This window comes from Streptomyces sp. 2-1 (genome assembly GCF_048564895.1).
Lineage (GTDB): Bacteria > Actinomycetota > Actinomycetes > Streptomycetales > Streptomycetaceae > Streptomyces > Streptomyces phaeochromogenes.
In genome coordinates, this window is the sequence record NZ_CP183383.1 from 6,515,351 (window position 1) to 6,746,036 (window position 230,686).

Here is a 230,686-nt window from a genome sequence, read left to right on the forward strand (position 1 = left end):
GGCTCTCGGTGGTCGGCATTCCGATGCTCACCAAGATGGGTCTTGCCGCCGCGGGCGCGGTCGTCGTCGGGGTGCTCATCGCGCTGACCCTCGTCCCGGCCGTCCTCGGTTTCTGGCCCAACGCCGTTCTCTCGCGCAGGGCCCGCCGGAGCGGACGTATCAAGGAGGGCGGCGAGAACAACGGCGGCAGCCGCTGGGCCCGCTTCGTGCTGCGCCGACCCGTCCCCGTCCTGATCGCCTCCGTCGTCGGACTCGGCGCCCTCGCGATACCCGTCATGGACCTCCAGCTGGGCATGCCGGGAGCCGAGGCCAAGCCCACCTCCACCACCGAACGCCGTGCCTACGACGACCTCGCCCAGGGCTTCGGCCCCGGCTTCAACGGGCCCCTCACCGTCGTCGTGGACGCCAGGAACGCCGAGAACCCGAAGACCGCCGTCCGTACGATCGAGAAGAGGATCGGCGCCACCGACGGGATCGTGTCCGTCTCGCCGGCCCGGTTCAACTCCGCCGGTGACACCGCCGTGTTCTCCGCGATCCCGTCCACGGCACCCACCAGCGAGCGGACCGTGGACCTGGTCAAGAGCATCAGGGCCGACCGCCCCGCGACCGAGGCCTCCACCGGCGCGGAGTTCGAGGTCACCGGCACCACCGCACTGAACATCGACGTCGCCCAGAAGACCCAGGACGCGCTGATCCCGTACCTGATCCTGGTCGTGGGCCTGGCCATCCTGCTGCTGATGATCGTCTTCCGGTCCGTCCTCGTCCCGGTCAAGGCGGCCGTCGGCTTCCTCCTCTCCGTGCTCGCGGCCCTCGGTTCCGTCGTCGCGGTCTTCCAGTGGGGCTGGGGCGCCGGACTCCTCGGGGTCGAGACGACCGGCCCGATCATGAGCATGATGCCGATCTTCCTGGTGGGCATCGTCTTCGGACTGGCCATGGACTACGAGGTGTTCCTGGTCGCCCGGATGCGGGAGGCGTACGTCCACGGGGACAGCCCGACCCAGGCGATCCGGACCGGATTCCGGTACAGCGCCCGGGTCGTCGTGGCCGCCGCGCTGATCATGATGGCGGTGTTCTCGGGCTTCGTCGGGGCCGGTGAATCCATGATCAAGATGATCGGCTTCGGGCTCGCCATCGCCGTCCTCTTCGACGCCTTCTTCGTCCGCATGGCCCTCGTCCCGGCCGTCCTCGCCCTCCTCGGCAAGGCCGCCTGGTGGATGCCCCGTTGGCTGGACCGGATCCTGCCCCGTGTGGATGTGGAGGGCGCGGCCCTCAGCCACCGGGCCGCGATCCCGCAGGCCTCGCAGGCCCCGCAGGCCACGAAGGCCACGAAGGATGCGACGCACTCCCAGGCTCCCACCGAAGGATCCGCCGGGGAGGACACAAGGCCGGAGTTCACCTCCGTCTGACCGTCGTCACCCACCGAGGGCCGCCCGTTATGCAAGGGGCGGCCCTCGGCCCGTACGTACCCGCGCACCTCCTACGCACCTACGCACCCGGTGCCGAACCTCGGTCGCCCGGGAACGGTGTCGGCGATCAGTGCTGGCGATCGGTGCCGGCGATCGGTCAACGCCAGTCAGGCGCGCCCGACGCAGGTGACAGCGCACCCTCGATCTTCGTCCGGATCTCCCGCATGACCGCGACGACCCGGGCCTCGTGGTCCGCGTCGAGGCGGGCCACCGGTACCGAGCAGCTGATGGCGTCCGTGGCCGGTGAGTCGTACCGCAGGGCGAAGCCGAAGCCCGCGATGCCGGTCACCGTCTCCTCGCGGTCGATGGAGTGGCCGCGCTCGCGCACCTCGGCCAGGTCGGCGAACAGGGTGGCGCGGTCGGTGTGGGTGTTCTCCGTGAGGGCGGCCAACGGCCCCTCGGGGAGCGGGAGTTCGTCGTCGGGGCGCTCGGCGAGGAGCGCCTTGCCGAGGGCGCCCGCGTGCGCCGGGATCCGGCGGCCGACCCGGCTGATGGTGCGCAGGTACTCGTGGGACTCGCGGGTCGCGAGGTAGACGACGTTCGGGCCGTCCAGCCGGGCCAGGTGGATCGTCTCGCCGAGCGCGTCCGAGGCCTCGTCGAGATAGGGGCGGACCGTGCGGACGTGCGGGTCGCTGTCGAGGTAGCTCGTGCCGGTGTGCAGCGCGCTGATCCCGATGCCGTACAGGGAGCCGGTGGTGTCGGAGCGCACCCAGCCGCGGTCGACGAGGGTCTGCAGCAACTGGTACATGCTGCTGCGCGGTACGCCCAGCTCCTCGGCGAGTTCGTCCAGGCGGGCGGGCCGGTCGCCACGCGCGGCGAGCAGTTCGAGCAGCGCGACGGTACGGGCCGCGGACTTCACCTCGCGGACACCCGAGCCCCCTGCACGGACCCGGGCCCGCGCAGAAGCCCCTTCACTCCGGGCCTCGTCACTCCGAGCCTCTCCGCTCGGTACCCCTCCGCCCCGCACCTCTTCGCTCTCCGGCATGGGGCTCATCGTAAATCCGCGGTGTCGCACCCATTGACCCTGCGCGTTCACCAACTTAGCCTCCATCTTCATACGTAGACGGCATCTGCATATGGAGACAGCGTTCATGACAGGGATCAGCGCGAAGGTCGAAGACACTGTCCAGCGGCTGCGTGACGGCATGGCGGGCGGGGTGCTGTCCTTTCCCCTCACGAGCTTCCACGGCGACGGCGGCCTCGACCTCGACTCGTACCGGACGTATCTGACCGGCCAGTTGGCCGCCGAGGGGGACGCGATCGCCCCGGGCGCGGTCTTCCCTGCGTGCGGCACCGGTGAGTTCTTCTCGCTGGACGAGGACGAGTACCGCGAGGTCGTCCGGGCGACGGTCGAGGTCGCCGACGGCCGGCTGCCGGTGGTGGCGGGCATCGGCTACGGCTGGGCGCAGGCCCGCCGGTTCGCCCGGATCGCCGAGGAGGCGGGTGCCGACGCCCTGCTCGTGCTCCCGCACTATCTGGTCGCCGCCCCGCAGGACGGACTCGTCGAGCAGCTGCGCCGGATCGCCGCCGGCACCTCGCTCCCGCTCATCGCGTATCAGCGAGGCCAGGTCGCCTTCACCGCCGAGGGCCTGCGCCGGATCGCCGGGATCCCGACCGTCGTCGGCCTCAAGGACGGCCACAGCGACCTGGACCGGCTCCAGCGCCTCACCCTCGCCGCGCCCGACGGCTTCCTCTTCTTCAACGGTGCCTCGACCGCCGAGATCCAGGCCCGCGCGTACGCCACCGTCGGCGTCCCCGCCTACTCGTCGGCCGTGCACGCCTTCGCCCCCGAGATCGCGAACGCCTTCTTCAGGGCCCTGCACGCCGACGACCACGCCACAACGACCAAGCTCCTGCGCGACTTCTACGTCCCCCTCATCGACCTGCGCGACCGCGTCCCGGGCTACGCCGTCTCCCTCATCAAGGCAGCAGCCCGCCTACGAAACCTCCCGGTGGGCCCGGCCCGAGCCCCCCTGACGGACCCGACGCCGACCGACATCACGGCCCTGGAAGGGATCCTCACCACGGGCCTCACCTTGGTAGGAGCCCGCTGACCAGGCTCTTTTAGGGGCGCGAGGAACCGCGCACCCAGCCGAAACGAACCCGCACCCGCCAATCCACGCCGCCCCGACCCACCCAGGGGCGCGAGGAACCGCGCACCCAGCCCCCACCCACCCGCACCAGAAATCCACCCAGGCCCGCCCACTCACCCCGGCGGAGCCACCCGCACCAGAAATCCACCAAGCCCGCCCACTCGGCCCGGCGGAGCCACCCGCAACAAGAGCCAACAGTTCAAAGGGGAACTGCCATGCCTCTCCTCGTAGTAGGGATCAGCGTCCTCATCCTGCTGCTCCTCATGACCCGCCTGAAACTCAACGGCTTCGCCGCCCTCCTCCTCGTGGCGATAGGCGTGGCAGTGGTCCGCGGAATACCGGTCGCCGACATCCCGGACGTCCTCTCCACCGGCATCGGCGACCAGATCGGCGACACGATGCTCACCATCGGCCTCGGCGCGATGGTCGGCCGGGTCATGGGCGACTCGGGCGCCGCCCAACGCATCGCGAGCAAGCTGCTGGACGCCTTCGGCCCCCGCTGGGTCCAGGTCGCCATGGTGGTCACGTCCATGCTCATCGGCGTGACCATGTTCTACGAGGTCGCGTTCATCATCATCGTGCCGATCGCGTTCACCCTGGTCAGGGTCACCGGGGCGAACCTGCTCTGGGTCGGCCTGCCGATGTCGATCGCGCTGTCCACGATGCACAGCTTCCTGCCGCCGCACCCGGGCCCCACCGCCGTGGCCGCGACCTTCCACGCGTCCGTCGGCCACACCCTCTTCTACGGCCTCTTCATCGCCGTACCCGCCGGCGCGCTCATCGCGCTCGCCTGGCCGCGGCTGCCGTTCATCAGGCGGATGAACCCGTCCATCCCCAAGGGCCTGGTCAGCGAGCGGGAGTTCGCCGACGAGGAGATGCCCGGCATGGGCTGGTCGCTGTTCGTGGCCCTCTTCCCCGTGGTGCTGATCGCGGGCGCCGCCGTGACCGACATGGCCGCGTCCGGCGAGAGCCCGTTCCTGAACTTCGTCGCGTTCATCGGCTCGGCGCCGATCGCGCTCATGCTGACTCTGCTGCTGGCGATCTGGGCGTTCGGACCGCGGATCGGCCGCAGCATGGAGGAGGTCAGCGCCTCCTGCACCTCCGCCGCCAAGGCGATGGCGATGATCCTGCTGGTCATCGGGGCGGGCGGTGCCTTCAAGAACGTCCTCGTGGAGGGCGGCATCTCCGACTACATCAAGGACGCCACCGACGGCTGGTCCATCTCGCCGATCATCCTGGCGTGGCTCATCGCGGTCATCCTCCGCGTGGCCCTCGGCTCGGCGACGGTCGCCGTCGTCACGGCCTCCGGCGTGGTCCTGCCGCTCCTCGCGGGCAGCGGCGTCCACCCCGAGATCATGGTCCTCGCCGTGTCGTGCGGGTCGATCGCCTTCTCCCACGTCAACGACCCGGGATTCTGGCTGTTCAAGGAGTACTTCAACCTCTCGGTCATCGAGGCGATCAAGGTCCGTACGACTTATACGACGGTGCTCGCGATCATCGGCCTGGGCGGCGTCCTGGCGCTGGAGTGGGCCCTGGACGTCCTCAGCCTGTGAAGCCTTCGACCACCGGCGCCTCAACCGCCCTCACACACAAGGGACTTCGACCCGCATGAGTTTCCAGAGCCAGCCGACCGTCACCCACTTCGCCGTCTACCCCGTCGCCGGCCGTGACTGCATGGAGCTGAACCTCTCCGGTGCCCACGGCCCCTACTTCACCCGCAACGTCGTCGTCCTCAAGGACTCCGAGGGCCGTACGGGACTGGGCGAGGTCCCCGGCGGCGAGAAGATCACCCGGACCCTCCGTGACGCCGAAGCCCTCGTCCTCGGTGCGAAGGTGGGCGACTACAAGCGGGTCCTGCGCGAGATCGGCGCCCGCTTCGCCGACCGCGACTCGGGCGGACGCGGCGCCCAGACCTTCGACCTGCGCACCACCGTCCACGCGGTCACGGCCGTCGAGTCGGCGCTCCTCGACCTCCTCGGGCAGCACCTCGACGTACCGGTCGCGGCCCTCCTGGGCGACGGCCAACAGCGGGACTCCGTACGGGTGTTGGGCTACCTCTTCTACGTCGGCGACCCCGACCGCACCGACCTGGAGTACGTCCGTGAGCCCGACTCGGACGTCGACTGGTACCGCGTCCGGCACGAGGAGGCCCTGACACCGGAGGCGATCGTCCGCCAGGCCGAGGCCGCCTACGACCTCTACGGCTTCCGGGACTTCAAGCTCAAGGGCGGGGTCCTGGCGGGCAAGGAGGAGGTCGACGCCGTGCGCGCGCTCAAGTCCCGCTTCCCCGAAGCCCGTATCACCCTCGACCCGAACGGCGCGTGGTCGCTGCGCGAGGCGATCGAGCTGTGTACGCCGCTGCTGGGCACCCTCGCCTACGCCGAGGACCCCTGCGGGGCGGAGGGCGGCTACTCGGGGCGCGAGATCCTCGCCGAGTTCCGCCGGGCCACCGGCCTGCCGACCGCGACGAACATGATCGCCACGGACTGGCGTCAGATGACCCACGCCCTCGCCCTCCAGTCGGTCTCCATCCCGCTGGCCGACCCGCACTTCTGGACCATGCAGGGCTCGGTGCGGGTGGCCCAGCTGTGCAACGCCATGGGTCTGACCTGGGGCTGCCACTCCAACAACCACTTCGACATCTCGCTCGCCATGGTCACCCACTGCGGTGCCGCGGCCCCCGGCGAATACAACGCCCTCGACACCCACTGGATCTGGCAGGAGGGCCTGGAACGCCTCACGGTCACCCCGCCCCGCATCACCGACGGCGAGATCCGGGTCCCCGACGCCCCCGGCCTGGGCCTCGACCTCGACATGGACCGCCTCCTCGCGGCCCACGACCTCTACAAGGAGAAGACCCTCGGCGCGCGGGACGACGCCACCGGCATGCAATACCTCATCCCCGACTGGCAGTTCGACCCCAAGAGGCCTTGCCTGGTCCGCTAGGACGAGGGCGGGCCCGTCGTGGATGTGCGGGCCGGCCCCCACTCACCCGCAGCTTCACACCCGTACCGAAACCCCCGCCCCCACCCCCGCCTCCTCCCAGCCGTCCTCGCTCTCGTCCCAGCCCTCGTCCCCGCCCACCGACCCCCCACTGGCTATCGGAATCCCCGACAGCACCTCCGCGGGCAGATCGAAGGCGTCCACCAGAGTCATGAGATGGGGAGCGAGCTCCCCGACAAGCGTGTCGACGGCCTTCGGCAGGGCCCGTACGTGATCCGGTGTCAGCCGTCCCTCGGCGAGCAGATCCCCCGTGTGCTCGCCGAGTTGGCGCAGCAGGAACAGCCGGCACAGGCTCCGCATCAGGAAACCGGCCCGGGGGTCCTCCGCCCGGGCCGCCGCGGCGAGGAACGCGTCGGCGGCCTGGAGGCGGGCATGGGCGGAGACCATCTCCAGGGCGGCGTCCGAGGTCGCGTTCCAGCGGCCGACCGGATCGCCCGAGGGGCCCTCGCGCAGGGCGGTGCGCGCCCGGTCCTGCCAGATGCGCTCGGCCTCGGCCAACAGGTCGCGCAGGAAGGGGAGTTCGGTGAGCTCCCGGCCCTCGGGATCGCCGGACTCACCGGCCCGTACGCCCTGGTGGCCGAAGACCATCTCGGAGGCGGCCTTCACCCAGATCACCAGGTTGTCGCCCTCGGCGGTGATGCCGCCCTCGATGTTGAGGGGGAGGTCGGCCAGTCCGTTGGCGGGGAACAGGCCCTGGGCGCCGCAGCGTTCGCGGCACTCGGTGGTGATCGCGCGGGCCTGCCAGGTGATCCAGCCCTTGGCCACGGCCACCTCGCGCTCCACCTCGGCCCGGTCCTCCTCCGCGTGCACGGCGAAACGGCTCACCAGCGAGCGGTGCAGGAACGTCATCGCGTACGCCGTCGCCAGCGCGTGCAGCAGCCGCCCGTGGTGGCTGCGGTGGGCGGCCAGCGGAATGCGGTCGCCCGCCTTCGGCCCGGCCAGGAAGCGGCTGTGGGCGTACCGCACCGCGATGGTCAGCGCGGCCCGTGACATGCCCAGCGTGCCGGCGCTCATGCACAGCTTGCCCATGGTGACGCGGTTGATGGAACGCAGCAGCCGCTTGCGCCTGTTGCCGAGGCTGCTGGCCAGCGTCCCGTCGGCGCCGAGCCGCCCGTGCTCGGCCTCGAGGAGCGCCTCGCGCGGCAGCCACACCCGGTCGAACGAGGTGAGGCAGTGGTCGACCGGGGTGCCGGTGCGCTGGGGGAGCGGCCGGACCCGTACTCCGGGAAGGTGGCCGCTCTCGTCGCTGAGCGGGGTCAGGAAGAGGAAGGTGCCCTGGTCCTCGCCGTCGACGACGAGCCGGGCGGCGACCACCGCCGTCTTGGGGCCGCCGGTCAGGCTGGTGTTGGGCATGAACTTCCGCGCGCCCGGCGTGGGAGTGGTGAGGTGGAAGCCGCCCGTCGCACGGTCGAACACCGCGACCGTCTCCATCGACGCGACATCGTTCCCGTGCTCCAGCTCCGTGCACAGAAACGTTCCTGTACGCCGGAGCGAGGTGAACGCGGACAGGTCCCTGTCCCGGCCGCCGTCGTGGTCGAGGACGCTGCCGAGGAACAGGTTGTAGTGGATGCTCGCGAGCGTGGTCAGCCCGCCGTCCACCGGTCCCGTCCACTCGTGCAGCCCGGCGAGGCGGTACGGATCGGCCGCCAGCTCCACCGGATCACCGGCCGCGTCGTTGAGGAGCCGCAGCCGCTCGTACGAGAGGGCCGTCCGCTCCTCGGGCGGCAGCCCCGGGCGGTACGCGAACTCCTTGCCGGACACGAGCCGACGCCAGGCCCCGTGCACGCGTTCGCGATCGGCGCCCTCGAAGAGCAGCTGGGCCAGCTCGTCGGCGACGGGGTGGGTCTTGGTGAGTGCTGGCACGGCCATCGAACTCCCCTGGGTGTGGGAACCGGTCAGGTACGAACCACTGCGCACCGAAGATACGTACCAACCGGTTTTGTTTTCAAGGTGGCCAAGGGGCGAAGGTGCTTACTGGGGGAGCCTTCGGGGGGCGCTCACGGCGCGGCCGGGGCTTCATTGCAGCTCACACGGGGGCCACGAGTTCGATGTGGGCGAATCCTTGAGAAACCGTTCGGCTGGTTTTATTCTGGGCCGCGAGGTCGCAGCTGCCCGGTACAGACCTCATGGTCTCTTTTCCCGATGTGCGGGATGGTACGGAGGTTGTTCGTGGCGCGGCAAGAGCGGGCCATTCGGACGCGGCGGGCGATTCTCGTCGCGGCGGCCGAGGTGTTCGACGAGGTCGGATACGAAGCGGCGACCATCTCCGACGTCCTCAAGAAGTCGGGCATGACCAAGGGCGCCCTCTACTTCCACTTCACGTCCAAGGAAGAGCTCGCCCAGGCGGTCCTCGCGGCGCAGGTCGAGTCGCTGCCGCGGGTGCCCGAACAGGAGCTGAAGCTCCAGCAGTCGCTGGACGAGGCGCTGTTGCTCGCCTATCTGCTCAAGCGGGACACGGGTGATCCGATCGTCCAGGGCAGCGTGCGGCTGACCGTCGACCAGGGGTCGCCCAAGGACCACCTGAACCGGCGGGTGCCGATGCGGGCCTGGCAGGACCACACCCACGCCCTCTTCCAGGAGGCCAAGGCCAAGGGCGAGGTCCTGCCGCACGCCGATGTGGACTCGCTCGCGAAGCTGTTCGTCGGCGCCTTCACCGGCGTACAGGTGCTGTCGCGGATCATGACCGGCCGCGCGGACCTGGCGGAGCGGGTGGCCGACCTCTACCGGCATCTGATGCCGTCGATCGCGGTGCCCGGCGTGCTCGTCCGGCTGGACTTCACCCCGGAGCGGGCGGCGCGGATCCACCGTGAGGCCATGGAGTTGCGCGAGGCGGAGGCGGCCGAGGGCGAGGGTGAGGGCGACCTGGAGGAGGGGCCGGAGGCGGACATCGCGGCCGGCCCGCAGACCGGGGCAGGTGCCGGTGCCGAGGCCGGGGCGCCCGCGGGGGTCGCGACCGCCGCTCAGTGAAGCGCCCTCGCGTCGGGGGCGCGTCGACGACCGACCGAACGGAGTGCACGGATGGACATGTCTGCTTGCCCTTACGCGCTGGACGTGACGGGGCGCGATCTCGCCTCGGAGGCCGAGAAGCTGCGCTCACGAGGACCGGTGGCCGAGGTGGAACTGCCGGGCGGGGTGGTCGCCTGGGCGGCCGTACGGCAGAAGTACGTGAAGCAACTCCTGCTGGATCCAAGGGTGTCGAAGGACGCCCGGCAGCACTGGCCCGCCTTCGTGGAGGGGCGGATAGGCCCCGAGTGGCCGCTGTATCCATGGGTTGCCAACGAAAACATGCTGTTCGCCTACGGGGATCACCACTCCCGGCTGCGGCGGCTGGTCGCGGGCGCGTTCACCACGCGCCGCAGCGAGGCCCTGCGACCGCGGATCGAGGAGATCACGGCCGGGCTGCTGGACGACCTGGCCGCTGTGCCGGACGGTGAACGGATCGATCTGCGGGCGGAGTTCGCCAAGCTGCTGCCGATGCGTGTCATCTGCGAACTGTTCGGGGTGGCGGAGGAGGCCCGCGAACCCCTGTGCGCCGCGCTGGAGTTGGTGTTCGGCACGGCCGTGTCCGCCGAGCGGATGGCCGCCGCGCAGATCGAGGTCTTCGGGATGCTCGCCGGGCTGGTCGCCGAGAAGCGGGCCGAACCCGGCGGCGATCTGACGTCCGCGCTGATCGAGGCCCACGACCAGGACGCGGACGGCGGGCTCACCGAGGAGGAACTCCTCGGCACCCTCTACCTCATGATCGCCGCAGGCCAGGAGACGACCTGCACGCTCATCACCAACGCCGTCGGGGCCCTGCTCGCCCACCCGGAACAGCTCGCCCACGTCCGCGCCGGCCGGGCCACCTGGATGGACGTGGTGGACGAGACGCTGCGCGTGCACAGCCCGGCGGCGTACTCCCCGATGCGGTTCGCGGTGGACGACATCGCACTGGGGGACCCCGCACCGGCCGATGGCGGGTCCCATGACGCGTCCCATCACGGGTCCGGTGGCGAGTCCGACGGCGTACTGATCCGCAAGGGCGACCCGATCCTGATCTCCTTCGCCGCCGCGTCCGGGGATCCCGAGGCGTACGGGGACGACGTCGCCGTCTTCGACCTGCTGCGCCCGGGCCGCCGCGAGGACCTGGCCTTCGGTTTCGGGGTGCACCGGTGCCTGGGGGCGCCGCTCGCGCGGATCGAGGCGAGCGTGGCCCTGGCGGGGCTGTTCGACCGCTTCCCCGGGCTGACCCCGGCGGCACCGATGGACGGCATCGAGCCGGTGGAGTCCTTCATCGTCAACGGCTACGGGTCGCTGCCCGTGCTCCGAGCCCAGCAGTAGCAGTACCAGGAGCAGCGGCGGGGTCAGGAGTCGTAGCAGTAGCAAAAGGTAATGGCACGACAATAGAAACCGCACGTGCGGTTTGTTATCGTGAAGGCGCCTTTCCGGCACGCCCCTCGCAGCAACGGAGCGCTCTGATGGCCCAGCAGGAACGCGCGGTACGTACGCGCAACGCGTTGATCGAGTCGGCGGCCGAGCTCTTCTGCAAGGACGGCTTCGACGTCGTGTCCCTGTCCACGATCAGCGCCCGGGCCGGGGTCAGCAACGGCGCGCTGCACTTCCACTTCGCCAGCAAGGCGGCCCTGGCCGCGGCGGTGTGGGAGGCGGCGGCGCAGCGGCTCCGGCGGATCACGGTCGAGGGCCGGGCGAGGGGCGAGGCCGCCGCGACCGCCGGCGGTGCCGGGGCCGTCGGTTCCGGCGGGGCCTTGCAGGTGCTGGTCGACACCACGCACGCGCTGCTCCGGGGCCTGCGGCACGACGTGATCCTGCGGGCCGGTTTCGATCTGAGCGAGAGCCCGGTGCCCGTGGCGGCCGGGGCGGATCTGCGGCGGCGGTGGCAGATCTGGGTGGAGGGCGTACTGGCCGAGGCGGCCCGTGAGGGCGCGCTGGCCCGTGATGTGTCGCCGCAGGACGCGGCCCATGCCGTGGTCGCGGCCACCGTGGGCTTCGGGGCCCTGGGCAGCCGGAACGCGCAGTGGCTGTCGCAGTCCATGCTGACCCGCTTCTGGGCGCTGCTGCTGCCGCGGCTCGCCACGGAGGCGGCGCTCAAGGGGCTGGTGCCCTCTGGGCGGCGGGAGGGAACGGCGGGGGCCGAAACCGTGCCCCCGCCGTTCCGCGTCACGGCCCGCTCGGGGGCGTGACGGCGCCGACGCCGACGCCGATGCCGGCGCCGACGTTGAAGGCGCGGGCGCTCGGGCCCCCGCGAGCTTCCTGGCGGGAGCGGCCTCCCTTCAGGGGTGCGGGGCAGAACCGAATTGCGGCTCCTCTCCCACTCTCGGCTTCGCTCGACCGGGGGCATCCCCATCGTGGGCGCGACCAGCCTCCACAGACCCGCACCGTCGCCGTCCCCGCAACCCGTCGCGCGAAGCGCCCCGCCCCCGAGTCGTTGCCCCGCCGGCTAGGCGACCGGAACCCGAGCGAACCGCCCCGCCACGCGAAGATCCCCCTCGATCCGCCCGGCCGTCGCGGCCAGCTCCGGCAGCACCTCACCCAGGCACTGCTCGACGGTCCGCCGGGAGCTGTGCATCGCCACGTTCACGGCCGCCACGACCCGTCCCGTACGATCCCGCACCGGAACCGCGATCGACCGCAGCCCCTCCTCCAACTCCCCGTCCACCAGGGCGTATCCGGCTTCCCGGACGCGATCGAGGGTGGCCGTGAGAGCGTCCGGGTCGGTGACCGTGTGCGGGGTCAGTGCGTGCAGGCCGGTCAGGAACGGGCCCCGCTCCGCCTCGGTGAGGTCGGCGAGCATGACCCGGCCCAGCGAGGTCGCGTAGGCGGGGAAGCGCGTGCCGACGGTGATGTTGACGCTCATGATGCGGCTGGTGGCGACGCGGGCCGTGTACTGGATCTCGGCGCCCGCGAGGACCGCGAGGGACGCCGAGTCGTGCAGCCGGTCGGCGAGTTCGGCGAGGTGCGGGGCCGCGATCTGCGAAAGCGTCGTACGGGAGAGGGGCGGGAAGCCGAGGGCCAGGACGCGCGGTGTCAGCGTGAACGTCCTCCCGTGGGTGGCTACTTGGCCCAGGTGCTCCAAGGTGATCAGGGCTCGCCTGGCCGTCGCCCGTGCGAGCCCGGTGGCCTGTGCGACCTCGGTGAGCGTCAGCTCGGCCCGGCCCTCGCCGAACGCCGTGATCACGGTCAGCCCGCGGGCCAGCGACTCGATGAACTCCCGGCCCAGTTCATGCTTCGAGGCCCCGGTCCAGGTGGCGAGTCCGGCGGGCGGGGCAGGCGCGGCGGGCTGCTGGGCGGGGGCGTCCCGCAGTTCCCGTTCCATCGCGCGCACGGTCGCCCGCAGCCGGGGCAGCAGGGTGTCCCGCAGGGAGTCGGCGGTGTGCCTGCTGGTGTGGCTCACCACGCTCACCACACAGGCGATACGCCCACCGCGATCCCGTACGGGGACGGAGATGGCGACCAGGCCCGGCTCGATCAACTGGTCGTCGAGCGCCCAGCCGCGGGCCGTCGCCTCACGCGTCCGCTCCTCGAACTCCTCGTCCCCGGTGGGGTGTTCGCGGGGCGGCACGGCGGGAAAACCGTGGTCCTCGGGGTCGGCGGCCCGTCGTTCGCGCCAGCGTGTCCAGTCCTCGTCGGTCCACTCCGTGGCGAACAGCGGGCCGGGCGCGGTCCGTTCGGCCGGGAGCAGATCGCCGATGCGGAAGCTCAGCGACATCGCGCGGCGCCGGGTCGCCTGGTGGATGAAGCGGATGCCGTCCTGGTCGCCGACCGCCAGCGACACCGACTCGTCCAGCTCGTCGGCGAGCGCGTCGGCCCGCCCGTCCAGCAGCCGGGGGAGCCGCAGCGCGGCCAGATAGGCGTTGCCCAGCTCCATCAGCCGCGGCGTGAGCACGGCGTCCCGTCCGTCGAGACGTACGTATCCCATGCGGGCCAGCGTCGCCGCGATGCGGTCCACCGTGGATCTGGCGAGGCCGGTGGCCTTCTCCAGGGCGCTGAGACTCGACGTGCCGCCTGCCTCTGTGAGCCTCAGCAGTACGGTGATGCCTCGCATGAGCGGGGCTACTGCCTCGACGGGTGCGACTGCGTCGGGCTTGGCGGGTGTGAGGTGGGTCGGCGTGAGGTGGGTCGGTGGCATGGCTCCCCATTACGGTGTGCGGACCACGGTAATGACTGCGGGGCGCTCCGCGGGAAGGGCCGTGTTGAACGTGCGGGTCGGTCGGGGCTGGGTGCGCGGTTCCTCGCGCCCCTGAAAAACTGGGGCCGCCCCAGTTGCCGGGCGCCCCGCGCCTACGACGCCGCCTGGCGGTCGCGGGTCACGTACACCTGGTGGTTGCCCGTGGCGTCCGTGCCCGCGACTGTGATGCGGATGCCGGTTCTCAGGTCCTTGAAGTACTGGCCGGGGGAGAAGGTCGCGTCGGAGAGTTCGGCGTGGACGTTCGGGCTGCGGGTGCAGCCGCCGCTGTCCTTGGTGGAGTCGATCACCGTGATCGGGCCCCGGCCGGTGTCGACGGTCGCGTCGACCTTGTAGATGAGGACGCCCGATTTGCAGATGGCGTCGTCGTTGCCGGCCTGGGTGCGCAGCTCGACCGCGTACCCCGTCTTCGAGTCGACGGGGACGAAGACCAGTTTGCCGCCGGTGCCTTGCTCGGCCAGCGGGGTCAGCACGTGTTCGGTGGTGCCGGGCGCGGCGGCGCAGCCGACCTGGGAGTCGTCGAGCCAGCCGAGCTTCCACTTGTGCCAGCCCAGCAGGTCGTTGTCGGCCCCCCAGTCCTCGCTCATGATGTCCCAGTGCCCGACCGCGGCGCCCCCGTCCTGGGTGTAGAGGTCGGGCAGCCCGAAGACATGGCCGTTCTCGTGGGGGAGCACGCGGTAGCCGGTCTCGTCGTACGAGCCGGAGCCGTCGTCCTGGCGGCTGTAGACGAAGGACGCGTTCGCCACGGGCACCCCGTCCGCGACCGGTGCCTCCGTGTTGCCCGCGAAGGTCACCGACAGGACCGTGTCGAGGGCGGAGGGGCCGGCGTTCGGGGTCATCAGGACGTTCAGCAGGTCGTACTCCCTGAAGTCCACCTTCGGATCGGCCGCGGCCACGAGGTCCTGGACGAGGTCGCGGTAGCCGGGGTCGAAGGGGGCCCCGCGTTCTATCCCGTACTCCTCGAAGGACTTGGGCATCCGCAGCCAGCCGGGTATCGGGGTTTCGGGGCGGTAGTCGAGGCGGCCGTACGAACTGGTGCGGAACCAGTTGGTGGTCTGCGGGAAGAACTCGCCGAAGCGGTCGAGCGCGCTGCCCTCGCCGGGCGCGTCGGAGAAGTCGACCATGAGGTTCAGGGCGCGGACGGTGCCGGTGGAGCGCGAGTAGCCGGCCGGGGTGGGGATGCCCTCGGACATCTGCACGCCCATCGAGCCGCTGATCATGCAGGGGCCGAGGGGGGAGGAGCGCGCCAGCGCGATGGGTCCCGCGGCCGTGGTGGAGCCGGTCGTCAGATGGCCGGTCCCCGCCGAGGTGCTGACCGCCAGGGTGAGGACGGTGACCGTGGCGAAGGCTGCTGCGCGGCGGCGCGGGGATATCCGACGGCTGGTCGGCTGCATACGGGCGCCCTTCGCTCCAGGCAGCCGGCCGGTGTGGCTGCACCCTGTTCGATCACCCTGTGCCGCCGGATGCGCGGGCGCGCGCTGGAGGAGCCCGATCGTGGGTTTCTTGCTCTCGGGGCCCCCGAAGGGGGTGTGACGCGGGTCACATGAAATCTCTTCGAGGTTGGGAAATAACCGGGGATCGTTTCCCCGTTTAGCCATGTGTCCGAGCGAAACGGGGAGTGGATCCCCGGATCGCACCCACCGGCTCAAGGAGTACGCCGTGGAGACCGCAGTCCGCGTACAGCACAAGGTGACCCGGCCGCGCGCCGACGCCCTGCGCAACCGGGAGCGGATCGTCACCGCCGCCCGCGAGATGTTCGTGGAGTTCGGCCCCGACGTGCCGCTCGACGAGGTCGCTCGCCGGGCCGGCGTCGGCAATGCCACGGTGTACCGCAACTTCCCTGACCGGGACGCACTGGTGCGGGAGGTCGTCTGCTCGGTCATGGACCGTACGTCGGAGGCGGCCGAAGTCGCCCTCGCCGAGACGGGCGACGCGTTCGAGGCGCTCTCGCGCTTCGTGCACGCCTGTGCCGACGAGCGGCTCTCGGCCCTCTGCCCGATGATGTCCAGCACCTTCGACCAGCATCACCCGGACATGGAAGCGGCGCGTGAGCGGATCGAGGAACTGACCGAGCGGCTGATGGCGCGCGCCCGCGAGGCCGGTCAGCTCCGACCCGACGTGGGCGTCGGCGATCTCATGATCGCCGTGGCCCAGCTCAGCAGGCCCCCGGCCGGCACCGGAGCCCTGTGCTTCGATCGGTTCGTCCACCGCCACCTGCAGCTGTTCCTGGACGGTCTGCGGGCCCCGGCCCGATCCGAACTGCCGGGCATGACCGCGACCATGGAGGACCTGCGCAAAGGCTGACCGATGACTTCCGCCCCTTGCGGCGGTCCCTACCAGCGATGACCCGACCAGCACTCGCGTAACCCCACTTACGCACCGAACTCACCGAACCTCCCGGCCGTCACCGACGACGTGCCGCGCCCTCTCACTGCCTTTTTCGATCCGAAGTCCCGAAGTGGGTACCTCCATGTCTGAAACAGCCCAGGCCACCGCCGGTACGGCGCAGGCCCCCGATTCCAACCGCTGGAAAGCGCTGACCTTCATCGCGCTCGCCCAGCTCATGGTCGTGCTCGACGCGACGATCGTGAACATCGCGCTGCCCTCGGCCCAGAAGGACCTGGGTATCTCCGACGGCAACCGGCAGTGGGTCATCACGGCCTACGCCCTCGCCTTCGGCGGACTCCTCCTCTTCGGCGGCCGGATCGCCGACATCTGGGGCCGCAAGCGCACCTTCGTCACCGGCCTCATAGGCTTTGCCGGCGCCTCCGCCCTCGGCGGTGCCGCCACCAACGAGGCGATGCTGCTCGGCTCCCGCGCTCTGCAGGGTGCCTTCGGCGCACTGCTCGCGCCGGCCGCTCTCTCGCTGCTCGCGGTGATGTTCACCGACTCCAAGGAGCGCGCCAAGGCGTTCGGCATCTACGGTGCGATCGCCGGTGGCGGTGGCGCCGTCGGCCTGATCCTCGGCGGCTTCCTCACCGAGTACCTGGACTGGCGCTGGACGTTCTTCGTGAACATCCCGTTCGCGGTCGTCGCCGCCGCCGGTGCGTACTTCGTCATCCGTGAGCCGGCCGGCCGCAACCGCTCGCCGCTCGACATCCCGGGTGTCGTCCTGTCGACCCTCGGTCTGGTCTCGCTCGTCTACGGCTTTACCCGCGCCGAGTCCGAGGGCTGGGGCGACTCCATGACGATCGGCCTGTTCGTCGCGTCGGCGGTGCTCCTCGCGGCCTTCGTCCTCGTCGAGTCCAAGGTCAAGGCCCCGCTGCTGCCCCTGCGCGTCATCACCGAGCGCAACCGTGGGGGTGTCTACCTCTCGCTCGGCCTCGCGATCATCGCGATGTTCGGCCTGTTCCTCTTCCTGACCTACTACCTGCAGATCGTGAAGGGCTACTCGCCGGTCAAGACCGGTTTCGCCTTCCTGCCGATGATCGCGGGCATGATCACGGGCTCCACGCAGATCGGCGCCCGGCTGATGAACCGCCTCCCGGCGCGTCTGCTGATGGGCCCGGGCTTCCTGGTCGCCGCGGCCGGCATGCTGCTGCTGACCCAGATGGAGATCGGCTCCTCGTACGCGGCCCTGCTCCTGCCGGCCATGCTGCTGCTCGGCCTCGGTATGGGTACGGCGTTCATGCCGGCCATGTCCCTGGCCACGCTGGGCGTCGAGCCGCGTGACTCCGGTGTCGCCTCCGCGATGGTCAACACCTCGCAGCAGGTGGGCGGCGCGATCGGTACGGCTCTGCTGAACACGATCGCCGCGTCGGCCACCACGGCGTACGTCAAGGACCACATCGCCGGTGCCACCACCCAGCCCCAGCAGCAGCTCGTCCAGCTGCAGGCCCAGGTGCACGGCTACACCAACGCGATCTGGTTCGCCGTCGGCATCCTCGTCGTCGCCGCGGGAATCGCCTTCACCTTCATCAACGCCGGAAGCCCCGACTCCACGGCGGCCGCGGGCTCCGTCGAAGGTGCCGAGGACGACCTGAAGGTCCCGGTCATCGCCCACTAGGCGCTCCGCTGGGGCGCGGTCACGGACTGCGGGCCCGTCGTGGCCAGGTCGCGCAGTTCCCCGCGCCCCTGAAGGGGCTCGCCCGGACCTGAACGAGGTCACCCACTGACCTCGTACGTATGCAGGGGTGGGGACGCCTTCATACGTACGAACCGGGATCTGCCCCGGCTCCGAGAGCGGTGGAGCCGGGGCAGATCCACGCAGTCTTTCAGGGGCGCGGGGAACGGCGCAGTCTTTAATCTTTTAGGGGCGCGGGGAACTGCGCGACCTAGCCACGGCCAACCCGCACCCAAAAGCGACCCCGGCGGAGCCTTACCGCAGCCAGGGCAGATCCGCCCCCGTACCCTCCGGCTGAAGCCCCTCCGCGATGATCAGCAACGCCTCCCCGAGCGCCTTCTGCTGATCAACCGTGAGCCGGTCGAAGAACGCCTGCCGAACCGCCGCCACATGCCCAGGCGCACTCCGCATCAGAACCTCGTACCCCTCATCCGTCAGCACGGCGAACTGCCCCCGCTTGTCCGAAGGACAGTCCTCCCGCCGCACCCACCCGTTCTTCTCCAGCCGAGCGATCGCATGCGAGAGCCGAGACCTGGTGATCTTCGCCTTCATCGCCAGCTCGGTCATCCGCAGCCGCCGACGCGGCGCCTCGGCGAGACCGACGAGCAGGCCGTAGTAGATGTGAGGCATGCCCGCATCACGCTGCAACTGGCGGTCGAGATGATCGTCAAGAAGGGTGGTGGCATGAATGTACGCACGCCACGTGCGCTGTTCCTCGTCACTGAGCCAGCGCGGCTCGTCAGCGGATGCCGTGTTCATGCATCTACTGTACGAGACCCCTCCTTGAACGTTAAACAAATCGGGAGTATCCTCACTTTGTAGAGGTTGATACTTCAAGCAAGTGCCTCGGTCGGGGTCGAACAGTATCGGCCGAACCGGCCGAACGAGTCCCCAAGGGAGCCGCCGCCATGTCCGCCGCCACCGAGGAACGTGCCGTCGTGGAGCGCATGCCCGCCCTCTACCTCTCCCACGGCGCCCCGCCGCTGGCGGACGACCCGGTCTGGCCCGGCCAGCTCGCCGCCTGGTCCAAGGACCTGCCGCGCCCCAAGGCGATCCTCATGATCTCCGCGCACTGGGAGGAGGCCCCGCTCGCCCTCGGGGCCACCGAGACCGTCCCCCTGGTCTACGACTTCTGGGGCTTCCCCGAGCACTACTACAAGGTGCGGTACGAGGCACCCGGCGCACCCGAACTAGCCGAGTCCGTACGCAAGTTGCTGCGCGCCCCCGGCATGCCCGTCCAGGACATCCCGGACCGCGGCCTGGACCACGGCGCGTACGTCCCGCTGGTGGAGATGTTCCCGGCGGCCGACATCCCGGTCCTCCAGGTCTCGATGCCCACACTCGACCCCGTCCGCCTCATGGAGATCGGCCGCAAGCTGGCGCCCCTGCGCGACGAGGGCGTCCTCATCGTCGGCTCCGGCTTCTTCACCCACAACCTGGCGGCCCTGCGGCAGGGCGGGATCCCCGGCTGGTCGGCGGAGTTCGACGAGTGGGGCCACCGCGCCCTGGACTCGGGCGACGTCGACGGCCTCCTCGACTTCCTCCACAAGTCCCCGGCGGGACAGCTGGCCCACCCGCGCACCGAGCACTTCGCCCCGCTCTTCGTGACGATGGGCGCGGCGGACGCCGCCGGCGAGCTGGACGCCCAGCGCTCGGTGATCGACGGCTTCTGGCTGGGCCTGGCGAAGCGATCGGTGCAGTTCGGCTGAGCCCGGCGGGCCACGGCGTGCGGGCCCCGGGCGAGGCGTCCCGGGCCCCGGCATGGCGCGGAGCCCTCAGAGCTCCTTCTCGTACCAGGCCACATCCCAGTACCGCCCGAACTTCCGGCCCACCTCCCGGTACGTACCGACGTACCGGAACCCGAACCGCTCGTGCAGCCGCACGGACGCCTCGTTGGGCTGGGCGATACCCGCGTAGGCCCGGTGCAGGTCCTCGTCCGCCAGAGCCGCGAACAGGGCCTTGTAGAGCAGCGTGCCGACGCCCCGGCCGCCGGCGTCCGGGGCGAGGTAGATCGTCACCTCCACGGACGTCTCGTACGCGGGCTTCGGCCGGAAAGCGCTGGATGTGGCGTAGCCCAGAATCCGCTGTGAGTCCCCGGCCGTGGCAACCATCAGCCGATGCGGGCCGTCTTCAGGGTGGGAGAGCAGCCAAGGGCGGCGCTCCACCGGAGTGAAGGTCGCTGTGTCGAACGTGATCGGCGTCTCACGCACGTAGTGGTTGTAGATGTCCGTGAGGGCGTCGAGGTCGCTCTCGACTCCCGGCCTGACCTGCACCTCTGTACGTTCCGACGGCATCTGCCCTCCCTCGGTGGCCGCACAGGGTACTGCAAGATCAGAAAAATCGAGTAGCGCGTTGGGAATTCTGTCCGGATTCCAGTCGTTGTTTCCATCGGATGCAGGGCACCCGGGAGGGTGTCCGAGCCACCACCAGAACCACTAGGACCCGCAAGCCCACCATCGCAAGGGAGCACGCATGGCAACCCGTGCCGTCGCCCGTCGTAAGTCCGCCTCAGGCGGAAGCGACGCGGCACGCAGTGTTCGCGTCGTAGGCGGCGAGATCGCCGACCGCGACCTGGTCGGCATGTATCTCGACGAGATCGCGCGCACACCGCTGCTCGATGCCGCCAAGGAAGTGGACCTCTCCCAGACCATCGAGGCGGGCGTCTTCGCCCAGCAGATCCTCGACGGTGAGGTCACCGACACACAGGTGAAGGCCTCCCGCGAGGAGCTCGAAGCGCTGGTCGCCGACGCCGAGCGGGCCAAGGACATCTTCATCCGGTCGAACCTCCGCCTGGTCGTGGCGGTCGCCCGCCGCTACCCGCGCAGCGGCCTGCCGCTCCTGGACCTGATCCAGGAGGGGAACGCGGGCCTGGTCCGAGCCGTCGAGAAGTTCGACTACCGCAAGGGCTTCAAGTTCTCGACGTACGCGACCTGGTGGATCCGTCAGGCCATCACCCGTTCCATCGCCGACCAGTCCCGCACCATCCGCCTCCCCGTCCACCTGGTGGAGGAGCTGGGCCGGATCCGCCGTGTGCAGCGCGAGTTCAACCGCGAGCACGGCCGTGAGCCGGAGCCCGCGGAGATCGCCGCGGAGCTGGACACGAAGCCGGAGCGCGTGGTCGACGTGCTGGACTGGGCCCGTGACCCGGTCTCGCTGAACATGTCGGTGGACGACGACGGCGACACCCAGTTCGGTGACCTGCTGGAGGACACCTCGGCGGTCTCGCCCGAGCAGTCCGTGCTCACGCTGCTGCGCAGCGAGGAGCTGGACGACCTCATCGGCCGCCTCGACCAGCGCACGGCCTCCATCATCAAGATGCGGTACGGCATCGAGGACGGCCGGGAGCGCACGCTCACCGAGGTCGGCAAGGAGCACGGCCTCACGCGCGAGCGCATCCGCCAGATCGAGAAGCACGCGCTGCTGGAACTGAAGAAGCTGGCCCGCGACACGGGCTTCGACGCCGCCGCGTAGGCCGCCACCGGCGGCCGGGTGCTCCGGCCGTCGGCGGCCTGCCCCGCGCGGCGGGTGGCCTCCGGCCGGGGGCGCGTATCGCGCGCCGGGCGGTTGTGACCGGTTTCGCGGGGGCGGGTGTGTACTGTCTGCCGGAAGCGGGCGGGACGCCTCCCGCGCCGACAGCGGGGCCCCTTCCGGGCGGGGCGGTCCGGGCGGTGAAACTCACTGTCGTCGGGAGGATTGGCCTCGCTCCGCCGGGGCAGGCGGTCCTACCGGGCCATGTACCTCGGGCCGTGGTCGGCCGTGCCTTGCGGGGCGGGCGGGTCCGGGCTCGAACGCAGTCGTACAGAAGTCCGTTTACCGCCGCTTCAACACATCGGTCCCGGGGCACAAAACTCCAGGGCCCACAGAGCCGAGTCCCGACGCCCACCCCCCCCGGCGCCGGGACTCTCCCAGAGCCGAGCTCCGGCGCCTCCCCCCCCCTGGCGCCGGGGCTCGGCTCCATCTTTGGGGGGTGCGGGCGCAGGTGCGGGTGCTTGGGCGCGGGAGTGCGGTCAGTGCGGTCGCCTGGGCATGGCTGCCCGGGCCACCCCGGACCTGAACCCCGGGGTGACCCGGGTGGCACATTGTGCCACGCGGGCAAACCCTGCCCTCACGGGTGCCGCCCCAGGGGTTCTGACTCAGGGGCTCCGCCCCCGAACCCCCGCTCCTCAAACGCCGGAGGGGCTGAAAGATTGCGGGGACCTGCCCAGCCTTCAAGGGTGCGGGGGGACATTTAGGGGCGCGGGGAACTGCGCGCCCAGCCGCAGCGGACCCGCACCTTTCGGTCCTGCCCCGCCCACACCCCTCAGCCCGACGCAGTCGCCCTGCTCAGGCGACCCCCCAACTGCCGCACATACTCCACAAGTTCAACCGGCTCATGCACAGTGAACTCGCAGTCCACCATCGCGAGCCGAACCGCCAGCCACTGCACGGCATCCCCGGAGGAACTCCGCAGCAGGCAGCTCCGGTCGTCGACAGGCTCGGGCACCCCGAGCCACCCCGGCAGCCGCGCAGCGATGAACTCCGCGGGGGCGGCGAACGTCACCGCGAACTCGTACGTCTCCTGCCGCCGCTGCATCGACTGCCGCAGATATTCGGCCGCGCTCCCCGTCGGCATCTCGCGCGGCGTGAAACGGGCCCCGGTCGCGAACGGGTCGGTCACCCGGTCGACCCGGAACGTACGCCAGTCCTCGCGGTCGAGGTCGTACGCGACGAGGTACCAGCGGAGGCCGGTCGACACGAGCCGGTACGGCTCGATCCGGCGCCGGCTCTCCGCCCCGTCCTTCGCCCGGTAGGCGAACCGCAGCAACTCCCGCCCCGCGATCGTGGAGGCCATCACGGTCAGTGTCTCGGGCGCGATGCTCGCGCCGTCGCCGCTGGTCAGGGGAGTGGTCGCGGCCTGCAGGGTGGAGACGCGATGCCTCAGACGGCTCGGCAGGACCTGTTCGAGCTTGGCCAGCGCCCGTACGGACGCCTCGTCCACGCCCTCCACGGCGTGCCCCGCACCGGCCCGCAGCCCGACCGCGATCGCCACCGCCTCCTCGTCGTCGAGGACCAGCGGCGGCATGGCCTTCCCGGCGACCAGCCGGTACCCGCCGTCCGCGCCCATCGTCGCCTGCACCGGATAACCGAGCTCCCGCAGCCGGTCCACATCCCGCCGCACGGTCCGCCGCGAGACCCCCAGCCGCTCGGACAACTCCCCACCGGGCCACTCCCGCGGAGTCTGAAGAAGAGACAGCAACTGAAGGAGCCGTGCCGGGGTGTCGGTGCTCATGGGAGTCTCCCTCTCCTGGTTCCTGCTTCCGGGTTCCTGCTTGTTGCCTTCTCGCTTCCTCCGAGGATGCTCCACCACTAGGACATGACCTGACCTACATCCCCCCTACCTTCAAAACATGACCTCTTCCAGCAGCACTCTCGCGTCCCCCCGGCCGGAGGCAGACCGCCGGCGCTGGTTCGCGCTCGCCATCGTGATGACCGCGGCCTTCATGGACCTGGTCGACGTCACGATCGTCAACGTCGCGATCCCGTCGATCCAGCGGGACGAGGGCGCGTCCTTCAGCCACATCCAGTGGATAACGGCCGGCTACGCGCTGGCCTTCGCGGCCGGCCTGATCACCGGCGGCAGGCTCGGTGACATCTACGGCCGCAAGCGGCTGTTCCTCATCGGCATCGGCGGATTCACGCTCGCGTCCGCGCTCTGCGGCTTCGCCGTGAACCCGGACATGCTCGTCGCCTCGCGCATCCTCCAGGGAGCCATGGCCGCGCTGATGGTCCCGCAGGTGCTGTCGATCGTGCACGCCACGTTCCCGGCGCACGAGCGGGGCAAGGTCTTCGGGATGTTCGGCGCGATCGTGGGCCTCGGCGCGGTGTCGGGCCCGATCCTGGGCGCGCTGCTCACCGAGTGGAACCTGTTCGGCCTGGAGTGGCGGCCGATCTTCCTCATCAACCTGCCGGTCGGCATCGCGGGCCTCATCCTGGGCCGGAAGTTCATCACCGAGTCCAAGGCCCCGCACGCCCTCAAGCTCGACCTCGTCGGAGTCGTACTCGTCACCCTCGGTCTGCTGATGCTCCTCTACCCGCTGACCCGCGGCCGTGAGCTCGGCTGGCCGACGTGGGGGTACGTCGTGATGGCCGGCGCCCTCGTGGTCTTCGCGGCGCTGGTGGCGTACGAGAAGAGGAAGGCGGCACGCGACGGTTCCCCGCTCGTCGAGCTCTCCCTCTTCAAGGTGAAGAGCTTCGCCGCGGGCATCGCCGTGCAGACGGTCTTCGGCGTCGGCCTCGGCATCTTCTTCCTGGTCTGGACGCTCTACATGCAGGTGGGCCTCGGCTGGACCGCGCTGCGCGCCGGTCTGACCGGTGTTCCCTTCTCGATCGCGGTCTCGGTGGCGGCGGGCATGTCGGTGCAGAAGCTGGTGCCGAGGTTCGGGCGGAAGGTGCTCCAGGCGGGCGCGCTGATCATGGCGGCCGGTGTCCTGATCTACATCTGGGAGGCCGAGCGGTACGGCATGTCCATCGCCTCCTGGCAGATGGCCCTTCCGCTGGTCGTCATGGGGGCCGGCATGGGCCTGATCGTGGCCCCGCTGACGGACGCGATCCTCTCCGAGGTACCGCGTGAGCACTCCGGTTCGGCGTCCGGCCTGATCAACACGGTTCAGCAGATGGGCAACGCCCTCGGCCTCGGCCTGGTCTCCGTCGTCTTCTTCGGCTCGATGTCCGACCACCTGCCCGGACCCGAGGTGGGGCCCGCCTTCGTCGACGCCTTCCAGAACGCGCTGATCTGGGTCGCCGTCGTGATGACGGCCATCTTCCTGCTGATGTTCGCCCTCCCGAAGCGGCCCGCCCAGCACGTGGAGGGAGCGTCGGGGGAGGAGCAGGAGGGCGTGCGGGCGGCGGCCTCCGAGAACGAGCCGGTGCTCATGCGATGAGGCAGGCCCCCCCGAGCGAGACGTGGGTCGCGCCCGTCCTCCACTACCGGAGGGCGGGCGCACTGCCGTGCCGCTGTCCGGCACAACCGCCTCCGACCACTCCCTGAGACGGCCCGGCCACACCTTGTGCGATACGGTGACGCCATGTCATCGAGGGAACACGACAACCCCCGTGAAGTGGCGGCGCCGGAGGTGGCGCGCTCCTGGCTGCCCGCGCTGTCGGGCCTGTCCCTGGGCGAGCTCTCGGCCCTGGATGGCACCGCTCTGAGGCCGTCGGCCGAGCGCATGCGGTACCAGGTCCGCCATCCCGTGTCGACGATCGTGGGCAGTGAGGGCGGCTGACCGCTGTGCCGATGCGCTTTCACCGCCTCTCCGATTCCGTCCTGAGGTCGCTGAACTCCGTCACCGAGGACGAAGGCGCCGTCGTCTTCCTGCTGGACACGGAAGTGAGCCGTCGGCTGCTGCTGCTGCGGATGATTCTGGACGCCGGTGCCGAGACGCCCCATGGTGACGCCGCCGAGCTGCGCCAGGCGTGGCAACTGCTGGAAACCGCCGAGCGGGCCGACCCGGCGTCGTTCCGCAGGGCGCTTGTCGAACCGCAGGTCGGAGTGTGGGCGGCGACCATGTTGCGCAGGCTGTCCCGGCCGGATCCGCAGGCAGCCCCAGGCGAGGCTCCGTTGCACGTGGAGCTGGGTTTCCTGGGCCAGTTGGCGGCAGCCGTGTTCATGAACGCCGGAGCGGACTTCCGTACGCGCGTGCCGGTGCGGGACGGCCGGGTGTTCCTGCCGGGCCTCGGGCGCGCGAGCGTCGGCGGTGACTCCTGGGGCACGGCCGAGTTGTGGGCACACGACGGTGTGGTCCGGGTCGCCGCCGGCGGTACGACCGTGACCCTCCCGGAGGACACGGAGAGCGACGCCCCGGGCTGGGAGGGGCTGCGAAGGTTCCGTGCCGAGCATGCCGGAGTGGCCATCACCGTCACCCTCGACGATCTGGGACCCTATGTGCCGGTGCCGGCGCTCCGGGCGGCTGGGCGACTGTCCCCAGCGGGGTTCGCGTGCTGGCAGCGGTGGTTCGGGCGCATGTGGCCGGTACTGGTGGATGACCATCCGGCCAGTGCGCGTGCGCTGGCCGCCGGTCTGCGGTCCGTGGTGCCGCTGCCGCGCGGCGAGCGGCTGCGTGCGCGGGCGGCTTCGTCGAGTGACGCGTTCGGATGCGTGCTGTTGTCCGAGCCGGACGAGGACGAGGCGGTCCTCGCGGCGCAACTCGGCGTCGCGGTCGTGCACGAGTTGCGGCACAGCCTTCTCAACGGCCTCATCTTCCTCAGCCCTCTGTTCGAGGAGTGCGACGAACTCTTTCACACCCCCTGGCGCGACGATCCGCGCCCGCTCGGGGGGCTTGTGCACGGGGTGTACGCCTTTTCGGGTGTCGCGCACTACTGGCGCGCCAGAGGTACGGATGGGCTCGCGGGCTTTGAGTTCGCGCTGTGGCGCAGCGCCGTTCGCGTCGCGCTCGAAACGTTGCACGGCCACTCCGCCCTCACTCCGCTGGGCCGCGCGCTGGTCACCGCGCTCGACGAACAGACCGCAGGCTGGCACGAGGAGCCGGTGGGCACACGCGAACAGCGCCTCGCGCACCTCGCAGCCGCCCACCGCCGAGCCAGTTGGCGCGGCCACCACCTGCACTCACCCCAGACGCACACGGGGAAACTGACGACAGCGTGGCGCGAGGGACGACGAGCGGAGGGACTGGGCGGCGCAGGCCCCGAGCCCGAACTGCGCACCGACCCCGACGTCTGTCGGCTTGACACCCTTGCGTTGCTGGCGCGACTCAGTCTGGTCGCTCCCGGCGAGTTCGAGGCCCTGCGCGGGGCGGCGGATCCGGCGGGACGCGTGCCCGGGGCCGTTCGAGCGGATGTCGCTCTGGTGGATGGGGACCCGCGGACGGCGGTCAAGTTGTACGCCGAGGAGCTCACCGGTTCGGGCGCCAGGCCGGCGGCCTGGGCCGGGCTGGGCCTGGCGTTGACCGAGTGTGGCGAGGAGGCTGCCGGGGCCGTACTTGTCGAACACCCCGAACTTGCTGTGGCCGTCAGCCGCTCACTGTCCATCCCGCCCGATCCGGTGGCCCTGGCCCATTGGCTGGCGGGGTAGGCGCCCCGCGCGGTGCCGGTCACAGCGACATCGGGACGATGTCGCAGTCCGTCCGACGGTTCCAGTCGGCCGCCTGGGCTACGGCCGGATGGCCGCTGCCCAGCTTGCGGCTCAGGCGTTCGAGCGTGTCGCCGCGCAGCGTGTCCGCCTCCTCGGTACGGCCCACAGCGCGCAGGTCCATCGCGAGGTTCGCCGCGCAGGCCAGGGTCGATGGGTGGTCCTCGCCGAAGACCTCCCGGAAACGGCGGAGCGTCTCGGTGTCGAGGGTGAGCGCGCGGGCTTCGTCGCCTAGGGCGTGGTGGTCGCTGGCGAGATTGGTGCGGCACACCAGCGTGGAGGGATGTGTCTCGCCGAGCGTAGCCGTGAGCTGCCGCAGCGCCATGGTGTTGACGTACTGTGCGGCTGCCGCGTCCCCTCGCCACCGGTAGGTGATCGCGAGGTTCACGGCGGCCGAAAGGGCGTGCGGATGGTGCTTGCCGTACGTCTCCTCGTACCGACCGCAGATGTCCGTGCCCAGCGCCAACGCCTCGTCCAGGCTGCCCTGGTAGCGCAGATGGATGGTCAGTTCAAGGGTGGCGGCCATGGACTCGGGGTTGCGGTCGCCGTACCGGCGCACGAGCGCGGTGCGGATCTGCTCCGCCGCCGCGGCGGCCTCCTCGTACGCCCCGGCCTTGCGCAGTGCGATGGAGAGTTGACGGACGCACAACAGGGTGAACGGGTTGGTGCTGCCCAGCAGGGCGGCCGCCTGCTCGGTGATCTCGCGGTTATAAGCTAACGCCGACTCATAGTCTCCGAGTTCCCGCAGGTCGCCGATCACTGTCAACCAGTTGTGCAGCGAGCTTACGTGGTCCTGGCCGAAGGTCTGGATGCGGCTGTGCCAGGTTTCCTGGTCCAGTTCCAGGGCGCGGGCGAAGTCGCCCACCAGGCGCAGGCTCACGCCCAGGTTGTGCGCGGCGCGCAGGGTTTCCGGGTCCTCCGGGCCGATCAGCTCCAGATACTGCCGGTGCACGGCCTCCGACAGCTCCAGGGCATCCGCGAACGCGCCGCTTCCCCGGTGGTCGATGGCGACGTTGCCGAGGGCGGCCAGAGTGTCCTGGTGGTGGGGACCCACCGACCTGCGGTAAGCCTCGAGCACTGCCGTGTTGAGGTCAGCCGCCTCCTTGTAACGGCCCATGCTGAACAGCAGGAAACCCAGCTGGCGTGCGACCTGCAGGGTCTGCGAGTGTTCCTCGCCCAGCCGGGCGGACCAAGTGTCGTGGGCGGTGCGGGCAAGCTCCAGGCAGGACTCGTAGTCGCCCCAGCGCTGCAGGTACTTGACCTCGTTGACCACCAGGTTGCGCACCCACGTCTCGTCCGACTGCACGGCTTCGGAGACGATGACGTGGGGATACAACGCGCCGTAGCGGTCCCAACGGAGCGCGTCAGTGGGATCGTTGGGATCGCTTGTCGCCAGCAGCAGATGTGCGCCGCGGCGCATGGTTGCCCGGTCCTCCTGGGTCATCCGGAACTGCAGCGCGACCTGCACCAGTCGGTGCATCTGCAGCGAGTTGGTGCGGTGGTCGAAACGGGCCAGCGAATAGCGGCCGATGTCGCGGATGACCTGCCCGAGCCGAATCGGGTCCTCCAGAGCGGCGTCCAGCTCGGGGGTGATGGAGTCGCGCGGCATGCGCGCGAACAGGGCGCGTGCGATCGGTTCAGGAGCGAAGAAGGAGAACACTTGCAGCAACTGGTACGCCGCCGGGTTCTTGGCCTCCAGTTGGTCCAGGGAGATGTTCCAGGCCGCGATCACCGGAAGCTGGTTGCCCAGGGGCGCGGTACCGCGCAGCAGGTCGACACGCTTCTCTTCGAGCAGGCGCAGGTACTCGTCCACGGGCATGCCGGTCTCGGCGTGCCAGGCCGCGGCCTGCTCGATGGCGAGGGGCAGGTCGCCGAGCGCCTTCGCGAGCCGGTTGGCGTCCGCGTCGCTGATCTCCGGACCGCGTATCCGCAGGAGCTGTTTGCTCTCCTCCCGCGTGAAGACGTCTACCTCCAACGGGCGTGCGAGCGAGGCCCATTGGGGGTTGCGCGAGGTGACGAGGATGTTGCCCGGCCCGCCCGCCGGGAAGAACTGCCGTACGGATTCAGGGCTTTCGGCGTTGTCGAAGACCAGGATCCAGTTGGTGTACGGCACTCCGATGCGCAGCGCCTCCAGGACCGCGGCGACGGTCGAGGAGGCGTCCGAACTGGGCTGCAGGCCCAGTCGGGGGGCCAGTTCCACCATGGACAGCGAAATCTGCGCGGTGCGCTCGGCGGAGATCCACCAGATCACGTCGTATTCGCTCATGCGACGGTAGAGGTACTCGACCGCCAGCAGGCTCTTGCCGACTCCGCCCATGCCGTGCAGCGTGTGGGGCAGTACGGCGGTCGCCTTGTCCCGCAGCAGCCGCCGGTGCAGTGCGTCGAGGAGCGCCCCGCGGCCGGTGAAGTTCGGATTCCTGGGCGGAATGTTCCCCCAGACCGCGGGCGCGTTGCTCGTGCGTGCGCCGCCCACCCTGCTCGCCGGGGCCTGCTGCGGCATCACCGGCCTCCTGTTCCCCTGAGTCGTCGGACTGTAGGTGTCGTCCGGGGTCCGGGCGACGGCCTCGCTGAGTGCTGTGGGTGCGGTGATGCCCTGGTGCCTGGCGCGCTGCTCCTGCTCTCGGTGTGCCCGGAGGGCTGCGTCCACCTCTCCGGCCGACCTCAGGAACGGGCCGGACAGGGCGTGGAGCACGGCGCTCTCCGCCATGAGCCATGGCCTGGACTCGTCGTCGAGAGGCGGGAGTTCGGGCACATCGGCCCCGCGCAGCAACTGGGGCAGCCGCCATAAGTGTTCCCCGTCGGATTTGCCGCGATACCCCACCAGTTCGACGACTCGTATCAGATCGGAGCGGCGTCCGGCGGCCAGTAACTCCTCGCGCACGCCGTCCGCGAACTCGAATGCGACACCAGGGGAGTCCGACGGCCGGACAAGGCCGTGCACCAGCAACTGTGCGAAGTCGGCGAGTGAACTGTCGGGCACCAGCGCGCCCTGCACCTCCCGGATCAGCGGCTGGTCGAGGGGGACCACGGCGAGCAGAGTGGCCAGCGTGAAGACGTTCCAGGTGACCGCGGAGCGGAAGTGCGCCACCCGCGCCGCCGAGTCCTCGGGCGGCTCGCCCTTGCCGGACCCTGCGGGCACGTGCGCACGAGGGAACAACACCGTCAACGGCAGCCATGCCGGCGGTCTCCCGCCCAGCAGGCCGGACCAGGCGTCCAACCAGCGAGGCGCGAGCTCGAGCACGGGGATCGGGACGTCCGGACCGTTGCCGGGAGGGAGCCCGTTCGCGTCGGGGCCCAGCCCTCGCGCGCGCCAGCGCAGCCGGTGGTTCGGCGCCCCCGCGACGGGCGAGCGCAGCAGCACCTGCCAGTGGTGCAACCCCGTCGTGGGCCACGCCGGGTGCGGCAGCAGATGGATCAGCGCGACGGGTCCGGCCTGCCCCCAGCGGCGCAGCAGCGGTTCCACCGCGTGGGTGCGCCACCGTGGGCCCGCGCCGTCGGTGAGGAGGAAGGTCAGCCTACGGGCCGCGCCCTGTCGCGGCAGCGTCGCCGGGTCGGCGTCGTGGCCGTACGGCAGCCGGTGGGTCGTGATCCGTCCAAAGGCGCCCGAGCGGTGCAGCGCCGCGGCGAAGGCGTGCACCGTGTCCTGCCATACGCCCATGGTCGGCCCGGAGTCGGCCACCAGAGCCACATCCCAGGCATGTCCGGATCCGCGCCCTGGCGCCGAACCGGTCCGCGCGAGGGATTCAGCGAGCCCCGGAGGCACGGCAGGAGGGAAGGAACGGACGCGGGAGGGCAGCGGGTCGGCCGGCGCCGGAGCGGGCTGCGCACCCCGTCGTCCTGCGTCCCGGGTCGTTGCACCCGGCGGCTCCTGTCTGCGTCCGGTCACAGTTCCTCCGGAGCGGTCCACTGCCACAGGTCGTTCACGGCCTCCTGCCGGCTCCGTCCCTGGGCCGACACGATCCGCAGGACGCCGTCCGCGGCCAGCTGGAGGGCGTCCAGGAACCGCTCCACGACCGGGCCCTCGGCGCGGGCAGCGCACTCCAGGAACGCGTCCACCACATCCGGCGCGGGCAACCGGCGGGGGCCGTCCACCGGGAAGTGGGTGGCCGCGATGGCGCGCAGGAGGCCGAGGGAGGGCCGGGACGTCCGCAGGATGACGCAGCGGCGCACGAGGTCGAACGGCAGATCCCTGTCGCCCGAAGTCGTGATGACTACGACGGGGAAGGCGTGGCAGCGTACCGCTCCACCGCTTAGCGGCACTGTGACCGAGGGACCGTCGTCCGTCGCCATCCGCACTGCGGCGTCGGAGTCACCGCCGGTCGGGGCACCGGGCAAGGAGAATCCTCCGGCCGACAGCACCGTGCACAGATCCTCCGGCAGAGCGATCTCGGCCCGGTCCAGCCGGTCGACCAGCAGCACGCGCGGCCTGCGATGGGGCAGGAAGGCGGTGCCGAGCGGTCCGAGCCGGGCGTCATCGGCGTACAGGCCCTCCCGGAGCGTGCTCAGGCTGGTGATCTGCCAGCGCAGGACGCGGCCGAGACCGAGTTCGCGGCTGATGCGGAACGCGAGAGAGGACTTGCCGGTGCCGGGTTCGCCCGTGACGAGCAGCGGGCGGCACAGATGCAGGGCCGTGTTGACCTTGTCCACCTCCTGCGGCACCGGCTCCAGTGGCTGCGCGGCAGCGCCGAGCATGACCGAGGCGTACGGATCGTCGGAAGGCGGCGCCGGCAGGTCGGGCCCGCCCCCGAAATCGCGCCAGCCCGGCGGCCTCGGCCACTCCTGTGCGCCGGTGCCGGGACTGCCGGTGCCCCGGTAAAGCCCCCACGACTCGCTGTTCGACGGCATGAGCGGCGTCTCCTCCGGTCGGTGCTCGTGACGACGGGACCTGGCCGGGCCGGCGGCTCACGGTCACCGACCGTCCGGTAACACGGGCTTGCGATCGGGGTCGTCCCACAGGACCGTGAGGTGCCGGCCCATGTGCGCTGCGTTCTCACCGTCGGCGTCGATGGCCGCCTGGCGGCGGTACGCGGCGGCCTTGGCCGGAAACCGCTGCACCCCTTCGCTGAGCAGCGTGCCCAGGACATCCCGGAACTCCTGCGTGGACCGGCCTCCGCGGTGCCAGATCACCACGGGTAGGCCGCTGCGCAGCGCCGCCTGCAGCTCCCGCCGCCCGTTTTCCCGGTCGGGCAGCGGTGGTTCGCTCAGTACCAGGGCGACGAAGCGCTCGTTGTCGCCGAGGCGGGCCTCCAGTCCGCGCAGATGATCGCCGTTCCTGCGGCCCACGTTCATGTACACGGACTCCGCCGCGTCCTCGCCGACCGCGAGCTGCTCCCAGCGGTGGCGCCAGAACCGGTGCCAGGCGCTGTTCTGCAGCCGGTCCAGGCTGCGGATGACGACGGGATAGTCCACCGCGAGTGGCACATGCGGCACCTCGCCGGTGTCTCTGGGCCACCAGTGCACGGGCAGGTTGAGCAACTCGAAGGGGAGTACGAACTCCAGCCACAGATGCGCCGACCGGTCGCCGCCCACGCGCTCGACCTGCCGGATGATCGTGCTCACCGCAGGCTCCAGCCCCTCCGTCGGCACCCGCACCGGTGCGTCGCCCTGCTCCCAGTCCAGGCCGCGTGCATCGGACATGAACGCGTGCGTGAGCGTGTAGAACCCGTTGTCCAGCGGGTCGGGCGTGATGTGGATGGCCAGGTACTCCTGGTGACGCCGGGTGGGAACCGCCGCCAGTTGAGGCTCGGCCCGCTCCTGGTCGAGCCGCCGGGCCAACTCGCACCGCAGGGCCCACTGGCGGTTGCGGGCCAACACCTCGCCGGCGGTACGGGCGTCCATCTGCGCGGTGCTCCGGTCGAGGTAGCGCATCCACGGGGGCAGTCCGCCGGGCGCCGCGTTCTGTCCGGCCACATGGAGGAAGTCGTGCCATGGGGTCCTGGCGTGCGGCGGTGGCGCGGGCAGCCGGGCGTCCGTGGCCGTGCGCACCAGCGCGACCCGCATCGCGTACGACAACGTCAGTGCCCCGAGTGCTGTGCTCAGGAACTGCCAGGAGTTGGTGACCTCGGGGAGGCCGACCAGTGAGTCCACGGCCGACCACTCGTCGGCGAGCTGCTGGACCAGGAGTGCCTGGGGGCAGCTCTGCTCGAGCATCGGCAGTGTCCGCCCCAACCCCGCCAGCCCATCCTCCTCGGCTGTGCAGAACCTGAACAGTTCCTGGAACTGCAGCCTTATGGTGGCCTGCTCCCGCAGCTCCGCGGGGCGGCCCACCGCCTCGCTGACCAGCTCCACCAGTAGCGCCCGGGCCTGGCGGTCCTCCAGGGTGCGCACGTCAAGGAGTGCCGAGACGGTCTCTTCGCGGATCCGTTCACGTATCCGCCGGATAGCCGGGGCCCAGGGCCCGTTGCTCCGAGTCGTCAATGCTGCTGCTCCGATCAGCCGGGGAACCGTGGAGGCGCGAGTGGCTTGGCCCGGCCACTGCGTGCGCCGCCGACGCCGTCGAGCAGGCGCCTGCGGGCGTCCTCGGGTGCCAGGTCCACCAGGTCGATGTACACCACACCGCTCAGCAAGCCGCCCGGGGCGAAGGGCGTCACCCGGACCGGGATGAGTCTGCGGGCCACACCCAACGGGTCCAGGCCCTGTGCCACGTGTGCCTCCAGACGCCCGTACACCGACCCCACGTACGCCGGCGTCAGTACCGCGACGGTCCGCGCGCACTCGGTCACCCCCCTGTCCATGGCGAACTGCCAGTTGCTGCCGGCCACGAAGTCCCACTCCTGGACCAGCACGCTGAAGCCGGCCGCCTCCAGCTCCCAGGCGATCCAGTTGGCCCAGTCACCGTCGGCGGAGGTGTAGGAGACGAAGAAGTCCCGGTGCGGCCCGGAAGACGGACCGCCGACCGAGCCATCGGTCCGGGGCACGGTGGCTGCGCCAGGCGCCCTGAGGGTGGGCTGGTTCTCCTGACCCCGTGCGCTCTCCCATTCGGCCACGAGCCGCTCGACCGTCTCGGTCGTGCGACTGCTGCGGCCCGCCAGCAGTCGCACGGCGGACAGCAGCGCGGATAGTCCGCCCTCCGTGGCCATGCAGAAGCGGACGATCTCGACCACATCGAGGAGCGCGGTGGGCTGCTCCCGTAAGAAGACGCGGCGCCCGATCCCGTCTCCGATCAGCTCGACCAGCAGTGCCCGTGGCTGCCGGTCGACCACCATCGACGAGTCCAGCAGAGCCTCGACCATCTGCGTCTGCCAGCTGTGGTCCGGGCGGGCGGGGCGGCTCAAGTCGTCCCTGTCCACAACACCCCCGAGAAGCTGTGTCCCGCAGTCCAGGATACGGGCGCCGTAACACTGCGTCAGGGCTTCTGCGTGTCTGCATCCGACGGACCAGTGATGCCCGTTTGTGTCTGACTCGCTTCTGAGTCTGTTTACTTTGCGGAAATCTGGGCGTAGCCTCACGCTGAAACCACAGGTTCGGGCACTGAGCGGAGGCGAACGGACATGTACGCACCGGAGCGACAGCAGGAGATCCTCCGACTCGCACGTGACGGCGGCCGTGTGGATGTCGTGTCGCTGGCGGAGGAGTTCCAGGTCACGGCGGAGACGATCCGGCGGGACCTCAAGGCCCTCGACCGGGCGGGACTGCTGCGCCGGGTCCACGGCGGTGCCATCCCGGCCGGGCGGCTCGACTTCGAGCCCGACCTCGCCGAGCGCGAGACCACCGCGGCCGACGAGAAGGACCGCATCGCGAAGGCGGCCGTGGCCGAACTGCCGGACAAGGGCACGATGATCCTCGACGCGGGCACGACCATCGCCCGCCTCGCCGGGGCCCTCCCGCTGGAGGCGACGCTCACCGTCGTGACGCACAGCCTCCCCATCGCGGCCCGCCTCGCCGACCACCCCGGCATGCAGCTGCATCTCATCGGGGGCCGCGTCCGGCACCGTACGCGCGCGGCGGTCGACGCCTGGGCGCTGCGGGCGTACGGGGAGATCCGCGCGGACGTCGTCTTCCTCGCGGCGAACGGCTTCTCCGTCGAGCACGGCCTGACGACCCCCGACCTCGCCGAGGCGGCCGTGAAGCGCGCCGCGCTCTCCGCCGCGCGCCGCGTGGTGCTGCTCGCCGACTCGGCCAAGCACGGCCAGGAACACTTCGCGCGCTTCGGCGACCTCAGTGAAGTGGACCTGTTGATCACCGACAGCGGGCTGAGCCCCGAAGACGCGACCGCCATCGAGCGCGGCGGCACGGAAGTAGTGCGCGCATGATCCTCACCGTCACCCCGAACCCGTCCCTGGACCGTACGTACGAGGTCCCCTCGCTCGACCGCGGCGAGGTCATACGGGCCACCGGCGAGCGCATGGACCCGGGCGGCAAGGGCGTCAACGTCTCGCGGGCCGTCGCCGCGGCCGGCCGGCGCACCGTCGCCGTGCTGCCGCTCGGCGGGGCGCCCGGCGCGCTCGTCGCCGACCTCCTCGACGCCCAGGGCATCGAGGTCGCCCCGGTCCCGGTCGCCGGAGCGACCCGCTCGAACATCGCGCTGGCCGAGGCCGACGGCGTACTGACGAAGATCAACGCACCCGGGCCCGAACTCACCTCCGCCGAGGAGGAGTTGCTCCTGGAGACCGTGCGCGAGCAGTCCGGCGACGCCGACTGGATCGCCTGCTGCGGCAGCCTGCCGCGCGGCCTCGCCCCCTCCTGGTACGCCGAGATCGTCGCCCGTGCCCACCGGGCGGGCGCCCGCATCGCCCTCGACACCTCGGGACCGGCGCTCCTCGCGGCTCTCCGCGAGCGGCCCGACGTCGTCAAGCCCAACGCCGAGGAACTCGCCGAGGCCGTCGGCCGCCCTCTCGCCACGGTCGGCGACGCGGTCAAGGCCGCCGAGGAACTGCGCGAGCTGGGCGCCCGAGCCGTGCTCGCCTCCCTCGGCGCCGACGGGCAGCTGCTCGTCAGCGAGGAGGGCGCGTGGTTCGCGGGCGCGCGCGTCGACGTCGTACGCAGCAATGTGGGCGCGGGCGACTCCTCGCTCGCCGGTTTCCTCATCGCCGGCGGCAGTGGTCCCGGCGCGCTCGCCTCCGCGGTGGCCCATGGCGCTGCCGCCGTCCAGCTTCCGGGCAGCGTGATGCCGAGCCCGGAGGACCTCGACCCGTCCGCGGTGACCGTCACGTCCGAGATCCCCGTGGACCGCGTACTGACGGAGCCGGTGTCATGACCGGCCGCCGACTCCCGCGCACGGGCTCTTCCCGTCCGCGTACGGGCTGCCCACTCCCGCGCACGGACTTCCGCGCAACCCACGAACCGGCCCTGATGCGGCGGGGACTCCCCTTACCCGCCGCAGCCGCCGCCGCACGGAGGCGGGGCCTCCCCGGCCCCGTCCCCGGCCACGGCGCCCTCTCAGCACACCCCGCAATACCCGTAGTACCCGAAGTCCCTGTAACCGTCGCGGTTCTCGACCGCGGCACCCCCGTCCCCACCCTCGCCCACAACGTTCCCCGGGCGATACGCGTGCGAAGGAGCCCGCGATGAGCGAGATGATCACCGCGGACCTGGTCGACCTCGACCTGTCCGCCGATACGAAGGAAGCGGCGGCGCGCGCCCTCGCCGAGCGCATGGTTTCCCTGGGCCGGGTGACCGACCTGGACGGCTTCCTCGCCGACGTCGCCGCCCGTGAGGCCCAGATGCCGACCGGCCTCGACGGCGGCATCGGCATCCCGCACTGCCGCAGCGAGCACGTCACCGAGCCGACGCTGGCCTTCGGGCGCAGCGCGGCCGGGATCGACTTCGGAGCGCCGGACGGCCCGGCCGACCTGATCTTCCTGATCGCCGCCCCGGCCGGCGCGGACGACGCCCACCTCACGATCCTGTCGTCACTGGCCCGCCAGCTGATGAACGCCGAGTTCACCTCGGCACTGCGGTCGGTGGGCGACGCGGCGGGGGCTGCCGCCCTGATCAGCGGCGACGAGCCCGCGACCGCACCTGCACCTGCGGCGGCGACCACGGCCGCGGCTGCCGAGCCGGGTGCCGACGGCTCCTCCGAGGGCTCCGGTGACTCCTCCGCCGACACCGAGACGGCATCCGGGACCGGCCCGGCGCCTGCCTCTGAGCCTGCCCCGGCCACCGCCGGTACGGACGACGAGGGTGCCGCCGAAGGCAAGGGAGGCCGACCGTTCCGTATCGTCGCCGTCACCTCCTGCCCCACCGGTATCGCGCACACCTACATGGCGGCCGAGTCGCTGGAGAACGCGGGCCGTGCCGCCGGTGATGTCGAGGTCGTCGTCGAGACGCAGGGCTCGGCCGGTTTCAGCCGGCTCGACCCGGCCGTCATCGCCGCGGCGGACGGCGTGATCTTCGCGCACGACATGCCCGTACGGGAGAAGGACCGGTTCGCCGGGAAGCCGACCGTGGACGTCGGCGTGAAGGCGGGCATCAACAAGCCCGCCGAGCTGATCGCCCAGGTGCGCGGCAAGGCCGAGCGCGGCGAGGTCACGGCGGCGGCCGCGCCCGGCGGCGGTACGCCGGTGCAGCGGGCCGGCGAGCCCGGTGAGGGCTACGGCACCAAGCTCCGCAAGTGGCTGATGTCCGGCGTGAGTTACATGGTCCCGTTCGTGGCCGCGGGCGGTCTGCTGATCGCGCTCGGGTTCGCGATCGGCGGCTACCAGATCAACGAGGCCAAGCCGGTCACCGAGGTCTTCAACTGGGGCCAGGTCGACAGCTGGGCAGCGCTGCTCTTCCAGATCGGCGGCGTCGCCTTCGGCTTCCTGATCCCCGTCCTCGCCGGTTACATCGCGTACGGCATGGCGGACCGGCCAGGTCTCGTGCCCGGCTTCGTCGGCGGCATGATCTCCGCCAACATCGCCGCGGGCTTCCTCGGCGGTCTGGCCGCGGGTCTGCTGGCCGGTGGTGTCGTCCTCGCCATCCAGCGGATCAAGATCCCACCGGTGCTGCGCGGCATCATGCCGGTGGTCGTGATCCCACTGGTCTCCTCGATCATCGTCGGCTTCCTGATGTTCATCGTCATCGGCAAGCCGATCGCCGAGGCGCAGAAGGCCATGACGGACTGGCTCTCCGGCCTCTCCGGCACCAACGCCGTCCTGCTCGGTGTGCTGCTCGGCCTGATGATGTGCTTCGACCTCGGCGGCCCGGTCAACAAGGTCGCGTACGCCTTCGCCACGGGCGGTATCGCCGTCCAGGACCCGAGCGGGTCCGCGATGAAGATCATGGCGACGGTCATGGCGGCCGGCATGGTCCCGCCGCTGGGCATGGCCCTGGCCACCACGATCCGCAGGAAGCTGTTCACCACGGCGGAGCGGGAGAACGGCAAGGCGGCCTGGGTCCTCGGAGCCTCCTTCATCACCGAGGGCGCGATCCCGTTCGCGGCGGCCGACCCACTGCGGGTCATCCCCGCCTCGATGGCGGGCGGCGCGGTCACCGGCGCCCTGACCATGGCCTTCGGCTCGACCCTGCGCGCCCCGCACGGCGGCATCTGGGTCACCTTCCTGATCGGCAAGCCGTTCCTCTACCTGCTCGCCATCGCCATCGGCACAGCGGTCACGGCAGGCCTGGTCATCGTCCTGAAGGGCATGCGCAGGGCGCCCCTGGACGGCGACGAGGACAAGGCCCCGGAGGCCCCGACGGCCACGCAGAAGAAGGAACCGATAGCAGCCTGAGCGCTCCGCTGAGGAGCGAACACGACGGTGGGCCGGGACTGAGAAGTCCCGGCCCATTTGTCGTGCCCCGTCACCGGGGCGCCGGGTGCCTCTTCAAGCGGTCAAGGCCGACAGCCGCTTTTTAGGGGCGCGGGGAACTGCGCGGCCAGCCACAGCGAACCCGCAGGCTACGACCCAGCCGAACCGAACCCCTGCTAACCGCCGGAGGCAGACGCGCGCCGTTCCATCGCGTCCCGCGCGTCCTCCTCGGACGGGTACACCTCACACATGTGCCGCCCGTCGGGCGTGGCCGTGTGCTCGACCTCCCACAGGGACAGCTCCCGCCCGTCGTGGAGCAGGAACGCGTGCTCGTAGAGCGAGAAGCACATCCCCCGCTCACCGGCCCGGCACGGCCGCCCGAAGGCCTGGGTGATCTGGTGCGCGAACGCCATCCGCAGCAGATCGGCCATGTCCTCGCCCGGCCGGTCCGAGTTCTCCGCGCGCCGCAGCAGCCGCCGCCCGTGATCCGCGGAGTCGTCGGGAACGTACGCGTGCAGCGGCTCGGGGACGTGCGACACCAGCACCAGCGCCGGCAGTTCGAAGTCCGGCGCGTCCGCCGGGAGCGGCAGCCGCCCCGTCGCCGTACGCAGCTCCTCCTCGTCCTCGTACACCTCGTGCTGGGTGTCGCGGCCCGGCGCGGTGTTGTGGACGAGCTCCCAGAGCGTGAGCGCGCTCCCATCGGCCAGCAGCCAGGTGTGCCGGTACGTCTCGCGGTGCAGCCCCGCGCTGTGGTGCGCGGAGTGCAGCGAACTGTCGTGGGCCAGTGCCCGGTCCAGCCGCCGAATCGTCTCGTCCGGCAGCTCGAAGGAGTTCAGGGCACGGCCGAGGAGCCGCGCGAGATGCTCCTCCGGAGACTCGGGCGACTCGGCTGGCTCGTACGCTGCCGTCTCGTACGGAACGCTCAAGGCTTCTCCCGGCGTTGCTGCATGTCACCTTGTGGGTGCATACCGTAGCCCCTCGGGCGGACATCATGTCCGGGAACCGAGAAAACGTACGCACGGAAAACGCCGGGGCCGTGTGAGGAGTTCCCACACGGCCCGTCGAAGCCTCAAAAACCCTTGGTCAGAGGGCACTTCCCGCGTTCCAGGCACTCCATGCCATGTTCCAGCCGTTGAGGCCGTTGTCCGGTGCGACCGTCTTGTCGGGGGAGTTCTTGACGGTCACGACGTCCCCTACGAGCGAGTTGTCGAAGAACCACTTGGCGACCGTGTCGCCGCCCGCGCCCTGCACGTCCGCCATCCCCACGCAGCCGTGGCTGGTGCCCTGCTTCCCGAAGGGCGGATTGCCCTTGTTGTACCAGTAGTTGCCGTGGATGAAGGTCCCCGAGGTCGTCAGCCGCATCGCGTTCGGCACGTCCGCGATGTCGTACTCGCCGCCGTAGCCGACCGTCGACCCGTTCATCCGCGTCTGCCGGAACTTCTCCGAGATCACCATCTGCCCGTTGTACGTGCTGTTGTCCGGGCTGCCCGCCGAGATCGGGATCGTCTTGACGGTCCTGCCGTCACGAACGACCGTCATGGTCTGGGTGTTGACGTCGACCGTGGACACCTGGGAGCGCCCGACCGTGAAGCTCACCGTCTTGTCCTGCACCCCGTAGACACCGTTCGCGCCCTCGACGCCGTCCAGGTCGATCTTCATCGTGACCTTGGAACCGGCCTTCCAGTACGCCTGCGGCCGGAAGTCCAGCCGCTGTGCGCCGAACCAGTGCCCGACCACCTTCTGCCCGCTGCTGGACGTGACGGTGATGTGCGACTGGACGTCCTTCCTGAACTTCCCGTCGCCGATCGCCTTGTCGAAGGTGAACGACACCGGCATCCCGACGCCGACCTTCGCGCCGCCGTCGGGTGTGTACGTCCCGATGAAGCTGTTGTCCGTGGACACCGTCGTGAAGATGGAGTTGGCCGCCGACGGCTTCCCGTCGCCGTCCTTCGCGGTGGCCGATATCTGGTACTTGGTCCCGCGCTCCAGCTGCTCCTTCGGCTTCCAGCTCTTCCCGTTCGCCGCGAGCGTCCCCGGAACGGCCGTCCCCGTGGCCGACTCCTTCATCGCCACCTCGGTCAGCTTTCCGTCGCTGACCTTCACCCCGGTCGAGTTGATCGACGCCGCCGTCGAACCGTCCTTGGCGGAGATGAGGATCTTCGCCGCCGAGGTCCTGGTGTCGCCGTTCTTGTCCTCGGACTTGTTGTCGGCCTTGGCGTCGCCGCCGCACGCGGTGAGGGTCAGGGCGCCGACCATCAGGGCGGCACAGGCCACCAGCGCGCGCCTCGCTGTTGTGTCCGGCGTTGTCACGGGCTGCTCCAGTTCTCGCGGTTGGGGGTGATCCGCTCCGTTCCGTGGAGAAAGATCGGATCCATGGAGAAGGAGGGGAACATCGCCCGCCCGGGTTCCCACAGCCCGCCATCAACACCATCACGTGACAGATTCGGGACAATCGCCTTATGCGGCCGGGGCCTTGGCGGCGGCGGTGGGGGACCCGTCCGCGATGCGCAGCGCCTCGACCAGGTCGCGGTAGAGGGAGTCCGTGGCGAGCAGCTCGTCATGGGTGCCCCGGGCGCGGACACCGCCCGCGTCCATCACCACGATCGTGTCCGCGTCGATCACCGTCGACAGCCGGTGCGCGATCGTCACCACGGCGTGCTCCCGCGCCCGCCGCCGGACACAGTGGTGGACCGCCGACTCCGTGAGCGCGTCGAGCTGTGCCGTCGCCTCGTCGAGCAGCAGCACGTCCGGCTTCCGCAGCAGCGCCCGCGCGAGAGCGATGCGCTGCCGCTCCCCGCCGGAGACGGCCGCGGTCGACAACTCCGTGTCCAGTCCCTCGTCCAGCGACTCCACCTTCTCCGTCAGCCGCACGTCCGCGAGCACCTGGCGCAGTTCCTCCTCGCCCGCCTCCGGCCGGGAGATGAGCAGGTTGTCGCGGATGGTGCCGGGGACGACCGGGGTGTCCTGCTCCACATACGCCAGCCTGGAACGGATCGCCGCGTGGCTGTGCCGGTGGTACGGGACACCGTCCAGCAGCAGCGCCCCCTCCTGCGGCTCCAGGAAACGCAACAGCAGGGAGAAGACCGTGGTCTTGCCCGCCCCGGACGGCCCGACGATCGCGGTGTGCCCACGGGCCGGCACCGCCAGATCCACCCCACGCACGGCAGGCGCCCGCCCGGGACCGTACGACGCCGTGACGCCCTTCAGCTCCAACACCGGGCCGCGCGGATCCCGTACGGGACCGTTCGCGCCCGGCACAGGGGCGCGCGTGTCCGGCACGGGGCGGTTCGCGTCCGATACGGGGCTGAGCGTGTCCGGTACGGGACCGCTCGTCCGCCGCCGGCCCGACGGCTCGGCCCCCGTGTCCGTCACGGGCGGTCGTCCGTCCGTCTCCGCGTCCAGCTCGTCCACCGCGCGGATCCGCTCCGCCGCGGCGATGCCGGACTGCAGCGAGGTGAGGTTCTCCGACAGCTCCGTGATCGGCTCCATGAGCCCGAAGGCGTAGAGCAGGAAGGCGATCAGGCTGGACACCTCCAACTGCCCTTCCCCGACCCGCCAGGCGCCGACGCCGAGGATGAGGATCACCGCGAGCTGGATCCCGGTCCAGGCGATGGTCCACACGGTGGCCTCCAGCCGCACCGCCCGGATGCCGTACTCCGCCGAGGCCCGCGCGTCCGCCGCGATCCGCTCCGCCTGCCGGTCCTCGGCGCCGCTCGCCTTGACCGTACGGATCGCCCGCAGCGTGCCTTCCAGGGTGCCGCCGACCCGGCCCACGTGCTCCTGCGCCCGCTCCTGCGCCCTCGCGATGCCGGGCATCAACAGTGCGAACAGGACGATCACCACCAGCACGGCCGCCACCGTGGTGCCGAGCAGGACCAGGTCCAGAAAGCCCATCAGCACCAGCGTGCCGACCAGCATGACCACGCCGTTGATCAGCCCGATCACACTGGACGAGGCCGCCTCGCGCAGCAGCACCGTGTCCGAGACCGCCCGTGAGACCAGCTCGCCGGGCGGTCGCGCGGTCACCGCGGGGATCGTCGCCCGGAAGTACCGCCGCACCATCGACTCCCGGGCGTCCAGCACCACCCGCTCGCCGAGCGTGCCGAGCAGCACCCACTGCACGCGGTACAGCACCGCACCGACCACCAGCAGTACGAGCAGCGCGACCACCGGGCCACCCAGCGAACTCCCGTCGTTGAGCGCGTCCAGCACCCACTTGGTCACCATCGGCGTGGCCAGGCCCAGCGCCGACGCGGCCAGCGCGAGCAGCAGCCCGACCACCAGCGTCCGCCGGTGCGGCCGGGCGAACGAAGCAAGAACCCGCAGACTCTCCGGAGCAACCATGCTCACGAGTGGAACACCGATGTTCCAAAAGTGTCAACTCTGTTTTATTATGGAACGGCGCTACAGTGTGTGCCCATGGAGACCATGGACACCGCCGCAAGCGTCAGGAGCGGCGCGCGAGGTCGCACGAGGCGAGCCATCCTCGACGCCGCCGCCGCCGTACTGGCCAAGAACTCCGGGGCCTCCCTCGGTGACGTGGCCGCCGCGGCGGGCGTCGGCCGCACCACCGTCCACCGCTACTTCGCGGAGCGCTCCGACCTCCTGAAGGCCCTGGGCGCCGACGTCCTCGAAAAGGTCGCCGCCGCGACCGACCGCAGCCGCCTGGAGGACGGCCCCGCACTCCCCGCCCTGGAACGGCTCTGCCAGGAACTCTTCGAACTCGGCGACGCCCTCACCCTCGTCTTCGACGAGTCACTGGTGGCCACCTGGAACTGGGAGGGCTGGGACGAGGACACCGACGCCGACCGCGCCCTCGCCCGCCTCATCGAACGCGGCCACGCCGAAGGCGCCTTCGACCCCGCCCTGGACGTCGACTGGATCGTCCAGACCCTCTGGTCCCTCCTGTACGTGGCCTGGCAACGAGGCCGCACCGGCGGAACCAAGCACGAGGCCCTGACCCTGTGCCTGCACACCCTCCGAAAGGCGTCCTCCCCGGCGCCCTAGACGCCTTCGGCGTACAACTCCCCGTACGCCGGCCACATCCCTCCCGGTCCCTCCACCGACTCGGCGGCCCGTACCGCCCGGACGATCGCGCGTGTCACCAGGTCCGCGCCGGCGGCGAGGATGTCGTTGAGCGCGAGCGGGTTCTCCTCTGCGAGCGGACGCGCCCCCGTGGCGAGCGCGAACACCGTGTCGCCGTCGTGGAGGAGATGCACCGGCCGGACGGCACGCGCGATGCCGTCGTGCGCCGTGCCCGCCAGCTTCTGGGCCTGCGCCTTCGACAGGTCGGCGTCGGTGGCGACCACCGCGAGGGTGGTGTTCAGCGGAGGAAGGCTGTTCCTCGCCGCGGCCTCGGCCAGCCGCACCCGCGCAGCCTCGTGAACCTTCTCGGCCGGACGGCTCAGAAGCCCCTGGACCAACTCCCCGTACAGCGTCCCTGTCTCCGGCTCCACCACCGATCCCGCCGCGTTGGCCACGACCAGCGCCGCCACCGTGACACCCGATTCGAGCACGGCACTCGCGGTGCCGACCCCTCCCTTCATCATTCCGACGGCCGCCCCGGTCCCGGCGCCCACGGACCCCTCCGGAACGGGTGCGCCCAGTTCGCTCGCCGCCGCGGCCTCCACCGCCTCGCGGCCGGTCGCCGCGTCCGGCCTGGCCCGGAAGTCGCCGCCCCGGCCGAGGTCGAAGACACAGGCCGCCGGCACGACGGGCACCACATGCAGCGGATCGGGCCCGACCCGCACCCCGCGCCCCCGCTCCTCCAGCCAGGCCATCACACCCGTCGCCGAGTCCAGCCCGAACGCGCTGCCACCGGTCAGTACGAGCGCCTCGACCTTCCGCACCACATTGCGCGGATCGAGCGCGTCGGTCTCCTTGGTGCCCGGACCGCCACCGCGCACGTCCACCGCGGCGACCGCGCCGCCTTCCGGGGCGAGGACAACCGTCGTACCGGTGAGCCAACCGTCACCGATCCTCGTGGCGTGCCCCACGCGCAGCCCGGCCACATCCGTCAGAGCGTCAACTGTCATGAGCCCAGTGTCGACCCGACCTACGAGGCAGGCGCGCCGGCCACTCCCTCCTCCCTCTCCTCCTGCGAGGCCATCCGGGCGGTCAGCGTCACCCCCACGACCACCGCGAGCGCGGACACCACACCGGCCGCGAACACGGCCCAGTCACCCAGGAACGTGCACAGGACCACCGCCAACGCTGTGACCGGCAGCACCAGTTGCTGGGCCGTGCCCACCTTGTAGTGGCGGGCGTGCAGCACCCAGACGGTCAGGAGGAACAAGGCCGTCGGAAGGGTCACCGCGGCCGACGCCGCCGGAGTGGAGATGTGCGCCTTGCCGACCGCCTGCTCCACCGCGACCTCCAGCCCGGCACCGATCGCCGCCGCCGACGCGAAGATCACGTAGTGGCCGTACCCCCACAGGAACGCCTTCCTGCTGGAGCTGAGATGGCCGTGGATCGGTACGACGAAGTAGATCCACCACGCGGCGAAGATGATCAGCAGCCCGCCCGAGGCGATCGGGAGGAGCTCGCCCAACGCGTCGTTCTCGTCCACCCCCACCTTCACCGCGATCGTGGCCGCGGCGATGGTCTCGCCGAGGACGATGATCGTGAAGAGCCCGTACCGCTCGGAGATGTGGTGCGGATGCCAGACCGTGCTGAACTCCCTCTCCGCCAGCAGCGGGACGCACATCTCGGCGATCGCCATCACCAGGAACAGCCACGGCCGGCCGGCCTCCGGCAGGAGCACCAGCCCCACCCAGCCGATCTGGCACACCAGGACCCCGCCCGCGTACCGCAACGCCATCCGCCGCTCGGCGCCGTCCGTGTTCCGGGCCACGCGCAGCCACTGCGCGGTCAGCGCCATCCGCATGATCACATAGCCGAGCAGGACCAGCAGGAAGTCGTGGTCCTCGAACGCCTGGGACACCCCGGCGGCCAGCACCAGCACACCGGCGATCTGGATCAGTGTGACGACCCGGTACAGCACGTCGTCGTTGTCGTACGCCGACGCGAACCAGGTGAAGTTCATCCACGCCCACCAGATGGCGAAGAACACCATCGCGTAGTTCAGGACGCCCTCGGCCGCGTGCGCCTCCGCGACGGAGTGCACCAGCTGTACTCCCGCCTGGGCGATGGCCACGACGAAACACAGATCGAAGAACAGCTCCAGCGGCGACGCGACCCGGTGCGCCTCGTCGCGCCCGCGCGCGGTCATCCTGCGCAGCGGCCGAGGTGAGGGGACGTTTCGGGAGCGGCGCGGAGCGGATTCGGAAGAGGCATCGGACGTCATGCGACCAAGCACAGCAGAAACGCCTCAAAAATCCAGAAGCACGCCGAGACCGGCACTGGCACTCCCGACCGTGCCCGCCCCCAGAGCCCGCCCCGAACCCAGAACCGGCCCCGTACCCTGGACGCATGAGCACTACCCCCGCCCAGCCCCCTCGCCCCGACGCCGAACCACGTGACCCCAAGGCCGCGCTGGTCTTCGACGACCCGCTGAGCCAGCCGTCCGCCGACGACACGGACCGCGGCTGGGGCGAGCGGCCCGCCGGCGACAGCGCGGCGGACCTGGCCCGCTTCCTGGACGAGAAGCCGCCCCACCACATCTGACCCCCGCGCCCCCGCCGAGCGGCAGCCGCGACGCGCCCCCGACGCACGGCCGCAAGCAACACACGGACGACTCTCAACACAACCGTCGCCGCGAATACCGCGGCCAGGACCGCGATCGCGGTTACTGCTCGTTGTGTCCGGAGCCGCGCTGGGCCACCAGGGCGTCGCGGATCTCCTTCAGAACCTCCAGCTCGCTCACCTCGATCACTTCCTGCGTACCCTCCTTCGCCTTCTGGCGGGCCGCCTGCTTGGCGAGGTACTTGGACATCGGCAGCACCATCAGGAAGTACACGACGGCCGCGGTGATCAGGAAGGTCAGCGTCGCGCTGAGGACGCTGCCCCACATGATGGGGATACCGCTCGTCGCGGTCCCCGTCGCCTCGTCGAACCGGCAGGGGTCCTTCAGACACGAGCTGTACTGATTGAGGTCCTTGGTGCCGAAGGCGCCGACCAGCGGATTGATCACGCCCTTCACCACGGAGTTGACGATGTTGGTGAAGGCGGCGCCGATGACCACCGCGACAGCCAGATCGACGACGTTCCCGCGCATCAGGAAGGCCTTGAAGCCGTCCCAGACGCCAGGTTCCTTCTTCTTCTCGCTCACCAGGGAGCCCCTCTTCAGCCGCACAAACTGTGGAATCAACAGCTCCGCAACCTACGTCAGGGCCTGGCAGCGCTGTCCAATTCCGTAACTCCAACGAGGGACTTGACAGCCTGACGACAGCCATCCTGGACATGGTCAGCACAGGGTCACCGCCAACCGCGAGGTCGCGCCGGCCCCGGCCAGCAACGTAGCCGTCCGCCGAGGCACGGAAAGCACGACCAACGCCCCACCCTCCGAGACACTGTCCGGCGACTCAGGCACCTTGGCCACCCGCGCACCACGCGCAACCACATGAGCATCACCAGGCCCCACGGCACCCTGCTCAGCCGCGACAACGTCGACCCGGTCCCCGGCCCTGAGCAACCGCACGGTCGCACCATCGGCGATCCGCACAGGCGCCGCGACCATCTCCACGGGCCGCTCCCGCACGACATCCACCACCGGACGCCCCCGAGGCGCGCCCCGAGCCTCCGCATCTCTCTCCCTCGGCCCGGCCGCCACAAGGGCCACCGCGGTCACAGCGAGACCAACCGCCAAGGCCCGCCTCCGATGCCGAACGAGCCGCCGCACCTGATACCGCCCACTCCGCACCCGCACAGGAGCGAAATGCGGCACCTCACAAGTGCCGGGCACATCCGTGCCCAAAGGACGCGGAAACGAGGAGAGCTGCGACACGGGTACCACCACCAGGGCTCGAGAGATCGGCTTGCACCCCCAGCCTGGGCCCTCCCCCAGAATCCCACCGAGCCCAGTGGACAACCCTCAAACTGTGGACAACTCCCTCACCCGAAGGGAAGGTTCCACCCCGACACCCGCAGCCGACGACGCAAAGGAGCGGGCCGTGCCGGTACGTCGAAAGCCCGCCGCATAGAGCTCCTCCAAAACACGGAACCCTCAAAACCCACAGCCGTACACCCGGCACGCGGCGGGCTCGACGTACCGGCACGGCCCGCGCCCCACACGACCACAAGGCACCCGGCGGCCACCTACGGCAACGCAACCCCCGTATCCATCCCACCCAACGCACTCACGCACAGACAATCCCGAGAAGAGTTCACCGGCAGCCCCGCCACCGCATCGAACAAAACCCCCCGCAGCCGATCCACATTCGCCGCGAACACCTTGAACACCTCGTCGTGCGAGACGCCCTCCCCGCTCTCGGCACCCGCGTCGAGATCGGTGACCAGCGTCAACGACGTATAACAAAGCTCCAGTTCACGAGCGAGTGCCGCCTCCGGATGCCCGGTCATCCCCACCACGGACCACCCCTGCGCCCGGTACCAGAGCGACTCCGCACGGGTAGAGAACCGCGGCCCCTCAATAACGACGAGCGTCCCCCCGTCCACAGCCTCCCAGTCCCGCCCCCGAGCAGCCCGAAGAGCGACCTCCCGCCCGGTGGGGCAGTAGGGATCGGCAAGGGACACGTGCACGACGTTCGGCACGTCACCCCCGGGCAACGGCAACCCGTCGAAGTAGGACTGCGCCCGGGACTGCGTACGGTCCACGAACTGGTCGGGCACGAGCAGCGTCCCCGGCCCGTACTCGGGCCGCAGCCCGCCCACCGCACACGGCCCGAGCACCTGACGCGCCCCGACGGACCGCAGCGCCCACAGATTGGCGCGGTAGTTGATGCGATGCGGCGGCAGATGGTGGCCGCGCCCGTGGCGGGGCAGGAAGGCGACCCGGCGCCCGGCGATCTCACCCAGGAACAGGGAGTCGCTGGGCGCTCCGTACGGCGTGTCCACCTGTATCTCGGTCACGTCTTCGAGGAAGGAGTAGAAGCCCGACCCGCCGATGACGCCGATCTCGACGTTCTCCGTGTTCACCATGAACGGCACCCTAACCGGGCCCGGAAACACCGAAGACCCTGTCGTCGTACGACGACAGGGTCTTCGGCGAAGAACGGTGATTCGCGAGAGCGCTACGCGGCGTTGCTGCTGCCGGAGGACGAACTCGAGGACGACGACTTGGAGCCCGACTTCGAGTCCGAGGACGACTTGGAACCCGAGCCCGACGAGGACGAGGAGTCCGAAGAGGACGACGACTTCGAGTCGGACGATCCGGCAGACGACTTCGAGGCCGGCGCCGGGCTGCTGCTCGACGACGAACCGCGGCTGTCGTTGCGGTAGAAACCGGAGCCCTTGAAGACGATGCCGACCGCGGAGAACACCTTCTTCAGGCGTCCGTCGCAGTTGGGGCACACCGTGAGGGCGTCATCGGTGAACTTCTGCACCGCCTCGAGGCCCTCGCCGCATTCGGTGCACTGGTACTGGTAGGTCGGCACTTGTCTTCCTCCTGGCACTCTCACTCAGTGAGTGCTAACGACGGTCCATAGTGACGTATTCCTCGGGATCAGTCCACTGCCACCGGCACTCGGTGACCCACGCCACGTGCGACGGTCCGGCTCACGACCCGGGGCGAGAGGCGTGAACGCAGGGTCACGAGGGTCGCCAGGGCCAGCAGAGTGCCGCCCATCGGGACGAGGAATCCGGCGCCGTCCCACAGGCGGTCCTCCATCTGCCCGGCGACCGTGACGGCGGCAGCCTGCCCGAGCGCGACCGCTCCGGTGAGCCAGGTGAAGGCCTCGGTCCGGGCGCCCGCCGGCACGAGTCCGTCGACCAGCGTGTAGCCGGTGATCAGGGCGGGCGCGATGCACACACCGACGAGGAGACCGATCCCCGCGAGGACGACGACCGACTGGGCGGCCCACAGCCCGGAGGCGGCCACTCCGAGAGCGGCGTAAGCGACGACGAGGCGGCGGCGCGGGGCGACCTTCCAGGCGATCGCGCCGCAGACGACGCCGGAGAGCATGTTGCCCGCGGCGAAGGTCCCGTACAGGACACCGTTGAGCCCGGGCTCGCCGATGGATTCGCTGAACGCGGCGAGCGAGACCTGCATGCCGCCGAACACGGCGCCGATACCGAGGAAGGCCACGATCAGCACCCGCACACCGGGTACGGACAACGCGGAGGCGGGCTTCACGCGCGCGTGCCCGTCGACACCGGCGTCGGCACCCACGGCCGGCTGGGTGCCGCGCTGGGCGGCGAACAGCAGACCGCCGACCAGGGTCAGCGCGGCCTCGGTGAGCAGCCCCGCGGCCGGGTCGACGGCGGTGCACAGCGCGGTGGCGAGCAGCGGCCCGAACACGAAGGTGAGCTCGTCGGTGACGGACTCGAAGGCCGCCGCGGTGGTCATCAGGGGCGAGTCCTGGAGCTTGACGCCCCAGCGGGCCCGCACCATGGGCCCGATCTGCGGCACCGAGGCGCCTGTCGGCACGGCGGCGACGAAGAGCGCCCACAGGGGTGCGTCCGCGAGGGCCAGGGCGGTCAGGGAGAGCCCCGCCAGCGTGTGGACGAGGACGCCGGGCAGCAGCACGGCCCGCTGGCCGTGACGGTCGGCGAGACGGCCGGTGAAGGGCGCGAACAGTGCCAGGGAGACACCGGTCACGGCGGCGACGGCGCCGGCGGCCCCGTACGAGCCGGTGGTGTGCTGGACGAGCAGGACGATGGAGATGGTCAGCATCGCGAACGGCTGCCGCGCGGCGAAGCCGGGAAGCAGGAACGTCCACGCGCCGCGCGTACGCAGCAGCTGTCCGTATCCGGGGCGGGAGGAGACAGGAGTCCCGGGGGACTCCGAGGTGACCGTGGATGCCACGGCCCGTGCCTTTCTGCCGCCTGGTAGCGCGACCCCTTGTACGGGGCTGGAGGCGCCGAGAGCTGTCCTCTTGCGCGGAACTGCGGTAGATGCCGGGCCGCCCGCCAGAGAGGGCACCGCGGCCGCCATACGGTCGCGCCAGCTCTGCGTCAGGCAGAGTTGGTTAGATCAAGATGCGCCTTGATGATACAGGCTCAAGCGGCTCTGCCCCTGTGAAACCTGGCACTCTCCCGTCCGGGACCTGCGAATGCTTGCGAGCCACGAAGCCGAGGCGAGAGGCCGAGGCGCGAAGCCAAGCCACGAAGCCAAGCCGCGAGGTCGAGCCACGAAGCCGAGAGCCCAAGGCGCCGCGCAGCCGAGCCACGAATCCAAGCCACGAAGCCGAGCCGCCAACGCTCACCCCTCCGCCCCGTTCCCACCAGTCCCCAGCCACCCCGCCAGCTTGCCCCCCTGACCCACCGCCCGCAGCCGCTGCTCGGCCGCGTCCCGGACGGGATCGGTGGCCACCACGAGCAGTTCGTCACCGCGCCGCAGCACGGTCGTGGGAAGCGGAACGAACGATTCTCCACCGCGGACGACCAGCGTGACGGCGGCCCCCGCGGGCAGCCGCAGCTCGTTGATCTCGACGCCGTGCATCTTCGACCCCTCCGGGATCGCGACGGACAGCAGATGCCCGCGCAGCCGCTCCAGGGGCGCCGACTCGATCCCCAGGTCGGCGGTCTCCGAGGGGGCCTTGGAGACGCCCAGTTTCCGGGCCATCCAGGGGAGCGTGGGCCCCTGGACGAGGGTGTAGACGACCACAAGGACGAACACGATGTTGAAGATGCGACGGCTTTCCTCGACGCCGCTCACCATCGGGATCGTGGCCAGGATGATGGGCACCGCGCCACGCAGCCCGGCCCACGACATCAGGGCCTGCTCCTGCCAGCGCATGCGGAACGGCGCCAGCGCCACCACGACGCTCAGCGGCCGCGCCACCATGGTCAGCACCAGCCCGATGACGAGCGCGGGCCAGATGTCGTCGCCCATCTCGTGCGGGGTGACCAGCAGCCCGAGCAGCACGAACATGCCGATCTGGGCGATCCAGCCGAGCCCGTCGGCGAAGCCGCGCGTGGCGGGCCAGTGCGGCAGCTTCGCGTTGCCCAGCACCATCGACGCCAGATACACGGCGAGGAAGCCGCTGCCGTGGGCCAGCGCCCCGGCCGCGTACGCCGTGACCGCGATCGCCATCACCGCGATCGGGTAGAGGCCGGAGGCGGGCAACGCCACATGCCGCAGTCCGTACGCCCCCAGGAAGCCCACCGCGAGGCCGATGGCCGCTCCGATGGACAGCTCCAGCGCTATCTCGCCGAGCAGGTGGTACCAGTGCTCCACCGGGCCGGCCATGGAGAACGAGACGACGAGGATGACCACCGGGGCGTCGTTGAAGCCCGACTCGGCCTCCAGGATGCCCGTCACGCGCGCGGGGAGGGGCACTTTCCGCAGCACGGAGAAGACCGCCGCCGCGTCCGTCGAGGACACCACCGCGCCGATGATGAGCGCCTGCCGCCACTCCAGCCCGATCAGGTAGTGGGCCGCTGTCGCGGTGATGCCGACGCTCACCGAGACGCCGACCAGCGCCAGTGAGGAGGCAGCCGGCAGCCCGGGCCTGATCTCCTTCCACTTCGTGCCGAGGCCGCCCTCGGCCAGGATCACGACCAGGGCCGCGTACCCGATGACCTGGGTCAGTTCGGCGCTGTCGAAGTGGATGTCGCCGATGCCGTCCTGGCCCATGGCGACGCCGATGCCCAGGTACACGAGCAGGCTGGGGAGCCCGCTGCGCGACGAGATCCGAACCGCTGCCACCGCGACGAGCAGAACGAGCGAGCATACGAGCAGGAGCTGGTTGAGGTGGTGGACAGTCAGCGGCTGTTCCCTTCTCGCCGTTCCGGGTGGATCACTTTGACCAGTTGGACCGCTTCGGTCGGTTGGATCACCGTGCTGGGTGCAACCGTGGCCGTTCGGCCGGCCCGACGGTTCAACTACTTCGTTACCTTACCTAACTCTTGACGCTTTCTTGACACTCGGCAAGGCAAGATCGAACTCCCGTCCGCCCGGGTACCCGACTCCGCGTCAAGCCCGAGTTGGCCCTGCGCCTATGGTTGCTCCAGCGCTCAGTCAAATGGACAAGCCCGCCTGCCGCTCGCGTGAGGACAGCAAGGACAGCGATGCCCCCCAACACCACCGCATCTTCCGGTCAAAAGCCCGGCAAGTCCGGCAGGAAGAAGGGGCGCAGAGCCCGTCTGATCCTGATCGTCCTGGTTCTGGCCATCATCGGCGGCATCGCCTACGGGTCGTTCTGGAGCATCAGCACCGTCCGCGCCTCCTTCCCCCAGACCAAGGGTTCCATCTCCCTCGACGGTCTGTCGGGCCCGGTGAACGTGAAGCGCGACAGCTACGGGATCCCGCAGATCTACGCCTCGACCGACGAGGACCTGTTCATGGCGCAGGGCTACGTCCAGGCGCAGGACCGGTTCTACGAGATGGACGTACGCCGTCACATGACGGCCGGCAGGCTCTCCGAGATGTTCGGCGAGAGCCAGGTCGACGAGGACGAGTTCCTGCGCACGCTCGGCTGGGACCGGGTCGCGGAGAAGGAGTACAAGACCAAGCTCTCCGCGGAGACGAAGAAGTACCTGCAGGCCTACGCCAAGGGGGTCAACGCGTACCTGAAGGGCAAGGACGGCGCGGACATCTCCCTGGAGTACGCGGCCCTCGGTTTCCGCAACGACTACAAGCCCAAGGACTGGACCCCGGTCGACTCGGTGGCCTGGCTCAAGGCGATGGCCTGGGACCTGCGCGGCAACATGCAGGACGAGATCGACCGCTCCCTGATGACCAGCCGCCTGGGACCGAAGCAGATCGCCGACCTGTACCCGCAGTACCCGTACGACCGGAACAAGCCGATCGTGCAGGAGGGTCAGTACAACAGCGTCACCGGGGACTACCAGCAGGGCAGCGACACCAGTACCGGCACCGGTACCGGCGGTACGCAGTCCTCGGCGGGCACCGGGCTCGCGAACAACGCCGAGGCCCCCTCCGGGCTGCAGAGCCAGCTGTCGGGCCTCTACAAGGTGCTCGACGGCGTCCCTGAGGCCGTCGGCGTGAACGGCAACGGCATCGGCTCGAACTCCTGGGTGGTCAAGGGCACCCACACCATCACCGGCAAGCCGCTGCTCGCCAACGACCCGCACCTGTCGCCCTCGCTGCCGTCCGTCTGGTACCAGATGGGCCTGCACTGCACGGGCATCTCCGAGAAGTGCCAGTACGACGTCTCCGGGTACACCTTCGCGGGCATGCCGGGTGTGGTCATCGGCCACAACAAGAACATCGCCTGGGGCATGACCAACTCCGGGGCCGACGTCACCGACCTGTACCTGGAGAAGCTCACCGGGAACGGCTACGAGTACGACGACAAGGTGAAGGCCTTCACCACCCGCGAGGAGAAGATCAACGTCGCGGGCGGCGATTCCAAGACCATCGTCGTCCGGGAGACCAACAACGGACCGCTGCTGTCCGACCGCAACGACGAGTTGGTGAAGGTCGGCAAGAAGGCCACCGTCGACAGCGCGGCACCCGACCGCGGCGACGGCTACGGCATCTCCCTGCGGTGGACCGCCCTGGACCCGGGCAACTCGATGGACGCCGTGTTCGCGATGAACAAGGCCACCGACTGGACGGAGTTCCGCAAGGCGGCCACGCTCTTCGACGTGCCCTCGCAGAACCTGACCTACGCGGACACCGACGACAACATCGGCTACCAGCTGCCCGGCAGGATCCCGATCCGCGGTGAGGGCGACGGCTCGCTCCCCTCGCCCGGCTGGGACTCCAAGTACCGCTGGACCGGCTACATCAAGCAGGCCGAGCTGCCCTACGAGTACAACCCCAAGCGCGGCTACATCGTGACCGCCAACCAGGCCGTCATCGACAAGGACAAGTACCCCTACACGCTCACCACGGACTGGGGCTACGGAACGCGCAGCCAGCGGATCGCCGACCTCATCGAGTCGAAGATCAAGGGCGGCGGCAAGATCTCGACCGACGACATGCGGCAGATGCAGCTCGACAACAGCAGCGAGATCGCCAAGCTCCTGGTGCCCAAGCTGCTCAAGATCGACGTGGCCGACAAGAACGTCCGTGAGGCGCAGAAGCTCCTGGAGGGCTGGAACTACACCCAGGACGCCGACTCGGCCGCCGCGGCGTACTTCAACGCGACCTGGCGCAACATCCTCAAGCTCGCCTTCGGCAACAAGCTGCCCAAGGAGCTGCGGGTCGAGGGCCAGTGCCTGAACGTCGAGCCGGTGGACTCCACCGGTCCCGCCGACGAGGACCGGCGGGTGCGCGAGTGCGGTCAGCGCGAGGCCGACAGCGCGCAGCCGGACGGCGGCGACCGCTGGTTCGAGGTGGTCCGCAAGATCCTCGACGACGAGGACAACGACTGGTGGTCGGCGCCCGCGACGCGCACCGACCCGGCCGTCGACACCCGTGACGAGCTCTTCAAGCGGGCCCTCACGGACGCCCGCTGGGAGCTGACCGCCAAGCTGGGCAAGGGCATCGACACCTGGAGCTGGGGCCGCCTGCACCGGCTCTACCTGAAGAACCAGACCCTGGGCCTCGAAGGTCCCGGATTCCTGAAGTACATGCTCAACCGCGGCCCGTACAACATGAGCGGCGGCGAGGCGGCGGTGAACGCCACCGGCTGGAACGCCGCGGGCGGCTACACCGTGGTCTGGGTGCCCTCGATGCGCATGGTGGTGAACCTGGAGGACTTCGACAAGTCGAAGTGGATCAACCTCACCGGCGCCTCCGGGCACGCCTACAGCGCCCACTACGTCGACCAGACGGGCAAGTGGATCGACGGCGAGCTGCTGCCCTGGGTCTCCACGGAGCGGGAGGTCGACGCGAAGACGTCGGACACGCTGGTCCTGAAGCCCTGAGCACCACATGAGAACGGCCCTCCACGCGCGCGTGGAGGGCCGTTTCGCGCATCGGGGCCCTGGGGAGCGGTCGGCCGCTACGGAGAGGGCCGGCGGAAGCGGTGCACTCCCGAAGGGGTCACCACCGCGTGCACCGGCCGGTCGTGCGGCTCCTCGGGGACGCGGTCGACCACTTCGGAGTCGTACAGCAGCACCACCAGGGCCGGATCCGCGCCCGCCCGGTCGAGCCGCGCCAGCACCCGGTCGTACGATCCGCCGCCGCGGCCGAGCCGCATCCCGCGCGCGTCGACGGCCAGGCCCGGCAGCAGCACGGCGTCGGCCGTGAGCACGGCGTCCGGGCCCAGACGCTCGCCCGCGGGCTCCAGGAGGGCCATCTTTCCCCGGTGTTGTACGGAGACGAGCGAGCCCTCTCCGGCGTACGCGCCCCAGTCCAGGTCGTTGTCCGTGAGCAGCGCCGGGAGCAGGACGCGCACGCCGCGCGCGTGGAGTGCGTCGAGGAGCGCACGGGTGCCCGGTTCGCTCCCCACGGACACGTAAGCTGCCACCGTGCGCGCGTGCGCCAGTTCGGGCAGCTCCAGGGCGCGGGCGGCGAGTGCGGCCCCGGTCTCCCGCACGTCATCGGCCGTATACCGGCTTCTCACCGTGAGGAACTCTCGCCGCAACACTCGCTTGCCAGACTCGGGTTCGGGTCCCAGGTGACTCATAGGCTTGTTCCGTACCCTTCATAATGCGCTCATATGAGAGCGAATTAACCGGAGCCACAGATTCCATACAAAGGCACCGGATATGGTGTCGGGCATGACTCAGGCACACCCCAGGATCAGCAAGGCTGTCATCCCCGCAGCAGGCCTCGGAACCCGGTTCCTGCCGGCCACCAAAGCCACTCCCAAGGAGATGCTGCCGGTCGTCGACAAGCCGGCGATCCAGTACGTGGTCGAGGAGGCCGCGTCCGCGGGCCTCGATGACGTCCTCATGATCACGGGCCGCAACAAGCGGCCCCTCGAGGACCACTTCGACCGCAACTACGAGCTGGAATCGGCCCTTCAGAAGAAGGGCGACGCCGACCGGCTCGCCAAGGTGCAGGAGTCCAGCGACCTCGCCACCATGCACTACGTCCGCCAGGGCGACCCCAAGGGCCTCGGCCACGCCGTGCTCTGCGCCGCCCCGCACGTCGGCCACGAGCCCTTCGCCGTGCTCCTCGGCGACGACCTGATCGACCCGCGCGACCCGCTGCTCAAGCGCATGGTCGACGTGCAGGAGCAGTACGGCGGCAGTGTGATCGCGCTCATGGAGGTCGCCCCCGAGCAGATCCACCTCTACGGCTGCGCGGCCGTCGACCCCACCGACGACGGTGACGTCGTCAAGGTCCACGACCTGGTCGAGAAGCCGGCCGCCGCCGACGCCCCGAGCAACTACGCGATCATCGGCCGGTACGTCCTCGACCCGCACGTCTTCGACATACTGCGGGAGACCGAGCCCGGCCGCGGCGGCGAGATCCAGCTCACCGACGCCCTCCAGCAGCTCGCCGCCGACGAGAAGGTCGGCGGCCCGGTGCACGGCGTGATCTTCAAGGGCCGCCGTTATGACACCGGTGACCGCGGCGACTACCTGCGTGCCATTGTCAGACTCGCGTGCGAACGTGAAGACCTGGGCCCGGACTTCCGGACCTGGCTTCGCAGTTACGTCACCGAGGAGATGTAAGCAACTTGAGCAGCGCCGCGGCCCGCGTCACCGGCCAGGACCACCTCTGGTCGGTGTCCGAGCACCTGGAGGACATCCTCGCGACCGTCCGCCCCCTCGAAGCCATCGAGCTGCAGCTCCTCGACGCCCAGGGCTGCGTCCTGGTCGAGGACGTCACGGTGCCGGTCTCCCTGCCGCCGTTCGACAACAGCTCGATGGACGGGTACGCGGTCCGGGTCGCCGATGTCGCGGGCGCGAGCGAGGAGTACCCGGCCGTGCTCACGGTCGTCGGTGACGTCGCGGCGGGCGAGTCCGAGCTGCTCCACGTGGGACCCGGCCAGGCCGCCCGCATCATGACGGGCGCCCCGCTGCCGCCCGGCGCCGAAGCCGTCGTCCCCGTGGAGTGGACCGACGGCGGCCTCGGCGAGGGCCCCGTCTCCGGGATGCGCGCCCGCAGCGCGTCCCCCGAGGGCGCCTCCGGCCAGGTCCACGTCCACCGCTCGGCACCGGCACGCGCGCACGTGCGTGCCAAGGGCAGCGACGTGAAGGCCGGCGACCGCGCCCTCTCCGCGGGCACCGTCCTCGGCCCGCCGCAGATCGGCCTGCTCGCCGCGATCGGCCGGGGCACCGTCCGGGTGCGCCCGCGCCCGCGCGTGGTCGTCATGTCCACCGGCAGCGAACTGGTCCAGCCCGACGAGCAGTTGGGCACCGGCCAGATCTACGACTCCAACAGCTTCGCGCTGTGCGCCGCCGCCCGTGACGCCGGCGCGATCGCCTACCGCGTGGGCGCGGTCGCCGACGACGCCGAGACACTCCGTGCCACCATCGAGGACCAGCTCATCCGCGCCGACCTCGTGGTCACCACGGGCGGCGTCAGCGTCGGCGCGTACGACGTCGTCAAGGAGGCCCTGTCCTCGGTCGGCGACGAGGACGAGGCGGGCAGCGGCATCGAGTTCCGCAAGCTCGCCATGCAGCCCGGCAAGCCCCAGGGCTTCGGTTCCATCGGCCCCGACCACACCCCGCTGCTCGCGCTCCCGGGCAACCCCGTGTCGTCGTACGTGTCCTTCGAGCTGTTCGTGCGCCCCGCGATCCGCACCCTGATGGGCGTCGACGACATCCACCGGTCCATGACCAGAGCGACCCTCCGCACGGACAAGGCGCTCACCTCGCCCGCCGGACGCCGTCAGTTCCTGCGCGGACGGTACGCGGACGGGGAGGTCACCCCCGTCGGCGGCGCCGGATCCCACCTGATCGCGGCCCTCGCGCACGCGAACGCGCTGATCGTCGTCCCCGAGTCCGACGAGTCCGTGGAGCCCGGCACCGAGGTCGACGTGGTCCTCCTCGGCTGAAGGCCCCGACTTGGGGGTACCGTGTCGCGCACAACAGGCCCGACCGGGAGCGCCCCAGCCATCATGAGTACGCAGGACCGACTGACCCACATCGACGAGGCGGGTGCCGCCCGCATGGTGGATGTGTCCGAGAAGGACGTGACCGCCCGCACGGCCCGCGCCAGCGGTCGAGTCCTCGTCTCGCCCCGCGTGATCGAGCTGCTGCGCGGCGAGGGGGTCCCCAAGGGCGACGCCCTCGCCACCGCGCGTATCGCGGGCATCATGGGCGCCAAGCGCACACCGGATCTGATCCCGCTCTGTCATCCGTTGTCGGTGTCGGGTGTCAAGCTTGATCTGTCGGTCGCGGACGACGCCGTCGAGATCCTGGCCACCGTGAAGACCACCGACCGCACGGGCGTCGAGATGGAGGCCCTCACCGCGGTCAGCGTCGCGGCTCTCACCGTGATCGACATGGTCAAGGCGGTAGACAAGGGGGCGGTCATCACGGACGTGCGCGTGGAGGAGAAGACGGGCGGCAAGTCGGGCGACTGGAGCCGGGCATGACGGCGGGACCCGAAGGGCCCTCGGGACCCGCGGCACCGGCCGAGCCGCCGATCGGCGGCGCGCTGACCGCTCCGTACAGCGCCCTCGTGGTGACGGCCTCCAACCGCGCGGCGGCGGGTGTCTACGAGGACCGGGGCGGGCCCCTGATCGCGGAGGGGCTCCAGAAGTTCGGCTTCGCGGTCGACGGGCCGTGGGTGGTCCCCGACGGCGACCCCGTCGAGAACGCCCTGCGGGTGGGCGTCCGGGCCGGGTACGACGTCATCGTGACCACCGGCGGCACGGGCATCTCACCCACCGACGGCACCCCGGAGGCCACGCGGAAGGTGATCACGTACGAGGTGCCGGGCATTCCCGAGGCCATCAGGGCGTTCGGAAGGGAGAAGGTGCCCACGGCGGCCCTCTCCCGGGGGCTCGCCGGGGTCGCGGAGGGCACACTGATCGTGAACCTTCCTGGTTCCACCGGCGGGGTGCGGGACGGCCTGGCCGTCCTCGAACCCCTCCTGATCCACGCCGTCGACCAGATCCGCGGCGGCGACCACCCCAGACCCAGCGGCAGTGGGGGTGTGAGCTGAACAGCCCATCCTGGCCGGTCGAGCTGGTGGACGGCGATGTGGTCCTCCGGCCCATAAAGCTGCGCGACCAGCGGGCCTGGCGCGATGTGAACCGCCGTAACCGGGACTGGCTGCGTCCCTGGGAGGCGACCATCCCGCCGCCCACGCCCAGCGGGCCGATCGCCCACCGGCCGACCTATCGCCAGATGGTCCGGCATCTGCGCGCCGAGGCGAACTCGGGGCGGATGCTGCCGTTCGTCATCGAGTACCAGGGGCGGCTCGTCGGTCAGTTGACGGTCGCCGGAATCACCTGGGGCTCGATGTGCTCGGGCCATATCGGCTACTGGGTGGACGAGGCGGTCGCCGGTCGCGGAGTGATGCCGACGGCCGTGGCGCTTGTCTCCGACCACTGCTTCCGAACCGTTGGTCTGCACCGCATCGAGGTCTGTATTCGGCCCGAGAACGGGCCGAGCCGACGGGTCGTGGAGAAACTCGGATTCCGTGACGAAGGCCTTCGTCCACGTTATCTCCACATCGACGGCGCCTGGCGTGACCACCTCGTCTTCGCGCTCACGGCCGAAGAGGTGCCCGAAGGACTGCTCGCCCGCTGGCGCCGGACACGCTCGCGGAACACGTCCGAAAACTCACCGCGGGACACCCCTCGGAACACCGCGTAAATGAAATGGGTGTTCGAAAATGATCGGCGATCGACCATCCTCGGGCATTAATTTCACGCCCCTGGCGGCCTGCTGATCGCATCGGTCACAAAAAAAGCTCGAAATATCAGCCAGATCGTGCGACACACCGGCTCAATTGGCAGATGGCCTCACGCAAACCCCTCTACCGTGTGAGGCGTGAGCAGCAGCGGCCTCATCTACGCAGTCATTGTCGGGGCCTGGGCCGCCTACTTGGTGCCTATGTGGCTCCGTAGGCAGGACGAGCTGAATGAGGCCCGTCCGACGGAACGCTTCAGCACCGCCATCCGGCTTCTGTCCGGCCGGGCGGGCATGGAGCGCCGGTACGCCAAGGACCTGCGGGCGCGCTCCACCGAAGAGGGGGAGCACCACGCCGACCCGGACGGCGTCACCGACTCGGTGGACGTCCGGGCCTTCGCCATGCCTCCGACACGTCGCGAGGCACGGGCCGACGTCGACGACGTACGGGATGCACGAGACGTGCGTGACGGACGGGACGTGCGGGACGAAGCGCGGTCCGAGGGGCAGGCGCAGGCGCAGCCCGCTTCGAAGCAGACGCCGAAGCAGGCGCCGAAACGTGCATCGGAGCGCGCATCGGAACAGGCGGCGCGGCAGGCGTCGAGACAGGTGTCCGCGACGGTGCCGAAGCCCGGCTCCCCGGCCGGCCCCGCCCACCCCGCGGCGAAATCCGGCCGTACGGCGGACGGGCGGCCGGTGCCCCGGCAGGGCGCCAAGCCGTCGTCGAACGGAGCGTCCGCGTCGTCCGTGTCCGCCGCGTCGTCCCCCGCGAGGCGGGCCGCGGCCGCGGAGGCGGCAGCGCGCGCCCGGCGCTCGAAGGTACTCGCGCGCCGACGGCGTACGACGGTCATGCTCTTCATGGCCTTCACGCTCGGCGCGATCGTCGCGGCGGTCGGCGGGCTCGCCTTCCTGTGGGCGCCCGGCGTGCCCGCGGTGATGCTGAGCGTCTACATCGCCTATCTGCGCTCCCAGGAGCGGCGGCGCTTCACCTATGTGATGGACCGCAGGCGGGCCGAGGTCGCGGCGCAGCGGCTGCGGGAGCGGCAGCCCAGGCGCCGGCCGCCCACCGACCCGGGCGCCGCGGACGAGCCGGAGGACGGACCCGAGGCCGACACCGATCCCGGTCTGTCCGCGCTCGCCGCCGACCGCCGTGCCCTCGTCGAGCAGACCGACCACGCCGAGTGGGTCGACCAGCAGCGCGAGCGCCGGAGCGGCCCCTCCGGCGGCGACAGCTGGGACCCCGTCCCGGTGCCGCTGCCGACGTACGTGACCGCCCCGGTCGCCCCCCGCGCCACGTCCGACGTCGACCTGGGCGGACCCGACGCCTGGAGCTCGGCCCGGTCCAGCACGGTCGAACCGAACGCCGACTGTTCGGCGGCCGAGGCGGGGGAGGAGCTCGGCGAGTCCTACGTGGACGACTCGGACGACGGGGACGACGCGTCGGACAGCGCCGCGGACGCCCGGCGCGCGGCCTCGGCCCGGCGCGCCCGTGAACGGGGCCGCACGCCTCTCTTCGACCAGTACGAGGACGGCGACCGGCCGCGCGCGGCCAACGAGTGACGATGTCTCAGAAGTCCCGTCGCGGGCCCGCTCCTGACCAGCGGGTGAGGGCCCGGGAACGGATTTCCAAGCACCCTGACCGGGATGCTAGAGTTTCACTCGTTGCAAGGGCCTGTGGCGCAGTCTGGTAGCGCACCTCGTTCGCATCGAGGGGGTCTGGGGTTCAAATCCCCACAGGTCCACGCACAGATCAGAGCCCCTGCCGGGGAGATCCGGCAGGGGCTTTGGCATGCCCGGTGACAGCACAGTTCGACGGCTGCTTTGCGGGGGCCGGAGTCGGGTCGGTCAAGCGCCTACGAGCGCGGGGGCGAGCTCTCGCCACGGTTCGGTCGGTACCTCGAAGGGGGATTCCATCAGGACCTGGACGCAGACGTGGTCGGCCCCGGCGGCCAGATGTTCGTGCACGCGCCTGAGGATCGCCGCTTCGTCGCCCCACGCGATGAGTGCCTCGGCCAGCCTGTCGGAGCCGCCGCGGACGAGGTCGGTCTCGTCGAAGCCACCCCTCAGCCAGTTGTTGCGGTAGTTCGGCAGACCGGTGTAGATGTCCAGGTGGGCGTGGGCCCGGCGCAGCGCGGTCTCGCGGTCCGAGGTCAGGACGGCGCCCATCTCGACGGCCACGAGTTTGTCCGGCCCCAGAGCCGCCCGTACGTCGGCGGTCTGTTCCGGTGTCACCAGGTAGGGGTGGCTGCCGTCCGCGAGTTCACGGGCCACCTCCAGCATCCGGGGACCGAGGGCGGCGACCAGGACGGGCGGACGTGGTTCGTCGGCCTCCGCGGCGTAGAAGGTCGCTCCCGCCATCGCCGTGAGGTACTCGCGCATGGCGGCGACCGGTTTCGCGTAACTGCCCCCGCGCACCCGCTCCACCAGCGGCCGGTGGCTGACCCCGAGCCCGAGGACGAACCGCCCGCCGTGCGCCGCGGCCAGTGTGCGCGACGCCGCGTTGGCCGCGACCGCGTCGCGGGCCCAGATGTTGGCGATGCCGGTGGCCACCCGCATGCGCCCGGTGGCGGCGAGCAGCAGCCCCGCCTGGGTGAAGGCCTCCCGGCCGTAGGCCTCGCCGAACCACAGCGTGCCCCAGCCCTGGGCGTCGAGTTCGGCCGCGATCTGCCCGGTCGCCGCCGGAGTGAGCGCGTCCAGGCTCGACGTCCAGATCCCCACGCGCCCGAGTCCTGCTTCTTCGGCCACTGTCATGCCGTACCTCTCCTTCCTCTCCTTGTTGCTCAATACGTGACGTCGATACGTGATGTTGACGCCGTGCCGCGGTGACGCCGTGACGTCGATACGTGGCGTTGGTTGGACCCTGTCGGACGGATGTCCGAACCGGCCGCCGGCACCGACGTGCGGGCCAGTCTGACGGGACGGTACGGGCGGGGGCCGTGACCGTGCCGCTCAAGGTTGTTGACCCGGGCGTTCGCTCGGCGGCAGGTCGGTCAGCCGCCCGGTTGGTAGGAGCGGGGAGCGGAGCCGGTCCAGCGCTTGAAGGCGCGGTGGAAGGCGCTCGGTTCCGAGAACCCCAGCCGCTGCGAGATGTCCTCGATGGAGACGGTGCCCGTGGCCAGGGCCGCGATGGCCACGTCTCGCCGCAGCTGGTCACGGATCCGCTGGAACGAGGTGCCCTCCGCCGCCAGCCGGCGGCGCAGGGTCTGCGCGCTCATCGCCAGCCTTGCCGCGACGTCCTGCGGGTCGGGCATCCGGTCCGGCAGCGACTGCCCGAGCAGTCGGCGCACCTGGGCGGCGGCGGTGCTGCCGTAGTCCAGGCGGGCCAGCACATCGCCCGGAGCACGGCGCAGGAAGGCGCGCAGCTCCGCCTCGTCCTGGAGCACCGGTCGGTCGAGGACCGCACGGTCGAAGACGAGGGCGGTGCGGGGGGCCCGGAAGGAGCACGGGGCGCCGTAGAGCAGGTCGTACTCCAGCGCGTGCCGCGGTGCCGGGTGGCTGAACTCCACCCGGATGAGGTTGATCCTGCTGCGGATCAGCCAGCCCGCGAAGCGGTGCGTGACGACGGTGGCGGATTCGGCGAGGTAGTGATCGGGATCGTCGAAGGCCGTCAGATCGAAGACCACCCGCGCCTCGTGGGTCCCCTCCGCCAGCTTCTTCTCCGGAAGCTTCTCCTCCGCAGGCTTCTCCTCCAGGTGGAACCGGGGTCCGCCGGGGAACAGCCGGTAGAAGGCGCTGCCACGTTCCAGCGCGGACCGCAGATCGGGGCTGCAGTGCACCACGGCGTGGCACATCATCGCGAAGGTGCCCACCTTGAGGGGCTGCGGCCCGAGTCCCTGCAACTCGTCGTCGAGCGCCTGCCACACCGCCTTGGTGAGTCGGGCGAACTGCCGGGGCGATACCCGGGCGAGCGGGACCTCCAGCAGCCGCGGCGGGATGGCCGCCTGTTGGAGGAGCGCGGTGATGTCCGCGCCGTGTCGCTCGGCTCCGCGCAGCGAGGCCCGTACGTGGTGGATGGCTACCGAGCGGGTGGGCGCGCCGTGGGCGGGAGCCGCGTCGTACGTGGGAGGCGTCCCGTGCGCGGGAGGCGCGTCGTCCTCGGGAGGTGCGGCCATGACCGCCGATCGTACGGGACTCGGTCGGACACTCCGCCGGGCACCGGGCCGGGCAGTCAGCTGGACACCCGACCCGGCACCCGGCCCGGCGCGCTGGCCGGGCGGCCAGGTCAACGACTGTGAGCGCTGCGGTCATGACGGCCCGTCCGGCCGCCTGCCTACCGTCGGGCCGTGATCAGAGACGGTTATTTCGACGACGTCCACGAGGCGTACCGGAGCGCGTGGCGCGGCTTCGTCGAGCGCGAGGTCGTGCCGAGGCAGGCCGACTGGGAGCGCGCGGGGATCGTCGGCAAGGACGTCTGGCGGCTCGCGGGCAAGCAGAACCTGCTCTGCCCGTGGGCCGATCCCGCCTACGGCGGACTGGGCCTGGCCGACCTGCGGTTCGAGCAGATCATGATCGAGGAACTCGCGAACGCCGCCGAGTCCGGCTTCGCGGTCCCGCTGCGCTCCGGCGTCGTCGCCCCGTACCTGGCCGCGTTCGGTACCGACGAACAGAAGGCCCGCCACCTCACCCGCGCTCGTCGCCACCGAACTACAGGGCCAGGTCGTCGACGACTGCCTGCAGATGTACGGCGGATACGGCTACCTGCGGGAGTCGGTGATCTGCCGCAGGTACGCCGATGCCCGCGTCCAGCGGATCTACGGCGGCACCTCCGAAATCATGAAGGAGATCATCAGCCGCGCCATGGACCTGTGACCCCCGACCGCACTGCCCCTACTTGGAACCTGGCATGCCCGCTACTTCGCGTTGACCATCTGCAAGTGGTAGCCCGTGACCCGGATGTCCGTGCCGGACGCCGGGACCACTGCCATCGTGATCAGGGAGTTCGTACGGGTGAGGCCGCTCGTACTGGTCCGGCCGTCCAGGTAGATGTCCGTGACCGTCGGCAGGTCCTTGATGTCCAGCTGGGTGGCGCAGCGGGGGCCCTCGGCCTTCGGCCAGTTCTGGTAGTCGATGCCGAAGTCGTAGAGGGCCAGCGCGCCGCCGTCGGTGGTCTTCAGGCCGTACGCCGTCTCGGCCGCCGTGAAGCCGGGCTCGTACTCGCCGTCGACGCAGCCGTCGTCGAAGGCGGCGCGGTTCGCGTACGACTTCTTCCAGGCCTTCACGGACGCGGTGTTCACGAAGCTCGCGCCCGCCTTCTTGCCGCCCGTGACGTAGAAGTCCTTGGACAGGTCGCGCAGGTCGTCGAGCTTGACCTTGCCGACGGGGTCCGAGGCCTTGAGGACCGTGACGAAGCCGTCGTCGTCGCGCTTCACGGCCGGCAGCCTGCCGTCGGCCTCGCCGACGGACACCGCCTTCCACTCGGCGCCCTTGTTCTTGTTCTTCTCGTAGTCCTTCACGTGCTCGAAGACCAGGAGACGGCGGCGGTCCTTCTCGATGTCCTCGCCGGTGACCCGGGTGTCGACCATGAAGACCTGCGGCGAACCCTTGCGGGGGATGTAGAAGCGGGCCCCCTCGACCGGGTAGTGGAAGGGCGTCTTGAAGCTCGCCTGCTCCTTCTTCGGCAGGGCCTTGAACTGTGTGAACGTCGCCTGGCTCTGCTGGAGCAGCGCGCCGCCCTCCACCTCGGCCGTCCGGTCCGGGGCCTGCGCCGCGTTGGCCGCGTTGTTGACCTTCGCGTAGTTGAGCAGGACGGCCTGCGCCGACTTGAGGGAGATGACGCCCGCCTCGGCGGAGGAGCCGCCCTTGTCGTCCGTGCCGGACGCCTTGGTTCCGCCGTCGGAGCACGCGGTGAGGGCGAGTGCGAGGGCGGTGAAGGGCACGGCGGCTCGCAGAAGTACGGGCGTGCGGCGGCGCGAAGTCATGGGTCCCCTGTCGTGAAGTGTCATGAGGTGCCGGTGGTGCCGGTGGTGCGGATCCGGCAGTCCGGTGCCCGCCGTGAACCGGGCTGATGATCACGACAGGCTAGTGGCCCCGCCCGCGCCGGGCGGGCGTCCTCACAGAAGCTTCGCGAAGCAGCGGCTGTCCTCGTGGAAGCGGTAGTGGCCGAACTTGACGCACGGCTCGTAGCCGCTGGAGGCGTAGAGGGCGATGGCCTCGGGCTGCTTGTTGCCGGTCTCCAGGACCATGCGGATGCGGCCCGCCGCGCGGGCGTCGTCCTCCAGGGCGGCCAGGATGCGGCGCGCGAGCCCGTTGCCCCGGGCCTCCTCGACCACGTACATCCGCTTCAGCTCGGCGTCGCCGTCCGAGTAGCCCTCGTCGTTCTCGTCCTGGGTACGCCAGCCGCCCGTGGCCACCGGGCGCCCCTGGGCGTCGTACGCCATCAGGTACAGGCCGATCGGCGGCTGGAACATCGACGGATCGAGCGGGGTGACGTCACCCTCGTCCCCGTAGCGCACGGCGTACTCGGCCTGCACCTGGTCGTTGAGCTTGACGGCGTCGGGGTGGTCGAAGGTGACCCGGCGTATATTCATGCTGAGTATCGTACTTCTATGCGGTGGGTGGGATGGTGGCGTGCGGTGCGTCCGCCCCTTCCCATGAAGGGCTCGGCCGGTCGCTGTGCACGTACCAGTGTGCCGGTATCGTGCCCGGGTGCTCACTGTGACCTCTGTGAATGTGAACGGGCTCCGGGCAGCCGCCAAGAAGGGCTTCGTGGAGTGGCTGGCGGAGACGTCCGCCGATGTGCTGTGTCTTCAGGAGGTGCGGGCCGAGCCCGAGCAACTCCCGGAGGGCGTACGGCAGCCCGAGGGGTGGCATGTCGTGCACGCGCCCGCCGCCGCGAAGGGCCGGGCAGGTGTCTCCCTCTATACGCGCCGCGAGCCCGACCGCGTCCAGGTCGGCTTCGGGTCCGCCGAGTTCGACGGCAGCGGTCGGTACGTCGAGGCCGACCTGCCCGGCGTCACCGTCGCCAGCCTGTACCTGCCCTCCGGCGAGGTCGGCACCGAGCGGCAGGACGAGAAGATCCGGTTCATGGACGAGTTCCTCGCCCACCTGAAGAACCTGCGCGAGCGCGCCGCCGCCGACGGACGCGAGGTCGTCGTCTGCGGCGACTGGAACATCGCCCACCAGCAGGCCGACCTCAAGAACTGGCGCGGCAACCAGAAGAACTCCGGCTTCCTGCCGGAGGAGCGCGAGTGGCTCGGCCGCGTCCTCGACGAGACGGACGGCGGGTACGTGGACGTCGTCCGCGCCCTCCACCCGGACGTGGAGGGGCCGTACTCGTGGTGGTCGTACCGGGGGCGTGCCTTCGACAACGACACCGGATGGAGGATCGACTACCAGGTCGCCACGCCCGGTCTCGCGGCCCGGGCCGTCAAGGGGCTTGTGGAGCGGGCGGCCACGCACGACGAGCGGTGGTCCGACCATGCGCCGGTGACTGTTGTGTACGAGTAGTCCCCGCCCCTGTGCGACAGTCCCCGCCCCTGTGCGACTCCGCGCGGCGGCTTCTGAGGGCGGAGGCGCAGGCTCCGGATGCGGTGGTGCACCGGGCGCCGGTTTTCGAGCGTGTGTACGGACGCGTGGGCGGAAAGGCTCTTCCCCATAGGACGGTACTTACCGGTCGGTCGTAGGGGGACGCGTGCGGGGGCAGGAGTGGGGCGGCCACAACGAGCTGAGCGGTGTCGTTCACGGTCCCAGCGTCCAGGCCGCCGTCGTGCACGGCGATGTCCACATCCGTACCGGTGAGACGGCGGAGCAGCAGTTGCCGTGGCAGCTTCCGCCGGCCGTTCGCCTCACCGACCGCACCGCGGAGGTGGAGCGGCTCGAACGCCACCGGACGCTCGCCGCACAGCGGGCCCACCCCGCCCTCGCCACCGTGAGCGGCCTCGGCGGAGTCGGCAAGACCGCGCTGGCCCTGGCCTGGCTGCACGGGTTGCGCACGGACTTCCCGGGCGGCCAGCTGTACGCGGACCTCTGCGCGCAGGCACCGACCGGCCCCGTCGACCCGGCCCATGTGCTGGGCAGTTTCCTGCGCGGGCTCGGTGTTCCGCCGCAGCAGGTGCCGGAGGGTGTCGCCGACCGGTCCGCGCTGTACCGCTCGCTCACCGCCGACCGCCGGATCGTGGTGCTGCTCGACGACGCGGCGACGGCGGCGCAGGTACGGCCGCTGCTGCCGGGCGGGTCCAACGTCACGCTGGTGACCAGCCGTCGGCGGATGTCCGGGCTGGCCCTCGAAGGCGGCTACCAGGTGCATCTGGAACCGCTCGCCCCCGAAGCGGCGGTCGAACTGCTCGCGGCCACCCTCGCCGACGACCGCGTGGCCACCCAGCCGGACGACGCCCGCGCCCTCGTCGGGCTCTGCGCCGGGCTGCCGCTGGCCGTGCGGGTCGCCGGCGCACGGCTCGCGGCCCGGCCGCAGCGCCGGATCACCACGATGGTCCGGGCCCTGACCGCGGAGCACGGGCGACTGGACGCACTCGCCATCGACGGCGACCACGGTGTACGCGCCGCCCTCGACCTCTCCTACCAGGGGCTGCCCGCGGAAGCCGCCCGGCTCTACCGGCTGCTCGGCGTGCACCCGGGGACGGAGTTCGCGGGAGGGGTCGCGGTTGCGGTGCTGGGGTCGGCCGGAGGCGGCAGCGGTGGAGACCTCGGCCCCGGCGGCGCGAGAGCCGATCCCGATGGCGCGAGGGCGGATCCCGATGGCGCGTGGGTCGACCCCGGCGAGCTGCTCGACGTCCTCCACGACGCCAACCTGCTCATCGACATCGGCGAGGACCGCTACCGCTTCCACGATCTCGTACGGCTGCACGCCATGGGGAAGGCCGCGGAGGACGAGTCCGCGGCGGAGCGGGCGGCGGTGTTCCGTCGTATCGCCGACCACTATCTGGCCACCGCGACGCGGGCCGAGCGGGCCATCGATCCTCGGCACCCCTTACGGGAACGTTCCTACGGGCCCGGCCCGGTGGTCACCGAGGACTTCGGCGACGGCACCAGGGCGGCGCTGGACTGGCTGGAGCGGGAGCTGCCCAACCTGATGGCGGTGATACGGCGGGCCAGGAGGACGGGAGAGCGGGACATCAGCTGGCAGCTCGCCGACGCCCTGGGCCCCTTCTTCCTGCGCCGAAAGCACTACGACGCCTGGCACACCTCGCATGCCGAAGGGCTCGCCGCGGCAAGGGAGTTGGGGGACGGTCCGGCCGAGTGCCGGATGCTCACCTCCGGCGGACAGGGCGAACTGGGCAGGGGCGACAACGCCCGCGCCCTGGAGATGTTCGAGGAGGCGGCCCGGCTCTTCGCGGACGCCGGGGACGAGCTGGGATACGCGCGTACGTCGAACTACCGCGGGCTGGCCCATCAGCGGGCGGGCCAACTGGACGAGGCGGCCGAGCTGTTCGAGTGGGCCGCTGTGGAGCTTCCCCGCTGTGGGGACCTCCGGGCCGGCGGGCTCGCCCGGCTCAACGCGGCCGACGTCGAGTTCGCCCGAGGCAGGCTTCCCCGGGCGGCCGAGGGCGCCGCCGAGGCACGTACGACCTTGCTCGCGGTCGACGACTCCTACAACGCGGCGCGTGCCGCCACCCTGTTGGGCAGGATCTGCCTCGGTGACGGCCGGCCCGACGAGGCGGAGCGCTGGCTCTCCGGGGCGCTGGCCGTGCTGCGCGAGGTCGCGGCCCACTACGAGACGGCCCGTGCGCTGGACGCCCTGGGCGAGGTCGCCGAACTGCGCGGACAGCGCGAACTCGCCCAAGGGCACTACCGGGAGGCGCTCGATCTCTACGTCGGCGTGAACCGGCCGGGACCGGCCGAGGGCGTGCGGGAGCGACTGCGGAGGCTCGACGAGGGCGGGGCCACCTCCACCGACGAGGGCGGGGACGCCTCCGGCTCGGGAGACCACGGCTCAGGAGACCGCGGCTGAGGAGCTTCTGAGGGCCGGGGAGTTCTTGAGAGCCGGGGAGTTCCTGAGAGGGGTGTCCCCGGTTGGCGGGCGCCTGCCCCGGCAACCCCTGGCCACGGCGTTCCCGCGTAGGCGATCAGCCAGGCGTGCGCCAGCGAGGCCCAGACGGGCCACGGGTGCAGGGCGGCATGGCGTGCGGTGAGCGTCAGCGTGAGAGGCGGGCGGGCGGCGCCGGAGTCGTACGGCCCGAGCCGCAGCCGGCACACACGAGTCCCCTCGTGGACCGCGACCACCGCGGCGCCCGGGTGGTTGGCGGCTGTCGCGTCGGCCGCCGCGCTTCCAGTGCCTCCCACGACCGTCGCGCCCGGTGCGAGCAGGACGTCCGCCAGTGGCGGCCAGGGACTCGGGGCGGGGAGCGCGACCCGCAGATGCCGGTCCACGAACGGACGGTCGTGACCCGGCAGGGCCAGCGTGACCTCGACGTCGTGGACCGCGGGCGCCCGCAGCCGCTCGTCGAACCACACGACACAGGAAGCGACGAAGGAAGCCGCACAGGGAGCGATGGAGGAAGCGGCGAAGGGAGGGGCGAAGTCATTCATGGGCCTGTGCCCCCGGCTCGTCGCAGCGCACGAAGAACGGCAGCCGGGCCCGCTCCGCGGTGAGTGCCGCGGCCGGTGGGCGCAGCCGGAGTCGGCGGTACAGCAGTGCGCGCATCCGGCGGGCGAACCGGCCCGGCTCCGAGCTGAGCCGGCCCGCGATCCGCGTGTACAGCTCCGAGCGGTAAGCGGCGGAGCTCTGCCGCAGTTGCCTGCGCAGCGGACGGTCCGTACGGATCCGGGGTGCCAGGGAGCGCAGTTCGGCCATCGGCGAGGAGGGGTCCAGCTCCGTGTCAGGGGAGCCGGCCGTCAGGATCCGGGCACCGGTCATCGCGCCGTAGAGCGACACGGAACCGTGGTCGCTCACGATGTAGTCGGCGGCGACGACCGCCCCGCACCACTCCGCGTGCTGGCCGACCAGCCCGACGCCGGACCGGTTCAGCCGGGCGAAGGCGCTGCGGATGTGCCATTCGCTGTGCGCGTTCCAGACGTTGGAGTGCAGCATGACCACGATGCGGAACTCCTCCCGGGGAAGCTCGGCGGCCAGCCGCTCCAGCAGGTCCCACTGCTGCCCGAGGAGCGAGTCGGGTCCCCAGGTGGAGCAGACGAGGACCAGTTCCTGACGGGGCCCGGTGCGCAGGGCCTCCCGGTACAGGGCCCGCGAGGGCAGACTCGCCACCACGCGGTCGTAGCAGGGGTCCCCGACGACCTCCGCCACGGACAGTGCCTCGGGGCACTCGCGGCCGAGGCGTGCCCGGTCGTCCACGTGTGCCAGCACGATGGCCGACGGGACGACCACACCGTCCCTGACCAGCCACTGCCGGCCCAGTCCGTACACCTCGCGCTCAGCCACGGCCCGCCCGCGCCGGTCGCCGGGCGCGGAGACCCGTTTGTTGTACGAGGCGCCGTGCGGGAGCACGATCACCGGGACGTGCAGCTCGTGCAGACCGCCGTAGCTCGCGGCCAGCGCGAGGTCGAACCGGGTGTGCACGGCCTGGCTCCAGGGCACGACCAGCGCCCGGGTGTCCTCGAGGAACGCGTCCACGCCGTGGTTGAAGACATCCGCGGCCGTCGTGAACACGACCTGCACCCTCGGGTCGCCCTCCAACAGCCGGACGGCTTCCAGCAGTCGCCGCGCGGAGGTCACCGTGTGCACCACGGCGAGCACCCTCTTGCGTATCCGGAAGGTGGCCCAGCGCTCGACGTCCAGACGCAAGGGCACCGCCAGACGCCGGTCGGCATCCGGCATCGTCATACTCATACGTACTCCCCCGTCACGCCAACTCCCTTGTTGGCTCAGTGAGTTGAAGCGAGTTGGCTCAGTGAATTGAAGGGGGGCCACCCGCTCGCGGCAGTGCGGCCCCACCGTCCTTGTCTGCCCCGGGGGCTGGACGCCGGGCTTGCAGAAACCTTGCAGTCCCCGTACGGGAGAGCTTGCGGATCACCCGAGGGGGAGTGCGCGGCCTTGGCATGCGCCCCTCACGCGCCTGTGCGCCCCGCTCCGCTCCCTCCGGCCGTTCCGGCAGTGCCCTGACAGTGAGTGGGAGGAAGCGGCTGAACCATCTGGGGGAGATGGTGGACCTCCTTGCGCTGGGGCCTCTCGAACTGTGGCACCAGGGACGTCAGTACACGCTCGGCTCGCTGAAGGAACGGTGCGTCCTCGGGATCCTGCTGTACTCCCGGGGAGATCCGGTCTCCGTTGACACGCTCGTCGAGCGGGTCTGGGACGACGACGACCTGCCCGCGGCTCCCGTGGAGGCGCTGCGCACCTATCTCTCACGGCTGCGCACCAGGCTCCACCGTGCCGTCGGAGACGACGCGCTGGTCGAGCGGACGTCGCCGCGCCGCTACCGGCTGCGCGTCGTGCGCGAGGACGACGTGGACTTCGTACGCCTCGAACAACTGCGTGCGCAGGCCCGTGCGGCGGCCGGGCGGGGCGACACGGAGTACGCGGTCGGTCTGCTGCACGCCGCTCAGGCGCTCTGGCGCGGGGAGCCGTTCGCCGAGTTCACCGGCGCCTGGGCCGCCTCCGCGCGGGCCCGGCTGACCGAGGACCACCGGCGGGTACGCGAGGAACGCATCCGCCTGGAACTGGAGTTGGGCCGCCACGCCGACCTCGTCGGCGAACTCCACGAACTGGTCTCTCTCGACCCGCTGGCCCAACAGGCCGTCGCCGCCCTGATGCTGGCCCTCTATCGCTCCGGGCGCGACGGTGAGGCGCTGGCTCTGTACCGGGAGACCCGTGGCCGACTGGCCGACGAACTGGGCATCGACCCGGGGGCGGACCTGCGGGAACTGCACAACCGGGTCCTCAGACAGGACCCCGGTCTGCGGGAGCCGGCCCCGCGGGATCCGGCGCCCGTCGCCCTGTCGGTCCCTGACGGCTCCGGTGAGGCGTCCGAGCCGGTCCCTGCCGAATCCGGTGAGGACTCCTCCGTACGAGATCCGGGCGCGGGCGGTGAGGTGCGCGATGCGCGACGGCCGACCGCCGCCGCGGACAAAGGGCCCGTGGGAAGCAGCCTGCCCCGTGACACCCGGGACTTCACCGGCCGGGGGAGCGAGCTGGAGGCCATGCTCGCCGCGACCGTCTCGGCCCCCGACGGAAACGGGACAGCCCTGCCTCTCACGGTGGTGCACGGCATGCCCGGAGTAGGCAAGTCGGCGCTGATCATCCATGCCGCGTACCGGATGAGGTCCCGCTACCCCGCAGGACAGTTCTACGTCGACCTGCGCGGCTACAGCGACCAGCCGCCGTACGAACCGGCCGACGCCCTGGCCTTCCTGCTGCACACCGTCGGCGTGCCCGATCCGCTTCCCGAGACCCTCGACGAACGGACCGCGCGCTGGCGGGAGTGGACCGCCTACCACCGCGTCCTCGTGGTGCTGGACAACGCCCGCGACGCCGAGCAGGTAAGGCCGTTGCTGCCCGGCTCGCCGGAGTGCCACGCGATCGTGGCCAGTCGCAATCGGCTCGCCGGCCTCGACGGCGCCATGTCCGTCCCGCTGGACGTGCTGTCCGTGTCGGAGGCGGCCTCGCTCTTCGCCCGGATCGTGGGCGCGGCGAGGGTCTCCGACACCTCCGCACTGCGCCGCGTAGTGGAGTTGTGCAGCTGCCATCCGCTCACGGTCCAGTTGCTCGCGAGCCGGTTCCGGCACCGGGACACCTGGGACCTGGAGTACGTGGCCGACCGGCTGACGCGCGCCGGGGACAGGCTGGACGAATTCGACCAACGGGTCGCCGCCGCCTTCCAGCTCTCCTACTCGGATCTCGACGCCTCCGCGCGGCTGCTCTTCCGCCACCTGGCGCTGCACCCGGGCCCCGACATCACTCTGGAGGCGGCGACCGCGTTGTGCGGGGGCCCCGACACCGAGGAGATCCGCCGCGCGGCGGACGACCTCCTCGACCGGCACCTGCTCAACGAGCCGGTGCGCGACCGCTATCAACTGCACGACCTTGCCCGCGCGTTCGGCGGCCGATTATGCCGCGCCGAGGACTCGCCGACGGCACGGGACGGAGCGCTCCGCCGCCTGATGTCCTACTACCTCACGGCAGCCGACCGCGCCGACCGGCTCGCGTATCCGCGCCGCCGGAGACGGCCCATCGGCCAGGAGCGTTTCTCTCCCCGCGCACCGGACTTCACCAGTGCCGAAATCGGGGCCGGGCCCGAACCCGAGAGCGTTCCTGAGGCCGGCCCCGGGGCCGAGGCCGAAGCGGTCGACGCGTCATCGGCCTGGCTCACCTTGGAGCGTGCGAACCTGCTGGCCGTGGCCCGAACGGCCGCCGCCGACTTTCCGGACTTCGCCCCGCTCTTCCCCCATGTGCTGGCCTATGCGCTGAAGTTGTGGGGTGCCCGGGATCTCACGGCCGAGTTCCACGCCTCCGCCCTGGCCGCCCTCCGCGTCGGGGACGACCGGCAGGCGCTGGCCGAGACCCTGGTGGAGCGAGCGGACGTACTGGCCCAGGAGAACCACGGCGAGGCACTCCACTGTGCTGCTGAGGCACTGTCCCTCTTCGAGGAACTGGACGATGTGCACGGTCGCGCCGACGCTCTCTTCGAGATCGGCCGGGCCCATCTCGCGGCGGGGCGGGGCGAGATGTCCTTGCACGAACTGGACCGCGCTCTCGCGCTCTACCAACAGGTCGGTGACCGCTACGGCGTGGCCGAGAGCCTGAATGTGCAGGGAGCCGCCCTGATCTTCGGAGCCGAGTACGACAGGGCGATGCAGCGCTTCAGGGCCATGCTGGAGATCCACCGGGATCTGCGGAACGCGCACGGCCAGGTGAAGGCCCTGAACAACATGGGCGAGATCTACTTCGCCGAGGGACTGTACGAAGAGGCCCGCAGCCATTACGAGCAGTCCCTGGCGCTGGCCCGCCGCTTCGGTGGGCGCCAGGAGCTGGCCATTTTGGACACGAACCTCGGGACCGTCCATCGCGTCACCGGCAGGCCGGAACTGGCCATGGTCTGCTTCCGACGCGCCCTCGCCAGTCACCGGGCCAGTGAGGACGCCGTCGGTGAAGTGAATGCCCTGAACAGCCTCGGCGCGGCCTGCGCGGAGTCCGGGCGGATGGACGAGGCACTGCGTCACTTCAGCACGGCGGAGCGGGTCTCCCGGCGGATCGACAACCAGTACGAGCGCCAGCGCGCCCTTGTGGGTATCGCCGATACGCAGCGCACGATGGGCCAGTTGGGCGTCGCGCTGGAGACGTACGGGAGTGCTTTGCAGATCGCGGAGAAGTTCGGCTTCCCCCTCGGCTCGGCACATGCGCTGGCCGGCCTGGCCCGAACTCACCTTCACGCGCGGGGAATCGACTCGGCTCGGCCGTACGCCGAGCGTGCGTTGGCGCTCTACCAGAGACTCGGCGCGGCCGTGGAGGCGGAGGAACTGCGCTGTCTCCTCGCCAGTTGGGGAGCCACCGGTTCCTGAACCACGGAGGCTGCCGACGGAGCCTTGATCTCCCCGCGCGCACTCCGGCGAACTCCCGGCGGCCCCCGTACAGCGGTCGGCGACCGGGGTTCCCCACCCACGAGGAGGAGAACCCCGGTCGCCGCACGCTGACCCTCAGTCGTTCGTCACCTGCTTCACCACATGACCTGCTGAGGCTGTGCCAACTGGCCGGACCACATCACCTGCTGGGGCTGCAACTGCTTGCTGGACCACATCACTTGGGTGTCCGCGGCCTGCGTCGTGCTCTGGCGGCCGGTCGCCGTGGCGGGTTCGTCGGCGGCTGACGCCGGCGCCGTGGCCAGGGCAAGGAGCACGGCGGCGGTGCCAAGGATGGGCGATTTGCGACTCAAGGTCGTAGTTCTCCCTATTCGTTCCAGGTGGAGTTCCCGTCGGGGTGACCGGGGCCTCGAACCTACGACCAAACGGCTGTCTCTCGTACCTCAGTTCCCACGCGTCACTCGAAAGGGTGAACTTCGCGGTGTTTGTGGGAAGTTGCGCCGGTTCAAGGTGCTTCGTGCGTGGGTCGGCGTGCCTTCGCTGTGCGAGGCGGAGCCTGCTCCTCGGGCCCGGCTGCGCCTGTCAGCTTCCCCAGCTTCCGGTCCAGGGCCATCGACACCTCCGCGTCCACCACGCTCTTCGCCAGCGGGCGCAGTCGCTTGAGGTCGTCCGTCGTTCGGCCGCCCTGCGTCAGGACCAACTCGGTGAACAGCTCGGCGAGGGCGTCGGCGTGGTCGCGGACGCGGCGGGCCGCGGCCAGGACGTCCGCGAGCGGGATGCCCTCGCGGACGAGTGCCGCCGAGGTGTCCAGGAGGCGCCGGCTCACGTGGACGATCTCGCCGCCGTCCGTGCCGAGGTAGCCCAGGTCGAGCGCGGCCGACAGGTTCTCCGGCGTCGCCTCTTCGCCGAACACGTCCGCCAGTTCCTCCGGCGACAGGCGGACCGGGGTCTCCTCGGTGGGCGCGCCCAGGCCGAGGAGTTCGCCGACGTCGCGGCCGTGGTCGAAGGCTTCGGCGAGTTCGGCGATGCCGTTGAGGGTGTGGCCCCGCTCAAGGAGTGCGGCGATCGTGCGCAGGCGGGCCAGGTGGTCCTCGTCGTACCAGGCGATGCGGCCCTCGCGGCGCGGTGGCGGGATCAGCTTGCGTTCGCGGTAGAAGCGCAGCGTGCGCACGGTGATGCCGGCCTCCCGGGCCAGCTCCTCCATTCGGTACTCCCGCTTGTCCGCCACGCCGGAAGCCTATGTCGTACCGTCGGTAACTTTCCCTTCCCCCGACCCCTACCCATCGGTATGGAGCTGCTCTACGCTCCCATTGCGCCAGTATTCACTGGCGGAGTCGGTAGCGTCGTACGCGGCAATGGAGGCGTCGGGATGACCGAGCACGAGCATGTACGGGTGGCGGTGATCGGCTCCGGATTCGGGGGGCTCGGAGCCGCTGTGCGGTTGCGCCGCGAGGGCGTCACCGACTTCGTCGTCCTGGAGCGGGCCGACAGCGTGGGCGGGACCTGGCGGGACAACAGCTATCCGGGCTGCGCCTGTGACGTGCCGTCGCACCTCTACTCGTTCTCGTTCGCGCCCAATCCCGACTGGCCGCGCACCTTCTCCGGGCAGGAGCACATCCGCGCCTATCTGGAGCACGTCACCGACGTCTTCCGGCTCCGGTCGCATCTTCGGTTCAACTCCGAGGTGAAGCTGATGACTTGGGACGGGGGGCGGCTGCGCTGGGTCATCGAGACCAGCAGTGGGACGCTTACCGCCGACGTCGTCGTGTCCGCCACCGGGCCGCTCTCCGATCCCAAGGTCCCGGACGTCCCCGGCCTCGACACCTTCCCCGGCAAGGTCTTCCACTCGGCCCGCTGGGACCACGACTACGACCTGCGCGGCAAGCGGGTCGCGATGGTCGGTACGGGCGCCTCGGCCATCCAGATCGTGCCGAGCATCCAGCCGGACGTCGCGAAACTCACCGTCTTCCAGCGCACCCCGCCCTGGGTGATGCCCCGCGTCGACCGGGCCATCAGCGGGGCCGAGCGCTGGCTCCACCGGCAGCTGCCCTTCACCTCGCAGGCCCGCCGCGGACTGCTGTGGGGCCTGCGGGAGTTGCAGGTCCAGGCGTTCACCAAGCGCCCCAACGAGCTGGGAATTGTTGAACAGTTGGCCAAGCGGAACATGGGCCGGGCCATCAAGGACCCGGAGCTCAGGGCCAAGTTGACCCCGTCCTACCGCATCGGCTGCAAGCGCATCCTGCTCTCCAGCACGTACTACCCGGCCCTCGCCCAGCCCAATGTGGACGTGGTCGCGAGCGGGCTCAGCGAGGTCCGCGGGTCGACCGTCGTGGCCGCCGACGGGACCGAGGCCGAGGTCGACGCGATCGTCTTCGGCACGGGCTTCCACGTCACCGACATGCCGATCGCCGACCGGGTCGTGGGCGCGGAGGGAAAGACACTCGCCGAGGCTTGGCGGACCGGCATGAAGTCGCTGCGCGGTGCGACGGCGGCAGGCTTCCCCAACTGGATGACGATCATCGGGCCGAACACCGGCCTCGGGAACTCCAGCATGATCCTGATGATCGAGTCCCAGCTCAACTACATGGCCGACTACGTGAGGCAGTTGGAGGTGCTCGGCGGACCGGCCGCCCTCGACGCACGGCCCGGCGCGGTCGACGCCTGGAACCACCGCGTCCAGGAGCGTATGAAGCGCACGGTCTGGAACACCGGCGGCTGCACCAGCTGGTACCTCGACGACAACGGCGTCAACACCACCATCTGGCCCGGCACGACGACGGAGTTCCGCGGTGCGACGCGGCGCGTGGACCTGGGGGAGTACGACCTGTTGCGGCCGCCGCCCGAGCCCGGGACGGCACCGAAGCGCCGTACGAAGAAGACGGTGGAGGCGAGCGCGTGAGCCGGCTGATGCATGTGGCGTCCGGTCCGTACGCGCCGCCCGTTCCCGTGCGCGAGCTGACCGCCGTGTCCGCCGACGGGGCCCGGCTGCACGTCGAGGTGCACGGGGCCGACGGGGCGCCCGCGGTGGTGCTCTCGCACGGCTGGTCGTGCTCGACCGCCTTCTGGGCGGCGCAGATCCGCGACCTCGCCGCCGACCACCGCGTGATCGCGTACGACCAGCGGGGGCACGGACGCAGTCCGGCGAACCCCGTGTGCAGCGCGGACGCGCTCGCCGACGATCTGGAGGCCGTGCTCGCCGCCACGCTCGCGCCCGGGGAGAAGGCCGTTCTGGCCGGGCACTCCATGGGCGGGATGACGCTGATGGCGGCGGCCGGGCGGGACCGGTTCCGGGAGCACGCGGGCGCCGTCCTGCTGTGCAGTACGGGCAGTTCGCGGCTGGTCGCCGAGTCGCTGGTGGTCCCGATGCGGGCCGGGCGGTCGCGGACCTGGCTGACCAGGAAGGTGCTCGGGTCGAAGGCTCCGCTGGGGCCCGTCACGCCGGTCGCCCGGCGGATCCTCAAGTACGCGACGATGGGGCCCGGTTCGGCGCCCGGCATGGTCGAGGCGTGCGCGCGGATCGTGCACGCGTGCCCGCGCAAGGTGCGGTACGCCTGGTCGCATGTGCTCGACACGCTGGATCTCGACCATCGCGTAAGGGAGTTGAGCATGCCGGCCGCGGTCGTCGTCGGCACGGCCGACCGGATGACGCCCGTCGTGCACGCGCGCTCCCTCGTCGCCGCGCTGCCGCACTGCGTCGGTTCCACCGAACTGCCCGGGCTCGGGCACATGACCCCGGTCGAGGCGCCCGCGCTGATCGCCACCCGGATACGGGAACTCGTCTCCGCCTACATAGGCAGTCAACGGATCCAGCAGAAGGAGGGCGCATGAGCAGGGTCAGCCTGGAAGGGCAGGTCGCCGTGGTCACGGGGGCCGCGCGGGGCGTCGGGGAACTCCTCGCCCGCAAGCTCTCCGCCCGCGGTGCCACGGTCGCGCTCGTCGGTCTGGAGCCGGACGCGCTGAAACAGGTCGCCGAGCGGCTGCACGGCGAGAGCGGGCACTGGTACGCCGACGTCACCGACCACGAGGCGATGACGCGGGTCGCGGCGGAGGTGAAGGAGCGGTTCGGGAAGGTCGACATCGTCGTCGCCAACGCCGGGGTCGCCAACGGGGGGCCGTTCGTCGACTCCGACCCGCAGGCGTGGCGGCGGGTGATCGAGGTGAACCTCATCGGATCGGCGATGACCGCGCGCGCGTTCCTGCCCGTACTGATGGAGAGCCGCGGCTATCTGCTGCAGATCGCCTCGCTCGCCGCGATCACGCCCGCGCCGATGATGACCGCGTACTGCGCGTCCAAGTCGGGCGTCGAGGCGTACGCGCACAGCCTGCGGGCCGAAGTCGGGTACAAGGGCGTACGCGTGGGCGTCGGGTATCTGTCGTGGACCGACACCGACATGGTGCGCGGGGCCGATCAGGACGACGTCATGCGGGAGTTGAGGCAGCGGCTGCCGTGGCCCGCGAACAAGACGTATCCGCTCGGACCGGCCGTCGACCGGATCGTGGCCGGGATCGAGCGGCGGTCCAGCCATGTGTACGGGCAGTGGTGGCTGCGCGGGATGCAGGGTGTGCGCGGGTATCTGCCGGGGATCGTCGGGTCGGTGGGGCAGCGGGAGATGCGGCGGTTCGCTCCGCGGGTGGGGCAGGTGTCAAAGGGGCTCGTCGGGGCCGGGGGAGAGGCCGATGAGCAGGCACGGAGCACGCTGGGTCACTGACCGTTACTGATCGAAATGCGCGCTTTGTCGGTCCGTGTGAATCTGGTTGAGCCCCCAATCCCCCACCCACTACGGGAGTGAATCTCATGGGCATGAAGGACCAGTTCCAGGACAAGGCCGCGGAGCTCGAGGAGCAGGCGCGCCGCCGTGCCGACGCCGGCCGCGACGAGGCGAGCGAGCGTGGGCGGCAGCCGCAGGAGCCGCGTGACCCGCGTGAGCGGGCGACGCGTGAGCGGGCTCCGCGGGAGCGTCAGGAGCCGGGGCGGCAGACGCCTGACGAGGCGCAGCGGGCGTCGCGCGATGCGCAGGAGCGGTTCGATCAGGACTACGACATGTGATCGAGCTTGCTGAGCGTGGGGTGTCCTTCTTCGGGAGGGCGCCCCGCGCTTTTGTGTGTCCCGGGTTGGTCGTCGGGTGCGGGTCGGTCGTGGCCGGCTGCGCAGTTCCCCGCGCCCCTAAAGGACTTGGCTGGGCCCCGGTGAAGAAGGCCCCCGCGCCCGTGTGGAGAAGAACGCCCCGGCGGCGTGCTCCCTGAAAGCGAAAGCCCCCGGCGCCGCGCCCCCCGCGCCCGTGAAAGCGAAGGACCTCCATGGCGCCCCCGTCACGAAGGCCTCGGTGGCAGCTTCGGGCGCGTTCTCGTCGGCGTGTTCTCGTACGTCGGTGGGGTTGCCGCCGGGTGGAGGGACAGGAGGTCCAGGGCGAGTTGGACCGCGTCGTCGAGTTGGGCGTGGCGGCCTTCTGCCCAGTCGAGGGGGGTGCGGAGGATTTCGAGGTCGGGGGTGACGCCCTGGTTCTCGATGGACCAGCCGTACGCGTCGAACCAGGCGGCGTTCATGGGGACCGTGATGACGGTTCCGTCGCCGAGGAGGTGGCGGCCGGTCATGCCGACGACGCCGCCCCAGGTGCGCTGGCCCACCACCGGGCCCAGCTTCAGGAGTTTGAAGGCCGCCGTGATCATGTCGCCGTCCGAGGACGTCATTTCGTCGGCCAGGGCCACCACCGGGCCCCGCGGGGCGTTCGACGCGTACGACACCGGCTGGGCGTTGCGGGTCAGGTCCCAGCCCAGGATCGTGCGGGTGAGTTTCTCCACGACCAGTTCGCTGATGTGGCCGCCGGCGTTGCCGCGTACGTCGACGATGAGGGCCGGCCGTGACACCTCCATGCGCAGGTCGCGGTTGAACTGGGCCCAGCCCGAGCCGCCCATGTCCGGGATGTGCAGATAGCCGCAGCGCCCGCCGCTCAACTCCCGTACGACCTCACGGCGTTTGGCGACCCAGTCCTGGTAGCGCAGGGGGCGTTCGTCGACCAGGGGTACCACCGCGACCCGGCGCGAGCGGCCCTCGCCCTCCGCCGGGGTGAACGTCAGCTCGACCGTCGTGCCGCCCGCGCCCGCGAGGAGGGGGAAGGGGCCCGCGACGGGGTTCACCGGGCGGCCGTCCACGTGGGTGAGGACCGCGCCCTCGCGGATGCCCGTACCGGCCAGCGGGGAACGGGCCTTGGAGTCGGAGGAGTCACCCGGGAGGATGCGCTTGACGAGCCAACCCTCGTCGCGCCGCACGAAGTTGGCGCCTAGGAGGCCCTGCGCCCGCTGGTAGTGGGGCGGGCCCTCGTTGCGGCGGGCGGCGGTGACGTACGCGTGCGAGGTGCCCAGTTCGCCCAGGACCTCGCGGAGCAGGTCGGCGAACTCGTCGGGGGAGGCGACCCGTTCGACGAGCGGGCGGTACTGCTCCAGGATCCCGTCCCAGTCGATGCCGCACATGTCGGGGGCCCAGAAGTAGGCGCGGATCAGGCGGCCCGCCTCGGCGTACGCCTGGCGCCACTCCGCGGCCGGGTCCACCTCGTGGAGGATGCGGCGGAGGTCGATCCAGACGGTCGTGTCGCTGTCGCCGGACTCCGTGGAGGGGACCGCGCGCAGGTCGCCCTCGTCCACCACGACCAGCCTGCTGCCGTCGCCGCTGAGCGCGAACCAGTCGAGGTGATCGACCAGTTCGGACTTCTTCGCCTTGGTGATGTTGAAGTACTCCAGCGTCGGACGGCCGCTCGTGTCGTCCGGGTTCGCGAACGTCTCGCCGAGCGCGCCCGAGATCGGCCAGCGCAGCCAGACCAGGCCGCCGCCCGCGACCGGGTACAGCGCCGAGTACTTGGACGCCGTGACCGGGAAGGGCGTCACCCGGCTCTCCAGACCCTCGATCTCGACGGTCACCGTGCCGTCGCCGGGCTCGTCCTCGACCGGATCCAGGCCGCCCGCGGCGGGGCGGCCCTCGGGGTTCACCGCGAACGGGGACGGCGTCGCCGAGGACAGGGGTACGAGGTACGGGCGGCAGCCCAGTGGGAAGGAGAGGTCGCCGGTGTGGACGTCGTACACCGGGTCGAAGCCGCGCCAGGAGAGGAAGGCGAGGAAGCGGCCGTCCCGGGTGAAGACCGGGTTCTCGTCCTCGAAGCGGCCGTTGGTGACGTCGACGATCGTGCGTGCGCCCGGCCCCTCGATCCTGGCCATCTTGATCTGGCGCAGGGTGCGGCCGATGCCCGGGTGCGACCACGTCAGCCAGGCCCCGTCCGGGGAGAAGGCCAGGTCGCGCACGGGCCCGTTGATGGACCGGATGAGCTCGGTGACCTCGCCCGACCCCGACCCCGACCCCGACCCCGTCCGGGAGGTGCCCCCGGACTCCGACTCCTCCGTCGCGTCGAGCAGCAGCAGCCGCCCGTCGTTCGACGCGATCGCGAGGCGCTCGCCCTTCGGGTCCGAGACGAGTTCCAGGACGCGGCCGAGCTCGCCGGAGGCCAGCCGACGAGGCTCGCGTTCGCCGCTGGCGCGCGGCAGATAGGCGATCTCGACGGCGTCCTCGCCCTCCGCGTCCGTCACGTACGCGACCTGCCCGCCCGAGCCGAGCATCTCGGGCAGCCGGACGCGGACGCCCGGGGTGTCCGCGATCGTGCGCGCCGGACCGTCGCGGTGCGTGAGCCAGTACAGGCTGCCGCGGACGACGACCGCGCCGGCCCGGCCCGTCTCGTCCACGGAGATCCCGTCGACGTGCTGCGCGGCCGGCACCTGGTACGTACGGCGTCCGGTGCGCGGGCCGCCGAGGCGTACGTCGAGGCGGCGGGGGAGCGATTCGGGGGACAGGTCGTCGACGATCCACAGGTCGCCCGCGCACTGGTAGACGACCCGGGTGCCGTCGCTGGAGGCGTGCCGGGCGTAGAAGGTGTCGTGGTCGGTGTGGCGGCGCAGGTCGGAGCCGTCGTGCAGACAGGAGTAGAGGTTGCCGATGCCCTCGTGGTCGGAGAGGAAGGCGATACGGCCGCCGACGAACATCGGCGAGTCCAGGTGTCCGTCGAGATCGGCGAGGATGCGCCGCCCGTGCAGCCAGAGGCGGCCGGTGGCGCCGCCGCGGTAGCGCTTCCAGGCGGCGGGCTCGTGCGGGGGCGTGCCGGTGAGCAGCAGGGTCAGGCGCTCGCCCGCGAAGTCCTCGACCGCGATGTTGGAGACCGGGCCCCAGGGGAGCTTGCCGCCGGGGCAGCCGTCGACCGGCACGCTGTAGGCCCAGGTGAAGTACGAGAAGGGCTCGCCGTGCGAGGCGACGGCGAGGATGTCGCCGTCGGGGGACCAGCCGCAGACCTGGGTGTCGGCGTTCCCCCAGTAGGTGAGCCGCCGGGCCGGGCCGCCGTCCACCGGCGCCAGATGGATCTCCGGCACGAGGTTGCGCCAGGTCGTGTACGCGAGGTGCCGGCCGTCGGGCGAGAAGCGCGGGTGGCACACCTTCGTACGGTCGACGGTCAGCCGCCAGGCGCGGCCGGGGGTGTCGAGGGGGGCCACCCACAGGTCGTCCTCGGCCACGAAGCACAGGCGGTCGCCGCTGAGGTGCGGGAAGCGCAGATAGGCGGCGGAGCCGTGGCCCTCCCCGGTCCGCCCGCCCTCCCCGGTCGCCCCGTTCGCCCCGGTCTCCCCGTGGTCCGCGGCCCCTCCTGCCGGGGGCCCGTCTCCGGTCGCGTTCTCGTACTCGTCGCTCACCCACCCATGCTTTTCCGGTGGGCGGGGCCCGGCAACTCGTGGTCCGGCGGAACGGGCGTGCCGCGGCCCGGGCGGAGAGGCCGGTGAGGGATCGGTGAGAGGCCGCGGATGGGGCGCCGGTGAGGGATCGGTGAGAGGCCGGTGAGAAGTCGTGACGCAGCACACGTACGAAACGGTTTCGTTTCGCTTGGGGATGGGGTACCTTCATAGGCGTACGAGATAGTTTCGTTCGAGCGGGAATGGTGAGTGGCATGGCTGAGACAGCAACGACGCGTCGCAGCCGGATCACGCCCGAGCGCGAGGCCGAGCTGTACGAGGCCGTGCTCGAACTGCTCCGGGAGGTCGGTTACGACTCCCTGACCATGGACGCGGTCGCCACCCGCACCCGGTCCAGCAAGGCCACGCTCTACCGCCAGTGGGGCGGCAAGGCCGAACTGGTCGCGAGGGCGATCCGGCATCACAAGCCGGTCGATCTCGCGTCGATCGACACCGGAACCCTGCGAGGCGACTTCCAGGCGCTCACGCACCGCCAGGACGACTGCCAGATGGAACAGGACTCCGCGCTGATGCGGGTCCTCGGCACGGCGGCGCACACGAACCCCGAGCTGCTGGCCGCCCTCCGCGAATGGCTGATCGAGCCGGAGCTCGGGGAGATGCGTCGGGTGGTGCAGCGTGCCGTCGACCGCGGTGAGGTCCGTGCGGACAACCCCGCGATCGACTACGTGCTGCACATGATCATCGGCGCCTTCGTGGCGCGGACGCTGATCGACGAGGAGCCACCGACCCAGGCCTTCGTCGCCTCGTACATCGACGCTGTGGTGATCCCCGCCCTCAGCGCCTGATCCGATCCCTCCATTTCACGAGCCGCCCGCCCCGAGGCTCAACCCCCTTACGCACGACCCCAGTTGCACCTGACGCGACCGCTCACGTCGTCGGGCCGATGACTCACGCCCTGCCATCACCGACCTGACCGGGAGTACGCCCTCGTGGCCACGTTCCTCTACAACCTCGGCCGACTCGCCTTCCGGCGACGGCATTTCGTCGCACTCATATGGGTGGCGCTGCTGACGCTCGCGGGCGTCGGAGCGGCGAGCGCACCCGCCGCCGGAACCACCTCCTTCTCGATTCCCGGCACCGAGGCGCAGAAGGCCTTCGACCTGCTGGAACAGCGGTTCCCCGGCGCCAGCGCCGACGGAGCCACCGGACGCATCGTCTTCAAGGCGCCCGACGGCCAGAAGATGACGGACGCCGACAACAAGGCGACCGTCGCCAAGACCGTCAAGGAGCTGGGCGGCGGCACCGAGGTCGTCTCCGTCACCGACCCGTTCACGACGAACGCCGTGAGCAAGGACGGATCCGTCGCCTACACGTCGGTGAAGTACGAGGTCCCCGGCATGGAGCTCGCGGACTCGACCAGGGAGTCCCTGGAAGCCGCCGGTGACGACGCCCGGGCGGCCGGGCTGACCGTCGACGTCGGAGGTGACGCGCTGGAGGCCGGCGCCGAACCGGGAGCGGCCGGCGAGATCGTCGGCATCGCCATCGCCGCGGTCGTCCTCGTCATCACCCTGGGCTCGATCGTCGCGGCCGGACTGCCACTGCTGACGGCGATCATCGGCGTGGGCATCGGTGTCTCCACCATCACCGTCCTCGCCAAGGCGCTCGACCTCGGCGACACCACCTCCACGCTCGCCCTGATGATCGGCCTCGCGGTCGGCATCGACTACGCGCTGTTCATCGTCTCCCGCTACCGGAACGAACTGGCCGAGGGCCGGGACCGCGAGGAGGCCGCGGGCCGCGCCACCGGTACCGCCGGCTCGGCTGTCGTCTTCGCGGGGCTCACGGTCGTGATCGCCCTGGCGGGCCTCGCGGTCGTCAACGTCCCGATGCTGACCAAGATGGGCCTCGCGGCGGCGGGCACGGTGGTCATCGCCGTCCTCATCGCGCTGACCATGATCCCGGCGATGCTCGGATACGCGGGCAGGAAGATCCGGCCGGCGGGCGAGAAGCGCAAGTCGTCCAAGGAGCACACGTCCTCCGACGCCGCCACCTCACAGAAGCAGGCCAAGCCCAACATGGGCACCCGCTGGGCGAGCTTCGTGATCCGCCGCCCGGTCGCCGTGCTGGTGCTCGGCGTGGTCGGTCTGGGCGCGATCGCCCTCCCCGCCACCCAGCTGGAACTGGGCCTGCCCGACGACGGCTCGCAGCCGACGTCCACGACCCAGCGCCGGGCGTACGACACGCTGTCGGAGGGCTTCGGCCCCGGCTTCAACGGCCCGCTGATGATCGTGGTCGACGCCAAGGACAGCGACGACCCGACGGCCGCCTTCGGTGACGTGGCCGACGGCATCAAGGGCCTCAAGGACGTCGTGACGGTCACCCCGCCGGCGCCCAACAAGGCCGGCGACACCGCGACGATCACCGTGATCCCGAACTCCAAGCCGTCCTCGACACAGACCGAGGACCTGGTCCACGCCATCCGTGACAAGGGTTCCGACTTCAAGGCCGAGACGGACGCGGAGGTACTGGTCACCGGTACCACCGCGATGAACATCGACTTCTCGCAGAAGCTCAACGACGCGCTGGTCCCGTATCTGGCGCTGGTGGTCGGTCTCGCCTTCCTGCTCCTGATCGTGGTCTTCCGCTCCATCCTGGTCCCGCTGAAGGCGGCCCTCGGCTTCCTGCTCAGCGTGCTCGCCGCGCTCGGCGCAGTGGTCGCGGTCTTCCAGTGGGGCTGGTTCTCCGGCCTGATCGGTGTCGAGGAGACCGGTCCGATCATGTCGATGATGCCGATCTTCATGGTGGGCGTGGTCTTCGGTCTCGCGATGGACTACGAGGTGTTCCTCGTGACCCGCATGCGGGAGGCGTACGTCCACGGCGAGACGCCGAGCCAGGCCGTGGTGACCGGTTTCCGGCACAGCGCCCGGGTCGTGGTCGCCGCCGCGATCATCATGATGGCCGTCTTCGGAGGCTTCATCAGCTCCGGCGAGTCCATGATCAAGATGATCGGCTTCGGTCTCGCGATCGCCGTCTTCTTCGACGCCTTCGTCGTCCGTATGGCGATCGTCCCGGCGGTCCTCGCACTGCTCGGCAAGAAGGCCTGGTGGCTGCCGAAGTGGCTGGACCGCGCCCTGCCGAACGTCGACGTCGAGGGCGAGGGCCTGCGGGCCCACGACGACCCGGCGAAGGGCTCGGGCTCCGACGAGGACAGGGAGTTGGTACGCGTCTGACGCGTCGGCTCCTGTGAAGGACCAGCCGGTGAGGGCTCCGTGGGGACGGGCGGCTCTCACCGGCTCTCCGCGTTCGGGCTTCCCGCGTTGTCAGTGGCGCGGTCTAGCGTTGGGGGCATGACGACTCTCTCCGAACGACCCCGTACGGCTCTGATGGTGATCGACGTCCAGAAGGGCGTCGTGGCCGGCGCCCACCAGCGCGACACGGTGGTCGCGAACATCGCCGCCCTCGTCGACACGGCCCGCGCCCAGGGCGCCCCGGTCGTCTGGGTCCAGCACTCCGACGAGGGCCTGGAGAAGGGCAGCGAGGACTGGGAGTACGTCGCCGAGCTGCCCCGCCGGGAATCCGAACCGCTGGTGCACAAGACGTACGGCGACTCCTTCGAGGGCACCGACCTGGAGGAGGTGCTGGCGGCGGCCGGCGTCGGACACCTGGTGGTCACCGGCGCCCAGACGGACGCCTGCATCCGCTCAACGATCCACGGCGCGTTCGTGCGGGGCTACGACGTGACGCTCGTCGGCGACGCCCACACGACGGAGGACCTGAGCCAGTGGGGTGCCCCGCCGCCCGGGCAGGTCATCGCGCACACGAACCTGTACTGGCAGGAGCAGTCGGCGCCGGAGCGCAAGGCCGGGGTGGTGGAGACGAAGGACGTGACGTTCGGCGGCTGAGCCAGGGCCTTCCCGACAATCCCTGGTCCCTAGGGGCGGCGGCCCCGCGTGCTGACCAGCGGCAGGGAGTTGACCACGAACGCCGGGTCCGCCGTCAGGGCCTGGAAGCGCTCCAGTTCGGCGTCCGTGAGTCCCTCCGCCCGCAGCCGGTCGGCCATCTGCTGCGCGTTGACCCGGTGCAGGCCGATGCCCGTACCGCCACCCGCCCACGACTCCGCGTACGTCGTCGCCGTGACGTCCGCGAGACCGGCACCCAGCATCGCGCCGGGCACCCGGCGGCCCCACACGGGGTCGAGGCCCGCCTTCTCCAACTGGGCGCTCAGGGCGGTGTGGACGCGTTCGAAGAGGCCGGCCGCCTCCTCGTCGGGGGCGGCCAGCACCGGGACCCAGGCGGTGTCGAACTCCTCCAGCACCAGCCAGCCGCCCGGCCGCAGCGCTCCGGCGAGCCGCGCCAGGACGTCCAGCCGCTCCGGCAGGTGCTGCAGCACCAGCCGGGCGTGCACGAGGTCGTAACCGTCGGCGGGCAGCGGGTCCTGGACGATGTCGTGCCGCATGAGGCGTACGTGGGGCGGCCGGGGGCGGGACTCGGCCCACCGCAGGTCGAGGTCGGTGATGGTGACCTCGCCGTCCGGGCCGACCTGTTCGCCGAGCCAGTCGCCCAGCGAGCCGCCCCCTCCGCCGACCTCCAGGCACCGCCAGCCCCGGGCGATCCCGGTCAGCTCCACCTGGCGACGGGAGAACGGGTCGTAGCAGGATTCCAGCGCGAAGAAGCGGCCCTTGGCCTGGTCGGCGCTGTTGTCGAACACATAGCGGGACATGGGGAGGCCTCTCCTTCGCGCACGGTGCTTCCTCGCACACGGCGGTTCCATCGTCACCGTCGAGGCGCCCGACGGCACGGCGGCAGGGCGGGACGGGTGACGTGAGCGCGGGGGCTTGCGGGGGCGCGCCGAGGCGGGGGAGTACGCCGTCGTGGAACTCGTTCGCGTGTCCCGTACACCCACCGCTAGCGTGCCGTGCATGACGACGAGCGCAGCTGATGAGTCCGGAGCACACCCCCGTTTCGCCGAAGCCCTGAGCGAGCTGGGTCTCGACGATCTGCACCCGCGGATCCGCCGCTTCCCGGACGGCGCCCGTACCGCCGTCGAGGCCGCCGAGGCGATCGGGTGCGAGCTGAGCCAGATCTGCAAGTCGCTGATCTTCGCGGCGGACGGCGTGCCGATCCTGGTGCTGATGGACGGATCGTCCCGGGTGGACGTCGAGCTCGTCCGCCGGGAGCTGGGCGCCGAGAAGGTCACCCGGGCCAGGGCGGAGCTGGTCAGGGAGACCACGGGGTACGCGATCGGTGGCGTGCCGCCCTTCGGACACCGCACCCGGACCCGTGTCCTGGCGGACCGCTCGCTGCTGGACCACGACACGGTGTGGGCCGCCGCGGGCACCCCGCACACCGTGTTCCCCATGGACCCGAAGACCCTGATCGCCCACGCGGGCGCCACGCTGGTGGACGTCCGCGAGCAGACCGCGTGACCCCGCTCGTCACCGCCGCCGTCCTGCTCGCCGCGGTCACGCACGCGAGCTGGAACGCCATCGCCCACCAGATCACCGACAAGCTCGTCGGCTTCACGCTGATCGCGGGCGGAGGGATGCTGATCGGGCTGGCGATGGTGCCGTTCGTGCCGTTCCCGGCGGCGGGGGCGTGGCCGTATCTGATCGCCTCGGCGGTCATCCACGTCGTGTACTACGTGCTGCTGATGAAGTCCTTCCGGCTCGGCGACTTCGGGCAGGCGTACCCGATCGCGCGCGGCACCGCCCCGCTGGTCGTGACCGCCCTGGCCGCCGTCTTCGCCCACGAGGTCCCCGACGGGTGCGCGGCGTCCGGCATCGCGGTCTCCTGCGCCGGACTGACCGGCGTCGCGCTGTGGGGCCTGCGCGGACGCCGGCCCAACTGGGCGGCGATCGGCGCCGCGCTGGCGACGGGCCTGTCCATCGCCGCGTACACGGTCGTCGACGGCCTCGGCGTACGCGCCTCCGGCTCCTCCCTCTCCTACATCGCCTGGCTGATGGCCGTGGAGGGCGTGGCCGTCCCGGCATACGCCCTGTACCGCTGGCGCGGCGACCTGCTCACCGTCCTACGCCCCTTCGCCGCCGTCGGCCTCCTCGGCGCGGCCCTCTCCGTCGCGGCGTACGGCCTGGTCCTCTGGGCCCAGACGAAGGCGGAACTTGCCCCGATCGCGGCCCTGAGGGAGTCGTCCATCATCGTCGGCGCGGCCATAGGAGCGGTCTTCTTCAAGGAACGGTTCGGCGCGCCGCGAATCGCTGCCGCGGGGCTTTTGGTGGTGGGCATCGGCTTGATGCTCCATGCGGCGTGAGCGTGGGGTGCGGTGGGGTGCGGTGGGGGTGGTTGCGCAGTTCCCCGCGCCCCTGGGTGGGTGAGGCTGGGGTTTCCGTGTCGAGTGCAGGTCGGATCGGCCTGAGTGCGCGGTTCCTCGCGCCCCTGGGTGGGTGGGGGCTGGGGTTTGTGTGTTGAGTGCGGGTCGGATCGGCCTGAGTGCGCGGTTCCTCGCGCCCCTGGGTGGGTGGGGGCTGGGGTTTGTGTGTTGAGTGCGGGTCGGATCGGTCTGGGTGCGCGGTTCCTCGCGCCCCTAAAAGACCTGGGGCACAGCCCGTCTCCAGGACCGGCCTGCAGCGATTCCACTCACCTGGGGGCGCGAGGAACCGCGCACGAAGCGTCTACCGGCCCGCACCTGATTCCACGACGCGAGCCCGACTCACCTGGGGGCGCGAGGAACCGCGCACGAAGCGTCCATCGGCCCGCACCTAATCCACAACGCGAGCCCTGACTCACCCCAGGGGCGCGAGGAACCGCGCACGAAGCGTCTACCGGCCCGCACCCGATTCCACGACGCGAGCCCGACTCACCCAGGGGCGCGAGGAACCGCGCACCAAGCCCGATCCGACCCGAACCAACACAGAACCGCCAGCGGCACCCGGTCACAACGCCGCGCGAACCCCCCGTACAAGCGCCTGCGCCCGCGGATCAGCCGTCACCGTCTTGCTGAAGCCGTTCGTGACGTAGCCGAAGGCGATGCCCGACTCGGGGTCGGCGAAGCCGAGGGAGCCGCCGCGGCCCGGGTGGCCGAAGGAACCGGCGTCCAGGAAGGGCGAGGCCGAGCCGTGGAGCATGTAGCCGAGGCCGAAGCGGGTGTTGATCACCAGCACCCGGTCCGGCCCCGCCGACTCCTCGGCCCGCGCCGCCGCGAGCGTCCCGGGCGTGAACAGCCGCGGCCCGCCGCCCACTTCACCCACCAGGGACGCGTAGAAGCGGGCCAGCCCCTCCGCCGTGGCGATCCCGTTCGTCGCGGGAAGCGAGGCCGCCCGGTACGCCGGGTCGTTCTGGTCAGGGAACGGAGTGATCGCGGCGAAGGCCCGCCGGGTCAGGGAGGCCGGATCGTCGTACGCCTCGGCGACCGACCGCTTCGGACGCGACCGCAGCCCCCCGGCGTTCCCCGGCGCCTCCACGCGGCCGGACCGACCCACCCGGCCCGCCTCCGCGGCGGGCAGCCCGACCCACAGATCCGCGCCCACCGGCCCGGCGATCTCCTCGGCGATCCACTCACCGACGCCACGGCCGGTGACGCGCCGCACCAGCTCGCCGAGCAGCCACCCGTACGTCAGCGCGTGATAGCCGTGATCGGTGCCCGGCTCCCACACGAGGGCCTGGCGCGCGACCGCCTCGGCACCGCGGAGGGGGTCCAGCGCCTCCTCGGGGGTCAACGGCCGGTCCAGGACGGGCAGTCCGGCCCGGTGCGACAACACGTGCCGTACGAGCACCCGCTCCTTGCCCACCGCCTTGAACTCGGGCCAGTACTCGCCCACCGGAGCATCCAGGTCCAGCAGCCCGCGCTGGTGCAGCAGAAGGAGCGCCGCCGCGGCGACACCCTTGGTGGCCGAGCGCACGATCTGGGCGGTGCCGCGCTCCCAGGGCGCTGAGTCCGCCGTACCGTCGACGTCCTTCGTGCCGGCCCACAGGTCCACGACCAGGCGCCCGTCCCGGTAAACGGCGACGGCCGCACCCCGGTCCCCCAGCACCTCGAAGTTCCGTACGAACGCTTCCCTGACCGGCTCGAAGCCCTCGGCCACAGTGCCGTTCACGTCCACGCCCGTGCTCCGTTCTGTTCGCTCCACAGCCAGTGGATGCAACACCCACATACCGCCCGCGATTCCGGTGCCGCGTCAGCCCAACAGAATCGTGACCTCGATGTTGCCGCGTGTCGCGTTCGAGTACGGGCAGACCTGGTGGGCGGCGTCCACGAGCTTGGACGCGACCTCCTGGTCGAGGATGGGCAGCGAGACGCTCAGGGCGACCGCGAGCCCGTACCCGCGCTGCTTGTTGGGGCCGATTCCGACCTTCGCCGCGACCGTCGAACCGGACAGGTCGAAGCCCTCGCGGCGGCCGACCAGGACCAGCGCGTTGTGGAAGCAGGAGCTGAAGCCGGCCGCGAACAGCTGTTCCGGGTTGGTGCCGTCACCGTCGCCGCCGAGCGCCGGCGGCATCGCGACCTTCAGCTCCAGCTGGCCGTCCTGGCTGGTCACATACCCTTCGCGGCCCCCATGCGCGGTGGCCTCGGCCACGTACATGATCTTCGTGGGACGGCTGTCGAGGTCAACAGCGGCGTCGGTCATGGATCGCCTCACCCCCAGGCACGCGAGAACGCGGAATCAGAGTGCAGAAACAGAGTGCACAAACACATCGCACACAATGTATCCATCGATTCCGGCCACTTATTACTTGGGGGTAGAAACCGCCGGTAACATCGCGGTCAGCCGCCGGAGGTCCGCGCGCAGCCGTTCCACCTCGTCCGTCGTCAGCCGCGTCCCGGCCAGCAGCGCCGACGGCACGCACTCCGCGCGCTCCCGCAGCTCCTCGCCCCGCCCGGTGACCGCGACCAGCACCGACCGCTCGTCCAGCGCGGAACGCTCCCGGCGGACGAGTCCGGCCGACTCCAGGCGTTTGAGCAGCGGCGACATGGTCCCGTAGTCGAGCCGCAGGGTCCCGGCCAGCTCCTTGACGGTGAGCTCGCCCCGCTCCCAGAGCACGAGCATGACCAGGTACTGCGGATAGGTGAGCCCGAGCGCTTCGAGGAGCGGCCGGTACGCGCCGGTCACGGCACGCTGGGCCGCGTACAGCGCGAAGCACAACTGGTCGTCGAGCAGCAGCGAGCCGGTCGGCGCGTCTTCGTCAGGCGGACCGCCCGGCGCGCCCTCGCCGGGCGAACCCTCTTCGTTCGTCACGCGCTCATTGTCACGCGCCCATGGTCACCGAGCGCGGGTCGAAGCCGAACGGCAACTCAAGGCGGTGCTCCCGCATCAGTTCGTCGTCCGACAGAAGCTCGCCGGTCCTGCCGTCCGCCGCGATCACGCCGTCGCTGAGGATCAGGGCGCGCGGGCACAGTTCGAGGGCGTACGGCAGATCGTGCGTGACCATCAGCACGGTCACGTCCAACGACCGCAGGATGTCGGCGAGTTCGCGCCGCGAGGCGGGGTCGAGGTTGGACGACGGCTCGTCGAGGACCAGGATCTCCGGCTCCATCGCGAGGACGGTCGCGACCGCCACCCGGCGCCGCTGCCCGAAGGAGAGGTGGTGCGGCGGACGGTCGGCGAAGGCCTCCATCCCGACCCGCTCCAGCGCGGTGCGCACCCGCGCCTCCAGCTCGGGCCCCTTGAGCCCGGCGGCGGCGGGCCCGAAGGCCACGTCCTCGCGCACGCTCGGCATGAACAGCTGGTCGTCCGGGTCCTGGAAGACGATGCCGACCTTCCGCCGGATCTCCGCCATGTGCTTGCGGCCGACGGGCAGCCCGGCCACCGTCACGGTCCCGGCGCCGCCGGTCAGGATGCCGTTGAGGTGCAGCACGAGGGTCGTCTTGCCGGCCCCGTTCGGCCCGAGCAGCGCCACGCGCTCACCCCGGCCGACGGTGAAGTCGACGCCGAAGAGGGCCTGGTGCCCGTCGGGGTAGGCGAAAGCGAGTCCGGAGACTTCAAGCGAAGGTGCGGTCACAGGGGTCACGGAGGAGGTGGTCACAGGGTCCATCCCAACAGGCACACGACGAGGGCGGCGGACGGCAGGGCGAGCGCGTACGACCACTGCGCCCGGGACGCGGTCACCTCGTCGATGACCGGCATCGAACCGGCGTATCCCCGGCTGACCATGGCGAGATGCACCCGCTCCCCGCGTTCGTACGAGCGGATGAAGAGCGCGCCCGCGGACTTCGCGAGGACTCCCCACGATCGGACACCGCGGGCCTCGAAGCCGCGCGACTCCCGCGCGATCTTCATCCGCCGCATCTCGTCCGCGATGACGTCCCCGTAGCGGATCATGAAGGACGCGATCTGTACGAGGAGCGGCGGGAGCTTCAACCGCTGGAGCCCCAGCAGGAGTTCGCGCAGTTCGGTCGTCGAGGCGAGCAGTACGGACGCGGCGACGCCGAGCGTGCCCTTGGCCAGCACGTTCCAGGCGCCCCACAGCCCGTTCACGCTCAACGACAGGCCGAGGACGTCGACCCGCTCGCCCTGCGCCACGAACGGCATCAGCACGGCGAAGGCCACGAACGGCACCTCGATCAGCAGCCGCTTCAGCAGGAAGCCGGCCGGGACGCGGGCCGCGTACGCCACGCCGGCCAGCAGCAGCGCGTACAGCCCGAAGGCCCACATCGCCTCGCGCGGGGTCGAGACGACGACCAGTACGAAGGCGAAGACTGCGGCGAGCTTGGTGTGCGGCGGCAGGGCGTGCACGGGCGAGTGCCCGTGCCGGTAGAGCCGGTGCGCGTGTCCTGCGCCCATGTCAGACGGATTCCCCGACCTGCGAGGGCGAGGTCTCGGACGTACGGCGCTTGCGTACGGCCCAGAAGACGCCGGTGCCCGCGACGACGGTGACGCCCACGCCGATCACGCCCGCGAGGCCGCCGGAGATCCGGGAGTTCGTGAGGCCCTCGACGCCGTAGTCGGCGAGCGGGGAGTCGGCGGCGGCGTGGTCCTCGACCTTGGCGTCGATGCCCTTGTCGGCGGCGACCTTCTCCAGGCCGTCGGGGTTCGCGGAGGCGTAGAAGCTGACGAAGCCCGCGAGGACGAGGGAGGCGGCGAGGCCCGCCAGCCACACCGGGCGGTGGGACCGCGCGGCGACCGGGACGGGCTCGGCGGCGGGCGTGTCCACCAGCTCCCCGCCGACGCGCAGCTTCAGCGGCGCGGTCAGGCCGCGGGCTCCGTACACGAGGTCCGGTCGTACGGCGATGACGGCGCCGACCGTGAGCGCGGTGATCGCGGCTTCACCGATGCCGATCAGGACGTGGACGCCGGCCATGGCGGTGAGGACCTGCCCGATCGGGACGTCCGTGGTGCCACCGATCGCGTAGACGAGAGTGAAGGCCGCGGCGGCGGCCGGCACGGAGAGCACGGCGGCGACGAACGCCGAGACGGTAATGGACCGGCGCTTCCTGGGCAGAAGTTTTACAAGGCCGCGGAAGACGGTGTACGCCACCACCGTCGTGACCACCGCCATGACGGTGATGTTCACGCCGAGCGCGGTGAGCCCGCCGTCCGCGAAGAGGATGCCCTGCATGAGGAGCACGACCGAGACACAGAGGACCCCGGTGAAGGGGCCCACGAGTATCGCGGCCAGCGCGCCTCCGAGCAGATGTCCGCTGGTCCCGGCTGCGACCGGGAAGTTGAGCATCTGCACGGCGAAGATGAAGGCGGCGACGAGACCCGCGAGCGGGGCGGTGCGCTCGTCCAGTTCGCGCCGCGCGCCGCGCAGGCTCACGGCGACCGCCGCCGCGGCGACCACTCCGGTGGCCACCGAGACGGGGGCGTTGATGAAACCGTCGGGGACGTGCATGAGGGCTCCGCTTCCGGGGGCAGGCCGGCTGTCTATAACCGTTCGATGATAGTGGCTTAATGCGAACAGCTTGCAAGAGCGAGGTGACCTCGAATAATCCAGAAGCGCATTTCGGAAAATATGCGACATTGGAGAGGAAGCAGCTCAAACACGGAGCAGCTCACAGAGGGAGCGATCGATGTCCGCCGTCGAGCAGTACGCGCGCGCCCACATCGTGACGGACGCGGCGCAGGATCCGCCCGCCGTTCCGGTGGCCCTTCGATACGACCCAGAGGCCGACCCCCGACGGGTGCACATCATGCTGCCCGGCCATCACGAGTGGGTGTTCGCCCGCGACCTCCTCGAACAGGGGCTACGGGCTCCGGCCGCCGCCGGTGACGTACGCATCTGGCCGTGCGGGCGGGTCCAGGCCGTCATGGAGTTCCACTCGCCGAAGGGAGTGGACGTCGTGCAGTTCGAATCGAAGACGCTGATCCGCTTCCTGCGGCGTACGTACACGGCCACCCCCGTCAGCAGCTGACGGGGCGCCCCTGCCGGGCGCGCCCCGCGCTCCCACGGGGCGCGGGGCCGGTCGCGGGTCTCAGCTGCCCGCCTTCAGCAGCGCCGCCACGATCGGGCCGGCCGTCTCGCCGCCGTGGCCGCCCTGCTGGACGACGCCCGCGGCCGCGAGGTCGCCCTTCCAGGCGGTGAACCAGCCGTTGGGCTTCTTCTGGCCGTCGACCTCCGCGGAGCCGGTCTTGGCGCCGAAGTCCGGGCCGAGACCGGCCATGGCCTCGGCCGCCGTGCCGGCCGCCGCCGTGTACTGGAGGAGCTCCTTGAGCTGGGCCGTCGTGTCGGCGGACAGCGAGCGGGACGCCTTCGCGAGGGTGCGCTTGTCGACCGTCGGAGCCACCAGATAGGGCTGGTGGAAGGTGCCCGTCTTGGCGGTGGCCACGACCGACGCCATGTTCAGCGGGTTCATCCGGACCCCGCCCTGGCCGATCAGCGAGGCCGCCATCTGGGCCTGCGACTGGACCGGCACCGAGCCGTCGAAGGTCGGCACCCCGATGGCCCAGTTGTCCATGCCGAGCCCGAACACCTGCTGGGCCTGCTTGGTCAGGTCGTCGTCGCTCAGCTTCTTGGCCTGACTGATGAAGGCCGTGTTGCAGGAGCGCGCGAAGCTCGCCTTGAACGTGCCGCCCTTGATCTCGAACTTGTCGTCGTTCTGGAACTTCCAGCCGCCGTACGTCGAGAACTTCGGGCAGGGGTGTTCCTTGTTCGTCGACGCGAGGCCCTTGTCGATGAGCAGCGACGCCGTGATGATCTTCATCGTCGAGCCGGGGGCCAGGGAGCCCTGGAAGGCGGTGTTGAAGCCGTGTCCGGCGTTCGCGACGGCCAGGATCTCGCCGGTGGACGGCCGGATGACGACGGCCGAGGACTTCGCCTTCTTGGCCACCTGCTGCTCGGCGGTCGCCTGGAGGCCCGGGCTGAGCGTCGTACGGACCGTGCCCGGGGTGCCCTTGCTCAGCTCCACCAGCGTCTTGTCGGGGGTCTCGTCGGAACCGGACCCCTTGGCGGAACCCTTGGCGTCCTTCGACTCGGACTCGGCGCGGATCACCCGCAGCTCGATGCCCGCCTTGCCGCCCGCCGTCTTGCCGAACTTCTCCCGCAGGCCGTCGAGGACCGTGCCGAGCGAGGGGTACTTGGCGGTGGTCAGCTCGCCGCCGTCCCGGTCGAGCGCCTTCACCGGCGGCGTCCCGGCCTCCCCGGTGACCAGCTTGTCGCCGTCCTTCAGGTCCGGGTGCACGACCTTGGAGTGCCAGTCGACCAGCGGCTTTCCGTCCTTGGCGCGACGGACGACGGTGAGCTCGGACTCGTACGCGAGGGGCTTGGTCAGGCCGCCCTTGTACGCGACCGTGCCCTTGACCGAGAACGGGACGGCGTCACCGGAGCGCTTCTTGGCGGTGAGCGTCACGTCCTTGATGTACGCCTCCTTGCCGTAGCCGGTGAGGAGGGTGCGGGCCGCCGCCGTGTCGTTCGTGGCCGCCGCGGCGGTCGTGACGTCACCGCTCTGCCAGGCCGTGAGGAACGCCGTCGCCGTCGACTTCACCTCCGTCGCCGACAGCGGGCCCTTCTTCACGGGCTTCGCGTCGGAGGACGAGCTCGAGTCGTCGGCCGCGGCCCCACCCCCGTACAGGGCGTAGACGCCGAACCCCGCGCCGCCCACGACAACGGCGATCATCCCGCCGATGACGGCGGGTTTCGTCCTGCCACGCTCAGGCGCGCGCCTTCTGTTCCCCACGGCTTCCGTTCCTTCGCTGCTTCCCCGGATACCTCACGGTCCCCTACAAGAACGAGAGTCACCACCCTAGAGTCCCGCCCTGTGAGGGTGAGTTCGGACACCTGTGAACCGGCGCCCTCCGGGGTTCAGCCCCCCGCCCGAAGGACCTGGGCCACGATCGGTCCTGCCGCGTCGCCGCCGTGGCCGCCCTGCTGCACCATGGCGGCGGCGGCGATGTCGTTCCGGAAACCGGTGAACCAGCTGTCGGACGTCTCCTTGCCGTCGACCTCGGCGGAGCCGGTCTTGGCGCCGATGTCTCCGCCGAGCCCGGACATGGCCTGTGTGGCGGTGCCACCGGGTGCGGTCGCGGTGAGCCGCATCATCTGCTTCAGCTGGGCGGCGGTGCCGCTCGGCAGGCCGCGCGCGGTGGCCAGTTGGCGGTTGTCCAGCTTCGGCGACACGACGAACGGCTGCCGGAACGTGCCCGTGATCGCGGTCGCCGTTACCGACGCCATGTTCAGCGGGTTCATCTGGACCTGGCCCTGGCCGATTGCGTTGGCCGCGCGGTAGGGGCCGGGGGACGCGGGGACGCTGCCGTCGAAGGAGACGATCCCGGTCTTCCAGTTGTCCTTGCCCAGGCCGAACCGCTCCTGGGCCTCCGTCGTGAGCGACTCGTCCGTGAGGGGCTTCTCGTCGGTGCCGTCGATGAGCTTCACGAAGGCCGTGTTGCACGAGCGCATGAAACTGTTGGCGAGCGTGGCGCCCTCGTTGGGCTCCATGCCCTTGAGGTTGGGGAACTTCGTACTCATCCAGACGGCGTCGGGCGGACAGGGCGCCGGGCTGTTCATCGAGGTCACGCCGTTGTCGATGAACATCGCCGCGGTGATGATCTTCATCGTGGAGCCGGGTGCGACCTTGCCCTCGAACGCCGCGTTGAACCCGTCCTCGCGGTGGTTCGCGATCGCCAGCACCTCCCCGGTGCTCGGCTTCACGGCTACCACCGACGACTCCGCGAACCGCTTGACGGCCTTCTCCGCCGCCGCCTGCGCCCCCGCGCTGAAGGTGGTGCGCAGCTTGCCCGCCTCGCCCTTGGCGAGGGTCACCAGCGAGGTGTCTCCCGCCTCCTCGCTCTCGTGCCGGATCGCGAGCTCGATGCCGGGAGTGCCGCCCGCCTTGTCGCCGTACTTGTCGCGCAGCGAGTCCAGGACCGGCCCCAGGGACGGGTACTTCTCCTTGGTCAGGACGACGCCGTCGCGGTCCACGGCCTCGATGGGCGGGCTCGCGGCCTCGCCCGTGACCAGGGTGTCGCCGGTCTTCAGCTCCGGGTGCACGACGGCCGGCTGCCAGTCGACGAGTGCCTTGCCCGTGGTCTTCCCGCGCACGACGGTCAGTTCGCTCTCGTACGCGAGGGGCTTGCTCTTCCCCTCGTACGACACCGTCGCCGCCACCGAGAAGGGCACGGTCGTACCCGCCGGCGTACCGGGAGTGATCTTCACCTTGGTGATGTGCGCCTGGCCGCCGTAGGCGACCAGCAGGGGCCTGGCGGCCTGCGCGTTGTTCGTCTCCGCCGCGGCGGTGGCCGCGTCGCCCTTCTTCCAGGCCGCGAAGAACGCCCTGCTGGCCTCCTCGACCTCGTCCGCCGACGGCGGCCCGGTCTTCTTCTCCGCCGCGGTCCCGGCCGACCCGCCGTCGCCGCTGACCGCACTGACTATGTTGTACGCGCCGTACCCGGCGCCCCCCACCATCACAGCGAACACCCCGCCCACAATGGCGGCCTTGGCCCCGTTGCGCATCGCGCGTCCCCTCCCCGTTCCCCGTCCCCGTGAACCTTTCTGAACGCGTTCAGAAAGGTGTCCATGGTGGCACTGTATGCGGGAGGGGTGACGGCTGGGGCGGCTGTGCCCAGAAGTTGACCGAACAGAGACGGGGGCGGGGCGAGGGTCTTGGCGCGGTTCACATATGTGACCGTCTGGGTCTGCTTGTGTACCGGCGTCCGCCTTGTAGCGGCTCAGTGCCCGACGAAGTGCTCCTGACCTGTGACGAGGGGTCGGGAGCACTGCTGTGTCGGCTCGCCCGCCCGGTCGGACCAGGCCGACGGGTGGTTGAGCTGCTCGCGCCTTGTCAGTTCGGCAATCGCCGGCACGGCCCTTCCAGATGCCCCAGCCAGACGATCTGGTTCAGGTCCGTGACGGTCATCCCGAACGCTGTCTGAGTCGGTTCGCTCACCCGGTCCTCCTTTGCGGATGAGTGGTTGGGCCTGTCAGGCGCCCGCCCCGGATTTTCCAGATGGCCGAGGAGGCAGACGACCGAGCGGGCGAGGTGCTGGGCGTGGGCCACCTGGGCGGGCAGCGTGGGGCCCGCTTCGAGGTTCAGGCGGGTGCGGGCCTCGGCGACCCCGGCATGGGCACGACGCCTGGCGGTGTCATCCTCGGGGAGCCCGAGGCCGGCCTTCTCCACTTCAGGGATCAGCAGCATCAGGTGCCCTCGGTAGAGCAGGGTCAGATGGTTCAGTTCGTCGGCGGTGGGCAGTTCGGCTTTCTCATCGAGCACCAGCGCTGTGGTGGCGTGCATCGTCGCGGTGTCGACCGGAAGCGAGGTGTTCGCCGTCATGAGCGCTTGGCCCCGGGAGCGGGCGTTGGCCGCCGCCACGCCCGCGCTGAGCGCCTCGATGAGGGACACGGGTCGGAGCCACTCCCGGCGGGCGTCCCATTCGCGCCCGCCGTCGACCGGCCGCAACTGCACGTACGGCCCGACGAAGCCCATGACTCTGCCGATCGTCTGCCGCTGGATGTCCTCGACGGTGTCGCCGAGAGCGGGTGCGTACTGCATCCCCGTCACCGGCTCTCCCTCACATACGCACACAGTTGGCGGGCGCACTCCTCGGGCGGCGGCACGTAGGCGCGTACCAGGGCGTCCAGGTCTGCCTCGGTAGCGAGGACAGTTCGCGGCGGTCGCAACGCGTGCGGAGTTCGGATCTGTCGGGTCCGCGGAGGCGGATGGGCCGACTTCCCGATGGCCGACGGGTGTACCTGTGCATGTGCCTCCGGTGGGGCCGACTCGGCACCGGCCCGCTCACGCTTGGTGGCGATACCGGAACCGAACAGGAGCGCTCTCAACCATTCGAGTACCTCTGATGCAAGGCGCATTGTCGATCTCCTCCCCGTTCCCATCTGCTGGTCTCTGTTCGTGAGACAGATGGTGGGGGCGGGCAAGGGCCACAAGTACCCCAGCGAGGGGTAGTCGACTTTCGTCAGGTGGCCGCGCACCATTCCGCGAAGTTCGTGAGGCTCTCCGATTCGGCGCGCTTCAAGCGGCGTAGCGTGGCCGCGTCCTCGCGGACCCAAGGGTGCTCGCGGGTGTGCTGCGGGGCGATCCGGCGTGCGGCCTGCAGAGAATCGAAGGCGTGGTCCACGTGCCCTGACCACAGCTGGGCGCGGGCCAGTTCGATGTAGAACCCGGAGCGCCGCTCGGCCGGCAGATCGGCCGGCGGCTTCCACTCCTGGGCGAGTGTGAGGGCGCGACCGACGTGATCGTCTCCGAGGCTGACCGCGACGGACACCTCGTGGATACGGACGGAGTCGGGGCCGAACGCGGTGCCGTAGTAGACATCCTCGGCTGTCTGCTCCGCGAGGGCGCGAGCCTCGGCGAGGTGGGTTTGCGCGGCCGTGGCATCACAGGCCCGGCCCGCGATGACTGCGGCCCGCATGTGGAGGGCACCCCTCGCCGCTGTCTCGGATGCCGTGCCGGGTGCGGGTGCGGCGTCGATGGCCTGCTCCAGGGCCCGAAGCCCCGTGGCGTGTGCGCGAGCCGCGAAGAACGTCTCTGTCCGTACGTAGGCCACGGCGGCGGCGAGCAGCGGATCTCCGGTTTCGGGGACGGCCCACCGCATGAGTTCGACCAGGCGGGCGGAAAGGTCGCGGGCGCCGAACTTGTAGGCGACAGCATCCGCCGAGCGGTAGGCGTTGACCAGGAGTTCGGCCAGTCCACGCCGCTCGTGGGCAGGGGCGGCGTGATAGGCGCGTGCGAGTTCGGAGAGCAGGTCGGGGAGTTCACGGGCAATGCGTGTGTACTGGGCGGCGAGGCGCCATTGGACAGCTTCGCCGACCGCTGCGCGCAGTTCGCAGAGGGGGCGGACCGGGCCATCTTCCGGGATGTCGTAGGCGGCCAGTGCGGCGGAGAGCGCGGGCAGCGCGTCATGGACGGCGGTATGCGCGGGGCCTCGGTCGGTGTGGAGACGGGCCGGGTCGACGCCAAGGGCGCCCGCGATGGCTTCGAGGGTTGCGCCGGTGACACCGCGCTCACCGCGCTCGATCTTGCGGATGGTGCCGAGGGCGACGCGGGCCGTGTCGGCGAGCTGCTGCTGCGTCATCTTCGGGCGGACGACGCTGCGGTAGTAGGCGATACGCCTGCCTACCCCGCCGCGGGCGGGCGGTGCGGCCATGCGGGCTCCAGTTTCGGTGCGTCTGCTCCGGACGGTACCCGTACGGATACGCAGCGCACACGCGAATTCGCCCAGCAAGTCCCGGGCGAATGCGAGGACCCTTTGTTTCGAGAACCCTTTGTGTGGCCGTCAGTCCGCGATGATCGACGTGAGCTGGGTGAGGCTGTCGATGCGCCAGTCCGCCGCCGCCATCACCTCCGGGGCGTCCGCCCACAGGTGTCCCCAGGGCCCACGGCGGATGTGCGCCGCCCGTAGCCCGACCGCCTTCGCGGGGAAGATGTCGTTGGCCGGGTGGTCGCCGACGTACACCGTCTCTCCCGGCGTTGCCTGCGCCACTTCCAGCACGTGCTGGAAGAACTCCGCCTGTGGCTTGGCCACGCCCCACTCGCCCGACGTCACAATCAGGTCCGCAGGCAGGTCCAGGGCGCGTAGCAGTTCGCCCGCGCGAGCGGTCTGGTTACCCGCAACGACGACGCGGATCCCGAGCTCGCGAAGCCCGGACAACGTGGGACGGACGTCGTCGTAGAGATCCGTCTCGTCGAGCACCTCGCCACGGCCCGCGGCCTCGCGTGCCCGGTACTCGGCGGGGAGATCGATCCCAGGTCTGGCGAGACGCACGGCATCGGCATTGTCCCGGCCCTGGGCGACGACGGCACCGACGAGGGCGGAGAGAGTGTGGCGAGGAATGTCCAACCAGTCGGCCCACGAATTCCAGTAGCGGTCGTCGCGGACGATGGTCTCGCCGACGTCGAGGACGATGGTCGCAATCACCCTGAGAAGCGTACGGCTTCCCGGCGTGCAGTCCGCTGGTGGTTACTGCCACAGAGAGCTCGTGCACCGTATCCGAGCTGCCCGAGGGTGACTGCTGAAAGTCACCAACGATCACGGTGGCGCGGCTGGCCGCTACGCCACCGTGGTGTGTTCGCCCAGCTAGACCCACGTACCCAGGCGCAAGGGTCGCTTGCGTGCTCTCGCCGAGCGGTGTGGACTGCCTGGATGACCAAGGTCCCGTATCTGGTCTCCTGCGTTGCCCCGCCGGCCCGTTCCGTAACGACGGGCATAAGTAAGGCCCAAGCGGCCGGATGGGACGTCTGCCTTGTCGTCTCCCCCTCCGCGCACCCGCTGGTTGGAGCCAGACCTCGCCGATCTCCGTGAACTCACCGGCCATCCGGTATGGCACGAATACAAGCTGCCGGTCGCGGCTGATGTCCTTCCCCCGCCGGACGCGATCCTCGTCGCCCCCGCGACCTTCAACACGCTCAACAAATGGGCGGCCGGTATCTCCGACACTCTTGCCCTCTGCCTGGTCACCGAAGCCATCGGGCTCGAACTGCCACGGTTCGCCCAGCCGTACCTGAACCGTGCCCAAGCGACGCACCCCGCGCTCGGCCGGAGCGTGGCCTTTCTGCGTGAGTGCGAGGTGAATGTTCTGCTCGGAGAAGGCGGGTTCGTGCCGCATGTCCCCAAGCAGGACGACGTAGATGCCTATCTGTGGGACGTGGCTCTGCCCGCTTGATCAGGTTGAACTCGCGGCGTGCGGTTGCCTCTTGTCAGCCGGAGAGCCTGCCGGGCTGTCGTCGGGCCGTCCGGTGTGTGTCGCTCAAGCCGTCTTCTGTTGGTCCTTGAACCACGGGCAGTTGCGTACATCGTTGCGCTTGACGAGGTACTTGCCCACGACCTTTGACCCTGCTGGGCGTCCCTTTACTCCTGGCGCATCTCCCGCGAAGTTGGACAAGGCCGCGTCGGTTTGCGGGGGGATCAGGAACACGTGTACCCAGAAGTAGTTGTTTGCGTCTCCCTTCTCATTTCCGATGCCGAACAGCCCGGTGCGCCAAGTCTTCTCTTCGCCGTCTCCCTCGTTGGCTCTCTGGAGACTCCAGTAGCCATCTACCCCAGGTTCGCCGTCCACGTCCCTGTTGTTGGCCACCCAGATTCCGTACCCCTTGGGGATGTTCCCCTTGCCTGACACTGTCAGGCAGGCGTTGATGGGCAGCTCACCAGTCAAGTTGGGTCCATTTTCGCCGACCTTGGTAACCGTAATGCCTTTCACCGAGACGTTCTTGGCGTCTCCTGAAGCATTCTCGGATCGTGGGCTGGGCCAAGCCAGAACGGCACCTGCTGCCGTCATGACTGCCAAGAGCCCCAGCAGCAGATTGCGCTGCAGCATTGGGTGCGTGCCCGGCCGTAGCCACCGCCATGCGGCAAAGATGGTGGCCGAGCCCACGACCACGGCCGAGGAAGGTCCGAGCCAGTCGGCGGAGTTTGAGTAGTGGTCTGCCAGCAGGCCGGCAACCCCCAGCACGACTCCCGCGACGCTGGCCGCAGTGTTGATCTTTGTGTATCTCGATGTGCTCACGGCGATGTTTCTAGCGTTGTGCGCCTATCAAGGGCTTTAGGGCTGTAAATCTGTGACGCCAGCGTGACGATGCATCTACAGATCGTTACCGCATGTTCTATAAGGCTCGTCCACTGCGCTAGGTGTGCAGGGGCAGCGCGTACCGCCCGCCTGCCTCCTCGGTGGGATGATGTATGCGGCAGTCATAGCGGCCTTCCAATGGCGCTCATTGAGGTTGCTGACGCGTACGTGATTGACCTCGACCCTGAGTAGGTTCAGGGTTGGAAACGGCGCCCTCACGGGCTTTCGCGCGACTTCCTGACGCTGCTCATCGACGACCGCGATGGTCGGTAAGAGGCGGCGGAGCAGCAGGTCAACTGCCCCGCTGGACTCAGGAATTCAGTCATACCCGTGGCTGCCGGCTGTCGACCGGGATGGCCCGGCTGATGTAGATCGTCCAGAATTTCAACGATCAGCCCGAGCTACTGCACACCATGGGCGGCCAGTTGGGAGCTTCGGGGCATGCGACACCCGAGACGAACTTGCGTGTATGCGGTTCCTTGACGTTGCTTTTCCAGTCGGAAGATTTCGCTATACGGAGATTTATAGCGAGCTCGTCGCGATTTGTCGCGCAAGGAACAACATCGTGCACAGGGAAGCGGACGAGCCTTCCGTATCTCAAGCACTGCAGCAACATGTCAAAGCGGTTTAAATTGCCATTCAAGCAATGGGTTGCCTCTGTGATTTCTCAGACCTACTCCAGGCCGAAGATTCGAGTGGCGGCAGACGGGATGCCGTTCCGGGCCGGGCATTGAGCGAGGCACGGAACATCTGACAGAAGAGCTCCGCGAGGCTTTCGCTCACTCCTGCATGTGAGGGGCGTGTACGTCGAAAGAGAGGCGAACGTAACGATAGATGGAACGAGCGTGCTGCGTGCGGAGGTGGAGAGAACTCTCAGTGGCTGGAGTGGTCGGCCCTCCTTGACCTTGCATATAGGGGGTGGTATCAAGTGCACCGCCTGCCGCTTACTTTGGCCTTGCAGGCGGCCCCTTACGTAGAGTGAGTGGCCTTCGGGACGTCCAGTGGAGGCGGGGTTCGTGAGTCGATCGAACGATTCCCAAAAGTGGCCTTTTTGGCTAAATTCTGTCGGGATGGACCCCGCACCTGATCCACCCGCCGATGCTGACTCTTTCGCTGTCGCTTCGCATTATGTGAAATGGTATGAAGGTGAGTATGTCAGAATACGCAATATCTCTAAAGGGAGAGTCGGCAGAGTTATCACTTTGATTGCAACACTCAATGCTGGAATTGCGATTCTTGGTGTAGCTAGTGCCGCCTGGAAATATCCATGGTTTGGGCTCGGGAGTACGGCGCTAGCTGGGGTCGCTGGAATTTTGGCATCAAGAAATAACCTATTCCGAGATCAAGAGCTCTGGCAGTTGCGATCCTCAACTCTCGCGCGGTTGCAGCAACTCAAGCGAGACATGTATTTCCGTAGTGCATCCAGAGAGGATCCCAAACAACTCTCGCGTGAGGTGCTGGAAAGGCTCAATGAAATTCTAGACGACGATCTTAAAGGTTGGTCTGGTGTAAGTCGTTCCGCTCTGACTTCTCCTCAGGGGGGCGAAACGCCTCCGTCGCAGCGCGCCTCAAGCTAGGTTCGTTGTTCCTGGGGGTGATCGCGCTATGCCTCTGGCCTCAAGAACTTTCAAGATCAGGACCAGACGTGGACGGGGACTCGGCACCTTGCCCATTCGTCCTATAAAGGGCCTGTTCGGGTGGGGTGTTTGTGATCCTGAGGGGCCACTCCATTCTGCCGTGGTGCGTAGTCGGGGCAGCGGCCTGGCGCTGTCTGGCAGCCGGTCAGCTCTTGTGCGCAGTTAGAGGCAACTGGAAGTGCCGTCTAGTTCCTGATGGCGCTCTGGTTCGACTAGGACATCGAAGCGTCGTCTCTGAGGTGCATGCCTGTGGTTTCCATGAATTGAGTGAGTGCATCACCTATGGCTCCGCGAGCCTCAGGTCAAGTGGCGAAGTTGGGCCGGAGCTCTCGATCATGACTGCATTCCATGACCATCATTGCGACCCGCTGGCATGCTGCTCTAACTGTCCTAGCAGAACTCGAAACCTCGCTAGGGGTGTGCAACTCGATGACTACCAGAGTGTCATGCAGATTTATCCATGACCCCTGCAGGGATTTCGCTTCGCTTGCATATCTCTTCAAGTGTCGGACGCCAAGATCAGGACGACACATGGACGGGATCCGGTGACACCACTTACAAGGTGCGCAAATCGCCAGGTCAGGCGCTGTGAAGTCGATTTGATCATGAGAGGACTGAAATCTACCGAGGGCGTCAGCCGGGCCATCTCCGGGTCGTATGAGGGTGGCCAACAACAGCCGCCAACGACACCAACAACAACGAGGGCGCGGCAGTCTGCCCCGCCCTCGTTGTGCGTCCACCCAGCTAAACCCAAGTATCAAGCCACATCCGAGACCGCCAACTGTCGATCGGAATCGCCTCGCCCGTATAGATCGGCCAGAAGTAAATGAAGTTCCAGGCGATCAGCAGGACCAAGACCCCCGCCGTGGCCGCGCCGATGACGCGGCGGCGTTCTGTGGAGCCGGGGGGGCCGAGGATGGCGCCGATCATCATGGCGACGGCCAGGCAGAGGAAGGGGAGGAAGACGACGGCGTAGAAGAAGAAGATCGTGCGTTCCTGGTAGAGGAACCAGGGGAGGTAGCCGGCCACTACGCCGCAGGCGATCGCGCCCGCGCGCCAGTCGCGGCGGAAGAGCCAGCGCCACAGGACGTAGAGGACGGCGAAGGCAGCCGCCCACCAGAGCAGGGGGGTGCCGAGGGCGAGGACCTCGCGGGCGCACTTCTCGCCCGCGTCCGTCGGGCAGCCGTCCTTGCCGGGCAGCGGGGACTCGTAGAAGTACGAGACCGGGCGGCCGGTGACGATCCAACTCCACGGGTTCGACTGGTAGGTGTGCGGGGAGTGCAGGCCGACGTGGAAGTCGTACACCTGGGTCTCGTAGTGCCACAGGCTGCGCCACCAGTCGGGGAACAGCCAGGACCAGTCGCTGGTGCGGCCGTCGGCCGTGGCCCAGTCGCGGTAGTAGCCGCCCTTGCCGTCCGTGCCGGAGAGGAACCAGCCCGTCCACGACACGATGTACGTGGCGATCGCCACCGGGACCGTCGAGAGGAACGCCCAGCCCACGTCGTGCTTGAGGACCGCCAGGTGGGGGCGGCGGGCGCCCGCGACCCGGCGGGAGCCGACGTCCCACAGGACCGTCAGCAGACCGAACGCGACGAGGAAGTACAGGCCGTTCCACTTCGTGCCGATGGCCAGGCCGAGCAGCAGTCCCGCCGCCAGGCGCCAGGGGCGGCGGCCCAGGAGCGTTTCCTCCGCGATGCGTGCGTCCGGGCGTACGAGACCGTCGGCGTCCGGTGGGAGCGCGGCGGCGAGGCGTTCTCGGACCTTGTCGCGGTCGATGAGCAGAGCGCCGAAGGCCGCCAGGACGAAGAACATCAGCACCTGGTCGAGCAGCGCGGTGCGGCTCATCACGAAGTGCAGGCCGTCGACGGCCATCAGCGCGCCCGCCAGGCAGCCGAGGAACGTCGAGCGGAAGATGCGGCGGCCGATCCGGCACAGCATCAGCACCGACAGCGTGCCGAGCAGCGCCGTCATGAACCGCCAGCCGAACGGAGTGAACCCGAACATCCACTCGCCGAGCCCGATGACGTACTTGCCGACCGGCGGATGGACCACATAGGCGGCCTCCGTCGGGATCTTGACGTTCCCGCCGTTCTGCAGGATCAGCTCGTTGGCGTTCTTCGCCCAGTTGACCTCGTAACCGCGGTGGATGAGCGCCCAGGCGTCCTTGGCGTAGTACGTCTCGTCGAATATCACCGCCTTCGGGCTGCCCAGGTTCCAGAAGCGCATCACGCCCGCGATCAGCGTGACGAGCAGCGGGCCGCCCCACGCCGACCAGCGGACGAGGCGTTCTGCGGCCTCCCTGCGGAGCCCGATCGCCGCCCACAGCCGTGGGCTGGGCTCGGTGTACGCGGGCACCAGGCGTTCGCGGACATCGCTTCTGGGCGGGGCCGTGTAGCCGAACCGGCGCAGCCGCTGTTGCCACGACGGTCGCTGGTCTTCGACGCCCTGTCCCTGCCGGGTGTCCGTGGAGGACGCGGTACTGGTCACCGCGCCATCGTAGGGAACAGGTCTGTGTGAGTCCCGTGGGCCGCCCCTGCGAGGATGGAACCGTGACAGGAACCCTTGTACTCGCAGGCACGCCCATCGGGGACATCGCGGACGCACCGCCCCGGCTGACGGCCGAGTTGGCGGGGGCCGACGTCATCGCCGCCGAGGACACGCGGCGGCTGCGGCGGCTGACGCAGGCGCTGGACGTACAGCCGTCCGGGCGGGTCGTCTCGTACTTCGAGGGGAACGAGACCGCGCGTACGCCCGAGCTGGTCGAGGCGCTGGTGGGCGGGGCGCGCGTGCTGCTCGTGACGGACGCCGGGATGCCGTCCGTGTCCGACCCCGGGTACCGGCTGGTCGCCGCCGCCGTGGAGAAGGACATCAAGGTCACGGCCGTCCCCGGGCCCTCCGCGGTGCTCACCGCGCTCGCCCTGTCCGGGCTGCCCGTCGACCGGTTCTGCTTCGAGGGATTCCTGCCGCGGAAGGCCGGCGAGCGGCTGTCGCGGCTGCGGGAGAACGAGCACGAGCGGCGCACGCTCGTCTACTTCGAGGCACCGCACCGCCTCGACGACACCCTCGCCGCGATGGCCGAGGTGTTCGGCGCCGAGCGGCGGGCCGCCGTCTGCCGCGAGCTGACCAAGACGTACGAGGAGGTCAAGCGCGGGCCGCTGGACGAACTCGCCGCCTGGGCCGCCGAAGGAGTGCGCGGCGAGATCACCGTCGTCGTGGAGGGCGCCCCGGTGACCGTCGAGTCGCTCGACGCCGAGGAGCTCGTGCGCAGGGTGCGGGTGCGTGAGGAGGCGGGGGAGCGGCGCAAGGAGGCGATCGCCGCCGTCGCCGCCGACGCGGGCCTGCCCAAGCGCGAGGTCTTCGACGCGGTGGTCGCGTCGAAGAACGCGGCGCACCCGAATCCCTGAGAGCCGGCAGCCACAGGAACCCACGGGTGGACCGCCGCGCCCGAAATCCCGAGCGGGCCGGCGTGCTCGAACCCTTGAGCGGGGCCCCGCTGCCGACCCCATGAGCGGGCAAAGGACGATCGCGAAAAGCAAAGCTCAGACCGTGTTCTGAGGGTGCTCCGACAAGGAAAGGCCAAGACGGCTCCAACACTCGACAGGTCTGGTGCGCTTCGGCCTGCGGAAGCGTCCACTGGTTAAAGGACGCACCCGTCCTCGTCCAGCGGACAAGAGGAGCTGGCATGAGTGAGATCGCAGGTCAGACCGGGCAGATCACTGGAGATCCTGGCCACCGCACCACGGCGACCGACATAGTCCACGAGTCGTACTCCTTCGCCTGCATGCGCTGCGGGCACGGCTGGGAGCAGTCGTACGAGATCGAGCACCACCTCGACGCCGAGGGCACCGAATTCGTCATGTACGTGGCCGACGGCCGGGTCGTGCCGTCGCCGCTGAGCCGGCCCAGCTGTCTGAACTGCGACGGCCATGTCGTCCGCATCATGCGCGCGGGACAGGTCTCCTCGGCGCAGAACTCGCTGCGCCACCCGACGCCCGTACGGCCGAGGAAGGCCCCGGACGCCGAGACGACCCCTGAGACGGCGGAGAACGCGGAGCCGTCGGCGGGCGAGGAGCGCCACCACTGGCACCTCTCCGATCTGCTGCACCCGTTCCACCACCGCAAGGCGAGCTGATCCGATCCTCCGGTCCGCCGCCCGATGCCGGGCCCCACATCCAGCGGCCTCCCCCCGCCTCCCGGACTGTGGGGCCTGGCATCGACCTTCCCGAGGCCCCGGGAGACTTCCCGAAACCTCCCGGGGCCTCGGGAGACATCCCGAGACCTCCCGGGGCCCCCTTCGCCGGATCGGGCTTCGTAGGATCGGGGCATGCCTTCCAACGCCGAAGCCCCGCCCCCGCCGACCCCCCTCCGGGTGCCGGTCGCCGACTCGCACACCCACCTCGACATGCAGTCCGGCACGGTCGAGGAGGGCCTCGCCAAGGCCGCGTCGGTCGGTGTGACCACGGTCGTCCAGGTGGGCTGCGACCTGAAGGGCTCGCGCTGGGCCGCCCGGACCGCGCTCGACCACGAGGCCGTCCATGCGACCGTCGCGCTGCACCCGAACGAGGCCCCCCGGATCGTGCACGGCGACCCGGACGGCTGGTCCCGGCAGGGCGCGCGGCAGCCCGGTGGCGACGGCGCGCTGGACGAGGCGCTCGCCGAGATCGACCGGCTGGCGGCCCTTCCCCAGGTCAAGGGCGTCGGCGAGACCGGCCTCGACTACTTCCGCACCGGCCCCGAGGGCAAGGCCGCCCAGGAGAAGTCGTTCCGCGCGCACATCGAGATCGCCAAGCGGCACGGCAAGGCGCTGGTCATCCACGACCGCGACGCCCACGCCGACGTGCTGCGGGTCCTGAAGGAGGAGGGCGCCCCCGAGCGGACCGTCTTCCACTGCTACTCCGGTGACGCCGCCATGGCGGAGATCTGCGCCCGCGCCGGCTACTACATGTCGTTCGCCGGGAACATGACCTTCAAGAACGCCCAGCCGCTGCGCGACGCCCTCGCCGTGGCCCCGCTCGAACTGGTCCTCGTCGAGACCGACGCGCCCTTCCTGACCCCCGCGCCGTACCGCGGACGGCCCAACGCCCCGTATCTCATTCCGGTCACGGTCCGCGCCATGGCCGCAGTACGGGGTCTGGACGAGGACGCGCTGGCGACGGCGATCTCGGCGAACACTGCCCGTGCGTTCGATTTCTGAGCCGTAACGACAGGGCCCGCTCAAGGGGTCCGGCCGGGGGACCCCCGCGACACAGCGTAGTCGTGATGCTTTGGAGAGTGACGAACGCTCCGCTAGGTTCCTCTGGCCCGATCCGGATCGGATCCCTGGAGCGTGTCGTAGTGAGCAATTCGCAGTACGAGACGTATGGCCCGACGTACGAGATCCCTGAGCCGTACGGTCACGGATACCCGGACACATATCGACCCGGGTACGAGGACGTGGGCGGGGGCGGCGGCGAGTACGCCCCCGACGGGTGGCGCGGGCCGGAGGCTCCGACGCTGCCCCGGCAGGTTCCGCCCACGCTGGAGATGCCCCTGCCCGGTGGCCGCGCCGAAGCCCGGCGGGCCGCCCGGCGGCGCCGGAGCGCCGAGCGGCCCGACATGCGCCGACTGCTGCCCCAGGCGCTGGTCGTGGCCTTCCTCGCGGGCGGCACCACCGCCTTCGTCGCCGACGACAAGGCGATCGAGCTGAACGTCGACGGGAAGCCGCGCACGCTGCACACCTTCGCCGACGACGTCACCGAACTCCTCGCCGACGAGGGCGTCGAGATCGGCGCGCACGACATCGTGGCGCCCGGCCCCGGAGCCGCGCTGACCAGCGGGGACGAGGTGGCCGTGCGGTACGGGCGGCCCGTGCGCCTCACCCTCGACGGGCAGCGCAGCAGGGTGTGGACCACGGCCCACACCGTGGAGGGCGCGTTGCGGGAGTTCGGGGTGCGTTCGGAGGGCGCGTACGTGTCCGTGCCGCGCTCCCGGCTCATCGGGCGGGAGGGGCTCGCGCTCGACGTCCGTACCGAGCGGACCGTGACCGTCATGGCGGACGGGCGGGCACGGACGGTCCGCACGAACGCGGCGACCGTCCGCGAGGTCGTGGCCGACGCCGGGGTCACGCTGCACGGGGAGGACACCACGTCCGTGCCGCCCGGGAGCTTTCCGCGGGACGGGCAGACGGTGACCGTCATGCGGATCACCGCCACGCAGGAGGTCCGCGAGGAGCCGATCCCCTTCGAGGTGCGGCGGACGGAGGACCCCGGGCTGTTCCGGGGGACGGAGGTCGTCGAGCGGGCGGGGCGGGCGGGGCTGCGGCGCGTCACGTACGCCCTTCGTACGGTCAACGGGGTGAAGGAGCGGCCTCGGCGGCTCGGGGCCGAGGTGGTGGAGCTGCCGCAGGAGCAGGTGGTGAAGGTGGGGACCAGGCCCCTTCCTACGACCGTGCAGGGGGCGGACGGGCTCAACTGGCAGGGGTTGGCGCACTGTGAGTCGGGCGGGCGGCCCGGGGCGGTCGACGCCTCCGGCACGTACGGGGGGCTGTACCAGTTCGACACCCAGACCTGGCGGAGTCTCGGCGGGGCCGGGCGCCCTCAGGATGCGCCTGCGGCGGAGCAGACGTTCCGTGCGAAGAAGTTGTATGTGCGGCGGGGGGCCAGTCCTTGGCCGCATTGTGGGGGGCGGCTGTAGGGGGAGGGCATTTCCTCGCCCCCGCCGCCCCTACCCATTCCCGTCCCTGACTCAGGGGCTACGCCCCCGAACCCCCAAAAGACTGCGCAGTTCCCCGCGCCCCTGGGTTTTCAGGGGCGCGGGGAACTGCGCAGTCCAGCAACAGCCGACCTCCACCCGACAACCCACCTCACGGGGTCTGGGGCGGAGCCCCAGGGGACGGGAACGGGTAGGGGCGGCGGGGGCGAAAAACATTCGGACGCCATCCCACCCGTACCCTTGGGGCGTGAGCAGCCCCACCTCCGACGCCCTCCTGGGTCCCGCCGACATCCGCGAGCTCGCGGAAGCCCTCGGCGTACGACCCACCAAGCAGCGCGGCCAGAACTTCGTCATCGACGCCAACACCGTGCGCCGCATCGTGAGGACCGCAGGAGTCCGCCCCGAGGACGTGGTCGTCGAGGTCGGCCCGGGCCTCGGCTCCCTGACCCTCGCCCTGCTGGAGGCCGCCGACCGCGTCATCGCCGTCGAGATCGACGACGTCCTCGCGAGCGCGCTCCCCGCGACGATCACCGCCCGCATGCCGACCCGCGCGAACCGCTTCGCGCTCGTCCACTCCGACGCCATGCAGGTGACCGAGCTCCCCGGCCCCGCGCCCACGGCCCTCGTCGCGAACCTCCCCTACAACGTCGCCGTCCCGGTGCTCCTGCACATGCTCGACACCTTCCCCACCATCGAGCGCACGCTCGTGATGGTCCAGGCGGAGGTCGCCGACCGCCTCGCCGCCCCGCCCGGCTCGAAGGTCTACGGCGTGCCGTCCGTGAAGGCGAACTGGTACGCCGACGTCAGGCGGGCCGGTTCCATCGGCCGCAACGTCTTCTGGCCCGCCCCGAACGTCGACAGCGGGCTCGTCTCGCTGGTGCGGCGCGAGGAGCCGGTGAAGACGACCGCGTCCAAGCGCGAGGTCTTCGCCGTCGTGGACGCGGCCTTCGCCCAGCGGCGCAAGACCCTGCGGGCCGCGCTCGCCGGCTGGGCCGGTTCCGCCCCGGCCGCCGAGGCCGCCCTCGTCGCGGCGGGCGTCTCGCCCCAGGCGCGCGGCGAGTCCCTGACGGTGGAAGAGTTCGCACGGATCGCGGAGAGCAAGCAGTGAGCGTGACGGGCACGACGAGCGTGACGGTACGGGTCCCCGCCAAGGTCAATGTGCAGCTCGCCGTCGGCGGCGCCCGCCCCGACGGGTTCCACGACCTGGCCAACGTCTTCCTCGCGGTCGGCCTCTACGACGAGGTCACCGTGACCCCGGCGGACACCCTCCGCGTGACCTGCGAGGGGCCCGACGCCTCCCAAGTGCCCCTGGACCGTACGAACCTGGCGGCCCGCGCGGTGGAGAAGCTCGCCGCGAGGACCGGGCGCGAGGCCCGTGTGCACATCCACATCGCCAAGGACATCCCCGTCGCCGGGGGCATGGCGGGCGGGTCCGCCGACGGCGCGGGCGCGCTCCTCGCGTGCGACACCCTCTGGGGTACGGGGGCATCTCGCGACGAACTCCTCGACATCTGCGCCGAGTTGGGCAGTGACGTGCCGTTCAGCCTGGTCGGCGGTGCGGCGCTCGGGACCGGGCGGGGCGAGAAGCTGCGGGTCCTGGAGGCCGGCGGGACCTTCCACTGGGTGTTCGCCGTCGCCGACGGCGGGTTGTCGACGCCGGCCGTGTACGGGGAGTTCGACCGCCTCAACGAAGGGGTGGAGGTGCCTGAGCCGGTTGCCTCCGACGGACTGCTCGGGGCGTTGGCCAAGGGTGACTCCACGGCTCTCGCCGCCGCCCTCTCCAACGACCTTCAGGCCGCCGCGTTGTCCCTCCGGCCCTCGCTGGCCCTGACGCTGGCCGCCGGTACCTCCGCCGGGGCGCTGGCCGCGCTGGTGTCGGGGTCCGGGCCGACGACCGCGTTCCTCGTGCGTGACGCCGAGGCTGCGGTGAAGGTCGCGGACGCGCTCGTCGCTTCCGGGACGTGCCGCAACGCCCGTGTCGCCGCGGGGCCCGTGCCGGGGGCCGTCGTGGTCTGACGGTCGCTGCGGCAAGTGCCGCCGCCGTTGGCTTGAAAGGGACCCTGGGAAACCGCTTATACAAAGGGAATTACCGGTTTCAGGCTTGCCTGTGTGGGCCGTGTGGAGGTAGTCGGCGGATTCCGCCTGGCCCGGTCGCTTGCATATAAATGCAGGTCAAGTGTTATGCAGGTCACCGTAGTTCAATTCCCTTCTATCTCCCGGCTGGCCCCCTTTCGTCCTGGTCCGCCACTCATCTCGGGCTGGCATTATCGGCCGCCTCCGGTGTCTTGTTACCGGCGGTACTTCCGTGCGTGCGGTCAGGCCGTACGGCGGGCGAGAGGGGTTTCCCCATGGGTCACATGGACCACTTCAGCGCCGGATGGGTCACTCCCGTCCTGTCCTTCGCGATGGCCTGCGTCGGCGCGGCACTCGGACTGCGGTGCACGGTCAGGGCACTTGAGGCGGACGGCGCCTCCAAGCGGAACTGGCTGCTGCTGGCCTCGGTCGCCATCGGCTCCGGGATCTGGACCATGCACTTCGTCGCGATGCTCGGCTTCGGCGTCGACGGCACGCCGATCCGCTACGACGTCCCGCTGACCGTGCTGAGCCTGGTCGTCGCCGTGGTCGTCGTCGGCGCGGGCGTGTTCACCGCCGGCTACGGCCGTTCGCGCGTGCGTGCCGTGCTGCTCGGCGGGCTCGGCACCGGCCTCGGCGTCGCGGCCATGCACTACATCGGCATGGCGGCACTCAACCTGCACGGCACGGTCCGGTACGACCCGGCCCTGGTCATCGCCTCCGTCGCGATCGCCGTCGTCGCCGCGACCGCCGCGCTCACGCTCAGCCTCGTCGTACGCGGGCCGGTCGTCGCCACCGTGGCCGCCCTCGTGATGGGCCTCGCGGTCAGCAGCATGCACTACACCGCCATGTACGCCGTGAGCATCTCCCTCGCGCCGAGCAGCGCGGCCCTGGCCGGCGCCACCGCCACGGAGTTCATCTTCCCCCTCGCCGTCGTCCTCGGCTCCTTCCTCTTCCTGGCCTCCGCGTACGTCGCGCTCTCCCCGACCGGCAAGCGCGCCGAGTCCGCCGTGGCCGCCGAACTCCTGCGCCAGGTGGAGCTCTCCACCGCCTGAGCCGGCCGCCGGGGCGGGCGACCGCAACCGCCCCCGGGCCGGCCGCGCCCCACGTCCCGCCCCTCCCTGAACGAGGTGTCCCCATGCGTGTCCGACGCACGCCCGACCGGTTGCGCCCCCGATCGGTCAGAGCCAAGATCGTCTCCCTGCTCATGCTCCCCATCGTGTCTCTGATGGCCCTGTGGGGCTTCGCCGCGGTGACCACCGCCGCCAGCATCGGCGCCACCGAGCGGGCCAAGGAGGTCAACGCCGAACTCCTCGTCCCCGTCGACGGGTTCGTCACCGCCGTACAGGCCGAGCGGACCGCCGCCCTGCGGTACGCCGCCACCCCCGGCAAGGGCGACCCCGCCGAACTGCGCGCCGCCGGCCGGACCTCCGACGCCGCCGCCAAGAAGCTCCTCGCCGGCGCCAACGCCAGCAGCGCCGACGCCGGACTGCTCGACTCCGCGCTGCCCGGGCGCATCGACCGCCTGGAGACCGACGCGGAAGGCCTCGCCACGCTGCGTGCCGAGGCCTCCGGCGACGGCACGAAGACCACGGACCTCCACACGGCGTACTCCACGACGATCGAGCACGCCTTCGCCGTCTCCGGCGCGCTCACCGGCGAGGAGCGCACGAGCTCCGCCTCCGAGGCCCGGGTCGTCCTCGAACTCGCCCGTGCCCGCGAGGCGTTGGCCCAGGAACAGGCGATCCTCGCCGCCGGCCGGGCCGCCGGAACGCTCACCAAGGACCAGTACGCGCTGTTCGTCGGCGCCGTCGCCACCCAGCGCCAACTGCTCGCGCCCGCCGTCGCCGATCTCCGGCCCGGACACCGGGCCGCGTACAACACCGTTCTGCAGAGCGGGAGTTACGAAAGCCTCCAGGCCATCGAGAACCGGGTGCGCAGCGCCGGGCCCGGCGCCTCGGCCGTGTCGGCGGGCTTCCTCACCCAGTGGGACGGCTCCGCGAAGTCCGTCCTGGACGGGCTGGCCGAGGCCGAGAAGAGCGCCGGAACGGCCGCCGTCTCGCAGGCCAACGCCTTCGGCTGGGACACGCTCGGCGCCTCCGGCGTCGCCGTCGCCCTGGGCCTCGTCGGCGTACTGCTCTCGCTGCTCGTCTCCGTACTCGTCGGACGCGGACTCATCGTCGAACTCCTCGACCTGCGCAACTCCGCCCTCGAAGTGGCCGGCCGCCGACTGCCGCAGGCCATGCGGCGGCTGCACGCCGGGCAGGGCGTCGACATCGACGCCGAGGCACCCATGCGGCGCCTCGCCGGCGGCGAACTCGCCCAGGTCGGCACCGCCCTCACCGCCGTCCAGCGGGCCGCCCTCAAGGCCGCCTCCGAACGCGCCGAACTCCTCAGCGGCATCTCCGGCGTGTACGTCAGCATCGCGCGCCGCAGCCAGGTCCTGCTGCACCGCCAGCTCGATCTGCTGGACGGGATGGAACAGCGCCAGCGCGATCCGGCCGAGCTCCAGGACCTGTACCGGATCGACTACCTCGCCACCCGGATGCGGCGGCACTCCGAGAGCCTGCTCATCCTGTCCGGCATCGCGCCCGGGCGCGGGTGGCGCGATCCGATCCCGCTGTCGGAGGTGCTGCGCGCCGCCGTCGCGGAGATCGAGAACGCCTCCCGCGTACGGATCTGGGCCACGCCCCGCGTCTCCGTCGCGGGCGGGTCGGTCGCCGACGTCATCCATCTTCTCGCCGAGCTCGTCGAGAACGCCTCCGCCTTCTCGCCGCCCAGCACGCAGGTGCAGCTGCGGGCCGCGCGGGTGCGGGGCGGGCTGCTCATCGAGGTCGAGGACAGCGGCTTCGGTATGAAGGAGGACGCGATGGCCGAGGCCAACCGGAAGATCCGGTCCGAGAAGGTCGATCTGCTGGACGCCAAGCAGATCGGGCTGATCGTGGTGAACCGGCTGGCCGAGCGGCAGGGGGTGAGTGTCGAGCTGCGGTCCTCCGGGAGCGGGGGTGTCACGGCGGCCGTGCTCATCCCGGAGAACCTCGTCCGGGACGACATGCCTGTGCATGACCGGGCTCTGGCCGAGTCGGGGGCCGGGGGGCGTTCGCTGGCGCCGGCCTCTGCGCTCGTGCCGCCCCAGCGGAGGCAGTAGGCGTTCTGATGCCAGGGCGTGTGTCGTCTGCGGGTGGGATGTGGCTGGGTGCGCCCACGCGGCGGAGCCGCAAATGTCACAGCCTCGCGCCCCTGAAGGGCTGAGGGAGCCGCCGACTGGACGCGCGGAAGGATCAACCTTTCGGGCGACTACCCTGGAAGGTCGATCGATCCCCCTTGTCAGGAGTGCGATGGCCGTCAATCTGGTCAATGTCGAGGCAGTCAGCAAGGTGTACGGAACCCGTGCGCTGCTCGACGGAGTCTCCCTCGGCGTGTCCGAGGGCGACCGGATCGGGGTGGTCGGCCGCAACGGTGACGGCAAGACCACACTGATCCGGATGCTCGCCAAGCTGGAGGAGGCCGACACCGGGCGGGTCACGCACTCGGGCGGCCTGCACCTCGGTGTGCTCACCCAGCACGACTCCCTCGACCCCGAGGCCACCGTCCGCCACGAGGTCATCCGGGACATGGCTGACCACGAGTGGGCGGGCAACGCCAAGATCAGGGACGTACTCACCGGGCTGTTCGGCGGGCTCGACCTGCCGGGCTTCCCGCAGGGGCTCGACACCGTGATCGGACCGCTCTCCGGCGGTGAGCGGCGGCGGATCGCGCTGGCCAAGCTGCTCATCGAGGAGCAGGACCTGATCATCCTCGACGAGCCCACCAACCACCTGGACGTGGAAGGGATCTCCTGGCTCGCCCAGCATCTGAGCCGGCGCCGGTCCGCGCTCGTCTGCGTCACCCACGACCGGTGGTTCCTCGACCAGGTCTGCACGAGCATGTGGGACGTGCAGAAGGGCGATGTCTACGAGTACGAGGGCGGCTACACCGACTACGTCTTCGCCCGGGCCGAGCGGGAGCGGATCGCCGCCACCGAGGAGGTCAAGCGGCAGAACCTCGTCCGCAAGGAGCTGGCCTGGCTGCGGCGCGGGGCGCCCGCCCGTACGTCCAAGCCGCGCTTCCGTGTCGAGGCCGCCAACGAGCTGATCGCCGATGTGCCGCCGCCCCGGGACAGCAGCGAGCTGATGAAGTTCGCCTCGACCCGGCTCGGCAAGACCGTCTTCGACCTGAAGGACGTCACCGTCCAGGCCGGGCCCAAGGTGCTCCTCAAGCACCTGACCTGGCAGCTCGGACCGGGCGACCGGATCGGTCTCGTCGGTGTGAACGGCGCGGGCAAGACCTCCCTGCTGCGGGCCATGAGGGACGCCGCGCTCTCCGAGGGCGAGACACAGCCCGCCGCCGGACGGGTCGCGGTCGGCAAGACCGTCAAGCTCGCCTACCTCTCCCAGGAGGTCGCCGAGCTCGACCCGACCCTTCGGGTGCTCCAGGCCGTCCAGGCCGTGCGCGACCGCGTGGACCTCGGCAAGGGCCGCGAGATGACCGCGGGCCAGCTCTGCGAGACCTTCGGCTTCAACAAGGAGAAGCAGTGGACGCCGGTCGGGGACCTGAGCGGCGGTGAGCGCCGGCGTCTGCAGTTGCTGCGGCTGCTGATGGACGAGCCGAACGTCCTCTTCCTCGACGAGCCGACGAACGACCTCGACATCGAGACCCTCACGCAGCTGGAGGACGTCCTCGACGGCTGGCCCGGTTCGATGATCGTGATCTCCCACGACCGGTTCTTCATCGAGCGCACGACGGACCGGGTGTTCGCGCTCCTCGGCGACGCGACGCTGCGGATGCTCCCGCGCGGGATCGACGAGTACCTGGAGCGGCGCCACAAGATGGAGGAGGCCGCGGCGGCCTCGGCCCCGGCGCCCGTCCAGTCGGCCGAGAAGTCCGGTGTGTCCGCCGCGGACGCCCGCGCCGCGAAGAAGGAACTCCAGAAGATCGAGCGGCAGCTGGACAAGATCTCCGACAAGGAGAGCCGGCTGCACACCCAAATCGCCGACAACGCCACGGACTTCGGGAAGGTGGCGAAAATGGACGCCGACCTGCGCGAACTGGCCACCGAGCGCGAGGAGTTGGAAATGCGGTGGCTGGAGCTCGCAGACGAGGCGTGAAGGCTCCGTGAAGGAGCATAACGAGGGCATCACGGGCCGGTCCTCCCTTGGGAACAGGGGAGGAACCGGCCCCTTGTTCGAGCGCGTCATGGTGATAGAAAGAGCCGTCCGAGAACACTCTTGGGCAGTCTGACAACCACTGTGAGTGCATCGCCTACTGCGGTGCGTACTGCAGGGCATGGCTAAAAATCAGTGAAGAGGGGGAACGCGCTGATGACTCAGCCGCCCAACCAGCCGCCGCAGGGCGGGTTCGGAGCGCCGCAGGACCAGCCGCCGCAGGGACAGCCGCCACAGGGTGGCTTCGGTCCGCCGCAGGCGCCGCCTGGAGCCACGCCTCCGCCGCCCGCCCAGCCGCCGGGGACTCCGCCGCCTCCGCAGGGCGCGCCGGGGACCCCGCCGCAGCCCGGTTACGGATACCCGCAGCAGCCCGGCCCCTACGCCCAGCCGGGTCCGTACGGCCAGCAGCCGGGGCCGTACACCCAGCCGGGTCCGTACGGTCAGCCGCAGCAGCCGGGGCCGTACGGCCAGCCCGGATACGGGTATCCGCAGCAGCCGCAGTTCCCGGGTGCGCCCGGGACACCGCCGGGCGGTGGCTCCCGCAACCCCTTCAAGGGCAAGCCCGCGGTGATCATCGGGGCGGCGCTGGCCGCGGCGCTCGTCATCGGTGGCACCGTGTGGGCCGTCTCCAGCAGCGGTGACGACTCCAAGAAGGAGCCCGTCGCCGACAAGAGCCAGGACGGCAAGGCCTCCGCCTCGGACGCCCCGGTCAACCCCGGTGACGGCAACGGCGACGGCAACGAGGGCAGCGAGGACCTCAACGAGGGCCGCCAGGCGGGCGAGTCGAAGGTGCTCTGGTACAAGGAGGCGCCCGACGCGCCCGGTTCCGGCGCCGAGGCCCCCGGCCTGTGGGTCACCGACAAGGTCGCCGTGAAGGCCGCCTACAAGCAGGTCTTCGCCTACAACGTCGACGACGGCAAGGTCAGTTGGCCCGCGGTCTCCTTCCCGGAGAAGATCTGCGCGGTGTCCCCGCAGAAGACGTCCGACGACAAGGTCTTCGTGGCGTACAAGGAAGGCACCAAGGACACCGCCGAGTGCAACCAGGTCGTCGAACTCGACCTCGCCACCGGCAAGAAGGGCTGGACGAAGGAGATCCCGGAAGGTGACCTCTTCGACAGCGCCCTGAGCCTCAGCCTGAACATCGTCGGCGACACGCTGATGGTCGGCCGCTCCATGTCCGGCGTCGGCTACGACGTGACCAGCGGCGACAAGCTCTACGACAAGAAGAAGTACGGCGCCTCCTGCTTCCCGTCGGCGTTCACCGGCGGCGACAAGCTGCTCGCCGTCTCGTCCTGCGGGGCCGGCGGCGACGACGAGCACGACGAGGTGCAGGAACTCGACCCGTCCACCGGCAAGGCCAAGTGGACCAAGAAGTTCCCCAAGGGCTGGCGCGTGGAGCGGACCTACTCCGTCGACCCCGTCGTCATCTACCTCACCAACGCCGACAAGAAGCAGTGGAACGTCACTGCGCTGAAGAACGACGGCTCGGTCCGCTCGGAGGTCGACGTCGACGAGTCGTTCGCGCCCGAGTGCGGCTGGGCGATCCTCTCGCGCGACCTCCAGGGCTGCGGGGGTGTCGCGGCCGACGCGAACACCCTCTACCTGCCGACCGAGGCGAAGAGCGGCGCCAACGAGATCGTCGCCATCAGCCTGGAGAGCGGCAAGGAGAGGTGGCGGGTCAAGTCCCCGGCGGACGAGTCGATGATGCCGATGAAGCTGGACGGCGCGAACCTGATCGCCTACGTGCAGCCCTCGTACGACGCGGGCGGGCGGGTCGTCTCCATCCCGACCGGCGGCGGCTCGCACACGCCCAAGAAGCTCCTGCAGAACCCGCAGGGCACCGCGGACATCGAGGACGGCTTCTTCTCGAAGGCCGTCGACTACGTGGACGGGCGCTTCTACCTCTCCACCACTCGCCTGACGGGCAACGACGAGTCCAAGGAGAAGCTGATGCTGGCCTTCGGCAAATGACCGGGCCGGCTCTCCCGCACGGCCAGCACGGCCCGCACGGCCTGTACGCCCTGCCCGCTCGTCCCGTCCGGCCGGACCACGGCCACCAGACCTTCGTCCCCTTCGTATCCGAGGTACACACGTCATGAGTCAGCCGCCGCCCCCGCCGCCCAACCAGCCGCCCCAGGGAGGCGGTTTCGGCGCCCCGCAGGACCCGCCTCCGGGTGGCTTCGGCGCGCCCACCCCGCCGCCGGCCACTCCACCCGCCGGGCCCCCGCAGCAGCCGCAGCCGGGCTACGGCTACCCGCAGGCACCGGGCCAGGCACCGCAGACCCCGCCCCCGGCCGGGCCCCCGTCGGCCCCGCCGCAGCAGCCGTACGGCTACCCGCAGGCGCCCGGCGCGCCCCAGGGAGCCCCGCAGACGCCGCCGACCCAGCCGGGCTACGGCTACCCCGGTCAGCAGCAGCCCGGTTACGGCTACCCGGGCCAGCAGCCCCAGTACGGCTACCAGCAGCCGGGCACCTTGCCGATGCAGCCGCAGGCTCCGTCGGGCGGGCGCAAGGTCAACCCGCAGGTGGCGATCATCGTCTCGGCCGTCGTGGCGATCGCGCTCATCGTCGGCGGCGGTGTCTGGTACGCGAACTCGTCCGGCAAGAGCGACGACAAGGACACCTCCGCGGGCCCCGGCGGCACCGAGGGCAAGGACGACAACAACGGCGGCGACGACGTGGGCGGAGGTGGCGGCAGCACGGAGAAGGTGCCCTCCAGCACCAGCGCCAAGGTCCTCTTCCAGCTGCCCGCGGCGGAGGTCCCCAAGAAGGACGTCTGGAGCGTCGCCGGCTCCTGGCTGACCGACAAGGTGTACGCCAAGTCCGGCCCCAGCGAGGTTGTCGGCTACGACCCGGACACCGGCAAGGAGTCCTGGACGCTGCCGCTGACGGGTCTGACGTGCGCCGGTTCCCCCGAGGTCACCAAGGACGGCGTCGCCGTGGTGGTCGCCGAGGACGCCAAGCGCACCAAGGCGAACCCCTACCCGGAGTGCACCGAGGTCACCGCGTTCAGCCTGAACACCGGCGAGGCGCTCTGGACGAAGTCCGTGGCCCCCAACGGCGGTGAGAAGGCCGCGTTCAAGGAAGTCAGCATCACCGGCACCACGGTCGCGGCCGGCTCCGGCCTCAACGGCGGCGCCGCCTTCGACATCAGCAACGGCAAGATCCTCTGGCAGCCGAAGGTCGGCACCTGCGAGGACGTCGGCTACGCGGGCGGCGAGCAGCTCGTCGCGGTCCGCAAGTGCGGCGACTACGGCAACGAGAAGTACGAGGTCCAGCTCCTGGACCCGAAGGCCGGCACCGTCAAGTGGAGCTACAAGCTCCCCGCGGGCATCGACAACGCCAAGGTCATCTCCACCAAGCCGGTCGTCTTCGGCGTGGACTCCGGCGAGATCACCGCGTCCGGCGCGACGGACGTCTTCTCGCTGGACGAGAGCGGCAAGCTGCGCACCAAGATCACGCTCGAGGACGGCAAGTACGAGCACGACTGCGGTGTGAACAAGATCCACAACTGCCGGTCCATCGCGGTCGGCAACGACCGGCTGTACGTGCCGACCAAGCAGCACGAGGGCGCCGAGCAGTACTCCCGGGTCAACGAGATCGTGTCCTTCTCGCTGGCCACCGGCAAGCCCACGAGCGACCGGGCCGACGCGGGCGACGGCTACGAGATCCTGCCGATCCGGATGGACGGCGGCAACGTCCTCGCGTACAAGAACGGCCCGTACGACAAGGGTTCCCAGGTCGTCTCCCTGGACGGCAAGACCTTCAAGGAGACCAAGCTCCTGGAGACCCCGGCCGAGGCCCAGGTCCGCAGCGCGATCAGCAGCATCGTCCCGAGCAGCTCGGAGATGCGGTACACCGCCGGCCGGCTCTTCATGGCCCAGGAGCTGATCAGCGCGCCGTACTCCGCGGACGACAAGGAGTATGCGGCGATCGGCTTCGGCGCCAAGTAGGCACATGGGCGTCCGGCGGCTGCCCGAGGTCTTCGAGGGATCTCGGGCAGGCCGTACGCCGATCAGACGTTCGCCTGTCGATCACGACTCCGTCCCTGCTCAGGGGCGGGGTCGTTCTCGTACGGCCCATCGCTCGCGAATGCGAGGAATTTCGGAAATCCGGGGCACTTCTCTCCAGTAGGGGAAGCGCAACGTCGAACAAGCGTGTAGCTTCCGGGGGATGGAGAGCCGGGGGGCTCCTATCCATGGGGTACCAGTGGGGATCCTGGGGGGACTGGGGGGTTGGGCTCGATGGGAGTGCGGCTCATGGTGGTCGACGACCACCGACTGCTCGCCGAGGCGTTGGCCTCGGCCTTGAAGCTGCGCGGGCACCGCGTGCTGGCCGCGGCGGCGCCCGCGGCGGGAGCGGCGGAGCTGGTGATCACAAGGGCGCCGGAGGTGTGCCTGATCGGCACGGCGACGCCCGCGGAACCGGGCATATTCGACCCGGTGGTGAGGATCAAGCGGGAGCGCCCGCAGGTCGCGGTGCTGGTCCTCGGACCGGTGCCCAATCCGCGCGGAATCGCCGCCGCGTTCGCCGCCGGGGCGTCCGGATACGTACGGCACGACGAGCGGATAGAGGGTGTCGAGCGGGCCATCATGAAGGCCCGGGCGGGGGAGGCGGCCGTGGCGCCGCAGCTTCTGCAGGGCGCCTTCAGCGAACTGCTCAACCCGGCCGCGCAGCCCGACGACGAGGGCCAGCGGCTCCTCCAGATGCTGACGCCGAGAGAGGTCGAGGTGCTGGTGAGGGTGGCCGACGGCGAGGACACGCGGCTCATCGCGGCGGGCATGGGCATAGCTCCGAGCACCGCGCGGACCCACGTACAGCGCGTACTGATGAAGCTGGGCGTCGGCTCCCGGCTGGAGGCGGCGGCGCTCGCCGCCCGTACGGGGCTGCTGGACCGCGCGGGGCCGATTCCGCACCCGGTGTCGGACGCGGGGTCCGAGGTCTAGGCCCGGTCCCGGTACACGTGTGGGGGCCGGAGTCGCGTGCCGCGGCTCCGGCCCCGTACCCGCGCCCGCCGTGCCCGGCGGTTATTCGGTGGGTCGCTCGGTGTCCAGGTCCGGTGTGGGCGGTGCCGTCGGGCGCAGCCACAGCCAGGCCAGGAAGAACAGGCCGAGCGCCAGCATGCCGAGGCCCGTCCAGAGGTTGATGTTGACGTCCTGGGCCTTGGCGATGTCGGCGTCGGACTCGGTGATGCCGGCGATCGTGACGATGATCCCGTAGACGACGAACAGGCCGCCGATGATGCGGCGGATGTCGAACAGGCGGGCCGCGGTGGCGGACTTGCCCTGCAGTTCGGTGACTTCGCGCTGGAGGTCGCGGTCGGAATAGCCAGAGTGCTCGGACATGGGTGATCAGGCCTCCGGTCGTCAGAAGGAGAAGGGGATGTAGCAGGCGGCGGCCAGGATGATCGCGCCCCAGCCGAGCAGCGCCGGCTTGCGGTACCAGGCGTCGTCGCCCTTGGCCGGCGGCTCCTCCATGCCGGGCGAGCTGGTCCCGTACACCAGGCCCTGGAGTTCCTCCGCGGGCTTCGGCGCGGTGAAGAGCGAGACGGCGAACATGACCACCGCGCCGGCCACGAACCCGGCGATCGCCGAGACGAAGTTGGCGCCCTGGTCGGAGGGGATGCCGATGATGTCCTGCTTGTAGAGGACGAAGTAGTTGATCATCGCGGCCGTGGTGCCCGCGAGCAGCCCCCAGAAGCCGGACTTCATGGACGCGCGCTTCCAGAACATGCCGATGATGAAGACGACGAACATCGGCACGTTGAAGAAGGAGAACAGCGTCTGGAGGTAGCTCATGATGTTCGAGAAGGAGGAGGCGAGGAACGCCGTCCCGATCGACGCCATGACGCCGACCGCCGTGATGAGGCGGCCGAAGCGCACGTAGTACGTGTCCTCCTCGTCGCGCTTCACGTACTTCTGCCAGATGTCCGTGGTGAAGACGGTGTTGAAGGACGAGATGTTGGCCGCCATGCCCGCCATGAAGGCAGCCAGCAGACCGGTCACCGCGATGCCGAGGACACCGTTGGGGAGCAGGTCCTCCATCAGGTACGGGATCGCGTCGTTGTACTGGAGATCTGACCCGGAGGTCCCGATCTTCGGTACGAGCACGGCCGCGACGAGACCCGGGATCATCACCAGGAAGACGATGAAGATCTTCGGGAACGCGGCGATGAGCGGGGTGCGCTGGGCCGCGGAGAGGTTCTTGGCGGACAGGGCGCGCTGCACCTCGGCGAAGTTGGTCGTCCAGTAGCCGAAGGACAGCACGAAGCCGAGGCCGAGCACGATGGTGAGCCAGTTGGCGCCGAGCGGGTTGTCGCTGCCGATGCCGGTGCCGCCCCACGCGGTGGTGAAGTCGGCGCCGTGGGACGCGGTCAGTGAGTCGGTGAGGCCGTCCCAGCCGCCGACCTTCTTCAGCCCGAGCACCGAGAGCGGGATCAGCGCGGCGAGGATCACGAAGAACTGCAGCACCTCGTTGTAGATCGCGGACGACAGACCGCCGAGGGTGATGTAGCCGAGCACGAAGAAGCCCGCGACGACGATCGACACCCACTGCGGCCAGCCGAGCAGCGCCTCGACGACGATCGCGAGCGCGTAGAGGTTCACCCCGGCGATGAGGATCGCGGCGAACGCGAACAGGATCGAGCTGAGCAGATGCGCCCCCCTGTCGAAGCGCAGCAGCAGGAACTCGGGGACGGACCTGACCTTCGAGCCGTAGTAGAAGGGCATCATCACCAGGCCCAGGAAGACCATGGCGGGGATGGCGCCGATCCAGTACCAGTGCACGGTGTAGACGCCGTACTGGGCGCTGTTGGCGGCCATGCCGAGGATCTCGGTCGCGCCCAGGTTGGCGGCGATGAACGCCAGACCGGTCACCCAGGCGGGCAGCGAACGCCCGGACAGGAAGAAGTCGAGGCTGGTCTTCACCGACCGGCGGGCCGCGAAGCCGATGCCGAGCACGACGACGAAGTAGATCGCCAGGATCGTGTAGTCGAGCCAGTTGGTGGGGAGCCGCAGCTCGGCCGCCAGGTGCACGGGCGACGTGGGGGCCGGATATGTGGGAGCTGGATATGTGGGGGTCTGCATTCAGCACTCACTTCACTTCACTTTGGTGTTCTTTGTTTGGTTGTGGTGATGACTGGCGTGGGGATTTGTGGTTTGATGTGTTTGCTTCTGTTGAATGCTTTGATCGGGTACGGATGGGGAGTCCGGCGTGAAGAAGACCTCGACCCGGCTGGCCGACGGTCGTGAGCTCATCTACTACGACTCGCGCGACGACACGGTGCGCGACGCGGTGGACCGGCGCCCGCTCGACCGGACGGTCACCACATCGGAGGTACGCCGCGACCCGCTGCTCGGCGACGCGGTGGCCATCGCCTCCCACCGGCAGGGGCGTACGTACCACCCGCCGGCCGACGAATGCCCGCTCTGCCCCTCCGAGGGCGACCGGCTGAGCGAGATCCCGGACTCCTCGTACGACGTGGCGGTCTTCGAGAACCGCTTTCCGTCGCTGGCCGGGGACTCCGGTCGCTGCGAGGTGGTCTGCTTCACCTCGGACCACGACGCGTCCTTCGCGGATCTGACCGAGGAGCAGGCCGGTCTGGTCCTGGAGGCGTGGACCGACCGCACGGCCGAGCTGTCGCATCTCCCCTCCGTGGAGCAGGTGTTCTGTTTCGAGAACCGCGGCGCCGAGATCGGCGTGACGCTCGGACATCCGCACGGGCAGATCTACGCGTACCCCTTCACGACGCCTCGAACGGCCTTGATGCTGCGGTCACTTGCGGCACACAAGGAGGGGACGGGCGGCGAGAACCTCTTCGACGCCGTGCTGGAGAAGGAACTGGCCGGTGAGCGGATCGTGCTGGAGACCGAGCACTGGGTGGCCTTCGTGCCGTTCGCCGCGCACTGGCCGTACGAGGTGCACCTCTACCCGCGACGCCGCGTGCCGGACCTGCTCGGGCTCGACGAGGAGGCGCGCACAGAGTTCCCCAAGGTCTATCTGGAACTGTTGAGGCGCTTCGACCGGATCTTCGGCGAGGGTGAACCGCGGACGCCGTACATCTCGGCCTGGCACCAGGCGCCGTTCGGCACGCTGGAGGAGTTCGACGGTGTGGTGCGGGACGACTTCGCGCTCCACCTCGAGCTTTTCACCATCCGCCGCACTTCCGGCAAGCTGAAATTCCTCGCGGGTTCCGAGTCCGGCATGAGTGTGTTCATCAACGACGTGCCGCCGGAGGCCGCGGCCCAGCGACTGCGAGAGGTAGCGAGTTCATGAGTGGGAAGTACCTGGTCACCGGCGGTGCGGGCTATGTGGGCAGCGTGGTCGCCCAGCATCTGCTGGAGGCGGGCCACGAGGTGACCGTCCTCGACAACCTCTCCACCGGCTTCCGCGAGGGCGTCCCGGCGGGCGCCGAGTTCATCGAGGGCGACATCCGCGACGCCGCCAAGTGGCTGGACTCCTCGTTCGACGCCGTGCTGCACTTCGCCGCGTTCTCGCAGGTCGGCGAGTCGGTCGTGAAGCCCGAGAAGTACTGGGACAACAACGTCGGCGGCACGATGGCCCTGCTGGCCGCCATGCGCTCGGCGGGCGTCCGCAAGCTGGTCTTCTCCTCCACGGCGGCGACCTACGGCGAGCCGGAGACCACCCCGATCGTCGAGTCCGCCCCGACGTCCCCGACCAACCCGTACGGCGCCTCCAAGCTCGCCGTCGACCACATGATCACCGGCGAGGCGGCCGCGCACGGCCTCGCGGCGGTGTCGCTGCGCTACTTCAACGTGGCGGGCGCGTACGGCACCTGCGGCGAGCGGCACGACCCCGAGTCGCACCTGATCCCGCTGGTCCTCCAGGTCGCCCAGGGCCGCCGCGACGCCATCTCCGTCTACGGCGACGACTACCCGACGCCCGACGGCACCTGCATCCGCGACTACATCCACGTCGCGGACCTGGCGGAGGCCCACCTGCTGGCCGTCGCCGCGGCGCAGCCGGGCGAGCACCTGATCTGCAACCTCGGCAACGGCAACGGCTTCTCGGTCCGCGAGGTCGTCGAGACCGTCCGTCAGGTGACCGGACACCCGATCCCCGAGGTCGCGGCCCCGCGCCGCGCCGGTGACCCGGCGGTCCTCGTCGCCTCCGCGGCCACGGCCCGCGAACGGCTCGGCTGGAACCCGTCCCGCGCGGATCTCGCGGGGATCGTCGCGGACGCGTGGGAGTTCGCGCAGAACATCGCGAAGCAGGGCGTCACCAAGTCGAAGGAGAGCTAGTGGGGGCACAGCAGGCAGCAGAAGGTCAGGTGGCGGAAGGCTTCGAGGCGCTCTACGGGGCTGCCCCCGAGGGCGTCTGGGCGGCGCCCGGCCGGGTCAACCTGATCGGCGAGTACACGGACTTCAACGAGGGCTTCGTGATGCCGCTCGCGCTGCCGCACACCGCGGTGGCGGCGGTCTCGCGCCGCGACGACGGCGTGCTGCGCCTGCACTCGGCCGACATCGAGGGCCCGGTCGTCGAACTGCACGTCGACGAGCTGGCGCCGCTGACGAACACGAGCTGGGCCGCCTATCCGGCGGGTGTCGTCTGGGTCCTGCGCGAGGCCGGTCACGCCGTCACCGGCGCGGACATCCACCTCGCCTCCACGGTCCCGACGGGCGCCGGTCTGTCGTCCTCGGCCGCGCTGGAGGTCGTCACGGCCCTGGCGCTGAACGACCTGTTCGACCTGGGCCTGTCCGGGCCCGAGCTGGCCCGGGTCTCCCAGCGCGCGGAGAACGACTTCGTGGGCGTGCCCTGCGGAATCATGGACCAGACGGCGTCCGCCTGCTCCACCGAGGGCCACGCCCTCCACCTCGACTGCCGTGACCTCTCCATCCGCCAGGTCCCCTTCGACCTGCCCGCCCACGGGCTGCGGCTCCTCGTCGTCGACACCCGCGTGAAGCATGCGCTGGGCGACGGGGAGTACGCGGAGCGGCGGGAGGGGTGCGAGGAGGGGGCGCGGCTGCTCGGCGTCCCGTTCCTGCGGGACGTTCGGTACGAGGACCTGGAGGCGTCCCTCGCGCGTCTGTCGGACGAGCGGGTTCGTCGCTACGTACGCCATGTCGTGTCCGACGACCACCGTGTCGATGAGGTCATCGCCCTGCTGGACGCGGGGGACGTGCGTGGCATCGGGCCGATCCTCACGTCCGGGCACGCTTCCTTGCGCGACGATCTGCGGATCTCCTGCCCGGAGCTGGACCTCGTGGTCGCTACGGCGAACGAGGCCGGGGCGCTTGGCGCTCGCATGACGGGGGGCGGTTTCGGCGGTTCGGCGATCGTCCTGGTGGAGTCCGCCGACGCCGACACGATCACCAAGGCGATCGAGGAGTCCTTCGCGGCGGCGGGCTTCACGGCACCGAGGGTGTTCCCGGCGGTGCCTTCGGAGGGTGCCCGCCGGGTGAGCTGACCTGGGGTTTCTCGCCCCCGCCGCCCCTACCCATTCCCGTCCCTTACTCAGGGGCTCCGCTCCCGAACCCCCGCTCCTCAGACGCCGGAGGGGCTAAAGATTTCGAGGCCCGGGCTGACACATTCAGCCCGTCCGGCGTTTGAGGACGAGCGCGTTCAGCGCGAAAGCGGGGGTCTGGGGGCGGAGTCCCCAGAAGGGATGGGACGGGTAGGGGCGGCGGGGGCGAAGAAATGGGTGGTCAGGGGAGGGGTTTTGTCAGGGTGTATTCCGTGATTCCGGGGGGATAGTTCGGGATCTCGCAGACGACTTCGTAGCCCTGCTTGCGGTAGAAGGCCGGGGCCTGGAAGTCCCACGTCTCCAGGCGCGAGCTGCGGCAACCGCGGGACGTACGGGCCAGATGTTCCGCGTGGGACAGAAGGTGCGAGCCGAGCCCCGCACCACGGTGACGCTCGTCGACCCAGAGATACGTGACGTGCAGCCACCCCGCCCACGTGTGCCCGACCAGACCCCCCGCCACCCCACCGGCCGGATCCAACGCCCACACCTGGAGCGGAACTTCCCGTTCACCAGGGGTTCCGCGCAGAGAACGCAGCACAGGAGACGCAGCCATGTTCGCGTCCCGTAGCCGTGAACGCAGGAATTGACTACGCTCTTTGTCGACTTCTGTCTCAATACGAAACATACGGCTCACCATAAACGCGCTGGCCAATCAGTTCTGCAAATCACCTTCCGCTCCTGCTGCCCGGCCGTACTCTGATGAGCAGCACCGGTGGGGGCCGGTGCTGATCAGGGGGCGAGACAGTCGGGTACGACGCCCGGAGTGGGGGTAGCAGTCCAGCACGGCGGCGGCCGTGCGGCTGCGGCACCCCGTTTTCCGAGCGGAGGAGTTCGGGATCTCCGGGCGCCGTACTCGCGCCGGCCGTCCCCCGAGCAGTGGGGGTTTCAGTGGTTCGCATCCGTGTCCTGGTCGTCGACGACCACCGTATCTTCGCCGAGTCGCTCGCCGCCGCACTGGCCGCCGAGCCCGATGTGGACGTCTCCGCGGCCGGCAGCGGTCCCGCCGCGCTGCGCTGCCTGGAGCGGGCGGCGGCCGAGGGCCGCAGATTCGACGTGCTCCTCGTCGACGCCGACCTGGGCGGGAACGTGCCGGGCGCCCGCCCTGCCGTACCCGTCCACGACAACAACGAAGAGGGCCTGGTCGACGGCATCTCGCTGGTCGCGGGCGTCCGTTCGGGCCAGCCCACCGTCCGTACGGTCGTGCTCGCCGAGAAGGACGACCCGCGTCGCGCGGCGCTCGCCCTGCAGGCCGGTGCCTCGGGCTGGGTCGCCAAGGACTGCTCGCTGTCCCGGCTGCTCACCGTCATCCGGGGCGTGCTCCGGGACGAGACGCATCTGCCGCCCGCGCTGCTCACCGGCGTGCTGCGCGAGCTGACCGCCGCGCGGAAACACCGTACGGAGAGCGAGCGGCTGGTGGAGTCGCTGACTCCGCGGGAGCGGGAAGTGCTGCGGTGCATGGTCGCGGGGCTGGGGCGCAAGGCCGTCGCCGAGCGGCTGTTCCTCTCGCCGCACACCGTCCGTACGCACATGCAGAACGTGCTGGGGAAGCTCGGTGTGCACTCGACCCTCGCCGCCGTGGCGCTCGCGCGCCGGGCCGGGGTCGGCCCCGTCGACCTAGCCGGGGATGTTGTCGAACGGGGCGGTCAGCTGGCGTAGCAGCCCGGCGAGTTCGCCGCGCTGGGCCCTGCTGAGTTCCGCCAGGATCGCGCGCTCCTGGTCGAGGAGTCCGGCCAGTGCCTGGTCCGCTCGGTCGCGGCCGTCCTCGGTGAGGCGTACGAGTACGCCTCGGCGGTCGCTGGGGTCGGGGAGGCGCTCGACGAGGCCCTTTTTTGCGAGCCGGTCGATGCGGTTCGTCATCGTGCCCGAGGTGACGAGTGTCTGGGTGAGCAGTTGGCCGGGGGAGAGTTGGTACGGGGTGCCCGCGCGCCTCAGCGCCGTCAGGACGTCGAACTCCCAGGGTTCCAGGGCGTGCTCGGCGAACGCGATCCTGCGTGCGCGGTCCAGATGCCTGGCGAGCCTGCTCACGCGGCTGAGTACCTCGAGCGGTTCCACGTCGAGGTCAGGGCGCTCCCGGCGCCACGCAGCGACCAGCCGATCGACCTCGTCCTCCATGGCGATCAGTGTAGTGGTTGTGTCGACATGAAGTCTCTTGATGTGAAGTCTCTTGACGTCGAGATAGTTCGGGTGTGAGGCTGGAGTTCCGTCGGGATGTCGGGACGTCGGGTGCGGCGTCGTCGATCGTGACTTCGAGGAGGCCCTCATGCCCGCCACCACCAGCCCCACCTGGGACCCGGGCCAGTATCTGCGCCACGCGGAACATCGCGCCCGGCCCTTCGCCGAGCTTCTCGCCCGGGTGCCGGCGCTGCCCGGCGAGCCGGCCCGGGTCGCCGATCTGGGGTGCGGGCCCGGCAATGTCACCGTCCAGCTCGCCGAGCGGTGGCCGGGCGCGTACATCACGGGGTACGACAACTCCGCGGAGATGCTGGCCAGGACGGTCGAGCATGCCGGGCCCACGGCGGGGGGTGGGCGGCTGGACTTCGCCCACGCGGACCTCACGGACTGGGCGCCGACGGAGACGTACGACCTGATCGTCTCGAATGCGGCGCTGCAGTGGGTGCCGGGGCATCTGGATGCCTTCCCCGGCTGGCTCGATGCGGTGGCCTCCGGCGGGACCTTCGCCTTTCAGGTCCCGAACAACATCGATGCGCCTCTGCATGTGCTGATGCGTGAGCTCGCCGCGTCGGCTCGGTGGAAGGGGCGCCTGGATGGCGTCCTTCGCGACACGGACTCCGTGCATCCGCCGCTCCTGTATCTGGACCGGCTGGCCCGTCTGGGGTGCGCGGTGGATGTCTGGGAGACCACCTATATGCAGCTCCTGGAGGGGGAGGACGCGGTACTCGACTGGTCCAAGGGCACGGGGTTGCGGCCCGCCCTCACCGCCCTCGCGGATGATCCGGAGGCTCGGGACGCCTTCGTGGGGGAGTACCGCGACCTGCTCCGCAAGGCCTATCCGACGGCTCCGTACGGGACGGTTCTTCCGTTTCGGCGGCTGTTCGTGGTTGCTCGGAAGAGGTAGGCGCCTGCGCGTCGTGGGTGGCGGGGCCGTGACGGTATGTCCAGCCCGCCGCGGCGGGGCGTACTGCCCGGCGTAGTCGGGTGGGCGTTTCCAGCGGGAGCCGTATGCGGCGGGCTGAACATACCGACACGACCCCGCCTGGTTGTACGGCCGGTGCGGCACGGTTGTGGGTTGCCGGGGCACCGGCTGTTTTGGGGCGCGGTCGGCCTTCCCCGCTCGGCCGCAGGTGAGCTGTAGCCCTGGCTACGACTTTCGGCGCCCTATCAGGCGCGGCTTCGCTTCCAGGCCGTCCAGGCCGTGCCAGGCCAGGTTTACGAGGTGGGCTGCTACCTCGGCTTTTTTGGGGCGGCGGACGTCGAGCCACCATTGGCCGGTTAGGGCGACCATGCCGACCAGGGCCTGGGCGTAGAGGGGGGCGAGTTTTGGGTCGAAGCCTCGGCGTTTGAACTCGCGGCCCAGGATGTCCTCCACCTGTGTCGCGATGTCCGAGATCAGGGATGCGAAGGAGCCGGTGGACTGGGGGATGGGGGAGTCGCGGACCAGGATGCGGAAGCCGTCCGTGTACTCCTCGATGTAGTCGAGGAGGGCGAAGGCTGCTTGTTCGCAGAGCTCGCGTGGATGGCCTGCCGTTAGTGAGCTTGTTACGCCGTCCAGTAGGCGGCGCATCTCGCGGTCCACCACTACTGCGTACAGGCCCTCCTTGCCGCCGAAGTGCTCGTAGACCACCGGTTTGGAGACGCCGGCCTTGGCCGCGATCTCCTCCACCGATGTCGCCTCGAAGCCCTTCTGGGCGAAGAGGGTGCGGCCGATCTCCAGCAACTGGGCCCGCCGCTCCGCACCGGTCATCCGGGTGCGGCGGGCGCGCCGCGGCTTTTCATTGCTGGGTGTGCTGGAGTCGGCCACGCCGTCAATCATGCCGCGTCGGCGGCCTCCGCCTTGCGTCGGGAGCCCTTCCCGTCCGGGTTGCGGCGGGAATCGATACGTGAGCGTGACGGCCAGCGCACGTCGTACGCCCAGCCGAGCATTTCGAACCAGCGGATCAGGCGGGCCGAGGAGTCCACCTGGCCGCGCTCCACGCCGTGCCTGGCCGAGGTCGGGTCCGCGTGGTGGAGGTTGTGCCAGGACTCGCCGCAGGAGAGGACCGCCAGCCACCACACGTTGCCCGAGCGGTCACGCGACTTGAAGGGGCGCTTGCCCACCGCGTGGCAGATCGAGTTGATCGACCAGGTGACGTGGTGCAGCAGCGCCACCCGGACGAGCGAGCCCCAGAAGAAGCCCGTGAACGCGCCCCACCAGGACATCGTCACCAGGCCGCCGATCAGGGCGGGGAGTGTCAGGGACAGTCCCGCCCACAGGAGGAACTGGCGCGAGATCGTGCGGATCGCCTTGTCCTTGATCAGGTCCGGCGCGTACTTGTCCTGCGGTGTCTGCTCCTCGTCGAACATCCAGGCGATGTGGGCCCACCACAGGCCCTTCATCAGTGCCGGGACCGTCTCCCCGAAGCGCCACGGCGAGTGGGGGTCGCCCTCGGCGTCGGAGAACTTGTGGTGCTTGCGGTGGTCGGCCACCCAGCGGACCAGCGGGCCCTCGACGGCCATCGAGCCCGCGATCGCGAGGGCGATGCGCAGGGGGCGCTTCGCCTTGAAGGCGCCGTGCGTGAAGTAGCGGTGGAAGCCGATCGTGATGCCGTGGCAGCCGAGGTAGTAGAAGAAGACCAGCAGGCCGAGGTCGAGCCAGCTCACGCCCCAGCCCCAGGCCAGCGGCACCGCCGCGAGGACCGCGAGGAAGGGGACGGTGATGAAGAGGAGAAGGGTGATCTGCTCGATCGAGCGCTTCTGCTCGCCGCCCAGCGTGGCGGAGCGGAGTGCGGTGTCGTCGTTGTTCGCCTCGGGGGCGTCATCGATCACATCGGAACTCGTGGTCATGGGAGCGTCCCCTGTGGGGTCGAGGGTTGTGAGAGTGGCCGGTAATCGCGCCTGCCGGGTTGCCGGAAACCGCGCCTACGGTTCCGTAACCTACGGCGTCGTAAGTATGGCAGCGCCTCGCCCGGCGGCAAGAGCCCGAGAGACTGCGCGTCCGTATGGACACCTATCCTTAAGGTCGGTCGGACAGCGCGGTCCGCTCTGTTTCATTCCCGGATGCCCCGTCGCCGATGCGCGCCCGCCGCCCAAGTGACGGGTTCCCCTCCAGACGAGCTTCAACACTGCAAGGAGCCGCACCTGTGAGCAGTGCCGACGACCAGACCACGACAACCGGCAGTGAGCTGCGCGCCGACATCCGCCGCCTGGGCGATCTGCTGGGCGAGACCCTCGTACGTCAGGAGGGGCCCGAGCTTCTGGAACTGGTCGAGAAGGTCCGCCGCCTCACCCGTGAGGACGGTGAAGCCGCCGCCGAGCTGCTGCGCGGCACGGAACTGGAGACCGCGGCCAAGCTGGTCCGCGCCTTCTCGACCTACTTCCACCTGGCCAACGTCACCGAGCAGGTGCACCGAGGCCGCGAGCTGCGCGCCAGGCGGGCCGCCGAGGGCGGACTGCTCGCCCGCACGGCGGACCGGCTCAAGGACGCCGACCCCGAGCACCTGCGCGCGACCGTGCAGCACCTGAACGTTCGCCCGGTCTTCACGGCGCACCCCACCGAGGCGGCCAGGCGCTCCGTCCTCAACAAGCTGCGCCGGATCGCCGCCCTGCTGGAGACCCCCGTCATCGAGGCGGACCGCCGTCGCTACGACACCCGTCTGGCCGAGAACATCGACCTCGTGTGGCAGACGGACGAGCTGCGAGTGGTGCGTCCCGAGCCCGCCGACGAGGCCCGCAACGCCATCTACTACCTGGACGAGCTGCACGCCGGCGCCGTGGGCGACGTGCTGGAGGACCTGACCGCCGAGCTGGAGCGCGTCGGGGTGACGCTGCCCGAGGACACGCGGCCGCTCACCTTCGGTACCTGGATCGGCGGCGACCGCGACGGCAACCCGAACGTGACCCCGCAGGTCACCTGGGACGTCCTGATCCTCCAGCACGAGCACGGCATCAACGACGCCCTGGAGCTGATCGACGAGCTGCGCGGCTTCCTGTCGAACTCCATCCGCTACACCGGGGCCACCGAAGAGCTCCTGGACTCCCTGCGGACCGATCTGGAGCTGCTTCCGGAGATCAGTCCCCGCTACAAGCGCCTCAACGCCGAGGAGCCCTACCGGCTCAAGGCCACCTGCATCCGGCAGAAGCTGGAGAACACCAAGCAGCGCCTCGCCAAGGGCACCGCGCACGAGGACGGCCGGGACTACCTCGGCACCGCCGAGCTGCTCAAGGACCTGACCCTCGTCCAGAGTTCGCTGCGCGAGCACCGGGGCGCGCTGTTCGCCGACGGCCGCATGAACCGTACGATCCGCACGCTCGCCGCCTTCGGCCTCCAGCTCGCCACCATGGACGTACGGGAGCACGCGGACGCCCACCACCAGGCGCTGGGGCAGCTCTTCGACCGGCTCGGCGAGGAGTCGTGGCGGTACGAGGACATGCCGCGCGAGTACCGGCACAAGCTGCTCGCCAAGGAGCTGCGGTCCCGGCGTCCGCTCGGGCCCACCCCGGCACCGCTGGACGCGGCGGGCGAGAAGACCCTCGGTGTCTTCGAGACCGTCAAGCGGGCCCTCGGGGTGTTCGGACCCGAGGTGATCGAGTCGTACATCATCTCGATGTGCCAGGGCGCCGACGACGTGTTCGCCGCGGCGGTGCTGGCCCGCGAGGCCGGGCTCATCGATCTGCACGCCGGCTGGGCGAAGATCGGCATCGTGCCGCTGCTGGAGACCACGGACGAGCTCAAGGCCGCGGACACGATCCTGGAGGACATGCTGTCCGACCCGTCCTACCGGCGGCTCGTGGCGCTGCGGGGCGATGTCCAGGAAGTCATGCTCGGGTACTCCGACTCGTCGAAGTTCGGCGGCATCACGACCTCGCAGTGGGAGATCCACCGGGCGCAGCGGCGGCTGCGTGACGTGGCCCATCGGTACGGCGTACGGCTGCGGCTCTTCCACGGCCGCGGCGGCACGGTGGGTCGTGGCGGCGGCCCCTCGCACGACGCGATCCTCGCTCAGCCGTGGGGCACGCTTGAGGGCGAGATCAAGGTGACCGAGCAGGGCGAGGTCATCTCCGACAAGTACCTCGTGCCGTCGCTCGCGCGGGAGAACCTGGAGCTGACGGTCGCGGCCACGCTGCAGGCCTCGGCCCTGCACACCTCGCCCCGCCAGTCCGACGAGGCGCTCGCCCGCTGGGACGCGGCCATGGACGTGGTCAGCGACGCCGCCCACGCGGCCTACCGCAGGCTGGTCGAGGACCCGGACCTGCCGACGTACTTCCTCGCCTCCACACCGGTGGACCAGCTCGCCGACCTGCACCTGGGCTCGCGGCCCTCCCGCCGCCCCGGCTCGGGCGTCTCGCTCGACGGTCTGCGCGCCATCCCCTGGGTGTTCGGCTGGACGCAGTCGCGGCAGATCGTGCCGGGCTGGTTCGGTGTCGGCTCCGGTCTGAAGGCGCTGCGCGAGGCCGGTCTCGACAGCGTGCTGGACGAGATGCACGAGCAGTGGCACTTCTTCCGCAACTTCCTCTCCAACGTCGAGATGACGCTGGCGAAGACGGACCTGCGGATCGCCGGCCACTACGTGGACACGCTCGTCCCGGACGAGCTGAAGCACGTCTTCGAGACCATCCGGGCCGAGCACGAGCTGACCGTGCGCGAGGTGCTGCGCATCACCGGTGAGCCGGAACTCCTCGACGCCCACCCGGTGTTGAAGCAGACCTTCACCATCCGCGACGCCTACCTGGACCCGATCTCGTACCTCCAGGTCGCCCTGCTGAAGCGGCAGCGCGATGCGGCGGCGGCCGGCGAGGAGCCCGACCCGCTGCTGTCGCGGGCCCTGCTGCTGACGGTCAACGGCGTGGCGGCCGGTCTGCGCAACACGGGCTGACGTGTCGGAAGCGCGGTTCCCCGCGCCCCTTCGGGGCTCGGGGGACCGCGGGCCCGCTGCCCGGCCTCAGAGGGTCAGGAAGGCCGCCGTGAGCAGTGTCAGTCCCGCGCCGCCGAAGGCCCAGGCGAGGCGGGTCAGGCGCAGGCCGCCCGCGACCACCATCGAGGCGAGGAGCAGCGCGCCGCCGAGCGGGGCCCAGGCGTAGAGGAGTCCGCCGGTGCCCGTGCGTACGACCTCGTCGCTGCCGGGCTTCACGGCGACCGTGTAGGTGCGGCCCTTGTCGACCGCGACCTCGCTGTCGAGGACGACCCGGTCGCGGGCGGTGGACCCTTCCGACAGCGGCCGGTACGGGCCTGTGCACCGGTCGTCGGCGCATCGCGCGACCGTCATCGTGCCGCGTTCACGGCCCTTGGTGAGCATCACGTGCTGGGCGGTGCCCCAGGAGGCCCAGACGCCCGCGATCAGGATCAGCGCCGCGACCGTACCCATCGCCGCGAGCTGCCCGAACCGGAGCGCCACGACCGCGTTCTGACGGGAGGCGAGGGCAGGCATGGCGGCGATCTTTGGCCATGACCCTGCGCTCGGTCAACTCCGGTGGGGCTCCGTGGGGGGACAAGTCCCGCGTTGTACGGACCTTTTGTACGGACCTTCCGGCGGCCCGCCGGGTTTCTCAGGAGCAGGCCGGAGCTCTCAGGAGTTGTACGTCGACTGGGCCCGCTCCAGGCCCTCGATCACCAGAGCCTCCACCGCGTCCGACGCACGGTCCACGAAGTAGTCCAGTTCCTTGCGCTCCGTCGCGGAGAAGTCCTTCAGGACGAAGTCGGCGACCTGCATACGGCCCGGCGGGCGGCCGATGCCGAAACGGACGCGGTGGTAGTCCGGGCCCATCGACTTCGTCATCGACTTCAGACCGTTGTGGCCGTTGTCGCCGCCGCCGAGCTTCAGCCGCAGCACGCCGTAGTCGATGTCGAGTTCGTCGTGGACGGCGACGATGTTCGCCGTCGGCACCTTGTAGAAGTCGCGCAGGGCCGTGACCGGGCCGCCCGACAGGTTCATGTACGACATCGGCTTGGCCAGGATCACCCGGCGGTTCGCCGGTCCCGGCGGGCCGATGCGGCCCTCGATCACCTGGGCCTGCGCCTTGCCGGCCCGCTTGAACTTCCCGCCGATCCGCTCGGCGAGGAGGTCGGCCACCATGAAGCCCACGTTGTGGCGGTTCCTGGCGTACTCGGGGCCGGGGTTGCCGAGCCCCACGATCAGCCAGGGGGCGCCTGGTTCCGTGGTCACGTCCGTGTCTCCCATGGGTCCTCGGTCGGCGGGCTGCCCGGATCAGGGATGCGCACCGGCCGCCGCCCCCTCGGGAGCGGCGGCCGGTGCACGGTGATCCGGTGCGGGATCAGGCCTCGGCGGCCTCGTCGGCAGCGGCGTCCTCGGTGGGCTCCTCCGCCTGGGCGGCCAGGACCTGGAGCACGACGGCGTCCTCGTCGATGACCAGCGTGGTGCCCTCGGGCAGCGGGATGTCCTTGGCGGAGATGGAGGCACCGGCCTCCAGGCCCGCGATGGACACGGTGACCGACTCGGGGATGTGCGTGGCCTCGGCCTCGACCGTCAGCGTGCTCAGCACGTGCTCGAGCAGGAAGGCGCCCGGGGCCAGCTCGCCCTCGGTGTGGACGTAGACCTCGACGGTGACCTTCTCGCCGCGCTTCACGGTGAGCAGGTCGACGTGCTCCAGGAAGCCCTTGATGGCGTCGCGCTGGACGGCCTTCGGGATCGCCAGCTCGGTCTTGCCCTCGATGTCCAGGGTGAGCAGGACGTTCGGGGTACGCAGGGCGAGCTGGAGCTCGTGGCCCGGGAGCGTGATGTGGACGGGGTCGGCGCCGTGGCCGTAGACGACCGCGGGAACCTTGTTCTCACGGCGGATGCGGCGGGCGGCACCCTTGCCGAACTCGGTGCGGGTCTCGGCGGCGAGCTTGACGTCGGCCATGGTCACTCCTCGTAGAACAGTTGGGGAAGGTGGTCACCCGGCCAAAACATCGGCCTGCTACGAAGAGCGCGTCGATAACGGACCGCCGCACCAAAGAGTGCGGCCTCCCTCGCCGAGCAACTGTGACAGCTTACGGGGCGGGGAGGCCGTACAAGAAATCGATCTACGCGGCCCCTCGGGACCGGCGGACCTGCTTCTCGTCTACTCGTCGAACAGGCTGGTCACCGAGCCGTCCTCGAAGACCTCGCGCACCGCGTTGGCGATGGTGGGCGCGATCGACAGCACGGTGATCTTGTCGAGCTCCAGCTCGCCCGGGGTGGGCAGCGTGTCCGTGAAGATGAACTCGCTGACCTTGGAGTTCTTCAGCCGGTCGGCGGCCGGACCGGAGAGCACACCGTGCGTGGCCGTCACGATGACGTCCTCCGCGCCGTGCGCGAACAGCGCGTCCGCGGCGGCGCAGATCGTGCCACCGGTGTCGATCATGTCGTCGACCAGGACACAGACCCGGCCCTCGACGTCACCGACGACCTCGTGGACCGTGACCTGGTTCGCGACGTCCTTGTCGCGGCGCTTGTGCACGATCGCCAGGGGCGCGCCCAGGCGGTCGCACCAGCGGTCGGCCACGCGCACGCGGCCGGCGTCCGGCGAGACGACCGTGAGCTTGGAGCGGTCCACCTTGTGGCCCACGTAGTCCGCGAGCAGCGGCAGCGAGAACAGATGATCCACGGGACCGTCGAAGAAGCCCTGGATCTGGTCGGTGTGCAGATCGACCGTCAGAAGACGGTCGGCGCCGGCCGTCTTCATCATGTCGGCGATCAGACGGGCCGAGATCGGTTCACGTCCGCGGTGCTTCTTGTCCTGCCGGGCGTAACCGTAGAACGGCATGATCACGGTGATGCTCCGGGCGGAGGCCCGCTTCAGAGCATCGATCATGATGAGCTGCTCCATGATCCATTTGTTGATCGGAGCGGTGTGGCTCTGGATGAGGAAGCAGTCGGCGCCGCGGGCCGACTCCTCGTAGCGGACGTAGATCTCGCCGTTGGCGAAGTCGAAGGCCTTCGTCGGGACGACCCCGACACCCAGCTGGTGGGCGACCTCCTCGGCAAGCTCGGGGTGGGCGCGGCCGGAGAAGAACATCATCTTCTTCTCGCCGGTCGTCTTGATCCCGGTCACAGCACTGTCTCCTCAGAGGTGTCTCAGCTGGATGTTGAGATGTGTTCTCAGATGCGGTCCCAGCTGGGTGTGCGGGTGTGCATCTATCACGGTACGCCGAGTCCGACCCACCGCTTTCCGGTCAGCTTTCGCCGGCCGACTCCCGGGCAGCCGCCTCCGCCGCCTTCGCGGCAGCGCTTCCGGGACGCTTCCGGGCCACCCAGCCCTCGATATTCCGCTGCTGGCCCCGGGCGACGGCCAGTGAACCGGCCGGCACGTCCTTCGTGATGACGGAGCCCGCGGCGGTGTAGGAACCGTCCCCGACCGTGACAGGCGCCACAAACATGTTGTCCGAACCTGTCTTGCAGTGCGACCCCACCGTGGTGTGGTGCTTCGCCTCGCCGTCGTAGTTCACGAAGACGCTCGCGGCACCGATGTTCGTGTACTCGCCGATCGTCGCGTCGCCCACGTACGAGAGGTGCGGGACCTTCGTGCCCTCGCCGATCGTGGAGTTCTTCGTCTCCACGTACGTACCCACCTTGGACTTCAGTCCGAGGCGGGTGCCGGGGCGGAGATACGCGTACGGACCCACGCTCGCCTGGGGGCCGACCTCGGCGCCGTCGGAGACCGTGTTGTCGATCCGGGCGCCCGCGCCCACCCTGGTGTCCTTCAGGCGGGAGTTGGGGCCGACCTCGGCGCCCTCGGCGAGGTGGGTGGCGCCCTGGAGCTGGGTGGCCGGGTGGACGATCGCGTCCTGCTCGAAGGTGACGGTGACGTCGATCCAGGTGGAGGCCGGGTCGACGACGGTGACGCCGGCGAGCATCGCGCGCTCCAGCAGCCGGTCGTTGAGGATGCGGCGGGCCTCGGAGAGCTGGACGCGGTTGTTGATGCCGGCGATCTCGCGGTGGTCGCCCGCCACGGAGGCGCCGACGCGGTGCCCGGCCTCGCGGAGGATGCCGAGGACGTCGGTCAGGTACTCCTCGCCCTGGCTGTTGTCGGTGCGGACCTTGCCGAGCGCGTCCGCGAGGAGCTGTCCGTCGAAGGCGAAGACACCGGAGTTGATCTCACGGATCGCGCGCTGGGACTCCGAGGCGTCCTTGTGCTCGACGATCGCGGTGACCGCGCCGGAGGCGCCGTCGCGCACGATGCGGCCGTAGCCGGTGGCGTCCGGGACCTCGGCGGTGAGCACGGTGACCGCGTTGCCGTCGGTGGTGTGGTTGGCGGCGAGGTCGCGCAGGGTCGCGCCGCTGAGGAGGGGGGTGTCCCCGCAGACGACCACGACGGTTCCGTCGATGCCGCCGCCCAGCTCTTCCAGGGCCATCCGCACGGCGTGCCCCGTGCCGTTCTGCTCGGCCTGCACGGCGGTCCGTACGCCCGGAGCGGTGTCGGTGAGGTGCGCGGTGACCTTCTCGCGGGCGTGGCCCACGACGACCACCAGGTGCTCGGGCTCCAACTCGCGTGCGGCGGCGAGTACATGGCCGACGAGGGAACGGCCACAGATGTCGTGCAGGACCTTGGGTGTGGCCGACTTCATACGGGTGCCCTCACCCGCTGCAAGAACGACGACGGCTGCCGGGCGGTTGGCGCTCACGGGGATGCCCTTCGGCTTCGGATGGCTGGGGTGCCTTTGGGGAGTGGACATCCGCAGGATACCGGGGCGTTGTGAGGGAGAAATGGGAGCGGGCCCTGACAGTACGGTCGGGGCCCGGTTCGAGTAGGGCTCCCCCGCCAGGACTCGAACCCGGACAGATGGCACCAAAAGCCACAGTGCTGCCAATTACACCACGGGGGATGGAACTCGACGGGACCGGAGATCCGGTCCGGCTGCCGAGTCGACATCCAACACTATGCCGTACCGGGTGCCTTCGGTGCGACGGTACTTCGACGGTGCCGGGGTCGAGCCGGGTGGTACCGGGTGGTGCGGGGCGGGCGTGGGGTGACTCGGGGGCGGCTTGCGCCGGTTCTGGGTTTTCGGCGGATTGCGGATGGTTTCGTGTCTGTTCGATTACGGCGAGTGGTGTAGGCCAGTACGCGAAACTCACCGGAAAAGCGGCGGGGGGCGACCGTAGGCTGGAGGCATGACCACGACGGGGGAAGACCACACCGCGACCCTGACCGGGCCGTGGTGGTGGGCGAGGTGGCGCAGCGCGGTGCTCGACGGGACGCTCGCGCTGGTGTCCGCCGTGGAGTGTGCGATCGAGGGGTATCCCTTCGCGGACGCGGCGGGCGTGCCGGTGCCCGCCGGGATGGTGTTCGGGGCCCTCGCCGGGTCCGTGCTGTTGTTCCGGAGGCGGTGGCCCATCGCCGTGGTGCTGGTGTCGATCGCCATCACACCGGCCCAGATGGGGTTCCTGATGGGGCTCGTCGGGCTCTACACGCTCGCCGCGTCCGAGATGCCCCGGCGGATCATCGGGGCGCTGGCCGGTATGTCGATGGTGGGCATGCTCATCGTCACGTACGTGCGCGCGCACCAGGGGATGGTGCGGGGCGATCTGAGCATGGTGGGCGACTGGTTCGTGCCGTTCGTGTCCATCACCACCTCGCTCGGGATGACCGCGCCGCCGATCCTGCTCGGGCTGTACGTGGGGGCCAGGCGGCGGCTGATGGAGAGTCTGCGGGAGCGGGCCGACTCCCTGGAGCGGGAGTTGCAGCTGCTGGCCGAGCGGGCCGAGGAGCGGGCGGAGTGGGCGCGCAACGAGGAGCGGACCCGGATCGCCCGCGAGATGCACGACGTCGTCGCGCACCGGGTGAGCCTGATGGTCGTGCACGCGGCGGCGCTGCAGGCCGTGGCGCGCAAGGACCCGGAGAAGGCCGTCAAGAACGCCTCGCTCGTGGGCGACATGGGACGGCAGGCGCTGACCGAGCTGCGGGAGATGCTCGGGGTGCTGCGTACGGGCGAGGGCGGTTACGGCGGTTCCTCCGTGCGGATGCAGACCGTGCCGCTCGCCGCGGTGGGGGTCGCGGCCGCCGCCGCGGCGTCCCGGGCCGTGATGGAGGAGGCGGGTGAGGGCCCCTGCCTCGACGACCTCCAGGAGCTGGTGGGGCAGTCCGCCGCCGCGGGGATGGTCGTCGAGCTGTTCGTGGAGGGGGACGCCCGGGGCTACGCGGCCCTGGTTGAGCAGACCGCCTACCGCGTGGTGCAGGAGGCGCTGACCAACGTCCACAAGCACGCGGCGGGGGCGAAGACCCGGGTGCGGGTCGCGCATCGCGGGGCCGAGATCGCCATGCAGGTGGAGAACGGCCCGCCCCCCGAGCCCGGCGCCGCGTCCGACGCACGGCTGCCCAGCGGGGGGAACGGGCTTGTGGGGATGAAGGAGCGGGTCCTGGGGCTCGGCGGCGTGTTCGTGTCCGGCCCGACCGACGCCGGCGGCTTCCGGGTCTCGGCGGTGATTCCGGCCGAGGCGTGAGCCGGTCCGGGGTTGCTTTAGCCGTCCGGGGTTGCTTGAGCCGGTCCGGTGTGGCGTGAGCCGGCTCGGGGTGAGTCCCGCCGCCACGGGGCCTGTCGTGACCGTCCCAGGAAGGCCCGGGCCCGTTCAGCCGGCCGTCAGGCGTACCGGTTCCAGGCCCGAGACGAGCGTGGTCAGGGCCTGGTCGATGGTGGCGCCCAGGTACCAGTCGCCCGTGTGGTCGAGGGTGTAGGTGCGGCCCTCCGCGTCGATGGCGAGCAGGGCTCTGGTGTCGGACTCCTCGCCCAGCGGGGCCACTTCGCTGTCCAGCGCTCTGCCCAGGTCCACGAGCGTACGGGCCATGTGGAGGCCGTGCAGAGGGTCCAGGTGCAGCGGCGTCGGTGCGATCTGGCGGCCGGGGGCCGTGGCGGGGATGTGGAGACCGCCGAACTCCGCCCAGGCCTCCACCGCCGCCGGGAACACGGAGTGCCGGTGACCGGCCGGCGACTCGTGGCTGCGCAGGGTGTCGGCCCAGATCTCGGCCTGCTTTATGTCCCAGCGTCCCGGCTGCCATCCCGCGGCGCGCAGCGCGGCGTCGACCACGGCGGAGAACCGGGTCGAGGTCGGTGTGGGGGAGGGGGAGGTGCGGTCGGTGTGCATCGGACCTTCGCGTTCGTCTGAGCTGCCGCGGTGGTGGTTCGGCGGCTTCTGCAAGGGGCGCTGATGACGCCCTGTGTGGGGGAAGAGGGGTTTGTCAGTCCTCCGGTGCCGTCGGGTCGACGATGCGTACGCCGAAGTGGGCGCTGAGCGCGGTGCAGGAGCCGCAGGGCGGCGCGAAACTGCCGTGCAGCGGGTCGCCGTCCTCGCGGATGCGGCGGGCGGTGAGTTTGGCCTGCTTGAGGGACTTGCGGGCCTCTCCGTTGGTCATGGGTTTCCGGGCGGCCCGTTTGGAACGGTCCGCGTCCACCGCCGTGATGTGGCGGGAGATGAGGATCACTTCGGCGCAGCGGCCGGTGAAGCGGTCACGCTGTCCGCTCGTCAGTGTGTCGAGGAAGTCCCGGACCAGCGGGTGGAGCGGCGGCGGCTGGTCGCCCCGGCCCGCCGTGCCGGTGAGGGTCGCGCCCCGTACGGACAGGGCGGCGGCGATGGTCGGAAGTATGCCGTCCCGGCGGTGGAGGAGTGTGGGAGTGACGGGCGGCTCGGTGTTGCTCCAGCCCACCCTGGGATCACCAGATCTGCCTGTCTGCGTTGAGTTCATCGTCCTGTTTCCTCCCCTTACCGCATCCCCCGGTGCTCGGACAGAGTGCCAAACTCCGTGGCTGGTGCGGAAGCTGGGGCGCCGCGACACGCACGGTCTTCGCCGCACCGTCACGGCCCGATGACGGCAGGTCACGGAACCGGAGCCCCGCTGGCCGGTACGGAACCGGAGGCCCGGTGACCGGTGTCGTTCAACCGCATAGGCTGTCGATATCCGCGATCCTTCAGAACGCCGCAGGGGGCAACCGCCATGACGACAGGTCGGCTCGGGCAGCAAGCCGCGCCGCCGAACGCGGCCTACGCCGGGCAGGTCGTGCACTTCCCGGACCCGGTCCGGGCGGCGCGTCACCCGAGAGGTGTACGTGTCGACGAGCGCGGCTATCCCGACTTCTCGTTCTATGCGCGTGCCGCCGCGGAGATCGCCGAGCCGCCCGAGGGGTTCGGGGTCGACGAACTCCGGCTGACGGACTACGTGTCCGCGAACGCCGCCATGGCCGCGGACGGTCACGACCTGTGGGACACCATCCCGTCCGTCGCCACTCCGCACGGCTGGACCTGGCACCACGTGCCGGGGACCCGGCGGCTGGAGCTCGTACCGGTCGAGGTGAAGGCGCTTCTGCGGCACCACGGCGGACTTGCCACCGCCGCCGTCGACCAGAACAAGCGCGGGACCCGGCCCCTTCAGGAGACGCGGCCCGCGCACTTCGGGCTGCCCAAGGCCGCCGTCGCGGTGACCGAGCAGCAGGTGCTGGGCGTCGAGGAGGACCTCGGCTACCGGCTGCCCGGCGCGTACCGGTCGTTCCTGAAGGCCGCCGGCGGGTGCGCCCCGATGGGGGCCGCGCTCGACGCCGAGCTGGGACTGCTGGTCGACCAGCCGTTCTTCACCGTGCGTGACGAGGCCGCCGTCAACGACCTCGTGTACGTCAACAAATGTCTGCGGGACCACCTCACCAAGGACTACCTGGGCGTCGGTTTCGTCCAGGGCGGTCTGCTCGCCGTGAAGGTCAAGGGCGAGAAGGTCGGGTCCATGTGGTTCTGCGCGTACGACGACGCCCGTGACCAGGATCTGTGGGCGCCCCCGGAGCGTGTGCAGCGGCTGCTGCTGCCCTGCGGGGACGACTTCGACCAGTTCCTGGCCCGGCTCGCGGGCAATCCGCCCGAGCTGGAGACCGTGGCGAATCTGATGGTGGACGGTGGATTCGCGCGGGCTGTGTCGGTGTCCGCGGTGTCTTCGGTGGGGGAGTGAGCGTCCGATGGTGACCTTCGCGCAGGCGCAGGAGCGCGCGGAAGAGTGGATCAACGGGGATGTGCCCGGCTACCAGCACCGCGAGGTGCGGGTCCGGGAGTTCGAACTCGGATTCGTGGTGTGGGCCGAGGACCGCGCCGAAGGACCGCGGTCCGACGGCGGCGCCCAGCGGCTCGTCATCGCCCGCGACAGCGGAGAGGCCACCCTGTGGCCCTCGCTGCCGGTGGGCGAGGTGATCCGCCGGTACGAGGAGGAGTACGGCCTGCCGGACGCGGCACCCGATCCGGCGCCCGCGCCTCCCGCGCGCGTCGACCTCAACCAGACTTCCTTCCTGTTGACGCCGCCCGAGTGGCTCCAGGAGGCGGCGGACCGGATGGGCATTCCGGACCGACGGGACCGGACGTCCGGCGGGTCGTCGAGCGGGTCGTCGGGCGGCGGTTCGCCCCGCTCGTCGGACGGGGCCGGATCTCGGCCCGCCGCCGCTGCCGCCGCCAGTGACGCGGTTCCGCCCGGCGGTTCCGCCGGTCCCGCCCATGGAGGGGCCGGTGCCGGAGGGGCGATTCCCGAGACGTTGCCCGGGCCCGGCGGTGGCCCCGGGGCGTCCTCCGCTCCGGGTGGCGGTACGTCGTGGCCCGCCGCCGGCGGGGAGGCCTCGGGCGGTTCCGGGGTGCCCGCCGACGCGACGCCGTGGGCCGGGACCGACACCAACGCCGACGCGGGCGACGACCGTTCGGTGCCGCTGCCCGCGACCGTGTACGCGCCGCAGATAAGGGACGTCGGGGACGGGGGCGCCGGTGGCAGGCCGTCGGAGCCCGAGGCGGCACCCGAGGCCCAGACCAGGCTGATCTCGGGCGGCAGCCAGCTCCCGAGCACGACCGTCGCGCCCGCGCTGAACGACCCGAACCCGAACCCGAACCCGCCCTCGTTCCCGCAGGGCCCGGGGGCTCCGGCCGGCCCGGGTGGGCCTGGCGGTCCTGGTGCGCAGGGCACCCCGCCTCCGGGGGCGCCTTCTTCGTACGGCTATCCGCAGGGTCCTGGCGCCGGTACGCCACCTCCGGGTGGGCCCGGTGCGCCGGGTGCGCCTGGTACGCCGCCGCCCGGGGCGCCTTCCTCGTACGGCTACCCGCAGGGGCCAGGGGCCGGTACGCCGCCTCCCGGTGCGCCCGGTGCGCAGGGTGGTCCCTCTTACGGCTTCCCGCAGGGTGCCCCGCAGGCGCCCGCCGGGCCCAATCCGCCGCAGCCGCCTCCCGGTTCGGGTGCGGGCGGGCGGTCGTTGCCCCCCAACGCCGGTGACATCGCCGACGCCGCCACCAGCAAGGCGCAGGCTCCGCCGCGCGGTGCCCGTGGTGCGGGTGCGCCCGGTACGCCGCCGCCTCCGGGTGCGCCCGGAACGCCCGGCGCGCGTCCGGGTGGTGCGGCTCCCGCGTCCGGTCCGGGTGCGCCGGCCGGTGGGTACGTACCGACGCAGATGGTCTCGCAGCTCGGCCCCGACGGGCCGGGCGGGCCCGGGACCCCGCAGCCTCCTGGAGCCCCGGGTGCCCCCGGCGCTCCGGGTACCCCGGGCGGGACGCCTCCGGGCGGGGTCCACCACGCGGCGACCATGCTCGCCGACCCGAACCAGCCCGGCGCGCCCAAGCCCCCTGGTGCGCCCGGTACTCCGGGTGCCCCGCAGCCTCCTGGCGCGCCCAACTCCCCCGGCGGTACGCCCGCCGGTGGCGTCCACCACGCCGCGACCATGCTCGCCGGTCCGTCGGTGGGTGGGCCCGGCGCGCCCCAGCCTCCGGGCGCTCCGGGTGCTCCCGGCGCTCCGGGTGGACCGGGAGGTCCTGGCGGGCCAGGTGCCCCCGGCGCCCCCGGCGCCCCTGGCACACCCGGTGGCGTCCACCACGCGGAGACCATGCTGTCCGGTCCCCCGAGCGCAGGCCCGGGCGCGGTCCCGCCGCCCCAGGCGCCTCCCGGGATGCCGCCGGGCGCCCCGGGCATGCCTCCGCCCGGTCAACAGCCCTTCCCCGGGCAGCCGATGCCAGGCCAGTCCATGCCGGGCCAGCAGCCCCCGGCCTACGGCTACCCCCAGCAGGGGCAGCCGACCGTCGGTCCCGGCTACCAGGCGGTCCTGCGCTACCGCGCCCAGGACGGGAGCGAGCAGCAGCTCATCCGGCGTTCCGCGCCGGGCACCCCGCACCCGGAGTGGCAGATCCTGCACGAGCTGCGCGCGATGAACGTGCCGCCGCAGCAGGTGCTGGAGCTCCACACGGAGCTGGAGTCCTGCGAGCTGCCGGGTGCGTACTGCGCCCGGATGATCCGGGAGAGCTGGCCGCAGGCGCGGATCACCAGCATCGCCTCGTACGGCACGGATCACGCGAGCCGTCAGCAGGGCATGGCCCAACTGCTCGCGCACCAGGGCGAGTTGCACCAGGTCGCGGACGGCCCGGCCAGGCCCGGACCCGTACGGGCGCCGCTGCCGCCGGTGCAGCCCGCGCCGCCGATCCCGCCGGAGGCGATCGGGCAGGAGCTGGCGGCGGCCTTCGGACCGGGACTGTTCCGGTTCGACCAGGCGGCCGTGTCCCGGCAGGGTGTGCCGCCGATCGTGGCGCACACGCTGGTGGTGGCCGGACTGCCCCTCGACATGAACCCGTTCTTCTGGGCGCAGGCCCAGCCGGGCCGCCCGGTGCCGACGCTCGCCGAACTGGCGCAGGAGCGTGGCGTCCAGCCGTCCGCGGACGCGGGCTCGTACCTCGTCATGGGCAGCGACTTCGGCAAGGCGATCTGCGTCCAGTACGGGACGGCACACATCGTGGCCGTGCCCGTGGAGGCGGGCCCCGGCGGCGCTTCCGTACCACCGCAGTTCGTGAACACGGGGCTGCCCGAGTTCGCGCGCAGCCTCGCGCTGCTGGGCCGTATGTGGCGTCTTCGCTTCGGTCTCAACCAGGAGCAGGCGGGCCGCTGGACCGTCGACTTCCAGGCGCAGTTGGCCGCGCTCGACCCGGCGGCGCTCGGTTCGCCGGAGAGCTGGTGGTCGGTGCTGCTGGAAGAGATGTGGGACGGCTTGCTGTGACGCGACGTCGACGTGACTGACGTCGGTGTGACAGACGTCGAGTGCTGAGTACGAGAGGGCCGGGCCCGGTCGGTTGACCGGGCCCGGCCCTTTTGCGTCACATTCATGCCCGACTTCTTGCGCGACTCAAGTCCGGAGTGTCGCGTTATGAACGCTTACACCTGATCCGTCAAGATGTGCGGCAAATCATGTCGTACGCCGGAGAGGGGATTCGAGGATGAGCAGCGCATCGGTGTCGCCTCATGGCTTCGAGGCCGTACGGGGGCGCGGTTACCGCCCCGACCAGGTCGAGGCGTACGCCGCGGCGCTCTCCCGGGGGCGCGACGCCGCCTGGGAACGGGCCGCCCGGCTGACCGTCCTGGCCAGGGAGATGGAGACCGAGGCGGACCGGCTGCACGAGGTCGTGGCGGGGCTGGCTCCCCAGACGTACGAGACGCTCGGCGACCGTGCCAGGCGGCTCTTCGAACTGGGCGAGGAGGAGGCCGCGGCCGTCAGCGAGGGCGCGCGGCGGGAGGCCCGGCTGGTCGTGGAGGAGGCCGAGGCGGCGGCCGGGCGACTGCGTGCGGACGCGGGCGCGGAGGCCGACGCGGTGCGCGGTGAGGCCGAGGAGCGGGTCCGGCACCGGCTGCTCGCCGCGCAGGCCGAGGCCGACGAGATGCGGATCGCGGCGCGGCGTGACGTGAAGGAGAACCGCGGTGAGGCGCTCGCCGCGCTGCGCGAGACGCGGCGGCGCAGCGAGGCGCTCCTCGCCGAGCAGGAGAAGGAACACGCCGAGCGCTGGGAGCGGGTCGCGCGCGAGGCGGCCGAACGGGAGGCCGACCTCGACGCGCGCCACGACGAGCGGGCCTCGCGGGCGGTGGAGGAGCTGGCCGAGGCCGAACGGGCCCTCGCCGAGGCCCACGAGTCCACCCGCCACCTCCAGGAGGACGCCGAGGCCCGCGCCGCCGAACTCCTCGCCGAGGCCCGCCTCCACGAGGACCGCATCACCCGCGAGACGGAACGCGTCCTCCGCGAACACGGCGACGAGTGGGACGACGTCAGCGCCCACATGACCCACGTCCGCAACAGCCTCACAGCGCTGACGGGCCGAGCGACGGCCGAGTAACGGGCGGCACGTTGTCACCTGCGGCCCCGATGGGGTGCGGGCTGCGCAGTTCCCCGCGCCCCTAAGAAAGCAGGGGGCACCCCCAGTCTTTTAGGGGCGCGGGGAACGGCGCGAGCAACGCCGACCGACCCGCACCCAACACACAGACCTCAGCGCCTGGTCTTTAGGGGCGCGGGGAACTGCGCAGCCCCACCCCCTCACTCCCGCCGGACGGCCCCCGCAAGAATCCACCCCTCCACAGCCTCGTACTGCTTCCGCTGCTCCTCGGCCGCCCCCCGCCCGGAGGCCACCGTGCCGAGCCAGCCGAACAGGAACCCGAGCGGAATGGAGACGATCCCGGTCGTGGTGAACGGGAACCAGGTGAAGTCATGGCCGGGGAAGGCCGAGATGGGCGACCCGGACACCAGGTTCGTACCGGTCATCAGGACGAGCGTGCTCACCGAGCCGCCGATGAGCGTGCACATCAGCCCGGCCCGGGTGTACCGCCGCCAGAACAGGCTGTAGACGAGTGCCGGCGCTATCGCGGACGCGCCCAGGCAGAACGACAGCGTCACCAGCGGCTGCAGACTGTGGTGCTGGACCAGCGTGGCCAGCAGGATCGCCGGGATGCCGACCGCCGCCGCGGACGCCCGCGCCAGCGTCATCTCCCGGCGCGGCGACAACTGCCTCTTGCCGTGTGCGAAGACGTCATGGGCAAGGGAGTTGGCACAGGCGAGGATCATCCCGGCGACGGAGGCGAGCACGGTCAGGAAGATCGCCGCGGTGACGGTGGTGAACAGCAGGGTCTCGGCCGTCGAGACGTCCGCCCCGAACGCGGCCCGCGCGCCCAGCAGATACGCCGTGTTGCCCTGCGGGTCCTCCGCGGCGATCGCCTCCCGCCCGATCAGCGCCGTCGCCCCGAACCCGACGACCGTGATGATCAGCACGAACAGCGCCACGGCCGGCACCGCCCAGGACATCGAACGGCGCACCTGACGCGCGCTGCCCGCCGTGTACATACGCATGGTGATGTGCGGCAGACAGGCCCCGCCAAGCACCACCGTCAGCTCCGAACTGATCATGTCCAGGCGGGGGTTGGGCCCGCCCGCGAACTGCAGCCCCGAGCTCAGGAACGCGGATCCGGCTCCGCTGCTGCTCGCCGCCTGGTCGAACAGGCCGCCGAAGTTCCAGTCGAACTTGTTCAGGATGAGTACGGCGATGACGGCACCCGAGCCGAGCAGCATCACGATCTTCAGGATCTGGATCAGGGCGGTGCCCTTCATGCCGCCGATCGCCGCGTAGCTGATCATCAGCGCGCCGAGTCCGATGATGCAGCCCGTCTTCAGCCCTTCGCTGGAGAAGCCGAGGATGAACGCCAGCAGGTCGCCGGTTCCGGCGAGTTGGACCAGCATCAGCGGGAGCAGCGCGGCCAGCGTCGCCACGCACGCCGTGATGCGTACCGCCCGGCCCGGCATCCGCCGCGCCAGCGCGTCGCCCATGGTGAACCGGCCCGCGTTGCGCAGGGGTTCGGCCAGCAGGAACATCAGCAGCATCAGGGAGAGGGCCGTGCTGAGGGCGAGTACGACCCCGTCGTACCCGAAGAACGCGATCACGCCGCTCGTGCCGAGCACGGTGGCCGCGGAGATGTAGTCGCCCGCGATGGCCAGGCCGTTGCGCATGGGGGAGAGGGAGCCGTAGCCCGTGTAGAACTCGTCGAGGTCGTCCCGGTCCGGGCCCGTCATCACGCACAGCAACAGCGTGATGGTTGCCACGACCGTGAACGCCACGAGCGACATCGCCTGGGCGGAACTGCTGAAGCCGGTCACCTGCCCGCCCCCGCCCGCTTGGTGTCGAGCTCCGTCTGCTTCCGTATCCGCTCGGCGATCGGGTCCACGCCCCGGCGGGCCGTGTACTCGTACAGCGCGATCGCCACGCAGGTGACGGGCATCTGGAACAGGCCGAGCAGCAGGCCGAGGGGCAGCCCGTCGGCCACCTCCCTCGTCATGAACGAGGGCGCCCACGCGGACAGGACGAGGAACAGCGTGAAGTAGCCGAGCGCGGTCAGCGTCGCCACGCGCCGCTGCCAGCGGTACGCGGTGCGCAGCACCCGCAGGTCGCTGTGGTGCCCGAGAGCGGTGTGGCGATGCCGGTTCGGCTGCCGGGCGGGTTCGGGCTCCGGCTGTCGCGGAGCCCACGGATACGTCGGTTCCGTCGGGTACGTCGAGTAGGACGGTGACGAGTTGTGGGGCGGATGGTGCGGTTGAACGGGGTACGACGGGGACGAGTCGTAGGACATCCCGGTTCTCCTTGCGTGGCTCGGGCCCGGTGCGGACCGCAGGGAGCGGGGGGTGAGCGAGGACGCACGCTACTCGCAGGTAGCAGGACTGCGCGAGGGTTTCACCAAACTGTCTGGTCGGTACGCGCTTACTTCGCTGACCTGGGGTGTTACCCCCGTTAACACGCACACTCGTGCCTCTGTCGACCTCTTGTGATCGAAGTGTGAGCAACTTGAGTGCACAGGTGTCACGTCCGACCCGTTACTCTCCTCGTCGATCAAGGAATCCTCATCAAAAATTTAAGATCGCGGGGGGAGTGCGGCGAGTTGACGACGGCGACGAGCCGGGTCGTCGCCCATCTTGAACAGGACGGAAATTGATGAGTGGTACGACTGATCTCGTGATGCCACGACAGGTGCGCTCGGCCCAACTGCTGTTGTTCGGGCTGGCGTTCGCGGGGCTGGTCGTCATGCTCGCGTTGTCGGGCGGGCTGACGTCCTACGGGATGGGCAACATGATCGCCCCGTGGCTGCTGGTCTGGGTGTGCGCGCTGCTCGCCCTGACGTACGACGGCAGCGCGCGGGGCGGCGTCCGGATCACGACCATCGTGGTGATGGTGTTCGTCCTGGTGGGGTCGTTCAGCCAGGCGTCCGGCGCCGCGGCGCCCGGAGAGTTCCTGGACGCCGCACTGCGTATCGCGCTCGGGGTGCCCGTGGTCGTCCTGCTGTTCCTGCCGGAGACTACGGCCTGGTTCGACCGAGCGAAGTGACGAAGGCCGTCCAGGCGGGGGCGGCGAACGTGATGGCGGGGCCGGCCGGGTTCTTGCTGTCCCGGACGGGAATGCGGGCGGGGAGGGCGGAGTCGTTCACTTCGACGCAGTCACCGCCGCTTTCGCCGCTGTAGCTGGACTTGCGCCAGGCCGCGTACGAGGCGGGGTCGGTGACTTCCAGGCATTGGCCGCTCTCGCCGCCGCTGTGGCTGGACTTGCGCCATGCGGGCAGTACGGAGGCGTCCGGGATGGTGTGCTCACTGCGCTTCATTCTCGTAATCCTCCGCGACTGACCTGATCAGGGCCAGGGATTCTCGGTGCGACAACGCGTCACCCAGCGCATGATCGTAAGCCTCCTGGCACTCGCGCACCACGGTCGGTAGCTCCAACACCCTGCCGGTGTTCAAGCCCTCCACGTAGGCGATGGGCGGGAGATCCGCGAACCACATGAGCGAAACGACCCCCTCCAGAAGCGCGTGCGCGCCGACCGAGAATGGGAGTACGTGCACACGGATTCGGCGCTCCTCGCCCAAACTCAGGATGTGACGGAGTTGTTCGCACATCACTGCCGGGCCGCCGATGGGGCGCCGCAGCACCGCCTCGTCAAGCATCGCCCACAGCATCGGTGAGTGAAAGTCTTCGAGGATGCGCGCGCGTTCGAGCCGGGTGGCGAGGAGCTTGTCGCGCTCCTCATCGCTTTTGGGCGGGTGCCCGGAGCCTAGAACCTCGCGTGCGTAGGCCACTGTCTGGAGTAGGCCCGGCACCAACTTGGGTGCGTACACCCGGATTTCCGTCGCCTGGCCTTCGAACTCAAGGGCTTCCGCGAAGTGCTCCGCCACTCTCCTGCCGTCCAGCGTCGGCAGAAACCGTACGAAGAATCCTCCCGCCTCCAGCACCTGATCCAGTCGTTCTGCGTCCTTCGCATCCGGCCTGCGTCGCCCCGCCTCGATGTGCGCGATGTGCGTGCGTGACATCACCGCACGTTGGCTCAGCTCCTCCTGGGTGAGGCCGGCCGCCTCGCGACGCCGTTTCAGTTCCTCGCCGTACTTCTCCCGTGAACGCGGATTGTCCTCGATCGCCATGTGTGCAACTCCCGTACGTGCAGGTTTGCTTGTCACGCTCCGCTGTCTGTCGAGCGTACCCACGGTGACGCCACTCTGTGTCTGGATCGACACAGACAGTGAAAGGCGGCAGCAGTGGAAGCGACGGACGAGAAGGCCCCCGGCCCGTACATCACCCTCCGGGTCTCCCGGGACAGCGGACGGACCTGGGGCCCGCGCATGACGTACGAGCCCGCGCGAGAGGCCCCGCCGATCGAGTCGCCGACGCGATACCCGCTGTGCCGATGCCCCAAGTGCGGCCCCCTCACTTGAGTTGGCTCCTCAGTCCCCGGGGCTCTTGAGCACCGGGAAGCGGCGCGGCGCCACGAACAGCAGGACCAGGAAGGCGAGTCCGGCCGCGCAGGCCGCTCCGAAGTAGACGGAGTGGACGGCCTCCGCGACCGCTCGGCGCACGTGTTCGCCGGAGGCGCCCGAGTCGAGTGCCTTGGTCACCGAGTCCAGGTCGCCCGCGCCGCCGAGCCGGGCGGCCAGTACCCCGTTGGCGACCGCGCCGAAGAGGGCGGCGCCGATCGTCTGGCCGGTCTGGCGGCAGAAGAGTACGGAGGCTGTCGCCGTACCGCGTTCGTTCCATTCGACGCTCGACTGGACGCCGACGAGCAGCGGGAGTTGGAAGAGACCGAGCGCGCCGCCCAGCAGGAACATCAGGAGCGTCGGCTGCCAGGCCTCGCCGGGGTACGGGAGGAAGGGGAAGGCGAACAGGATCAGCGTGGCCGTGCCGATGCCGAGCATGGCCGTGTTGCGGAAGCCGATGCGACGGTAGACGTGCTGGCTGAGGGCCGCCGAGACCGGCCAGCTCAACGTCCATACGGAGAGCACGAATCCGGCGGTGATCGGGGCGAGGCCGAGCACCGACTGCGCGTACGTCGGGAGGAAGACCGTCGGGGCGACCATCAGGAGGCCCAGCGCGCCCAGTGCCAGGTTCACGGCGGCGATCGTGCGGCGGCGCCAGACCCAGCCGGGGATGATCGGTTCGGCGGCCCGGCGTTCGATGAGGACGAGAGCGGCGATCAGGGCAAGTCCCGTACCGAACAAGGCCATTGAGGGTAGTGAGAGCCACGGCCAGGCCACCCCGCCCTGAACCAGGGCCGTCAGGAGTACGCCGCCGCAGGCGAAGACCGTGAGTGCGCCGGCCCAGTCGATGCGCGGGCGCTCGGAGGACTTCCGTTCGCGCTGCGGCTCGTGGAGGTGGCGGATCAGCAGCCAGAGGGCGACCGCGCCGAGCGGCAGGTTGATGAGGAAGATCCAGCGCCAGTCGGCGTAGGCGGCGAGGACCCCGCCGAGCGCCGGGCCCGCGACCGCCGAGGTGGCCCAGACCGTGGACAGCTTGGCCTGGATCTTGGGGCGTTGTTCCAGCGGGTAGAGGTCGGCGGCGAGGGTCTGGACCGTGCCCTGGAGGGCGCCGCCGCCGAGGCCCTGGACGATCCGGAACGCGATCAGCGCGGCCATGTTCCAGGCCAGCGCGCAGAGCAGGGAGCCGAGGAGGAAGAGGACCGAGCCGGCGATCAGCACCGGCTTGCGGCCGAAGGTGTCGGAGAGTTTGCCGTAGACGGGCAGGGTGACCGTCACGGCGAGCAGATAGCCGGAGAACAGCCACGAGAAGACGGAGAAGCCGCCCAGGTCGCCGACGATCTGCGGGACGGCCGTCGACACGATCGTGGAGTCGAGCGCGGCCAGGCCCATGCAGAGCATGAGGGAGGCGACGACGGCCCGTCGGCCTCGGGCCCCGGCCCGCGCGGCGGGCTCGTCCTCCTTGGCGGCGGTTATCTCGGTGTCTTCCCCCTGGCCCACTGGATTCCTTCCCCCTGCATCTATCTGCCGGAAGCCACTCTCCCACTTGACCCTCACGTCGCGGGAGGGTGGACGCTGACTGGGCTGGTGGGTGGAGGCGTCCCTGACAGGGGGTCCACCGGCAGGTGGAGATCCCCTAGGGGGCTCTCCGTACTACGGCCCGGGGAGGGTTCGTACTGCCGGAGGAGGAGACCGGCCGAACCGCTCCTTAACCTGGCTTTATGCCGCTGGGGGGCGGCGTACCGCACCTGCCGGGGTGGGGTTTACCCCAGCAGAAGACTGCGCTGGGCACCAGCGCGGTGGACCACCCGCCGCCGCCAGACTTATCGCTGTAACCGCACGGCGAGAACGAACACCGTGACGGCGCTGTGTGAACGAACACCGCACGACCTACACGACAACCGCAGATCCCGTCGTCCTCAAGGGCGTCCGACTTAGGAGACATACCGTGACATCGGCTGTAACCATTCCCAGGCACGGCAGCACTGGAGGACGTACGGCCGTCGCGGCACGGGCGCGGCAGGTCGTGAAGGCGTACGGGTCCGGTGAGACCCGCGTCGTCGCCCTCGACCAGGTCGACGTGGACATCGCGCGGGGCCAGTTCACCGCGATCATGGGCCCCTCGGGCTCCGGCAAGTCCACCCTGATGCACTGCCTCGCCGGACTCGACACCGTCTCCTCCGGGCAGATCTACCTGGACGAGACCGAGATCACCGGCCTCAAGGACAAGAAGCTCACGCAGCTCCGCCGGGACCGTATCGGCTTCATCTTCCAGGCGTTCAACCTGCTGCCGACGCTGAGCGCGCTGGAGAACATCACGCTGCCGATGGACATCGCCGGCCGCAAGCCGGACAAGGGCTGGCTCGCCCAGGTCGTGGAGACCGTCGGGCTCAAGGACCGGCTCAAGCACCGGCCCAACCAGCTCTCCGGCGGCCAGCAGCAGCGCGTCGCCGTGGCCCGGGCGCTGGCCGCCAGGCCCGAGATCATCTTCGGTGACGAGCCGACCGGAAACCTCGACTCCCGTGCCGGCGCCGAGGTGCTGGGCTTCCTGCGCCGCTCGGTCGACGAGCTCGGCCAGACCATCGTGATGGTCACGCACGACCCGGTGGCGGCCTCGTACGCGGACCGTGTGCTGTACCTCGCCGACGGCCGGATCGTCGACGAGATGTACCGGCCCACCGCGGACGCCGTCCTGGACCGCATGAAGGACTTCGACGCCCGGGGGCGCACGTCATGACCGTCTTCAAGACCTCGATGCGCAACTTCTTCGCGCACAAGGGACGGATGGCCCTGTCGGCCGTCGCCGTCCTGCTGTCGGTGGCCTTCGTGTGCGGCACGCTCGTCTTCACCGACACGATGAACACGACCTTCGACAAGCTCTTCGCGACCACCGCGTCCGACGTCACGATCTCCCCCAAGGCGGCCAAGGCCGACGACACCCCGCAGAACGGCAAGCCCGAGTCGCTGCCCGCGTCGACCGTCACCCAGGCGCAGAAGGCGCAGGGCGTCAAGTCGGCCGAGGGCGCGGTCAGTTCGATGAACGTGACCGTCGTCAACAGCAAGAACAAGAACATGGGGTCCAGCACCGGCGCCCCGACGATCGCGGGCAACTGGACGAAGAACGACCTGCGTTCGATGGAGATCACCTCCGGACACGCTCCGCGCGGGCCCACCGAGGTGATGGTCGACGCCGACACCGCGGACAAGCACGACCTCAAGATGGGTGACGAGCTGCGCACCATCGCCGTCACCGGTGACTTCAAGGCGAAGATCGTCGGCATTGCCACCTTCAAGGTGACCAACCCCGGTGCCGCCGTCGTCTACTTCGACACCGCCACCGCCCAGCGCGAACTGCTCGGCGCCACCGGCCGGTTCACGCAGATCTACGTCTCGGCGGCGCAGGGCGTCACCGACACACAGCTCAAGCAGAACGTCTCCACGACCCTCGCCGGTGCCGAGAAGGCCACCGGGGCGTACAAGATCCAGACGCAGAAGGAGTTCTCGGACGAGAACCGCGAGGGCATCGGCGAGTTCATGAACGTCATCAAGTACGCCATGCTCGGCTTCGCCGGAATCGCCTTCCTGGTCGGCATCTTCCTGATCATCAACACCTTCTCGATGCTGGTCGCCCAGCGCACCCGTGAGATCGGCCTGATGCGGGCGATCGGTTCCTCCCGCAAGCAGGTCAACCGGTCCGTGCTGGTCGAGGCGCTGTTCCTCGGCGTCATCGGCTCGATCCTGGGTGTCGCCGCGGGTGTCGGAATCGCGATCGGCCTGATGAAGCTCATGTCGATGGCGGGCATGAACCTCTCCACCGCCGACCTGACGGTGAAGACCACGACCCCGGTCATCGGCCTGGTCCTCGGTGTCGTCGTCACGGTGCTCGCCGCCTATCTGCCCGCCCGCCGCGCGGGCAAGGTCTCCCCGATGGCCGCGCTGCGCGACGCCGGTACGCCGGCCGACGGCAAGGCCGGCTGGATCCGGGGGATCATCGGCCTCCTCCTGACGGGTGCCGGCGGAGCCGCGCTCTTCACGGCGGCCGGCGCCGACAAGGCCGCGGACGGCTCGATGATGCTCGGCGCCGGTGTGGTGCTCTCGCTGATCGGGTTCGTCATCATCGGCCCGCTGCTCGCCGGTGTCGTGGTCCGGGCCATCAGCGCGATCCTGCTGCGCGGCTTCGGCCCCGTGGGACGGCTGGCGGAGCGGAACGCGCTGCGCAACCCGCGCCGCACCGGCGCCACCGGCGCGGCCCTGATGATCGGCCTCGCGCTGGTCGCCTGCCTCTCCGTGGTCGGCTCCTCGATGGTGGCCTCCGCGACCGAGGAGCTCGACAAGTCGGTCGGCACGGACTTCATCGTCCAGGGCAACCAGCGGATCGTGCCGCAGGCCCAGAAGGCCATCGAGTCGACGCCGGGCCTGGCGCACGTCACCAGCTACAAGGAGGTCGAGGCCAAGCTGACCTCGCCCGACGGCAAGACCGAGGACAGCGACGTGACGGCCGCGGACCCGACGTACGCGAGCGACCTGCGCCGCGAGACGACCGCCGGTGACCTGTCGGCGGCCTACGGCAAGGACGCGATGGCGCTCGGCTCCGAATACGCCAAGAAGCACGGCGTGAAGGTCGGCGACACGATGACCGTCGCCTTCAAGGGCGGCCAGACCGCCAAACTGAAGGTCGCGGCGATCACGAACGACGACGTGGCCATCGACAAGGGCGCGCGGTACATGAGCATCGCCACGATGGAGAAGTACGTCCCGGCCGACAAGATCCCGCCGAACGACATCATGTTCGCCACGGCCAAGGAGGGCCAGGAGAAGACGGCGTACACGGCCCTGAAGAAGGCCCTGGACCCGTACCCGCAGTACCAGGTCCGTGACCAGACCGACTACAAGCAGGAGCTCAAGGACCAGATCGGCCAGCTGCTGAACATGGTCTACGGCCTGCTGGCCCTCGCGATCATCGTGGCGGTCCTGGGTGTCGTGAACACCCTGGCGCTGTCGGTGGTGGAGCGGACCCGCGAGATCGGCCTGATGCGTGCCATCGGCCTCTCCCGCCGCCAGCTCCGCCGCATGATCCGCCTGGAGTCGGTCGTCATCGCCCTCTTCGGAGCGCTGCTCGGCCTCGGACTGGGCATGGGCTGGGGCGCCACCGCCCAGCAGCTCCTCGCCCTGGAGGGCCTGAAGGTCCTCGAGATCCCCTGGCCGACGATCATCGGCGTCTTCATCGGGTCGGCCTTCGTGGGACTGTTCGCCGCGCTCGTGCCCGCGTTCCGGGCGGGCCGGATGAACGTCCTCAACGCCATCGCGACGGACTAGCCCCGGCAGCGGCGGCCGCCTGCACCGCGGCCGCCGCCATCGCCGCCCCAGAGCCACCGTGGACGGGGGTCACGGGGGAAGAGAGCCCGGCACCGGCGAGTCTTCGGACTCCGCGGGTGCCGGGCTCTGGCGTGTTTTCTCGCCCCCGCCGCCCCTACCCATTCCCGTCCCTTACTCGGGGGCTCCGCCCCCGAACCCCCGCTCCTCAAACGCCGGAGAGGCTGAAAGATTGCCTGGACTGGGCTGAAGACTTCGGGGGCTGGGCCGAACTTCTCTAGCCCAGTCCAAGCACATCTCAGCCCGTCCGGCGTTTGAGGACGAGGCCGTTCAGGCCGATTTCCCCACCCACCCCGGTCAACCCACCCACCCTCATCAGCCCCGCCCACCCATCCAGCCCGTCCGGCGTTTGAGGACGAGCGCGGTAGCGCGATGCGGGGGTCTGGGGGCGGCAGCCCCCAGGGGACGGGACGGGTAGGGGCGGCGGGGGCGAGGAACCCCCGGTGTCCACAGGGGCGGGCGTGGCGGACCCCGGCGTCGTACCCTGGACACCCCCGGCCCGTCAGACGTGTCGGGCGGTTCGCGTTGCCCGCCCACATCACCCACCCCGCGCCACCACACCCTCGGAACCTCGGATGGAAGCCTCTTCATGAGCCTGCACGGTCTGCTCGACGCCGTCGTCAAGGACGCCGCACTCACCGAAGCGGTGAAGGCCGCCGGCGACGGCAACCGTATGCACGTCGACCTGGTGGGCCCGCCCGCGGCCCGCCCGTTCGCCGTGGCGGCCCTGGCCCGAGAGGCGGGCCGCACGGTGCTGGCCGTGACGGCCACGGGCCGGGAGGCCGAGGACCTGGCGGCGGCACTGCGGACGCTGCTCCCGGCCGACGGGATCGTGGAGTACCCGTCCTGGGAGACGCTGCCGCACGAGCGGCTCTCCCCGCGCAGCGACACCGTCGGACGCAGGCTCGCGGTCCTCCGCAGGCTCGCGCACCCGCGCCCCGACGACCCGGAGACCGGCCCGGTCTCCGTCGTGGTCGCCCCCGTCCGCTCGGTCCTCCAGCCGCAGGTCAAGGGCCTGGGCGACCTGGAACCGGTGGCCCTGCGGACCGGCCAGACCGCCGACCTCGGTGACGTCGTGGCGGCCCTGTCGGCAGCGGCGTACGCACGGGTCGAGCTGGTGGAGAAGCGCGGCGAGTTCGCCGTACGCGGCGGGATCCTGGACGTCTTCCCGCCCACCGAGGAGCACCCGCTGCGCGTGGAGTTCTGGGGCGACGACGTCGAGGAGATCCGCTACTTCAAGGTCGCCGACCAGCGGTCCCTCGAGGTCGCCGCGCACGGACTGTGGGCGCCGCCCTGCCGCGAGCTGCTGCTCACGGATGACGTACGGGAGAGGGCGGCCCGGCTGGCCGAGGCCCACCCGGAGCTGGGCGAACTGCTCGGCAAGATCGCCGAGGGAATCGCGGTCGAGGGCATGGAGTCCCTCGCGCCCGTCCTCGTCGACGACATGGAACTGCTCATCGACGTCCTGCCCAAGGGCTCCATGGCCGTCGTCTGCGACCCGGAGCGGGTGCGCACACGCGCCTCGGACCTGGTGGCGACCTCCCAGGAGTTCCTCCAGGCGTCCTGGGCGGCGACCGCGGGCGGCGGCGAGGCCCCGATCGACGTCGACGCCGCGTCCCTGTGGGGCATCGCGGACGTACGGGACCGGGCCCGCGAGCTGGACATGATGTGGTGGTCGGTGTCCCCGTTCGCGGCCGACGCGGAGCTGGACGCGGACACGCTGAAGCTCGGGATGCACGCCCCCGAGACGTACCGCGGCGACACCGCGAAAGCCCTCGCCGACACCAAGGGCTGGCTCGCGGACGGCTGGCGCACGGTGTTCGTCACCGAGGCCCACGGCCCGGCGGCCCGTACGGCCGAGGTGCTCGGCAGCGAGGGCATCGCGGCCCGCCTGGAGTCGGACCTCGCCGAGCTCGTCCCCTCCATCGTCCAGGTGGCCTGCGGTTCCATCGACTACGGATTCGTCGACCCGGCGCTGAAGCTCGCCGTGCTCACGGAGACCGACATCTCCGGGCAGAAGGCCGCCGGCAAGGACGGCGCCCGGATGCCGGCCCGCCGCCGCAAGACGATCGACCCGCTCACTCTCGAAACCGGCGACTACATCGTCCACGAGCAGCACGGCGTCGGCCGCTACATCGAGATGGTCCAGCGGACGGTCCAGGGCGCGACCCGCGAGTACCTGGTGGTCGAGTACGCGCCCGCCAAGCGCGGCCAGCCCGGCGACCGCCTCTACATCCCCACCGACCAGCTGGAACAGATCACCAAGTACGTGGGCGGCGAGGCCCCGACCCTGCACCGGCTCGGCGGCGCCGACTGGACGAAGACCAAGGCGCGCGCGAAGAAGGCGGTCAAGGAGATCGCCGCCGACCTCATCAAGCTGTACTCCGCCCGGATGGCGGCCCCCGGGCACGCCTTCGGCGGCGACACACCGTGGCAGCGTGAGCTGGAGGACGCCTTCCCGTACGTCGAGACGCCCGACCAGCTCACCACCATCGCCGAGGTCAAGGAGGACATGGAGAAGACGGTCCCGATGGACCGCCTGGTCTGTGGCGACGTGGGCTACGGCAAGACGGAGATCGCGGTCCGCGCGGCCTTCAAGGCGGTGCAGGACGGCAAGCAGGTCGCCGTCCTCGTGCCCACCACCCTGCTGGTGCAGCAGCACTTCGGCACGTTCTCCGAGCGCTACTCGCAATTCCCGGTGAACGTACGGGCGTTGAGCCGCTTCCAGACCGACACCGAGGCGAAGGCGACGCTGGAGGGCCTGCGCGAGGGCTCGGTCGACGTCGTCATCGGCACGCACCGGCTCTTCTCCGCGGAGACGAAATTCAAGGACCTCGGCCTCGTCATCGTCGACGAGGAGCAGCGGTTCGGCGTCGAGCACAAGGAACAGCTGAAGAAGCTGCGCGCGAACGTGGACGTACTGACGATGTCCGCGACCCCGATCCCGCGCACCCTGGAGATGGCCGTGACGGGCATCAGGGAGATGTCGACGATCACGACACCCCCGGAGGAGCGCCACCCGGTCCTGACCTTCGTCGGCCCGTACGAGGAGAAGCAGATCGGCGCGGCCGTCCGCCGCGAACTGCTGCGCGAGGGTCAGGTCTTCTACATCCACAACCGTGTCGAGTCCATCGACCGGGCGGCGGCGCGACTGCGCGAGATCATCCCGGAGGCGCGCATCGCGACCGCCCACGGCCAGATGTCCGAGCAGTCCCTGGAGCAGGTCGTCGTCGACTTCTGGGAGAAGAAGTTCGACGTCCTCGTCTCCACGACGATCGTCGAATCGGGCATCGACATCTCGAACGCGAACACCCTGATCGTGGAGCGCGGCGACAACTTCGGCCTCTCCCAACTGCACCAGCTGCGCGGCCGGGTGGGCCGTGGCCGCGAGCGGGGATACGCGTACTTCCTCTACCCGCCGGAGAAGCCCCTGACCGAGACGGCCCACGAGCGTCTCGCGACCATCGCCCAGCACACGGAGATGGGCGCGGGCATGTACGTGGCGATGAAGGACCTGGAGATCCGCGGAGCCGGAAACCTGCTGGGCGGCGAGCAGTCGGGTCACATCGCGGGCGTCGGCTTCGACCTGTACGTACGCATGGTCGGCGAGGCCGTCGCGGACTACCGCGCCTCCCTGGAGGGCGGCGTCGTGGAGGAGCCGGCGCTGGAGGTCAAGATCGAGCTCCCGGTCGACGCGCACGTCCCGCACGACTACGCCCCGGGCGAGCGGCTGCGTCTGCAGGCGTACCGGTCGATCGCCTCCGTGAACTCCGAGGAGGACGTCAAGGCCGTACGCGAGGAACTCGTCGACCGCTACGGCAAGTTGCCCGAGCCCGTGGAGAACCTGCTGCTGGTGGCCGGTCTGCGGATGCTCGCGCGCGCCTGCGGTGTCGGCGAGATCGTCCTCCAGGGCAACAACATCCGCTTCGCACCGGCGGAGTTGAGGGAGTCCCAGGAGCTGCGCCTCAAGCGGCTCTACCCGGGGACCGTCATCAAGCCGGCCGCACACCAGCTGCTGGTGCCCCGCCCGAAGACCGCGAAGGTGGGCGGCAAGCCGCTGGTCGGGCGGGAGTTGCTGGGGTGGACCGGGGAGTTCCTGGCTTCGATTCTGGGGTCGTGACACCCAGGTCGCTCTCCTGAAAGGCGGATCAGGAAAAGGCGGCTCAGGAACTGCCCTGGAACAGCAGGCCGCTCAGGAGGCGGAAGACCTCTTCCGGGTCCTGGTCGCCGACCGGGCCGTCCAGGTTGTGGCTGAGCAGCAGCGTGGCGAAGCCGTGGGCCAGGGACCAGGCGGCCACACCGGCGAGGCGGGCGTCGGTGCCGCGACCCTTCGACGGGACGGCGGAGACGGCGTCGCGCAGGCGCTCGCCCGCGAGGGCGCGGGCCGTCGTCAGCTCCAGGTCGTTCCCGCGCAGCAGCTCCGGCGTGAACATCACCTGGAAGTGGGCCGGGTGCTCGCCGGCGAAGCGGACGTAGCGCACGCCAGCGTCCTTCAGATCCGCGGCCTCCGCGAGCGTGGCCGCCAGCAGTCCGTAGCCCTCCGCCGCGATCGCCGTCAGCAGGCCCGTACGGTCCTTGAAGTGGTGGGCCGGCGCCGCGTGCGAGACACCCGCGCGGCGGGCCAGGTCCCGCAGGCTCAGCGCGGAGGGGCCTTCGGCGGAGATGACGTCGAGCGCGGCCGTCACGATCGCGCGGCGCAGGTCCCCGTGGTGGTAGGCGCGGCGTCCGCCGGACTTGGTGGCTGAGGCTGAGGCTGAGGCTGAGTCCGCGGATGGCTCGGATGGCTCGGATGGCTCCGAAAGTCCGGACGGCTCGGACGGTCCGGACGGTCCGGTGGGCCTGGGGGACCCGGCGGGCCCGGTGGACGGCGGGCGGGTGCTCTTCGTCATGGTCAGCAGCGTACGCCGAATCTAGGCATTGACAAGTTTGGTGGGGTCGGGCAATCTAGTCAGTGTCAAGTTGTCGGACGGTCGGGAACGGGCGAAGGGGGTACGTCATGTCTGTGGACGTGGGCGGGGCGGTGCTGGGCGGCGGTGGGGTCGAGCTCGGCAAGGTGCGGCAGATGTGGCATCTGCTTGAGCCTCTGCATGCCGTGCTCTATTACGCGCCGGAGGTCTTCGAGGAGGCGGCCGGGCTGGGTTTCGACGTCGGGGACCGCTGGCCGAGCTACTTCCCGTTGCGTGCGGCCCCGTTGGGCGCCGTCGGGAGCGAGCGTGTCGCCTCCGCCTTCTGCAGCTTCAGTCCTCGTATGGTCGCCGAGCACATGGATCAGGCGTGGCGGACCGCCGATCCTCGGAAGGTTCTGGAGGCGAGGGAGCAGGGCATCGACCGGGCCTACCGAGCGATATTCGGCGACCGCGTCGACAGCCCCGAGCTTGCCGAAGCCGCCGCGCTCGCCCGCCGCGTGGCCGAGTCGGTGAACACCGCCGGGCGCCCCTTGGCCGCCGCCAACGCCGAGTTGCCCTGGCCGGAAGCTCCGCATCAGCAGTTGTGGCACGCGGCGACGATCCTGCGCGAGCACCGCGGAGACGGACACCTGGCCGCGCTGCTCGTCGCCGGCCTCGACCCCGTCGAGTCGCTCGTGTCGTTCGCGGCGATAGGCGCCGCGTCCGTGGAGCGGTTCGAGAGTCGGGGGTGGAGTGCGGGGGAGTGGGCCGCGGCTCGTGAACGGCTCGTGGGGCGGGGGCTGTTGAACGAGGACGGCACCGCGACGGACGCCGGCCGTGCCCTGCGCCAGGAGGTGGAGCGGCACACCGACGAACTGGCCGCCGCACCCTGGCGGGCGCTGGGTCCGGACGACACCGGTCGACTGGCCGATCTGCTGGGGGAGTTCTGGGTCGCGGTCCTCGGGTCGGGGCTGCTGCCGTCGGAGACGACGTTGGGGATCGGGAAGGTGTGAGAGGGACGCCCGACCAACCGGTCACCACCGATGTCACGCCGGTTGTGCACCACTTGCCCGTTGAAGTCCGATGAAGTCCGTTCGCTGCCTGTTATTGCGCCACCCTTTCGCCAGTACGGTGAGGCCCAGGGAAACCGCCCGCTCGGGGCGGACAGGGGCAAGCTAGAGGGAGGGAGCGCCGTGACGCTCTGGACCAGGGTCGCCGGAGCCGCGGTGCTGCTGCTCGCCGCGACCGGCTGCACCGTGGAGACACCGGGTTCCGCCGGCCCCGAGGACTCGGCTGCGGGCGCGAGCGCCGGTGCGGGCGAGGGCACGGGCGCAGGTGGAGCCGCCCTCACTGCCGTCGACGGACTGACCGTCAAGGGGCGGGCACCCATGACGGGATACGACCGGGACAAGTTCGGCAGCCCCTGGGCCGACACCGACTCGAACGGCTGCGACACCCGCGACGACGTACTCAAACGGGACCTGAAGGAGGTGAAGTTCAGCGACGGCGACTGCCAGGTCAGCTCCGGGAAGCTCGATCCCGACCCGTACACCGACAAGGACGTCACCTTCGTACGAGGGGGCCGCAGCGAGGTCGACATAGACCACCTCGTCGCGCTGTCGGACGCCTGGCAGAAGGGCGCCCAGAAGTGGGACGCGAGCAAGCGGATAGCGCTGGCCAACGACCCGCTGAACCTCCTCGCCGTCGACGCCGGCCGCAACCGCAGCAAGGGCGACGGGGACACGGCGACCTGGCTCCCGCCCCACAAGGCCTACCGCTGCACGTATGTGGCCCGGCAGGTGGCCGTGAAGAAGAAGTACGAGCTGTGGGTCACCGCCGCCGAGAGGGACGCCATGAAGCGGGTGCTGGCCGGCTGCCCGGGCCAGAAGCTCCCCTCCGGGGGGACCTCGACACAGGCGCCGAAGCGGTTCCACGCGGGCTGAGCGGGCCCGGTGGGGTGAGCAGCGGGCTGAGGGGCTGACCAGGTGAGCGGGCTGAGCAGGCCGAGTGGGCTGACTTGGGCGAGCGGGGTGACGCGCGGGGCGTGGTCGGACCCGGGCAGCTAAATCCGTTCCGCACCGGCCGAGTCGCCGCCTACCGTGTCCCGCATGGAGCTGAAGGTATCGAGCCTCGCCGAGCGGCCCGAGATGCACGGCCGGGTGACGGGAATGGCGGACACCTGGCCCGAGTTCCTGCGCAACGACCCCGTCGGCAACGCGCACTACGGCCGCATCGCCACCGAGCTGCCGGAGTACGTGCTGTTCGCCGAGGACGAGCGTGGAGAGGTGGTCGCGCACGCCTACAGCGTGCCGTTCGCCCTCGCGGACGAGGACCGCGGCGAGTTGCCGGCCCGGGGCTGGGACGAGGTGCTGGTGTGGGCGTTCTCCGACCGGCGCCACGGCGTCGCGCCGGACACGGTGAGCGCGATCTCGATCGTCGTCGCCCCGCACGCCCAGGGCACCGGCCTGTCGGCCCGCATGCTCTCCGCGATGCGCGACAACGCCCGGGCCCAGGGCTTCGACGAGGTCGTCGCCCCGGTGCGCCCGAGTGCGAAGCATCTGGAGCCGCGTACGGAGATGGCCGAGTACGCCTTCCGGACGCGCGGCGACGGGCTGCCGCACGACCCGTGGCTCCGGGTCCACGTCCGGGCGGGCGCGCGCATCGAGGCGGTGGCGCCGGCGTCGATGACCGTGGCGGCGTCGCTCGACGAGTGGCGGGCGTGGACGGGGCTGCCCTTCGACGAGGAGGGTCAGGTCGAGGTGCCCGGCGCACTGGTGCCGGTGCACTGCGAGCCGCGCCGCGGGTACGCGGTGTACGTCGAGCCCAACGTGTGGGTGCGGCATGCGCTTTGAGGCGCGCCCTGAAGGCGCGCCCTGAAGGCGCGCCCCATCGGCGTCCGTCTCCGCTCCGTCGGCCCCATCGGGTTCCGTCGGACCGGGCGGTGTTCCGTCAGCCGCCCATCTCGTCCAGGTCCAAGACCTTGCCCGCGGGCTTCTCGGCCGGGACCGGGGTGTCGAAGTCGCCGAAGGTGACCGTGCCCGGGTCGTCGGCGGACTTGCTGACGACCTTCAGCAGGTAGGGCTTGCCCTCGGTGGCGACGTAGAGCGTGTAGGTGTCCTTGCCGTCCTTCTCGTGGAGGACGATCGCCGGGGTGCCGTCGACCGTGGTCGTCTTGCCGCGGGTGGCATCGGAGTTGACGTCCTGGAAGTCCGCGAGCACGGTGTCGAGGTCGCAGAAGCTCGCGATGTCCTTGGCGTCCGAACCGGTCGCGGACATCTTGGTCCACTTGTCGGCCAGCATGGCCACCACTCCGTCGGTCTCCTCCTTGGACGCGCCGTCGCTCTGGGCGCGCAGGAACTTCTCGTCGTACTTCATGTAGAGGGTGTCGCCGGTCTTGACGAGGTCGGCCTTGCCCTGGCCGTTCGCGCTCATCGTGCCCGCGCACTCGCCCTTCCTGTCGAGGGCCATGTCCAGGCCGACGCGGCTGCCGTCGTCCTGGATGTCGCCCTTCATGCGCAGCGACGAGGCGTTCGAGGTGGCCTTCACGGCCTGGTCGGCGATCTCGCCGCCGGTCTGCCCGGCGAACGGGCCCTTCGGCTTGCTGTCCGCCTTCTCCTCCCCGGGCAGACAGCCGGTGAGCGAGACGGCGGCCGTGGCGGCGATGCAGAGAGCGGCAAGTGCGGTGCGACGCATGACAGTTCCTTGAAGTGTCGAGGTGAAGAGAAAAGAAGAGAAGAGAAGAGAAGGGGAGAGGGCGCGTAGGCGCGACAAGCGGTGGAGAGACGGCGCTCGGCGTCAGCCGGTCTTCTTCCAGTCCTTGCAGCCCGTGGTCTTGAAGTACGCGTCGCCGGCGGCGACGCTCACGACAGCCGTGCCGGACACGTTGTTGTTCGCGAGGATCGACTCGATGGAGTGCGCGGCGTCCTTGGTGCGCTCCCAGTAGCAGAGGTCGTCGGTGTTGCCCGTGGACTTGTAGGTGCCTGGGGCGATGTCGACGCCGACTCTGTGCATCCCGCCGTCGCCCTTGACCAGCGCGGCCGGGGTGCCGGTGGCCTTCGTGTCGACGGCCTCCCAGTCCTTGCAGCCGCTCGACTTGAAGAGCTTGTCTCCCGCCGGGATCGTCACGTAGCTGGTGCCGCTGACGTTGTCGTTGGCGAGGATCGAGTCCATCTCGCCCGAGGCGTCCTTGGCGCGCTCCCAGTAACAGAGGCCGCCCGTGTTGCCCGTGGTGCGGTAGGTGCCGGGCTTGACGTCGGTGCCGACCTCGAAGTCGCCGTCGCCCCGGAACGCCGCCTTCTTCTCGGCCTTGCCCGCCTTGACGTCCTTCTTCGTGTCCGCGTCCGCCTTGGTGCCGGACCTGGTGTCGGACTTCGTGCCGGACCCGCGCTCCGCGGAGGCCGCGGAGTCCTTGCCCTTGCCGCCGGAACCGCTGTCCCCGTCGTCCCCCGCGTTCGCCGACACCGCGCCGATGACGACGACGCTCACGACGACCCCCAGCGCGATCTTCCCCTTGGCGCCCATGACAGTCCCCTCCCCCAGAGGTGACGGCCGCCGTTCTCGGCGGTCGTTCACCCGATGGGTCAATCACAGCAGAGCCTGTGAACCGAGTCAACACGGTTCACGTAGAAGTGTGAGTACACGGCCGTGAATGGGTCGTGACCGCATGCGTCGGTATGCTCGACGCCACACACCAGGACAAGGGGAGCCGACGGGTGCAGGAGAACGGGACAGAGGTCACCGCGGCGGGAATCGCCAGACTCGCCGGAGTCGGCCGGGCCGCCGTCAGCAACTGGCGCCGCCGCCACGCCGACTTCCCCAAACCCGTCGGCGGCACCGAGACCAGCCCCTCCTTCGCGCTCACCGAGGTCGAGACCTGGCTGCGCACCCAGGGCAAGCTCGCCGAGGTGCCCCTGCGCGAGCGCGTATGGCAGCAGCTCGCCGGCCACCCGGAGGGCCCGGTCACCGCCCTCGTCCACGTCGGCTGCGCGCTCCTGCTCGTCAACGACCGCCCCACGGTCTGGCTGGAGCTGAGCGCCGGCTCCGACGCGCGCCTCGCCGAACTGCTGCCCGCGCCTCTCGACCAGGTCCTCACCCCACGCTTCGGCCTGGTCCGCAAACGGGCCGTGGACACGCCGACCGCCGCCCAACTCCGCCCGTCCGCCCCCCTGTTGCGCGGCGCCGTCGACCTCGCGGCCGAGCTGGGCGCCCGCAAGGCGTACGAGTTCCTGCTCCGAAGGCACCTCGACGCCAACCCGCGCCAGTACACGCTCACACCGACCGGCCTCGCCGCCCTGATGGCCGATCTCGCGGGCCCCGCCAGGACCGTCCTCGACCCGGCGTGCGGCACCGGCGCCCTGCTGCGCGCGGTGGCCGCCGCCCAGGACACCAAGGGCATCGAGGACCAGCACCTGTACGGCCAGGACAGCGCCCCCGAACTGGCCGCCCTCACCGCACTGCGCCTCGCCCTCCACGCGGAGGCCACCGTGACGACCGTGCGCACCGCTGCCGCCGACAGCCTCCGCGACGACACGTACGGCACCCTCACGGCAGACGCCGTCCTCTGCCATCCGCCGTTCAACGAGCGCAACTGGGGCCACGACGAACTCGCCTACGACCCCCGCTGGGAGTACGGCTTCCCGGCCCGCACCGAGTCCGAACTGGCCTGGGTCCAGCACGCGTTGGCCCGCCTCAAGGAAGGCGGCATCGCCGTCCTCCTGATGCCCCCGGCCGCCGCCTCCCGCCGCTCCGGCCGCCGCATCCGCGCCGACCTGCTGCGCCGCGGTGCCCTGCGCGCGGTGATCGCCCTGCCGCCGGGCGCGGCACCCCCGTACAACCTCCCGCTGCACCTGTGGGTGCTGCGCAGGCCCGCCCTCACGGCGCACCCCGCGCAGCCCGAGGTGCTGCTCGCCGACACCGGTGCGTTCACGGCGGACGGCCGCGGCGGCCTCGACTGGCAGTCCGTGCGCACCGCGGTCCTCGACGCCTGGCGCCCCTTCGACCGCACCGGCACCGCGCCCGAACAGCCGGGGCTCAGCCGCTCGGTGCCGGTCATCGAACTCCTCGACGACGACGTGGACCTGGCCCCGGCCCGCCATCTGCCGCCCCCCGCGGCGGGCGGCGGAGCCGAGCAGCTGGCCGACGTACGGGACCGCCTCGGCGAGTCCCTCCGCCGCACCGGCGACCTCACCCCGCCCGTCGCCGACCCGCGTCCGCCGACCCGCTGGCCGCTCACCACGATCGGCGAACTCGCGCGCGGGGGTGCACTCCAGCTGCGTACGGGCGGAAACGGCGGCCACGCGCGCGTGCGCGTCCTCACCGACCACGACGTCCTCGCCGGAACAGCGCCCTCCGGAACGCTGCCCGAGAGCGACGAGGAACCCGTCCTCACCGAGCCCGGGGACGTCGTCGTCCCCGTGCTCGGCGGCGGCGCCATCGCGCGCGTGGTCGACGAGGCGACCGCGGGCGCCGCCCTCGGCCGCAACCTCGCGCTGCTGCGGCCCGACCCGGCCGCCCTCGACCCGTGGTTCCTCGCCGGCTTCCTGCGCGGCACCGCCAACAACCGCCAGGCCAGCAGCTACGCGTCCACCGCGACCCGCCTCGACGCCCGCCGCCTCCAGGTGCCCCGGCTGCCACTGGACCAGCAGCGCACGTACGGCGAACGGTTCAGGGCGCTCGCCGAGTTCGAGGAGGCGCTACGACTCGCCGGGCGCCTCGGCGAGCAGCTGGTGCGCGGCATGTACGACGGCCTGACGGACGGCACTGTCGAGCCCGGCTGAGACGGTTGGGGCGGACGGAGTGATCAGCACGACAACGGTTCGGTACAACCCGGGAACAGTTGTCCTTGTCGGCCTATACGCTCGGACTTCCAACTCGTAGGTTCGTCCTCCGTCCGTCCTTCGTACTGCCTTCGTCCGTCCTCATCAGGCCTCCAGGAGCAACCATGCAAGGCCACGGCCAGGCGCAGCCGGTGAAGCCGCCACCCTCGACCGGGTTGCTGGTCTTCCTGCGTGTGTTCTTCGTGGTGATCTCGGTGTGCAGCTTCGGCCTGCTCGGCTGGACGATGATGCTGCGCCTGGCACTCGTGACCCGCAAGTCCCTCGACTGGGGTCTGTTCGTGGCCACCCTCGCGGCCGAGATCCTCGGCCTCGTCCTCCTCGGCACGGAGGGTGGCGACGAGATCCACACCCCGGGCGGCTGGCTGGGCCTCGCCCTGCTCCTCGGCTCGCTCGTGGTCGTGATCTCGTACTACCTCTCGGCCGACATCCGCCACTTCCACCAGCTCAGCTACCCGACAGCGGGCTACGCGCAGCATCAGCAGGGCCCGGCGCCCGTGTACGGCTACCCGCAGCAGCAGTCGCCGTACAACTCCGCGACGGGCCCGCACACCCCGGTGCCCCCGAGCACGCAGATACCCCAGACCGGCACGCCGACCCCGACCCCGCCGCCCCAGCCGCAGCGCCCCGCGCCGGCCCGGATCGACCAGGTGCGCGCCGAGCTCGACGAGCTGAGTGACTATCTCCGCAAGCACGAGGACGGCAGGTGACCGTGGCGCCGGGACGTGTGATCACCGGCCGCTACGAACTGTCCACGCTCATCGGGCAGGGCGGCATGGGCCAGGTGTGGACGGCGTACGACCAGCGCCTCGACCGGCGCGTCGCCGTCAAGCTGCTGCGCCCCGACAAGGTCGCGGGCGCGGAGGCCGACGAACTGCGCCGCCGCTTCGTGCGCGAGTGCCGCGTCACCGCCCAGGTCGACCACCCCGGCCTGGTCACCGTCCATGACGCGGGCAGCGAGGGCGAGGAGCTGTTCCTCGTCATGCAGTACGTCGACGGCGCCGACCTCGCCGACCACCTCGCCGAACACGACCCGTACCCGTGGCAGTGGGCCGTCTCGGTCGCCGCCCAGCTGTGCGCCGTGCTGTCCGCGGTGCACGCCGTGCCGATCGTCCACCGCGACCTCAAGCCGCGGAACGTGATGGTCAAGCAGGACGGCACGGTCACCGTCCTCGACCTCGGCGTCGCGTCCGTCATGGACACGGACACCACCCGCCTCACCCACACCGGTTCACCCATCGGCTCGCCCGCCTACATGGCCCCCGAGCAGGCGATGGGCGGCGCGGTCGGCCCGTACACGGATCTGTACGCGCTCGGGGTGCTGCTGCACGAACTCCTCAGCGGAGACGTGCCGTTCTCGGGCTCCACCGCCCTCGGTGTCCTCCACCGCCACCTCTACGAACCGCCCCTCCCGGTCCGCCGGCTGCGCCCCGAGGTCCCGGAGGCGCTCGAAGCGCTCGTGCTGCGGCTGCTCTCCAAGGACCCGCAGCACCGCCCGGACTCCGCGCAGGAGACGTACGAGCAACTGCTGCCCCTGCTTCCCGCGCGCGGGATCCCGTCCGGCGGCCCGCTCGACCCCACGCGCCCCTTCCTGCGCCCGCACGCCCCCTGGCCGGACCGCGCCAGGACCCCCGCGGCCCAGCCTCAGGCCACCCCGGCCGCCGAGAAGCCCGACGTCGCGGGCGCCGTCGACGAGGTCAAGCGCCTCCTCGGCGAGGGCCGCATCACCCAGGCCGTCGACATCCTCGGCGGCATCCTCCCGGCCGCCGCCGCCCAGCACGGCGAGCACTCACCCGTCGTCCGCACCCTGCGCAAGCAGTACGCGGCCACGCTGATGGACGACGGCCAGTACCGCCGAGCCCTGCCCGAACTCCGCCTCCTCGCCGACGAGCGCGCGGCCGAGGCGGGCCAGGCGGATCCGCAGTCCCTGCGCTTCCGCTACGAGGCCGCCCAGTGCCTGGAACAGCTCGGTGAACCGGCGGCCGCCCTCGCCGAGTACCGCGCGCTGCTCCCGTACTACGAGAACCAGTACGTCGCCCAGGACGCCGAGCTCTCCTTCGAGGTCCGCCGCCGCATCGGCCACCTGCTGCTCGCCCTCGGCGACCGCGCCGCCGCCCGCGACACCCTGGCCCGCCTCCAGTACGACGCCGAACGGCTGCGCGGCCCCGGCCATCCGCTGGTCGCCGAGATCAGCCGGACCCTGCAATGGCTGGGACAGGTCCGCGGCTGATCTGCCCCGAAAGGCATTGAGCCCGGGGCCGATCGCACGCCTTCCAGCAGGTTTTGCGCCAGCTTGGCCCAATCTTGTGGTGATCGGGATCAGCGGTTTCCCGAACAGGCAGGCGTGTTGGATACGTTGCGGCGCATGTCCAGACATCGGCATTCGAAGAAGTACAGATACGCGGCGTGGACCACGGCGGGCGCAGCCGTGGTCGCCGGCGCCGGGATCGCGGCACAGACCTCCATGGCGACCACGACGGCCACCGCCTGGCCCGCCCAACGCACGTACACCGGCCGCGCCTTCGACACCTGCGCCGCCCCCTCCCTCGCCGCCATGAAGGCCTGGCACACCGGCTTCTACGGAGCGGCGGCCGTCTACATGGGCGGCAGGAACCGCGGCTGCGCCCAGCCCAACCTCACCGCCTCCTGGGTGAAGTCGGTCAGCACGGTCGGCTGGAAACTCATCCCCCTCTACGTGGGCGCGCAGCCGCCCTGCCAGAAGGGCTCCAGCCCCGAGAAGCTCACCGCCGCAACCGCCGCCTCCCTCGGCGCCGCCGATGCCAAGGACGCCGTCGCCAAGGCCTCGGCCCTCGGTATGAAGGCCGGCAGCCCGGTCTACCTCGACATGGAGGCGTACGACATCACCGACAAGGCGTGCAACGACGCCGTCCTGACATACGTACGCGCCTTCGACAAGGCCCTGCACGCCAAGACGTACCGCACCGGCTACTACGGCTTCAGCAGCTCCAGCGCCAAGGCGATCGCCACCGCGACCAACCGCACCGATCTGCCCGGCAACCTCTGGTACGCCCTGTGGGACAAACAGAACACCACGACCGCCGACTGGCCCTTCGGCGCCGCCCAGTGGACCAACCACAGCCGCGCCCACCAGTACATGGTCAACAGCAAGGAGACCCGCGGCGGCCACACGATCACCGTCGACCGCGACGCCTGGGACGCGCCGGTGGCGATCACCGGCTGAGGCCACTGTGCGGCGTGAGGATGGAGACGGCCCGGGGACGGTGCCCGAAGTCCTGGCGAATCGTTGGGTCGAATGGGTGGCCGAGAGCCGGTCCCCTGCCTACCATCGATCACCGCAAGACTTTGTGCACCGTCGCACAAGCTCCTACAGGAGGTCTCCTTGCACCGCCGCCGTCGCACCGCGTTCCTCCTCTCCGCCGCGCTCGTCACCGCGGCCCCCCTCCTCACCGCCTGCGGCAACGACGCGCATCCCGGTGCCGCGGCCGTCGTCGACGGCGACCGCATCACCGTCTCCCAGCTGGAGAACCGGGTGAACGAGGTACGGTCCGCGCAGCGGGCGGCCACCACGGGCGAAGCGCAGTACGAACAGGCCATCGCCAAGTCCGGCGGCCTCACCCGCGACACCCTGCACGGCATGGTCCTCGACCGCGTCCTGCACCAGGCCGCACAGGACGCCGGCGTGACCGTCACCCGCAAGGAGGTCCAGAGCTTCCGCGGCGAACTGGAGAAGCAGGCGGGCGACTCGAAGGCGCTGGAAGTGGCCTGGCTCCAGCAGTACGGGGTCGCGCCCGAGCGGCTCGACGACAACCTCCGCGTCCAGATCGAGGCCCAGAAGCTCGCCGCCGCACTCGGCACGGACACCAGCCAGCCCGCCTTCTGGAAGGCACTGTCCGAGGCGTCCAAGAAGATGGACGTCGACCTGAACCCGCGCTACGGCGACTGGGACGTGGAGAAGAGCAGCCGCGTCGACGCCAAGCTGCCCTGGCTGCGCGAGGTCACCGCGTCGGGAAGCAAGGAAACGGCGTAGCCGGTCCGGCCCTGGTCCTTCTCCGCTCACGGCACGTGACCTTGATGTCAGTGGCGTGGGTTACGTTCGGTGTGTGAACGCATCCAGCCCGGGGCGCATCGTCCTGCTCACCACCAGCCACCGAGTCGCGCCCGGACTCCTGTCCTGGCCCGCCTGGCAGGCGCTGCACGGCGCCGACCGCGTCCTGTGCGCGGACGGCACGCACCCCCAGCTGCCGTATCTGCGCGAGGCGGGCATCCAGGTCGACGAGTCCGCGCCGACCGCCGAGGACCTGGTCGACGCCTGCGCCGGCGGGCACACGGTCGTCGTCGTGGCCACCGGTGAGGGCGAGCCGCGCCTGACCGACGGCCTGGCCCGGCTGGCCGGTTCGGGGCGAGTCCAGATGCCCGACCTCGAACTGCTCCCCGCGTCGTACGACCTCCCGGGCGCCCGCCTCCTCGACCTCGTCCAGGTCATGGACCGCATCCGCGTCGAGTGCCCGTGGTCGTCCCAGCAGACCCACAAGGGCCTCGCGAAATACGGCATCGAGGAGGCGTACGAACTCGTCGAGGCCATCGAGGAGGGCGACCGCGACGAGCTGCGCGAAGAGCTCGGTGATGTTCTGCTCCAGGTCGTCTTCCACGCCCGGATCGCCGAGGAGGGCGGCCCGGAGGACGATGACGAGCCCTTCTCCATCGACGACGTGGCGGGCGGCATCGTCACCAAGCTCATCCACCGCCACCCGCACGTCTTCGGCGACGAGACCGCCTCGACCCCCGAGGAGGTCAAGGAGCACTGGCTGCGCACCAAGGCCGTCGAGAAGCAGCGGACATCCGTGACCGAGGGCGTCCCGCTCGGCCAGCCGGGCCTCGCACTCGCCGCCAAGCTGGCCTCCCGCGCACGCACGGCGGGCCTTGAGGTGCCTCTGCCCCAGGGCGAGGGCGTCGGCTACGAACTGCTGGCGCTGGCGGTCCGCGCCGAGACGGACGGCGTGGACCCGGAGGCGGCGCTCAGGGCGGCGGCGCGGGCGTACCGGGACGCGATACGGGTGAGTGAGGGCTAGACGAGAGCCGTCGGGTTCCCGTGCCGGGGCTCTCAGTCGGGAGCGCGCGCCGACGGGTTGTGCCAGTGCGGGCGGGGCCGGTTGAGAAGCCATTGGCCCGGGCCGAGCGGGCGGGCCTGTCCCTGGTCGGCGGGCGGCAGATCGTCGCAGAAGACGCGCTCGGGGTCGGCGCCGAGCACGGGGAGGACCTCGGCGGTCGCGTCGACCAGCCTGGGCGGACCGGCCAGATAGATGTCGTGGCGGGCCCAGTTGGCCCGATTGCCCAGTGCCGTCAGCAGCCGGTCGGTGGCCTGGGCCTTCGGCCGGCCGGGCGCGGGCGTTATGACGGTGACGTCGAGGTGCGGCAGCCGCGTGCATAACTCCCCGAGCGCGGCCCGGTCGTAGAGGTACGTGGTGTCCCGGGCGACAACAAAGAGCCGGGCCTCGTCGTACGAGCCCGGCTCCCACGCCAGTTGCTCCAGCAGCGCCTTCACCGGAGCCCAGCCGGTACCCGCGGCGATGAAGGTGACGGGCCGCTCCACCGGCGTCCGCAGCGTTAACCGGCCACCTGGCGTGCCGAGCCGCAGGGTGTCGCCCGCGCGGGTGCGCCGCACGAGCTCGGTGGACAGGACACCGTCCTCGACGAGGCTGACATGTAAGTCGACGGTGTCGTCGGGACGCGGCGCGTTGCCCAGGGAGTAGGGGCGCCAGACGCCCGGGATCCGGGGGCTGTTGACGCTCACGTACTGGCCGGGCAGATGGGGGAGGGGGCGTTGGAGGCGCAGCTTCAGCACGGCGAGGTCGTCCCCGTGCCTGGTGCGGCCGAGCACCTCGGCGTCCCACCAGGGCGGCTCGCCCCGGCTCTCCGCCTCCCACGCGCCGTCCATCATGGCGTCCGCGATCACGGCGTACGCCTCGTCCCAGGCCTTCTCCACCTCCGTGTTCCAGGCCGCCCCCGAGACAGTGGCGAACGCGGCGATCAGGCTCGTGCCCACCGCCGCGTAGTGCTCAGGCCGCGCCAGATACTTCCGGTGGTCCCGCCCCAGCTCCCACAGGTACTCGTGCATCCCCGGCTCCCCCAGCCGCCCCACGACGAGCGTCAACGCGGCGAACAGACGGTCCCGTTGACGTTCCATGTCCTCCGGGAAATCCAGCGGGAACAGGGCGCGGACATCGGGGTGGTGCCAGAAGAGGTGCGAGTAGAAGTACTTGGCCGCGAATTCGGCTCGCCTTTCGACGACCGCGAAACTGGTCCGGAGGAGATCGGGGTCCACGGGCGCGAATGTATGGAGTTTCCGGCTCGTGGGGTCAAGGAGCAGGTGATTCAAGGATGTTCCGGGGCAAACAGCGCAAGCCGTGGAACGGAGCCCGGCTCGGAGAGTGGCGGCGGCGGGCCAAGACGATACCGGGGCGGCTTTCACCACCCCTCCCGATACGGTCGAGGCGTGACGGAAACACCTGCTCAGCCTCCCGCAGGGCAACCTGCCCCGGAACTCTTCACCTGGGAGTTCGCGACCGACCCCTACCCGGCGTACGCCTGGCTCAGGGAGCACGCCCCCGTGCATCGGACGAAACTCCCCAGCGGAGTCGAGGCCTGGCTGGTGACCCGGTACGCGGATGCCAAGCAGGCCCTTGCCGACGGCCGGCTCAGCAAGAACCCCGCCCATCACGACGAGCCCGCGCACGCGAAGGGGAAGACCGGCATCCCCGGCGAGCGCAAGGCCGAGCTGATGACGCACCTCCTCAACATCGACCCGCCGGACCACACCAGGCTCCGGCGGCTCGTCAGCAAGGCGTTCACCCCTCGGCGGGTGGCCGAATTCGCGCCCCGGGTGCAGGAGTTGACCGACCGGCTCATCGACGGGTTCGTGGAGAAGGGAGAGGCCGACCTCATCCACGAGTTCGCGTTCCCGCTCCCCATCTACGCCATCTGCGATCTGCTGGGCGTCCCGCGCGAGGACCAGGACGACTTCCGCGACTGGGCCGGGATGATGATCCGGCACGGCGGAGGGCCGCGCGGGGGCGTGGCGCGGTCCGTGAAGAAGATGCGCGGCTATCTCGCCGAGCTCATCCACCGCAAGCGCGAGGAACTGACGGAGGTGCCCGCGCCGGGCGAGGACCTCCTCTCCGGTCTCATCCGGGCCTCCGACCACGGCGAGCACCTCACCGAGAACGAGGCCGCCGCGATGGCCTTCATCCTCCTGTTCGCCGGTTTCGAGACGACGGTGAACCTCATCGGCAACGGCACGTACGCGCTGCTCACCCACCCCGAGCAGCGGCAACAGCTCCAGGACTCCCTCGCATCCGGCCGCATGGACCTGCTCGCGAGCGGTGTCGAGGAACTGCTCCGCTACGACGGGCCGGTGGAGCTGGCCACCTGGCGGTTCGCCACCGAGCCGCTGAGTATCGGCGGGCAGGACATCGCCGCCGGTGACCCCGTACTCGTCGTGCTCGCCGCCGCCGACCGTGACCCCGCCCGGTTCGACGAGCCCGACACCCTGGACCTCTCCCGCCGTGACAATCAGCACCTCGGTTACGGCCACGGCATCCACTACTGCCTCGGCGCACCCCTCGCCCGGCTGGAGGGCCAGACCGCGCTGGCCACGCTGCTCACCCGCCTCCCTGACCTGCAACTCGCGGGCGATTCGGCTGATTTGCGATGGCGTGGAGGGCTCATCATGCGCGGATTGCGCACGCTTCCGGTGGAGTTCGCCCCTTCCGGGAAGGTCCGTACGGACTAGCGGGTGTGCTTAGCAGACGGGTCGACGGAACATGAGACTCCGTCAAGTTTGTGATCTTCACGTTATCTGCGCTGCATCGACTTGTGACAAGAGTTCGACTGCCTATACGTTCACCCATCAATGCGGCCGGTCCCATTCGCCGCAGCAGTCACAAGCACAGTCATTGGCTGTGCGCTGGGCGCATTCGTCCTTGCTGTCACGCGAAAGGCAACCGCATGCTCTCCGGGAACGGTCGTCACCGTCGCCCCCGTCAGGCTCCGGCTCTCCTCGTCGCGGCGGGCGTCACCGGGTCGGCCATCGCGATCCCTCTGCTCGGCGCGACCGGCGCGAGTGCCGCGAGCGGTACCACCTGGGACGCGGTCGCGGAGTGCGAGAGCGGCGGCTCGTGGAGCGCGAACTCCGGCAACGGGTACTACGGCGGCCTCCAGATGACCCAGGAGACCTGGGAGGACAACGGTGGCCTCGACTACGCGCCGAGCGCCGACCAGGCCAGCCGTTCGCAGCAGATAGCCGTCGCCGAGAAGATCCTCGCGAAGCAGGGCACGAGCGCCTGGGCGACCTGCGGTCTCGTCGCGGGCCTGACGCAGAACTCCGACTCGGACGACACCGACACGGGGGAGGACACTCCCACTCCGCTGTCCGGCCTGGGTATGGGGGACAGCAGCAACGGGACGAAGTCCGACACGTCTGGTTCATCCGGTTCGTCCGACTCGTCCACCGGTAGTGGCGACAGTGCCGACTCACAGGATTCCGACAGCCCCTCCACGGACGTCACCGCAAAGAGTGACGACCCGGACAAGTCGTCCCAGAACGGGGAGGCTTCGGCCGAGAGTTCCGGAACGGAAGACACCGGCTCCGGCCGTCACCGCGGTGACAGTGCCGACGAAGGCGCCACCGACTCCCGCGCGGACGACTCCGCCGGCCGGCACGCCTCGCGCAGCGACAGCGAGTCGCGCGTCGCCGCCGAGGGCTCGTACGCCGTGCGTTCCGGAGACAGTCTCTGGGGGATCGCCGACTCCCTTGGTGTCGAGGGCGGATGGCGGGCGCTCTACGCCGAGAACAAGGAAGCCATCGGTGACGACCCGGACTTCATCATCCCCGGTCAGAGCCTCGATGTGGACGGCCTGCAGACGGCCGACAAGTAGCGGTCCGCGCGGAGGGCCATGTGGTCATCAAGGCGTCGAATCGGGCGAAAAACAGCGGTAGTTCGCGCTGAATGTCCGATTTGGTGAAAGTGAGACATGGATCTCAAGAGCCTGATCGTCTTTGAAATTCGGCGGATCGCGTGTCTACGGTCGTGACCGCTCGCCACTGGTGAGCCCCGACGGTCGCAACGCCGAATCCTGCCAGCGGCCGTACGGGAACAGTCGTCGCGTCAAGCGCCGTAGGCAGGAGCGGGGGACCCAAGGTAAGTGCCGGACCCGGTCGTTGAGGCCAGGTACGGCTTGGGGTTAAGCCGCGTGACAGCAGTGTCACGTGGCCGGGCAACTCACTCGGCCCGAACCCGACAGCTCACCTCGCAGGCGTCGGTGAGGGGATCACTTCATGCTGCTTTCCGGCAAGGGCAAGCACCGCCGCCCGTCCAAGGCCACCCGTATCGCCACGCTCGCCGGTGTCACCACCGCGGCCGTCGCCGTCCCGCTGATGGGCGCCACGGGAGCCTCCGCCGCCACCACCTCCGAGTGGGACGCCGTCGCCCAGTGCGAGTCCGGCGGCGACTGGTCGATCAACACCGGCAACGGCTACTACGGCGGCCTGCAGTTCTCGGCCTCCACCTGGGCCGCGTACGGCGGCTCGGCGTACGCCTCCACCGCCAACCAGGCCTCCAAGGCCCAGCAGATAGCCGTCGCCGAGAAGGTCCTCGCGGGCCAGGGCAAGGGTGCCTGGCCGAGCTGTGGCGTGGGCCTGTCCGGCGCCTCGACCGGTGGTGCCCCGGCTCCCTCGAACTCGGGCAACTCCGGCCAGAGCACCTCGCAGTCGCAGCAGAGCACCAAGTCCTCCGAGGAGCGCGCCTCGCGTTCCCAGGAGCGCTCGACCGCGAAGAAGACCGTCGAGACCCCGACCGGCAAGAAGGTCAAGAAGGGTGACGGCGAGTACAAGGTCGTCAAGGGTGACACCCTCAGCGAGATCGCCGAGAAGAAGAACGTCAAGGGCGGCTGGGCGAAGCTGTACAAGCTGAACGACGACATCGTCGACGACGCCGACTTCATCTTCCCGGGCCAGCAGCTGCACCTCAGCTGACACCCGTCGGCCGCGACCCCCACTTCGATTGTCCGGACGGCACGTCACGTCCCGGCCGAGGCCCCTGGCCGCTCAGCCTCGGCCGGATCTCCGGATGAGCCGGATTCCCGGTCCACAATCGAATCGCGGCTGAACCACAGCGCCCTCACATCCGTGTCCCCCATAGTGGAGGCCTCGTGAGGGCCACCCCCGTCCCCCACGGGCTCCCCGCTCCGGTGCGTGTTCCCCCGTACGCACCGGGGCGGGGCTTTTTCTTTCCCATGCCGCCCCCGAGCTTCCCCCGCTCCTCCCTCTCGCCGCCCTCCCGCTTTGTTCCGTTCGGAAACAATTTACTCTCGGTTCTGTCCAGGAGGCGGTCGAGGGCTGGCCGAACCCCGGCAGCCGGTTAGGCTCATGCCGCGGGGCCACCACAGGTCCGCACCCAACCGGGCCCTCGGCCCGGACAGCTTGCGTCACATCCCAGAAGGAGATGCTCGTGCCGTCCATCGACGTCGTCGTAGCCCGGGAAATCCTGGACTCCCGAGGCAACCCCACGGTCGAGGTCGAGGTCGGCCTCGACGACGGCAGCACGGGTCGTGCCGCCGTTCCGTCCGGCGCCTCCACCGGTGCCTTCGAGGCTGTTGAGCTCCGTGACGGAGACCCCAACCGCTACCTCGGCAAGGGTGTCGAGAAGGCCGTCCTCGCCGTCATCGAGCAGCTCGGCCCGGAGCTCGTCGGCTACGACGCCACCGAGCAGCGCCTCATCGACCAGGCCATGATCGACCTGGACGCCACCGACAACAAGGGCTCGCTCGGCGCCAACGCCATCCTCGGCGTCTCGCTCGCCGTCGCCCACGCCGCGTCCGAGGCGTCCGACCTCCCCCTCTTCCGCTACCTGGGCGGACCGAACGCGCACCTGCTGCCGGTCCCGATGATGAACATCCTCAACGGTGGGTCGCACGCCGACTCCAACGTCGACATCCAGGAGTTCATGATCGCCCCGATCGGCGCGGAGTCCTTCTCCGAGGCCGTGCGCTGGGGCGCCGAGGTCTACCACACCCTCAAGAAGGTCCTGAAGAGCCGCGGCCTGTCCACCGGCCTCGGCGACGAGGGCGGCTTCGCCCCGAACCTCGGCTCCAACCGCGAGGCCCTGGACCTGATCCTCGACGCGATCAAGGAGGCCGGTTACATCCCCGGCCAGCAGGTCGCCCTCGCGCTCGACGTCGCCGCCTCCGAGTTCTACAAGGACGGCAAGTACCTCTTCGAGGGCAAGGAGCGCTCCGCCGCCGAGATGACGGAGTACTACGAGGAGCTCGTCGCGGCCTACCCGCTCGTCTCCATCGAGGACCCGCTGTACGAGGACGACTGGGCCGGCTGGAACGTCATCACCGAGAAGCTGGGCGACAAGGTCCAGATCGTCGGCGACGACCTCTTCGTCACCAACCCGGAGCGCCTCGCCCGTGGCATCGAGGAGGGCTCCGCCAACGCCCTGCTCGTCAAGGTCAACCAGATCGGCTCGCTGACCGAGACCCTGGACGCCGTCGAGATGGCCCAGCGCAACGGCTTCAAGTGCATGATGTCCCACCGCTCCGGCGAGACCGAGGACGTCACCATCGCCGACCTCGCCGTCGCGGTGAACTGCGGCCAGATCAAGACCGGCGCCCCGGCCCGCTCGGACCGTGTCGCCAAGTACAACCAGCTGCTGCGCATCGAGGAGATCCTCGACGACGCGGCGGTGTACGCGGGCCGTTCGGCCTTCCCGCGCTTCAAGGGCTGAGCCCCCTCGGGCTTTGTAGGAAGCGTCGTACGTACGTCCCCGTACTCGGTCCCGTACCGTGTGCGGGGACGTACGCACGTGATGGGCTCGACGGGCTCGGTGTACTCGATTGCTCGACGGGGTTTGTACCGGGGAGGCGGGACAGATGGCCGTGAAGGACCGCGACCGGTTCTCCACCTCGACCAGGCTGCGGCTGCTCGGTGAGCAGACCGCCGCCCGTGTCTACCGCTCGCAGACCAAGCGGCAGGCCCGCCGCTCACGGCTGACCGGCCGGGCGGCACTCCTCGCCCTCGTCCTGTGCACGCTCGTGGTGGCTCTCGCCTATCCCATAAGGCAGTACGTCTCCCAGCGCGCCGAGGTCGCCGACCTCCAGCGCGAGCGGGAACAGGCCCGGCAGCGGGTCGAGCAGCTGCGCGACCTCAAGGCGCGGTGGCAGGACGACGCGTACGCCGAGCAGCGCATCCGGGAGCGGCTCCACTACGTGATGCCGGGCGAGACCGGCTACATCGTGATCGACCCCGATGCCGCGAAGAAGACGCGTACGGATCAGACGGCGGCCGACCGGGCCTGGTACGCCAACGTCTGGGACGGCGTCGACAAGGCCGACGCCGCCGACAGGTGACCCGACAGGTGATCCAGCCGGCGATTCGCCGGTGATCCACTCAGAGAACTGACTAGAGAGACTTACCCACAGGCATGGAAACGCCCCCGCCGCCCACCCCGCGCACCGAGCCCACCGACGCGGACGTCGAGGCCTTCAAGCAGCAGCTCGGGCGACCGCCGCGCGGGTTGCGCGCGATCGCGCACCGCTGTCCGTGCGGGCAGCCGGACGTCGTCGAGACGGCTCCCCGTCTTCCGGACGGGACTCCCTTCCCGACGACGTACTACCTGACGTGTCCGCGGGCTGCCTCCGCCATCGGGACGCTGGAGGCGAACGGGGTCATGAAGGAGATGACCGACCGGCTCGCCACGGATCCCGAGCTGGCTGCCGCGTACCGGGCGGCGCACGAGGACTACATCGCTCGGCGCGACTCCATCGAGGTGCTCGAAGGCTTTCCGAGCGCGGGCGGTATGCCGGACCGGGTGAAGTGCCTCCACGTCCTGGTCGCCCACTCCCTGGCCGCCGGGCCGGGCGTGAACCCCCTGGGCGACGAGGCGCTCGCGCTGCTACCGGAGTGGTGGCGCAAGGGGGCGTGCGTGGTCCCCACCGAGGCGTGATTCCTACCCGTCCCGTTCCCTGGGGGCTGCCGCCCCCAGACCCCCGCTATCGGCCTGAACGGCCTCGTCCTCAAACGCCGGACGGGCTGAGTGTGTCGGCCCGGGCCGCAATGTATTCAGCCCCTCCGGCGTTTGAGGAGCGGGGGTTCGGGGGCTGGCCCCCGAAAAGGGACGGGAATGGGTAGGGGCGGCGGGGGCGAGAAAATGTTTTAGGCGCCCCCGGAGCCACGATCGCAACAGGAGACCACCACTCATGACTCGCGTCGCCGCCATCGACTGCGGTACCAACTCGATCCGGCTGCTCGTCGCGGACGCGGACCCGGCGACGGGGGAACTCGTCGACCTGGACCGCCGGATGACGATCGTCCGGCTGGGACAGGGCGTCGACCGGACGGGGAGACTCGCTCCGGACGCCCTGGAGCGGACCTTCGCGGCCTGCCGCGAGTACGCGACGATCGTCAAGGAACACGGCGCGGAGCGACTCCGCTTCGTGGCCACCTCCGCCTCCCGCGACGCCGAGAACCGCGACGAGTTCGTACGAGGAGTCCTCGACATCCTGGGCGTCGAGCCCGAGGTCATCTCCGGCGACCAGGAGGCGGAGTTCTCGTTCACGGGCGCCACCAAGGAGCTGACAGGCCGCGACGACCTCGCCAAGCCCTACCTCGTGGTGGACATCGGCGGCGGCTCCACGGAGTTCGTCGTGGGCGAGGACCACGTCCGCGCCGCCCGCTCGGTCGACATCGGCTGCGTACGGATAACGGAACGGCACCTCGTGCACGACGGCGTGGTGAGCGACCCGCCGACCCCGGAGCAGGTCGCGGCGATCCGTGCCGACATCGAGGCGGCCCTCGACCTGGCCGAGGAGTCCGTGCCGCTGCGCGAGGCCCGTACGCTCGTCGGGCTCGCCGGATCGGTGACCACCATCGCGGCGATCGCCCTGGACCTCCCGGAGTACGACTCCGAGGCCATCCACCACTCCCGGGTCTCCTACGACCGGGTCCGCGAGATCACCGAGCGGCTGCTGTCGGCCACCCATGCCGAGCGTGCCGCGATCCCCTCGATGCACCCGGGCCGGGTCGACGTCATCGGAGCCGGCGCCCTCGTACTGCTCTCGGTCATGGAGCGGATCGGGGCGGACGAGGTGGTCGTGAGCGAGCACGACATCCTCGACGGGATCGCGTGGTCCGTGGCCTAGGGCGGGCCTGGAGATGGCCTGGAGCGCTCCTCGACTGAGCAGGTCGGATGACGTATGAGCGCTCTGGGAGGCCTCTGAACGGTCTTGGAAACGGCCCCGGGAACGCCCCGTCGGAAAAGTTCGTGAAGTTCTTCACAAGAGAATCGGCCCTGTTGGGCGAGGTTTTCGTCCCTACGGGTCACCCGGGGCCTCCGAGCGGCCCCGGAGCATGATCAACAGGCTGTTTGCCGAGTGCTGCGATCGTATGAAAAAGGGGGCCGGTTCGGAGGGGTCTAACGGCCGGAGCGGCAGCTCACGCGGCATTGACAACGGCCCGCACCAGGCGCTGGTTCCCCTGCCGGACCATGACCTCGATCACGCGGGCCGCGCAGTGTAGCAGAGGGTGTGAAGAAGCTTGTGAAGGGGCGCACGAGCCACCCCCCTGAGGCAGGTGGATACTCGATGGCATGAGCACCACGGAGCGTCCCAGGATCCTCGTAGTAGGCGGTGGGTACGTAGGCCTGTACGCAGCTCGGCGCATTCTCAAGAAGATGCGCTACGGCGAGGCGACCGTCACGGTCGTCGACCCCCGGTCGTACATGACCTACCAGCCCTTCCTCCCCGAAGCAGCCGCCGGCAGCATTTCGCCTCGGCACGTCGTCGTCCCGCTGCGACGCGTGCTGCCCAAGGCGGAAGTTCTGACCGGCCGGGTCACGACCATCGACCAGGACCGCAAGGTCGCCACGATCGCCCCCCTCGTGGGTGAGGCGTACGAGCTGCCTTTCGACTACCTCGTCATCGCGATGGGCGCGGTCTCGCGCACCTTCCCGATCCCCGGCCTCGCCGAGCAGGGCATCGGTATGAAGGGCATCGAGGAGGCCATCGGCCTGCGCAACCACGTGCTCGAGCAGCTGGACAAGGCCGACTCCACGACGGACGAGGAGGTCCGCCGCAAGGCGCTCACCTTCGTCTTCGTCGGCGGTGGCTTCGCGGGCGCGGAGACCATCGGTGAGGTCGAGGACATGGCCCGCGACGCGGCCAAGTACTACAGCAACGTGTCGCGCGAGGACATGCGGTTCATCCTCGTCGACGCCGCGGACAAGATCCTTCCCGAGGTCGGTCCCAAGCTCGGCCAGTACGGCAAGGAGCACCTCGAAGGACGTGGGGTCGAGGTCTACCTCTCCACCTCCATGGACTCCTGCGTCGACGGCCACGTGGTGCTGAAGAACGGCCTCGAGGTCGACTCCAACACCATCGTGTGGACGGCCGGCGTCAAGCCGAACCCGGTGCTCTCCCGCTTCGGTCTGCCGCTCGGTCCCCGTGGCCACGTGGACACCCAGACCACGCTCCAGGTGCAGGGCACGGACTACGTCTGGGCCGCCGGCGACAACGCCCAGGTTCCGGACCTCGTCGGCCGCAAGGCCGGCAACGAGAACGCCTGGTGCCCGCCGAACGCGCAGCACGCGCTGCGGCAGGCCCGCGTCCTCGGCGACAACGTGATCTCCGGTATGCGGGGCTTCCCGCAGAAGGACTACAGCCACGCCAACAAGGGTGCGGTCGCCGGGCTCGGCCTGCACAAGGGCGTCGCGATGATCGTCATGGGCAAGATGAAGATCAAGCTCAAGGGTCGTCTTGCCTGGTACATGCACCGGGGGTACCACGGGCTGGCCATGCCGACGTGGAACCGTAAGATCCGCGTCTTCGCGGACTGGACGCTGGCCATGTTCCTGAAGCGTGAGGTTGTGTCGCTCGGGGCGATGGAGACTCCTCGTGAGGAGTTCTACGAGGCTGCGAAGCCGGCGCCGGCGGTTGCCGCGAAGGCGGAGCCGTCGCCCGCCAAGACCGAGGAGAAGGCCAAGGCCTCCTGACCTCCGGTCACCTGCTCCACCCCGAAGGGGGCCTCCCGCCATCCGTGGTGCGGGAGGCCCCCTTCGGCGTTTTTTGTCTCGCCCCCGCCGCCCCTACCCGTCCCGTCCCTGGGGGCTGCCGCCCCCAGACCCCCGCTTCGGCCTGAACGGCCTCGTCCTCAAACGCCGGACGGGCTGAGATGTCCTGGACTGGGCTATAGAAGTTCAGCCCAGTCCAGGCAAACCTTAGCCCCTCCGGCGTTTGAGGAGCGGGGGTTCGGGGGCTGGCCCCCGAAAAGGGACGGGAATGGGTAGGGGCGGCGGGGGCGACAACTCTTGGGGTTCGAGGCCGGCGGCCCCGCGGGTTGCGTGTTGGGGGCATGTATTTTGCTCAGAAGTAACGCTTTGGCGGGACTGCGCATCGGGCCCGTTGGTGTTTACGTGGTGTTGGAGTCTGTGGGATCCGTCATCACGGAGGTGTGCGTCATGCAGGACGCGGCGCTGCGGCTGAAGGCGCTGATGGAGCAGTTGCTGGGAGCCCCGCTCCCGGTGCGCATTCGCGCCTGGGACGGCTCGGAGGCGGGCCCGCCCGAGAGCCCCGTACTCGTCGTACGGAACCGCCGGGCCCTGCGCCGGCTGCTCTGGAAGCCTGGCGAACTGGGCATGGCCCGCGCCTGGGTGGCCGGGGACCTGACCGTGGACGGCGACCTGTACGCCGTCCTGGACGTCATGGCCGAGCTGGTGTGGGAGCGCGGCGAGGACGCCCGGACCCTCCACGAGGCCCTGCGGGACCCCGACGTGCGGGCCGCCGTCTGGGGGCTCGTACGGATGGCGGGGCCGCCCCTGCCCCCCGCCCCGCCCCGCGAGGAGGTGCGCAGGCGCTCCCACCTGCACACCAAGCGCAGCGACAGACGGGCGATCAGCCACCACTACGACGTCGGGAACGACTTCTACGAGATCGTCCTCGGGCCGTCCATGGTCTACTCCTGCGCCTACTGGGACTCCCCGGACGGCACACTCGAGGACGCCCAGCGCGACAAGCTCGGGCTCGTCGCCCGCAAGCTCGATCTGAAGCCGGGCATGCGGCTGCTCGACGTCGGCTGCGGCTGGGGTTCGATGGCCATACACGCCGCCCGCGAGTACGGCGTGAGCGTCGTCGGCGTCACCCTCTCCCAGGAACAGGCCGCGTACGCCCGCAAGCGCGTCGCGGAGGAGGGGCTCACCGACCGGATCGAGATCCGCGTCCAGGACTACCGCGACGTCACCGACGGCCCGTACGACGCCATCTCCTCCATCGGCATGGCCGAACACGTCGGGAGCGACCGCTATCTGGAGTACGCGCGGGATCTGTTCGCCCTGCTGAAACCGGGCGGACGGCTCCTCAACCACCAGATCGGGCGTCGGCCCCGGCGCGACGAATCGGCGTACGAGATCGACGAGTTCATCGACGCGTACGTCTTCCCGGACGGCGAGCTCGCTCCGATCGGCGGGACCGTGAGCAGTCTGGAGACGGCCGGGTTCGAGGTCCGCGACGTCGAGTCTCTCCGCGAGCACTACGCGCTCACCCTGCGCCGGTGGGTCGCCAACCTGGAGGCGGACTGGCCGAACGCGGTCCGGCTCACCAGCCCCGGCCGGGCCCGGGTCTGGCGGCTCTACATGGCCGCCTCGGCGCTCGCCTTCGAGCGCAACCGCATCGGCGTGAACCAGGTGCTGGCGGTGAAGACCCCGGACACCGGCACCTCGGGGATGCCGCTGCGCGCACGCTCCTGGCGGTAGGACGTACGTGAGTGGGGCCCCGGACGACGCTCGTCCGGGGCCCCACTCACGTACGCACCTCCAGTGACTACTCGCTCTTGATCGCCATCAGCGGGTTCAGCTTCGCCGCGCTGCGCGCCGGCCACATCGCCGCGAGGACGCCGACCAGGCCAGCGATGCAGAGGAAGACGGCGATCCGGCCGAACGGGATCTCCATGGTGTACGTCTTCACCGTGCCTGAGATGCTGTCGCCCGCCACCCAGCCCATGAAGAGGCCGAGACCGATGCCGAGCACCGCACCGAACAGGGAGATGATGATCGCCTCCAGGCGCACCATCTGCTTGACCTTCGCGCGGTCGAGACCGATGGCCCGCATCATGCCGATCTCGTGCTTCCGCTCGAAGACCGACATGGCCAGGGTGTTGATGACACCGAGGACGGCGATCAGGATGGCCATCGCCAGGAGGCCGTAGAGCATGTTCAGCATCAGGTTGATCGCGCCGGCGATCTCGTTGTTGATCGCGTTCTTGTCCTGGATCTTGATGGCGGGGTTGTCGCCCAGGGCCTTGACGATGGCGTCCTCGGCCCGGTCGGAGACACCGTCCTTCATCTTCACCATGACCTGCTGATCGGTGACCTTCGACAGGTGCGGGTCGACCACGGCGAGCGGCGCGAACAGACCGTTGAGCATCTCGTTCTGCTCGTAGACGCCGGCGACCTTCAGCTCGGCCGTCTTGCCGTCGTCGAACTTCACCGGGACGGTGTCACCCGTCTTCAGGCCCTCGTCGTCCGCGGTCTCCTTGTCGACCAGGGTGGAGGCGCCGGTCAGGTTCGCGAGGGAGCCGCTGGTGAAGTCGAGGCTCACCAGCTTGCCGAAGGCCTTCTCGTCGACGCCGGAGACCTCGGTGTACGAGTCGCCGAGCTCGCCGTAGGCCGGGCGCAACGGGCTGCTCGCCTCGACGTCGGGGAGCTTGTCCAGCTTCTCGCGGATCTCGGGGGCCAGCGGCTGGTAGTTCGCCATGGAGACGGTGTAGTCGGCCTTCAGGGAGTCCGCGGCCATCTTGTTGATGGCGCTGCCCATGGAGGTCGCGACCACCGTCATCGCCGTGATGAGGGTCAGGCCGATCATCAGGGCCGAGGCGGTGGAGGCCGTGCGGCGCGGGTTGCGCACCGCGTTGAGCCGGGACAGCTTGCCCGTGACGCCGAACGGCTTCAGGAGCGGGGCCGACGCGGCGATGAACGGGCGCGACAGGAGCGGCGTGAGGACGATGACACCGACGAGGATCACTCCGGCGCCGCCGGCCTTCACGTAGTTGTCGTCCATGAACAGCATGACCGTGCCGAGGGCGACGATGATCGAGCCGATGGTGTTGCGGACGACGAGACCGCGCGTGGTCGGCGTCGCGTGGACGCTGTTCATCGCGGCGACCGGCGGGATCTTCGCGGCGCGGCGGCCCGGCAGCCAGGCGGCCAGCATGGTCACGACCACGCCGATGACCAGCGCGACGACGATCGTGGTCGGGGCGATGACGAGCGGCCCGTCGGGCAGGGACGCGCCCGCGGAGTTCATCAGGGACTCCAGGCCCATGGCCACGCCGATGCCGAGCGTGAAGCCGGTCACCGCGGCCGCCAGGCCCACGAGGAACGCCTCGATGAGCACGGAGCGCGTCACCTGGCGGCGCGAGGCGCCGATGGCGCGCATCAGGGCCAGCTCCTTGGTGCGCTGGGCGACCAGCATGGTGAAGGTGTTGGCGATGATGAAGATGCCGACGAACAGGGCGATGCCCGCGAAGATGAGCAGGACCTGGCTCATCGCACTGGTCTGCTCCTCGATCATCGCCTCCTGGTCGTCGGAGAGCTGGGCACCGGAGAGGGCGACCGTCTCCTTCGGCAGGATCTTCTCGACCGAGCTCTTCAGCGCCGTCTCGGAGGTGCCCGCGGCGGCCTTCACGTCGATCTCGTCGTACTGGCTCTTGCCCAGGACCTTCATGGCGGTGTCGTTGTCGAACACCACCAGGCTGCCGCCCGCGAGGACGCTGCCGTCCTCGGTGTCGAAGACGCCGCTGATCCTCGCCTGCCTCACCGGTCCGTCGGTGGAGTAGCGGACCGTGTCACCGACCTTGTAGCCGGTGCGTCCGGCGGTCCTGGAGTCGAGCGCGATCTCACCGGCGGACTTGGGTGCCGCGCCCTCGGTGAAGTCGTAGCGGGGGTCCTTGCCGTCCTTGCCGGGGTAGTAGTTGGCACCGGAGGTGCCCCAGTCGCCGCCGACGAGCTTGCCGTCCTTGTCGGCGAGCGCGGTGAAGTCCATGACACCGCCGATCGCCGAGTCGGCGCCGGGCAGGTTCTGGGTCTTCTTCAGCAGGGCGTCGGTCAGCCGCGGCGGCTTCTTGGCCTCGCCGTCGTCACCGGACTCGTTGTAGGAACCGCCTTCGGGCTGTATGGCGACCGAGACGTGGTCGAAGCTCTTCGCCGACTTGTTCTTGTAGGCGTTGCCGAAGGTGTCGGTGAAGACCAGGGTGCCGGAGACGAAGGCGACGCCGAGCATGACGGCGAGCACGGTCATCAACAGCCTGGCCTTGTGCGCGAGGACGTTGCGCAGGGCGGTACGGAACATGGGTTTCTGTCCTGGTGGAGGAGGAGGCGGGACGAGACGCGGCGGGGCGCGAGGGCGCGTTGTCGGCTAGCTCGTACGGCCCTTGGCGTCGAAGGCCTTCATCCGGTCGAGGACGCCGTCGGCGGTCGGCGAGAGCATCTCGTCGACGATCCGCCCGTCGGCCAGGAAGATCACGCGGTCCGCGTACGCCGCGGCCACCGGGTCGTGGGTGACCATGACGACGGTCTGCCCCATCTCCCGTACTGAGTTGCGGAGGAAGCCCAGCACCTCGGCACCCGATCGCGAGTCCAGGTTTCCGGTGGGCTCGTCGCCGAAGATGATGTCCGGGCGGGACGCCAGTGCGCGGGCCACGGCGACGCGCTGCTGCTGGCCGCCGGAGAGCTCGGTGGGACGGTGGGAGAGCCGGTCGGCCAGGCCCACCATGCCGATCACCTTGTTCAGCCACTCCTTGTCCGGCTTGCGGCCCGCGATGTCCATCGGAAGAGTGATGTTCTCCAGGGCCGTGAGCGTCGGGAGGAGGTTGAACGCCTGGAAGATGAAGCCGATCTTGTCCCGGCGCAGCTTGGTCAGCTGCTTGTCCTTCAGGGAGCCGAGTTCGGTGTCGCCGATGCGGACCGAGCCGGAGGAGAAGCTGTCCAGGCCGGCCACGCAGTGCATCAGCGTGGACTTGCCGGAGCCGGAGGGACCCATGATCGCGGTGAACTCGGCCTGCCGGAAGTCGACGGAGACCCGGTCCAGGGCGACCACCTGGGTCTCCCCCTGTCCGTAGACCTTGGACAGTTCCGAGGCGCGGGCGGCCACCGTGGTGGCACGGTCGGCGAGGGGCATGGTGGTCACGGGAGGGTGCTCCTGTCGGGACGACGACGAGTGAGGACGACCGTTCCATCGTCTGCCTCGATCGGCGCCGTGTAGTCACCCGCTGTTCTGGTTCCGAAGGCAGTCTTGGGTCGGACCCGGCGAGCCCGTGTCATACCTGGGGATGACGTCCGTCCCTGAGGGGGAATCGGCGACGGTTCGTCAGGTTCCGCTCGTTCGGGCGGTGAAATCACGTCATTCCCCATACGCCGTCAAGCTTCGGCCGAACGGCATTTGGCATGTGCTGATGGCGCGTACCGTGGGCTGATGCACCCTCAGACGTCAATAAAATAAGACAACATCGGGCTGCCCTTCCGCTGTTCGGGGGATCTGTCCCGATAGGCTCGGAACACTCGACGCGGAGCCCATGGCCTGCCCGGATGGTGGAATGCAGACACGGCGAGCTTAAACCTCGCTGCCCCTCGCGGGCGTACCGGTTCAAGTCCGGTTCCGGGCACCTCCGACACTTCCGCTTTTTCCGGCGTATCCCAATGAAGGGTGCATCCTTCATTGAAGACTTCACCTCGCAACCGTTGACAGTGGGTTCTGTCCGTCGGAGACTCACCGTAGTTAATTGGTGAAGTTTGATTCACTGGGCGAACAGAATGAAGGTCGCTCACTTCAGTTTCGTGGCGCGAAGGGGCGAGGCGATGCGTACCACCGTCGGGATCATCGGGGCCGGGCCGGCCGGGCTGCTGCTGGCGCGGCTGTTGCACAACGCGGGGATCGACTCCGTCGTGCTGGAGAGCCGGGACCGGGCCTATGTGGAGCATCGGCAGCGGGCCGGGATCCTGGAGCAGGGGACCGTGGACGTGCTGCGGGCCGCGGGTGCCGGTGAGCGCATGGACCGTGAGGGGCTGCGGCACGACGGCATCGAGCTGCGGTTCGACCGGCGGCGGCACCGGGTCGACTTTCCCGCGCTGACCGGTGGGCGGTCCGTGATGGTCTACGCCCAGACCGAGGTGTGCAAGGACCTCATCGCGCTTCAGCTCAAGGAGGGCGGGCCCCTCCTCTTCGAGGCGGAGGCCCTCGCCGTGGAGGGGGCGGACGGCCCTGCTCCGCGGGTGCGGTTTCGGCATGAAGGGCGTGAGGAGGTGCTGGAGTGCTCCTACGTCGTCGGGTGCGACGGGTTCTGGGGGGTTGCCCGCAAGGCCATTCCCGCCGAGCTCACCCGGGTCTTCGAGCGGACCTACCCGTTCGGGTGGCTCGGGATCCTCGCCGATGTGCCTCCCTCGCACGACGAGCTCGTCTACGCCCGGCACGACCGCGGCTTCGCCCTGCTGTCCATGCGGTCGCCCGTCGTCTCGCGGCTCTACCTCCAGGTGCCCGAGGGCACGGACGCGGAGGAGTGGGGGGATGCCGAGATCTGGGACGAGTTGGAGCGGCGGTTCGAGACCGGGGACGGGTGGCGGCTGGAGCGGGGGCCCATCACCCAGAAGTCCGTCACGCCCATGCGCAGCCATGTGCACGAGCCGATGCGGTACGGGCGGCTCTTCCTGGCCGGTGATGCCGCTCACATCGTGCCGCCCACCGGTGCCAAGGGGCTGAACCTCGCGGTCGGTGACGTCGTCACCTTCGCGCGGGCCCTGGCGTACGAGCAGGAGACCGGGTCGGCGGAGTTGCTCGACGCGTACTCCGAGACCTGTCTGCGGCGGGTGTGGCAGGCCGAGCGGTTCTCGTACGAGATGACGACGCTGCTGCACCGGCCGGCCGACGCGACGCCCTTCGAGGACCGGATCCAGCTCGCCCGGCTGGCGCGGATCGCCGGCTCGCGGGCCGCCGAGCAGGACCTCGCCGAGGGATACACCGGCTTCCCGCTGGAGTGAGACACCCCGGAAGAGGGAACCGGAACAGTGCGTACCGGCGTTGTAACGGTGCGGGGAATGCCGGGTCTCGGCCTGGTGTTCCCGGTCACAAGAGGGGAAAGATCCTCCCCAGGCACTAGAGGCTTTCTTTTGCCTACCCATTACTCTTGAGCCAAGGCCACGCAGGGTGGCCATGGAGGAGTGAAATGAGGAGCAGCAACCCGGTCTTCTCGCGACGGGGGTTCAGCCGCGACAACGGCTACGCGGGCTTCAACACCGCGCCGCAGGCCGGGGGCCCCGCTGTCGGAACGCAGGGGAACCCGTACGCGGGCACCCCGCACGCCCCGCAGGGCGGCAACCCGTACGCGCAGAATCCTTACGCCCCGCAGGACCTCCAGCACGGCGCACCGCCGCAGGCCCCGCCCGCCGCCGGCCGTATGACGATGGACGACGTCGTCACGCGTACGGCCATGACGCTCGGCACGGTCACCGTCGGTGCCGTGCTCGCGTGGGCCCTGCTGCCGGTCACGTCGAGCAGCTTCGGCCTGGCCATCGGCTCCGCGCTCATCGCGATGGTCTTCGCGCTGGTGCAGGCCTTCAAGCGCAAGGCCTCGCCCCCGCTGATCCTGGCGTACGCCGCCTTCGAGGGCGTTTTCCTCGGCGTGATCAGCGAGATGTTCAACAGCCGGTGGAGCGGCGCGCCCTTCCAGGCCGTGCTCGGCACCCTCGCGGTGTCCGGTGCGACCCTGCTCGTCTACAGGGCGGGCTGGATCCGTGTCACCGCCCGGTACGCGCGCATCGGCATGGCCATCGCCATCGCCTTCGTGCTCGTCATGGCGGTCAACCTGCTGCTGGTCGTCTTCGGTGTCGCCGATGACGGCGGGCTGCGGAGCATGGGCCCGCTGGGCGCGATCGTCGGCATTCTCGCGATCGTCCTCGGTGCGTTCTTCCTGACGCTCGACTTCAAGCAGATCGAGGACGGCATCGCCTACGGTGCCCCGCGCGACGAATCCTGGCTGGCCGCGTTCGGCCTCACCATGAGCCTCGTGTGGATCTACCTGGAGATGCTGCGCCTGGTCGCGATCTTCAGCGGCAACGACTAGCAGGCAGAGCAGAACCCGCAGTCGGAAGGGCCCGCGAACCACGGTTCGCGGGCCCTTCCATTGTTTCGTCCGTCATTTTCGGGTGCTGGAGCTGAGCGAAACCGCTCAGAGCAGTTTGCGCGCGGCCCTCCTCAGGTCGTACTCGTGAATGATCGCCTTGGCGTGGCCGTACGCGAGGTTGTGCTCGGCGCGGAGCCAGCTGACCTTCTCCTCGAAACGGAAGAGGGCAGGGCCATCGTCGACAGTGCGCAGCCAGTCGGAGATCTCACGACCGGTGCAATGGGGGATGCGGGCGAGCAGATTGCGATGGGTCTCCTCGGAGAAGACTTGGGACATCGGCGCCTCCGGACGCATGGGATGTAAGCCGGTCCTTCAAGTCACCGTGCCTGAGCGTTGGCCTGTTGGCAACAGTCCAGATGAGGCGCGTAGGGTCGGCGCGTGCTTGATACGACGCCTTTGACGCGGGCCGTGGAACATTTCGCCGACCGGTTGCGGGCCGCTCCGCAGAGCCGGTTGCAACGGGGGGCCGCCGCGGAAGCGCTGGGGCTGGCCAGGGAGTTGGCACTGCGTGCCCAGCGGTTGGAGGATCCCTTGCGGGAGCCTCTGGAGATGCCGGACGCGGGGATGTTCGCCGCGGCGGACCAGATCACTCTGGCTGGGAATGACTTGGCTGTTGTGCTGACCTCTGAGGACGGCGTCGCGGATGCGGTGCGCGTTGTCGAGGAGGCGCAGAAGAGGGCGGGGGTTTGAGGTTCGCCGGCGACTGTCGTTGCGTCGTGGCTGGTTGCGCCCACGCGGCGGAGCCGCGTGATGTCACAGCCCCGCGCCCCTGACGGGGCGCGCGGTTCCCTGCCGCTGAGCGGCTGGAGGGGCTACAGCGAGGCTATGACCCGGTCCGCAAGGACGTAGACGTTCTCGTCCGCGCACTCGAAGGTCAGGGCGTAGGCGCCTGAGACTCCGGAGCCGCCCAGGAGGACCGGCGGGTGGCCGGTGCGCAGGGAGTCCGCGAGGCGTTCGGCGGTTTCGCGGTGGCCCGGGGTCATGCAGAGGGTGGTGCCGTCGGCGAAGACGTAGACGTCGAGCGTGCCGAGGGGGCCGGGGCGGATGTCGGTGAGTTCCGTGCGGGACTCGGCCAACTCCTCCAGGCAGGACACCGTGCGTTCGTGGTCGTTCACGACCGGTGACTGGACCGGTACGAAGTCCGGGTGCGAGGGGTGACGGCGGCGGGCCGCGGCCAGTTCGGGGGAGTCCCCGGCGAACTCGTCGGCGTCGGCGGCGGGCTCGGTCACCGGCTCCAGGTGTTCCAGGCCCGCGAAGTCCGACTGGCGCGGCAGGAACAGATCACTGTCCGGCAGGCCGAGCAGGGTGGGCGAGTCCGAGGCGTCACGCGCCTCCTGAGCGGCCCAGAACGCGCGGGCCTCGGCGAGCTCCCGCTCCCGCTCCTCGGCGAGCGCCTCGGCCACGGCGGCGCGTATCTCGTCCGTGTCCGTGGTCGAGCGCGCCGACGGCACGAGGCCGCGGACGGCCGTGGCCTGGCTCTCGGCGAGCTGGGTGTGCAGGGCCGCCACCTGTCGGCGCAGCGCCAGCAGGGTGCGCAGAACGGCGACGCCCACGGCCGTGGTGGTGGCTGTGGCGAGCAGCAGAGCAAGAAACGTGGTGCTCACTGACGTACTCCCGGTTCAAAGTCGACCCCCGACTTCCTACATCAGCTTGAAGGGCGGACTAACCAGCTGTCAGTGCGTAACGTCACGAAAGGGACAGGACTTTAGGCCTGATGTTTGGTTGCGTAACGGCTCTGACCTGCGTAAATCCCTCTCCGGAGGGAGATAGGTCACATCCTGGGGGAGATTGGATCACAAATCGGCCCGTAGCCCCGGTGGTTGCGGGGTTCCGGGCCGATTCGGTCACGCTGAGTTCAACTGCGGTTACAGCGGCGGTGCTTCGGTTCGGGCGCCGGCGGCTGTGGTGGATCCGGTGACTAGCTCAGGCGCTCGATGACCATCGCCATGCCCTGGCCGCCGCCGACGCACATCGTCTCCAGACCGAACTGCTTGTCGTGGAACTGGAGGGAGTTGATGAGCGTGCCGGTGATGCGGGCGCCGGTCATGCCGAAGGGGTGGCCGACCGCGATCGCGCCGCCGTTCACGTTCAGCTTCTCCAGCGGGATGTTCAGGTCGCGGTAGGAGGGGATCACCTGGGCGGCGAACGCCTCGTTGATCTCGAACAGGTCGATGTCGTCGACGGTCAGGCCGGCGCGGCCCAGGGCCTGCTTCGACGCCTCCACCGGGCCGAGGCCCATGATCTCGGGGGAGAGGCCGGTGACGCCGGTCGAGACGACCCGGGCGAGGGGGGTCAGGCCGAGCTCGCGGGCCTTGGTGTCGCTCATGATGACGACCGCGGCGGCGCCGTCGTTCAGCGGGCAGCAGTTGCCCGCCGTGACGAGTCCGTCCGGGCGGAAGACCGGCTTGAGGCCCTGGACGCCTTCGAGGGTGACGCCGGCGCGGGGGCCGTCGTCCTTGGAGACGACCGTGCCGTCCGGGGTCGTGACCGGGGTGATCTCGCGCTCCCAGAAGCCGTTCTTGATGGCTTCCTCGGCGAGGTTCTGCGAGCGGACGCCGAACTCGTCCATGTCCTGGCGGGTGACGCCCTTGAGACGGGCGAGGTTCTCCGCGGTCTGGCCCATCGCGATGTACGGGTCGGGGACGATGCCGTCCTCGCGCGGGTCGTGCCAGTTCGCGCCCTCGCTGGCGGCGACCTCGGCGGTGCGGGCCTCCGCGTCCGCGAAGAGGGGGTTGTGCGTGTCCGGGAGGCTGTCGGAGTTGCCCTTCACGAACCGGGACACCATCTCCACGCCCGCCGAGATGAAGACGTCGCCCTCGCCCGCCTTGATGGCGTGCAGCGCCATGCGGGTCGTCTGGAGCGAGGAGGAGCAGTAGCGGGTGATGGTGGTGCCCGGGAGGTGGTCCATGCCCATCTGTACGGCGACGATCCGGCCGAGGTTGCTGCCCTGCTCGCCGCCGGGGAGGCCGCAGCCGAGCATCAGGTCCTCGATGTCCCTGGGGTCGAGCTCCGGGACCTTGGCCAGGGCCGCCTGGATGATCGTGGCGGTGATGTCGTCGGGGCGCAGGTCCTTGAGGGAGCCCTTGAAGGCGCGGCCGATGGGGGAGCGGGCGGTCGAGACGATCACGGCTTCGGGCATCTACGGCTCCATTGGCGTATGGCGTAACGGGGGTGTAGGCGGACCTGCCTTGGAAGTTACCCGTACGTATGGGCGAGGTCACGGGTGTGGGTGTGTGACTCGGACCGCATTTGTCTAAGCGCTTGCTTTCCTCGCCCCCGCCGCCCTTACCCGTCCCGTCCCTGGGGGCTGCCGCCCCCAGACCCCCGCTTATCGGCCTGAACGGCCTCGTCCTCAAACGCCGGACGGGCTGATGGCGTCGGCCTGGGCCGCAATGTATTTAGCCTCTCCGGCGTCTGAGGAGCGGGGGTTCGGGGGCGGAGCCCCTGAGTCAGGGACGGGAACGGGTAAGGGCGGCGGGGGCGAGAAAATGCCCGGTCAGGCCGTCGGCTCTCGGGTAGTCGTCGGCGACGGGTCCGTCGCCGGGACGCGGTGGCGGCGGCGGCGTTTGAGGAGGGCCCAGGGGGCACGCGGACCCGTGGGCATGGCCGCGGTGACCTCCGTACCCGCCTCGGACGCGGCCTCCGCAGCAGCCCGGGCCACCGGCAGGAACCCCTCCCGACGGGAGACGTCCGGACGCTCCTCCTCCGCCGGCCACAGGCCGAGCGCCGCGCACACCGTGGGCAGCACGGCCATCGCCGCCGTCGCGTACCCCTCGGCGGACGGGTGGTAGTTGTCGGGCCCGAAGAGCTCCCGCGGATTCGCCGCGAACTCCGGCCCCAGCAGGTCGCCCAGCGACACCGTCCGCCCGCCCTGCTCCACGGTCCCGATGGTCTGGGCGGCCGCGAGCTGCCGCGAGGCCCGCCGCGCCAGCCACCGCAACGGCTGCTGGACCGGCTCGATGGTGCCCAGGTCGGGGCAGGTGCCCACGACCACCTCGGCACCGGCGGTACGCAGCCGCCGTACCGCCGCAGAGAGGTGACGGACCGAGCGCGTCGCCGGCATCCGATGCGTCACGTCGTTCGCGCCGACCATGATCACGCACACGTCGGGGATCCCGTCCGGCTCCCCGAGAACCACCGCGACCTGGCGGTCCAGGTCGTCGGACTGGGCGCCGGGCAGCGCCACGTTCCGCAGCCGCACCGGCCGCTCCGCCACCGCCGCCAGCCCGGAGGCGAGCAGCGCCCCAGGCGTCTGACGGGCCCGGTGCACCCCCTGCCCCGCCGCCGTGGAGTCACCCAGCATCGTCAGGCGCAGCGGTTCCTCGGAGCCGGCGTACACATACCCGTACAGCCCGTCCGCGCTCGGCGGATGGGGGCTGTGGCCGTTCCCCACCTGGCGCTTGGCCAGCTGGACCTCGGCCAGTACCACTCCGACCGTCGCCGCGCCCAGCAGACCGATCCCGCCGCCGCCGTACGCGGCGCCCGCGGCGATCCGGCGTGCCACCCTCGCTCTCGACAAGCTCGTCATGCGTAGCCGCCACCTCCTCTTTGCCGTACACCCACTGCTTGCCCCGTACAGACCGTCGGCCAATCTCAACGAGACGTGAACGCCCAGGAGGGGGCTTAGGCTGACGACACCACCCCAACCACTTCTTTTCAGCTCCGGAGACAACGGTGCAATTCCACGACTCGATGATCAGTCTCGTCGGCAACACCCCGCTGGTGAGGCTCAACAGCGTGACCGCCGGCATCCAGGCGACCGTCCTCGCGAAGGTCGAGTACTTCAACCCCGGCGGTTCCGTGAAGGACCGCATCGCCCTGCGCATGATCGAGGCCGCCGAGAAGAGCGGCGCGCTGCAGCCGGGCGGCACGATCGTCGAGCCGACCAGTGGAAACACCGGTGTGGGCCTTGCCATCGTGGCTCAGCAGAAGGGCTACAAGTGCATCTTCGTGTGCCCCGACAAGGTCAGCACCGACAAGATCAACGTCCTGCGGGCGTACGGCGCCGATGTCGTCGTCTGCCCCACCGCCGTTGATCCCGAGCACCCCGACTCGTACTACAACGTCTCGGACCGGCTCGTGCGGGAGACCCCGGGAGCCTGGAAGCCCGACCAGTACTCCAACCCCGACAATCCCCTCTCGCACTATCACTCCACCGGCCCCGAGCTGTGGGAGCAGACGGCGGGCCGCATCACCCATTTCGTGGCAGGCGTGGGGACCGGCGGCACCATCTCCGGCACCGGGCGGTACCTCAAGGACGCCAGTGACGGGAAGGTCCAGGTCGTCGGCGCCGACCCCGAGGGGTCCGTGTACTCCGGCGGCTCCGGGCGCCCGTACCTCGTGGAGGGCGTCGGCGAGGACTTCTGGCCGACCGCGTACGACCGGACCGTCGCCGACGAGATCGTCGCCGTGTCCGACAAGGACTCCTTCCAGATGACCCGGCGGCTCGCCAAGGAGGAGGGGCTGCTCGTCGGCGGCTCCTGCGGCATGGCCGTCGTGGCCGCGCTGCGCGTCGCCGAGCGGCTCGGCCCCGACGACGTCGTCGTCGTGCTGCTGCCCGACAGCGGGCGCGGCTATCTCAGCAAGATCTTCAACGACGAGTGGATGGCCGACTACGGCTTCCTGGAGGACGAGGGCCCCAGCGCCCGCGTCGCCGACGTCCTGAGCGACAAGGTGCACGGGGCCATCCCGTCCCTCGTCCACATGCACCCGGACGAGACGGTCGGCGAGGCCATCGAGGTGCTGCGCGAGTACGGCGTCTCGCAGATGCCGATCGTCAAGCCCGGCGCCGGTCACCCGGACGTCATGGCGGCGGAGGTCGTCGGGTCCGTCGTCGAGCGCGAGCTGCTCGACGCGCTGTTCACCCAGCGCGCCTCGCTCTCCGACCCGCTGGAGAAGCACATGTCGGCGCCGCTGCCCCAGGTCGGCTCCGGTGAGCCCGTGGGCGACCTGATGACCGTGCTCGGTGGCGCCGACGCGGCGATCGTCCTGGTCGAGGGCAAGCCCACCGGTGTCGTCAGCCGGCAGGACCTGTTGTCCTTCCTGGCCAAGGGTGGACGCCAGTAGGAACGTCCGGTGAACTGCGCACCCCGGAGGGGAACTTCCGGTGTGAGCGATCACGGCGGAACTTCGTGGAAGTGGTACGAGCGCGTCACGTCCGCGCAGCACACGCTTAACACGCGTCCGGCACATTGGTGGATGTCGGCAAGGGCGGGAGCGGCTCCCCGCCCCGGCCGGCACCGAAACGGCGCCAAGGACCTCCGGAGCGGCTCCCGGACCTCCATGGACGCCACGGACGCGTAAGCCCGGCCCTGACCCGGCCCGCGTCCCTCGCGGGGACCGCCGTCGTCCCGCCCCCCGGTATCGGGGGTGCGGCGGTCCCCGCGCAAGCTCGCGAAGGGCCCGGTACCTCTACTGGTACCGGGCCCTTCGACGTTCCCCGTGCTCCCTGAACTCTGTGTACGTCGTACGTGTCGTGCGTGCTGTACGTGTCATGCGTGTCGTGCGGATCCTGTCGTCCCCGTCACTCCTCCCACTCGCTGTCCTGGGAGGACTTGCGGCGGCGGCCGAAGAAGTTCGGTGAGTTGCGTGCGGCCTGGACCACGTTGACCCCCACGATGCCCGCCCAGGCGACCAGGAGGCCGGGCAGTTCCGCGACCCCGCCGCCGATCGCGGACAGGGGGATCGCGAGGACCATCGAGACGATGCCGAAGCCGAAGCGCTCGCCGAAGGAATCGGAGGATCCCTGCGGGGAGCGCGAGCCCCGGGCCACCACCATCTGCTGTTCCGCGAGCTGACGACGTACCCGGCGGTCGACCGCGCCGTCCAGGCGCTGTTCTACCTTTTCCAGGAACGAGTCGACGAGCGCGGACTCGTACTCTTCGCCCAGTTCCTTGCGTGCGTGCAAGGTGGCGTCGAGTTCCTTCTTGAGTTCGGCGTCGCGGGCTTCCATACCGGTCATATCTCAACGGTAGAGAGCCGGGGCCCGGTTGGCACGGGGGTTAGCCCCCCTGTCGCCGTTGGGTTGTTCCCCACCAGGTGGGGCCGCCGGTGACGGGTCCCGCCGCCTCGGGCCCTACTTCGTCAGGCCCTTCTCCTTCGCGTACGCGTTCGCCACGTCCTCGGGGTCCTTCTTGTCCTTGTCGACCTGGCGGTTCAGCTCGGTGAGATCCGCGGTGGTGAGTACGTTGCCCAGCTCGGCCAGGGCCTTGCGGACCGTCGAGTCGGCCTTGCGGTCGGCTATGAGGGGGACGATGTGCTGGCCGGGGATGAGGTTCTTGGGGTCGGTCAGGACGACCCACTTGTTGGCCACGATGTCGGTGTCGGTGGTGAAGAGATTCGCCACGTCCACGTCACCCTTCTTCAGGGCGCCCTTCACCAGCGGCCCGGAGGAGTCGAGGGACTTGAACTCCTTGAACTCCACCCCGTACACGTCCTTCAGGCCCACCGCGCCGACCTCGCGCTTCTTCACCTCGGGCGCGGCGCCGATGACGAGCTTGCCGTTCTCCTTCTTCAGGTCGGCGAGGGAGGACAGGCCGTACTTGTCGGCCGTCTCCCGGGTGACGACGAACGCGTCGGAGTCCTCGGCCATGCCGTACGGCAGCACCTGGAGCCCGGCGGGCAGCGCCATCGCGAGGGCGTTCTGCATCTCGCCCTCCTCCGTCGCCTCCGCCTTGGGGGAGAGGTAGTGCAGGAGGGCGCCCTGGTACTCGGGGAGCAGGTCGATGTCCCCGCCCTTGAGGGCGGGGATGAGGATCTCGCGGGTGCCGAGGTTCGGGCGGACCTTCGTCTTCACACCGGCGGCTTCCAGTACGGCCGCGTAGAGGAAGCCGAGCACCTGGTTCTCGGTGAAGTTGGCGGTGCCGATGGTGACACCGTCCTTGCTGGACCCGCTCCCGCCACCGGCACTGCCCCCGCCGTCGAGCGAGGTGATCCCGCTGCTGCAGGCGGCGAGAGCGGGAACGGACGCGGCGGCGAACAGCCCGCCGAGGAGGGTACGTCGATTCATGGGAGGAAGCTCCTGAGGGGAGTTGCAGAGGTCAGGGGGCGCGCCCCTTCGGGGGTGCGGGGCTGTGACAACGTGCGGGTCCGCCTACGCGGGGCGATGACGGAACAGCACCCGCTGGAGGCCGCTCAGTCCCAGGTCGAGAACGACGGCGACCAGAGCCACAAGCACCGCACCCCCCAGCACCTGCACAAGGTCCCGCTGGGCGAGCCCGTCGAACACGTACCGGCCCAGCCCCCCGAAAGAGACGTACGCCGCGATCGTGGCCGTCGCCACCACCTGGATCAGTGCCAGCCGCAGGCCCGTCATGATCAGCGGGAGCGCGAGGGGCAGTTCGACCTGGAACAGGACCTGGTGCCAGCGCATGCCCTGGCCGCGTGCCGCGTCCTTCACGTCCCGGTCGACGGCGGTCATCCCCGCGTACGTGTTCGTCACGATCGACGGGACCGCGAGGGCGACCAGCGCCACGTACACCGGCCACATCGACAGGCCGCTCGCGAGGAAGACGAGCACGACCAGGCCGACGGTGGGCAGGGCGCGGCCGAAGGACGCGAGGTTGATCGCGAGGAACGCGCCCCGGCCCGTGTGGCCGATCAGCAGGCCGACGGGGAGGGCGATCGCGGCGGCCACGAGGGTGGCGAGGAGGGAGTACTGGAGGTGTTCGGCGAGGCGGTGGCCGATGCCGTCGGGGCCGGTCCACTGCTCGCCGCTGACCAGCCAGTCGCCGAGGTCCTTGAAGAGTTCGTACATGTCAGGCTCGCCGCCTCGTCCACGGGGTGAGTACGTACTGGACGGCCACCAGCAGGGCGTCCGCGACCAGGGCCAGCAGGAGCGTCAGGACGACGCCGGCGATGACCGGGGTCGGGAAGTTGCGCTGGAAACCGTCCGTGAAGAGCTGGCCGAGGCCGCCGTCGCCGATGTACGTGGCCACGGAGACCAGTGAGATCGACATGACCGTGGCGATACGGACGCCCGCCATGATCACGGGGAGTGCGAGGGGGAGTTCGACCGTGAGGAGGGCGCGCAGGGGGCGCGTGCCCATGGCCTTCGCGGCCTCCTTCGTCTTCGCGGGGACCGAGTCGAGGCCTTCGACCGTGTTCCGCAGGAGGACGACGAGGGTGTAGATCGTCAGGCCGACGACCGTGGTGGTGCGGGTCAGGCCGGAGACCGGGAGCAGCAGCACGAACACCGCGATGGACGGGATCGTGAAGAGGACGTTCGACAGGCCGAGGAGCACGCCGCGCAGGGGGCGGATCCGGTGGGCGACCACGGCCAGCGGGAGGGATATCAGCAGGCCGAAGAAGACCGCGGACAGGGCCGCCTGGAGGTGCGAGACGGTCAGGGTGGTGAGGTCGTCGGTGTGGTCGCCTATCCACGACCAGTCGATGGTCACGAGGCCACCCGGGCTTCCGCGTGGGCCTGGCCCGCGTGCTGGTGGATCTCGTCGCGCGAGGTCACACCGGTGAGGGCGCCGTCGGCGTCGACGCGGGCCACGAGTCCGGTCGGGGAGGCGATGGACTCGTTGAGCGCGGCGAGCAGGGAGTCGGTGTCGCGCAGCGGCCGTACGGGGAGTTCGGTGTCCCCGGTGCGCCAGTGCAGGGGCCTGCGGGCCGCGTCGAGGGCCAGTTCCCAGGTGCCGCCCTCGGGGGCCGGGGCCTGGGGTATGTCCTTGAGCGGGGTCAGGGACAGGAGCTTGAGGCCGCGCTCGGCGCCCAGGAAGTCCGCGACGAAGTCGTCAGCCGGGCGGGCCAGCAGCTCGGAGGGGGTCGCGCACTGGACGAGGTGGCCGCCGGTGCGGAAGATCGCGATCTGGTCGCCGAGCCGTACCGCCTCGTCGATGTCGTGCGTGACGAAGACGATGGTCTTGCTCAACTCCTTCTGGAGCCGCAGCAGTTCGTCCTGGAGCTGGGTGCGCACGACCGGGTCGACCGCGCCGAAGGGCTCGTCCATCAGGAGCACCGGCGGGTCGGCGGCGAGCGCGCGGGCCACGCCGACGCGCTGCTGCTGGCCGCCGGAGAGCTGGTGCGGGTAGCGCTTCCCGGACTCGGCGGTCAGACCGACCGTCTCCAGGAGCTCGGCGGCCCGGGCCCGTGCCTTGCGGCGGCCCCAGCCGAGGAGCAGCGGCACGGTCGCGATGTTGTCGAGGACCGTGCGGTGCGGGAAGAGGCCCGACTGCTGGATGACGTAACCGATGGAACGGCGCAGGTCGGCGGCATCCTGGTCCAGCACGTCACGGCCGCCGACCCGGATGGTCCCGGAGGTCGGGTCGACCATGCGGTTGATCATTCGCAGGGTGGTCGTCTTGCCGCAACCGGAAGATCCCACGAGGACGGTCACGCCGCCTTCTGGCATCTCCAGGGAGAGGTCGTGGACCGCTGTGGTGCCGTTCGGGAAGCGCTTGTGGACCGCGTCGAACTGGATCATGAGGTGTCCCTTGCCCGGCTGCATATCGTCATGCAGAGTTCTCTGTATCTGAATAGGTTGTCAACGGTTCGGTGTTAATCGCCGGTTACTTATGACCGTCAGGCAAGATCGAACGTCCGGATTGAGGGGAGTTCGCGCTCTATGTCGTCTCGGGATGTGGACACGCCGGGTGCGGTGACCACCGGCCTCGTGGTGCTGGACGGTTGCAGCACCGGTGTCGCCGACGTCGTACGGCTCGCCGACGGGACCGCACGGCCGGTTCCGGGCACCGAGGCGATGAAACGCGTCGAGGAGTCCTGGGACGCCGCCCGGCGGATCGCCGCGACCGGGCGGGTGTACGGCCGCTCCACCGGAGTCGGCGCCAACCGGAACGAGGACGTGCCGACCGAGGCGGCGGCCGAGCACGGACTGCGTCTGCTGCGCAGCCACGCCGGCGCCATCGGTGAGGAACTGCCCGCCCGGCAGGTCAGGGCGATGCTCGCCGTCCGCGCGAACCAGCTCCTCGCGGGCGGCGCGGGCCTGCGGCCCACCGTCGTCACGGCGCTGTGCGAGGCGCTGGAGGCCGGGGCGTACCCCGTCGTGAACGAGTTCGGCTCGGTGGGCACCGGGGACATCGCGGCGCTCGCGCAGCTGGGGCTGGCGCTGGCCGGGGAGCACCCCTGGCGGGGCGCGGACGCGTCCACCGGTGTGCGCGCGGTCGTGGGCGCGGGTGCCTCGGGGAGCGTGGGCGGCGGCGTGCTCGGCGGGGCGATCGCCGGTGCGGCCACGGGTGCGGTCGCCGGTTCGCCGGAGTCCGTGGGCGCGCCCGAGCCCCAGCCGCTCGACAACAACGACGCCCTCGCGCTGATCAGCAGCAACGCCCTCACCCTCGGACAGGCGGCCCTCGCGCTGCACGAGCTGCGCGGGCTCATCGGGGCCACACAGGTCGTCGCCGCGCTGTCACTGGTCGCGGTGGACGGCTCGTACGAGGCGTACGCGGCGCCCGTGCACGCCGCGCGTCCGCACCGCGGTTCGAGTGAAGTGGCCCGCCGCATGCGGCAGTTGATCGGCGCCGCCGACCACCCGACGCCGCCGCTCGGCCGGATCCAGGACCCGTACGGATTCCGGTGTCTGCCGCAGATCCACGGGCCCGCGCACGACGCGGCCGACGCGCTGGAGGAGGTCCTCGCCGTCGAGATCAACGCGGCGGCCGAGAACCCGCTGATCTGCGCCGAGGACATGGCCGCCTACCACCACGGCGGCTTCTACCAGGCCCAACTCGCCCTGGCCCTGGACCACTTCAGGCTCTCCCTCACCCAGGTGGCCCGTCTTTCGACCTCACGCCTGTCGACCCTCAACGAACCGTCCTACACCCGGCTGCGCCCCTTCCTCGCCGACCACGAGCCCGCCTCCTCCGGCGTGATGATCCTGGAGTACGCCGCCGGCGCCGCCCTCGGTGATCTGCGGGCCTTCTCCGCGCCCGCCTCGCTCGGCCACGCTGTACTCTCCCGGGGCGTCGAGGAGCAGGCCAGCTTCGCCTCGCTCGCCGCACGTCAGACGCTGCGCGCGTGCGATGCGTACCGGCTCGTCGTGGGCTGTGAACTCGTCGCCGCCGTACGGGCGTTGCGGCAGCGCGAGCTGCGGCCTGATCCGGAGCTGCCGGTGGCGCGGGCGCTGGAACTCGCCGAGTCGGTGCTCGACGCGGACCCGACCGACCGGCCGCTCACGGACGACGTGACGGCGGCGGCGGCGCTGCTCGACCGGTTCACGGACATCTGGAGGGGGAGCACGGCATGAGCGTGGACGGGAACATGAGCGTGAATATGGGCATGGACAGTGACATGGACACGGGCATGGGCACGGACATGGAGACGGGCCTGGACGGCGGGGCGGGCACGGACGACGGGAGCGCGGGCGTGACGGACAGTCCTGCCGGGCGGCTGCAGACGCTCTTCGAGGGCCACCGGCTCACCCCCACCCAGCGGCGGATCGCGCACAGCATGGTGCGGCGGGCCGCCGACGTGCCGTTCCTGTCGAGCGTGGAACTCGCGGAGCTGGCCGGGGTCAGCCAGCCGTCCGTCACCCGCTTCGCCGTGGCCCTCGGCTTCGACGGCTATCCGGCGCTGCGCAAGCACCTGCGCGAGGTCACGCCCGCCGAACCCGCGGCGGACACGGGCTCGTACAACGAGTACCAGCAGGCCGTCGAGGCCGAGATCGAGAACCTGCGCCATCTCGCCTCCGTGCTCGCGGACCCGCGTCCCGTGGAGCGGGCGGGGCGGCTGCTCGCCGCCTCACGGCCGCTGCTCGTGCTCGGACTGCGGGCAGCCGCGTCCCAGGCCTACGGCTTCGCCTACTTCGCCGCCAAGGTCCATCCGGACGTACGGCTGCTGCACGAGGGCGGCACGATGGTCCACGACCGGATCGACTCGGCCGTACGCGCCGGGGCCACGACCCTGCTGTGCTTCGCGCTGCCCCGGCATCCGCGGGAGGTCGTGGACACGCTGGCCTACGCGAAGGAGGCCGGGCTGACCGTCGTCACGGTCGCGGACTCGGCGTTCGCGCCGGTCGCCAAGGTGTCCGACCTGCTGCTGCCGGCCGCCGTCGGGACCGGGCTCGCCTTCGACACGGCGTGCGCGCCGATGCTCCTCGGGCGGGTGCTCCTGGAGGCGATGTGCGACGGGCTGCCCCAGGCGCAGGCACGCCTGGAGGAGTTCGACGCGCGGGCCGCCGCCCGGGGCCTGTTCGTCGAGTAGTGGTACCGCGTCACCTTTTTCGGTCCGCTCTCAGACGGGTCTCACTTTTGCTCGCTAACCTGCGTGCCCAAATGAGGCGTCGTCGAGTCGGTGAGGAGCGGATCGTGACGCGCGGAGGGCAGGGACTGGCACGGGTGGCCGTCGTCGTACGGGCCGGGGCGGCACCGTTGTGGTGGCTCGGAGTGATCTCGGCGGGTGTGGGTGTACTGGTGCCCGGGATCACCGGGCGCCGGATCGGGGTGATGGCGGGAGCCGCGCTCTTCCTGATCACCGCGGCCGTGGTGGCCGTGGTACGGCACAAGCGGTACACGGCGCTGGTCGGCGGGGCCGCCCGGGCCGGGAAGCACGACGTGCTCCAGGACCGGGCCGTGACGGTACGGAACTGGCGGCGCGGGCACCGGTGGTGGCTGCTGCTCGCCCTCGCGGGAGCACTGGGCTCGGCGTTCGCCGTACCCGCGGCCGGCGGGATGTTGCTTGCCGGAGCTGGGGCGGGCCTTCGCCTCAAGGCGGCCCGGATCGGCCGGCTCGAACGGGCCGCCGAGTCGCTCGTCTGGGTCCGCGTCGACTGGCTCGGACGCGGGGCAGGCGTTCCGGCGGGCAAGCAGGTCAAGGGCTATCGGGCCACGGGGATCGCCGCGGGCGACGCCGCGCCCGGTGGGGCGCGGCGTCGGGGTGGCGTGCTCGTCTGAGCCTCGGAGCGGGGTCAGACCTCCAGGTCCGCCTCGATCCTCTTCAGTTGATGCCTGGCCATCGCGAGGTTGGAGCGCTTGGCGTCGAGCACCAGGTAGAGGAAGAGACCGTTGCCGCCGCGGCCCTTCATCAGGCGGATCAGGTGGTACTGGTCGGAGAGCGTGATCAGGATGTCCTCGATCTCGCCCTTGAGCCCCAGGTGCTCCATGGTGCGGATCTTGGCGCGTACGACGTCGGTGTTGCCGGCCGCCGCGACCGTGAGGTCGAAGCCCTTGCTGCCGCCGATCGTGCCGAGTGCCATGCCGCTGGTGTAGTCGACGAGAGCGGCTCCGGTCGCGCCCTCGATGGAGGCCAGGGCCTCTTTCAGAGAGGTTTCGGTGTTCGCCATGGTCGTGACTGTCCTTTCGGTTCGGTGAGTCCGGACCGGTGAGTTCGGTCCGGTGGATCCGTGCTCAACGGCTGTCGCCGGTGCTCAGCGGGTCTTGCCTGTCGGCTCGGTGGTGGTGGTGCGCGCGACGCGCGCGGTCCGGGTGCGGGGCGCGGTGGGCTTCGCGGGGGCCCGCGCGGCCGGGGCCGGCCGGCTCTCGACCGCGGCCTCGACGAGCTCCGCGATCCGGGTTCCGGAGCGGCGCCCTTCGAGGTGCAGCCGGCCGACGTTCGCCCGGTCGCCGGCCAGCAGCGTCAGCACGGCGGACGGTCCCGCCGCGTAGGTCGCCAGATAGCCGTGCTCGCCGTGCAGCAGCAGCTCGCGGAAATCGCCCCTTCCGGTCGCGTCCGCCATGCGCAGGGCGACTCCCAGCGCGGCGGCGGTGAGCGCGGCGAGCCCCTCCGGCTCCACGCCCGGGGTGTCCTGGGCCAGTACGAGGCCGTCGACGCTGGCCGCGAGGGCACCCGTCAGCTGGGGCACTCGGGCCCGCAACCGGTGTAGTTCGTCGAGGACTTCGGCCTCGGCCGCCATCAGTTGTCTCCTCTCGGCACGCTGTCGGAGCGCGCGGATCACAAGGCCTCCAAGGCGTCTCTGAGCCGGCGCAGCAGGGCGACGTCGGGATCTGCCGACGCCTGCGCCGCCTCCGCGGCCTGCGCGACCACCGTGGAGACCGGGGACAAGGGGGTTGCGGGTGCTTCCTGCGGTGCCCGGGATCCGTCCGGTCCGGACGAGCCCGGCCCGGATTCGGCCGGCCCGGACCCGGCCGCGACCGGTCCGGACGTGATCGTCGGCGATCGCGTCGTCACGATTCCGGCGGCGGCGAGCCGCCGGAGGTCGACCAGGGTGTGGAAACCCGGACGGCCGAGCACCAGCGAGATGTCCGACGCCGTGCGCTCACCGTCCACCTGGTCGAGGACCGTGCGCTGACGCGGAGGCAGGGCCGAGTCGACGGCACGGCCGGTCCGTACGAGCGGCTCGGTGTCCGTGCCCGGCTCCGGCCAGATGCGGTGCAGGAGATCGCGACGCCGCAGCGTCTCCCGCTCCACCGCGTCCACGGAGACCGGCCGCACGGGCCCGATCCAGTGCGCGACCCCGTATCGGAAGCGCGCCGGACCGCTGCTCGGGCCGAGCGTGAAGAACGCCGCGTCGTACAGAGCTCCCAGGTGGCACAGCTCAAGGGCGCCCGCCGTCAGTCGCCCGCTGTCCACCAGGAACCGTCCGACCCGCCGGTCGGCCCCCGCCTCCGAGACCGCCTCCCACCAGCCGTCCGAGCCCAGCGCGCCGCGGGTGGTGAGCAGCACGTCGAGCCCGGGTGTCGCCGGGCTCTCGGCGTGCACCACCTGGCCCTCGACCAGATACAGCACACCGCGTTCCCGCGTCAGGACGCCGGTGGCGCGCTCCTCGGCGAGACGGCTGAGCATCGGGCTGAGCGTGGGCGGTATGCCGGACCGTGGTTCCGCGCGGTTCGCGGGTCCGCGGTCCGGGGTGGTGCGGTCCGCCGGGACGTGGTCCGTCCCGACGGGGTCCGCCGTGTCGCCGTCGGCTCTTTCGGCGTCGGCTCTGTCGCGGCCGGGCAGGGGGCGTGCCTCCACCGTGGTCACCCCACCACCAGCCGTTCCGCCATCTCGCCCAGGCGTATGCGGGCCAGCGCGAGATTGCCGTCCGAACGACCCAGCCACAGATGCAGGAACACGCTGCTGTCGAATGTCGTACGGACGAAGCGCAGGACGTGGTAGCTGTCCTTGTTGCAGATGATGAGATCTTCGACCGGCGGCTGTCCGCCGGACCAGTCGGCTCCTTCCTCGGGGGCGAAGGCCTTGTGCTCCGCGGCCAGGCGGGCGAGCTCCGCCGCCTCGGCCGCGGTGGCCTCGTGGTCCCCGTTGGGCGAGTCCCCGACCGTGCCAAGAGCCAGTCCGCTGGTCCAGTCGACCACCGAGGCTCCCCGGGCTCCGGGCAGTCTCATGGCCTCCAGCAGGCACTCGTCGATTCCGGGCACGGTGCTACCCTCCCGCCCGTTGTAGTTCGGCTGAGTGACGCCGAAACTACGCAACGTGTGCGCGAGGAGTGATGGTTCTGGCATTTTCCTGAGGAACATGCCAGCGGCTGGCTAGAGTGTGTGGATTTTCCCTTTCAGTCCTCGCTCCTTACACGCAGCACCACCTTGTTCAGCGCCCACAGGCCCACCCCTACGGCCAGCAGCACTCCGGCGCGGATGTAGACGTCCGCGGGACGGTCGGCCAGCGGGCTGGCGAGGATCAGCGCGGTGAGGGCGCCGAGCACCGGAAGCACGGTCGGCGTACGGAAGTGCTGGTGATCGACGGGGTCGCGGCGCAGGACGAGAACCGCGATGTTGACCACGGCGAACACGCACAGGAGCAGGAACGACGTCGTGTCGCCCAGGCCCTCGATCTCGCCCGTGGAGACCAGCCCGATCGCGAGCAGCGTCACGAAGGCGATGCCGACCACGGGTGTGCGACGCGTGGGCAGGACCCGGGCCATACCGCGCGGCAGGATGCGTTCGTTGGCCATGCCGTAGCACAGGCGCGAGGCCATCATGATGTTGATCAGCGCGGAGTTGGTGACGGCGAACAGAGCGATGAGCGCGAAGAGTTTGTGCGGGAAGTCGACACCGCCCGCCTTCACGACCTCCAGCAGCGGGCCGCTCGAACCCTCCAGCACCTTGTAGTCGACCAGCAGCGACGACACCAGCGCCACCAGGACGTAGATGGTGCCCGTGACCGCCACACCGATGAAGATCGCCCGCGGGAAGGTGCGGACGGGATCCTTGGTCTCCTCGGCCATGTTCACCGAGTCCTCGAAGCCGACGAACGCGAAGAAGCCCAGCGCCGTCGCGCCCAACACCCCGGTCATCAGCGCGTATCCGGTGCCGCTCGCCTCGAACTCGCCCAGCCGGGACGGCTCCCCGTCGCCGTTCAGCACGGCCCACGCGCCGATCGCGAGGATGATCACCAGGCCTGTCAGCTCGACCAGCGTCAGCACCACGTTCGTCTTCACGGACTCCGACACGCCCCGCAGGTTCAGGGCGGCCAGCAGCAGGATGAAGCAGATCGCGATCAGCGTCGGCGGCAGCGCGTCGCCCGTCAGCTCCGACAGGTAGTCGCCGCTGAAGGCGCGGGCAGCCGCGCTCGCCGACGACAGGCCCGAGCACATCACCATGAACGCGACGATGAAGGTCAGGAAGGGGACCTTGAACGCCTTCTGCGTGTAGAGCGCCGCTCCGGCCGCCTTCGGATACTTGCCGACCAGTTCGACGTACGACGCGGCCGTCAGGATCGCCACGACGAAGCCGATGGCGAACGGCAGCCACAGCGCCCCGCCGACCTTCCCCGCGACCTTGCCGGTGGTCGCGTAGATGCCGGTCCCGAGGATGTCGCCGATCACGAAGAGGATCAGCAGCTTGGGACCGAGGACCCGCTTGAGCCCCGGCTCCTCGGCGGGCGCCGGAGTGCCCGCGGTGGTTTCTGCGGTGGACAAGAGAACCTCCCCCGATCGGTGACCCGTGCGGGGACTTGTTCCCTGTGCCGCGCGCGGGATGCCGGTCGGGGCCCGTCTCAGAGGTTCATCAGAGCTTCGCCCGGCGGGGGCGCCTCAGAACATGTCCGTCAGCGACCCCGCGTGCGCCCCTCCCGACTCCGCCACGATCTCGTCGAGCGTCTGCGGCCTCCGGACCACGGCGAACCGCACCCCGCCCGCCCCGTCGGGCCCGAAGCCGTAAATCCCGGGCCGCGCGAGGGAGTTGTACGCGTAGTGGTGCGCGAAGTAGTACGCGCCCGTGTCCAACGCGGCCGCGTAGTCGCCCTGTTCGAGCAACGGCATCGACCGCCCCTCCGCCAGCAGGTCGCCCGCGAAGCACGCGGGTCCCGCCACGTCCTGCACCACGTCGGGCCCCGCCTTGGGCCGCCCCTTCGTGTCGTACGCGGCCACCCGCAGCGGCCAGGACTTCGGCGCGTACACCGTGCGGGCCGCCACCTGCACCCCCGCGTGCGTCACCGCGATCGCCCGCCCGCCGGCCGACTTCGCGTACTCGACCCGCGCCAGCACCACCCCGTGCTTGGCGAGCAGCGACCGTCCGAACTCCGTGACCAGCCCGTACCGCCCGTCGAACAGCCCCGGCACGGTCGCCGCGAGCAGTCGCGCGTACTCCTCGTACGTGGGCGTGTGCGCGTCCGACCCGAAGTTCACCGGCAGGCCGCCGCCGATGTCGAGCGTGTCGATCTGCCGCCGCCCGGCCCGCTCGTTGATCTCCTCCGCGAGCCCGTACGTCTCCGTGACCGCGCGGGCCATCAGCTCCAGCGGCATCCCCTGCGAACCGGAGTGCGCGTGCAGCCGGGTCAGCCACGGCCGGTCCAGATACGCCCGCACGACCCACTCGCGCGCCCCGTCGTCCCGCAGTGCGACCCCGAACTTCGAGGTCGCCGTCGCCGTCGACAGCGCACCGATCGAACCTCCGCCGACCTGCGGGTTCACCCGGATCCCGATGGGGGAGCGGGTCGAGGCAGAGCGCACGAGAGCGTCGAGGCGGGCCAGCTCCTGCGGGTTGTCCGCGTTGACCGCGATGCCCAGGGCGAGCGCCTCCCGCAGCTCCGCCGGGGTCTTGGCGGGCGAGTCGAGGACCGTACGGGCCGGTGGGACCCCGGCCGCCCGGGCGAGGGCCAGCTCGCCCGGGCTCGCGACCTCCGCGCCGATGCCCTCCCGGTGCAGCAGCCGCAGCACCGGCACGAGCGGGGTCGCCTTCACCGCGAACGCGTGCAGCACGGGCGTCCCCGGTGCCGTCACCGCGTCGAAGGCCGCCCGCAGGGCCGCCGCGGAGGCCCGGATACCGGTGATGTCGAGGAGCCCGATGATGGGGGTGGCCGGACCGACCAGCCCCTGTTCCACGGCCGCGCGAACGGCCTCGTCCCGCCGCGGGCCCCCGTCCACGGCCGGACCCGGCTCCCCGCCCGGCCCCTCCGAAGTCCCGCCCGGGTCCTTCGGGGTTCCGCCCGGTTCTTCGCCCGTCGAGTCCGCGTCTCCTGTGCCTGTGTATGCCGCCATACATCCAGCCAAACATCCGTGCCGCGCCCGTGCTGGCCCACGAAGGTATTGACTAGTTCTATTCAGGCGATCAGGATGTGAATATCGACTGAATGACCACCACCCGGAGCACTCACCAGCCGCCAGGAGGCAGACCATGTCAGGACCCCGCCCCGTCCGAGCACCGCGCGGTACGGAACTGAGCGCCCTGGGATGGCAGCAGGAAGCCGCACTGCGGATGCTGCAGAACAACCTCGACCCCGAGGTCGCCGAGCACCCCGACAAGCTCGTCGTCTACGGCGGCACCGGCAAGGCGGCCCGCGACTGGCGCTCCTTCGACGCCATGGTCCGTACGCTGCGGACGCTCAAGCAGGACGAGACGATGCTCGTCCAGTCCGGCCGGCCCGTCGGCGTCATGCAGACCCACGAGTGGGCCCCGCGCGTCCTCATCGCCAACTCCAACCTGGTGGGCGACTGGGCGAACTGGGAGGAGTTCCGCCGCCTGGAGGCCCTCGGCCTCACCATGTACGGGCAGATGACGGCCGGCTCCTGGATCTACATCGGCACCCAGGGCATCCTCCAGGGCACCTACGAGACGTTCTCCGCCGTCGCCGCGAAGAAGTTCGGCGGCACCCTCGCGGGCACGATCACCCTCACTGCCGGCCTCGGCGGCATGGGCGGCGCCCAGCCGCTCGCCGTCACCATGAACGACGGCGTCGCGATCTGTATCGACGTCGACCCGCGCGCCATCGAGCGCCGCATCGAGCACCGGTACCTCGACGTGAAGGCCGACTCCCTGGAGCACGCCCTCCAGCTCGCCGTCGAGGCCCGCGACGCCCGCCGCCCGCTCTCCATCGGGCTCCTCGGCAACGCCGCCGAACTGCTCCCGCGCATGCTCGCCGAGGGCGCCCCCATCGACATCGTCACCGACCAGACCTCGGCCCACGACCCGCTCGCCTACCTCCCCGTGGGCGTCGACTTCGACGACATGGCCTCGTACGCCGCGAAGGACCCGGCCGGGTTCACCACCCGTGCCCGCGAGTCCATGGCCCGGCACGTGGAAGCCATGGTCGGCTTCATGGACGCCGGCGCCGAGGTCTTCGACTACGGCAACTCCATCCGGGGTGAGGCCCAACTCGCCGGGTACGAGCGGGCGTTCGCCTTCCCCGGCTTCGTCCCCGCCTACATCCGCCCCCTCTTCTCCGAGGGCAAGGGACCCTTCCGCTGGGCTGCCCTGTCCGGCGAGGCCTCCGACATCCACAAGACGGACAAGGCGATCCTCGACCTCTTCCCGGAGAACGAGTCGCTCCACCGCTGGATCAAGCTGGCCGGCGAGCGCGTCCACTTCCAGGGCCTCCCGGCCCGCATCTGCTGGCTCGGCTACGGCGAGCGGGACAAGGCCGGCGAGCGGTTCAACGACATGGTGGCCAGCGGTGAGCTGCAGGCTCCCCTCGCCATCGGGCGCGACCACCTCGACTGCGGGTCCGTCGCCTCCCCCTACCGGGAGACCGAGGCCATGCTCGACGGCTCCGACGCGATCGCCGACTGGCCGCTGCTGAACGCCATGGTGAACGTGGCGTCCGGGGCGTCCTGGGTGTCCATCCACCACGGTGGTGGCGTGGGGATGGGACGGTCCATCCACGCGGGGCAGGTGTCGGTGGCCGACGGGACGAAGCTTGCCGGTGAGAAGATCCGGCGCGTGCTGACGAACGACCCCGGGATGGGTGTCATTCGGCATGTCGATGCGGGCTACGACATCGCCGAGACCGTGGCCGATGAGCGGGGCGTTCGGGTTCCCATGCGGGAGGGCGAGTGAGCGGCTCTGCTCCTGGGCCCGGCCGGGGGCTCCGCCCCCAGACCCCCGATCGGCCTGAACGGCCTCGTCCTCAAACGCCGGACGGGCTGAAGATGGCTGGACCGGGCTCGAAAGCTCAGCCGCGCCCAACGCCGCCGTCCTTCCACGACATGTGGCGGGAGCTGCAGCCCATCGGGCGGCACCCCGGCTCCGGTGGCTACCGGCGGTTCGCCTGGACCGGGGCCGACCGTGACTGCCGGGACTGGTTCGAGGAGCAGGCCCGGACCCGTGGGCTGAGCTATGAGCTGGACCGGAACGGGAACCAGTGGGCCTGGCTCGGGGACCCCGCCGCGGGGGACGCCGTTGTCACCGGGTCGCATCTCGACTCGGTGCCCGATGGGGGCGCCTTCGACGGGCCCCTCGGTGTCGTGTCGTCCTTCGCCGCGCTGGACGAACTGCGGGGCAGGAACGCGGAGTTCAGCAGGCCGCTCGCCATCGTGAACTTCGGTGATGAGGAAGGGGCCCGCTTCGGGCTGGCCTGTGTGGGGTCCCGGCTCGCGGCCGGAGAACTCACCGTCGAGGCGGCGCGGCAGCTCCGGGACGGTGACGGGGTCAGCCTTCCCCAGGCCATGGAGGCCGCCGGATACGACCCGGACGCCATCGGGGCCGACCCCGAGCGCCTGGCCCGGATCGGCGCGTTCGTCGAACTGCACGTCGAGCAGGGCCGCGCCCTCGACCTCTCCGGAGACCAGGTCGGCATCGCCAGCGCCATCTGGCCGCACGGGCGGTGGCGGTTCGACTTCCGGGGCGAGGCCAACCACGCGGGGACCACCCGGCTCGTGGACCGCCGCGACCCGATGCTGTCGTACGCGGAGACCGTGCTCGCCGCCCGGCGGGAGGCGAGCCTCGCGGGTGCCGTGGCGACCTTCGGCAAGATCGCGGTCGAGCCGAACGGCGTCAACGCCATCCCGTCCCTCGTGCGCGGCTGGCTCGACTCCCGCGCCGCCGACCAGGCGACCCTCGACACGGTCGTGAGCGGCATCGAGAAGGCGGCCCGCGAGTACGCCGACGAGCACGGGGTCCGACTGGACGTCGTCCGGGAGTCGTTCACCCCCGTCGTCGAGTTCGAGCACGCCCTGCGGGACGAGATCGCCCGCATCCTGGGCAGGGAGAAGGAAGCGGACCTCAAGGTCCCCGTCCTCGGCACGGGCGCGGGACACGACGCCGGGATCCTCTCCGGATCGATTCCCACCGCCATGCTGTTCGTACGCAACCCCACCGGCGTCTCGCACTCGCCGGCCGAGTACGCCGCCGAGGACGACTGCGTGGCCGGGGTGACCGCACTCGCCGACGTACTGGAAGGGCTGGCCTGCACGTGAGCGCGCGAGGCACGACCTACTGGCTGGAGCACGCCTGGCTCGACACCTTCGTCGAGCCGGGCGTGGCACTGGACGTGGACTCGGAGGGGCGGATCGCCGCCGTCCGCACGGGCGTCGACGCCCCGCCCCCGGGCGCCGAGATCCTGCGCGGCCTGACCCTTCCCGGTCTCGCCAACGCCCACAGCCACGCCTTCCACCGTGCCCTGCGCGGCACCGTCCAGGTCGGCTCCGGAACCTTCTGGACCTGGCGCGAGATCATGTACTCCTTCGCGGACCGGCTGACCCCGGAGACGTACCACGCGCTCGCCCGCGCGGTGTACGCCGAGATGGCCCTCGCCGGAGTCACGGCCGTCGGCGAGTTCCACTACGTCCACCACGCGCCGGGCGGCACCCGGTACGCAGACCCGAATGCGATGGGCGAAGCCCTCATCGAGGCCGCCGCCGAGGCGGGCATCCGCATCACCCTCCTCGACACCGCCTACCTCGCCGCCGGCCTGCTGAACAAGCGCACCGGGCAGCCCCCGAACCGGCACCAGCTCCGCTTCTCCGACGGCACCGCGGAGGCCTGGGCCGAACGCTGTTCAGTTCTCAAGGACCGGGATCACGCGCGGATCGGGGCCGCCATCCACTCCGTACGGGCCGTGCCCGCGGGGCAGTTGGCGACGGTGGCGCGGTGGGCCGAGGAGCGGCGGGCCCCGCTCCATGTGCACCTGTCCGAGCAGACGGCGGAGAACGACGCCTGCCTGGAGACGCACGGCTGCACGCCGACCCGGCTGCTCGCCGACCACGGGGTGCTCGGCCCGCGCACGACGGGCGTCCACAACACCCACCTCACCGACGAGGACATCGCGCTGCTCGGCGGCTCCACGACCGGCACCTGCATGTGCCCGACCACCGAGCGCGACCTCGCCGACGGCATCGGCCCGGCCGTCGCCCTCCAGCGAGCGGGCTCACCGCTCTCCCTCGGCTCCGACAGCCACGCCGTCATCGACCTGCTCGAAGAGGCGCGCGCCATGGAGCTGAACGAGCGCCTGCGCACCCGCACCCGCGGCCACTGGACGGCGGCGGCACTCCTGCGCGCCGCCTCCGCGGACGGTCACGCGGCCCTGGGCTGGGACGACGCGGGCATCCTCGAAGCCGGCGCGCTCGCCGACTTCACGACGATCGCGCTCGACTCGGTCAGAACAGCGGGGCCGGTGCCACGGCTCGGCGCCGAGACGGCCGTATTCGCGGCGACCGCGGCGGACGTGCGCCACACGGTCGTGGGCGGCCGGCACGTCGTACGCGACGGAGCCCATGCCCTCGTGCCGAACGTGCCGCAGGCCATGGCCGAAGCCGTCGAAGCCCTGCGCGCCTGATCCTCGCGCCCAGCCCGAGCCCGAGCCCCGACAAGGACGCCATGAGTACTGCGAACGGCACGACGACCGTCATCACCAACATCGCCAGTCTGGTCACCAACGATCCCTCCCTCGGTGACGGTTCCCCTCTCGGTCTGATCCAGGACGCGGCCGTCGTCATCGACGGCGACCGCATCGCGTGGACCGGTGATTCAAGAGAAGCACCCGCCACTGACAATCGCGTCGACGCCGGTGGCCGCGCGGTGATCCCGGGCTTCGTCGACTCCCACTCGCACCTCGTCTTCGCGGGCGACCGCACCCAGGAGTTCAACGCCCGGATGTCCGGCCGGGCCTACAGCGCCGGCGGCATCCGTACGACCGTCGCCGCCACCCGGGCGGCGAGCGACGAGGAGCTGGAGCGCAACCTCACCCACTACCTCGCCGAGGCCCTGCGCCAGGGCACGACCACCTTCGAGACGAAGTCCGGCTACGGACTGACGGTCGAGGACGAGGCCCGGGCCCTGCGCATCGCGTCCGCGCACACCGACGAGGTCACCTACCTCGGCGCCCACATCGTCTCCCCGGACTTCGCCGACGACCCCGCCGCATACGTCGCGCTCGTCACCGGCGAGATGCTCGACGCCTGCGCCCCGTACGCCCGTTGGGTCGACGTCTTCTGCGAGAAGGGCGCCTTCGACGGCGACCAGGCCCGCGCGATCCTCACGGCCGGCAAGGCGAAGGGCCTGCACCCGCGCGTCCACGCCAACCAGCTGTCCTACGGCCCCGGCGTCCAGCTCGCGGTCGAACTGGACGCGGCGAGCGCGGACCACTGCACCCACCTCACGGACGCGGACGTCGACGCCCTCGCGAGCGGGGACACCGTGGCGACCCTGCTCCCCGGCGCCGAGTTCTCCACCCGCGCCGAATGGCCGGACGCCCGCCGCCTCCTCGACGCGGGCGCCACCGTCGCCCTCTCCACCGACTGCAACCCGGGCTCGTCCTTCACGTCGTCCGTGCCCTTCTGCATCGCCCTGGCCGTACGGGACATGCGCATGACCCCGGACGAGGCGCTGTGGTCGGCCACCGCGGGCGGGGCCCGGGCGCTGCGCCGCACCGACGTCGGCCGCCTCGCCCCGGGCGCGTACGCCGACCTCGCGTTCCTCGACGCCCCGAGCCATGTCCACCTGGCCTACCGGCCGGGCGTACCGCTGGTCGACCAGGTGTGGCGGCGGGGCGTACGGGTGGTCTGAGGCGGGCCTGAGGCGGCCCCCGGGCGGGCCGGTCGCTCGGCTCGCCTCGGCCGATCAGCCCGCCTTGGCCACTCGACCTGCCTTGCCCTGTGCCGCCCCGTACATCAGCCGCCGCAGCACCGCCTCGGCCGGGCCCCGGCGCCCCGCGCGCTCCAGGGCGTACGCGCCCGCCACCGTGATCAGCCACACGCCGACCGCGAAGAGTGCCATGGTCCAGCTGGACAGGTGTTCGCCGAGGCCGAGCCCCCAGGCGGCCAGCACCGGCGCGAAGAGCAGCGAGTGCGCGAGGTAGCAGGACAGGGACCGCTTGCCGACCGCCGACACCGCCGTTACGACCGTGGCACCGACCCCAACCTCAACACCCGCATCCGCGCCTGCACCCGCCCCCACCCGTGCCCTGCGGCTGCTCCACCAGTGCACGAAGAGCGCGACGGCCGCCACGTAACCGAGCCCGGCGGCGTTGCCGGTGACATCCCGGAGCAGTGTGAGCGCTCCCTCCTCGCTCTGTGCGTCGGCCGGTACGTTCAGGGCGCCGACGTGGGCGAGCGCGGCGGGCAGAGCGCCGAGCCAGCCGACCGCGATGCCGATGACGGCCGTGCGGCGCAACAGGGTCCGATGGCGGCCGGGCTCCTCCAGGACCCGGCGCCGGGCCGCCCAGAAGCCCAGCAGGAAGACGACGTATCCGCCGCCGACCAGAGCCAGCGCGGAGGCCAGGAACGTGACGAACAGCCCGGTCTCCAGCCGGGTATGGGCCGCCGTGAGCCAGTTCCCCTCCTGTGCGGCGTACGCCATGAATCCGGGCTCCGCGCCCGCGTCCCCGAGCGTGCCCAACTCGCCCCGGAGCAGGGCCGATACGACGGGCTGGGCCGCGAAGAACACCATCAGTACGGCGCCGACGCAGATCCACCTCTTCAGCGCACGCTCGCTCCGCCGCAGGAAGACCAGGCCGAGGACGAGGCTCAGCACTCCGTAGTAGCCGACGATGTCGCCCGCCATCAGCAGGGTGGAGTGCAGGAGCCCGATGACGATCAGCCACAGACTGCGCCTGCGCAGGATCCTGGCGGCGCCGCGCTCGGAGTTGCCGGCGGCGGTCTGCCGGAGGAAGAGCTGCATCATCCCGTAGCCGAAGAGGAACGCGAAGAGCGGATAGACCCGCAGGTCCAGCACGATGATCATGGTGAACTGCACGGCGTGGTCGAGCCATGAGCCGTCCGCGGGCTGCCAGCCCGAGGGGCCGCGTCTGGCCGCCCAGAGGTGGAAGGCGGTGTTGGACAGAACGATGAGCAACAGCATGATCCCGCGTGCGAGGTCGGGTGCGAGCGCCCGTTCCTCGGCCCGCACGCCCCCGCGCCGCACCGGCGTCTCTTCGCTCGTGGTCGTCATGCCCCCAAGCTAGGAAGGGCCTGACCTGGGCGATATCGGCCGCCGGTCCACTGCCGACCGACCAAGGATGGCGGCGGTCCGGCGGCGAACAACCAAGGGATGACACCGAGCCGGGGGACCGCGACCAAAGTCGCCGCCGAGCACCCCCTCGGTCGGAAGCCCGGTCATTGGCCGGGCCAGGGAACCCCGGCCAGAAGCCCGCCCAGAGGCTCAGGCAGGCCCCGCCCCCGCCCGCCACGACTGCTCCGTCCGTCCCGTGTCCGGGGCCAGGTCCAGGCCGTCGTCGCCGTACGGCGTCAGCGCGTGGTCCGGGGCGACGGCCGGGCGGATCGTGCCGTCGGCGGTCACCGCGAACCGCAGGTTCACGGCGTTGCGGCCACCGAGTGAGTCGCACTCCCAGATGCCCACGCCGTCGTCGGTCGCGCCGCGGCTGTCCAGACAGAAGTCGGGGTCCGCGTACGACTGCAGCGCACCCCGTTCGGTGTCGACGCGCCAGCGCTGGGTGCCGGACGAGGAACAGGGGGCCGTGATGACGTCCGTGCCCTTCTCCATGTCGCCGTCCCGGATGTCCAGACAGCGGCCGGTGGAGCGGTTCACGACCTGGGCGTAACTGCCGTTCGGAGGCGGCGGCGCCGGGGCGGACGGCGGGCTCGGCGTCGGGTGGGAAGGGTTCGGGGACGCCGACTTCGACGGGCGTGAACTCCTCGTCGGGGACGGGGAGTCGGCGCCGCCCGTGGGGGAGGCGGAGGGTGCCGTCGGGACCGTGGCCGTCACGGTGACCGCCGGCGGGGGCACCGGATTCCCCGCGCTTCCCGCCGTGTCGGGCCCTGAGCCGCCCGAGGAGGGGAGGAAGAGCAGCAGCGGGGCCAGGGCGACCCCGAGTGCCGCGGAGGCCAGCACGAGGCGACGGGAGGGCGGCCAGGCCGCCAGGGACCCCCAAGTGGCCGACTCCGTCTGCGCGGTGGCGCGCGAGCGGGCCGCCGCGCCCGTGCCGTACGCCGTGCCGCCCCACGGCAACAGACCCTCGGCCAGACCCGTGTGCGGGTCGTCCCGCAGCGCGGACAGCTCCTCGTACGCGGTGGCGCAGTGCGCGCACTCGGCCATGTGGGCGCGCAGATCCGTGCTGTGGCGAGGGCTGTCGGGGCGTACCGACTCCTCGATCAGCCGGCGGAAGTCCTGGCAGCGCGGATCGCCGGAGGCGGCGAGATGGCTCTTCAGGAAGGACGCGCGAAGTGCCTGGAGCGCGGGCTCCGTTCCGTACGTCACGTCCTCGCGGGTCAGTCCCAGCAGGCCCGCCGTGCTCTCCTCGGGCTCCCGCTCCACGATCCCGTACCAGGCGAGACCCTGGACCCGGGAGGGGAGCGACCGGAACGCGTCGAGCAGCGGCGGCGTCGGGCCCTCGGGACCGGCGGCGCGCAGCCGCGCGAGCAGTCCGGGGTCGAGGCGGCCGGCCCGTTCGTCCCCGGTCCAGGTGACGGCCACCCGCCCCGCCAGCAGCAGGAGTTGGTGCCGCCAGGGGCCTCCCGGGTCGGAGCCGCGCGCGGTCTCCTGGGCCGCGAGGGCGAACGCCCGGTCCGTCAGTTGCCGCGCCGCGGAGTCCGCGGTGGTGCACAGGCGGGCGTACGCGAGGACCGCCGGCCGGTGGCGCAGGCGCAGTTCGCGCAGTGCCGCGTACGAGGTCTTGGTGTCCGCGCGCAGCAGTTCGGTGAGCCGCGCGTCGGACGCACCCGCGTGCACGCCGCTCCCGCTCCCGTTCCCGGCATCACCATCGACCCCCTGCCCCTCGCCCCGAACCATCCACGTGCCTCCCTGCACCCCCGGGCCTCACCCGCCGGACAACTGACCAACCAGCCAGTTTGGCGGGTGACCATAGTGATGGAAGGTGAACAGTGAAGAAAGGGGTTCCCGTGGGTAACTCGGGGGATCCGAGGGCGCGGACCGGCAGGATCCGCGAACCGAAAGCCACGTCGTCCGCGGGCGGGAAGTCGCGTGATCCGCGGACAACGCACTCGGGGCCGGGCCGGATCATCCGGCCCGGCCCCGAGCGCACATCTACGCGCCCTGTGCGCCGGTACGACCACGCGCCCTGTGTGTCGGTGCGGTGGTCGTGGCGACGGTGGCGGTCGCGGTGACGGTGACCGTCACTCCTCGACGGTCAGTCCCCTCCGCAGCCGCACCAGCGTCCGCGAGAGCAGCCGCGAGACGTGCATCTGCGAGATGCCGAGTTCGTCACCGATCTCGGACTGCGTCATGTTGGCGACGAACCGCAGCGACAGGATCTGCCGGTCGCGCGGCGGGAGTTCGGCGATCAGCGGCTTCAACGACTCGACGTACTCGATGCCTTCGAGCCCGTGGTCCTCGTAGCCGATCCGGTCCGCCAGCGCGCCCTCGGAGTCGTCCTCCTCGGGCTGGGCGTCAAGTGAGCTCGCCGTGTAGGCGTTCGACGCAGCCATGCCCTCGACGACCTCGTCGTTCGACAGGCCCAGACGCTCCGCCAGCTCTCCCACCGTCGGAGCGCGGTCCAGTTGCTGTGCGAGTTCGTCGCCCGCCTTGGCCAGGTCGAGGCGGAGTTCCTGCAGTCGGCGCGGCACCCGCACGGACCATGAGGTGTCGCGGAAGAAGCGCTTGATCTCACCGACGATGGTCGGCATCGCGAAGGTCGGGAACTCGACGCCACGGCTGAGCTCGAAGCGGTCGATCGCCTTGATCAGGCCGATGGTGCCGACCTGGATGATGTCCTCCATCGGCTCACTGCGGGAGCGGAACCGGGAGGCCGCGAACTTCACCAGGGCGAGATTGAGCTCGACCAGTGTGTTGCGTACGTACGAATACTCGTGGGTGCCTTCCTCCAGCGACTCCAGTCGCTCGAAGAGGGTCTTGGACAGGGCCCGTGCGTCCACTGGCCCGACCTCGTCGAAAGGCGGGATCTCCGGAAGTCCGGCGAGGCCGACGTTCTCGTCGGCGGACTCGTCTTCCAGTCGTTCCAGAGGGGGTGTCGACGTCGCCCTCTGGGTCTGCGATGCGTCGAGCCGGGGTGACATGGTGTCCTCCATCGTTCTCGGCATATGGCTGCCGATGCCAATACGTGCACTGCGGTGTGCGGCGCCTCCAAAGCCGGCCGTGTCGAAAACTGTCTCTACTAGCCCTACCCGCTTTCGCGACTCTCTCGCAAGTGTGTTTCATGGTGAAATGTCCGTTTCTTGGCGGTTGTTCGGGTGTTGAAGAGTGCAGGGAAGGCGTAGGGTTCGAGGGCGTATCAACAGCCACGACGGTCGGAAGAGAGACACGGCATGGACCGCGGGACGGTCGGCAGCGCACAGTCGGGCCGGCTTCTGGTCGAGGTGCGGGAAGAGGGCGCTAGCGCCGTCGTGACCCCGGCCGGTGAGTTGGATCACCATACGGCGGATCTACTGCGCGAACCGATCGAGGAATGCCTCGACCGCGGGTTCGCGCGCCTCGTCGTGGACTGCTCACAGCTGGAGTTCTGTGACTCCACGGGGCTGAACGTGCTGCTCGGTGCACGGCTGAAGGCCGAGGCCGCGGGCGGCGGGGTTCATCTGGCGGGCATGCTGCCGGTGGTGTCCCGGGTCTTCGAGATCACCGGGGCGGAGGCAGTCTTCACCCTCCACGACACACTCGAAGAGGCCCTGCGTGAGCCCGGGCCCGACGGGTCCGAGGCCGGTGAACCCGAGGCCGACCCGGGCGATTAGTCGCCCTGGGACGCTCCCGTGAGGCAAAGTTATGCCTCGGTTGTGTCCGTGTGATCAGCGCGTTACCAGAGTCACAGCATCCATGCCGAATAAGTGGGTGTTCTGACGGTTCGGTCGGGCAGGAGACATCCTGAATATGTCAACAGACCGAACGGCAAGCGCGCGGCAGTCCCCGGACGACTCCCGGATCCAGAGTGTCCCTGAGCTTTCCGAATGTCCTGAATGTGCTGAGTACTGAGTCTTGAATCGTGAACTGGTGAATCGGTGAGGTGAAGCGCTGATGAGCACCACCCGGCCTTACCCGCCGGGCGACCGCGGCCCGGAACCGGGCGACGGCGGCGCTTCCGGGACGCCTCCGGGCGGCACGCCCGTCGTGCGTCGGGCCCGTCGGCTGAACTTCGACGGCGCGAGCGGGGTCGTCCCGCTCGCCCGCGACTTCGCCCGTCAGGCGTTGTACGAGTGGGGCTGGCTGCCCGCGGCCACCGCCGACCAGCGGGCCGCGGCCGAGGACGTCCTGCTGGTCGTCTCCGAGCTGGTCACGAACGCCTGTCTGCACGCCGAGGGCCCGGACGAGCTGCTGATCGCCTGCGAGAACAAGGTGCTCCGCGTCGAGGTCTCCGACCGGGGGGCGGGCCAGCCCGCGCCGCGCACCCCGCACCGGGCCGGCCGGCCCGGTGGCCACGGGATGTTCATCGTGCAGCGGCTGTGTCTGGACTGGGGTGTGATCCGTACGAACGGGGTTGCGGGCAAGACGGTCTGGGCGGAGCTCGGGGCGCCGGCCTAGCGCTCGGCCGGGTTCGACGGTCTGGCGTGGCCTGCGCGTTCTTTGTCTGCGGGTGCGTTGTGGCTGAGTGCGCCCCGCGGCGGAGCCGCACATGTCACCGCCCCGCGCCCCTTGCGGGGCGCCTGCCCTTGGGCGTCTCTTGGGTTACCCGCGGTTCGGTTCTTGCCCTTCCCTCACTTGATGCGCGTCGGATCCCCACGGATCCGGCGCGCACTTTGTCTTCCCTCGGCAAGGCCCCGGGCGTACCTTGACGGCCGATCTGATGTGCCGTCAGGAACGCCATCAGGAAAGCCTTCAGGAATGAGGGGACCGTGTCATACCGGATGTACCCGAAACGAACCGCCGCGCTCGCGTCCGCCGCGGCCCTGGCCGGCTCGGCGGTGCTGATGGCCGCCCCCGCTGCCCAGGCCGACGTGGTGGACGTCAACTACCAGTGCAAGACACCCATCGGTGACAAGTCCGCCGTCTCGCCCATCGACATCAAGGGCGTCAAGAGCGGCAGCGGCTACCAGATCACCATGACCTTCGAGAAGGGCGTCTCGTCCAGCCCCGTCGACCTGGGCAAGGGTGCGATGAACCCGAGCGCGGTCATCAAGCTGGGCGGCGCCGAGACCGGCACGCTCGCGGTCAAGGGGCCCGCCAACCCGGCGACCGTGCCCGCCAACACGCCGATCAAGATCACCGACCTCACGGGTACATACACCCCGAAGAAGACCGGCAAGGTCACCTTCACGCCGGGTGTGCTGACCATCAAGGCCCTCGGTACGACGACCACGTGCACGCCCTCCAACAACCCGAAGGCCTCGCTGACTCTGGACGTCACCGCGGCCGGCGGCGGGAGCACGGGGACGACGGGCTCCTCGCAGGACGCCCCCGCGGGAGGCGAGGAACTCCCGCAGACCGGCCCCGAGGACTCCGCGATCGCCCTCGGCACGCTCGGCGGCACGGTCCTGCTCGCGGGCGCGGCCGGAGTGCTGTGGCTGACCCGAAGGAACCAGGCCCACCGCTGACCCACCCGCACGTTTCGTACGACCCGCATGTCTCGTACGACCCGCGCGACCTGCACGACTTGCATGTCCGGCACGACCCGCACAACCCGCACGTCCAGTACGACCGTCCGGAGCCGCCGATGCCGTTCGTACCGCCCGCTGCCCGTGTTCTGTCTCTCGCCGCCGTCGTACTTCTGGCCGTCGCTCCCACCGCCGCGGCCGACGGGGGCTGGTCCGTCGTGCCGTCGGCAGGGGGGCGGGACTCACGGCCGTACTTCTACGCGGAGGGCGCGCCCGGCACGGTTCTGCAGGACACGGTGTCGGTGCTGAACCCGGGCGGGAAGCCGCTCACCGTACGGCTCCGGGGCGCCGACGCC

The 230,686-nt window shown here is 70.4% G+C and carries 186 protein-coding genes, 3 tRNA genes, 3 pseudogenes and 1 riboswitch (2 of these 193 cut by a window edge); of the genes and pseudogenes, 104 read left to right on the forward strand and 88 right to left on the reverse strand.

All coding sequences use genetic code 11. From position 1 onward, the window contains the following. On the forward strand, positions 1 to 1,406 hold the 3' portion of the coding sequence (locus ACN20J_RS28910) for an MMPL family transporter (protein WP_419667150.1). Its footprint begins 883 nt before the window's first position; the window shows 1,406 of its 2,289 coding nt (coding positions 884-2,289); its start codon lies beyond the left edge, outside the window; the stop codon is at positions 1,404 to 1,406. 157 nt (positions 1,407 to 1,563) lie between these two features. On the opposite strand, the gene ACN20J_RS28915 is transcribed toward ACN20J_RS28910, so the two are convergent. Beyond that, positions 1,564 to 2,325: an IclR family transcriptional regulator gene (locus tag ACN20J_RS28915; RefSeq protein WP_419668980.1), complete on the reverse strand. Its 762-nt coding sequence runs from the start codon at positions 2,323 to 2,325 to the stop codon at positions 1,564 to 1,566. 232 nt (positions 2,326 to 2,557) lie between these two features. On the opposite strand from ACN20J_RS28915, the gene ACN20J_RS28920 reads away from it, so the two are divergent. The 3 genes and pseudogenes from ACN20J_RS28920 (at position 2,558) to ACN20J_RS28930 (ending at position 6,505) form a co-directional block, all read left to right on the forward strand. Continuing rightward, complete coding sequence (locus tag ACN20J_RS28920) at positions 2,558 to 3,520, forward strand: 5-dehydro-4-deoxyglucarate dehydratase (RefSeq protein WP_419667151.1); 963 nt, start codon at positions 2,558 to 2,560, stop codon at positions 3,518 to 3,520. Between the two features lie 218 nt (positions 3,521 to 3,738). Further along, positions 3,739 to 5,112: pseudogene (locus tag ACN20J_RS28925) on the forward strand (gluconate:H+ symporter); the annotation flags it as partial. A gap of 55 nt (positions 5,113 to 5,167) precedes the next feature. Then, a complete protein-coding gene (locus tag ACN20J_RS28930; RefSeq protein ID WP_419667152.1) occupies positions 5,168 to 6,505 on the forward strand; it encodes an enolase C-terminal domain-like protein in 1,338 nt (445 codons plus the stop codon). 54 nt (positions 6,506 to 6,559) lie between these two features. Here the strand turns inward: ACN20J_RS28930 and ACN20J_RS28935 are convergent, their stop codons facing one another. Beyond that, the gene (locus ACN20J_RS28935; protein ID WP_419667153.1) at positions 6,560 to 8,431 is read right to left on the reverse strand and encodes an acyl-CoA dehydrogenase; all 1,872 of its coding nucleotides are present in this window, start codon (positions 8,429 to 8,431) and stop codon (positions 6,560 to 6,562) included. A 300-nt stretch (positions 8,432 to 8,731) separates the two neighbouring features. Here ACN20J_RS28935 and ACN20J_RS28940 point away from each other — a divergent pair, with 300 nt between their 5' ends. The 3 genes from ACN20J_RS28940 to ACN20J_RS28950 all read left to right on the forward strand — a co-directional run bounded on the left by ACN20J_RS28940 (position 8,732) and on the right by ACN20J_RS28950 (position 11,742). Further along, positions 8,732 to 9,529 carry a ScbR family autoregulator-binding transcription factor gene (locus ACN20J_RS28940; RefSeq protein WP_190229083.1) on the forward strand — a complete coding sequence of 266 codons (798 nt, stop codon included), beginning with the start codon at positions 8,732 to 8,734 and terminating at the stop codon, positions 9,527 to 9,529. Positions 9,530 to 9,580: 51 nt separating this feature from the next. Beyond that, complete coding sequence (locus ACN20J_RS28945) at positions 9,581 to 10,882, forward strand: cytochrome P450 family protein (RefSeq protein WP_419667154.1); 1,302 nt, start codon at positions 9,581 to 9,583, stop codon at positions 10,880 to 10,882. A 137-nt stretch (positions 10,883 to 11,019) separates the two neighbouring features. Continuing rightward, entirely contained in the window at positions 11,020 to 11,742 is a 723-nt protein-coding gene (locus ACN20J_RS28950) for a ScbR family autoregulator-binding transcription factor (RefSeq protein WP_419667155.1), read from the forward strand. 257 nt (positions 11,743 to 11,999) lie between these two features. On the opposite strand, the gene ACN20J_RS28955 is transcribed toward ACN20J_RS28950, so the two are convergent. Next, the gene (locus ACN20J_RS28955) at positions 12,000 to 13,688 is read right to left on the reverse strand and encodes an IclR family transcriptional regulator domain-containing protein (RefSeq protein WP_419667156.1); all 1,689 of its coding nucleotides are present in this window, start codon (positions 13,686 to 13,688) and stop codon (positions 12,000 to 12,002) included. 152 nt (positions 13,689 to 13,840) lie between these two features. After that, positions 13,841 to 15,139, reverse strand: coding sequence for a M6 family metalloprotease domain-containing protein (locus ACN20J_RS28960; RefSeq protein ID WP_189837032.1), 1,299 nt, complete (start codon positions 15,137 to 15,139; stop codon positions 13,841 to 13,843). A 265-nt stretch (positions 15,140 to 15,404) separates the two neighbouring features. Between ACN20J_RS28960 and ACN20J_RS28965 the strand changes: the two genes are divergently transcribed. Both ACN20J_RS28965 and ACN20J_RS28970 read left to right on the forward strand, forming a co-directional pair. Continuing rightward, positions 15,405 to 16,049, forward strand: coding sequence for a TetR/AcrR family transcriptional regulator (locus ACN20J_RS28965; protein WP_189837033.1), 645 nt, complete (start codon positions 15,405 to 15,407; stop codon positions 16,047 to 16,049). A 166-nt stretch (positions 16,050 to 16,215) separates the two neighbouring features. Then, positions 16,216 to 17,751 carry an MFS transporter gene (locus tag ACN20J_RS28970; protein ID WP_419667157.1) on the forward strand — a complete coding sequence of 512 codons (1,536 nt, stop codon included), beginning with the start codon at positions 16,216 to 16,218 and terminating at the stop codon, positions 17,749 to 17,751. Positions 17,752 to 18,063: 312 nt separating this feature from the next. Here the strand turns inward: ACN20J_RS28970 and ACN20J_RS28975 are convergent, their stop codons facing one another. Next, complete coding sequence (locus ACN20J_RS28975; RefSeq protein WP_189837035.1) at positions 18,064 to 18,567, reverse strand: MarR family winged helix-turn-helix transcriptional regulator; 504 nt, start codon at positions 18,565 to 18,567, stop codon at positions 18,064 to 18,066. Positions 18,568 to 18,716: 149 nt separating this feature from the next. On the opposite strand from ACN20J_RS28975, the gene ACN20J_RS28980 reads away from it, so the two are divergent. Continuing rightward, the gene (locus ACN20J_RS28980; RefSeq protein WP_360767176.1) at positions 18,717 to 19,517 is read left to right on the forward strand and encodes a dioxygenase; all 801 of its coding nucleotides are present in this window, start codon (positions 18,717 to 18,719) and stop codon (positions 19,515 to 19,517) included. A 66-nt stretch (positions 19,518 to 19,583) separates the two neighbouring features. On the opposite strand, the gene ACN20J_RS28985 is transcribed toward ACN20J_RS28980, so the two are convergent. Beyond that, positions 19,584 to 20,102, reverse strand: a complete 519-nt coding sequence (locus tag ACN20J_RS28985; protein WP_398892897.1) for a GNAT family N-acetyltransferase — start codon at positions 20,100 to 20,102, stop codon at positions 19,584 to 19,586. A 178-nt stretch (positions 20,103 to 20,280) separates the two neighbouring features. Between ACN20J_RS28985 and ACN20J_RS28990 the strand changes: the two genes are divergently transcribed. Then, positions 20,281 to 21,279, forward strand: coding sequence for a sigma-70 family RNA polymerase sigma factor (locus tag ACN20J_RS28990; RefSeq protein ID WP_189837038.1), 999 nt, complete (start codon positions 20,281 to 20,283; stop codon positions 21,277 to 21,279). An 829-nt stretch (positions 21,280 to 22,108) separates the two neighbouring features. Here ACN20J_RS28990 and ACN20J_RS28995 read toward each other — a convergent pair. Beyond that, the gene (locus ACN20J_RS28995; protein ID WP_189837039.1) at positions 22,109 to 23,077 is read right to left on the reverse strand and encodes a helix-turn-helix transcriptional regulator; all 969 of its coding nucleotides are present in this window, start codon (positions 23,075 to 23,077) and stop codon (positions 22,109 to 22,111) included. Between the two features lie 118 nt (positions 23,078 to 23,195). On the opposite strand from ACN20J_RS28995, the gene ACN20J_RS29000 reads away from it, so the two are divergent. The 3 genes from ACN20J_RS29000 (at position 23,196) to ACN20J_RS29010 (ending at position 26,875) form a co-directional block, all read left to right on the forward strand. Further along, positions 23,196 to 24,728, forward strand: coding sequence for an MFS transporter (locus ACN20J_RS29000; RefSeq protein WP_419667158.1), 1,533 nt, complete (start codon positions 23,196 to 23,198; stop codon positions 24,726 to 24,728). A gap of 144 nt (positions 24,729 to 24,872) precedes the next feature. Then, positions 24,873 to 25,070, forward strand: a complete 198-nt coding sequence (locus tag ACN20J_RS29005; RefSeq protein WP_419667159.1) for a hypothetical protein — start codon at positions 24,873 to 24,875, stop codon at positions 25,068 to 25,070. Between the two features lie 11 nt (positions 25,071 to 25,081). Next, on the forward strand, positions 25,082 to 26,875 hold the full coding sequence (locus ACN20J_RS29010; RefSeq protein WP_419667160.1) for an HEXXH motif domain-containing protein: 1,794 nt from the start codon (positions 25,082 to 25,084) through the stop codon (positions 26,873 to 26,875). Between the two features lie 19 nt (positions 26,876 to 26,894). Here the strand turns inward: ACN20J_RS29010 and fxsT are convergent, their stop codons facing one another. The 4 genes from fxsT to ACN20J_RS29030 form a co-directional block, all read right to left on the reverse strand. Continuing rightward, positions 26,895 to 30,620: an FxSxx-COOH system tetratricopeptide repeat protein gene (fxsT, locus tag ACN20J_RS29015; RefSeq protein ID WP_419667161.1), complete on the reverse strand. Its 3,726-nt coding sequence runs from the start codon at positions 30,618 to 30,620 to the stop codon at positions 26,895 to 26,897. A gap of 194 nt (positions 30,621 to 30,814) precedes the next feature. Next, positions 30,815 to 31,777, reverse strand: a complete 963-nt coding sequence (locus tag ACN20J_RS29020) for a MoxR family ATPase (protein WP_419667162.1) — start codon at positions 31,775 to 31,777, stop codon at positions 30,815 to 30,817. 63 nt (positions 31,778 to 31,840) lie between these two features. Then, a complete protein-coding gene (locus ACN20J_RS29025) occupies positions 31,841 to 33,349 on the reverse strand; it encodes an effector-associated domain 2-containing protein (RefSeq protein ID WP_419667163.1) in 1,509 nt (502 codons plus the stop codon). Positions 33,350 to 33,363: 14 nt separating this feature from the next. After that, the gene (locus ACN20J_RS29030; RefSeq protein WP_419667164.1) at positions 33,364 to 34,206 is read right to left on the reverse strand and encodes a toll/interleukin-1 receptor domain-containing protein; all 843 of its coding nucleotides are present in this window, start codon (positions 34,204 to 34,206) and stop codon (positions 33,364 to 33,366) included. A 216-nt stretch (positions 34,207 to 34,422) separates the two neighbouring features. Here ACN20J_RS29030 and ACN20J_RS29035 point away from each other — a divergent pair, with 216 nt between their 5' ends. From ACN20J_RS29035 to ACN20J_RS29045, 3 genes are all read left to right on the forward strand, one after another. After that, on the forward strand, positions 34,423 to 35,184 hold the full coding sequence (locus ACN20J_RS29035; RefSeq protein WP_189837041.1) for a DeoR/GlpR family DNA-binding transcription regulator: 762 nt from the start codon (positions 34,423 to 34,425) through the stop codon (positions 35,182 to 35,184). After that, on the forward strand, positions 35,181 to 36,128 hold the full coding sequence (gene pfkB / locus ACN20J_RS29040) for a 1-phosphofructokinase (protein ID WP_190229087.1): 948 nt from the start codon (positions 35,181 to 35,183) through the stop codon (positions 36,126 to 36,128). The genes ACN20J_RS29035 and pfkB overlap by 4 nt, the downstream gene beginning before the upstream one ends. Positions 36,129 to 36,438: 310 nt before the next feature. Continuing rightward, entirely contained in the window at positions 36,439 to 38,583 is a 2,145-nt protein-coding gene (locus ACN20J_RS29045) for a PTS fructose transporter subunit IIABC (protein WP_419667165.1), read from the forward strand. Positions 38,584 to 38,777: 194 nt separating this feature from the next. Here ACN20J_RS29045 and ACN20J_RS29050 read toward each other — a convergent pair whose 3' ends face one another. From ACN20J_RS29050 to ACN20J_RS29060, 3 genes are all read right to left on the reverse strand, one after another. Beyond that, a complete protein-coding gene (locus ACN20J_RS29050) occupies positions 38,778 to 39,527 on the reverse strand; it encodes a DUF6227 family protein (protein WP_189837044.1) in 750 nt (249 codons plus the stop codon). 157 nt (positions 39,528 to 39,684) lie between these two features. Then, positions 39,685 to 40,911: a L,D-transpeptidase gene (locus ACN20J_RS29055; RefSeq protein ID WP_189837045.1), complete on the reverse strand. Its 1,227-nt coding sequence runs from the start codon at positions 40,909 to 40,911 to the stop codon at positions 39,685 to 39,687. A 147-nt stretch (positions 40,912 to 41,058) separates the two neighbouring features. Continuing rightward, positions 41,059 to 42,945 (reverse strand): ABC transporter ATP-binding protein, encoded by a 1,887-nt coding sequence (locus ACN20J_RS29060; RefSeq protein ID WP_419667166.1) that lies wholly within the window; start codon positions 42,943 to 42,945, stop codon positions 41,059 to 41,061. A 75-nt stretch (positions 42,946 to 43,020) separates the two neighbouring features. Here ACN20J_RS29060 and ACN20J_RS29065 point away from each other — a divergent pair, with 75 nt between their 5' ends. After that, positions 43,021 to 43,608 (forward strand): TetR/AcrR family transcriptional regulator, encoded by a 588-nt coding sequence (locus tag ACN20J_RS29065; RefSeq protein WP_419667167.1) that lies wholly within the window; start codon positions 43,021 to 43,023, stop codon positions 43,606 to 43,608. Here ACN20J_RS29065 and ACN20J_RS29070 read toward each other — a convergent pair. Continuing rightward, positions 43,605 to 44,636: a P1 family peptidase gene (locus ACN20J_RS29070; protein WP_361898092.1), complete on the reverse strand. Its 1,032-nt coding sequence runs from the start codon at positions 44,634 to 44,636 to the stop codon at positions 43,605 to 43,607. The genes ACN20J_RS29065 and ACN20J_RS29070 overlap by 4 nt on opposite strands. Positions 44,637 to 44,656: 20 nt before the next feature. Next, on the reverse strand, positions 44,657 to 45,907 hold the full coding sequence (locus ACN20J_RS29075; protein ID WP_419667168.1) for a low temperature requirement protein A: 1,251 nt from the start codon (positions 45,905 to 45,907) through the stop codon (positions 44,657 to 44,659). A 125-nt stretch (positions 45,908 to 46,032) separates the two neighbouring features. Between ACN20J_RS29075 and ACN20J_RS29080 the strand changes: the two genes are divergently transcribed. Beyond that, positions 46,033 to 46,227: a hypothetical protein gene (locus tag ACN20J_RS29080; RefSeq protein ID WP_189837048.1), complete on the forward strand. Its 195-nt coding sequence runs from the start codon at positions 46,033 to 46,035 to the stop codon at positions 46,225 to 46,227. A gap of 121 nt (positions 46,228 to 46,348) precedes the next feature. On the opposite strand, the gene ACN20J_RS29085 is transcribed toward ACN20J_RS29080, so the two are convergent. The 6 genes from ACN20J_RS29085 to ACN20J_RS29110 form a co-directional block, all read right to left on the reverse strand. Next, positions 46,349 to 46,777: an MscL family protein gene (locus ACN20J_RS29085; RefSeq protein ID WP_055610980.1), complete on the reverse strand. Its 429-nt coding sequence runs from the start codon at positions 46,775 to 46,777 to the stop codon at positions 46,349 to 46,351. Positions 46,778 to 46,966: 189 nt separating this feature from the next. Next, entirely contained in the window at positions 46,967 to 47,518 is a 552-nt protein-coding gene (locus tag ACN20J_RS29090; RefSeq protein WP_419667169.1) for a hypothetical protein, read from the reverse strand. 299 nt (positions 47,519 to 47,817) lie between these two features. After that, the gene (locus ACN20J_RS29095; RefSeq protein ID WP_419667170.1) at positions 47,818 to 48,660 is read right to left on the reverse strand and encodes an S-methyl-5'-thioadenosine phosphorylase; all 843 of its coding nucleotides are present in this window, start codon (positions 48,658 to 48,660) and stop codon (positions 47,818 to 47,820) included. A 92-nt stretch (positions 48,661 to 48,752) separates the two neighbouring features. Continuing rightward, positions 48,753 to 49,115 carry an FmdB family zinc ribbon protein gene (locus ACN20J_RS29100; protein ID WP_189837050.1) on the reverse strand — a complete coding sequence of 121 codons (363 nt, stop codon included), beginning with the start codon at positions 49,113 to 49,115 and terminating at the stop codon, positions 48,753 to 48,755. Positions 49,116 to 49,183: 68 nt separating this feature from the next. Further along, positions 49,184 to 50,485, reverse strand: a complete 1,302-nt coding sequence (locus ACN20J_RS29105) for an MFS transporter (protein ID WP_419667171.1) — start codon at positions 50,483 to 50,485, stop codon at positions 49,184 to 49,186. Between the two features lie 396 nt (positions 50,486 to 50,881). Further along, positions 50,882 to 52,390 (reverse strand): potassium/proton antiporter, encoded by a 1,509-nt coding sequence (locus ACN20J_RS29110; RefSeq protein ID WP_361993021.1) that lies wholly within the window; start codon positions 52,388 to 52,390, stop codon positions 50,882 to 50,884. 302 nt (positions 52,391 to 52,692) lie between these two features. Here ACN20J_RS29110 and ACN20J_RS29115 point away from each other — a divergent pair, with 302 nt between their 5' ends. Next, positions 52,693 to 55,461 (forward strand): penicillin acylase family protein, encoded by a 2,769-nt coding sequence (locus ACN20J_RS29115; protein WP_189837052.1) that lies wholly within the window; start codon positions 52,693 to 52,695, stop codon positions 55,459 to 55,461. A 77-nt stretch (positions 55,462 to 55,538) separates the two neighbouring features. On the opposite strand, the gene ACN20J_RS29120 is transcribed toward ACN20J_RS29115, so the two are convergent. Next, entirely contained in the window at positions 55,539 to 56,165 is a 627-nt protein-coding gene (locus ACN20J_RS29120) for a 5-formyltetrahydrofolate cyclo-ligase (protein WP_190229094.1), read from the reverse strand. A 94-nt stretch (positions 56,166 to 56,259) separates the two neighbouring features. Between ACN20J_RS29120 and galU the strand changes: the two genes are divergently transcribed. The 7 genes from galU (at position 56,260) to ACN20J_RS29155 (ending at position 62,039) form a co-directional block, all read left to right on the forward strand. Then, positions 56,260 to 57,162 carry a UTP--glucose-1-phosphate uridylyltransferase GalU gene (gene galU, locus ACN20J_RS29125; protein WP_361898113.1) on the forward strand — a complete coding sequence of 301 codons (903 nt, stop codon included), beginning with the start codon at positions 56,260 to 56,262 and terminating at the stop codon, positions 57,160 to 57,162. A gap of 5 nt (positions 57,163 to 57,167) precedes the next feature. Next, the gene (gene glp, locus ACN20J_RS29130) at positions 57,168 to 58,490 is read left to right on the forward strand and encodes a gephyrin-like molybdotransferase Glp (RefSeq protein ID WP_189837055.1); all 1,323 of its coding nucleotides are present in this window, start codon (positions 57,168 to 57,170) and stop codon (positions 58,488 to 58,490) included. A 63-nt stretch (positions 58,491 to 58,553) separates the two neighbouring features. Further along, a complete protein-coding gene (gene moaC / locus ACN20J_RS29135; RefSeq protein WP_055615846.1) occupies positions 58,554 to 59,033 on the forward strand; it encodes a cyclic pyranopterin monophosphate synthase MoaC in 480 nt (159 codons plus the stop codon). Continuing rightward, positions 59,030 to 59,605 (forward strand): MogA/MoaB family molybdenum cofactor biosynthesis protein, encoded by a 576-nt coding sequence (locus tag ACN20J_RS29140; protein WP_419667172.1) that lies wholly within the window; start codon positions 59,030 to 59,032, stop codon positions 59,603 to 59,605. The genes moaC and ACN20J_RS29140 overlap by 4 nt, the downstream gene beginning before the upstream one ends. After that, positions 59,602 to 60,261 carry a GNAT family N-acetyltransferase gene (locus ACN20J_RS29145; protein WP_063997313.1) on the forward strand — a complete coding sequence of 220 codons (660 nt, stop codon included), beginning with the start codon at positions 59,602 to 59,604 and terminating at the stop codon, positions 60,259 to 60,261. The genes ACN20J_RS29140 and ACN20J_RS29145 overlap by 4 nt, the downstream gene beginning before the upstream one ends. A 177-nt stretch (positions 60,262 to 60,438) precedes the next feature. Next, positions 60,439 to 61,857: a gephyrin-like molybdotransferase receptor GlpR gene (gene glpR / locus ACN20J_RS29150; RefSeq protein WP_419667173.1), complete on the forward strand. Its 1,419-nt coding sequence runs from the start codon at positions 60,439 to 60,441 to the stop codon at positions 61,855 to 61,857. Between the two features lie 108 nt (positions 61,858 to 61,965). After that, positions 61,966 to 62,039 (forward strand) — tRNA-Ala (locus ACN20J_RS29155). 103 nt (positions 62,040 to 62,142) lie between these two features. Here the strand turns inward: ACN20J_RS29155 and ACN20J_RS29160 are convergent. Further along, a complete protein-coding gene (locus ACN20J_RS29160) occupies positions 62,143 to 63,048 on the reverse strand; it encodes a TIGR03620 family F420-dependent LLM class oxidoreductase (RefSeq protein ID WP_419667174.1) in 906 nt (301 codons plus the stop codon). Positions 63,049 to 63,287: 239 nt separating this feature from the next. Further along, positions 63,288 to 64,409, reverse strand: a complete 1,122-nt coding sequence (locus ACN20J_RS29165; protein ID WP_419667175.1) for an AraC family transcriptional regulator — start codon at positions 64,407 to 64,409, stop codon at positions 63,288 to 63,290. Positions 64,410 to 64,658: 249 nt separating this feature from the next. On the opposite strand from ACN20J_RS29165, the pseudogene ACN20J_RS29170 reads away from it, so the two are divergent. Both ACN20J_RS29170 and ACN20J_RS29175 read left to right on the forward strand, forming a co-directional pair. Then, positions 64,659 to 64,865: pseudogene (locus ACN20J_RS29170) on the forward strand (acyl-CoA dehydrogenase family protein); the annotation flags it as partial. A gap of 67 nt (positions 64,866 to 64,932) precedes the next feature. Beyond that, positions 64,933 to 65,106, forward strand: a pseudogene (locus ACN20J_RS29175) (acyl-CoA dehydrogenase family protein); the annotation flags it as partial. Positions 65,107 to 65,147: 41 nt separating this feature from the next. Here the strand turns inward: ACN20J_RS29175 and ACN20J_RS29180 are convergent. Both ACN20J_RS29180 and ACN20J_RS29185 read right to left on the reverse strand, forming a co-directional pair. Continuing rightward, complete coding sequence (locus ACN20J_RS29180) at positions 65,148 to 66,215, reverse strand: hypothetical protein (RefSeq protein WP_419667176.1); 1,068 nt, start codon at positions 66,213 to 66,215, stop codon at positions 65,148 to 65,150. Between the two features lie 132 nt (positions 66,216 to 66,347). Further along, on the reverse strand, positions 66,348 to 66,824 hold the full coding sequence (locus ACN20J_RS29185; protein ID WP_189837061.1) for a GNAT family N-acetyltransferase: 477 nt from the start codon (positions 66,822 to 66,824) through the stop codon (positions 66,348 to 66,350). Between the two features lie 118 nt (positions 66,825 to 66,942). Between ACN20J_RS29185 and ACN20J_RS29190 the strand changes: the two genes are divergently transcribed. Both ACN20J_RS29190 and ACN20J_RS29195 read left to right on the forward strand, forming a co-directional pair. Beyond that, a complete protein-coding gene (locus ACN20J_RS29190) occupies positions 66,943 to 67,743 on the forward strand; it encodes an exodeoxyribonuclease III (RefSeq protein WP_419667177.1) in 801 nt (266 codons plus the stop codon). A 184-nt stretch (positions 67,744 to 67,927) separates the two neighbouring features. After that, positions 67,928 to 70,204 carry an ATP-binding protein gene (locus ACN20J_RS29195; RefSeq protein WP_419667178.1) on the forward strand — a complete coding sequence of 759 codons (2,277 nt, stop codon included), beginning with the start codon at positions 67,928 to 67,930 and terminating at the stop codon, positions 70,202 to 70,204. Positions 70,205 to 70,774: 570 nt separating this feature from the next. On the opposite strand, the gene ACN20J_RS29200 is transcribed toward ACN20J_RS29195, so the two are convergent. Beyond that, positions 70,775 to 72,040 carry a hypothetical protein gene (locus tag ACN20J_RS29200; RefSeq protein ID WP_189837064.1) on the reverse strand — a complete coding sequence of 422 codons (1,266 nt, stop codon included), beginning with the start codon at positions 72,038 to 72,040 and terminating at the stop codon, positions 70,775 to 70,777. A gap of 311 nt (positions 72,041 to 72,351) precedes the next feature. On the opposite strand from ACN20J_RS29200, the gene ACN20J_RS29205 reads away from it, so the two are divergent. After that, a complete protein-coding gene (locus ACN20J_RS29205; protein WP_419667179.1) occupies positions 72,352 to 75,708 on the forward strand; it encodes an AfsR/SARP family transcriptional regulator in 3,357 nt (1,118 codons plus the stop codon). A 155-nt stretch (positions 75,709 to 75,863) separates the two neighbouring features. Here ACN20J_RS29205 and ACN20J_RS29210 read toward each other — a convergent pair whose 3' ends face one another. Together ACN20J_RS29210 and ACN20J_RS29215 are read right to left on the reverse strand one after the other, a co-directional pair. Continuing rightward, positions 75,864 to 76,079, reverse strand: coding sequence for a hypothetical protein (locus tag ACN20J_RS29210; RefSeq protein WP_190229105.1), 216 nt, complete (start codon positions 76,077 to 76,079; stop codon positions 75,864 to 75,866). Positions 76,080 to 76,231: 152 nt separating this feature from the next. Beyond that, the gene (locus ACN20J_RS29215; RefSeq protein WP_190229212.1) at positions 76,232 to 76,930 is read right to left on the reverse strand and encodes a MerR family transcriptional regulator; all 699 of its coding nucleotides are present in this window, start codon (positions 76,928 to 76,930) and stop codon (positions 76,232 to 76,234) included. A 165-nt stretch (positions 76,931 to 77,095) separates the two neighbouring features. On the opposite strand from ACN20J_RS29215, the gene ACN20J_RS29220 reads away from it, so the two are divergent. The 4 genes from ACN20J_RS29220 to ACN20J_RS29235 all read left to right on the forward strand — a co-directional run bounded on the left by ACN20J_RS29220 (position 77,096) and on the right by ACN20J_RS29235 (position 80,773). Then, complete coding sequence (locus tag ACN20J_RS29220) at positions 77,096 to 78,625, forward strand: flavin-containing monooxygenase (protein WP_419667180.1); 1,530 nt, start codon at positions 77,096 to 77,098, stop codon at positions 78,623 to 78,625. Continuing rightward, positions 78,622 to 79,554, forward strand: coding sequence for an alpha/beta fold hydrolase (locus ACN20J_RS29225; protein WP_419667181.1), 933 nt, complete (start codon positions 78,622 to 78,624; stop codon positions 79,552 to 79,554). Before ACN20J_RS29220 ends, ACN20J_RS29225 begins: the two co-directional genes overlap by 4 nt. Further along, positions 79,551 to 80,435 carry an SDR family oxidoreductase gene (locus ACN20J_RS29230; protein ID WP_189837069.1) on the forward strand — a complete coding sequence of 295 codons (885 nt, stop codon included), beginning with the start codon at positions 79,551 to 79,553 and terminating at the stop codon, positions 80,433 to 80,435. Before ACN20J_RS29225 ends, ACN20J_RS29230 begins: the two co-directional genes overlap by 4 nt. An 86-nt stretch (positions 80,436 to 80,521) precedes the next feature. Continuing rightward, positions 80,522 to 80,773 carry a hypothetical protein gene (locus tag ACN20J_RS29235; RefSeq protein WP_189837070.1) on the forward strand — a complete coding sequence of 84 codons (252 nt, stop codon included), beginning with the start codon at positions 80,522 to 80,524 and terminating at the stop codon, positions 80,771 to 80,773. Positions 80,774 to 81,036: 263 nt separating this feature from the next. Here ACN20J_RS29235 and ACN20J_RS29240 read toward each other — a convergent pair whose 3' ends face one another. Next, positions 81,037 to 84,309, reverse strand: a complete 3,273-nt coding sequence (locus ACN20J_RS29240; protein WP_419668981.1) for a S41 family peptidase — start codon at positions 84,307 to 84,309, stop codon at positions 81,037 to 81,039. A 386-nt stretch (positions 84,310 to 84,695) separates the two neighbouring features. Between ACN20J_RS29240 and ACN20J_RS29245 the strand changes: the two genes are divergently transcribed. From ACN20J_RS29245 to ACN20J_RS29255, 3 genes are all read left to right on the forward strand, one after another. Next, positions 84,696 to 85,286: a TetR/AcrR family transcriptional regulator gene (locus tag ACN20J_RS29245; RefSeq protein WP_419667182.1), complete on the forward strand. Its 591-nt coding sequence runs from the start codon at positions 84,696 to 84,698 to the stop codon at positions 85,284 to 85,286. Between the two features lie 144 nt (positions 85,287 to 85,430). After that, positions 85,431 to 87,671 (forward strand): MMPL family transporter, encoded by a 2,241-nt coding sequence (locus ACN20J_RS29250; RefSeq protein WP_361901041.1) that lies wholly within the window; start codon positions 85,431 to 85,433, stop codon positions 87,669 to 87,671. 117 nt (positions 87,672 to 87,788) lie between these two features. Next, positions 87,789 to 88,343 (forward strand): cysteine hydrolase family protein, encoded by a 555-nt coding sequence (locus ACN20J_RS29255; protein ID WP_189837073.1) that lies wholly within the window; start codon positions 87,789 to 87,791, stop codon positions 88,341 to 88,343. Between the two features lie 29 nt (positions 88,344 to 88,372). Here the strand turns inward: ACN20J_RS29255 and ACN20J_RS29260 are convergent, their stop codons facing one another. Further along, positions 88,373 to 89,161: a class I SAM-dependent methyltransferase gene (locus tag ACN20J_RS29260; RefSeq protein WP_419667183.1), complete on the reverse strand. Its 789-nt coding sequence runs from the start codon at positions 89,159 to 89,161 to the stop codon at positions 88,373 to 88,375. Positions 89,162 to 89,360: 199 nt separating this feature from the next. On the opposite strand from ACN20J_RS29260, the gene ACN20J_RS29265 reads away from it, so the two are divergent. Continuing rightward, positions 89,361 to 89,867, forward strand: a complete 507-nt coding sequence (locus ACN20J_RS29265; RefSeq protein WP_190229112.1) for a YbaK/EbsC family protein — start codon at positions 89,361 to 89,363, stop codon at positions 89,865 to 89,867. Then, on the forward strand, positions 89,864 to 90,709 hold the full coding sequence (locus ACN20J_RS29270; RefSeq protein ID WP_419667184.1) for an EamA family transporter: 846 nt from the start codon (positions 89,864 to 89,866) through the stop codon (positions 90,707 to 90,709). The genes ACN20J_RS29265 and ACN20J_RS29270 overlap by 4 nt, the downstream gene beginning before the upstream one ends. A 622-nt stretch (positions 90,710 to 91,331) precedes the next feature. Here the strand turns inward: ACN20J_RS29270 and ACN20J_RS29275 are convergent. The 6 genes from ACN20J_RS29275 to ACN20J_RS29300 all read right to left on the reverse strand — a co-directional run bounded on the left by ACN20J_RS29275 (position 91,332) and on the right by ACN20J_RS29300 (position 96,228). Then, on the reverse strand, positions 91,332 to 92,498 hold the full coding sequence (locus tag ACN20J_RS29275) for a serine hydrolase domain-containing protein (protein ID WP_419667185.1): 1,167 nt from the start codon (positions 92,496 to 92,498) through the stop codon (positions 91,332 to 91,334). Positions 92,499 to 92,573: 75 nt separating this feature from the next. Further along, on the reverse strand, positions 92,574 to 93,023 hold the full coding sequence (locus tag ACN20J_RS29280) for an organic hydroperoxide resistance protein (protein WP_189837078.1): 450 nt from the start codon (positions 93,021 to 93,023) through the stop codon (positions 92,574 to 92,576). Between the two features lie 102 nt (positions 93,024 to 93,125). After that, positions 93,126 to 93,557, reverse strand: coding sequence for a MarR family winged helix-turn-helix transcriptional regulator (locus tag ACN20J_RS29285; protein WP_419668982.1), 432 nt, complete (start codon positions 93,555 to 93,557; stop codon positions 93,126 to 93,128). Positions 93,558 to 93,642: 85 nt separating this feature from the next. Next, the gene (locus tag ACN20J_RS29290; RefSeq protein ID WP_190229116.1) at positions 93,643 to 94,428 is read right to left on the reverse strand and encodes an energy-coupling factor ABC transporter ATP-binding protein; all 786 of its coding nucleotides are present in this window, start codon (positions 94,426 to 94,428) and stop codon (positions 93,643 to 93,645) included. Then, entirely contained in the window at positions 94,416 to 95,177 is a 762-nt protein-coding gene (cbiQ, locus tag ACN20J_RS29295) for a cobalt ECF transporter T component CbiQ (RefSeq protein WP_190229117.1), read from the reverse strand. The genes ACN20J_RS29290 and cbiQ overlap by 13 nt, the downstream gene beginning before the upstream one ends. Before the next feature lies 1 nt (position 95,178). Next, positions 95,179 to 96,228, reverse strand: a complete 1,050-nt coding sequence (locus ACN20J_RS29300) for an energy-coupling factor ABC transporter permease (protein WP_419667186.1) — start codon at positions 96,226 to 96,228, stop codon at positions 95,179 to 95,181. Positions 96,229 to 96,406: 178 nt separating this feature from the next. Here ACN20J_RS29300 and ACN20J_RS29305 point away from each other — a divergent pair, with 178 nt between their 5' ends. Further along, positions 96,407 to 96,748: an SsgA family sporulation/cell division regulator gene (locus tag ACN20J_RS29305; protein ID WP_055616939.1), complete on the forward strand. Its 342-nt coding sequence runs from the start codon at positions 96,407 to 96,409 to the stop codon at positions 96,746 to 96,748. Positions 96,749 to 96,808: 60 nt separating this feature from the next. Here ACN20J_RS29305 and ACN20J_RS29310 read toward each other — a convergent pair whose 3' ends face one another. From ACN20J_RS29310 to ACN20J_RS29330, 5 genes are all read right to left on the reverse strand, one after another. Further along, on the reverse strand, positions 96,809 to 98,509 hold the full coding sequence (locus ACN20J_RS29310; RefSeq protein ID WP_419667187.1) for a penicillin-binding transpeptidase domain-containing protein: 1,701 nt from the start codon (positions 98,507 to 98,509) through the stop codon (positions 96,809 to 96,811). 125 nt (positions 98,510 to 98,634) lie between these two features. Next, positions 98,635 to 100,281, reverse strand: coding sequence for a penicillin-binding transpeptidase domain-containing protein (locus ACN20J_RS29315; RefSeq protein ID WP_419667188.1), 1,647 nt, complete (start codon positions 100,279 to 100,281; stop codon positions 98,635 to 98,637). 328 nt (positions 100,282 to 100,609) lie between these two features. Next, a complete protein-coding gene (locus tag ACN20J_RS29320) occupies positions 100,610 to 101,317 on the reverse strand; it encodes a DUF6415 family natural product biosynthesis protein (protein WP_419668983.1) in 708 nt (235 codons plus the stop codon). A gap of 421 nt (positions 101,318 to 101,738) precedes the next feature. Next, complete coding sequence (locus ACN20J_RS29325) at positions 101,739 to 102,929, reverse strand: helix-turn-helix domain-containing protein (protein WP_419667189.1); 1,191 nt, start codon at positions 102,927 to 102,929, stop codon at positions 101,739 to 101,741. Between the two features lie 129 nt (positions 102,930 to 103,058). Beyond that, on the reverse strand, positions 103,059 to 103,700 hold the full coding sequence (locus ACN20J_RS29330) for an HAD family hydrolase (RefSeq protein WP_419667190.1): 642 nt from the start codon (positions 103,698 to 103,700) through the stop codon (positions 103,059 to 103,061). Between the two features lie 325 nt (positions 103,701 to 104,025). Here ACN20J_RS29330 and ACN20J_RS29335 point away from each other — a divergent pair, with 325 nt between their 5' ends. Further along, complete coding sequence (locus tag ACN20J_RS29335) at positions 104,026 to 104,445, forward strand: flavoprotein (RefSeq protein WP_419667191.1); 420 nt, start codon at positions 104,026 to 104,028, stop codon at positions 104,443 to 104,445. 84 nt (positions 104,446 to 104,529) lie between these two features. On the opposite strand, the gene ACN20J_RS29340 is transcribed toward ACN20J_RS29335, so the two are convergent. Further along, positions 104,530 to 105,285 (reverse strand): hypothetical protein, encoded by a 756-nt coding sequence (locus tag ACN20J_RS29340; protein WP_190229122.1) that lies wholly within the window; start codon positions 105,283 to 105,285, stop codon positions 104,530 to 104,532. A gap of 1,130 nt (positions 105,286 to 106,415) precedes the next feature. On the opposite strand from ACN20J_RS29340, the gene ACN20J_RS29345 reads away from it, so the two are divergent. Then, a complete protein-coding gene (locus ACN20J_RS29345) occupies positions 106,416 to 106,922 on the forward strand; it encodes a DUF4231 domain-containing protein (RefSeq protein WP_190229123.1) in 507 nt (168 codons plus the stop codon). An 804-nt stretch (positions 106,923 to 107,726) separates the two neighbouring features. Here the strand turns inward: ACN20J_RS29345 and ACN20J_RS29350 are convergent. Next, entirely contained in the window at positions 107,727 to 109,469 is a 1,743-nt protein-coding gene (locus tag ACN20J_RS29350) for a dolichyl-phosphate-mannose--protein mannosyltransferase (protein ID WP_189837084.1), read from the reverse strand. 62 nt (positions 109,470 to 109,531) lie between these two features. On the opposite strand from ACN20J_RS29350, the gene rsmI reads away from it, so the two are divergent. From rsmI to ACN20J_RS29410, 12 genes are all read left to right on the forward strand, one after another. Then, positions 109,532 to 110,386, forward strand: a complete 855-nt coding sequence (rsmI, locus tag ACN20J_RS29355) for a 16S rRNA (cytidine(1402)-2'-O)-methyltransferase (protein ID WP_419667192.1) — start codon at positions 109,532 to 109,534, stop codon at positions 110,384 to 110,386. Between the two features lie 278 nt (positions 110,387 to 110,664). Then, positions 110,665 to 111,114, forward strand: coding sequence for a hypothetical protein (locus ACN20J_RS29360; protein WP_189837086.1), 450 nt, complete (start codon positions 110,665 to 110,667; stop codon positions 111,112 to 111,114). A 192-nt stretch (positions 111,115 to 111,306) separates the two neighbouring features. Beyond that, positions 111,307 to 112,176, forward strand: a complete 870-nt coding sequence (locus ACN20J_RS29365) for a TatD family hydrolase (protein ID WP_361901031.1) — start codon at positions 111,307 to 111,309, stop codon at positions 112,174 to 112,176. 140 nt (positions 112,177 to 112,316) lie between these two features. After that, positions 112,317 to 113,654, forward strand: coding sequence for a ubiquitin-like domain-containing protein (locus tag ACN20J_RS29370; protein WP_419667193.1), 1,338 nt, complete (start codon positions 112,317 to 112,319; stop codon positions 113,652 to 113,654). Between the two features lie 265 nt (positions 113,655 to 113,919). Beyond that, positions 113,920 to 114,780: a 16S rRNA (adenine(1518)-N(6)/adenine(1519)-N(6))-dimethyltransferase RsmA gene (rsmA, locus tag ACN20J_RS29375; RefSeq protein WP_364198352.1), complete on the forward strand. Its 861-nt coding sequence runs from the start codon at positions 113,920 to 113,922 to the stop codon at positions 114,778 to 114,780. A 2-nt stretch (positions 114,781 to 114,782) separates the two neighbouring features. Then, positions 114,783 to 115,688: a 4-(cytidine 5'-diphospho)-2-C-methyl-D-erythritol kinase gene (locus ACN20J_RS29380; protein WP_419667194.1), complete on the forward strand. Its 906-nt coding sequence runs from the start codon at positions 114,783 to 114,785 to the stop codon at positions 115,686 to 115,688. A gap of 332 nt (positions 115,689 to 116,020) precedes the next feature. Then, a complete protein-coding gene (locus ACN20J_RS29385; RefSeq protein WP_419667195.1) occupies positions 116,021 to 116,800 on the forward strand; it encodes an MHYT domain-containing protein in 780 nt (259 codons plus the stop codon). A gap of 83 nt (positions 116,801 to 116,883) precedes the next feature. Continuing rightward, the gene (locus tag ACN20J_RS29390) at positions 116,884 to 118,893 is read left to right on the forward strand and encodes a nitrate- and nitrite sensing domain-containing protein (protein ID WP_419667196.1); all 2,010 of its coding nucleotides are present in this window, start codon (positions 116,884 to 116,886) and stop codon (positions 118,891 to 118,893) included. 190 nt (positions 118,894 to 119,083) lie between these two features. Beyond that, positions 119,084 to 120,892: an ABC-F family ATP-binding cassette domain-containing protein gene (locus tag ACN20J_RS29395; RefSeq protein WP_189837092.1), complete on the forward strand. Its 1,809-nt coding sequence runs from the start codon at positions 119,084 to 119,086 to the stop codon at positions 120,890 to 120,892. A gap of 213 nt (positions 120,893 to 121,105) precedes the next feature. Next, entirely contained in the window at positions 121,106 to 122,920 is a 1,815-nt protein-coding gene (locus ACN20J_RS29400) for a PQQ-binding-like beta-propeller repeat protein (protein ID WP_419667197.1), read from the forward strand. A gap of 124 nt (positions 122,921 to 123,044) precedes the next feature. Further along, the gene (locus ACN20J_RS29405) at positions 123,045 to 124,901 is read left to right on the forward strand and encodes a PQQ-binding-like beta-propeller repeat protein (protein WP_419667198.1); all 1,857 of its coding nucleotides are present in this window, start codon (positions 123,045 to 123,047) and stop codon (positions 124,899 to 124,901) included. Positions 124,902 to 125,192: 291 nt separating this feature from the next. Beyond that, a complete protein-coding gene (locus ACN20J_RS29410; RefSeq protein ID WP_063997372.1) occupies positions 125,193 to 125,894 on the forward strand; it encodes a helix-turn-helix transcriptional regulator in 702 nt (233 codons plus the stop codon). Between the two features lie 81 nt (positions 125,895 to 125,975). Here ACN20J_RS29410 and ACN20J_RS29415 read toward each other — a convergent pair whose 3' ends face one another. Then, positions 125,976 to 126,293: a hypothetical protein gene (locus tag ACN20J_RS29415; protein ID WP_419667199.1), complete on the reverse strand. Its 318-nt coding sequence runs from the start codon at positions 126,291 to 126,293 to the stop codon at positions 125,976 to 125,978. 21 nt (positions 126,294 to 126,314) lie between these two features. Continuing rightward, the gene (locus tag ACN20J_RS29420; RefSeq protein WP_190229135.1) at positions 126,315 to 128,033 is read right to left on the reverse strand and encodes a sodium:solute symporter family protein; all 1,719 of its coding nucleotides are present in this window, start codon (positions 128,031 to 128,033) and stop codon (positions 126,315 to 126,317) included. A 127-nt stretch (positions 128,034 to 128,160) separates the two neighbouring features. Here ACN20J_RS29420 and galT point away from each other — a divergent pair, with 127 nt between their 5' ends. The 3 genes from galT to galK are packed head-to-tail and all read left to right on the forward strand — an operon-like array spanning position 128,161 to position 131,374. After that, complete coding sequence (gene galT, locus ACN20J_RS29425; RefSeq protein ID WP_189837097.1) at positions 128,161 to 129,222, forward strand: galactose-1-phosphate uridylyltransferase; 1,062 nt, start codon at positions 128,161 to 128,163, stop codon at positions 129,220 to 129,222. Then, positions 129,219 to 130,208, forward strand: a complete 990-nt coding sequence (galE, locus tag ACN20J_RS29430; protein ID WP_190229136.1) for a UDP-glucose 4-epimerase GalE — start codon at positions 129,219 to 129,221, stop codon at positions 130,206 to 130,208. Before galT ends, galE begins: the two co-directional genes overlap by 4 nt. Next, a complete protein-coding gene (gene galK, locus ACN20J_RS29435; protein ID WP_361901379.1) occupies positions 130,208 to 131,374 on the forward strand; it encodes a galactokinase in 1,167 nt (388 codons plus the stop codon). The genes galE and galK overlap by 1 nt, the downstream gene beginning before the upstream one ends. Positions 131,375 to 131,612: 238 nt before the next feature. Here galK and ACN20J_RS29440 read toward each other — a convergent pair whose 3' ends face one another. Further along, positions 131,613 to 132,068 carry a GNAT family N-acetyltransferase gene (locus ACN20J_RS29440; protein WP_419668984.1) on the reverse strand — a complete coding sequence of 152 codons (456 nt, stop codon included), beginning with the start codon at positions 132,066 to 132,068 and terminating at the stop codon, positions 131,613 to 131,615. Between the two features lie 251 nt (positions 132,069 to 132,319). Here ACN20J_RS29440 and ACN20J_RS29445 point away from each other — a divergent pair, with 251 nt between their 5' ends. Beyond that, on the forward strand, positions 132,320 to 133,087 hold the full coding sequence (locus tag ACN20J_RS29445) for a LuxR C-terminal-related transcriptional regulator (RefSeq protein ID WP_055617965.1): 768 nt from the start codon (positions 132,320 to 132,322) through the stop codon (positions 133,085 to 133,087). Here the strand turns inward: ACN20J_RS29445 and ACN20J_RS29450 are convergent. Then, complete coding sequence (locus ACN20J_RS29450) at positions 133,046 to 133,543, reverse strand: MarR family winged helix-turn-helix transcriptional regulator (RefSeq protein WP_055617964.1); 498 nt, start codon at positions 133,541 to 133,543, stop codon at positions 133,046 to 133,048. The genes ACN20J_RS29445 and ACN20J_RS29450 overlap by 42 nt on opposite strands. A 148-nt stretch (positions 133,544 to 133,691) precedes the next feature. Here ACN20J_RS29450 and ACN20J_RS29455 point away from each other — a divergent pair, with 148 nt between their 5' ends. Next, a complete protein-coding gene (locus ACN20J_RS29455) occupies positions 133,692 to 134,507 on the forward strand; it encodes a trans-aconitate 2-methyltransferase (protein ID WP_190229137.1) in 816 nt (271 codons plus the stop codon). Positions 134,508 to 134,750: 243 nt separating this feature from the next. Here the strand turns inward: ACN20J_RS29455 and ACN20J_RS29460 are convergent, their stop codons facing one another. Both ACN20J_RS29460 and ACN20J_RS29465 read right to left on the reverse strand, forming a co-directional pair. Continuing rightward, positions 134,751 to 135,422, reverse strand: coding sequence for a TetR/AcrR family transcriptional regulator (locus ACN20J_RS29460; protein ID WP_055617961.1), 672 nt, complete (start codon positions 135,420 to 135,422; stop codon positions 134,751 to 134,753). After that, a complete protein-coding gene (locus ACN20J_RS29465) occupies positions 135,419 to 136,432 on the reverse strand; it encodes an acyl-CoA desaturase (RefSeq protein WP_190229138.1) in 1,014 nt (337 codons plus the stop codon). Before ACN20J_RS29465 ends, ACN20J_RS29460 begins: the two co-directional genes overlap by 4 nt. A 296-nt stretch (positions 136,433 to 136,728) precedes the next feature. On the opposite strand from ACN20J_RS29465, the gene ppc reads away from it, so the two are divergent. After that, positions 136,729 to 139,461 (forward strand): phosphoenolpyruvate carboxylase, encoded by a 2,733-nt coding sequence (ppc, locus tag ACN20J_RS29470; protein ID WP_189837102.1) that lies wholly within the window; start codon positions 136,729 to 136,731, stop codon positions 139,459 to 139,461. 66 nt (positions 139,462 to 139,527) lie between these two features. On the opposite strand, the gene ACN20J_RS29475 is transcribed toward ppc, so the two are convergent. The 6 genes from ACN20J_RS29475 to ACN20J_RS29500 form a co-directional block, all read right to left on the reverse strand. Continuing rightward, entirely contained in the window at positions 139,528 to 140,013 is a 486-nt protein-coding gene (locus ACN20J_RS29475) for a hypothetical protein (protein ID WP_189837103.1), read from the reverse strand. Between the two features lie 138 nt (positions 140,014 to 140,151). Beyond that, complete coding sequence (gene pth, locus ACN20J_RS29480) at positions 140,152 to 140,763, reverse strand: aminoacyl-tRNA hydrolase (RefSeq protein ID WP_055617957.1); 612 nt, start codon at positions 140,761 to 140,763, stop codon at positions 140,152 to 140,154. Between the two features lie 94 nt (positions 140,764 to 140,857). Further along, positions 140,858 to 141,445, reverse strand: coding sequence for a 50S ribosomal protein L25/general stress protein Ctc (locus ACN20J_RS29485; RefSeq protein WP_189837105.1), 588 nt, complete (start codon positions 141,443 to 141,445; stop codon positions 140,858 to 140,860). A gap of 201 nt (positions 141,446 to 141,646) precedes the next feature. Further along, positions 141,647 to 142,618, reverse strand: coding sequence for a ribose-phosphate diphosphokinase (locus tag ACN20J_RS29490; RefSeq protein WP_055617955.1), 972 nt, complete (start codon positions 142,616 to 142,618; stop codon positions 141,647 to 141,649). Between the two features lie 121 nt (positions 142,619 to 142,739). After that, positions 142,740 to 144,188, reverse strand: coding sequence for a bifunctional UDP-N-acetylglucosamine diphosphorylase/glucosamine-1-phosphate N-acetyltransferase GlmU (gene glmU, locus ACN20J_RS29495; RefSeq protein ID WP_190229140.1), 1,449 nt, complete (start codon positions 144,186 to 144,188; stop codon positions 142,740 to 142,742). A gap of 129 nt (positions 144,189 to 144,317) precedes the next feature. Beyond that, a tRNA-Gln gene (locus ACN20J_RS29500) sits at positions 144,318 to 144,389 on the reverse strand. A gap of 286 nt (positions 144,390 to 144,675) precedes the next feature. Here ACN20J_RS29500 and ACN20J_RS29505 point away from each other — a divergent pair. Next, the gene (locus ACN20J_RS29505; RefSeq protein WP_190229141.1) at positions 144,676 to 146,004 is read left to right on the forward strand and encodes a sensor histidine kinase; all 1,329 of its coding nucleotides are present in this window, start codon (positions 144,676 to 144,678) and stop codon (positions 146,002 to 146,004) included. Between the two features lie 126 nt (positions 146,005 to 146,130). On the opposite strand, the gene ACN20J_RS29510 is transcribed toward ACN20J_RS29505, so the two are convergent. Both ACN20J_RS29510 and ACN20J_RS29515 read right to left on the reverse strand, forming a co-directional pair. Then, positions 146,131 to 146,643, reverse strand: a complete 513-nt coding sequence (locus tag ACN20J_RS29510) for an SUKH-3 domain-containing protein (protein WP_189837107.1) — start codon at positions 146,641 to 146,643, stop codon at positions 146,131 to 146,133. Positions 146,644 to 146,737: 94 nt separating this feature from the next. Continuing rightward, the gene (locus ACN20J_RS29515) at positions 146,738 to 147,241 is read right to left on the reverse strand and encodes a YwqJ-related putative deaminase (protein ID WP_189837108.1); all 504 of its coding nucleotides are present in this window, start codon (positions 147,239 to 147,241) and stop codon (positions 146,738 to 146,740) included. Positions 147,242 to 147,490: 249 nt separating this feature from the next. Between ACN20J_RS29515 and ACN20J_RS29520 the strand changes: the two genes are divergently transcribed. From ACN20J_RS29520 to ACN20J_RS29530, 3 genes are all read left to right on the forward strand, one after another. Further along, positions 147,491 to 148,486: an SMI1/KNR4 family protein gene (locus ACN20J_RS29520; protein ID WP_189837109.1), complete on the forward strand. Its 996-nt coding sequence runs from the start codon at positions 147,491 to 147,493 to the stop codon at positions 148,484 to 148,486. Between the two features lie 7 nt (positions 148,487 to 148,493). Next, positions 148,494 to 151,541, forward strand: coding sequence for an SUKH-4 family immunity protein (locus tag ACN20J_RS29525; RefSeq protein ID WP_419667200.1), 3,048 nt, complete (start codon positions 148,494 to 148,496; stop codon positions 151,539 to 151,541). A 217-nt stretch (positions 151,542 to 151,758) separates the two neighbouring features. Continuing rightward, positions 151,759 to 152,646 (forward strand): cellulose-binding protein, encoded by an 888-nt coding sequence (locus ACN20J_RS29530; RefSeq protein WP_419667201.1) that lies wholly within the window; start codon positions 151,759 to 151,761, stop codon positions 152,644 to 152,646. Between the two features lie 197 nt (positions 152,647 to 152,843). On the opposite strand, the gene ACN20J_RS29535 is transcribed toward ACN20J_RS29530, so the two are convergent. Then, positions 152,844 to 154,421 carry a cation acetate symporter gene (locus ACN20J_RS29535; RefSeq protein WP_419668985.1) on the reverse strand — a complete coding sequence of 526 codons (1,578 nt, stop codon included), beginning with the start codon at positions 154,419 to 154,421 and terminating at the stop codon, positions 152,844 to 152,846. 26 nt (positions 154,422 to 154,447) lie between these two features. Beyond that, positions 154,448 to 154,921 (reverse strand): DUF485 domain-containing protein, encoded by a 474-nt coding sequence (locus ACN20J_RS29540; RefSeq protein WP_190229144.1) that lies wholly within the window; start codon positions 154,919 to 154,921, stop codon positions 154,448 to 154,450. Positions 154,922 to 155,280: 359 nt separating this feature from the next. On the opposite strand from ACN20J_RS29540, the gene ACN20J_RS29545 reads away from it, so the two are divergent. Next, positions 155,281 to 155,670, forward strand: a complete 390-nt coding sequence (locus ACN20J_RS29545; RefSeq protein ID WP_190229145.1) for a hypothetical protein — start codon at positions 155,281 to 155,283, stop codon at positions 155,668 to 155,670. On the opposite strand, the gene ACN20J_RS29550 is transcribed toward ACN20J_RS29545, so the two are convergent. From ACN20J_RS29550 to ACN20J_RS29560, 3 genes are all read right to left on the reverse strand, one after another. Next, a complete protein-coding gene (locus ACN20J_RS29550) occupies positions 155,642 to 155,941 on the reverse strand; it encodes a DUF397 domain-containing protein (protein WP_419667202.1) in 300 nt (99 codons plus the stop codon). The genes ACN20J_RS29545 and ACN20J_RS29550 overlap by 29 nt on opposite strands. After that, on the reverse strand, positions 155,928 to 156,752 hold the full coding sequence (locus ACN20J_RS29555; RefSeq protein WP_419667203.1) for a helix-turn-helix domain-containing protein: 825 nt from the start codon (positions 156,750 to 156,752) through the stop codon (positions 155,928 to 155,930). The genes ACN20J_RS29550 and ACN20J_RS29555 overlap by 14 nt, the downstream gene beginning before the upstream one ends. A gap of 300 nt (positions 156,753 to 157,052) precedes the next feature. Then, entirely contained in the window at positions 157,053 to 158,555 is a 1,503-nt protein-coding gene (locus ACN20J_RS29560) for an MFS transporter (RefSeq protein WP_361909669.1), read from the reverse strand. Positions 158,556 to 159,027: 472 nt separating this feature from the next. Between ACN20J_RS29560 and ACN20J_RS29565 the strand changes: the two genes are divergently transcribed. From ACN20J_RS29565 to mfd, 3 genes are all read left to right on the forward strand, one after another. Next, complete coding sequence (locus tag ACN20J_RS29565; protein ID WP_055613522.1) at positions 159,028 to 159,816, forward strand: ABC transporter ATP-binding protein; 789 nt, start codon at positions 159,028 to 159,030, stop codon at positions 159,814 to 159,816. Beyond that, positions 159,813 to 162,395 (forward strand): ABC transporter permease, encoded by a 2,583-nt coding sequence (locus ACN20J_RS29570; RefSeq protein WP_189837116.1) that lies wholly within the window; start codon positions 159,813 to 159,815, stop codon positions 162,393 to 162,395. Before ACN20J_RS29565 ends, ACN20J_RS29570 begins: the two co-directional genes overlap by 4 nt. Positions 162,396 to 163,041: 646 nt before the next feature. Then, positions 163,042 to 166,572, forward strand: coding sequence for a transcription-repair coupling factor (gene mfd, locus ACN20J_RS29575; RefSeq protein WP_362001690.1), 3,531 nt, complete (start codon positions 163,042 to 163,044; stop codon positions 166,570 to 166,572). Between the two features lie 43 nt (positions 166,573 to 166,615). Here mfd and ACN20J_RS29580 read toward each other — a convergent pair whose 3' ends face one another. After that, positions 166,616 to 167,152 (reverse strand): TetR/AcrR family transcriptional regulator, encoded by a 537-nt coding sequence (locus ACN20J_RS29580; RefSeq protein ID WP_246575186.1) that lies wholly within the window; start codon positions 167,150 to 167,152, stop codon positions 166,616 to 166,618. A 296-nt stretch (positions 167,153 to 167,448) separates the two neighbouring features. Here ACN20J_RS29580 and ACN20J_RS29585 point away from each other — a divergent pair, with 296 nt between their 5' ends. The 3 genes from ACN20J_RS29585 to ACN20J_RS29595 all read left to right on the forward strand — a co-directional run bounded on the left by ACN20J_RS29585 (position 167,449) and on the right by ACN20J_RS29595 (position 170,190). After that, positions 167,449 to 168,351, forward strand: coding sequence for an SCO6745 family protein (locus ACN20J_RS29585; protein WP_419667204.1), 903 nt, complete (start codon positions 167,449 to 167,451; stop codon positions 168,349 to 168,351). Positions 168,352 to 168,531: 180 nt separating this feature from the next. After that, positions 168,532 to 169,281 carry an HNH endonuclease family protein gene (locus ACN20J_RS29590; RefSeq protein WP_246575171.1) on the forward strand — a complete coding sequence of 250 codons (750 nt, stop codon included), beginning with the start codon at positions 168,532 to 168,534 and terminating at the stop codon, positions 169,279 to 169,281. A gap of 165 nt (positions 169,282 to 169,446) precedes the next feature. Beyond that, a complete protein-coding gene (locus tag ACN20J_RS29595) occupies positions 169,447 to 170,190 on the forward strand; it encodes a GNAT family N-acetyltransferase (RefSeq protein ID WP_364198153.1) in 744 nt (247 codons plus the stop codon). Between the two features lie 97 nt (positions 170,191 to 170,287). On the opposite strand, the gene ACN20J_RS29600 is transcribed toward ACN20J_RS29595, so the two are convergent. Both ACN20J_RS29600 and ACN20J_RS29605 read right to left on the reverse strand, forming a co-directional pair. Beyond that, a complete protein-coding gene (locus ACN20J_RS29600; RefSeq protein ID WP_419667205.1) occupies positions 170,288 to 171,031 on the reverse strand; it encodes a hypothetical protein in 744 nt (247 codons plus the stop codon). A gap of 102 nt (positions 171,032 to 171,133) precedes the next feature. Beyond that, entirely contained in the window at positions 171,134 to 171,859 is a 726-nt protein-coding gene (locus ACN20J_RS29605) for a hypothetical protein (RefSeq protein ID WP_419667206.1), read from the reverse strand. Between the two features lie 191 nt (positions 171,860 to 172,050). Here ACN20J_RS29605 and ACN20J_RS29610 point away from each other — a divergent pair, with 191 nt between their 5' ends. The 6 genes from ACN20J_RS29610 to ACN20J_RS29635 all read left to right on the forward strand — a co-directional run bounded on the left by ACN20J_RS29610 (position 172,051) and on the right by ACN20J_RS29635 (position 179,222). Then, positions 172,051 to 174,114: an N-6 DNA methylase gene (locus ACN20J_RS29610; RefSeq protein WP_362306085.1), complete on the forward strand. Its 2,064-nt coding sequence runs from the start codon at positions 172,051 to 172,053 to the stop codon at positions 174,112 to 174,114. Between the two features lie 164 nt (positions 174,115 to 174,278). Continuing rightward, positions 174,279 to 174,881: a hypothetical protein gene (locus tag ACN20J_RS29615; RefSeq protein WP_419667207.1), complete on the forward strand. Its 603-nt coding sequence runs from the start codon at positions 174,279 to 174,281 to the stop codon at positions 174,879 to 174,881. A 38-nt stretch (positions 174,882 to 174,919) separates the two neighbouring features. Then, entirely contained in the window at positions 174,920 to 176,401 is a 1,482-nt protein-coding gene (locus ACN20J_RS29620) for a serine/threonine-protein kinase (protein WP_257678052.1), read from the forward strand. Positions 176,402 to 176,536: 135 nt separating this feature from the next. After that, positions 176,537 to 177,373, forward strand: coding sequence for a glycoside hydrolase domain-containing protein (locus ACN20J_RS29625; protein ID WP_189837127.1), 837 nt, complete (start codon positions 176,537 to 176,539; stop codon positions 177,371 to 177,373). 159 nt (positions 177,374 to 177,532) lie between these two features. Further along, a complete protein-coding gene (locus ACN20J_RS29630; protein ID WP_189837128.1) occupies positions 177,533 to 178,180 on the forward strand; it encodes a SurA N-terminal domain-containing protein in 648 nt (215 codons plus the stop codon). Between the two features lie 55 nt (positions 178,181 to 178,235). Then, on the forward strand, positions 178,236 to 179,222 hold the full coding sequence (locus tag ACN20J_RS29635; RefSeq protein WP_373310599.1) for a nucleoside triphosphate pyrophosphohydrolase: 987 nt from the start codon (positions 178,236 to 178,238) through the stop codon (positions 179,220 to 179,222). Positions 179,223 to 179,254: 32 nt separating this feature from the next. Here the strand turns inward: ACN20J_RS29635 and ACN20J_RS29640 are convergent, their stop codons facing one another. Further along, positions 179,255 to 180,475 (reverse strand): globin domain-containing protein, encoded by a 1,221-nt coding sequence (locus ACN20J_RS29640; RefSeq protein ID WP_189837130.1) that lies wholly within the window; start codon positions 180,473 to 180,475, stop codon positions 179,255 to 179,257. A gap of 171 nt (positions 180,476 to 180,646) precedes the next feature. On the opposite strand from ACN20J_RS29640, the gene ACN20J_RS29645 reads away from it, so the two are divergent. The 9 genes from ACN20J_RS29645 (at position 180,647) to ACN20J_RS29685 (ending at position 191,954) form a co-directional block, all read left to right on the forward strand. After that, on the forward strand, positions 180,647 to 181,942 hold the full coding sequence (locus ACN20J_RS29645; RefSeq protein ID WP_419667208.1) for a cytochrome P450 family protein: 1,296 nt from the start codon (positions 180,647 to 180,649) through the stop codon (positions 181,940 to 181,942). A gap of 215 nt (positions 181,943 to 182,157) precedes the next feature. Continuing rightward, the gene (locus ACN20J_RS29650) at positions 182,158 to 183,087 is read left to right on the forward strand and encodes a transglycosylase family protein (protein WP_190229162.1); all 930 of its coding nucleotides are present in this window, start codon (positions 182,158 to 182,160) and stop codon (positions 183,085 to 183,087) included. A 225-nt stretch (positions 183,088 to 183,312) separates the two neighbouring features. Then, positions 183,313 to 183,483: riboswitch (cyclic di-AMP (ydaO/yuaA leader) on the forward strand. A 4-nt stretch (positions 183,484 to 183,487) separates the two neighbouring features. After that, positions 183,488 to 184,183, forward strand: a complete 696-nt coding sequence (locus tag ACN20J_RS29655; RefSeq protein WP_364198165.1) for a transglycosylase family protein — start codon at positions 183,488 to 183,490, stop codon at positions 184,181 to 184,183. A 475-nt stretch (positions 184,184 to 184,658) separates the two neighbouring features. After that, complete coding sequence (eno, locus tag ACN20J_RS29660) at positions 184,659 to 185,939, forward strand: phosphopyruvate hydratase (RefSeq protein ID WP_186001238.1); 1,281 nt, start codon at positions 184,659 to 184,661, stop codon at positions 185,937 to 185,939. A 145-nt stretch (positions 185,940 to 186,084) separates the two neighbouring features. Continuing rightward, the gene (locus ACN20J_RS29665; protein ID WP_125534845.1) at positions 186,085 to 186,561 is read left to right on the forward strand and encodes an FtsB family cell division protein; all 477 of its coding nucleotides are present in this window, start codon (positions 186,085 to 186,087) and stop codon (positions 186,559 to 186,561) included. Between the two features lie 74 nt (positions 186,562 to 186,635). Then, on the forward strand, positions 186,636 to 187,157 hold the full coding sequence (locus tag ACN20J_RS29670; RefSeq protein ID WP_189837134.1) for a DUF501 domain-containing protein: 522 nt from the start codon (positions 186,636 to 186,638) through the stop codon (positions 187,155 to 187,157). Positions 187,158 to 187,410: 253 nt separating this feature from the next. Next, on the forward strand, positions 187,411 to 188,352 hold the full coding sequence (locus ACN20J_RS29675; protein ID WP_419667209.1) for an exopolyphosphatase: 942 nt from the start codon (positions 187,411 to 187,413) through the stop codon (positions 188,350 to 188,352). Between the two features lie 446 nt (positions 188,353 to 188,798). After that, positions 188,799 to 190,199 carry an NAD(P)/FAD-dependent oxidoreductase gene (locus tag ACN20J_RS29680; protein ID WP_189837136.1) on the forward strand — a complete coding sequence of 467 codons (1,401 nt, stop codon included), beginning with the start codon at positions 188,799 to 188,801 and terminating at the stop codon, positions 190,197 to 190,199. A 465-nt stretch (positions 190,200 to 190,664) separates the two neighbouring features. Next, a complete protein-coding gene (locus ACN20J_RS29685; RefSeq protein WP_419667210.1) occupies positions 190,665 to 191,954 on the forward strand; it encodes a class I SAM-dependent methyltransferase in 1,290 nt (429 codons plus the stop codon). A gap of 67 nt (positions 191,955 to 192,021) precedes the next feature. Here the strand turns inward: ACN20J_RS29685 and ACN20J_RS29690 are convergent, their stop codons facing one another. Both ACN20J_RS29690 and ACN20J_RS29695 read right to left on the reverse strand, forming a co-directional pair. After that, entirely contained in the window at positions 192,022 to 194,547 is a 2,526-nt protein-coding gene (locus ACN20J_RS29690; protein ID WP_189837137.1) for an ABC transporter permease, read from the reverse strand. A gap of 66 nt (positions 194,548 to 194,613) precedes the next feature. Beyond that, positions 194,614 to 195,384: an ABC transporter ATP-binding protein gene (locus ACN20J_RS29695; protein WP_143639048.1), complete on the reverse strand. Its 771-nt coding sequence runs from the start codon at positions 195,382 to 195,384 to the stop codon at positions 194,614 to 194,616. A 392-nt stretch (positions 195,385 to 195,776) separates the two neighbouring features. On the opposite strand from ACN20J_RS29695, the gene ACN20J_RS29700 reads away from it, so the two are divergent. The 3 genes from ACN20J_RS29700 to ACN20J_RS29710 all read left to right on the forward strand — a co-directional run bounded on the left by ACN20J_RS29700 (position 195,777) and on the right by ACN20J_RS29710 (position 198,310). Further along, positions 195,777 to 195,859, forward strand: a tRNA-Leu gene (locus ACN20J_RS29700). A gap of 193 nt (positions 195,860 to 196,052) precedes the next feature. Continuing rightward, the gene (locus tag ACN20J_RS29705) at positions 196,053 to 197,228 is read left to right on the forward strand and encodes a 4-hydroxybenzoate 3-monooxygenase (RefSeq protein ID WP_419667211.1); all 1,176 of its coding nucleotides are present in this window, start codon (positions 196,053 to 196,055) and stop codon (positions 197,226 to 197,228) included. Positions 197,229 to 197,413: 185 nt separating this feature from the next. After that, entirely contained in the window at positions 197,414 to 198,310 is an 897-nt protein-coding gene (locus ACN20J_RS29710; protein ID WP_189837140.1) for a Bax inhibitor-1/YccA family membrane protein, read from the forward strand. Between the two features lie 105 nt (positions 198,311 to 198,415). Here ACN20J_RS29710 and ACN20J_RS29715 read toward each other — a convergent pair whose 3' ends face one another. After that, positions 198,416 to 198,646, reverse strand: a complete 231-nt coding sequence (locus ACN20J_RS29715; RefSeq protein ID WP_055612668.1) for a DUF4287 domain-containing protein — start codon at positions 198,644 to 198,646, stop codon at positions 198,416 to 198,418. Positions 198,647 to 198,748: 102 nt separating this feature from the next. Between ACN20J_RS29715 and ACN20J_RS29720 the strand changes: the two genes are divergently transcribed. Beyond that, positions 198,749 to 199,060 carry a hypothetical protein gene (locus ACN20J_RS29720; RefSeq protein WP_190229166.1) on the forward strand — a complete coding sequence of 104 codons (312 nt, stop codon included), beginning with the start codon at positions 198,749 to 198,751 and terminating at the stop codon, positions 199,058 to 199,060. A 122-nt stretch (positions 199,061 to 199,182) separates the two neighbouring features. On the opposite strand, the gene ACN20J_RS29725 is transcribed toward ACN20J_RS29720, so the two are convergent. From ACN20J_RS29725 to ACN20J_RS29735, 3 genes are all read right to left on the reverse strand, one after another. Continuing rightward, entirely contained in the window at positions 199,183 to 199,974 is a 792-nt protein-coding gene (locus tag ACN20J_RS29725) for a hypothetical protein (RefSeq protein ID WP_189837142.1), read from the reverse strand. A 314-nt stretch (positions 199,975 to 200,288) separates the two neighbouring features. Further along, the gene (locus ACN20J_RS29730; protein ID WP_189837143.1) at positions 200,289 to 201,509 is read right to left on the reverse strand and encodes an acetyl-CoA C-acetyltransferase; all 1,221 of its coding nucleotides are present in this window, start codon (positions 201,507 to 201,509) and stop codon (positions 200,289 to 200,291) included. Between the two features lie 357 nt (positions 201,510 to 201,866). Further along, entirely contained in the window at positions 201,867 to 202,898 is a 1,032-nt protein-coding gene (locus ACN20J_RS29735; RefSeq protein WP_190229510.1) for an SGNH/GDSL hydrolase family protein, read from the reverse strand. Positions 202,899 to 203,044: 146 nt separating this feature from the next. Between ACN20J_RS29735 and ACN20J_RS29740 the strand changes: the two genes are divergently transcribed. Next, the gene (locus ACN20J_RS29740; protein ID WP_189837145.1) at positions 203,045 to 204,436 is read left to right on the forward strand and encodes a cystathionine beta-synthase; all 1,392 of its coding nucleotides are present in this window, start codon (positions 203,045 to 203,047) and stop codon (positions 204,434 to 204,436) included. A 457-nt stretch (positions 204,437 to 204,893) separates the two neighbouring features. On the opposite strand, the gene ACN20J_RS29745 is transcribed toward ACN20J_RS29740, so the two are convergent. The 5 genes from ACN20J_RS29745 to ACN20J_RS29765 form a co-directional block, all read right to left on the reverse strand. Continuing rightward, on the reverse strand, positions 204,894 to 205,322 hold the full coding sequence (locus ACN20J_RS29745) for a hypothetical protein (protein WP_189838385.1): 429 nt from the start codon (positions 205,320 to 205,322) through the stop codon (positions 204,894 to 204,896). A gap of 123 nt (positions 205,323 to 205,445) precedes the next feature. After that, positions 205,446 to 206,378 (reverse strand): ABC transporter substrate-binding protein, encoded by a 933-nt coding sequence (locus ACN20J_RS29750; protein WP_189837146.1) that lies wholly within the window; start codon positions 206,376 to 206,378, stop codon positions 205,446 to 205,448. 84 nt (positions 206,379 to 206,462) lie between these two features. Next, positions 206,463 to 207,125: an ABC transporter permease gene (locus ACN20J_RS29755; protein ID WP_189837147.1), complete on the reverse strand. Its 663-nt coding sequence runs from the start codon at positions 207,123 to 207,125 to the stop codon at positions 206,463 to 206,465. A gap of 1 nt (position 207,126) precedes the next feature. Beyond that, positions 207,127 to 207,768: an ABC transporter permease gene (locus ACN20J_RS29760; protein WP_055617530.1), complete on the reverse strand. Its 642-nt coding sequence runs from the start codon at positions 207,766 to 207,768 to the stop codon at positions 207,127 to 207,129. Continuing rightward, positions 207,765 to 208,799 (reverse strand): ABC transporter ATP-binding protein, encoded by a 1,035-nt coding sequence (locus tag ACN20J_RS29765; RefSeq protein WP_189837148.1) that lies wholly within the window; start codon positions 208,797 to 208,799, stop codon positions 207,765 to 207,767. Before ACN20J_RS29765 ends, ACN20J_RS29760 begins: the two co-directional genes overlap by 4 nt. Positions 208,800 to 208,940: 141 nt before the next feature. On the opposite strand from ACN20J_RS29765, the gene ACN20J_RS29770 reads away from it, so the two are divergent. From ACN20J_RS29770 to ACN20J_RS29780, 3 genes are all read left to right on the forward strand, one after another. Then, positions 208,941 to 210,575, forward strand: coding sequence for an aromatic amino acid ammonia-lyase (locus tag ACN20J_RS29770; RefSeq protein ID WP_361904372.1), 1,635 nt, complete (start codon positions 208,941 to 208,943; stop codon positions 210,573 to 210,575). Between the two features lie 68 nt (positions 210,576 to 210,643). Then, complete coding sequence (locus ACN20J_RS29775; RefSeq protein ID WP_419668986.1) at positions 210,644 to 211,531, forward strand: MurR/RpiR family transcriptional regulator; 888 nt, start codon at positions 210,644 to 210,646, stop codon at positions 211,529 to 211,531. A gap of 104 nt (positions 211,532 to 211,635) precedes the next feature. Next, a complete protein-coding gene (locus ACN20J_RS29780; protein WP_419667212.1) occupies positions 211,636 to 212,220 on the forward strand; it encodes a hypothetical protein in 585 nt (194 codons plus the stop codon). 14 nt (positions 212,221 to 212,234) lie between these two features. On the opposite strand, the gene ACN20J_RS29785 is transcribed toward ACN20J_RS29780, so the two are convergent. The 6 genes from ACN20J_RS29785 to ACN20J_RS29810 all read right to left on the reverse strand — a co-directional run bounded on the left by ACN20J_RS29785 (position 212,235) and on the right by ACN20J_RS29810 (position 217,703). Further along, positions 212,235 to 212,609: a hypothetical protein gene (locus ACN20J_RS29785; protein ID WP_055617533.1), complete on the reverse strand. Its 375-nt coding sequence runs from the start codon at positions 212,607 to 212,609 to the stop codon at positions 212,235 to 212,237. A gap of 84 nt (positions 212,610 to 212,693) precedes the next feature. Beyond that, positions 212,694 to 213,179 (reverse strand): roadblock/LC7 domain-containing protein, encoded by a 486-nt coding sequence (locus ACN20J_RS29790; RefSeq protein ID WP_055617534.1) that lies wholly within the window; start codon positions 213,177 to 213,179, stop codon positions 212,694 to 212,696. A 38-nt stretch (positions 213,180 to 213,217) separates the two neighbouring features. Then, positions 213,218 to 214,069, reverse strand: a complete 852-nt coding sequence (locus ACN20J_RS29795; protein WP_189838387.1) for a transcriptional regulator — start codon at positions 214,067 to 214,069, stop codon at positions 213,218 to 213,220. A 176-nt stretch (positions 214,070 to 214,245) separates the two neighbouring features. Further along, positions 214,246 to 214,644 carry a hypothetical protein gene (locus ACN20J_RS29800; RefSeq protein WP_055617535.1) on the reverse strand — a complete coding sequence of 133 codons (399 nt, stop codon included), beginning with the start codon at positions 214,642 to 214,644 and terminating at the stop codon, positions 214,246 to 214,248. Positions 214,645 to 214,778: 134 nt separating this feature from the next. After that, complete coding sequence (locus tag ACN20J_RS29805; protein ID WP_189837151.1) at positions 214,779 to 216,143, reverse strand: APC family permease; 1,365 nt, start codon at positions 216,141 to 216,143, stop codon at positions 214,779 to 214,781. Positions 216,144 to 216,257: 114 nt separating this feature from the next. Then, on the reverse strand, positions 216,258 to 217,703 hold the full coding sequence (locus ACN20J_RS29810; RefSeq protein WP_419667213.1) for a diaminopimelate decarboxylase: 1,446 nt from the start codon (positions 217,701 to 217,703) through the stop codon (positions 216,258 to 216,260). A 136-nt stretch (positions 217,704 to 217,839) separates the two neighbouring features. Here ACN20J_RS29810 and hutU point away from each other — a divergent pair, with 136 nt between their 5' ends. The 4 genes from hutU to hutI all read left to right on the forward strand — a co-directional run bounded on the left by hutU (position 217,840) and on the right by hutI (position 223,443). Further along, complete coding sequence (gene hutU, locus ACN20J_RS29815) at positions 217,840 to 219,498, forward strand: urocanate hydratase (protein WP_189837153.1); 1,659 nt, start codon at positions 217,840 to 217,842, stop codon at positions 219,496 to 219,498. 92 nt (positions 219,499 to 219,590) lie between these two features. After that, positions 219,591 to 220,856 carry an allantoate amidohydrolase gene (locus tag ACN20J_RS29820; RefSeq protein WP_419667214.1) on the forward strand — a complete coding sequence of 422 codons (1,266 nt, stop codon included), beginning with the start codon at positions 219,591 to 219,593 and terminating at the stop codon, positions 220,854 to 220,856. Continuing rightward, a complete protein-coding gene (locus tag ACN20J_RS29825; protein ID WP_362305844.1) occupies positions 220,853 to 222,214 on the forward strand; it encodes a formimidoylglutamate deiminase in 1,362 nt (453 codons plus the stop codon). Before ACN20J_RS29820 ends, ACN20J_RS29825 begins: the two co-directional genes overlap by 4 nt. A 41-nt stretch (positions 222,215 to 222,255) precedes the next feature. Beyond that, positions 222,256 to 223,443 carry an imidazolonepropionase gene (hutI, locus tag ACN20J_RS29830; RefSeq protein ID WP_259333305.1) on the forward strand — a complete coding sequence of 396 codons (1,188 nt, stop codon included), beginning with the start codon at positions 222,256 to 222,258 and terminating at the stop codon, positions 223,441 to 223,443. Positions 223,444 to 223,497: 54 nt separating this feature from the next. Here hutI and ACN20J_RS29835 read toward each other — a convergent pair whose 3' ends face one another. The 3 genes from ACN20J_RS29835 to ACN20J_RS29845 form a co-directional block, all read right to left on the reverse strand. Beyond that, positions 223,498 to 224,826, reverse strand: a complete 1,329-nt coding sequence (locus ACN20J_RS29835; protein WP_419667215.1) for a DUF418 domain-containing protein — start codon at positions 224,824 to 224,826, stop codon at positions 223,498 to 223,500. 210 nt (positions 224,827 to 225,036) lie between these two features. Beyond that, positions 225,037 to 226,623 carry a ricin-type beta-trefoil lectin domain protein gene (locus tag ACN20J_RS29840; RefSeq protein WP_419667216.1) on the reverse strand — a complete coding sequence of 529 codons (1,587 nt, stop codon included), beginning with the start codon at positions 226,621 to 226,623 and terminating at the stop codon, positions 225,037 to 225,039. A 344-nt stretch (positions 226,624 to 226,967) separates the two neighbouring features. Beyond that, positions 226,968 to 227,867 carry an RNA polymerase sigma factor SigF gene (locus ACN20J_RS29845; RefSeq protein ID WP_055614815.1) on the reverse strand — a complete coding sequence of 300 codons (900 nt, stop codon included), beginning with the start codon at positions 227,865 to 227,867 and terminating at the stop codon, positions 226,968 to 226,970. Between the two features lie 249 nt (positions 227,868 to 228,116). On the opposite strand from ACN20J_RS29845, the gene ACN20J_RS29850 reads away from it, so the two are divergent. The 4 genes from ACN20J_RS29850 to ACN20J_RS29865 form a co-directional block, all read left to right on the forward strand. Continuing rightward, a complete protein-coding gene (locus ACN20J_RS29850; protein ID WP_189837158.1) occupies positions 228,117 to 228,536 on the forward strand; it encodes an STAS domain-containing protein in 420 nt (139 codons plus the stop codon). 280 nt (positions 228,537 to 228,816) lie between these two features. Further along, complete coding sequence (locus ACN20J_RS29855; protein ID WP_055614811.1) at positions 228,817 to 229,320, forward strand: ATP-binding protein; 504 nt, start codon at positions 228,817 to 228,819, stop codon at positions 229,318 to 229,320. A 323-nt stretch (positions 229,321 to 229,643) separates the two neighbouring features. Then, positions 229,644 to 230,330 (forward strand): LPXTG cell wall anchor domain-containing protein, encoded by a 687-nt coding sequence (locus ACN20J_RS29860; RefSeq protein ID WP_307887416.1) that lies wholly within the window; start codon positions 229,644 to 229,646, stop codon positions 230,328 to 230,330. A gap of 119 nt (positions 230,331 to 230,449) precedes the next feature. After that, positions 230,450 to 230,686 carry the 5' end (the start) of a hypothetical protein gene (locus tag ACN20J_RS29865; RefSeq protein ID WP_419668987.1) on the forward strand. 684 nt of this gene lie beyond the right edge of the window, so only the first 237 of its 921 coding nucleotides appear in the window; it begins with the start codon at positions 230,450 to 230,452; the stop codon falls past the right edge of the window.

What these genes read in the sequence shown, in the direction of transcription:
- ACN20J_RS28920 (WP_419667151.1), top strand. Translation starts at nt 2,558, where the DNA reads ATGACAGGGATCAGCGCGAAGGTCGAAGACACTGTCCAGCGGCTGCGT.
- ACN20J_RS28930 (WP_419667152.1), top strand. Translation starts at nt 5,168, where the DNA reads ATGAGTTTCCAGAGCCAGCCGACCGTCACCCACTTCGCCGTCTACCCC.
- ACN20J_RS28935 (WP_419667153.1), bottom strand. Translation starts at nt 8,431, where the DNA reads ATGGCCGTGCCAGCACTCACCAAGACCCACCCCGTCGCCGACGAGCTG.
- ACN20J_RS28945 (WP_419667154.1), top strand. Translation starts at nt 9,581, where the DNA reads ATGGACATGTCTGCTTGCCCTTACGCGCTGGACGTGACGGGGCGCGAT.
- ACN20J_RS28950 (WP_419667155.1), top strand. Translation starts at nt 11,020, where the DNA reads ATGGCCCAGCAGGAACGCGCGGTACGTACGCGCAACGCGTTGATCGAG.
- ACN20J_RS28955 (WP_419667156.1), bottom strand. Translation starts at nt 13,688, where the DNA reads ATGCCACCGACCCACCTCACGCCGACCCACCTCACACCCGCCAAGCCC.
- ACN20J_RS28960 (WP_189837032.1), bottom strand. Translation starts at nt 15,139, where the DNA reads ATGCAGCCGACCAGCCGTCGGATATCCCCGCGCCGCCGCGCAGCAGCC.
- ACN20J_RS28970 (WP_419667157.1), top strand. Translation starts at nt 16,216, where the DNA reads ATGTCTGAAACAGCCCAGGCCACCGCCGGTACGGCGCAGGCCCCCGAT.
- ACN20J_RS28975 (WP_189837035.1), bottom strand. Translation starts at nt 18,567, where the DNA reads ATGAACACGGCATCCGCTGACGAGCCGCGCTGGCTCAGTGACGAGGAA.
- ACN20J_RS28980 (WP_360767176.1), top strand. Translation starts at nt 18,717, where the DNA reads ATGTCCGCCGCCACCGAGGAACGTGCCGTCGTGGAGCGCATGCCCGCC.
- ACN20J_RS28985 (WP_398892897.1), bottom strand. Translation starts at nt 20,102, where the DNA reads ATGCCGTCGGAACGTACAGAGGTGCAGGTCAGGCCGGGAGTCGAGAGC.
- ACN20J_RS28990 (WP_189837038.1), top strand. Translation starts at nt 20,281, where the DNA reads ATGGCAACCCGTGCCGTCGCCCGTCGTAAGTCCGCCTCAGGCGGAAGC.
- ACN20J_RS28995 (WP_189837039.1), bottom strand. Translation starts at nt 23,077, where the DNA reads ATGAGCACCGACACCCCGGCACGGCTCCTTCAGTTGCTGTCTCTTCTT.
- ACN20J_RS29000 (WP_419667158.1), top strand. Translation starts at nt 23,196, where the DNA reads ATGACCTCTTCCAGCAGCACTCTCGCGTCCCCCCGGCCGGAGGCAGAC.
- ACN20J_RS29005 (WP_419667159.1), top strand. Translation starts at nt 24,873, where the DNA reads ATGTCATCGAGGGAACACGACAACCCCCGTGAAGTGGCGGCGCCGGAG.
- ACN20J_RS29010 (WP_419667160.1), top strand. Translation starts at nt 25,082, where the DNA reads ATGCGCTTTCACCGCCTCTCCGATTCCGTCCTGAGGTCGCTGAACTCC.
- ACN20J_RS29020 (WP_419667162.1), bottom strand. Translation starts at nt 31,777, where the DNA reads ATGCCGTCGAACAGCGAGTCGTGGGGGCTTTACCGGGGCACCGGCAGT.
- ACN20J_RS29035 (WP_189837041.1), top strand. Translation starts at nt 34,423, where the DNA reads ATGTACGCACCGGAGCGACAGCAGGAGATCCTCCGACTCGCACGTGAC.
- pfkB (WP_190229087.1), top strand. Translation starts at nt 35,181, where the DNA reads ATGATCCTCACCGTCACCCCGAACCCGTCCCTGGACCGTACGTACGAG.
- ACN20J_RS29045 (WP_419667165.1), top strand. Translation starts at nt 36,439, where the DNA reads ATGAGCGAGATGATCACCGCGGACCTGGTCGACCTCGACCTGTCCGCC.
- ACN20J_RS29060 (WP_419667166.1), bottom strand. Translation starts at nt 42,945, where the DNA reads ATGGTTGCTCCGGAGAGTCTGCGGGTTCTTGCTTCGTTCGCCCGGCCG.
- ACN20J_RS29065 (WP_419667167.1), top strand. Translation starts at nt 43,021, where the DNA reads ATGGAGACCATGGACACCGCCGCAAGCGTCAGGAGCGGCGCGCGAGGT.
- ACN20J_RS29070 (WP_361898092.1), bottom strand. Translation starts at nt 44,636, where the DNA reads ATGACAGTTGACGCTCTGACGGATGTGGCCGGGCTGCGCGTGGGGCAC.
- ACN20J_RS29075 (WP_419667168.1), bottom strand. Translation starts at nt 45,907, where the DNA reads ATGACGTCCGATGCCTCTTCCGAATCCGCTCCGCGCCGCTCCCGAAAC.
- ACN20J_RS29080 (WP_189837048.1), top strand. Translation starts at nt 46,033, where the DNA reads ATGAGCACTACCCCCGCCCAGCCCCCTCGCCCCGACGCCGAACCACGT.
- ACN20J_RS29085 (WP_055610980.1), bottom strand. Translation starts at nt 46,777, where the DNA reads ATGCGCGGGAACGTCGTCGATCTGGCTGTCGCGGTGGTCATCGGCGCC.
- ACN20J_RS29095 (WP_419667170.1), bottom strand. Translation starts at nt 48,660, where the DNA reads ATGGTGAACACGGAGAACGTCGAGATCGGCGTCATCGGCGGGTCGGGC.
- ACN20J_RS29115 (WP_189837052.1), top strand. Translation starts at nt 52,693, where the DNA reads ATGCCCCCCAACACCACCGCATCTTCCGGTCAAAAGCCCGGCAAGTCC.
- ACN20J_RS29120 (WP_190229094.1), bottom strand. Translation starts at nt 56,165, where the DNA reads ATGAGTCACCTGGGACCCGAACCCGAGTCTGGCAAGCGAGTGTTGCGG.
- galU (WP_361898113.1), top strand. Translation starts at nt 56,260, where the DNA reads ATGACTCAGGCACACCCCAGGATCAGCAAGGCTGTCATCCCCGCAGCA.
- moaC (WP_055615846.1), top strand. Translation starts at nt 58,554, where the DNA reads ATGAGTACGCAGGACCGACTGACCCACATCGACGAGGCGGGTGCCGCC.
- ACN20J_RS29140 (WP_419667172.1), top strand. Translation starts at nt 59,030, where the DNA reads ATGACGGCGGGACCCGAAGGGCCCTCGGGACCCGCGGCACCGGCCGAG.
- ACN20J_RS29160 (WP_419667174.1), bottom strand. Translation starts at nt 63,048, where the DNA reads ATGACAGTGGCCGAAGAAGCAGGACTCGGGCGCGTGGGGATCTGGACG.
- ACN20J_RS29165 (WP_419667175.1), bottom strand. Translation starts at nt 64,409, where the DNA reads ATGGCCGCACCTCCCGAGGACGACGCGCCTCCCGCGCACGGGACGCCT.
- ACN20J_RS29180 (WP_419667176.1), bottom strand. Translation starts at nt 66,215, where the DNA reads ATGACTTCGCGCCGCCGCACGCCCGTACTTCTGCGAGCCGCCGTGCCC.
- ACN20J_RS29185 (WP_189837061.1), bottom strand. Translation starts at nt 66,824, where the DNA reads ATGAATATACGCCGGGTCACCTTCGACCACCCCGACGCCGTCAAGCTC.
- ACN20J_RS29200 (WP_189837064.1), bottom strand. Translation starts at nt 72,040, where the DNA reads ATGAGTATGACGATGCCGGATGCCGACCGGCGTCTGGCGGTGCCCTTG.
- ACN20J_RS29205 (WP_419667179.1), top strand. Translation starts at nt 72,352, where the DNA reads ATGGTGGACCTCCTTGCGCTGGGGCCTCTCGAACTGTGGCACCAGGGA.
- ACN20J_RS29215 (WP_190229212.1), bottom strand. Translation starts at nt 76,930, where the DNA reads ATGGAGGAGCTGGCCCGGGAGGCCGGCATCACCGTGCGCACGCTGCGC.
- ACN20J_RS29220 (WP_419667180.1), top strand. Translation starts at nt 77,096, where the DNA reads ATGACCGAGCACGAGCATGTACGGGTGGCGGTGATCGGCTCCGGATTC.
- ACN20J_RS29230 (WP_189837069.1), top strand. Translation starts at nt 79,551, where the DNA reads ATGAGCAGGGTCAGCCTGGAAGGGCAGGTCGCCGTGGTCACGGGGGCC.
- ACN20J_RS29235 (WP_189837070.1), top strand. Translation starts at nt 80,522, where the DNA reads ATGGGCATGAAGGACCAGTTCCAGGACAAGGCCGCGGAGCTCGAGGAG.
- ACN20J_RS29245 (WP_419667182.1), top strand. Translation starts at nt 84,696, where the DNA reads ATGGCTGAGACAGCAACGACGCGTCGCAGCCGGATCACGCCCGAGCGC.
- ACN20J_RS29255 (WP_189837073.1), top strand. Translation starts at nt 87,789, where the DNA reads ATGACGACTCTCTCCGAACGACCCCGTACGGCTCTGATGGTGATCGAC.
- ACN20J_RS29260 (WP_419667183.1), bottom strand. Translation starts at nt 89,161, where the DNA reads ATGTCCCGCTATGTGTTCGACAACAGCGCCGACCAGGCCAAGGGCCGC.
- ACN20J_RS29265 (WP_190229112.1), top strand. Translation starts at nt 89,361, where the DNA reads ATGACGACGAGCGCAGCTGATGAGTCCGGAGCACACCCCCGTTTCGCC.
- ACN20J_RS29280 (WP_189837078.1), bottom strand. Translation starts at nt 93,023, where the DNA reads ATGACCGACGCCGCTGTTGACCTCGACAGCCGTCCCACGAAGATCATG.
- ACN20J_RS29290 (WP_190229116.1), bottom strand. Translation starts at nt 94,428, where the DNA reads ATGGACCCTGTGACCACCTCCTCCGTGACCCCTGTGACCGCACCTTCG.
- cbiQ (WP_190229117.1), bottom strand. Translation starts at nt 95,177, where the DNA reads ATGGGCGCAGGACACGCGCACCGGCTCTACCGGCACGGGCACTCGCCC.
- ACN20J_RS29300 (WP_419667186.1), bottom strand. Translation starts at nt 96,228, where the DNA reads ATGCACGTCCCCGACGGTTTCATCAACGCCCCCGTCTCGGTGGCCACC.
- ACN20J_RS29305 (WP_055616939.1), top strand. Translation starts at nt 96,407, where the DNA reads ATGTCCGCCGTCGAGCAGTACGCGCGCGCCCACATCGTGACGGACGCG.
- ACN20J_RS29315 (WP_419667188.1), bottom strand. Translation starts at nt 100,281, where the DNA reads ATGCGCAACGGGGCCAAGGCCGCCATTGTGGGCGGGGTGTTCGCTGTG.
- ACN20J_RS29320 (WP_419668983.1), bottom strand. Translation starts at nt 101,317, where the DNA reads ATGCAGTACGCACCCGCTCTCGGCGACACCGTCGAGGACATCCAGCGG.
- ACN20J_RS29325 (WP_419667189.1), bottom strand. Translation starts at nt 102,929, where the DNA reads ATGGCCGCACCGCCCGCCCGCGGCGGGGTAGGCAGGCGTATCGCCTAC.
- ACN20J_RS29345 (WP_190229123.1), top strand. Translation starts at nt 106,416, where the DNA reads ATGGACCCCGCACCTGATCCACCCGCCGATGCTGACTCTTTCGCTGTC.
- ACN20J_RS29360 (WP_189837086.1), top strand. Translation starts at nt 110,665, where the DNA reads ATGAGTGAGATCGCAGGTCAGACCGGGCAGATCACTGGAGATCCTGGC.
- ACN20J_RS29365 (WP_361901031.1), top strand. Translation starts at nt 111,307, where the DNA reads ATGCCTTCCAACGCCGAAGCCCCGCCCCCGCCGACCCCCCTCCGGGTG.
- ACN20J_RS29385 (WP_419667195.1), top strand. Translation starts at nt 116,021, where the DNA reads ATGGGTCACATGGACCACTTCAGCGCCGGATGGGTCACTCCCGTCCTG.
- ACN20J_RS29390 (WP_419667196.1), top strand. Translation starts at nt 116,884, where the DNA reads ATGCGTGTCCGACGCACGCCCGACCGGTTGCGCCCCCGATCGGTCAGA.
- ACN20J_RS29395 (WP_189837092.1), top strand. Translation starts at nt 119,084, where the DNA reads ATGGCCGTCAATCTGGTCAATGTCGAGGCAGTCAGCAAGGTGTACGGA.
- ACN20J_RS29400 (WP_419667197.1), top strand. Translation starts at nt 121,106, where the DNA reads ATGACTCAGCCGCCCAACCAGCCGCCGCAGGGCGGGTTCGGAGCGCCG.
- ACN20J_RS29405 (WP_419667198.1), top strand. Translation starts at nt 123,045, where the DNA reads ATGAGTCAGCCGCCGCCCCCGCCGCCCAACCAGCCGCCCCAGGGAGGC.
- ACN20J_RS29410 (WP_063997372.1), top strand. Translation starts at nt 125,193, where the DNA reads ATGGGAGTGCGGCTCATGGTGGTCGACGACCACCGACTGCTCGCCGAG.
- ACN20J_RS29415 (WP_419667199.1), bottom strand. Translation starts at nt 126,293, where the DNA reads ATGTCCGAGCACTCTGGCTATTCCGACCGCGACCTCCAGCGCGAAGTC.
- ACN20J_RS29420 (WP_190229135.1), bottom strand. Translation starts at nt 128,033, where the DNA reads ATGCAGACCCCCACATATCCAGCTCCCACATATCCGGCCCCCACGTCG.
- galE (WP_190229136.1), top strand. Translation starts at nt 129,219, where the DNA reads ATGAGTGGGAAGTACCTGGTCACCGGCGGTGCGGGCTATGTGGGCAGC.
- ACN20J_RS29440 (WP_419668984.1), bottom strand. Translation starts at nt 132,068, where the DNA reads ATGGTGAGCCGTATGTTTCGTATTGAGACAGAAGTCGACAAAGAGCGT.
- ACN20J_RS29450 (WP_055617964.1), bottom strand. Translation starts at nt 133,543, where the DNA reads ATGGAGGACGAGGTCGATCGGCTGGTCGCTGCGTGGCGCCGGGAGCGC.
- ACN20J_RS29455 (WP_190229137.1), top strand. Translation starts at nt 133,692, where the DNA reads ATGCCCGCCACCACCAGCCCCACCTGGGACCCGGGCCAGTATCTGCGC.
- ACN20J_RS29460 (WP_055617961.1), bottom strand. Translation starts at nt 135,422, where the DNA reads ATGATTGACGGCGTGGCCGACTCCAGCACACCCAGCAATGAAAAGCCG.
- ACN20J_RS29465 (WP_190229138.1), bottom strand. Translation starts at nt 136,432, where the DNA reads ATGACCACGAGTTCCGATGTGATCGATGACGCCCCCGAGGCGAACAAC.
- ACN20J_RS29475 (WP_189837103.1), bottom strand. Translation starts at nt 140,013, where the DNA reads ATGCCTGCCCTCGCCTCCCGTCAGAACGCGGTCGTGGCGCTCCGGTTC.
- pth (WP_055617957.1), bottom strand. Translation starts at nt 140,763, where the DNA reads ATGGGAGACACGGACGTGACCACGGAACCAGGCGCCCCCTGGCTGATC.
- ACN20J_RS29485 (WP_189837105.1), bottom strand. Translation starts at nt 141,445, where the DNA reads ATGGCCGACGTCAAGCTCGCCGCCGAGACCCGCACCGAGTTCGGCAAG.
- ACN20J_RS29505 (WP_190229141.1), top strand. Translation starts at nt 144,676, where the DNA reads ATGACCACGACGGGGGAAGACCACACCGCGACCCTGACCGGGCCGTGG.
- ACN20J_RS29510 (WP_189837107.1), bottom strand. Translation starts at nt 146,643, where the DNA reads ATGCACACCGACCGCACCTCCCCCTCCCCCACACCGACCTCGACCCGG.
- ACN20J_RS29515 (WP_189837108.1), bottom strand. Translation starts at nt 147,241, where the DNA reads ATGAACTCAACGCAGACAGGCAGATCTGGTGATCCCAGGGTGGGCTGG.
- ACN20J_RS29520 (WP_189837109.1), top strand. Translation starts at nt 147,491, where the DNA reads ATGACGACAGGTCGGCTCGGGCAGCAAGCCGCGCCGCCGAACGCGGCC.
- ACN20J_RS29525 (WP_419667200.1), top strand. Translation starts at nt 148,494, where the DNA reads ATGGTGACCTTCGCGCAGGCGCAGGAGCGCGCGGAAGAGTGGATCAAC.
- ACN20J_RS29530 (WP_419667201.1), top strand. Translation starts at nt 151,759, where the DNA reads ATGAGCAGCGCATCGGTGTCGCCTCATGGCTTCGAGGCCGTACGGGGG.
- ACN20J_RS29535 (WP_419668985.1), bottom strand. Translation starts at nt 154,421, where the DNA reads ATGTCGCTCGTGGCGTTCACGGTCGTGGCAACCATCACGCTGTTGCTG.
- ACN20J_RS29540 (WP_190229144.1), bottom strand. Translation starts at nt 154,921, where the DNA reads ATGTCCTACGACTCGTCCCCGTCGTACCCCGTTCAACCGCACCATCCG.
- ACN20J_RS29545 (WP_190229145.1), top strand. Translation starts at nt 155,281, where the DNA reads ATGAGTGGTACGACTGATCTCGTGATGCCACGACAGGTGCGCTCGGCC.
- ACN20J_RS29550 (WP_419667202.1), bottom strand. Translation starts at nt 155,941, where the DNA reads ATGAAGCGCAGTGAGCACACCATCCCGGACGCCTCCGTACTGCCCGCA.
- ACN20J_RS29555 (WP_419667203.1), bottom strand. Translation starts at nt 156,752, where the DNA reads ATGGCGATCGAGGACAATCCGCGTTCACGGGAGAAGTACGGCGAGGAA.
- ACN20J_RS29570 (WP_189837116.1), top strand. Translation starts at nt 159,813, where the DNA reads ATGACCGTCTTCAAGACCTCGATGCGCAACTTCTTCGCGCACAAGGGA.
- mfd (WP_362001690.1), top strand. Translation starts at nt 163,042, where the DNA reads ATGAGCCTGCACGGTCTGCTCGACGCCGTCGTCAAGGACGCCGCACTC.
- ACN20J_RS29585 (WP_419667204.1), top strand. Translation starts at nt 167,449, where the DNA reads ATGTCTGTGGACGTGGGCGGGGCGGTGCTGGGCGGCGGTGGGGTCGAG.
- ACN20J_RS29595 (WP_364198153.1), top strand. Translation starts at nt 169,447, where the DNA reads ATGGAGCTGAAGGTATCGAGCCTCGCCGAGCGGCCCGAGATGCACGGC.
- ACN20J_RS29600 (WP_419667205.1), bottom strand. Translation starts at nt 171,031, where the DNA reads ATGCGTCGCACCGCACTTGCCGCTCTCTGCATCGCCGCCACGGCCGCC.
- ACN20J_RS29605 (WP_419667206.1), bottom strand. Translation starts at nt 171,859, where the DNA reads ATGGGCGCCAAGGGGAAGATCGCGCTGGGGGTCGTCGTGAGCGTCGTC.
- ACN20J_RS29615 (WP_419667207.1), top strand. Translation starts at nt 174,279, where the DNA reads ATGCAAGGCCACGGCCAGGCGCAGCCGGTGAAGCCGCCACCCTCGACC.
- ACN20J_RS29625 (WP_189837127.1), top strand. Translation starts at nt 176,537, where the DNA reads ATGTCCAGACATCGGCATTCGAAGAAGTACAGATACGCGGCGTGGACC.
- ACN20J_RS29650 (WP_190229162.1), top strand. Translation starts at nt 182,158, where the DNA reads ATGCTCTCCGGGAACGGTCGTCACCGTCGCCCCCGTCAGGCTCCGGCT.
- ACN20J_RS29655 (WP_364198165.1), top strand. Translation starts at nt 183,488, where the DNA reads ATGCTGCTTTCCGGCAAGGGCAAGCACCGCCGCCCGTCCAAGGCCACC.
- ACN20J_RS29665 (WP_125534845.1), top strand. Translation starts at nt 186,085, where the DNA reads ATGGCCGTGAAGGACCGCGACCGGTTCTCCACCTCGACCAGGCTGCGG.
- ACN20J_RS29670 (WP_189837134.1), top strand. Translation starts at nt 186,636, where the DNA reads ATGGAAACGCCCCCGCCGCCCACCCCGCGCACCGAGCCCACCGACGCG.
- ACN20J_RS29675 (WP_419667209.1), top strand. Translation starts at nt 187,411, where the DNA reads ATGACTCGCGTCGCCGCCATCGACTGCGGTACCAACTCGATCCGGCTG.
- ACN20J_RS29680 (WP_189837136.1), top strand. Translation starts at nt 188,799, where the DNA reads ATGAGCACCACGGAGCGTCCCAGGATCCTCGTAGTAGGCGGTGGGTAC.
- ACN20J_RS29685 (WP_419667210.1), top strand. Translation starts at nt 190,665, where the DNA reads ATGCAGGACGCGGCGCTGCGGCTGAAGGCGCTGATGGAGCAGTTGCTG.
- ACN20J_RS29690 (WP_189837137.1), bottom strand. Translation starts at nt 194,547, where the DNA reads ATGTTCCGTACCGCCCTGCGCAACGTCCTCGCGCACAAGGCCAGGCTG.
- ACN20J_RS29705 (WP_419667211.1), top strand. Translation starts at nt 196,053, where the DNA reads ATGCGTACCACCGTCGGGATCATCGGGGCCGGGCCGGCCGGGCTGCTG.
- ACN20J_RS29710 (WP_189837140.1), top strand. Translation starts at nt 197,414, where the DNA reads ATGAGGAGCAGCAACCCGGTCTTCTCGCGACGGGGGTTCAGCCGCGAC.
- ACN20J_RS29715 (WP_055612668.1), bottom strand. Translation starts at nt 198,646, where the DNA reads ATGTCCCAAGTCTTCTCCGAGGAGACCCATCGCAATCTGCTCGCCCGC.
- ACN20J_RS29730 (WP_189837143.1), bottom strand. Translation starts at nt 201,509, where the DNA reads ATGCCCGAAGCCGTGATCGTCTCGACCGCCCGCTCCCCCATCGGCCGC.
- ACN20J_RS29735 (WP_190229510.1), bottom strand. Translation starts at nt 202,898, where the DNA reads ATGACGAGCTTGTCGAGAGCGAGGGTGGCACGCCGGATCGCCGCGGGC.
- ACN20J_RS29745 (WP_189838385.1), bottom strand. Translation starts at nt 205,322, where the DNA reads ATGGAAGCCCGCGACGCCGAACTCAAGAAGGAACTCGACGCCACCTTG.
- ACN20J_RS29750 (WP_189837146.1), bottom strand. Translation starts at nt 206,378, where the DNA reads ATGAATCGACGTACCCTCCTCGGCGGGCTGTTCGCCGCCGCGTCCGTT.
- ACN20J_RS29755 (WP_189837147.1), bottom strand. Translation starts at nt 207,125, where the DNA reads ATGTACGAACTCTTCAAGGACCTCGGCGACTGGCTGGTCAGCGGCGAG.
- ACN20J_RS29765 (WP_189837148.1), bottom strand. Translation starts at nt 208,799, where the DNA reads ATGATCCAGTTCGACGCGGTCCACAAGCGCTTCCCGAACGGCACCACA.
- ACN20J_RS29770 (WP_361904372.1), top strand. Translation starts at nt 208,941, where the DNA reads ATGTCGTCTCGGGATGTGGACACGCCGGGTGCGGTGACCACCGGCCTC.
- ACN20J_RS29775 (WP_419668986.1), top strand. Translation starts at nt 210,644, where the DNA reads ATGGAGACGGGCCTGGACGGCGGGGCGGGCACGGACGACGGGAGCGCG.
- ACN20J_RS29785 (WP_055617533.1), bottom strand. Translation starts at nt 212,609, where the DNA reads ATGGCGAACACCGAAACCTCTCTGAAAGAGGCCCTGGCCTCCATCGAG.
- ACN20J_RS29790 (WP_055617534.1), bottom strand. Translation starts at nt 213,179, where the DNA reads ATGGCGGCCGAGGCCGAAGTCCTCGACGAACTACACCGGTTGCGGGCC.
- ACN20J_RS29795 (WP_189838387.1), bottom strand. Translation starts at nt 214,069, where the DNA reads ATGCTCAGCCGTCTCGCCGAGGAGCGCGCCACCGGCGTCCTGACGCGG.
- ACN20J_RS29810 (WP_419667213.1), bottom strand. Translation starts at nt 217,703, where the DNA reads ATGGCGGCATACACAGGCACAGGAGACGCGGACTCGACGGGCGAAGAA.
- hutU (WP_189837153.1), top strand. Translation starts at nt 217,840, where the DNA reads ATGTCAGGACCCCGCCCCGTCCGAGCACCGCGCGGTACGGAACTGAGC.
- ACN20J_RS29820 (WP_419667214.1), top strand. Translation starts at nt 219,591, where the DNA reads ATGGCTGGACCGGGCTCGAAAGCTCAGCCGCGCCCAACGCCGCCGTCC.
- hutI (WP_259333305.1), top strand. Translation starts at nt 222,256, where the DNA reads ATGAGTACTGCGAACGGCACGACGACCGTCATCACCAACATCGCCAGT.
- ACN20J_RS29835 (WP_419667215.1), bottom strand. Translation starts at nt 224,826, where the DNA reads ATGACGACCACGAGCGAAGAGACGCCGGTGCGGCGCGGGGGCGTGCGG.
- ACN20J_RS29840 (WP_419667216.1), bottom strand. Translation starts at nt 226,623, where the DNA reads ATGGTTCGGGGCGAGGGGCAGGGGGTCGATGGTGATGCCGGGAACGGG.
- ACN20J_RS29845 (WP_055614815.1), bottom strand. Translation starts at nt 227,867, where the DNA reads ATGTCACCCCGGCTCGACGCATCGCAGACCCAGAGGGCGACGTCGACA.
- ACN20J_RS29850 (WP_189837158.1), top strand. Translation starts at nt 228,117, where the DNA reads ATGGACCGCGGGACGGTCGGCAGCGCACAGTCGGGCCGGCTTCTGGTC.
- ACN20J_RS29855 (WP_055614811.1), top strand. Translation starts at nt 228,817, where the DNA reads ATGAGCACCACCCGGCCTTACCCGCCGGGCGACCGCGGCCCGGAACCG.
- ACN20J_RS29860 (WP_307887416.1), top strand. Translation starts at nt 229,644, where the DNA reads ATGTACCCGAAACGAACCGCCGCGCTCGCGTCCGCCGCGGCCCTGGCC.